Below are 230,686 nucleotides of genomic sequence, written 5' to 3' on the forward strand. Positions count from 1 at the left end.
TCGGCGGCCCGGGTGTCGGTGAGGTGCTGCGGCCGTACCCGCTCGGGCCGACCGAGGATGAGGCTGACGACGTCCTTCTCCACCTCGGGCTGGTACATCTCGTACTCGTCCTCGACGCCGGGCAGTTGGTCGGCGGCGGTTCGCAGATCCTCGACGGCCCCGGTGTAGTCGCCGATCGAGATCCGCCGGTGCCCGCGGAAGCGCAGCAGGCGCGGGCTGTTCGGCTCCAGTTCGAGCGCCTCGGTGAGCAGGGCGACGGACTCTTCGTGCTTGTTGAGATAGCCCTTGAGCCGGGCGGCGATGATGTAGCGGTCGGTCAGCGGTACGGACGTCATGGGGCTGCCTTTCGTCACAGCGGTGGCGGAGGGGGCGCCGGAATCCCGGCGCCCCCTCCACGGCTCGTCATCGGTCGAGCCAGATGTTCCGGTAGAAGCGGTAGGTCGGGGTGGGGTCGCCGCGGTAACCCATGACGTCCTTCTGCACCACGTCGAAGTCCGCGTTGAGGAAGGTCATGGCCACCGGCCCGCGTTCGGCCAGGATCTTCTCGGCCTGCTGGTACAGCTCGTCGCGCTTGTCCCGGTCCAGTTCGGAGCGGGCCCGCACCACCAGGTCCTCGTACTCGGGGTCGGACCAGTTGCCGTAGTTCAGTCCGCCGCCGGAGAGGAAGCTGGCGGTGAACCGCTCGTCGGGGTCGTAGGTCAGGCCGAACCCGGACTGGTACATGTCGAAGTCGGCGGACTTGGTCTTGGTGTCCGCGATGGTGGCCTCCACCGACTCGATGGTCACCTTGATCCCGATCTTGGCGAGCTGCTGCTGCTCCACCTCGGCCGAGCGCACCTGGAACGCCGACGTGGCGATGACCAGGAGGTTCGTCTCGAAGCCGTCCGGGTAACCGGCCTCGGCCAGCAGGGACTTGGCCTTCTCGATGTCGGGCTCGCCGTACACCGGCTCGGACAGCGCGCCGAACCGGTCCGGCGGCAGGTATCCCGCGTTGAGCGGGGTCCCGAAGCCGGAGTTCGCCACGTTCAGGATCTCCTGGCGGTCGAGTGCCAGGTAGATGGCCTGCCGGACCTTCACGTTGTCGAACGGCGCCCGGGAGGTGTTGAGCCGCAGGTGCAACGACAGCGAGCCGGAGCCGCCGTACCACTTGAGGTCCTCGTCGCGCTTGAGGGCGTCGATGAACTCGGGCGCGGGACGCCAGAGGAAGTCGACCGTGCCGCTGCGGATCGCCGCGGCGCGGGCGTTGTCGTCCGGGTTGAAGGTGAAGTCCATCCCGTCGAGGTAGGGCACACCCGGTTCCCAGTACCTGTCGTGCTTGTCGAGCTTGATGGCCTGGCCGGCGACCCGCGAGGCCAGCTTGAACGGGCCGCTGCCGCCGTCGACGCTGCCGTTGAGGCCGCCCTCGGCCTCGGCCACCGTGCGGTCCACGATGGAGGAGGCGGCGGTGGAGAGCAGGGTCAGGATGGCCGCGTTCGGCTTGCCCAGCTTGATCTCGACGGTCTGCTCGTCGAGAGCCGTGACGGAGGTGATGCCCTCGTAGCTGCGGGCGCGCGGCGCCCGGGTCGCCGGGTCCTGGATCCGTTCGATCGAGTACTTCACGTCCGCCGCGGTCACCTGGCGCCCGCTGTGGAAGTAGGCGTTGTCGCGCAGCTTGAAGGTCAGCGTCAAGCCGTCCGCGCTCTGCTCCCACGACTCGGCGATCGCCGGCTTGATCTCACCCCGGTAGGAGTGCACCAGCGACTCGTAGACCTGCTCGTTGATGACGAAGGCCGAGGTCTCCGACATGCGGTGCGGGTCGAGTTCGTTGGCGTCCAGCCGGATCATGATCCGGAGTCGGCCGCCGGGCTTGGGGTCGCCTGCCGGCTGCGACTCGTCTTCGAGTCGGACGTTGCCGGTCAGACCGTCGTTGGCGTTGTCGCCGTTGGGGGAGGGCGGCTCACCGCCTCCGGAACAGCCGGCCGCGAGCGCCGTGACGACGCCCACCGCCAGCAACCTGGTCATGAATCGAGTTCGCATGGGTCTCCTTGGCTGAAGTCACGATCGACGCGGACAGGTCAGGCCGGCTTCCAGACCTCCCCGTAGACCCGCAGCCAGTTGCCGCCGAGGATCTTGGTCACGTCCTCCGGTGAGAAGCCGCCGGCCAGCAGCGCCTCGGTGAAGTTGGGGAAGTCCGAGGCGTCGTCCATGCCGATGGCCCGACGCTCGGTCCAGCCGAAGTCGCCGAGCAGGTTCTGCTGCTCCTTGGACTTCGACTGCGCGATGCTCCGCAACTGCGCGATCCGCATCTGCTCGGTCCACGTCTCGTCGTAGTCGGTGGCGATGGCGACGTGGTCGACGCCGGCCACCTCCACCACCCGGCTGACGTGCTCGACGAAGCGGGTCAGATCCGGCCGCCGGGACGGGGCGTCCGGGTAGTACAGGAACCCTGACAGGGTGGTGATGCCCATGACGCCGCCCTGCTCGCCGAGGCTGCGCAGGTATCCGTCGGACTTGGCCCGGATGTGCGGCGACATCGCGTCACAGAAGGAGTGGGTGACCACGACCGGCTTCGCCGAGGCCTCCATGGCGTCGAGGCCGGTGCGCTCGCCACAGTGCGAGACGTCGACCAGGATGCCCAGTTCGTCCATCGCCTCGACGAAGGCGCGGCCCTTGTGTGTCAACCCCGCGTCGGTCTCCTCGCCGCAGCCGGCGCCGAGCAGGTTCTGCCGCTGGTAGGTCAGTTGCAGGATGCGGACGCCGAGGTCGTAGAAGGTGCCGAGCAGGTCGAGGTCGACACCGATCATCTCGGTGTCCTGCGGGCCGAAGATGACGGCTTCCTTGCCCTCGGCCTTGGCCCGCTCGATGTCGGCGACGGTCAGCGCGAGCAGCACGTCGTCGGGGTGCTTGTCGATCCACCGGCGGCACCGGTTCACCTCCCGCAGGGCGGTGGCCGTGTCGGCGTACGGCGTGGTGACCGTGTGGTTGACCGCGGTGACTCCCCCTCGCCGGATCCGGTCGAGGTGGGCGTCGCTGAGTTCGATGACCGTACTTCCGTCCACCACGATGGCGGCGGAGTGCAGCTCGGTCGCCGAGAGGACGGGACTTTCGGGGGCGGCAATGTTCACGTCATCTCCAGGATCATCGGAAGATGGTGAGACCCTACGAGTGACGCCAGTTCTTGTCTATAGATTCACTGGAACTCGTCGCATCACAGCTCGATACCGACGAAATTCGTCGTTCCGGGGTGGGCATACCCCCTACCAGGATCACCCGGTGACGAACCACCCGATAAGTCCTTGCAACAGGCTGATATCCGAAGGTTCCGATATGACCTGATTACCAAGCGATCCGGACGCCGCCTCAGCGATGGGAGGCGTCGGTTCCGGCTCGGTGGGTACGGGTGGGGGCATGTGCTCTGACGGACGACCCCCAAGCGGCCTCCCATGATGACCGGCACCTGGCCACTCGTACCCAGCGTGATCGCGCTGCTCGCCGCGCTGGTGGCGATCCTGTTCGCGGGCGGGGCGTTGGCCCGTACGGCGGACGAGCTGGCGGACCGGACCGGCATGGGCGAGGCGGTGGCCGGTGCCCTGCTGCTCGGCGCGGTGACCTCGCTGCCCGGCATCGCGACCACGATCATCGGTTCGGTACGGCAGGACGCCGAGTTCGCCCTCGCCAACCCGATCGGTGGAATCGCGGTGCAGACGGTGTGGCTGGCCATCGCCGACCTGCTCTACCGCCGGTCGAACATCGAGCACGCGGCGGCGTCCCTGGAGAACGTCCTGCAGGCACTCGTCCTGGTGGCGCTGCTCTGCCTGCCCGTGGTGGCCTACGCGACGCCCAAGCTCGCCATCCTCTGGGTGCACCCCGCGAGCCTGCTGATCCCCGTCATCTACCTGTACGGTCTGGTGCTGCTGCGCCGACTGCGCCGGGAACCGATGTGGTTCGCCCGCCGCACCAGCGACACCCGCCAGGACGTGCCGGCCGAGGAGTCGTCCGGAGCGAGCATCCGCCGTCTGTGGTTCCGACTGGCCGCGCTGGCGGCCGTGGTGGCCGCCACCGGTTTCCTCATCGGTCAGGGCGGGCTGGGCGTGGTGGCCGCCTCGGGTCTGCCCAGCGGCTTCGTGGGCTTCACGCTCACCACGGCGATCACCTCACTGCCGGAACTGATCACCCTCATCGCGGCGGTCCGCATCGGGGCGTTGACCCTCGGCATCGGCAACATCCTCGGTGGCAACGCCTTCGACGCCTTGATGATCTTCCTCGCGGACGCCACCTACCGGCCCGGGTCGATCTACTCCGAGGCGAACCTGTCGGGACTGCTGTTCACCGGGATGACCACCCTGATGACCGCCACGCTGGCCGCCGGACTGGTCATCCGGGAACGCCGGGGGATCGGCTTCGAAGGGGCCGCCATCCCACTGATCTACCTGGCCACCGTCGTGCTGTTGCTGATCCGGCCGGGCTGAGGAAGCCCTCCTTCCGGACGGGATGGTTCCGGGCTGCCCACGGGTGCCGGTGACCGGTACCGACCACGGCGGCCCGACCGCCCGGGCCGAGCACGGCGGCCCGGCCGAGCAGCACGGCGGGCCCGGCCTGCGCCGAGCCCGCCGTTCCGGTTCCAGCTGATCACGAGCCGCGAGGACGCTCCCCCGACCAGGCAGGCTCCGCCATCTGTGATGGTCAGGACCGCCCGCGCCGGACCCGCGTCAGGCATCAGCGTTGCAGGGTCAGGATCCCCGGCCGGTAGGGCAGGAGGCCGTAGTCGCCGCCCGAGTTGGGGGACCGGCCCTGGTAGAGCAGTTGCAGGTTGCAGGCGTTCACGGTCATGGTCTGATCGGCGTTGGTCCGGATCAGTTCGCCGTGGCTGATGTCGTTGGTCCAGGTGGCTCCGCTGTTCGCCTTTCCGGCGAAGGGATTGCTCTCGGTCGCCGCCTGCGGGATCCACGAGCCGCCCAGACTGGTGGCGGTGAACGAGCGGAAGTAGCGACCCTGTGAGCCGATCGCCTCGACGAGCATGAGGTACCGGTTCTCGCCCTGCAGCTTGTAGACCTGAACGGCCTCGAACAGGTTGTTCGTGGTGTCGCTCATGATGGTCGTGTAGTTCGAGCCGAAGCTGCCCGGGAAGTTCCCGATGGGCATGCTGGCCCGGTAGATCTTGCCGTTGTCTCCGGCGAAGAACAGGTACATGTTCTGGTCGTCACCGATGAGCGCCTGGTCGATCGGCCCCGTACCGGAGCCGGTGATGCTCCCGGTGAACAGCGTCTGCGGCGCCGACCAGCTGTTCACGTTCGTCGGGTCGGTCGAGGTCCGGTAGGAGAAGGCGGGACCACCCCACTGGTAGGCCAACACCCAGATGTTGCGCGGCGCGAAGTGGAACAGCGACGGCGCGACCGCGGAGAACGGCATCGCGTTCTGGCTCGCCGAGCCCATGTCGGACCAGTTGCTGAACAGGCCGAAGTTCATCGACCCCCATCTCGTACCCGTGTCGTGTGTCGTCGCGTACACGAGCTGCCGGCCGTTGTAGGGGGCGTGGGTGAAGTCCTTGAGCGACACCCATCCCGACCTCGGCTGTGCCAGCGGACCCGTCGAGTTCCAGCGGTACGTCGACGGCAGCGCACACGTGCCGGGCGGGGGCGTCGTCGGTGGCGGCGTGGTGGGGTTGCCCCCACCGTCGACGCGGACGAGTTGCCACTGCTGGTTGCTGCCACCCCAGTCGTCGTACTGCACGATGTTGCCGCCGTCAGCGGTCGAGCCGCCCTGCACCTCCACCGCCTTGTTGCTGTGCCGGTTGATCAACCGGACGTAGCCACCGGTCGAGTCGGCCAGCCGGAACTGCTGGTTGGATCCGTTGCCGTCGGTCCACTGCACGATGCTGGCACCGTTGGCGGTCGACCAGTTGTAGACGTCCAGCACCTTCCCGGACAGCCGCGACCTCAGCCGGTAGTAGCCACCGCCGGAGTCGACGAACTGCCACTGCTGCTGGTCGCCGTTGTTGCGGGCCCACTGGGTGATCCGGGCCCCGTCGTTGGTGGCCAGGTTGTACACGTCCAACGCCTTGCCGCTGTTGCGGTTCACCAGCACATACCACGCGCTCGTGTCGACCGTCGCCGCGGCGGCGGGCGTCGACACCACGGCGGCGCCCGCGACACCGACAACCAACGCCGTCGCGCCGGCGGCGACGATCCGTGACAACCACCCACGCCGCCGTGACGGCGGCGCGATCGATGGAGACCTACCGGGGACAGACATGATCCTCCTCTGACGACCAAGAGCCGAACGGTCCACCCGGGAATGGGCGCACCGCGCCGCACGGGCCAGGCGAGGCGTAGGTCGCGTCAGCGTTCACTGTCCTTACGTCCGCCCTGGCGCGTGCTGATCCAAGGTCGACAAACCAGACTTGCCCGGTAAGCCAAGGCATCGCCGCCCTTGACTATCGACTGTCAGCGATAACATTCCGTTCGTCAAGCCGAAACTTTTCCGATCGACGACTCGTGGCACACGAAGCACCGGGGGTAACCGCCTGCCATCGCCGCCCGAAGGGATCCCTGCCGCATCACCGCCCAGCCACCCCGGGCAGGCATCATGTTGTCGCTAACAATCGACAACGGCCCTGAGGTTGACCATCACGCCCCACGATCACGGCCCGATCAGGCGTCCGTGTCAGCAGGCGGAAACGGCCGGGCAGAGAGCCAACAGGTCCGCCGGGCGATGCAGCACCACGTCGGGGCCCCCGGCGAGCAACTCGCCGACGTCCTCCGGCGGTGCCCACAACGCAGCCGCCGAGGCGACGCCGGCGCCCCGGGCGCTGGCCACGTCGGTCGGCGCGTCACCGACCATGATGGCCCGTTCAGGTGGCACGTCGAGCAGGTTCAAGGCATGCCGCACGATGTCCGGGGCCGGCTTGGGCCGGGCGACCTCGTCGGAGCCGATCACATGTGCGAAGAACGGGAGCAGGCCCAGCTGGTCGAGAAGGGACCGCGCCCTCGGTCCGCTCTTGCCGGTGGCGATGGCGAGCCGCAGGCCCCGCACCCGCAGGGTCAGCAGCAGTTCGAGGATCCCCTCGAACACCTGCACCTTGTCGGCGAGTCGGTAGCTCTCACGGACGAACGGCTCCTCCATCGCCAGCGGCAGATTCATGATCCGCATGATGTCCGGGAAGTAGCGACCCAGGTGACGCCGGTACTCCTCGAACGGGGCGGGGCCATCGCCGACGACCTCGGCGTACGCGGTGGCGAATGCTTCGCTCATCACCGCGAAGCTGTCCACCACGACCCCGTCGAGGTCGAAGATGACCGCATGCCTGACCGGCGTCGAGGTGTCAGGCGCAGGGGCTGGCCGGTCGACGATCGGGAACGCCATGAAGCACCTCTCTACTGGTACGTAGGCACCGCTCGCCGGCTCCGCGCCGATCCCGCCGACGCGTAGAAGCTCTCGATCATCCGCACGATCGGCCGCGCCTCGGCGATGGCCCGGCCACGGTTGCCGGGATCGGCCAGCATCGCGGCGAGGCCGTCCAGCTGCCGGCTGTACTCGATGCCGACCTGTTCGACCGGCGCCGCGAGCCGCGTCGTGGCCCCCTTGCGGGTCAACGTCAGCTCGGGCTCGGGCTGACGATTGGAGCTGAAGCCGAAGGTGCACTTCAGATCCACGACCCCGGCACTACCCTCGACATGAATCGACGAGATGTCACGCGCCTCGTGCGACGCCCAGCGGGCCCGTAGGGATACCGAAACGCCGTCGTCGCGTACCAGGAAGCCACGCGCGGTGTCCTCCACGTCGGCGGGGCGGATGCCGGGTTGGTCCTGCCGCCACGCCGCGCGCCAGGCGTCGACGTTGACGAAGTCGTCCGACGTCACGCCGATCACCTGTGTGAAGTCGGCCGGACCGAGCAGGTACGCCAACGTGTCGAGCAGGTGCCAGCCGAGGTCGAACAGCGCACCCCCACCGGCCTTGTCGCGTTGGGTGAACCAGCCGCCGGCCTGCGGCACGCCACGGGCCCGTACCCAGCCGAGGTCGACATGCCGGATCTCGCCCAGGTCCGGCAGGGCCTGCCGCAGTGCCTGGACGTCGCCTCGGTACCGGGCCGCGCTGCCCGCCAGGAGCATCCCGCCGCTGCGTTCGGCCATCGCGAGGATGTCGGCCTCGGCAGAGGTCAGGCACACCGGCTTCTCGATGAAGACGGAGATCCCGGTGGCGAGCAGGGCGCCCGCCACCTCGACGTGCAGATGGTTGGGTACCGCGACGACGGCCAGATCGACCTCCCGCGCGGTGAGGGCGTCCGCCGTGGGACGTACGGCGATGCCCGGCACCTTCCCGAGCACCGCGTGCGACGCCGGGTCGGCGTCGACGACCGCGACCACCTCGAAGTCGGCATGCTCACGTAACAGCGGCAGCCACAGCTCCCGCCCTGCCCAGCCGAGCCCGACCACCGCCACCCGGACCGTCATGCGGTGGCCACGACGTCGGCAACGATCTCAGCCGTCGCGTGCATCTCCTGCTCCCCGGCCAGCAGCACCCGGTGGTGCAGCCAGATGCAGTCCTGGCTGATGGCATCGGTGTTGGGGCAGCGATCCGCGATGGCTTCCAGGCTCTCGTCGGGTACGCCGAACTCCCAGAAGGCCTCGGTGCGGTAGATCGCGCGGAACCCGGCGAACGCAGGCAGTCCCCTCTCCACGAGCCGATCGACCAAGGCGTTGCGGTTCTCCTCGCTGATCCCGGGGACACGGAACATCGCCATGTAGTGCGAGTTGCGGTCGGCCCGCACATCGCCGCCCTGTGGCACGACGCCGTCGATCGCTCCCAGCAGCTCAGACAGGAGGGTCCAGCGCTGGTCGCGCACGGCGATCTGTTCGTCGAGGCGACGCAGCTGCGCGCGCAGCACCGACGCGGAGAACTCGTTGAGACGCATGTTGGACCCGGAGATCCGGTGCAGGTACCGGCGGTCACCCCGTGGCCGGCCGCAGCTGTGCCGCAGGAACGCCATCTCGTAGCTCTCCGTCTGACCCTCCGGAAACACCACGGCGCCGCCCTCGCCCGCGGTCATCAGCTTGCCGTTCTGGAAACTGAATGTGGCGATGCTGCCGAGCTCTCCGACGCGCTTGCCCTGCCACTGCGCACCGTGTGCGTGCGCGGCGTCCTGTAGCAACGGCACACCGTTCTCCGCGGAGATCTTCGCCAGCGTGTCCATGTCCGCCATGAGCCCGGCCATGTGCACCGGCATGATCACCTTGGTGCGAGGCGTGAGGGCGGCGACGACCGCTGCGGGGTCGATGTTGTAGGTGTGCGGGTCGACGTCGACCGGAACGGTGACCGCGCCGAGCCGCTGGGCCGCCTGGGAGGAGGAGATGAAGGTGAAGGCCGGCACGATGACCTCGGTACCCGGCCCGACGCCCATGACCTGCAGGGCGAGTTCCAGCGCGTGCGTACCGTTCGTGACAGCCAGCGCGTGCTCGGCGCCATGGTGATCGGCGAACTCGCGCTCGAACGAGTCCACCTCGTCGCCACCCATACGCCACCATTGGCCCTGATCGAGCGCACGGATCAGGCCCTCACGCTCGGCATCGTCGTACTGTGGCCACGCGGGGAATTTCGGTGCCTGTCGCACGTCCATGTCTCTCCGAATTCTCCGTGGTGGGTCCGGTTCAGGAAGAAGCGTGAATGGCCATGGGCTCAGGAACCGCGATTCAGCCTCTTCGCCCATGCTATGGTCACTCTAGGTAGCCAACATCCCTCGTCCTGGTAGTGGTCGACGCATCGTTCAACACGAATCGGCGAGGTCCCGGCCATCCGGTCCTGCCCGGCCGTCCGAGCGCCAACCGGCCAGCATCTCCGCGACGAAGTACGCCAGCTCGACCGACTGCTCGGCGTTCAGCCGCGGATCGCAGGCCGTCCGGTAGCGGGTGGGCAGATCGCGCTCACCGATCCCCGAGGCGCCCCCGAGGCACTCCGTCACGTCCTCGCCGGTCACCTCGACGTGAATGCCTCCGGGATGGGTACCGAGTTCACGGTGCACCTCGAAGAAGCCGGCGATCTCGTCGACCACGTCGTCGAAGTGCCGGGTCTTGAACCCGTTCCCAGCCTGCAGGGTGTTGCCGTGCATCGGGTCGCACTGCCAGATCACCTGGTGTCCGGACGCGCTGACCTTCTCCACGATCGGCGGCAGGACGTCGCGGACGAGGCCGTTCCCCATCCGACTGACCAAGGTCAGCCGTCCCGGGGTGCAGTGCGGGTCGAGGCGCTCCACGTACTCGACGGCCAGCTCCGCGGTCACACTCGGGCCGATCTTGATTCCCACCGGATTGGAGAGCAGCTCCGCGAACGCGATGTGGGCGCCGTCAAGCTGACGGGTCCGCTCACCGATCCACAGGAAGTGCGCGAGCCCGCTCATCAGCCGGGCCTCCGGGCCGCTGTCGTCCGCCCAGAGCACGGTCCGCTCGTAGTCGAGCAGAAGCAACTCGTGGCTGACGTACACCTCGCTCCCGCCGAAACGTCGGACCAGCTCCATCGCACCGGCCGCATTCACGTGGGCCCGCAACATGCGTTGCGGGTCGGGCGTTCTGGCAGCGGGGGTGGGTTCCGCGGAATTGATGATGTCGCCGCGGTAGACCGGAAGACCCGACGCGTCCACGGCGTTGGACCGGGGCTTGGCGTACTGCCCGGCCATGCGTGCGATGGTGACCAGCGGCAGGTCGGTGGCATGGGTCAGCACATCGGCCATCCGCGCCAGGACCCGCAGGTTGGCCCGCAGGTGCGAGACGGTGTTGTCGGCGAAGGTCTCGGCGCAGTCGCCGCCCTGGAGCAGGAACGCCTCACCGCGAGCGGCCGAAGCGAGCCGGTCGGACAGCCGCGCCGTGTCCGACGGCGTCACGATCGGGTCCGCCTGCTGTAGCTGCTCGACGACGGCACGGGCCCGCTCCGGAACAGGCCAGCAGGGCTGTTGGGCGGCCGGGCGGGCCAGCGCCTCGGCCAACCGGCGGTTCAGGACCCCGTCCTCCGGGTGGCGATCGTGGATCTGGCCTCCGGTGTCGGCCGGCCGGTGCGGGAACCGTCTCATGTCAGGACCACGTCGGTGGTGACGGCCCCGACGAGCGTGTCCATCGGCGCACGCGGCATCTCCTCGATGACTCGGACGACCACGTCCTGCGGCACATCACTCACCAGCTCCGCGCCCGAGGGCCCGTCCAGGACGAAACCGAGCCCGCTGACCGCCTTCTTGTCCCGGTGCATCTGGCGGACGAGGAGCCCTGGATCGACCTCGGCGGGCAGGGCGGTGGGCAGACCGTAGTGACGGACGACAGCCAGGTGCTCATCCGCCCTGGACTGTTCGACCCGGCCCAGCGCATGTGCCAGCCGGCCCGCGAAGACCGTGCCGATGGCGACCGCCTCGCCATGACGCAGCGCGAATCCGGTCGCCAGCTCGAGCGCGTGGCCCAGCGTGTGGCCGTAGTTGAGCAGATGCCGCTTCCCGGTGTCCCGCTCGTCCACCGCCACGATGCTCGCCTTGAGGGTCACACTTGCGGCGATCTGCTCGGTGAGCGGCAGGCCGCGTAGGTCACCGGCGCCGATGAAGTGGCAGCGGGCGATCTCGCCGAGGCCGCTCAGCATCTCCCGTGGCGGCAGGGTCGACAGGTAGTCCGTGTCACACAGCACCGCGCGGGGCTGCCAGAACGCGCCGATCAGGTTCTTGCCGTCGGGCAGGTTCACCGCCGTCTTCCCGCCGACACTCGCATCCACCTGGGCCAGCAGGGAGGTGGGCAGGTGGATCACGTCCACGCCCCGGTGATAGAGCGCGGACGCCAGCCCGACGACGTCGGTGGTCGTCCCGCCGCCGCAGGACACGACGACGTCGGACCTGGTGAGCCCGAACCGCACGAACTCGCCGCACAACGCCTCCACCGTGGCGAGGGTCTTGCCCTGCTCGCCATCGTGGGCGGGCAGGAGCAGGGTTTCCACACCGGTGTCGGGCACCCATTCCCGTGGACGGGCCGACACGACGACAGCCCGTTCGGCGCCCAGCCGGCGCACCACCCCGGCGAGCGACGTGCGAACTCCCTCGCCGATCAGCACCTCGTAGGAACGATCTGCGAGGGGCACCGGAACTGTTCTGGTCACCGTGTTGTCTCCCGGGCGTCCTGTGAGTTCCGGAGTGCCGAGACAGCGGTCCTCGTGTCCACCACACCGCCGTAGAAGGCCCACATGAACCGGGTGCACTCCGTCATGCAGTCCCGGCAGAACTCGACGAACCGCGCGAACAGACGATTCTCGTACTCCATCGTCTCCCCTTTCTGCTGCCGACCGGGCACGAGCTCAGTCGAGGTTGCCGGAGAGGATGCGGGACAACAGCATCCGATGCTCGTCGTCGTCGGTGATCGTGCGCACCTGTTCCCGGCCGTTGCGGACGCTCAGATACCGGCGCTGTCGCAGGAACACCTGCCCGTTCTCGACGGCCCGACCGCACAGGACCTCCCTGGTGTCGTCCCGCCCCGGCTCTGACAGGACGTCGCGCAGGTTGTCCTCCAGTTCCTTCCAGTCGCTCCACTGCCGGGGCTGGGTCGTGAAGGTGTAGACGACCCCCCAGCGGGTGGCCACCCCCCTGCGCTGCAGCGCGAACCCGGAAGAGTGGTCGACCAGCCGGAACTGGTTCCCGTACTGGGTTTGCACCGTGTCGCAGAGCCGCAGCGGTTCGACGTAGGTCGGGCCCGGGTAGCCGACGTCCACCAGCCACTCGTCGCCGTCCAGGGCCACCCGGCCGAACATGTGCTCGACATCGGTCCCGAATGCGGCCCGCCCCTCCACGGTGCTACCGGCCAGCAGCGTGACGTCGTAGCCCAGCTCACCCAGGAGGCGGTAGAACAGGCGGTTCAGGTGGTAGCAGGCACCACCGCGCCCCTCGACGACGCTCCGCTCGAACACCGCGTCGTCATCCAGGTCGACCACGTCTATCCCGTCGGCGACGCCGTACGCGAGACTGCTGTACGGAATCGTCATGAGGTGCCTCTTGTGCAGCGTCCGCAACGTACTGATGTCCACGCCGGTCTCCCGATCGCAGCCGATGCGCCGCAGGTAGCTGTTCACGTCGAACACGTCGTCACCCTCCTTCAGACGGAGATCGCCACCGGCGTGGCGGCCCGGTCGCTGTACATCAGCTCGTACAGGTGAGCGGCAATCAGTTGTGGCGTCGGATAGGCGAAGACGAGATTGGCGGCGATCTTCCGTCCGGTGATGTCGCGCAGCCGGTTGCGTAGCTCGATGGCGGTCAACGAGTCGATGCCGATCTCGAACAGTCCCTGCTCCGCCTCGACCTGGTGGGTCGCGCCGTAACCGAGGACCGAGGCCACCTGGGTACGCACCAGGTCGAGCAGGGCCCTGGCCCGCTCGGCAGCCGGCAGTCCGGCCAGCCGCTCGGCGAGCTGCCCGGGCGCGACGCTGTCCGAGGTGTACGCCTGCTGCCGAGCCACCCGGACCAGGCGACGCAACATGTGCGGCACCGCGCCACCCGCCGCCGCGTCCGCCCGGACTCTGCGCAGATCCAGCTTGGCGGGCACCAACAGCGTCTTCCCCGCACCGACAGCGAGGTCGAAGAGCTCCATGCCTTCCGCGGGGGTCAGGGCCAGGAGTCCTCCCCGCCGGCTCATCCGCGACCTGGCAAGGTCGTCGGTACCGGCCGCCATGCCGTGCGTCTGCTCCCACAGGCCCCAGGCCAGGGACAGCCCCGGCAGACCCAGCGAACGGCGGTGCGCCATCAGCCCGTCCAGGAACGCGTTCGCCGCCGCGTAACTGCCGCTACCGGCACCCATGAACACCGCCGACACCGACGAGTAGACGACGAACGCGTCGAGGCGCAGGTTCCGGGTCAGCTCGTCCAGGTGACGCACCGCGTCCACCTTCGGCGCGAACACCTCCGCCAGCCGCTCCGGCGTCACCGTGCCGATCACCCCGGCATCCGCGACGCCGGCGGTGTGCACGACAGCGGTCGGACGGTACTGCTCCAGCAGGGCCGCGACCTGGCGTCGGTCGGACACGTCACAGGCCACCACCGTCGCGTCGGCGCCCTGCTCGGTGAGTTCCCCGACGAGAGCAGCCGCGCCCTCGGCATCCGGGCCACGCCTGCTCACCAGCACCAGGCGCCGCACCCCGTGCCGACCGACCAGGTGTCGGGCCGCGAGGCCGCCCAACTCCCCGGTGCCGCCGGTGATCAACACCGTCCCGTCGGGGGAGAACACCACCCCACCGTCGGGCACGGCACCGGCGACCCGGGTGAGCCGTGGCACCGACAGCGCCGCGTCGCGCACCGCGACCTGTGGCTCACCGGACGCCAGCACCACACCCAGCACGGATTCGACGGGGTCGCTCGACGACGGATCAAGATCGACCAGAGTGATCCGGTCGGGGTTCTCCGCCTGAGCGGCACGGACCAGGCCCCAGACCGCCGCGCCCGCGGGATCGGTCACCGCGCCGTCACCAGCGGGCACCGCGCCCCGCGTGACGACCACCAACCGCGAGTTCTCGAATCCGCCCCCATCCAGCCAGCACTGGACCACGTCCAGCACCCGGGTGGTCAGCTCCAGCACGTCGGTGCCGCCGGTGGCTTCCCACACCGCCGCGGCCGGGGCGTCCGTCGTCCCCGACAGCACGTCGTCGGCCAGCGTCGCCACCTGTTCCGCGTCCGCGACGTGTCGCCAGGACGGCACGAGCTCGCTCTGAGGCGAGAGCAGCCCGATCCACTCGACCTGGAACAACGAGTCGGCGAGGGCGGTTCCCGCCGCCGCAGCCAACTGCTCGTTGGAGACCGGCCGGCCCACCAGCGACTCCATCGTCACGACCAGACCACCGGCCTCGTCCACGGCTTCGAGCGCCATCGCGTCGGGCTCGGGGCTGCTCACCCGCACCCGCAACACCGAGGCACCGGCCGCGTGCAGGCGCAGTCCGTTCCAGGCGAACGGCAGCGACAGCGCCTGCTCGTCCGACTCGTCGGCAGCGGACGCGGCACCGAGGAGAGTCGAGTGCAGGGCCGCGTCCAGCAACGCCGGGTGGATGCTGAACCTGGCGGCATCGTTGCGGTGCTCTTCGGCGAGCGCGACCTCGGCGAAGAGCTCGTCGTCACGCCGCCACACCGCCCGGACGGCCTGGAACGTCGTCCCGTAGCCGTAGCCCACCTGCGCGAGCCGACGATAGCCGTCACTGATGTCCAGCGGCTGCGCCCCGGGCGGCGGCCACGCGGTGAAGTCGAAGCCGGTGCGGCTCCCGTACCGCTCCCCCGCAACCGCGAGCAGGCCGGTGGCGTGCCGCACCCACATGCCCGGGCCGGCTTCCCCGGCGGCGTCCTCGCGCTGCGAGAACACGTCGACCGAGCGGGAGCCGTCCTCGGCCGGTCCGCCGACTGCGACCTGTACGCGCACTCCGCCCTGCCGGGGTACCACGAGCGGTGCCTCGATGACGAGTTCGTCGAGAACCGAACATCCGGCCTCGTCCCCGGCGCACACGGCCAGTTCCGCCAGTCCGGCGCCGGGAACGATGACGACGCCCCGGACGGCGTGGTCGGCCAGCCAGGGATGGGACCGCAGCGACAGGCGTGAGGTGAAGACGAGGCCGTCGGACTGCGGCAGGTGCATGACCGCGCCGAGCATCGGGTGGTCGACTCCGGCCAGGCCCAGCGAGGCGGCGTCGGTGGCGACCTCGGTCGAGTGGAGCCAGTAGTGCTGGTGATCGAAGGCGTAGGTCGGCAGGTCCACGCGCCTGGTCAGGGCGGGCAGGACAGCACCCCAGTCGACGGCGACACCCCGGACGAACAGCTCAGCCATGGAAGTCAGCAGCCGGCGCAGCCCGCCATCGTCACGCCGCAGCGACCCGACGACCACCGCGTCGGTGTCGTCAGCGCTCTCGGTGATCGACTGAACCAGCACCGGGTGCGAGCTGACCTCGACGAACAATCTGTACCCCTGGTCGACCAGGTGTGCCACGGCAGCGCCGAAGCCCACCTGGTGGCGCAGATTCCGGAACCAGTACCCGCCGTCGACGACCCCGGCGTCCCGGATCCACTCACCGGTCACGGTCGACAGGATCGGCAGCACCGGGGCCTGCGCGTCGATCCCGCCCAGCGCTTCGTCGAGGGCATCCCGAACGCGTTCCACGTGCCGGGTGTGTGAGGCGTAGTCCACCGCGATGCGCCGCACCCGGACGCCGTCACCGGCCAGCGCCTCCAGTGCCTCATCCAACGCCTCGGCGTCACCGGCGACCACCACCGAGGAGGGCCCGTTGACGGCGGCGACCTCGACCCGTCCCGCCCACGGCGTCAGCCGCGCGGCGACGTCGTTCTCACCCAGTGCCACGGAGGCCATGCCACCGCGCCCGGAGAGCTCGGTGGCGATGGCCCTGCTGCGCAACGCCACCACCCGGGCCGCATCCGGCAACGACAGCGCACCCGCGACACACGCCGCGGCGATCTCTCCCTGGGAGTGTCCGACCACCGCGTCCGGCACCACGCCGACCGAGGACCACACCGCCGCCAGTCCCACCATCACGGCGAAGCTCGCGGGCTGGAGCACGTCGACCCGGTCCATCAACTCGGGGCTGGACTCACCTCGCAGCACGTCCAGCAGCGACCAGTCGACCCACCGCTCCAGCGCCGAGGCGCACTCGGCGATCCGCTCGGCGAACACCGGGGACGAGTCCAGCAGCTCCCGTCCCATGCCCACCCACTGCGAGCCCTGGCCCGGGAACACCCAGACCAGCTTCCCCGGCACGCCCGACGCCGCGACCTTCCCGACGATCACGCCGGGTGCGGTCTCGCCCCGAGCCAGCGCCGACAGTCCGGCCGACGCCTCGTCGCGGGAACCCGCCACCACGACGGCCCGCTCCGCGAACACGGCACGCCCGGACACCAGCGCCCGGGCCACCTGCCCCGGCGACACGTCGCCGGAGTCCTCGACGAACCGTGCCAGCCGCCGCGCCTGCCCGGACAACGAGCCGGTGCCGCGTGCCGACACCACCAGCGGCACCACGACATCCGGCGTCGGTTCTCCGACCGGCTGCGCCTCCTCGGAGGGTGCCTCCTCGATGATCAGATGGGCGTTCGTCCCGCTGATTCCGAACGACGACACACCCGCTCGGCGCGGGTGACCGTTGCGCGGCCACTCCTGTGCCCGCGTCAGCAGTTCCACAGCGCCCGCGGACCAGTCCACCTGAGAGGTAGGGGCGTCGACGTGCAGGGTCGGGGGAATGGCGTGGTGACGCAGCGCCTGCACCATCTTGATCACACCGGCGACACCGGCCGCCGACTGCGCGTGGCCGATGTTCGACTTGATCGAACCCAACCACAACGGCCGGCCGGGTTCCCTGTCCTGTCCGTACGTGGTCAGCAGGGCCTGCACCTCGATCGGATCGCCCAGCGCCGTCCCGGTCCCGTGCCCCTCCACGACGTCCACGTCGGACGGCTCGAGGCCGGCGCTCGCCAGGGCGCGGCGGATCACCCGCTGCTGCGACGGGCCGTTGGGTGCCGTCAGGCCGTTGGATGCTCCGTCCTGGTTGACGGCGCTGCCCCGCAGTACGGCCAGCACCCGGTGACCGCGTTCCCGCGCCACCGACAGACGCTCAAGCACCACCACACCGGCGCCCTCGGCCCAGCCGGTGCCGTCCGCTCCGTCCGCGTACGCCTTGCACCGCCCGTCCCCGGCCAGGCCACGCTGCCTGGAGAACGCCACGAAGGTGCCCGGCGTCGCCATCACGGTCGCACCGCCGGCCAGCGCCATCGAGCACTCGCCCTGCCGTAGCGCCTGCGCGGCAAGGTGCATCGCCACCAGCGAGGACGAACACGCCGTGTCAATGGTGATGGCCGGCCCCTCGAATCCGAAGACGTACGACACCCGGCCGGACGCCACACTCGACGCCCCGGCCGTGCTCGCGAAGCCCTCCAGTTCGGGTACGGACACACCGATCCCGTAGCCCTGGGCGGAAACGCCGGCGAAGACGCCGACATCGGTGCCCTGCAACGAACCCGGGTCGATGCCCACACCCTCCAGGGCTTCCCAGGACACCTCCAGCAGCAGCCGCTGCTGCGGGTCCATGGCCAACGCCTCCCGCGGTGAGATCCCGAAGAACCCGGCGTCGAACAGCGCCGCGTCCTGCAGGAAGCCACCCTGGGTGGTGGTGGACGTGCCCCTGTTGTCGGGATCGGCGTCGAAGAGGCCGTCCAGGTCCCAGCCGCGGTCCTCGGGGAAGGGCGACACGCCCTCGCGGCCCTCGATCACCAACCGCCACAGGTCGTCCGGGTTCGCCACACCGCCCGGCAACCGGCAGGCCATGCCCACGATCGCGATGGGCTCGTCGGAAACCGCCGCCGCGACGACCGCCCTCGGCGCGTCGGCGACCCGGTCGCCCAGGTGGTCGCGCAGGTACCGCGCGAGAGTGACCGGATTCGGGTAGTCGAAGACCAGTGTCGCGGGCAACTTCAGCCCGGTCACCTCGCGCAGTCGGTTGCGCAGCTCGACCGACGTCAACGAGTCGAAGCCGGCTTCCTTGAACGCCGCGTCCGCGCGTACCGCGTCCGCGCTGGCGTGCCCGAGCACGAGCGCGACCTGACCGCGCACCAGGTCCAGCAGCAGCGCCTCCTGCTCGGCCGGTTCGAGCCCGGCCAGTTGCCGGGTCAGGCCGTGGTCCTTGGCGGCGGCGCGCGCCTGCTGCCGGACCGGCCGGATCAGGCCACGCAGCAGGTGCGGCACGTTCGCGCGGGTGGCCCGAAGGTCCAACTTGACCGGAACCAGCAGCGCCTGCTCGGATCCCAAGGCGGCGTCGAAGAGAGCCATCCCTTCGGCAGGTGTGATCGCCAGGACACCGCCACGGCTCGCCCGCGCCTGGTCGGCGTCGCCCAGATGAGCGGTCATGCCGTCGGACTGCTCCCACAGGCCCCAGGCCAGCGACACGGCCGGCAGGCCGGCCGCCCGGCGTCGGGCGACCGCCGCGTCCAGGAAGGCGTTCGCCGCCGCGTAGTTGCCCTGACCGGCGGATCCGAACACACCGGACGCGGACGAGAACACCACGAACGCTTCCAGGTCCAGGTCCCGGGTGAGCTCGTCCAGGTGTCGCACCGCGTCCACCTTCGGCGCGAACACGGTGGCCAGCCGGGCGGGGGTCAACGCCTCGGTCACCCCGTCGTCCAGGACACCTGCCGTGTGCACCACGGCGGTGGGACGGTGCTCCGCCAGCAGGGCCGCCAGTTGGTCGCGGTCCGACACGTCGCACGCGACGACCGAGACCGCCGCACCCCACTCGATCAGCTCGGCGACCAGCCCACCCGCACCGTCGGCGTCCCGGCCACGCCTGCTGGCGAGGACCAGCCGCCGCACCCCGTGCCGGGACACGAGATGCCGCGCCACCAGAGCCCCCAGCGACCCGGTGCCGCCGGTGACCAGGACCGCCCCCTGTGGGCCGAACACGGCGGGAACGTCGCTCGCCTGACCGGTGACGCGGGCGAGCCGAGGGACCGACAGTACGCAGTTGCGGACAGCGACCTGCGGCTCACCCGAAGCGAGCACCGACCCCAGTACCTGGTCGACGTCGCCGCCGGGGTCGAGATCCAGCAGGACCATCCGGTCCGGGTTCTCGGCCTGCGCGGAACGCACCAGACCCCACACCGCCGCCGCAGGGGGATCGGCCGGCACGCCGTCGCCGCCGGGCACCGCACGCCGGGTCACCACCGTCAGCCGCGACTCCTCCGGCCCGGTGCCCAGCCATGCCTGCACGACGGCCAGCACTCGCGAGGTCACGGCCAGCGCGTCGTCATCGCCGGCAACCTCGAACACCACCGCTGGGGGCGCATCGTCAGCCAGGGCCGCCACGTCATCGACGCTGGACACCGAGACCCATGGAGGCGTCCGTTCGGCGGCGATCGCCGGCAGCTCGACCCACTCCACCCGGAACAACGACTCGCGGGTGTCGCCGGCCGCGTTCAGGTGCTCGGTGGACACCGGGCGGGACACCAACGAGTCCACCGACACCACCAGGGCGCCGGTCTCGTCGGCCGCCTCCACCGCGATGGCGTCCGGCCCGGCGGACATCATCCGCACCCGTAGCGCTGATGCGCCGGCAGCGTGCAGCACCATGCCGTTCCACGCGAACGGCAGCACCGGTGGCCCGGATTCCACCGCCGCCGCGGTGCCGAGCATGCCCGCGTGCAGGGCGGAGTCCAACAACCCGGGGTGGATGCCGAACTCACCCGGCCGGACGCCCGTCTCCTCCGGCAACGCGACCTCGGCGAACACCTCCTCGCCCCGCCGCCACACCGTCCGCAGCCCCCGGAACGACGGGCCGTACGCGTAGCCGCGCCCGGCCAGGTCGGTGTAGAAGCTCTCGATCTCGACCGGCCGCGCACCTGGCGGCGGCCACGCGGTGAAGTCGAATCCGGAGCCCCGCCCCGCCGGCCCGTCCGACAGGAATCCCGTGGCGTGCCGGGTCCACGCGTCCGCGTCGTCATCGCGGGTGGAGTAGACGTCCACCGGACGTGTCCCGTTCTCTCCCGGACCGCCGACGGCCACCAGCACCCGCACACCGCCACGCTCCGGGACGACCATCGGTGTCTCGATCACGAGTTCCTCGAGCATCCCGCACCCGACCTCGTCACCCGCGCGGACCGCCAGTTCGACCAGCCCGGTGCCCGCGACGAGCACCACGCCCCCGATCGCGTGATCGGCCAGCCACGGATGTGACCGCAGCGACAGCAGCGAGGTGACCACCAGCCCGCCCGAATGGGGCAGTCGCACCGCCGCACGCAGCAGGGGATGGTCGACCGCCGCCTGCCCCAGCGAGGCGGCGTCCGTCGCGGACCCGCCGGGCGGAAGCCAGTAGTTCTGCCGGTCGAAGGCGTACGTCGGCAGGTCGACGTGCCCGCTCAGCGGCGGCAGGACGGCGGCCCAGTCAACGGCGGCACCACGGACGAACAGCTCGGCCACCGAGGTCAGCAGGGTCCTCTCCTCGGATCGGCCGTCACGCAGGGCCGGAACGCAGGTGACGTCGGCGTTGACCGCCGTGGCCGTCTCCGCGGCCATCGCGGTCAACGCGGCACCCGGTCCGAGTTCCAGGAACAGCGCCCCGCCCTGTTCCACGGCGGTCGCGATCCCGTCGGCGAACCGCACCGGCCGGCGTACGTGCTCGGCCCAGTACCGGGGGTCCGCGAGCTCGCCGGGCTCCGCCAGCCGGCCGGTCAGGTTCGACACCACCGGGATGACGGGCGACTGCCATGCCACACCGGCGAGTTCGGCGGCGAACTCAGCCAGCATCGGCTCCATCTGGTGTGAGTGGAACGCGTGCGAGACCACCAGGTGCTTGGTCTTGTGTCCACGTTCCCGCAGCCGGTCCGCCGCCGCGAGGACAGCGTGGTGGTCGCCGGAGAGCACGACGGAGGACGGGCCGTTGACCGCGGCGACTTCCACGCTTTCGTCGAGGAACTCGGCCACCTGTGCCTCACTCGCGGCCACCGCGACCATCGCCCCGCCCGGCGGCAGCGCCTGCATGAGCCGGCCCCGGGCCGCGACGACCCTCGCCGCGTCGGCCAGCGACAGCATCCCCGCCGAGTACGCCGCGGTGATCTCGCCGATCGAATGCCCGATCACCAGATCGGGCCGGACGCCCCACGACTCCACGAGCCGGCAGAGCGCGCTCTCCGTCGCGAACAGGCCGGCCTGCGTGAACACCGTCTGGTTCAGCAGGTCACCGCTGCGGGGCACCCTGTTCAGCACCACGTCACGTACGGGGTGATCGATCCATCCGGTCAGACACGAGTCCAGGTGCTCGCAGGCCTCGTCGAAGGCCCGCGCGAACACGGGGTACCGGTCGTACAGCTCACTGCCCATGCCGGAGCGCTGTGAGCCCTGCCCCGGAAACACCATCACGACCTTGCCCGGCACACCCGAGCCGGTCACCACGTCGGGCGTGGCCGCGCCGCTGGCAAGCGCACGCAACCCGCTCAGCGCAGTCCCGGTCGACCCTGCGACCACCACGGCGCGGTCGGCGAGCAGCGCCCGCTCGGACAGCAACGCCCCAGCCACCCGTGCCAGCGGCACCTCGGTGCCTTCGAGGAACGACGCCAGCCGGCCCGCCTGCGCCAGCAGCGAGGCCGTGCTGCCCGCCGACACCACCAGTGGCACCAACCCGGTGGTCACCTCCGCCGGATCCGTCGCCTCGTCGTCAGCGGGCGCTTCCTCAAGGATCACGTGTGCGTTGGTCCCGCTGATTCCGAAGGCCGACACACCGGCCCGTCGCGGCTGGTCACCACGGGGCCAGCTACGGGCCCCGGTCAGCAGCTCGACCGCGCCTGCGGACCAGTCGACCTGCGACGTGGGCTCGTCCACGTGCAGCGTGGGCGGCAGCACACCGTGCCGCAACGCCTGCACCATCTTGATCACACCGGCCACGCCGGCGGCTGCCTGGGTGTGACCGATGTTGGACTTGATCGAGCCGAGCCACAGGGGCCGGTCCGGCCTGCGGCCCTGACCGTAGGTCGCGATGAGCGCCTGCGCCTCGATCGGGTCACCCAGGGCGGTCCCCGTTCCGTGGGCCTCCACGGCGTCCACGTCCGACGGAGTGAGCCCCGCACCGGCCAGCGCCTTGCGGATCACCCGCTGCTGCGACGGCCCGTTCGGAGCCGTCAGACCGTTGGAGGCACCGTCCTGGTTCACGGCGCTGCCCCGCAGCACCGCCAGGACCCGGTGCCCGCGCTCGCGTGCCACCGACAGTCGCTCCAGCACCACGACACCGACGCCCTCGGACCAGCCGGTGCCGTCCGCGGCGGCGGCGAACGCCTTGCTCCGCCCGTCGGCGGCCATCACCCGCTGCCGGGAGAACGCCACGAACGTGCCGGGAGTCGGCATGACGGTCGCACCGCCGGCCAGCGCCATCGAGCACTCGCCCGAGCGCAGCGCCTGGGCGGCCAGGTGGATCGCCACCAGCGACGATGAACAGGCCGTATCGATCGTGACCGCCGGCCCCTCGAGCCCGAGGGTGTACGACACCCGGCCGGACGCCACGCTCGACGCCGACCCGGTGCCGGCGAAGCCCTCCAGCTCGGGGGTGATCGAGCCGGCACCGTAGCCCTGGGTGAACACGCCGGAGAACACCCCGACGTCGGTGCCCTTCAACGACGAGGGATCTACCCCGGCGTCCTCCAGCGCCTCCCACGACGTCTCCAGCAGCAGCCGGTGCTGCGGGTCCATCACCAGTGCCTCGCGCGGTGAGACTCCGAAGAAGCCGGCGTCGAACTGCCCGGCGCCCTGCAGGAAGCCGCCCTGGTTGGTGTACGACGTGCCGGGACGGTCGGGATCCGGGTCGAACAGTCCGTCCAGGTCCCAGCCCCGGTCCTCCGGGAAGTCGGACAGGGCGTCCACCCCGTCGGCCACCAGCCGCCACAGCTCGTCCGGGGAGGACACACCACCGGGGAAGCGGCAGGCCATACCCACGACGGCCAGCGGCTCGTCGGCGTGCCCCGAACCGTGCTGCCTCAGGGTGTGCAGCTCGGCCGTGACGCGCTTGAGGTACTGGAGGAGTCTTTCGTCCGTGGCCATTGTCGTCTGTCCTCACGAGGGTTTCGTCGGGGTGGGGTGCGTCGATCGGAGGTCAGGTGAGCCCGAGTTCGGCGTCGATGAAGTCGAGTACGTCGTCGGCGGACGCGGCTTCCAACTGCTCGACCACCGAGGCGACATCCGCCTGCTCGCGGACCCCGTTGCACCTGGCCACCAGCCCCTGGAGTCGGAGCGTGACGGCGGATCTCGTGGAGCCGTCGAGTGCCAGGTTGCCGATCAGCGTCTCGATCTCCTCGATCCTGGCGTTGACCTGGGCGAGCGCGTCGCCCCCGGTCCCGAGTTCGTCACGCAGGTGACGCGCGAGGGCGTACGGAGTGGGATAGTCGAACGCCATCGTGGCCGGCAGCTTCAGGCCGGTCGCCTCACGCAGCCGGTTACGCAGCTCCAGCGACGTCAACGAATCGAACCCGGCGTCCTTGAACGCACCGTCCGCCCGAACGGCCGCCGCACCGGAATACCCGAGCACGACCGAGACCTGCGCACGCACCAGGTCCAACAGCAGCGCCTCCTGCTCGGCCGGGGCGAGTCCGGCGAGCCGTTGCGCCAGCCCAGCGTCCCCGCCGGCCGCGTTCCGTGCCTGCTGTCGGCCCGGCCGCACCAGGCCCCGCAGCAGGTGCGGCACCACACCGCTGGCGCGCACCTCCCGGAGGTCGAGCCTGACCGGCACCAACAACGACTGCTCGGAGGTCAGGGCGGCATCGAAGAGGTCCATCCCTTCCGTCGCCGTCATCGCGCGCACGCCACCGCGGCTCATCCGTGCCTGGTTCACCTCGCCGAGATGCGCGGTCATGCCGGTGGCCTGCTCCCACAGGCCCCACGCCAACGACAACCCGGGTAGGCCGGCCGCCCGCCGGTTGGCCATCGCGGCGTCCAGGAAGGCATTCGCCGCCGCGTAGTTGCCCTGGCCGGGAGAGCCGAACACGCCCGACCCGGACGAGAAGACCACGAACACGTCGAGGTCCATGTCGCGGGTCAGCTCGTCGAGGTGCCGCACCGCGTCCACCTTGGGCGCGAACACCCGCGCCAACCGCTGCGGGGTCAACGCCGCCACCACACCGTCGTCGAGCACACCCGCCGTGTGCACGACGCCGGTGGGACGGTGTTCGGCCAGCAGAGCCGAGACGTGCTCCCGGTCGGACAGGTCACCGGCGGCCACCGACACCTGCGCGCCGTGCTCCGCCAGCTCCGCGACCAGGTCCGCCATGCCCTCTGCGTCCGGGCCCCGCCTGCTGGCCAGCACGAGTCGCCGCACGCCGTGCCGGATGACCAGTTGCCGGGCCACCACCGCCCCGAGCACGCCCGCACCGGAGATCAGGACCGCTGACTGCGGGCCGAACACGGCGGAGGTCTCCCGCTCCTGCTCGCCGGCACGGGCCAGGCGCGGGACGAGGAAGACTCCGTCACGCACCGCGAGCTGCGGTTCCTCGCTCGCCAGCGCCCACCCGAGCACCTGTTCGACGGCACCGTCGGGTTCGAGGTCCAGCAGGGTGATCCGGTCCGGGTTCTCGGCCTGAGCCGAACGCACCAACCCCCACACGGCCGCCGCGGCCGGATCAGCCACCGCCCCGTCGCCGACAGGCACCGCCCCGCGCGTCACGACCACCAGCCGCGACTCGTCCGGCCGGGCCAGCCAGTCCTGCAGCACAGCCAACGCCCGCGAGGTCACGGCAAGGGCATCGTCGCCGCCGGTCACCTCCAGGACCTCGACGTCGGGCCGACCGTCGACCGGCCCCACCGCCGTCAACGGCAGTGCGGTCCACTCGACGCGGAACAACGAGTCGCGGGTCTCCGTCGTCACCGCCAGCTTCTCGACGGAGACCGGCCGGGACACGACCGAGTCGGCCGTCACCACCGGACCGCCGTCCCCGTCGACCGCCACCAGCGAAACCGCGCCGGCACCGACGGGTGCCAGCCGGATCCGCAGCGCCGAGGCACCGGCCGCGTGCAGGGTCAGCCCGTGCCAGTCCAGGGGCAGCCGCGGCCCGGTCGCATCCCCTCCGGGGCTCAGCAGCATCGGTTGCAGAGCCACGTCCAGCAACGCGGGGTGGATGCCGTACGCGGCGGCGTCCCCCCGGGGCTCCTCGGACAACGCGACCTCGGCGAACATCTCCTCGCCCCGCCGCCACACCGCGCGCAGTCCCTGGAACGCGGGCCCGTAGGCGTGACCGAGCCCGGTCATGTCGGGGTAGAAGTCCGCTGTTTCGAGCTGCTCCGCACCGGGGGGCGGCCACGTCGTGAGATCGATGTCCACGACCGGCGACCGCGCGGCGGACAGCACCCCGGTGGCGTGCCGCGTCCACCCCTCCCCGCCGTCGCGGACGGCGTACACCTCCACCGTCCGTACGCCGTTGTCGCCGGGCCCGCTCAGAACCACCTGCACCCGGACACCTGCCTGTTCGGGCACCACCAGCGGAGACTCCGTGGTGAGCTCGTCCAGTACCGGGCACCCCACCTCGTCGCCGGCCCGAACCGCCAACTCCACCAACGCACTGCCGGGAAGAACCACCACCCCGTCGACCGCGTGGTCGGCCAGCCAGGGGGACGTCCGCAGCGAGAGGCGTGAGGTGAACACCCGACCGTCGGACCCGGGCAGGTGGACCATCGCTCCCAACAGCGGGTGACTGGTCGCCGACTGGCCGAGCGACGCCGGATCCGTCGCGGACTCCTCGGTCTGGAGCCAGAAGTGCTGGTGGTCGAAGGCGTAGGTCGGCAGGTCCACGTGCCCCGCGACGGGGGGAAGGACGCCGTTCCAGTCAACCGGGACGCCGCGGACGAACACCTCGGCCAGGGAGGTCAGCAGTCGCCGTGGGCCACCGTCTCCGCGCCGCAACGTCCCCGTCACCACCACGTCGGCGTCGTCGACGATCTCACTGATCGGTTGCACCAGCACCGGGTGTGCGCTCACCTCCACGAACACCCGGTGTCCCTGCTCGACCAGGTCCGCCACCACCGGCCCGAACCGCACCTGGTTGCGCAGATTCCCGTACCAGTAGTCGCCGTCCAGGACTCCGGCGTCGCGGATCCACGTTCCGGTGACGGTCGAGTGGAACGGCACCACCGGGGCCTGTGCCGTGATCCCGGCCAGCGCGTCGGCGAGGACGTCGCGGATGTCCGCCACGTGCCGGGTGTGTGAGGCGTAGTCCACCGCCACCCGTCGGACCCGGACATCCTGGCCGGACAACACCTCCAGGGCCTCGTCCAGAGCCTGGGCGTCGCCGGCGACCACCACCGACGACGGGCCGTTCACCGCCGCCACCTCGACCCGGTCGGCCCACGGCCGCAACCGCGCGGTCGCGTCGTCCTCGGACAACGCCACCGAGGCCATACCGCCCCGGCCGGACAACGTGGTGGCGATGGCCCGGCTGCGCAGCGCCACCACGCGGGCCGCGTCCTCCAACGACAGGGCACCCGCCACGCAGGCCGCAGCGATCTCACCCTGCGAATGGCCCACCACCGCGTCGGGAGAGACACCCACCGACGCCCACACCGCGGCCAGACCCACCATCACCGCGAAGCTGGCCGGCTGCACCACATCGACCCGGTCCAGGAGTTCGGGCGCGGTCTCGCCGCCCAGGACGTCCAGCAGCGACCAGTCGATCCACGGTGCCAGGGCGTCGGCGCACTCCGAGATCCGCTTGGTGAAGACCGGCGAGGACGCGAGCAGTTCCCGGCCCATGCCGAGCCACTGCGAGCCCTGCCCCGGGAACACCCACACCACCTTTCCCGTTGCCCGCGCGCTGCCGGTCACCAGGCCGACGGCGTCCTGGGCCCGGGACAGCGCCGTCAGCCCGGCGAGCGCCTCCTGCCCGGAGCCGGCCACCACCACAGCGCGCTCGCCGAGCAGAGCCCGGTCGGACACCAACGCGCCGGCCACGGCCGCCAGCGACGCCGCACCCGACTCGACGTACGACGCCAGCCGTACGGCCTGCCCGGCCAACGCCCCGGTGCTGCGCGCCGACACCACCAGCGGCACCACTGCGTCGAAGGGCGTCCGCTCGGCGGGCGCCGGTTGCTCAGGTGCCTCCTCGGGCGCCTCCTCGATGATCAGATGTGCGTTCGTCCCGCTGATCCCGAACGACGACACCCCGGCCCGGCGCGGGCGCTCGCCCCGCGGCCACTCGCGTGCCTCGGTCAGCAGCTCCACCGCGCCCGCGGTCCAGTCCACCTCGCTCGTGGGCTGCTGTACGTGCAGCGTCGCCGGTAGGACACCGTGCCGCAGTGCCTGCACCACCTTGATCACGCCGGCCACGCCCGCCGCTGCCTGGGTGTGCCCGATGTTGGACTTGACCGACCCCAACCACAACGGCTTCCCGGGATCGCGGCCCTGACCGTAGGTGGCCAGCAACGCCTGCGCCTCGATCGGATCACCGAGCGACGTGCCCGTACCGTGACCCTCCACCAGATCCACCTCGGACGACGACAACCCCGCACTGGCCAACGCAGCACGAATCACCCGCTGCTGCGACGGACCATTCGGCGCCGTCAACCCGTTCGACGCCCCGTCCTGATTGACCGCACTACCCCGCAACACCGCAAGCACCCGGTGCCCACGCTCCCGCGCCACCGACAAACGCTCCAACAACACCAGGCCGACCCCCTCGGCCAGCCCCATCCCGTCCGCACCATCGGCGTACGCCTTACACCGCCCATCCGACGCCAACCCCCGCTGCCGGGAGAACGACAGGAAGGAGCCGGGCTTGGCCATCACCATCGCGCCGCCCGCCAGCGCCGCCGAACACTCGCCCTGCCGCAGCGACTGCACGGCCTGATGTATCGCCACCAGCGACGACGAACACCCCGTGTCCACCGTCACCGCAGGCCCTCCGAAGCCGAGGACGTACGACACCCGGCCCGTCGCGATGCAGGGCGCGGCACCGGTGCCCGCGAAACCCTCCAGCTCCGGTGCGACCGGACGGCCGGATCCGGCTCCGTAGCCCTGACTGGACAGCCCGGCGAACACACCGACGTCACCGTCGCGCCACGACAACGGGTCGACGCCCGCTCGTTCGATCGCCTCCCAGGAGGTCTCCAGCAGCAACCGCTGCTGCGGGTCCATCGCCAGCGCCTCACGGGGCGAGATCCCGAAGAACCCGGGGTCGAACAGGCCCGCGCCGTCGAGGAAACCGCCCTGGTCGGTGTACGACGTACCCGGTCGGTCGGGGTCCGGGTCGAACAGGGCCGCGAGGTCCCAGCCACGATCGGTGGGAAAGCCGCCGATGGCGTCGACCCCGTTCGCCACGACGTGCCACAGATCCTCCGGCGAGGACACGCCGCCCGGGTACCGACACGCCATTCCCACGATGGCGATCGGCTCCCGCGCCTGCTCCTCGACCTCGCGCAGCCGCCGACGGGCGTCGCGGGCGTCGCCGATGGCCCTCTTGAGGTAGTCGCGGAGTTGTACCTCGTCAGCCATTGAACTCAGCTCCCAGGGAAGATCCGTGTGCGTTTCCGTACGGTGGTCAGGCGAAGCGATCCACGAGCGCGAAGAGTTCCTCGTCGCTGGCGGATTCGAGGTCGTCGTCGGACGGGTCCGGGCGAGCCGCCGCCTCGGCTGCGGTCAGCAGTTGACGCAGTCGCTCGGTGATCCGGTTCCGGGCGTCGTCGTCGGCGGCTGCGGACCCGATCGCCGACTCCAGGCGGGCGAGATCGGCCAGTACGGAGTCGACCGGGGACGATTCGTCGATGGCGAGTTCGTCGCGTAGGTAGCGGGCGACGGCCTGCGCGTTCGGGTAGTCGAACACCAGGGTGGCCGGCAGCTTCATTCCGGTCGCCTCGCGCAACCGGTTGCGCAACTCCACGGAGGTGAGCGAGTCGAACCCGGCGTCCTTGAACGCCCCGTCCGCCCGTACGGCATCCGCTGCCGAGTGCCCGAGCACGACCGCGACCTGGGCACGCACCAGGTCCAACAGCAGTGCCTCCTGCTCGGCCGGGGTGAGTTCGGCGAGTCGGCGGGCCAGCCCGCCGTCCCCGCCGGACGCCGCCCGTGCCGACTGCCGACCGACCCGGACGAGGCCCCGCAGCATGTGCGGTACGCTGCCGCCCGCGGTGGCGTCGGCACGGACCTCCCGCAGGTCCAGCTTGATCGGCACCAGCAGCGCCGACCCGCAGGTCAGCGCGGCGTCGAACAGGTCCATGCCGTCCTCGGAACCGAGACCCAGAACTCCCCCACGCCCCTCACGGCGGCTCATCCGGTCGAGGGTGACGTCGTCGATGGTGTCCGCCATGCCGGTGAGTTCCTGCCACGGCCCCCAGGCCAACGACAGCCCCGGCAGGCCCTCCGCCCGGCGGTGGGCCATCAGGCCGTCCAGGTAGGCGTTGGCCGCCGCGTAGCCGCCACTGCCCGCACCCATGAAGATCGACGAAGCGGACGAGTACACGACGAAGGCGTCGAGATCGAGGTCGCGGGTCAGCTCGTGCAGGTGCCGGACCGCGTCGACCTTCGGTGCGAACACCCGGGCCAGTTTGTCGCGGGTCAACGCCCCGACCACGCCGGCGTCGAACACGCCCGCCGTGTGCACGACAACGGTCGGACGCTGCTCCGCCAACAGGGCCGCGACCTGATCCCGGTCGGACAGGTCACAGCCACGCACCGACACCTCGGCACCCTCTTCGGTCAGCTCGGCGACCAGCTCCGCCACACCGTCGGCGTCCCGGCCCCGGCGGCTGGCCAGCACCAACCGCCGTACACCGTGCCGAGTGACCAGGTGACGGGCCGCGAGGGCGCCCAACGAGCCGGCACCCGAGACCAGCACCGTCGCGTCCGGGCCGATCCCTGCCGGGAGATCCACAGCCGGGGCGACGCGGGCGAGGCGCGGCACGGAAAGGCGCGTCCCGCGCGCCGCGACCTGCGGCTCGCCACTGGCCAGTACCGCACCCAGCACGGATTCCGCGCCGTTGCCGTCGGCCGGATCGAGGTCCAGCAGAACGATCCGGTCCGGGTTCTCCACCTGTGCGGCACGCACCAGACCCCACACCGCCGACGCGGCCGGGTCGGTCACCACGCCGTCACCAGCGGGCATCGCGCCCCGGGTGGCCACCACGAGCCGCGACTCGTCCAGTTCGGCTGCCGCCACCCACGCCTGCACCACCGCCAGCACCTGCGACGTGACGGCCAGCGCGTCGCCGTCGCCGACCGCTTCCAGCACCACCGCCGCAGGCGCGTCGGTCAGGGCGGCCACCTCGTCGGCGGTGGCCACCGCCACCCACGACGGCGTGGGCTGCCCCGCGACCGCCGGCAGCTCGGTCCAGTCGACCTGGAACAGGGAGTTGGCTCCGGCCACGTCCATCTGTTCGGTCGACACGGTGCGCAACAACAACGAGTCCATCGTCAGGACCGGGCCGCCGGTCTGGTCGGCGGCCTCGACGATCATCGCGTCCGGGCCGCCGGAGGAGACCCGGACCCGCAACGCCGACGCGCCCACGGCGTGCAGCACGAGCCCGTTCCACGCGAACGGCATCACCGACCGCCCGGGTTGCTCGTCCGTCCCGGCCGCCGCCGCGGCAACGGTGCCGGTCTGCAGGGCCGCGTCCAGCAGTGCGGGATGGATGCCGTACGCGGCGGCGTCCCCGCGGTGTTCCTCGGGCAGGGCCACCTCGGCGAACACCTCCTCGCCCAGCCGCCACACCGTCCGCACGCCCTGGAACGCGGGCCCGTACGCGTAACCCCGCTCGACCAGGTCGGCGTAGAAGTCCCCGACCTCGACCCGCTGCGCGCCAGGGGGCGGCCACGCCGTGAAGTCGAACGTGGTGCCGGTACGGCCCGGCCGCGGCGACAGCACACCCGTGGCGTGTCGCGTCCACGCCTCGGTCCCGTCCTCGCCCAGCGAGTACACGCTCACCGGGCGGGCGCCGTTGTCGTCCGGTCCGCCCACCGCGACCTGGATCCGGACGCCGCCCTGCTCGGGCACCACCAGCGGCACCTCGGTGACGAGTTCTTCCAGGACCGGGCACCCGAGCTCGTCACCGGCCCGCAGTGCCAACTCCACCATGCCGGTGCCGGGGAACAGCACCACGCCGCCGATCGCGTGGTCGGCCAGCCACGGATGCGACCGCAGCGAGAGCTGCGACGTGAACACCGCCCCGTCCGACTGCGGCAACCGCACCACCGCACTCATCAGGGGGTGATCCGTCGGCGACTGACCGAGCGACGTGGCGTCGGTCGACGCGTCGGCCGACTGGAGCCAGTAGTGCTGGCGGTCGAAGGCGTAGGTCGGCAGCTCCACCTGCGCCGACGCCGCCCCCGCCGGCAGCATCGCGGTCCAGTCCACCCCGACGCCGCCAACGAACAGCTCGGCCATCGACGTGAGCAGCCGCCGTGGGCCGCCGTCGTCGCGCCGCAGCGAGCCGACGACCAGGACGTCCGCGTCGTCCACGAGCTCGCTGACCGGCTGCACGAGGACCGGATGCGAACTGATCTCGAGGAAGACCCCGAACCGTTGGTCGAGCAGGTCGGCCACCGCCGGGGCGAACCGGACCTGGTTGCGCAGGTTCCGGTACCAGTAGTCACCGTCCACGACTCCGGCGTCCCGGATCCACTCCCCGGTCACGGTCGAGCGGAACGGCACCACCGGTGCCTGCGCCGTGATCCCGGCCAGGGCCGTGGCCAGCGTGTCCCGGATGTCCTCCACGTGGCGCGAGTGCGACGCGTAGTCCACCGCCACCCGCCGTACCCGCGCTCCCTGGCCCTCCAGCGACTCCAACGCCTCGTCCAACGCGTTGGCGTCACCGGCGATGACCACGGACGAGGGACCGTTCAGCGCGGCCACCTCGACCCGGTCCGCCCACGGTGCCAGCCGGGTGAGAACGTCGTCCTCGCTCAACGCGACGGAGGCCATGCCACCGCGACCCGACAGCGTCGAGGCGATGGCCTGACTCCGCAGTGCCACCACCCGGGCGGCGTCCTCGAGGGACAGCGCCTCCGCCACGCACGCCGCCGCGATCTCGCCCTGTGAGTGGCCCAGCACGGCGTCGGGCCGTACACCCGCCGACGCCCACACCGCGGCCAGGCCGACCATCACGGCGAAGCTGGCCGGCTGGAGCACGTCGACCCGGTCCATCAGGCCGGGATCGGCGTCGCCGCTGAGCACGTCCTCCAGCGACCAGTCGATCCACGGCTTCAGGGCGGTTGCGCACTCGGCGACCCGGTCGGCGAAGACGGCCGAGGAGTTCAGCAGCTCACGACCCATCCCGAGCCACTGCGAGCCCTGGCCCGGGAACACCCACACCACCTTCCCGGGCGCGCGACCGCTGCCGGTCACCACACCGACGGCGTCCTCGCCACGGGCGAGCGCACCGAGGGCGGCACCCGCCTCCTCGGCCGAATCGGTCACCACGACGGCGCGTTCGTCCAGCACCGCCCGACCCGAGACCAGCGTGCCGGCCACGCGAGCGAGCGGCACCGCCGTTGCCCCGACGAACGCGGCCAGCCGACCCGCCTGCCCAGCCAGCGACGCCGCGCTGCGAGCCGTCACGACGAGCGGCACCACACCGTGTGCCGTCACCTCGTCGGTCGGCTCCTCGGGTGCCTCCTCGATGATCAGATGTGCGTTCGTCCCGCTGACCCCGAACGACGACACCCCGGCCCGGCGCGGGTGGCCGTCGCGCGGCCACTGGCGCGCCTCGGTGAGCAGTTCCACCGCGCCCTCCGACCAGTCGACGGCGCTGGTGGGCTCGTCGACGTGCAGGCTGGGTGGCATGACCCCGTGCCGCAACGCCTGCACCACCTTGATCACACTGGCCACGCCCGCAGCGGCCTGCGCATGGCCGACGTTCGACTTCAACGACCCCAACCACAACGGCTTCCCGGGATCGCGGCCCTGACCGTAGGTGGCCAGCAACGCCTGCGCCTCGATCGGATCACCGAGCGACGTGCCCGTACCGTGACCCTCCACCAGATCCACCTCGGACGACGACAACCCCGCACTGGCCAACGCAGCACGAATCACCCGCTGCTGCGACGGACCATTCGGCGCCGTCAACCCGTTCGACGCCCCGTCCTGATTGACCGCACTACCCCGCAACACCGCAAGCACCCGGTGCCCACGCTCCCGCGCCACCGACAAACGCTCCAACAACACCAGGCCGACCCCCTCGGCCAGCCCCATCCCGTCCGCACCATCGGCGTACGCCTTACACCGCCCATCCGACGCCAACCCCCGCTGCCGGGAGAAGACGACGAACGAGTTGGGGCTGGACATCACCATCGCCCCGCCGGCCAGCGCCATCGAACAGTCGCCCTGCCGCAGGGCCTGCGCCGCGAAGTGCATCGCCACCAGCGACGACGAACACGCGGTGTCGAGCGTGACCGCCGGCCCCTCAAGACCGAAGACGTACGACACCCGGCCGGACGCCACGCTCGACGCCAACCCGGTGCCCGCGAAGCTCTGCATCTCCGGTCCGATGGGGCCGGAACCGTAGCCCTGTGGGGCCGCGCCGACGAACACGCCGACGTCGGTGCCCCTCAGCGACGTCGGGTCGACGGACGCGTTCTCGAAGGCCTCCCACGATGTCTCCAGCAGCAGCCGCTGCTGCGGATCCATCGCCAGCGCCTCACGCGGCGAGATCCCGAAGAACCCCGCGTCGAACAGTCCCGCCTCGTGCAGGAAACCGCCCTGGCTGACGTACGAGGTGCCCGAGTGGTCGGGGTCGGGATCGAACAGGTTCTCCAGGTTCCAGCCCCGGTCCGTCGGGAAGCCCGACACCGCGTCCCGGCCGTCGGACACCAGTCGCCAGAGGTCATCGGGCCCGTCCACACCGCCCGGCAGCCGGCAGGCCATCCCGACGATGGCGATCGGTTCCCGGGACGCGCCGAGGAGCTGGCGGTTGCGCTTCTTCAGCTCACCGACCTCGGTCACCGACCGCCGCAGCGCCTCGACGACCTTCTCGTACGACGCACTCATCAGAGGCCCCCAAACTTTCGGTTGCAGTTGCCGGACCACACGCGACTACTCACCGCCGAGCGCCAGTTCGACGAGGTCGTCGACGTCGAGGTCGGCGATCTCCCGCTCGTCACCGGCCCCGTTTGCGACACCGTCGTCCGGCTCGCCCGTGGCGGCGAGTTCGAGCAGGGCGTCGACCAGTCCGGCCGCGCGCAACCTCGACAGCGGAACCGACGCGAGGGCCTGCCGCAGCTGCGCCTCGTCCGCTCCGGTGGCGGCACCGGGCCCGGTGCCGGGCTCGGCGCTGACCGGGCGCAGTTGCGCCAACAGGTGGTTGGCGAGCACCAGCGGGTTCGGGTAGTCGAAGACCAACGTGGGCGGCAGCTTCAACCCGGTCGCGTCACGCAGCCGGTTGCGCAACTCCACCGACGTCAGCGAGTCGAACCCGACGTCCTTGAACGCCATGTCCGCGCGTACGTCCTGCGGGTCCGCATGGCCCAGCACCGCCGCGACCTGGGCACGGACCACGTCCAGGAGCAGTGCTTCCCGGTCGGCCCGGCCGAGCCCGCCGAGCCGGCGAACCAGGGTGTCGTCCGGCGCAGCGGCCGCCCGTGCCTGCTGTCGGCCCGTGCGAACCAGACCGCGCAGCAGCGACGGCACCGCACCGCCGGCGGCGGCGTCCGCCCGCATCGTCTCCGGGTCGAGCTTGATCGGCACCAACAACGCCTCGTCCATGCGCAACGCGAGGTCGAACATGTCCAGCCCTTCGGCCCGGCTCATCTCCAGCACCCCGCCCCGGCTCGCCCGCGCGTGGTCGACGACGGTGAGGTGGGTGGCCATGCCGGTGCTCCGCTCCCAGAGGCCCCACGCCAGCGACAGCCCGGGCAGGCCCGCCGCGCGCCGGTGGGCCATCGCCGCGTCCAGGAACGCGTTCGCCGCCGCGTAGCTGCCCTGACCGCCGCCGCCGACCACTCCCGCGACCGACGAGAAGACGACGAACGCGTCCAGGTCCAGGCCCCGGGTCAGTTCGTCCAGGTGCCGTACCGCGTCCACCTTCGGGGCGAACACCCCGGCCAGCCGTTGCCGGGTGAGCCCGCCGACCAACCCGTCGTCGAACACGCCGGCCGTGTGCACGACACTGGTCAACGGGTGCTCGGCCAGCAGGGCCGCCACCTGATCCCGGTCGGACACGTCGCAGGCCACCACCGACACGTCCGCACCCCGCTCGGACAGCTCGCCCACCAACTCGGCCACCCCCTCGGCAGCCGAACCCCGCCGGCTGGCCAGCACCAACCGCCGCACCCCGTACCGGGACACCAGATGCCGCGCCACCAGGGCACCCAACGCACCAGCACCCGAGACCAGCACCGCACCTTCCGACCGGAAGACGGTCGGGACGTCCTGGAGCTGCCCGGTGGTGCGGGCGAGTCGGGGCACCGAGAGGGTGCCCTCGCGTACGGCGAGCTGAGGCTCACCGGCCACGAGTACCGGATCCGCGGTGGCCCCGGTGGCGGGGTCGGTGTCCAGCAGGACGATCCGTTCCGGGTTCTCGGCCTGCGCGGAACGGACCAGTCCCCACACCGCCGCTGCTGCCGGATCGGTCACGCGGTGATCGCCACCGGCAGGTACGGCGCCACGGGTGCGCACCACCAGGCGCACCTCGTCGAGTCGCGGTTCGGTCAGCCAGGCCTGCAGGACCTCCAGCACCTGGGACGTCATGTCGAGCGGACCGTCACCGCCGACGTCGACGACCCCCACCGTCGGCATGTCGCCGCCCTCGGCCAGCGCCGCCACGTCCCCGGCCGTGGCGACCGGCACCCACGACGACACGGGCTCCGCCGCAGCCGCGGGCAGTTCGGTCCAGTCCACCCGGAACACCGAGTCACGGACGGCGGATGCCCCGGATCCCAGTTGCGCCGCCGACACCGGGCGGGACACCAGCGAATCCATCGTCAGTACCGGCCCACCGGTCTCGTCGGCCGCCTCGACGGTCAGTGCCTCCGGTCCGTGCGGCGCGAGCCGCACCCGCAGCGCCGCGGCGCCGGTGGCGTGCAGCACGAACCCGTTCCACGCGAACGCGAGCACCGCCCCGCCCGACTCCTGCGCCGCGTCGGCGGCGGCGGCCTGCAGTGCGGCGTCCAGCAACGCCGGGTGGACGCCGAACCTGCCCGCCTCCGCTCGGAGTTCCTCGGGCAGGGCGACCTCGGCGAACACCTCGTCGCCCCGCCGCCACACCGCGCGCAGGCCCTGGAACGCGGGGCCGTAGCCGTAACCGCGCTCGGCCAGATCCGGGTAGAAGTCCTCGACGTCGACCGGCTCCGCGTCCCGTGGCGGCCAGGCCGTGAAGTCGAACCCGTTGCCGCTGCCGCTCGGTGTCGCCGACAGCACGCCCGTGGCGTGCCGGGTCCACGTGCCCGAGCCGCCGTCGCGTCGGGAGTACACCTCCACCGTGCGCACGCCGTGCGCGCCCGGTCCGCTGAGGGCCACCTGCACCCGCACACCGCCCTGCTCGGGCACCACCAGGGGTGCCTCGACCACCAGCTCGTCCAGCACCGAGCAGCCGGCCTCGTCACCGGCGCGCACGGCCAGCTCCACCAGTCCGCTGCCGGGCAGGATCACGACCCCGCCGACAGCGTGATCGGCGAGCCACGGATGCGACCGCACCGACAGCAGCGACGTGAACACCAGGCCGTCCGACCCCGGCAGCTGCACCACCGCGCCCAGCAGTGGGTGGTCGGCCGCGGCCTGTCCCAGCGACGTCGCGTCGGTAGCCGAACCGGCGGGCTGCCGTAGCCAGTAGTGCCGGTGGTCGAAGGCGTAGGTCGGCAGTTCCACCCGTCGGGTCACCGGGGGCAGCACCCCGTTCCAGTCCACCGCCACGCCACGGACGAACAACTCGGCCATCGAGGTGAACAGCCGCCGCAGGCCACCGTCGTCCCGCCGCAGCGACCCCGTGACCACGACATCGGCGTCGTCCACGATCTCGCTGATCGGCTGGACCAGCACCGGGTGGGCGCTGATCTCCACGAACACGCCGTGGTCCTGGCCGATCAGGTCGGCCACGGCCGGCCCGAACCGCACCTGGCTGCGCAGGTTCCGGTACCAGTACCCGCCGTCGACCACACCGGCGTCGCGGATCCACTCGCGGGTGACGGTCGAGTAGAAGGGCACCGTCGGAGCCTGGGCGGGGACGTCCGCCAACGTCTCGGCGAGCAGGTCGTGGATCGCCTCGACCTGGTTGGTGTGCGAGCCGTAGTCCACCGCCACCCGCCGTACCCGGACGCCGCCACCCTCCAACGATTCGAGCGCCTCGTCGAGCGCCCGGGCGTCGCCGGCGACCACCACCGAGGTGGGGCTGTTGACCGCGGCGACCTGGACCAGGTCCGCCCAGGGCGCCAACCGCGCGACCGCCTCGTCCTCACCCAGGGCGACCGAGGCCATCCCGCCACGCCCGGACAGCACCGTGGCGATGGCCTGGCTGCGCAGCGCCACCACCCGTGCCGCATCCTGCAACGACAGCGCACCCGCCACGCAGGCCGCAGCGATCTCGCCCTGGGAGTGACCGACGACCGCGTCCGGCTGCAGCCCGTACGACCGCCACACTGCGGCCAGGCCGACCATCATGGCGAAGCTGGCCGGCTGCAGCACGTCCACCCGGTCCAACACCTCGGGCTCGACCTCGCCGCGCAGCACGTCGATCAGCGACCAGTCGATCCACGGCGCCAACGCGAGTGCACACTCGGCGATCCGCTCGGCGAAGACCGGCGACGAGTCCAGCAACTCCCGACCCATGCCGGCCCACTGCGTGCCCTGGCCCGGGAACACCCACACGACCTTGCCCGGCGAACCGGCCCGACCGGTGACCACGCCGGCCGGGTTCTCACCGCGTCCCAACGCGGCGAGCCCGGCCGTGGCCTCAGCCCTGGAACCGGCCACCACCACGAAACGCTCGGTCAACGCGGCCCGACCGGACACCAGTGCCCCGGCCACGCTCGCCAGCGGCACCTCGTCGGCGTTCTCCAGGTACGCCGCGAGCCGGCCGGCCTGCAACGCCAGCGAGGTGGTGCTGCGCGCGGACACCACCACGGGCAGCACGTCCGGGCACGCGACCGGACCCGTCTCGGGTGCGACGTCCGGCAGCGGCGCCTCTTCCAGGATGAGGTGCGCGTTGGTGCCGCTGACACCGAACGCGGACACCCCGGCCCGACGTGGCTGGCTGCTCCGCGGCCAGTCCCGCGCCTCGGTCAACAACTCGACCGCACCGGCGGACCAGTCCACCTCGGGCGTGGGCGCGTCCACGTGCAGCGTCACCGGCAGCATCTCGTGCCGCAGCGCCTGCACGATCTTGATCACACCGGCCACACCGGCCGCCGCCTGCGCGTGACCGATGTTCGACTTCAGCGACCCCAGCCACAACGGCCTGCCGGGATCCCGGTCCTGCCCGTACGTGGCCAGCAGCGCCTGCGCCTCGATGGGGTCACCAAGGGCGGTGCCGGTGCCGTGCGCCTCCACAACGTCCACCTCGGACGGTTTCAGTCCGGCGTTGGCCAGCGCCCGGCGGATCACCCGCTGCTGCGACGGGCCGTTCGGCGCGGTCAGACCGTTCGACGCGCCGTCCTGGTTCACCGCGCTGCCCCGCAGGACGGCCAGGACAGTGTGCCCACGCTCCCGCGCCACCGACAGGCGTTCCAGGACCACCACGCCGACGCCCTCGGCCCAACCGGTGCCGTCGGCAGCGGCGGCGAACGCCCTGCAGCGCCCGTCCACGGCCAGGCCCCGTTGCCGGGAGAACTCGACGAAGGCACCCGGGTTGGCCATGACGGTCGCGCCGCCGGCCAGCGCCATCGAGCACTCACCCTGGCGCAGCGCCTGGGCTGCCAGGTGGATGGCGACCAGCGAGGACGAACAGGCCGTGTCGATCGTGATCGCCGGGCCCTCGAAGCCGAAGACGTACGACACCCGGCCCGACGCCACGCTCGACGACCCGCCGGTGCCCGCGAAGCCCTCCAGTTCCGGCGTGACGACACTGGCCCCCGGCGCGACGTAGCCCTGGCCGAAGACGCCGGTGAACACGCCCACGTCGGTGCCCTTCAGGGAGGTCGCGTCGACACCGGTGGCCTCCAGCGCCTCCCACGAAACCTCGAGCAGCAGCCGCTGCTGCGGGTCCATCGCCAGCGCCTCACGCGGCGAGATCCCGAAGAACGCCGCGTCGAACAGACCGGCCTCGTGCAGGAAACCGCCCTGGCTGGTGTACGACGTACCCGGGCGCTCCGGATCGGGGTCGAACAGGCCCTCCAGGTCCCAGCCACGGTCGGTGGGGAACCCGGACACCGCGTCGCGGCGCTCGGCCACCAACCGCCACAGGTCCTCCGGCCCGGCCACCCCACCGGGCAACCGGCACGCCATGCCCACGATGGCGATCGGCTCCTCGGGATCGGCCAGGACCGTCGGCGTGACCGTCGTCGGCGCGACGTCACCCAGTTCGTCTCGCAGGTGTCGGGCGAGGGCCTGCGGGCTCGGATGGTCGAACACCAACGTGGCCGGCAGTTTCAGCCCGGTCGCCTCGCGCAGCCGGTTGCGCAGTTCCACGGAGGTCAACGAATCGAACCCGGCCTCCTTGAACGCCGCGTCCGCCCGGACGGCTCCGGCACTCGAGTGTCCGAGCACGGCCGCGACCTGGCCGCGTACCAGATCCAGCAGCAAGGTCAGCTGATCCGCCGGAGTGAGCCCGGCCAGCCGCTCGGCCAGCCGGCCGCGTTCCCCGCCGGCACCCCCCGAGCGCGCCTGCCGCCGGCCCGTACGGACCAGGCCGCGCAGCATGTGCGGCACCACACCGCCTGCCGAGGCGTCGGCGCGGATCCCGCGCAGATCCAGCTTCGCGGGTACCAGCGCCGCCTGCTCGGTGCCGAGGGCCGCGTCGAACAGCTCCAGGCCCTCGGCCTGCGTCATCAACTGGAGACCACCCCGCCGGTTCATCCGGGCCCGGGTCAACTCGTCGGTGTTCGCCGCCATGCCGGTTTCCTGGTCCCACAGGCCCCAGGCCAGGGACAGCCCCGGCAGACCCAGTGAGCGGCGGTGCGCCATCAGCCCGTCCAGGAACGCGTTCGCCGCCGCGTAACTGCCGCTACCGGCACCCATGAACACCGCCGACACCGACGAGTAGACGACGAACGCGGAGAGCTCCGCAGCACGCGTCAACTCGTCGAGGTGACGCACCGCGTCCACCTTCGGCACGAACACCCGCGCCAGCTTCTCCGGCGTGACCGTCTCGATCACGCCGGCGTCCAGGACACCGGCCGTGTGCACGACGGCGTCCGGTCGATGCTCGGCCAGCAGGGCCGCCACCTGATCCCGGTCGGACACGTCGCAGGCCACCACCGACACGTCCGCACCCCGCTCGGACAGCTCGCCCACCAACTCGGCCACCCCCTCGGCAGCCGAACCCCGCCGGCTGGCCAGCACCAACCGCCGCACCCCGTACCGGGACACCAGATGCCGCGCCACCAGGGCACCCAACGCACCAGCACCCGAGACCAGCACCGTCTGCTCCGGGCCGAACACGGCAGGCGCGTCGGCGGTCCGGGTGGCACGGGCGAGACGCGGCACCGACAGGGTCGATCCGCGCACCGCGACCTGCGGCTCGCCGCTGGCCAGCACCGCCCCCAGCACGGCTTCCGCGCCGTCGCCGTCGGCCGGGTCGAGGTCCAGCAGAACGATCCGGTCCGGGTTCTCACCCTGGGCGGCACGTACGAGACCCCACACCGCTGCCGCGGCCGGATCCGTCACCGTGCCGTCGCCGGCGGGTACCGCGCCACGGGTCGCCACCACCAGGCGCGACTCCTCCAGGCCCGATCCGGCCAGCCAGGCCCGTACGACCTCCAGCACCCGGGACGTCGCGGTCAAGGGGTCGTCCTCGCCGACCGCCTCCAGCACGACCGCCGCGGGAGTGTCGGTCAGGGCGGTCACGTCGTCGACGGTGCCGACCGGCGCCCACGACGGAGCCGGTGGCCGTGGACCGTCGGGCAACTCGGTCCAGGCGACCCGGAACAGGGAGTTGACGGTCTCCGGACCCGTCCCGGCGGCAGCTGACCAGCCCGCGGGCAGTGTCCGGATCCCGAGGGAGCTGGCGGTCACGACCAGGTCACCGGTGTCGTCGACCGCAGTCAGCGACACGGTGTCGGCGCCGGTGGACGCCAGCCGTACCCGCAGCGCCGTCGCACCCGAAGCGTGCAGCACCACTCCGTGCCAGTCGAACGGTTGCCGTGGCGGCGAGGCGTCCTCGTCCGCCGTCCGCAGGGCCGGGTGCAGGGCCGCATCGAGCAACGCGGGGTGAAGGCCGAAGCCGGCCGCCTCCGCGCTCCGCTCCTCCGGCAGGGCGACCTCGGCGAAGATCTCCCCGCCACGCTGCCACGCCGCGCGCACCGCCTGGCACGACTGACCGTAGGCGTGACCGCGCTCGGCCAGGTCGGCGTACAGATCCTCGATGTCGATCGCGCGGGCACCACGCGGCGGCCAGTCGGCGAAGTCGAACCGCTCCTGCGTCCCGGGACTGCCCGACAGTACGCCGGTGGCGTGTCGCGTCCACCCGTCGTCGGAGGTGTCCTCGTGGAGGGAGTAGATGTCGACCGTGCGCAGGTCGTTCTCGTCGGGCCGGCTCACAGCGACCTGCACCTGCACGCCACCGTGCGCGGGAAGCACCATCGGAGTGTCGATCACCAGTTCGTCGAGGACCGGGCAGCCGGCCTCGTCACCGGCACGCACGGCCAGTTCGACCAGCCCGGCGCCCGGGACGACCACCACGCCCCCGACCTCGTGCCCGGCCAGCCACGGGTGCGTCCGAAGCGACAGCCGCGACGTGAAGACCAGTCCGTCCGACTGCGGCAGCCGCACCACCGCGCCGAGCATCGGGTGGTCGGCGCCGGCCAGCCCCAGCGACGGCGCGTCCGTGGCAGGCGCCGTACGCAGCCAGTAGTGCTGGTGGTCGAACGCGTACGTGGGCAGGTCCACCCACCCGGTGACCTGCGGCAGCAGACCGGTCCAGTCAACCGGCACCCCGTGGACGAACAGTTCCGCCATCGACGTCAACAGCCGCCGTACGCCCCCGTCGTCGCGCCGCAGCGTGCCGGCCACCAGGACGTCGGCCTCGGTGCCGTCGGCGATGTCGGTGATCGGCTGGACCAGCACCGGGTGCGCGCTCACCTCCACGAACAACCCGTAGCCCTGCCCGATCAGGTGGGTGACGGCCGGGCCGAACCGGACCTGGTTACGCAGGTTGCGGTACCAGTACCCCCCGTCGACGATCCCGGCGTCCCGGATCCACTCGCCGGTGACGGTGGAGTAGAAGGGCACCACCGGCGCCTGCGCGTTGATCCCGGCCAGGGTTTCGGCCAACGCGTCCTCGATGCTCTCGACGTGCCGGCTGTGCGACGCGTAGTCCACCGCGACCCGCCGGCCGCCCAGCGCCTGCACGGCCTCGGCCAGCGCTTCGGCGTCGCCGGCGATCACCACGGAGTTGGGCCCGTTGACCGCGGCGACCTCGACCCGACCGGCCCACGGGACCAACCGCGCGACCGCCTCGTCCTCGCTCAGGGCCACCGACGCCATGCCGCCGCGTCCGGACAGCCGCGCGGCGATGGCCTGGCTGCGCAACGCCACGACCCGCGCGGCATCCTCCAGCGACAACGCCCCCGCCACACAGGCCGCGGCGATCTCGCCCTGCGAGTGCCCGAGCACCGCGTCGGGCACCACGCCCACCGACGCCCACACGGCGGCCAGGCCCACCATCACGGCGAAGCTGGCCGGCTGCAACACGTCGACCCGGTCCATCAGCTCGGGGTCGGCGTCGCCGCGCAGCACGTCCACCAGGGACCAGTCAACCCACGGCTGCAACGCGGCGGCGCACCCGGTGATCCGCTCGGCGAACACCGGGGACGAGTCCAGCAGGCTCCGGCCCATGCCGACCCACTGGGTCCCCTGGCCCGGGAACACCCACACCAGTTTGCCCCAGCCGCCCGCGCTGCCGGTCACCACACCGGCGCCGCTCTCACCGCCGGCCAGTGCGCCGAGCCCGGCCAGGGCCTCCTCGGCTGAGCCCGCGACCACGACGGCGCGATCGCCCAGTACCGCCCGGGTCGACAGCAGGGCGCCCGCCACCCGCCGCAGCGGCACCTCTCCGGCGTTCTCGATGAATGCCGCCAGCCGACCGGCCTGACCCGCCAGCGACGCGGCGCTGCGCGCCGACACCACCAGCGGCACCACGCCGTCCGGTCCGTCCTCTTCCGGGGCGGCCGTGACCTCCTCGGCCGGCGCCTCCTCGATGATCATGTGGGCGTTGGTGCCGCTGATCCCGAAGGACGACACCCCCGCCCGCCGCGGGCGGCCGTTCCGCGACCAGTCACGCGCCTCGGTGAGCAACGTGACGGCACCGGCGGACCAGTCGACCTGGTTCGTGGGCTCGGCGACGTGCAGGGTGGGCGGCAGCACGCCGTGCCGCAGCGCCTGCACCATCTTGATCACGCTTGCCGCACCCGCGGCTGCCTGGGTGTGACCGACGTTCGACTTCAGCGAGCCCAGCCACAACGGTCCCTCCGCGTCGCGGTCCCGCCCGTAGGTCGCCAGCAACGCCTGCGCCTCGATCGGGTCGCCCAGGGTGGTGCCCGTCCCGTGGGCTTCCACCGCGTCCACCTCGGACGCCGACAGTCCAGCGTTGGCCAGCGCACTGCGGATCACCCGCTGCTGCGAGGGGCCGTTCGGTGCGGTCAGGCCGTTGGAGGCGCCGTCCTGGTTGATGGCGCTGCCGCGAATCACCGCCAGCACCCGGTGCCCCCGATCCCGGGCCACCGACAACCGTTCGAGCACCACCACGGCGACGCCCTCGGAGAGCACCGTGCCGTCCGCGTCCGAGGAGAACGCCTTGCACCGGCCGTCCTCGGCCAACCCCCGCTGCCGGGACATGCCGAGCACGCCGATCGGTGAGCCCATCACGGCGACGCCGCCGGCCAGCGCCATCGAACACTCGCCCTGCCGCAACGCCTGCGCGGCCAGGTGCATCGCCACCAGCGACGACGAACACGCCGTGTCGACGGTCATCGCGGGGCCTTCGAGACCGAACACGTACGACACCCGACCCGAGGCCACGCTGCCAGCCGTGGCGGTCGTGACGAAGCCCTCGAGTTCCGCCGGCATGTTGCTCAGGGATTCGAGATAGTCGTGGATGGAGACGCCGGCGAAGACGCCGACGTCGGTGCCCTGCACCGAGGTCGGGTCGACGCCCGCCCGTTCCAGGGCCTCCCACGAGGCCTCCAGCAGCAACCGCTGCTGCGGGTCCATCGCCAGTGCCTCACGCGGGGAGATTCCGAAGAACCCCGCGTCGAACAAACCCGCACCCTCGAGAAAACCCCCCTGCCGGGTGTACGACGTTCCCGGGCGGTCCGGGTCGGGGTCGAACAGGCCGTCCAGATCCCAGCCGCGGTCATCGGGGAAGGGCGACATACCCTCCCGCCCCTCGAACACCATGCGCCACAGGTCGTCGGGGTCGGTGACACCACCGGGCAGCCGGCACGCCATCCCCACGATCGCGATCGGCTCGTCGGGGTCGACGGTCACGGTGACGGTGGTCGCGCTGCCCGCCACGGTGTCACCCAGCTCGTCCCGCAGGTAGGCGGCCAGGGACACCGGGGTGGGATAGTCGAAGACCAGCGTGGCGGGCAGCTTCACACCGGTCGCCGCGCTCAGCCGGTTGCGCAGCTCCACCGCGGTCAGGGAGTCGAACCCGATCTCGGTGAACTTGCGGGTGCCCTGCGTCAGCTCGGGTCCGCTGAAGCCCAGCACCCCCGTCGCCTCGGCCTGGACGATGCCGACGAGAAGCTTCTCCTGCTCCTCCGGGGTCAGCCCGGCGAGCCTGCGGACCAGTCCGCCGCTGTCACCGGACGACGCCCGCGCCACCCGCCGCCCCACCCGGACCAGGCCACGCAGCAGGTGCGGGACGTCCCCACCGGCCGCGGCCTGGGCACGCATCGCCTTCAGATCCAGCTTGATCGGCACCAGCAGCGCCTGGTCAGCGTGCAGACCGATGTCGAACAGGGTGACGCCCTCGGCAGGGGTCATCGCCAGGACGCCACCACGACTCATCCGCGCCTGGTCCACGGCGCTGAGGTGGGCCGTCAGGCCGGTGGTCTGCTCCCACAGGCCCCACGCCAACGACAACCCGGGCAACCCCGCCGCCCGGCGCTGCGCCATCAGGCCGTCCAGGAACGCGTTCGCCGCAGCGTAGTTGCCCTGGCCGGCGGAGCCCATCAGCGCGGCGGCCGAGGAGAACACGACGAAGGCGTCCAGATCCCCGTCACGGGTCAGGTCGTCGAGATGCCGTACCGCGTCGACCTTGGGTGCGAACACCCCGGCCAGCCGCTCGGGGGTCAACGCACTGATGACGCCGTCGTCCAGGACACCGGCCAGGTGCACGACACTTGTCGGGCGGTGCTCGGCCAGCAGGGCCTCCACCTGCTCCCGGTCCGACACGTCGCAGGCCGCCACCGACACGTCGGCGCCCTGCTCGGCCAGCTCGGCGACCAACTCGGCCACCCCCTCGGCGGCCGGACCCCGCCGACCGGCCAGCACCAACCGGCGCACACCGTGCCGGGACACCAGGTGCCGGGCGAGCACGGCACCCAGCGAACCGGTGCCACCCGTGAGCAGCACCGACCCTTCCGGGCGGAACACGGCGGGTGCGTCCGGCACCTGGCCGCCCGCCTGGGCCAGGCGGGGCGCGACAAGGGTCGTTCCGCGTACCGCGACCTGCGGTTCACCGCTGGCCAACGCCGCACTCAGCATCTCGGCCGTGCCGGTGGAATCGATGTCGACCAGGACGACCCGGTTCGGGTTCTCGGCCTGTACGGCCCGGAGCAGACCCCAGACGGCCGCGCCGGCGGGATCGCTCACCGCGCCGTCGACCGCGGGCACCGCGCCCCGGGTCACGACCATCAGCCGGGAGTCCTCCAGTCCGTCCCCGGTCAGCCACGCCTGCACCACCGCCAGCACTCGCGCGGTCAACGCCAGCGGCCCGTCGGCATCGCCCACGGCGTGCAGGACGGCCACCGATGCCACGGTCGTGCTCCGCGTCAGGGCCGCCACGTCGTCGGCCGTCGCCACTGTCGCCCAGGACGAGGCGGTCTCCCCGGCCGCCCGGGGCACCTCGATCCACTCCACCCGGAACAGCGAGTCACGGCTCTCCTCCGCAGCCGTTTCGAGCTGTTCGGCGGAGACCGGCAGCGACACGAGCGAGTCCATCGTCACGACCAGTGCCCCGGTGTCGTCGGCGGCCTGGAACGACAACGCGTCCGGACCCGACGGCGCCACCCGTACCCGCAGCGCCGCCGCGCCCACCGCGTGCAGCACCAGCCCGTTCCACGCGAACGGCAGCACCTTGCGGTCGTCGTCCGGGTTGGCGAAGGCGTTGGTGTGCAGGGCGGCGTCCAGCAGCGCCGGATGGATGCCGAACCTGCCGGCGTCCTCCCGATGGTCGTCGGGAAGCGCCACCTCGGCGAACACCTCGTCGCCTCGCCGCCACACCGCGCGCAACCCCTGGAACGCGGGCCCGTAGGCGTAACCACGTGCGACGAGATCGCTGTAGAAGCCCTCGATGTCGACCTGCCGTACGCCCTGCGGAGGCCACACGGTGAAGTCGAACCCCGTCGCCGGTGTCGTCGGCGTGGTCGACAGCAGGCCCACGGCGTGCCGCGTCCACTCGTCCGTGCCGTCCTCGCGGAGCGAATACACGGCAACCGGGCGCGACCCGTTCTCACCCGGTCCGCCGACGGCAACCTGGAGCCGTACCCCGCCGTCACCGGGCAGCACCAACGGGGCCTCGATCACGAGTTCTTCCAGGATGCCGAAGCCGAACTCGTCGCCCGCCCGCACCGCGAGGTCGACGTAGACCGTGCCGGGGATGAGCACCACGCCGCCGATCGCGTGATCGGCCAGCCACGGGTGCGACCGCAACGACAGGCGCGACGTGAAGACCAGCCCGTCGGACTGCGGTAGCGGCACCACCGCTCCCAGCAGCGGGTGATCGGCACCGACGAGACCCAGGGACGCCGCGTCGGTGGCCGACTCGCCCATCCGCAGCCAGTAGTGCCGGTGGTCGAACGCGTACGTCGGAAGGCCGACGTACGCCGGGACCGTCCCGCTGGGCAGGACCGCGGCCCAGTCCACCGTGACACCCCGGACGAACAACTCGGCCATCGACGTCAGCAGGCGCCGCAGGCCGCCCTCGTCGCGCCGCAGCGACCCGGTCACCACGACATCGGCGCCAGCGCCGTCGACGATCTCGCTGATCGGCTGGACCAGCACCGGGTGAGCGCTGATCTCGACGAACACGTCGTGCCCCTGCGCGATCAACTCCGCGACCGCCGGCCCGAACCGCACCTGGCCACGCAGGTTCCGGTACCAGTAGCCACCGTCCACCACCCCGGCGTCCTGGATCCACCCGCCGGTCACGGTCGAGTAGAACGGCAGCTTCGGCGCCTGCGCGCCGATCCCGGCAAGCGCCTCGGCCAGGGCCTCGCGGAGGTCCTCGACGTGTCGGGTGTGCGACGCATAGTCCACCGCGACGCGCCGCACCCGTACACCCTGGTCGTCGAGGACGTCCAGGGCCTCGTCGAGGGCGTCGGCGTCACCGGCCACCACCACGGACGACGGGGCGTTCACCGCCGCCACCTCGACCCGGCCGGCCCACGGGGCCAACCGCTCCGTCGCCTCGCTCTCACTCAGGGCGACGGAGGCCATTCCGCCGCGTCCGGACAGCGACGCGGCGATCGCCTGGCTGCGCAACGCCACCACCCGAGCCGCGTCCCGCAGCGGCAGAGCACCAGCGACACAGGCCGCCGCGATCTCCCCCTGCGAGTGGCCGATCACCGCGTCGGGCTCGACACCCACCGACGCCCACACCGCGGCCAGACCGACCATCACCGCGAAGCTGGCCGGTTGAAGCACGTCGACCCGGTTCATCAGCGCGGGATCGACGTCACCACGCAGCACGTCGACCAGTGACCAGTCGACCCATCGTTCCAACGCTTCGGCGCAGTCCGCGATCCGCTGTGCGAACACCTCGGACGAGTCCAGCAGCTCCCGGCCCATGCCGACCCACTGCGTGCCCTGGCCGGGGAACACCCATACCACCTTGCCCGGCGTACCGGATCCGGTCACCAGACCGGGGGCGTTCCCGCCGTGCGCCAGGGCGCCGAGACCGGCCAGTGCCTCGTCGGTCGAGCCGGCAACCACCACGGCACGTTCGCCCAGCTTGGCACGGCCCGTGACCAGCGCCCCGGCCACGTGTGCCAGCGGCACCTCGGTGCCCTCGACGAAGGACGCCAGGCGACCCGCCTGCGCCGCGAGCGAGGTGGCGGTGTTCGCCGACACGACCAACGGAACGACCGCGGTCGGCGGTGCCTCCGCCGGCACCGGCGCCGTCTCGTCCTCCGGCGCCTCTTCCAGAATCAGGTGTGCGTTGGTGCCGCTGGCACCAAACGACGACACACCGGCGCGGCGCGGACGGCCGTTGCGGATCCAGTCGCGCTCCTCGGTCAGCAGCTGGACCGCCCCGGAGGACCAGTCCACCTGGGGCGTGGGCGCGTCCACGTGCCGGGTCGCCGGCAACCGTCGGTGGCGCAGTGCCTGCACCGTCTTGATCACACCGGCCACACCGGACGCCGCCTGCGTGTGCCCGATGATCGACTTGACCGAGCCGAGCCACAACGGCTGCTGCGGATCGCGGCCCTGCCCGTACGTGGCGAGCAACGCCTGTGCCTCGATCGGGTCACCCAGGACGGTGCCGGTGCCGTGGCCCTCGACCGCGTCCACCTCGGACGGGGTCAGTCCGGAGCTGGCCAGCGCGTTCCGGATCACCCGCTGCTGTGCCGGCCCGTTCGGCGCGGTCAGTCCGTTGGAGGCGCCGTCCTGGTTCACCGCGCTGCCACGGATCACCGCCAGCACCTGGTGCCCACGCTTCCGGGCCACCGACAGGCGCTCCAGCAGCAGCACGCCGACACCCTCGGCCCACGACGAGCCGTCGGCGCCCGCGGCGTACGACTTGCAGCGTCCGTCGAAGGCGAGCCCTCGCTGACGCGCGAAGCCGACGAACCCGCCGGGTGTCGCCATGACCGTCGAGCCGCCAGCCAGCGCCATCGAGCACTCACCCCGGCGCAGCGCCTGCGCGGCCAGGTGGACGGCAACCAGCGACGACGAGCACATGGTGTCGACGGTCACCGCCGGCCCTTCGAGCCCGAGCGTGTAGGCGACCCGGCCAGAGGCGACACCACCTGCGGTACCCAGGGCACGCTCGAGGCTCAGGAACCCTTCGTACCCGCTGAGGTCAGGGGCGTAGTCCTGGTGCACGATGCCGGCGAACACGCCGACGTCGCTGCCCCGTACGGAGTGCGGGTCGATGCCGGCCCGCTCGAAGGTCTCCCAGGCCACCTCCAGCAGTTGCCGCTGCTGCGGGTCCATGGCCAGGGCCTCGCGCGGCGAGATCCCGAAGAACGCGGCATCGAACTGCCCGGCGTCGTGCAGGAAGGCACCTGCCTTGACGTATGTCGTTCCCGGGTTGTCCGGGTCCGGATGGTAGAGGCCCTCCAGGTCCCAACCGCGGTCGGTGGGGAAGCCCGTGTAGACGTCGGTGCCGTCGGTCACCACCCGCCACAGGTCCTCGGGGCCGCGGATACCGCCGGCGTACCGGCAGGCCATCGAGACGATTGCGATGGGCTCCGCGGCCGACGCGGCGAGCGCACTGTTCTCCTGCTGAAGCCGGGCGTTCTCCTTCAGCGTGGCACGCAGTGCCTGGACGATCTGCTCGTCTGGCGCCGACATAACCCGTCCTCCACGTTCGTTCGTCATCGGTGGTCAGCTCGTCTTGCCCAGAGCGCGTTGGACAAGACCGGTGATGTCCAGTGCGTCGATCAGTTCCACGTCGTCCGCCTCGGTGGGAGCCTGTTCGTCCGGCGGGGTGACGTCCGGTTCGGCCAGGCCCAGCAGGGTCTCCAGCACGCCCGCCTCCTTGAACCGGGCGATCGGCACGGACGCGAGGACCCGTCGCAGGTCCTCCTCCCGCCCCGACAGGCCGTTCTCGGGCTCCCGGAGGAGTTCGGCACGCAGGTAACCCACCAGCGCCTCCGGCGTGGGGTAGTCGAAGATCAACGTCGCGGGCAGGCGTAGCCCGGTAGCCACGTGCAGGCTGTTGCGGAGGTTGACCGCGGCCAGTGAGTCGAAGCCGACCTCCTGGAACGGTTGCCGCGGGCCGATGCCCTCGGCACTGCCGTGGCCGAGGACCGTCGAGGCATGTCCCCGGACCAGCCGGAGCAAGATCCGGTTCTGCTCACTGTCCGTGACCCCGCGCAGGGTTTCCGCGAGGGAAGCGGCGGTGTCGCCGTTCTCGGTGTCGGGCTGCGACGCCGCCAGTGCCGCCTGCGCCTCGGGCAGGTCCGCGAACAGCGGGCTGGGGCGGACCGAGGTGAAGGCCGGGATGAAGGAGCCCCAGTCCATGTCGGCGACCACCACGAACTTCTCGTTGTCCCGCACCGCCTGCACCATCGCGGTCACCGCGACCGAGGGCGGCATCGGCAGGACACCGCGCCGGCGAAGCTGGGCGAGCGCGGCCTCGTCCATGCCCACGCCGACCTGGTCCAGCGCTCCCCATCCGATCGACGTCGCGCGCAGTCCCCGGGCTCGACGCCGTTCGATGAGGGCGTCGAGCACCGCGTTCGCGGCACCGGACGGACCCTGGCCACCCCCGCCCCAGACACCGGCGATCGACGAGAACACGACGAAGGCGTCGAGCGGTGTGTCCTCGAACAGTTCGTCGAGCCACACCGCGGTGTCCACCTTGGCCGCGAAGACCTCCGCGAGGTCGTGCGCGCTGGTGTCGTCGACGGAACTGGTCTGCGTGACGTCGGCGGCGTGGACCACTGCCGTGAGCGGATGCTCCGGGGCCGTCGCGGACACCAGTGCGGCGATCGCGTCCCGGTCGGCGTCGGCACCGGACTCCACCACCGTGACCAGGTCGAGACCGGCGAGTTCGGCACGCAGTTCCGCCACCACGTCGTCGGACGCGTGTGCGGTGACGGTGACGATGAGCCGGTCGACGCCCGCCTGCGCGAGCCAGACCGAGGCATGCCTGCCGAGTCCCTCGGCCCCACCGGTCACCAGGACCGTGCCGTGGGGTTGCCAACGCCTGCCGGCCGTGGGCTGCGGTACGGGCTTGCGGACGAGCCGCCTGCCGTAGATGCCCGACCGCCGGATGGCGAGCTGATCCTCCCCGGTGCCGTTGAGCACCCCGAGCAGGCCCTGCACCGTGCGCGGATCGCTCGCCGCGGGCAGGTCGACGAGACCACCCCAGCGGTCGAGTCGCTCCAGTGCGACGGCGCGGCCGAGACCCCAGAGCGCGGCCTGGGCCGGGGCGGTGACAGCGTCCTGGACACCGATGTTCACCGCGCCTCGGGTCACGCACCAGAGCGGTGCGCTCGTGTTGCTGCCGCCCAGGGCCTGCACGAGCGCGAGCGTCGTCACCGCGACGGCGGTCGGTCCCTGCGACCCTGGGTCCAGGGCGAGCAGGGACAGCACGCCGGTCACGTCGTGGTCCGCCAGGACGCCGGACAGCCGTTCGGCGAGACGGTCCGGGGACCGGTCCTGCTCGCCGACCTCCAACAGGACCATGTCGAGCCCCTGAGCGGCCAACTCGGCGAGGAGGGCGTCGTCACCGTGCGCCGACGGCGCCACCACGAGCCACCGGCCAGCCGGTACCCCGGCGGCTTCCCGGTCCAGCGGCTGCCAACTGACCTGATAGCGCAGCTTCTCCGCGGTCGACGTCTCGCGGCGCTTCCTCCGCCAGTCGGCCAGCACCGGCACGACGGTGTGCAGGGCTTCGCGCTGGTCGGTCGATGCCATCTCCAGCAGTTCGGAGAGGGAGTCCAGGTTGGCGTGCTCGACCGCGTTCCAGAAGTCGGAGTCTCTCCCCTCAGCCGCGTCGGCGGCACCGGTGGTCGCCTCGGCCTCGTGCAGCCAGTAGTGCCTGTGGTCGAAGGCGTAGGTGGGCAGGTCCACCCGTTGCGACACCGGCGGCAGGACGGCGGCCCAGTCGACGGCGACGCCCCGGACGAACAGTTCGGCCATCGAGGCCAGCAGCCGTGGCAGGCCGCCGTCGTTCCGCCGCAGCGACCCCGCCACCAGACCGTCGGTGATCTCTGTGATGGGTTGCACCAGCACCGGGTGGGCGCTGAGTTCCACGAACACGGCGTGCCCCTGCTCGACCAGGTCCGTCACCGCCGGGCCGAAGCCGACCCGACTGCGCAGGTTCCGGTACCAGTAGGCACCGTCGACGACGCCGGCGTCCCGGATCCAGTCCCCGGTGACGGTCGAGTAGAACGGAATGACCGGTGCCTGCGCGTCGAGCCCGGCCAGCGTGTCGGCGAGGGTGTCGCGGATGTCTTCCACGTGCCAGCTGTGGGAGGCGTAGTCGACGGCCACCCGCCGTACGCGCACCCCCTGACCGGAGAGGAACTCCAACGCCTCGTCGAGCGCCTCGGCATCCCCGGCGATCACCACGGAGGTAGGGCTGTTCACCGCCGCCACCTCGATCCGATCCGCCCAGGGCGTCAACCGGGCGACCGTGTCGTCCTCGGGCAGCGCGACCGACGCCATGCCACCGCGACCGGACAGCTTCGCGGCGATGGCCCGGCTGCGTAGCGCCGCCACCCGGGCAGCGTCCTCAAGGGACAGCGCGCCGGCCACACACGCGGCGGCGATCTCACCCTGCGAGTGCCCGACCACGGCATCCGGCCGCACCCCCACCGACGCCCACACCGCGGCCAGACCCACCATCACCGCGAAGCTCGCCGGCTGCAACACGTCGACGCGCTCAAGCAGCTCCGCGGCCGTCTCGCCGCGCAGCACGTCCAACAGGGGCCAGTCGATCCAGGGCTCCAACGCGGCGGAGCACTCCGCGATCCGTGCGGCGAAGACGGGCGAGGTGTCCAACAGCTCCCGGCCCATGCCGACCCACTGCCAGCCCTGGCCGGGGAACACCCACACGACCTTGCCCGGTACGTCCACGCTGCCGGTCACCAGGGCGGGGGCGCTCTCGCCCCGCGCCAGCGCCGCCAGTCCGGCCAGCGCCTCGTCGCCGGTGCCCGCCACCACCACGGCCCGCTTGCCGAGCATCGCCCGGCCGGACAGCAACGCGTCGGCGACCGCGGCGAGCGGCACCTCGCCGGAGCCCTTGATGAAGGACACGAGCCGGCCGGCCTGCCCGGCCAGCGCACCGCCGCTGCCCGCCGACACCACCAACGGCACCACGCCGGTTGGCGGTACTTCCGACGAGGCGGAGCGGGCCTCCTCGACGGGCGCTTCCTCGATGATGACGTGCGCGTTCGTCCCACTGGCGCCGAAGGAGGACACGGCGGCACGGCGGGTACGGCCGCCCCGTGGCCAGTCGTGCGCCTCGGTCAACACCCGGACCGCCCCTGTCGACCAGTCGACCTTGGTCGTGGGCGTCTCCACGTGCAGCGTCGCCGGCAGCGTCTCGTGGCGCAACGCCTGCACCATCTTGATCACGCCGGCCACTCCCGCAGCCGCCTGGGTGTGCCCGATGTTCGACTTCAACGAACCCAACCACAGCGGACGCTCGGCGTCCCGGCCCTGCCCGTACGTGGCCAGCAGAGCCTGCGCCTCGATCGGATCGCCCAGCGCCGTCCCGGTGCCGTGCCCCTCCACGACGTCCACGTCGCTCGGTGACAGGCCGGCACTCGCCAACGCGCTGCGGATCACCCGCTGCTGCGACGGGCCGTTCGGCGCCGTCAAACCGTTCGACGCACCGTCCTGGTTCACCGCGCTGCCCCGCAGCACGGCCAGCACCGGGTGTCCGCGCTCACGCGCCACCGACAGCCGTTCCAGCAGGACGACCCCGACGCCTTCGGACCATCCCGTGCCGTCCGCGCCGTCCGCGTATGCCTTACAACGGCCGTCCGCGGACAGGCCGCGCTGCCGGGAGAACTCCAGGAACGCTTCGGGGCTGGCCATCACGGTCGCGCCACCCGCCAGCGCCATCGAGCACTCGCCCTGCCGCAGTGCCTGGGCGGCGAGGTGCATCGCCACCAGCGAGGAGGAGCACGCGGTGTCGAGGGTGACCGCCGGGCCCTCGAATCCGAACACGTACGACACGCGACCGGACGCCACGCTGGACGCCGCGCCGGTCATCAGGTAGCCGTGTACGTCGTCCGGCACCTTGCGCAACCGGCTCACGTAGTCGTGGTGGACGATTCCGGTGAAGACGCCGACGTCACTGCCCCGCAGCGACAGCGGGTCGATGCCGGCCCGCTCCAACGCCTCCCAGGAGGTCTCCAGCAACAACCGCTGCTGTGGATCCATCGCCAGCGCCTCCCGCGGCGAGATCCCGAACAGCCCGCCGTCGAACTGCGCGGCGTCGTACAGGAACCCACCCGATCGGGTGTAGCTCGTGCCCGGGTTGGCGGGATCGGGGTCGTACAGCCCGTCGAGGTCCCACCCCCGGTCGACCGGGAAGCCGGCAATGGCGTCCCGCCGCTCCAGCACCAGGTTCCACAGTTCCTCGGGAGTGTCCACGCCGCCGGGTAGCCGGGTGCTCATGGCCACGATCGCGATCGGCTCGTCGGAGAGCGTGGCCCTGGCCGTCGCGGCGGGCAGTTCCGGGCGCTCGCCGAGCAGTTCGTCACGCAGGTGGGCGGCGAGGATGGCGGGCGTCGGGTAGTCGAAGACCAGGGTGCTGGCCAGGCTCACGCCGGTGAAGTCCTGCAGTCGGTTGCGGAGCCTGACCGCGCTCAGCGAGTCGAAGCCGAGGTTCTTGAAGGCCTGTCCCTCGTCGAACGCATCCGACTCCCGGTGGCCGAGGACGGCCGCGGTGCTCTCCCTGACCAGGTCCATCACGACTCGGAGCTGCTCGGTAACGGTCAGCCCCACCAGCCGGTCCAGGATCGACGCGCCGGCCGATTCGCCCTGCGGCACCACGCGGCGGGTGAGCGGGACCTGCTGCGGCTCGACGCCGGCCTCCACCGCGTCGGCGGTGGCAGCGTCGAGGGTCACCGGGCCGATGGTCGCGACAGGTTCGCCGGACGTGTCCGCCATCTCCAGCAGGTGCCGGCCGTCCCGCGTCGGCGTCGTTCGCAGCCGCAGCGCGGCGGCGCCCTCCGCGTACACCACCAGGCTCGTGCAGGCGGAAAGGTCCCGATGGTCGTCGCCGGTCAGGACGCGCAGGGCGGCGTCGAGGAGCAGTGGGTGCAGGGTGAACGTGGCCGCCTCGTCGGCCAACTCGTCCGGAAGGGCGATTTCGGGCCCCGACCAGTCCCGAAGGTCGAAAGCAGGCTGCGGCATGCCGGGTACCAGAACGGCGCGGGCGTGGCGGGTCCACGAACCGGGTTGCCCGCCATCGGTCCTGCCGTGGACGGCGACGCCGCGCCGCCCGTCCGGGCCAGGAGCTTCCACGCTCACCCGCACCTGGGTGTGTCCGTGCTCCGCGACCGTGAGCGGCGCCTCGACCACGAGCTGGTCGAGGCTGCCACAACCGACCTCGTTGCCCGCCCTGACGAGCATCTCGACAAGTACGGCGGCCGGAACCTGGGGGCTCCGCCCGGGGAGCAGGCCGGGGCTGTGTGGGGACAGGCGGCCGGTGAGCACGAGACCACCGGTGCCCGGCACGTCGATCACGGTGCCGAGCAGCGGATGCCCGGCGCTGGTGGCACCGAGCGCCTCCGCGCCACCCGCGGCGGCCTCGTCGGCCTCGACCCAGTACCGCTGGTGCTGGAACGCATAGGTGGGCAGGTCGTTCCCCACCGTGGTGGTCCGAGGACCGAACAGGTTCGTCCAGTCGACGGCCACGCCGCGTACGTGCAGTCCCGCGAGCGCGGTCATGATGTCGGTGGTCTCCGCGCCGTCCTTGCGCAGCACGGCGATGCAACTCTGTTCCGGGGCGCCGAGCACGGTGAGCGCCATTGCGGCGAGGGACCCGCCGGGGCCCAGTTCCAGGAAGGTCGTCGCGCCGTGCCCGGCCAGCGAGGTGACAGCGTCGCCGAACCGGACCGCGTGCCGGGCCTGGTCGACCCAGTAGTCCGGGGTGCCGAGCTGCCCGTCCGCGACGAGGTCCCCGGTCAGGGTCGAGACGATGGGCAGGTTGCCCGGCTGGAACGACAGCTCCGCCACGATGGCGCGGAACTCCTGGAGCATGGGTGCCATCAGCGGCGAGTGGAAGGCGTGGCTGACCGGCAGCCGCCTCGTCTTGCGGCCTCGGCCCGCCAGTTCGGCGGCAACGGCGAGCACGGCGGCCTCGTCGCCGGAGAGCACCACGGACTCGGGGCCGTTCACCGCCGCTACGCAGACCACACCTTCCGCTCGGCCGAGCAGGGGCGCGACGTCGGCCTCGGCCGCCTGGACGGCGACCATGGCGCCGCCGACCGGTAGGCCCTGCATCAACCGGCCGCGGGTGGCGACCAGCCTGGCCGCCTGCGACAGGTCCAACATCCCGGCGACGTGAGCGGCGGTGATCTCCCCGACCGAGTGACCGGCGAGGATGTCGGGCCGCACACCCCAGGACTCGACGAGCCGGAACAGCGCGGTCTCCAGGGCGAACAGGGCACCCTGCGTGTACATGGTCTGGTCGAGCAGGTCACCGTCGGACGCGTGCACCACGTCGCGTAGCGGGCGCTCGGCGTGCCCTTCCAGGTGCTGGTCGACGGCGGTGCACGCGGCGGTGAACGCGTCGTGGAAGACCGGGAACGTCTCGGCGAGTTCGCGTCCCATCCCGGCCCATTGGCTGCCCTGACCGGTGAAGACGATGGCCAGCTTGCCGGTGACCGGGGTCCCGGACACCACCGTCGGAACCGCCACACCCCGCTCGACGGCGGCGAGACCGGCACCTGCCTGTCGCCGACCGGACGCGACGACGACCGCGCGGTGGTCGAGGTGGGCGCGGGTGGTCGCGAGGGCGTAGGCCGTGTCGGAGAGCCCCACGTCGTGCCGCTCGTCGAGGAACCGGGCGAGTCGACCTGCCTGACCACGCAGCCCGGCGGGCGTCCGCGCCGACACCGCAACCGGTACCGGGTGGCCGACCGGCTCCGGCTCCGGTGCAGTCGCCACCGGCTGTTCGGGGACCGCTTCGAGAACGACGTGCGCGTTGGTGCCGCCGATGCCGAAGGACGACACCGCAGCCCGACGCGGCCTGTCGGTGTCCGGCCAGTCGGACGCCTCGGTCAGCAGTCGTACCGCACCCGAGGACCAGTCCACCCTGCTCGACGGACGGTCCACGTGCAGGGTCCGGGGAAGGACGCCGTGCCGCATGGCCATGACCATCTTGATGACGCCCGCGACACCCGCTGCTGCCTGGGTGTGCCCGATGTTCGACTTCACCGATCCGAGCCAGAGCGGTCGGTCGGTGGGTCGGTCCTGGCCGTAGGTGGCGAGCAGCGCCTGCGCCTCGATCGGATCGCCGAGCGTCGTGCCGGTCCCGTGTGCCTCCACGACGTCCACGTCCGAAGTGCCCAAGCCGGCGTTGGCCAGCGCCCTGCGGATCACCCGCTGCTGCGACGGTCCGTTCGGCGCGGTGAGGCCGTTCGAGGCACCATCCTGGTTCACCGCCGATCCGCGTACGACGGCCAGTACCCGGTGGCCTCGGCGACGGGCCTCCGACAGCCGTTCCACCAGCAGCAGTCCCACGCCCTCGGACCAGCCGGTGCCGTCGGCGCCGTCTGCGAACGCCTTGCACCGGCCGTCCGGCGCCAGTCCTCCCTGTCGGGAGAACTCGACGAAGGTCTCGAGGGTGCCCATCACCATCACGCCACCGGCCAGCGCCATGGTGCACTCGCCGCGGTTCAGCGCCTGCGTGGCCAGGTGCAGCGCCACCAGGGAGGACGAGCAGGCGGTGTCGACCGTGATGGCGGGGCCCTCGAAGCCGAAGTGGTAGGCGACCCGACCGGAGATGACGCTGCCCGAACTCCCGGTGAGCCGGAAGCCCTCGACGCCGGACGCCTGCTGCGTCCGCATGCTGTAGTCGTGACTGTTGACGCCGACGAAGACGCCGACGTCCTGCCCGGTCAGTGTGGTCGGGTCGATCGCGGCCCGTTCGAACGCCTCCCACGAGGTTTCCAGCAGCAGCCGCTGCTGTGGATCCATCGCCAACGCCTCGTTGGGAGAGATGCCGAAGAACGCGGCGTCGAATCCGGCGGCGTCGTCGACGAAGGCGCCGTGGCGCACGTAGGTGGTGCCGGCATGGTCAGGGTCCTCGTGGTAGAGCCCCTCGGTGTCCCAGCCGCGGTCGCGGGGAAACTCGGTGACGGCGTCGACCTCGTCGGCCACCACCCGCCACAGTTCTTCCGGGCTGTGCACGCCCGCTGGAAAGCGGCACGCCATCGCCACGATCGCGATCGGCTCGTCGGCCGTCCTGACGGGGGCACCGGACGCGGCCGGACGGTGCGTGGTCCCGCCGAGCAGCCTGGTGAGGAGGTAACCGGCGAGCGCGGTGGGCTTCGGATAGTCGAAGACCATCGTCGGGGAGAGGGACAGCCCGGTTGCGGCCGCCAGCCGGTTGCGTAGTTCCACTGCGGTCAGCGAGTCGAATCCGGCGGCCTTGAAGCTTCGGTCGGGGTGGACGGCGTCGGCGTCGGCGTGTCCGAGCACCTCGGCGGCGTGCCGGCGCACCAGGGCGAGCACGACCTCGGTCTGCTCGGTCTCGGCGAGGCCTGCGACTCGCTCGGCGATCGGTGCGGGTCCGGAAACGGCTCTGGCCGTCGGTCGCGGTGCCGGGGCCAGTCCACTCAACAGCGGCGGGACCGGATCACCGCCGGCCGCTGCCCGCCGCAGGGCGGGCACGTCGAGCTTCGCCGCGACCACCGTGTCGGTGGCGCCGAGGGTGGCGTCCAGGAGCGCCATCCCCTCGGTGGCGGAGAGGCCGTTCATGCCCATGCGCCTGTGACGGCTCAGGTCCGCGACCCCCAGGTGTCGGGTCATGGTGCTGACCGGGGTCCAGTAGCCCCAGGCGAGGGACACGGCAGGAAGGCCGAGGCGGTGACGTTGCCGGGCGATCGCGTCCAGGCAGGCGTTGGCCGCAGCGTAGTTGGCCTGCCCGGGGTTACCCAGCACGCCTGCCGCCGAGGAGAACAGCACGAACGCGGCGAGATCCAGGTCCCGGGTGAGTTCGTGCAGGTGCAGCGCCGCATCCACCTTCGGCCGCAGCACGGTGTCGACCCGTTCCGGGCTCAACTCCGTGAGCACCCCGTCGTCGAGGACGCCGGCGGTGTGCACCACGGCGGTGAGCGGATGCTCGGCCGCGATGGCGTCCACAACAGCCTTGAGCTGCGCACGGTCTGCCGTGTCGCAGGCGGAGACGGTGACGGAGGCCCCCAGGGCGGTCAACTCGCGGTGCAGGTCGGGTGCCTGACCACGGCGGCTGACCAGGACCAGGTGCCGAACTCCGTGTGCGGTGACGAGGTGCCGTGCGGTGGCGGCACCGAGTGTTCCCGTACCACCGGTGATCAGCACGGTGCCGTCCGGGTCTAGCGGACGACGCTCGCCCCAGACGTCGGGCGAGACCCGTGCCAGGCGTGGCACCTGCGCGACTCCGTCGCGCATCCTCAACTGCGGCTCGCCGCTGAGCAGCACCGCCGGCAGTGCGGATCGGGACGCCTCGTCGAGGTCGGTCAGGAGGATCCGGCCCGGGTGCTCCGACTGGGCGGAGCGCACCAGGCCCCACACCGCGGCTGCGTCGAGTTCGGCGCAGTCCCCGGTCACGACGGCCAGTCGGGTGTCCGCCAGGGCTGGTTCCGCGAGCCAGGCCTGGAGCAGTGCCAGCGCGGCGTTGACCGACGCGCGGGGATCACCGGTGACGGCTTCGTAGAGCAGGACGTCGGGAGCCGCCGTGGCGAGCGCGGCGACGTCCTCGCCGGTTGCGACGGGCACGATGTCGACGACGCGGTCCACGACCGGGAGCGACACCTCGGTCCACTCGACGCGGAACAGGGCGTCGTGGGGCAGTGCACCGGAGATCCCCGCCTGTTCGGGGGAGACGGGTACGCCCAGGACCGCGTCGATCGTCATCACGGCTTGTCCCGTGGCGTCGGTCAGCGTCAGACCGGTCCCCCGCTCCGACGTCCCGCCCGGCCGTACGTGCAGCGCGGTGGCGCCCGACGCCAGCAGGGTGACCCCGGTCCACACAGACGGAACCATGTCGTCGGTGATGACGGTGCGGATGGCCTTGTCGAGCAGGGCGGGGTGCATCCCGTAGCGGTCGGCGTCACGAAGGGCTGCGCCGTCCAGGCTGATCTCCACGCCGGCGCCGGCCGGCGGACAGGTCGTCGTGGCTGCGACGGGGGCCAGCGTGCCGTGCGCGTGGCGCGTCCACGGCACGTCCAGCGCGGCCTCCGCGGCCCGGGAGTAGAACTCCACGGACCGTCGCCCCGCCTCACCGGGCTCGCTGACGACGGCCTGCACGTCGCGGCTGCCGCTGCGTGGCAGCACCACGGGCACGTCGACGGACAGTTCGTCGAGAACCGGGGTGGCGGCCAGGTCGCCGAGGCGGATGGCCAACTCCACCAGGACCGCGTTCGGGACCGGGACGACATCGCCGACGACATGCTCGGCCAGCCAGGGGTGCGACTGCACCGACCACCGCGAGGTGGCCGCGAATCCGGTCGAACTCGGCGAGCTGACGACCGCGCCCAGCAGCGGGTGGTCACCCGCCGCCTGACCCAGCGACGGCGCGTCCGTGGCGGACCCGGTCGACCGCAGCCAGTAGTGCTGGTGGTCGAAGGCGTACGTCGGCAGGTCCAGCCGACCGGAGACGGGCGGCGACATCCTGGCCCATTCGACGGCCACACCCCGAACGAACAGCTCGGCCATCGAGGTCAGCAGCCGCCGTAGACCTCCGTCGTCGCGCCGCAACGTCCCCAGCACGACGACATCGCCGTCGTTCACGATCTCACTGATCGGCTGGACGAGCACCGGATGCGCGCTGACCTCGAGGAAGACGCCGTAGCCCTGACCGATCAGGTCGGCCACGGCGGGGCCGAACCGCACCTGGTTGCGCAGGTTGCCGTACCAGTAGCCGCCGTCGACCACCCCGGCGTCCCGGATCCACTCGCCGGTGGCGGAGGAGTAGAAGGGAACAGCCGGCGCCTGCGCGTCGATGCCGGCCAGCGACTCGGCGAGCACGTCCTGGATGTCCTCGACGTGCCGGGTGTGGGAGGCGTAGTCCACCGCCACCCGTCGCACCCGGACACCGCGACCCTCCAGCGCGTCGAGTGCCTCGTCCAGGGCGCGAGCCTCACCGGCGACCACCACCGACGACGGCCCGTTGACCGCGGCAACCTCGACCCGGTCCGCCCACGGCGCCAGGTGCGCCCTCGTGTCTTTCTCGCTCGCGGCGACGGATGCCATGCCACCACGGCCTGACAACGTCGAGGCGATGGCCTGACTGCGCAGCGCCACCACTCGTGCCGCATCGTCGAGGGACATCGCACCCGCCACGCACGCGGCCGCGATCTCGCCCTGTGAGTGGCCCACCACCGCGTCGGGCCGTACGCCCACCGACGACCACAGCGCCGCGAGACCGACCATGACCGCGAACGTCGCCGGCTGCAGGACGTCGACCCGATCCATCAGGCCCGGCTCGGCCTCACCGCGCAACACGTCCACCAGGGACCAGTCGATCCACGGTTCGAGCGCGGCGGCGCACTGCGCCACCCGCTCGGCGAACACCGGGGAGGAGTCGAGCAGCTCCCGGCCCATGCCGGCCCACTGGGTCCCCTGCCCCGGGAACACCCACACCACCTTGCCCGCGACGCCGCCCCGGCCGGTCACCACACCGGCCGCGTGTTCGCCCCGGGCCAACGCGCCCAGGGCGGTCAGCGCCTCCCCGACGGAGTCGGCCACGACCACGGCTCGTTCGTCCAGCACTGCCCGGTACGACGCCAACGCCCCGGCCACACCAGCCAGCGGCGCCCCGGAACGCTCGACGAAGCTGGCCAGTCGACCCGCCTGACCGGCCAACGATGCCGTGCTCCGCGCCGACACCACCAACGGCACCACACCCGTCGGTGGCGCCTCGTCGGCAGCCGGTTCCTCGGGCGACTCCTCCAAGATCACATGGGCGTTCGTCCCGCTGACCCCGAACGACGACACACCGGCCCGGCGCGGACGACCGTTGCGAAGCCACTCGCGCGGCTGCGTCAACAGCTCCACCTCGCCCGTGGACCAGTCCACCTCGCCAGTGGGCGCGTCGACGTGCAGCGTCGCCGGCAGGATCCCGTGCCGCAACGCCTGCACCATCTTGATCACGCCAGCGACACCGGCAGCCGCCTGGGTGTGGCCGATGTTCGACTTCAACGACCCCAGCCACAACGGCTGCCCCGAGGCCCGGTCCTGACCGTAGGTCGCCAGCAACGCCTGCGCCTCGATCGGGTCACCCAGAGTGGTACCGGTTCCGTGCCCCTCCACAACGTCCACGTCGCGGGGAGAGAGCCGCGCGGCGGCCAGGGCCCGACGGATGACCCGTTGTTGCGCCAGACCGTTCGGTGCCGTCAGGCCGTTCGACGCACCGTCCTGGTTGACGGCGCTGCCCCGCAGCACGGCCAGGATCCGGTGCCCCCGTTCCCGGGCAACCGACAGCCGCTCCAGGACGACCACACCCGCGCCTTCGGCCCAGCCGGTGCCGTCGGCGGCGGCGGCATACGCCTTGCACCGCCCGTCGGGAGCGAGCGCCCGCTGCCGGGAGAACTCCACGAAGGTTCCGGGCGTGGCCATCACCGTCGCCCCGCCGGCCAGTGCGAGCGAGCACTCACCCTGTCGCAACGCCTGAGCGGCCAGGTGCACCGCCACCAACGATGACGAACACGCCGTGTCCACGGTGACTGCCGGACCTTCGAAGCCGAAGACGTAGGACACCCGCCCGGACGCCACGCTGGCGGCCGACCCGGTGGTGGCGAAGCCCTCCATCTCCGGCACATCGACGCCGGCTCCGTAGCCGTGGCCGAAGGTGCCGGCGTACACACCGACGTCGGCGCCTTTCAGCGACAGGGCGTCGATGCCCGCCTGCTCCAGCGCCTCCCAGGAGGTTTCGAGCAGCAGCCGCTGCTGTGGGTCCATGGCCAGCGCCTCGCGCGGCGAGATACCGAAGAACTCCGCGTCGAAGAGTCCGGCCCCGCGCAGGAAGCCGCCCCGGTCCGTGTAGGAGGTACCCGCGCGGTCGGGGTCGGGATCGAACAGCCGGTCAAGGTCCCAGCCCCGGTCGTCGGGAAAGGCGGAGACGGCGTCGCCCCCGGTGACCACCAGGTTCCACAGATCCTCCGGGCCCGCCACACCACCGGGCAGCCGGCAGGCCATGCCCACGATGGCGATCGGTTCGTCGGGTTCGGCCACCGGAACCGGCTCGACAGTCGACTGGGCCAAGCCGAGGATCTCGGCCCGCAGGCAGGCCGCCAGCGCCAGCGGGGTGGGATGGTCGAAGACCACGCTGGTCGGCAGGCGCAGCCCCGTACCGGCCGTCAGCCGGTCACGCAGTTCGACGATGGCCGCCGAGGTGAAGCCCAGGTCGCGAAACGCGCGGTCGGCCGGGACGCGATCGGGTCCGGGCAGGTGCAGCACGGCCGCCGCCCTCGTCCGGACCAGGTCCTCCAGCAGTGCCAGTTGCGCGCGTTCATCCAGGTCGAGGAGTCGGTTTCGGATGGCCGCCGCAACGGCGGTGTCGGGCTCGGCCACGCCCGTCGACGTGTCGTGGTGCTCGGTCGCCGCGTACACCAACCGGCCGGGCTCATCGGCGAGGAGACCCCGCTGGATCTTGCCCGACGCGGTGCGGGGGATGCTCGCGACCTCGTGGACCTGCTCCGGCACCTTGTAGACGGAGAGCTGCTCACGGCACCGGGTCAGCAGTTCTGCAACGTCGAAACCGTCCGGACCGGGGATCACGTACGCGACAGGCACCTCGCCGAGCGTCTGGTGCGGCACGCCGGCCACCGCCACGTCGGCGACACCCGGAACGGTCCGCAGCACCGCTTCGACCTCGGTGGGATGGACGTTCTCGCCACCGCGGATCACCAGGTCCTTCATCCGGCCGCAGATGGTGAAGTAACCGTTGTCGTCACACCGGGCCAGGTCCCCCGTCCGGAACCAGCCGTCCCGCATCGCCTCGGCCGTTGCCTCCGGGCTGTCGTGGTAGCCGACCATCACGTTCGGTCCCTTGACCCACACCTCCCCCTCGGTGCCGACGGGAAGGTCGAGCCCGGTCGAGGGGTCGACGATGCGGACGCCGACGCCCGGCACGGGCAGGCCACAGGACCCGTCGACCCGCAGACCGTCCGGCGGGTTGATGGTGATGGCTCCGCACGTCTCGGTGCTGCCGTAGGCGTCGACCAGGGGGACCCCGAAGGTCTCCTCGAACTCCCGGCGCAGCCCGGCGCCGAGGACCGCCCCTCCGGCCAGGCCGATCCGCAGGCCGGGTGCGGTAAGACCGTGCTGCCTGGCGGCGGTGACCAGGTGTTGGTACGTGGTGGGCACGCCGGCGAGGAAGGTCGACTCCTCTTCCCGAAGCGCGCGGATCACGTCCTGCGCGGAACTGCCGTCCATGATCCGGGCGGTCGCGCCGGCCACGGTCACGGACAGGATGCAGGCGATGTGCGAGAGGCTGTGGAACAGCGGCAGCGGCCAGAGCACCCGGTCCTGCTCCGTCAGCCCTGGAATCGGTACGTAGCAGGAGGCGACGGACCACAGGCAGTTGCGCTGCGTGGAGAGGACGCCCTTGGGCCGGCCGGTCGTACCCGACGTGTAGAACATCCAGGCCACGTCGTCGAGGCCGAGGTCGTCGCGGGCCGGATGGTCCGGTTCGGTGACGGCGAGTTCGTCGTACGAGTGCGCTCCCGCTGGTACGTCGCCCGTCACCAGCAGCGTGAGATGCTGCGCGGACCGGAGCCGCTCAGCCCGCGTGGCATCGGTGACGACCACCAGGGCGCCGCTGTCGGACAGCAGGTACTCCAACTCGGCCTGGGCCGCGGCGGGGTTGAGCGGCACCCCGATGCCACCCGCGCGAAGGATCGCGAGGTAGCTCTCCACGGTGGCGACCGACTGGCCCAGCCAGATGGCCACCCGGTCGCCGTGCCGGACGCCCAGACCAGCCAGGTGGCCGGCGAGCCTACGCGTCCGCGCCTCGAGGTCGGTGTAGGTCACCGCCCGCCGGTCGTCCTCGAAAGCCACCTTGCCGGCGAAGCGGGCCGCATTCTCCTGCAGTGCGACGGGCAGCGGCTTGATGAGATCTGTTCGCACGGTGTGGCAGATCCTTTCGAGGACTAAGCGCGAAGAACGCTCACCAGCTGACGGGCAGGTTCTTCACTGCGAAGACGGATCCCTGCAGGCGCAGCGGCACCTCGTCGGCGGGGACTGCCAGACACAGGTCGGGAAACGCCTGCAGGAGCGCCGACAGGCCGATACGCAGCTCGACCCGGGCCAGGTTCTGGCCGAGGCACTGGTGGACGCCGAACCCGAAGGCCACGTGCCCCGAGGTGTCGCGGTCGATGTCCAGCGTCGCGGGGCAGGCGAACTTCGCCGGGTCGCGGTTGGCTGCCGGCAGCGACACCGTGACGGTGTCCCCCTTCTTGATCAGCTCGTCGTTGAGCTTGAGGTCCTCCATCGCGGTGCGGTACGTGTGGTACTGGTTGACGGTGAGGTACCGGAGGAGTTCCTCGATCGCGGCGTCGAGCTTCGCCGGATCCGCACGGAGCCTCGCCAGTTGGTCCTCGTGGTGCAGCAGCGCGAACGTGCCGACGGCCAGTGCGCTCTCGGTGGTCTCGTAGCCGGCGAACAGCAGCAGGGTGACGATGTTGCGCAGTTCTTCCCCGGTCAGTTCCTCATTGGCGACCAGGGCGCTGATGAGGTCGTCCTCGGGCTGCCGGCGTCGTCTCTCGATGACCTCGTCGAAGAACGCCCCAGCCTTCTCGTAGGCGGCGGCGGCCTCCGCCGCGTCCGCCTCCGCGTCGTGCAGGAGGGTGATCGCGTTGAGGTAGCGGTCCCGCTCCGCGTACGGCAGGCCGACCAGCTGGGACAGCACCCTCAACACGAGCGGTTTGGCGAAGGTCTTGACCAGGTCCGCCGGAGCCCCGTGCTCCCGCATGACCTCGATCTGCTCGGCGGCCACCGCCTCGACGTGCGCACTCAGCCGGCTCGTCCGGCGGACGGTGAACTCCCCCGTCAGCAGCCGACGGTAACGGGTGTGCTCCGGTGGGTCCATGTGGATGAACATGCCGGGGATCAGCGGGTGGGTCGGGATCACCTGGCCCTGGTGCGTCACCGGGAAGTGGCCGACCTCGCAGCTGTGGCTGAACCGCGGGTCGCTGAGCACCTCGCGCACCAACTCGTAGCTGGAGACGATCCAGCCGACATGCCCGTCGGGATAGAGCATCTTCGCGAGCGGACGCTGTTCGCGCAGCGCGTCGAACACCGCGGGCGGATCGAACTTGTCGGTTCGCGCCCACGGTTCCTCGAAGGAAATGGCGTCGGTCATGGAGCACCTCTCACTCAGGAATGGTGTGCGGGTGAGCGGCCTCTATTCGGCGATCTTTGTACGGCCGGTCCACCGGAACACCGCCGCCTCGCATCCGTCCACCGTCTGGTATTCACCGTCGTGGACGAAGTGTTCGTAGCCGGCTCCGTGTCGAACCTTGAGCGTCTGCCCCAATTCCGCTGCCGGGACACTGCGGTGCGGCGTCGACAGATCGATCGGCCCACCGCTGAGAATGACCTTCACCTGCGTGACACTCATCATGATCTCCCACTCTCACGGGGTGAATTCCGCCCGAGATCCGGGCACGCGATGACCGCCGCGACGTCTTTGGCGCTGCTACCGCGAGATCCGACCGGTCAGGTCGTCAGCTGCTCCCTGCCGTGGCCGGCGTCGTCAACCGACATCGACGGGCTGGCCGGTGTGCACCGATTCGTAGGCGGCCTGGATGATCCGCTGCGTACGCACCGCGGTCTGGCCGTCCGGGCCGACTCCCTCACCGGTCTCGATCGTGCCGAGGAAATCCGCGAGCATCGCCGGGTTCGGGTCCTCCCCACCTGCTTCCCACCGGGCACCGCCGGTGGCGGCGTCGTACCCGTCGAGCAGCCGAGGGGCGGCGTCGTACTCCACGCTCGCCTTGTCACCGACGAAGGTGACGGCCGGCCCGCCCGCCGGCGACCGGCTCCAACTGCAGTCGAACGAGGCGACCACGCCGCTGCGGTACGTGACGGTGAGCACTGCCGCGCCCTCCGGACCCGACCGGTCGCTGAGCACGTTGTTCACCTGTGCGTACACCTGTGTCGCGGGCTCCCCGTCGAGCACCATGTCCACCAGGTCGAGCAGGTACGGGGCGTTGGCGCCCAGCGCGCCGCCGTCCACGTCAGCCGCCGGCTGGGTGTTGTACGAGCCGTGGATGGTCGTCAGCGTGCCGATGACACCGTCGGTGATTCCTCGGCGTACTGCGGCGAACGCCTCGCTGTAGCAGGCCGGGGACACGAGCGTGAGCCGGACACCCGACATGTCGCAGGTGTCCACCATGGCCTTGACGTCCAGTGCCTTGACGGCCAGCGGCTGTTCACACAGCACGAACGCCTCCGCCTCGGCCATGCGCTCGACCAGTTCCCGGCGGCGGCCGACCTCGCTGGCGACCACGACGGCGATGGGGCGCCATTCCAGCAGCTCGTCCCAGTTCGTGGCGAGGGGCACCCCGAGTTCTCCGGCGACGGCTCGATGTCGGGCCTGGTCGTCCGGCGAGCCGTCGGGATCGGCGATGAGCAGCTCGACGTCGGGCAGGTCACGCAGCAGCCGAGCGTAGGTCTCGGCGTGCCCGGACGCGAGGGACAGGATGGCGACTCTCATGCGGTTCCCTTCACAGGCAGTTCCACGGCACGGCCCGTCCACGCGGACTCCGCTGCGGCTTGGGTGATGCGGACGGCGGCCAACGCGTCACGGGCCCCCAGGCGTGGTTCAGGCCCGCCCGCGAAAGCTTGGGCGAACTCGCGCATCTCGGTCGCGAACACCGACTTTCCGGCGTAGCCGAAGCTGCCCGCGTCACCGTCGGCCACCCGGACGTCCTGCGGCCACTCGGAGTCGTAGCGCACGGTTCCACCGGTGCCCGAAACGTCGAACGTCACCCGGACGGGTGGCTTCGGGGTGGCCGTCCACCGGCTCACGACCTGACTGATCGCGCCGTTGGCGTGCGTGAGGATCGCGGTACCGGTCGCCACCGCCCCCTCGGGGGCCGGTGTGGCGATGTCGCCCTGGTAGCAGGCGTACACCCGCTTGACCTCGCCGAAGATCCAGTAGGCCAGGTCGACGCCGTGCAGCATCTGATCAGTCAGGATGCCACCGGACTGCGCGGACATCTGCCCCGTCCAGGGCCGCGGGTGGTACGCGGAGAAACGGAACCTGGCGACCGCGCCCGCGCCCACCCGACCGGACGCCACCAGTTCGTGGAGCCTGGCGTACGCCGGGGCGAACCGTACGTCGTGGGCGGGGTAGAGCCGCACACCGGCCCGCTCGGACGCGTCGACGATCTCCTCGGCCTCCGCGGTGGTGGCCGCCAACGGCTTCTCGCACACCACGCCCACGCCCTTGCCGATGGCTGCGAGCGCGATCTCGCGGTGGGTGCCGGTCGGGGTGCAGATGTCCACGACATCCGCACCGTCGAGTGCCTCGGCCAGGGATCCGACAGCCGTCACCCCGAACTCGCGCGCCAGGTCGGCGGAACGGCCGTCGTCAGAATAGATTCGGACAGCCGCTCCCGCGCCGATCCACGCGTCGAGATGGAATCGGGCTATCAGTCCCGCACCGATCAGAGCCACCTCTAGCTGCCGCATGGGCATATCCAGCCCTTCTTGAAATGCCGGACCAAGGACTCACCGGGGCGGATGTTCATCGCCTGATCAGATTCGCCGACCCGCCCGTCAGGGGCCATAACCAACGTGGGTAGTTCGGCGGGCCACTACTCACGGGGGCGGACTGCGATTTGAGTGCACGCACCCGGGAGGCCGACAGACGAAGGCATTGGGGAAACGTACGAGAACGCTGAAGTGACATCGCCAGAAGAACGGTCAGCTTACCATTCTGTCGATGTCGACGAATACGTCGTCACCTTCGATACGCACCGGATAAACGTCCACGGGCTTGACGGCGGGCGCGGCGGCAGGTGCTCCGGTGCGCAGGTTGAAACATGCCCCGTGTGCCGCACATTCAATTTCGCCGTCGGCGACCTTGCCCTGCGACAGCGCCACCCTCGCGTGCGTGCACTCGTCTCGCAGAGCGTGCACCTTGTCAGCGTCGCGCACGAGCACGACGGGGACGCCACCAACCTCGACGGCAAGCGGAACCTCATCGTCGAGTTCGGACAGCGAACCAGCCTTGATCCAGTTCGTCGTGTGCATCCGGGTGGACCTCTTTCTCTCGATAACAACGGTGTGCTCCGGATCGTCGGTACGTCGGCCCTCGCACCGGACGGACGTCGGGTGGCGTAGGTCCTGGCGGCTCGGGTACCCGAGCCGCCAGGACCTGCACCGCGGGTGCTCGTCCCGCCGCGCTCTCTTCTCGACGTGATCGGCCGGCTGAGGCTCCCTTCAGAGGTTCACCCGTGGAGCGCAGCGTCAGGTGCCGGAGACGTTCAGACGAGTTTCAGGGGGAGGGTCCTGGTCCGGGTGAAGCCGGGGCGCAGGATCCATGGGATCTCCTCGCGTGGCACGGCGAGGGAAAGGTCCGGGAATCGAGTGAACAATCCCTGTAGCGCGACCTCTGCCTCCTGGTACGCGAGGTGCTGACCGAGGCAGCGGTGGATACCCTTGCCGAAGCCGAGGTGGCTCTCGCTGCCGACGGCGAGCCGGTCGATGACCAGCTTGTTGGGGTCGGGGAACTTGCGTGGGTCGGTGTTCGCGGCCAGCAGCAGCGGTGCCACCGGTGCGCCTCTGGGGATCGTCACGCCGCCCAGTTCGATGTCCTCCGAGGGGAACCTCGGCTGCGCGAACTGGATCGGGCCCAGGCGCTGCAGTTCGCGCACCGCCTGCGGCCACATCGACGGGTTCTCCTTGAGCCGGGCGAGTTGGTCCGGGTTTTCGAGCAGGATGATGACCGAATTGCCGATCAGGTACGTCGTGGTCTGGTGGCCGGCGGTGACCAGACTGAACAGGATGCCGATGATCTCGTCGTCGGAGACCCGGCTCGGATCCTCGGCCTGCGCCTGGACGAGCGCGGTGACGAGGTCGTCCTGGGGCTCGGCGCGCCTCTTCTCGATCAGTTCCCGGGCGAGGTCGATGCACTTGAGGAGGGTGGTCGGAATCCGCTCGCCGTCCATCGTGGCCATCGAGTCGCCCCACGCACGCCAGTGCGGCCGGTCAGGCTCGTCGATGCCGACCAGGTCGCAGATCACGGCGACCGGCAGCGGGTAGCAGTACTCCTCGACGAGGTCGACCGGCGCGCCGTCTTTGCCGTCCTCGGCCAGCTTGTCGAGCAGATCCGCGGTGATCTTCTCGACCCGGGGGCGCAGCTTGTTGATGCGGTGCGCGGTCAGCGCGTACGAGACCAGCTTGCGCAGCCGGGTGTGGTCCTCGCCGTCGGAGACGTTGAGGAGGTTGGCCATCCACGGGATCAGGTCCGGCGGGAAGTCCAGTCGCTTGAACACACCGTCGCGGATGTCGGCGATGGTCGAGTCGGCCGGCGGGTTGGTCAGGAACCGCGGGTCGGTGAGGACCTGGCGTACGTCCTCGTAACGGGTGACGAGCCACATCTCGGGCCCGCCCATCATGGTGCCGATGTTCAGGGTCCCGGTGTTCGGCCCAGTTTCCTCGCGCAACCGCGCGTACCAGCCGAACGGGTCGGCGACCACTTCTGGTGAGAACAGGTCGACCGTTTCGGCCGGTGTCTCGGCAGTGGTGGTCATGAACCCCTCCCTTCGTGTCGAAAGAGCCTGTGATCGATTGACTGGGGACGGGCGCAATTCGGCACCGTTTCGGCAACGATAGGTAGGGGGCCGTGGATTGAGCATCCCCCAACCTGATAGGTGTGGGTAGCGCCCAGCGCCTGTCAGCGGCCAGCCGCATGCCACTATCAGATCGAGGGATGCGTGGCCGGCGGTGCTTGTCCTATTCTCCCCGCGTGCAGGTTGCTGTTGATCGGCAAGGTCGTCCTGAACCGCGCTCGCCGGCACCGTCGCCGGTCGCGCGGTCCAGACCTCCACCAGGCGGCCGATTGATCATCAGAAATCGGCCGATCAGCCGGCCGGCGCGGCTGCGGCGATATGAGCCGTACCGAAGGCGTGCATGGGAACACGACCGGCGGCTGGCCGCCACAATCGATTCCTGGTGATCGGCGGAAATTGAGTCGTTGATCTGCCGAACAACAGAAGGAGGCTCTGCGGTGACGACTGAGACGACGAAAGTTCCGCCCGCTGACGAGTCGCTGAAGGCGCCAATTCCCCGAGAGCTCATGCAGCGTGACAACCCGTTCGTGCTGCCGCCCGCACTGGCCGAACTGGCCGAGCGGAGCCCTGTTGGTAGGTCGACACTGCCTGGAGGCGAACCGTTCTGGCTCGTGTGCGGGTATGACGAGGCCCGGGCGGTGCTCGCGGACCCCCGTTTCTCAGCCGACCGGTTTCGCTACCACCCCCGTTTCAAGAACCTGCCCGAGCAGCTCGGTGAGCAGCTACGGAACGACAAGGCGCGGGCCGGGTCGTTCATCAACATGGACCCGCCGGAGCACACTCGCTACCGCAAGTTGCTCACCGGTCAGTTCACTGTGCGGAGGATGCGTGGTCTCACCACGCGAATCGAACAGATCGTCACCGAGCGGCTGGACGCGATGTTGGCGGCGGGAAACAGCGCCGACCTTGTTCCCGCATTCACGGTGGCGGTGCCCTCGCTGGTGATCTGCGAGTTGCTCGGGGTGCGCTACGAGGACCGGAAGGAGTTCCAGCAGCGTGCGTCGGACCTGCTGCGTACGGACCAGCCGGTCAAGCAGGCGGTGGAGAACTCCGAAGCCCAGCGCGAGTTCATGCAGCGGCTGGTGGCGGACAAGCGGAGGAATCCCACGGACGACATGATCTCTGGCCTGGTCCACCACGCGGGCGCCGATCCCGCGTTGACCGACGACGAGCTGGTCGGTATCGCCAACCTGCTGCTCCTCGCTGGTCTCGACACCACCGCGAGCATGCTTGGGCTGGGCATGTTCGTGCTGCTACAGCGACCCGAGCAGCTTGCCGTGCTGCGTGACGAACCGGCTCGGACCGGTGCTGCCGTCGAGGAGTTGCTGCGCTACCTGACCGTGGTCAGCACCGGGCTCTTCCGTTTCGCCACACAGGACCTGGAACTTGGCGGAGAACACATCCCGGCCGGAGCGACCGTGGTGATCTCCCTGTTGGCCGCGAACCGGGACAGGCGGCACTGGACGGAGCCGGAGTCGCTGGACGTGACCCGCGAACGGAACTCGCACCTGGCGTTCGGCCACGGTGTGCACCAGTGCCTCGGCCAGCAGTTGGCGCGGATCGAGATGACCGTCGCCTACACCGAGCTGCTGCGCCGCCTTCCCAACGTCCGACTCGCCGTACCACCCGACGACGTGCCGCTGCGCAACGACATGATCACCTATGGCGTGCACGCGTTGCCGATCGCCTGGGACGCGTCATGAGGGTGCGCGCCGACCGGAGTGTCTGCATCGGCTCGGGCCTGTGCGTGCTGCGCCTACCCGAGATGTTCGATCAGAGCGACGACGACGGCATCGTGCTGGTTCTGAGGTCAAACCCCGACCCTGACCAGGAGGAAGCCGTACTCACGGCGATCGCCGCCTGCCCCTCCGGGGCGCTGCGGGTCGACCGCTGAGGTCCGTGGTCTTCCTCGACCGGCATGTCCGGACGTGCGTGGGGCAGGGGGCATCCGGTCCAGCGGGACCCACTCCGACTACGTGTGGGCCGCTGCCCGCGCCCGCATCACTGCTGACCGGCGGCTCGCGTCCCGAGCGGACGCACCGGAGCCGTCGGTCAGCTCTGTGCGGGTGGCGCGAAGCGCCATGCAGGCTTCGTAGCTCGGCAGCAGGCCCAGCTCCGCAGCCTCGCGGAGGGTCGGCGCGGCAGCGTCGCGATCGGACATGAGAGGCGCGGTCGGCAACCGGAGCGGCAATCCGATCTCGGGATCGAGCGGATGCACGGTGACGACCTCCTGCGGCCGGTAGAGCTCGGACAGTTGGTACTGGACGCAGGTGTCGTCCACCAGCGCGACAAAGGCGTGCCCGAGCCCTTCCTCCACGTAGACCGAGGAGGCGCCGTGGCCGTTCAGGACGATCATGTCCCATTTTCCGAAGGTCGGTGAGCCCGTCCTGATGTCGATGACGAAGTCGAGCATCAACCCTCGTACGCAGGTGACAAGTTTGGCCAGGCCAGGCGGGACGCTCGCCCCGTGAATGCCGCGCAGGACGTTGGAGTGCGAGGTCGAGTAGTTGGTCTGGAGGATCTTCGGCGCGTACCCGAGCACCTCGGTCAACAGGTCTTCGCGGTAGACCTCGAAGAAGGCACCACGTTCATCGGTGAACGACCGTGACGAGAGGAGAAATGCCCCGCTGATGTCCAGTGGGCGTACGGTCATGCTGCCGATGGTCAGGGCGGCACTACTCGTACCAGGAACGTTGCTCATTCGCAGTCCAATGGGGCCGCCGCGGCCTGGCCGGCTCGCGGATCGAGTGGTCTACTGCAGCGTGAGGCGGCTCAACCTGTCCCGCAGGCTGTCGAGGCGTGCCGGCAGTTCCGGATCCCCCTCGGGCCACGTCAGGTCTATGCCGATCCGTCCGTCGAAGGTGTTCACCACGTAGCCGCCCATGGCCGTGGTTTCTCTGATGCTGGGCGCGGAGTGGAAGTTCGTCAGACGCAGATCGTGCGGCGTACGCATCGGCGGCACCGCGCCCCAGTTCATCATGCTCACCACGGCGGGAGCGGTGCTCGGATCCCACGGTTTCGCGCCGGGCCGGGCCTGGCTGAGCAGGTCCAGAAGGCTACGCTGGATCGACCCGTCGGCCAGTCCCTCTCGCAGCCGTTCACCGATCGCTCGGCCGAGTGCGACCGCATCGGGTTTGAGGTCGCCGGCGGCCGTGAACCCGGCACCTCCCAGCACGTTCGTACCCTCGGTCGGACCGACCGGAGGAGTGAGGTGACTGCGCAGGTTGACCGTGAATCGGTAGACGAGTTCGGTCAACGGCAGGTCGCGAATCTCGGCCTCGACGAGGAGCAGGACGCCCGCCAGCAGACCGTTGATCGTCACGTTCTCGCGGTGACCGAGTTCCACGAGGGCACTCGTCTGTGCTGCCGTCAGGCGATGTTGGATGACGTGCTGGTCGGGGGTGTTCCGAGCGGTCACCACCGGCTGGTTTGGCTGCGCCAACGGCTGTGGGGCGGGTTCGGCGCCGGGCGCGGCACTGCGGATTCCACGCTCGGCGAGCAGGTCTTCCAGTGACCTCGGGTACGGGTGGCGGGGCAGGTCGACGGGCGCGCCCTGGACGGCATCGGTGTAGCAGGACCACAACGCGACGAGCACCTCGATGGAATGGTGAGCGTCGGCGATGCTGTGATGGGTCAGCAGGCACACGGTGGCGTCGTCGCCATCGCGCACGACGTTGAGCGCGCTCAACGCGCGGTGCTGATCCAGCTCAACGCCGGTCAACGGACGGGCGAGGTCCCCGTCGCAGGTGTGGATCTTCGCGGGTGCGTCGGCCTCCGCGAAGACGGGCCCATGATCACTTGCGACCAACCGGGCCGCGAGCTGGGGATAGGCGCGCGACACGGCCGCGTAGGCAGTCGCCAGGGCGGCCAGGTCCAGTCGACCGGTGGTGTGGACCGTATAGCCGATGTAGGCCTCTTTGGCGGCATGGACCCTCTCGGAGGGTGCGAGCGCACGCCAAATCCCATCTCGTGTCACGAACTGGCCTCCAGTCAGCGCATGGTGCCCGGCGATGCCGTGAAGCTGCCAGGTGAACTGCGATTCGAGCGTGATCAGGTTCACTCACGCCGCTCGCCGGGGCCATCATCAACGTGGGTAGTCGTTTCCTACTGCTCAGGACGTTCACTGTCGTACCAGCAGTCCGTCGGCAGCCGCCGCCGGACCCGCGGACGAGCGCAAGGATTGACGGCGGCCAACCGATCACCGACGGACGGACAGCTCAGTCGTGTCGTCCGGCGTACTCGTGGACGACCCACTCGACGCGGCGGGCCACCTCACTCGGCAGTGGCAGGGTGGCGATCTCCTCCGCGAGAGCACCCGCGGCCGCAGCGTACCTGGGATCAGAGATGATCTCCTGGCAGCTCTTCGCGATGGCTTCGCTCGTGGCTTGCTCCGGGGTGAGCGAGATTGCAGCGCCCGCCTCCACGAGGCGGCGGGCCATCGCGTTCGCGCGGTGCAGGCTGGGGTCGGGAATCAGCACCTGGGGCACCCCGTAACTGAGGGCCGTCATCATGGTGCTGCCGCCCGTCTGGTGGACGAGGACATCGCAGGTGGGCGCGAGGATGTCCAGGGGGACCCAGGCCGCCCGGACGTCCGTCAACCGATCCTTCAGGACGACGAGCGCGTCGTCCGTGACCGGCACCACCACCTCCGCATCCACCGCCTTGACGTTCTCGACGATGGCCTGGAGGAAGTCGTACTGGTTGTAGCTCGCCACGCCCGTCCCGATGGTCACGCCGATCCGGGCACCCGCGCCGCGCTTGTACATCCACGATTCCAGCCGGCACTGGGTGTTGCCCGGAATCCACCGCATCATCTGCGCGGACGACGCCCCGGACGGACGCAGGCTCGGCGGCGTGATCTCGATCATCATGTCCGGCTCGGGGAGGCTGTCCAGGCCCAGCTCCGCCAGCTCCGCCTGGAGTTCCTCCGTCGCGCCGAGATCCAGCAGCTTCGGGTCGTGGATGTCCCACGCGTGGCGTACGTAGGGCACACCGAGGCGCTTCGCCAGCAGCGGGGCGGCGTAGGAGGACATGCCGCCGATGATGACGTCCGGGTGCCAGTCCTGGGTGAACGCCTGCAGAGCGTCGAGGGTCACCGCCTCCAGTCGCGCATACCAACGGCCCGACTGCTGCTCGCGCGCGATGGGGTCCTCCGGGATCTGCATCAACCGGCTGTCACGCGCGATGATCTCCCGCGCGGAGACATTGGGGTCGGTGATCCGCACGACGGGAAGCCCGACCCCCGCGACGACGGGGATCAGCTCATCGAGCGAGACGGTCATCATGACCTGATGTCCCGCGTTGCGCAGAGCCGTTCCGAGCGGAACGTGACTGAACACCGTCGACGGGGCAATCCCGGCGAGAATAAGAACCCGCAAGTCGTCCTCCAGCGGTCGTGAAGTTCTCGGGCGGAGCCGAGCCCTGGAAAGGGCGCACCTCCAGGCGCGTACCGATTCAGCTTGCCGAAACCACCGGCCGGGGCCATCGCTCAGCTGGGTAGTTCTGGTGGGCTGCCCGACGTCGCCTACCACGTTGGGGGATGCCCATTCGCCGTGGCACTTCTAGTCTCCTTTCCAGAGATCAGCCAGGTACGACGGTTATGCCGTGAAACGGGATCAGGGCGACGACCGACGCCAATCCGAATCCAGGGCACGACACAGCGACAGCCCGCACTCGACCGTAGGGGATACGCAATGGTCGATTCAGCCCGATCGCAGCTGCTGGAACTGGTCCGCGGCTACCACGCCGCCCAGGATCCGGAGCCGGCGCCGTTCGTCCCGGGCAAGACGCCGATCCTGTCGTCCGGGGCGGTACTGGACGCTGACGACCGGGAGGCCCTGGTGGCCGCCGCGCTTGACCTGCGGATCGCCTCCGGCGGGATCACAGCGAAGTTCGAGTCGTCCCTCGCCAGGACGCTCAAGCGGCGTAAGGCGGTGCTGACCAACTCCGGGTCTTCGGCGAACCTGCTGGCGCTCAGCACGCTGACCTCGACCGAACTGGGCGACGACCGGCTCAGGCCGGGCGACGAGATCATCACCGTCGCCGCCGGATTTCCGACCACGGTGAATCCGATCCTGCAGAACGGCCTCGTTCCCGTGTTCGTCGACATCGAACTCGGCACGTACAACACGACGGCGGAGCGTGTCGAGGAGGCAATCTCCCCACGTACCCGCGGGATCATGATCGCCCACACGTTGGGCAACCCGTTCCCGGTCGCGGAGATCGCCGAGCTGGCCGCGCGGCATGGCTGCCACCTCATCGAGGACAACTGCGACGCCGTGGGCTCGACCTACAACGGCAGGCTCACCGGCACCTTCGGCCGGTTCTCCACGGTGTCGTTCTACCCGGCGCACCACCTGACCATGGGAGAGGGCGGCATGCTGCTGTCCTCGGACATCAAGCTGGCCAAGCTGGCCAAGTCGTTCCGTGACTGGGGCCGCGACTGCTGGTGCGAGCCCGGCGAGGACGACCGCTGCCTGAAGCGGTTCGAACTGCAACTCGGCACACTCCCGGAGACCTACGACCACAAGTACGTCTTCTCCGAGGTCGGGTACAACCTCAAGAGCACCGACATCCAGGCCGCACTCGGGCTCAGCCAGTTGGCCAAGCTGCCCGACTTCATCGAGGCACGCAAGCGCAACTGGCGTCAGCTGCGGGAGGGCCTGGACGGCCTGCCCGGCCTTCTGCTGCCCGAGCCGACCCCGGGCAGCGACCCGAGCTGGTTCGGCTTCATCATCACGGTGCTGCCGGACGCGGGCTTCGACGTCCCGGATGTCGTCGGCTATCTGGAGAGCCACAACATCCGCACCCGGCGGCTGTTCGCGGGCAACCTGACCCGTCACCCGGCCTACATCGGCCGGCCGCAACGCGTCGTCGGCTCGCTGGCCAACAGCGATGTGGTGACCGAGCGGACCTTCTGGATCGGCGTCTATCCGGGGATCACCCCGGAGATGATCGATTACGTCATCGGCACGCTCAAGGAGTTCGTCGCCTCGCACTGACCGAGCGGTTGCCCTCGGCGTGCCCGCCGTAAGCTGGCCGTTCCGGCCGGCCGGTCGGTCGCCCGCACAACGGTGCCGACAAGAAGGTGCTCGCCGACCCGGAGCTGCCCGACGAACCTCGCGGGCTGCGGAAGCTGCCCGGGTCAGGCTACGACGCCGGGTAGGCGAGACACCGGAGGCGCCGGCCCGCCGGAACGGGCCAGCGCCGTCATCCGACCGGTGAACTCACGCGCTCGCGGAGCTGAACAAGCGACGTGCTCAGCGCTTGACCGAGAAAGTCGAGGTCGGCATCGGTGGCATTCAGCGGCGGGGCCACCAGCAGGCCCTCTCCACTGCCGTCTCTGCCGTACCCGACGAACGGGTACAGCAACAGGCCGTTGCTCCTGGTGATCTTCAGAGCGTCGCCGACGGTGCCCGGGGCCAGTTCGATGCCGTAGAAGTAGCCGAGGCCACGCACATCCGTCACCACCGGAACGTCCCGCGTCGCCTCGGCCAGGATCTGACCCACCACCGCGCCGCGTACCTGGTCACGGTCAAGAGCACCGATCTCGTCCAGGACCGACAGCACCGCGAGCCCCACCCGTGCCTGCAACGGAGTCGCCGACATCGTGCCCATCAGCGGCAGCCACCTGCCACTCGACAGGATCGCGTCGGCCAGGTCCGGCGAGATCATCGTCGCAGCCAGGGGAATGAACCCCGCTCCGAGCCCCTTCGACAGCGTCACGATGTGCGCTTCCGCATCCGGCGTGTGGTGCGACCCCAGCGGAAGGCCGGTGCGGCCCAGACCGGTGAGGACCTCGTCGTGAATGACCAGGACGCCGTACTCGTCGCAGATCTCGCGGACCGCCCGCAGATATCCGGCCGGCGGAACGTACCCGCCTCCGGTGGTGCCGTTGACCGGTTCCATCAGTACCGCCGCGACGCTCTGAGGACCAGCCGCGACGATGGCCTCGCGCACGGCCTGCGCGCATTCGACCCGGCAGGCGGGGAACGGGCATCCGACATGCTGGCCGGGGTACGGCGGATCGAAGGCGGGACTGATGCCGAAGCTGTCGTCCTCGTGCGGCCGTCGTGAGCGGTGACCGGACAGGGCGAGCACGAACGCGCTGTTGCCGTGGTAGCCCAGCGACGCCGTCAGCACCTTGTGGCGGCTCGTCTCACCCCGTGAGCGCTGCGCCAGTCGGGCCAGCGCGATGGCGGCCTCGTTGGCGTGCGTGCCGGTGGGGGTGAACATCACGCGGTCGTGCGGCCTGTGCACGGCCCTCGCCGTAGCGGCGGCCAACTGCTCCATGTGGCTGGCCACCAGCGATCCCGCACTGGCGTACGTGCAGATGCCCGCCTGGTCCCTCAGTGCCTCGACCACCTGGGGATGGGCGTGGCCGATGTTCACGTTGATGATCCCACTGGACCCGTCGAGATAGCGCTGCCCGTCCGAGGAGAAGATCCACGATCCGTAGGCGTGGGTGTAGGCGATCGGCGGGATCTGCAGCCGCGCGGCCAGGAGCTGCGACGCCCCCGCAGCGTTCTTCGTACTCATGACAACTCCTTCGTCTGGATGGTGTCCGCCAGCCCGGGGGTGTGATCGACACAGCGCCTCGCTCTGGCGCCGATGTCCTCGATGAGGGCCGCCTGCTGCAGCGTCCCGCCACTGTCGGGGAACCGCCCCGAGCGAACCGCCGTCGCGAAGGCGCTGACCGAGTTCGCCACCTGGTCGTCGGGGGTCAGCCGGATCTCCTGAACGCCCGAGCTCCGCTCCAGCCGTATCACCGGTACGTGGTCGGCGGGTGGGGTGAAAGCATGCTCGACGACGATTCGTCCCGCGCTGCCCCACAGCTCGTAACTGGACCGGTAGGAATGGTCGAGGCCGAAGGTCAGCTGCGCTCCCACACCACCGGAGCTGTGCAGCAGAGCATGCCCGGCGGAGTCGACGTGCTGGCCGTGGCGGTGGGTCAGCACCGCCGAAAGCACCGTCAGGTCGCTGCCCAGGAAGGACATCGCTGCGCGTACCGGATAGACCCCGGCGTCCATGAGTGCGCCGCCGCCGAGTTCGGCGCTGTAGCGGACATCATCGGCCGGGCGCCTCGGCACGCCGAATGAGGCGTGGAAGGCGCGCAGGTCACCGATCGCGCCGTCCTCCAGTTGGCCCCTGACCACAGCGTGCTGGCGGTGGTGCGGGAACATGACGTTCTCCATGAGCACCAGACGGCGGGCCCGTGCCTTGGCGATCAGTCCACCCGTCCGGGACGCGCTGGTCGTCATGGGCTTCTCGGCGAGCACATGCTTGCCGGCGCTCAGGGCGTGGTCGATCCAGGCGGCGTGCAGTGCGTTCGGTAGCGGAACGTAGACGGCTTCGACCTCGTCAAGATCCAGGAGCGCCTCGTAACCCTTGACCGCGCGACAGCCGTGAGCTCGGGCAGCCTCCGCGGCCTTGTCGGGATCCCGGCTGGCTATCGCGGCGATCTCGATTCCCGGAAGGGCCGCCATGGCGGGGAGGACCTTCCGCCGGGCGACGCTCGCGCAGCCCATGATCCCGATGTGCACGGGCGTCACCAGGTCTCCTTCCCTGACACAGAGGCAGGCCAGCAGCCGTCCACGCCGGAACGTGAACCTGGCGACCGGAGCCGGCCGGTAACAGGTCCGCAGCTGGTGAGCTCGTGCCGAGCCCGCCACCGGCACGGCCTCCTGGACAGTAGGACAGGCGTGGAGCGATCGGCATCCCCTGGTCTGATATGGCGCCGGACGTCGGCGATGCCATCAACACGAGGGATGCCTCGGCGCACTGCCCCGCCCTAACGTACGGACCAGACCATCAGCCCAACGAGCCAGCCGTGTCCAGTCGGCCGACCAGTCGGGAAGGTTGACTCGCTCGCCTCGTACCTCAGGAGAAGCCGCAGCACCCGGGACCTGACCGGACGGGTGACAGCTCACCGTCAGCTACCGGTCGCGGGTCGGCGCACCCCGGCGAGTAGGCACGACATCAGGGGGTTCACGTGATCGAAAGCTCGACCGCCCAGGCTGCGGCCATCGACACGACGTGGTACGAGCCCCTCACCGCCTCGGCCGAGAACGGTGCGATGTCCATGTCGGACTTCCACTCCTGGTTCAACGCGCGAACCCGTGCGAACAGTTTCCAGGTCGAACAGATTCCGTTCGCGGAACTGCGCGGGTGGGACTTCGACCCGGAGACGGGCAACCTCGTCCACGAGACCGGGCGATTCTTCTCCATCGAGGGCCTGCGGGTCCGGACCAACCGGCCATGGATGAGCGAGTGGGGCCAGCCGATCATCGTGCAGCCGGAGATCGGGGTGCTCGGAATCCTCGTCAAGCGGTTCGACGGCGTGCCCCACTGCCTGATGCAGGCCAAGATGGAGCCGGGCAACATCAACGGTCTCCAGATCTCTCCAACCGTGCAGGCCACCCGCAGCAACTACATGAGGGTGCACGGTGGCGCGGACACCAAGTACCTGGACTACTTCCGGCCGGGCTCCCGCGGCCGGGTGCTGTTCGACGGTCTGCAGTCCGAGCAGGGGTCGTGGTTCCTGCACAAACGCAACCGCAACCTCGTCGTCGAGACCGACGACGACGTACCACTCGACGAGGACTTCTGCTGGCTCACGCTCGACCAGATCCGCCGCCTGCTGTTGCTGGACCACATGATGAACATGGATTCGAGGACGGTGCTGTCCTGCATCCCGCCGTCGCTGTCAGAGCCGAGCAAGCAGGACGCCGGCGACGATTCGTTCACCCACGCGGTCCTGCGTTCGTCGGCCGGTCGAAGCAGGGCCGTGCACGACACCGGGGAGATCCTCAGCTGGCTCACCGAGGTGCGCGCCCAGCAGGAACTGGTGCAGCGCCGGGTGTCGCTCAAGCACCTCACCGAGGACGGCTGGCGGGTCGGCCCCGACTCCATCAACCACCGGGACGGAAAGTACTTCGACATCATCGCGGTGGCCGTACAGGCGAGCAACCGTGAGGTCACCGCGTGGACGCAGCCACTGTTGGCCCCCAGGCAACCCGGTCTGCTCGCCCTGCTGGTCAAGCGGATCGGCGGCACGTTGCACGCCCTTGTCCAGGCTCGTAGCGACGCGGGCATGCTCAACATCGCCGAGTTGACCGCCACCGTGCACTGCCAGCCGGGCAACTACGCCGACGTGCCGATGGAGCACCGCCCCACCTACCTCGACCATGCGTTGGCTGCACCCGCGCACCGCGTACGCCTGGACGTCCTGCACTCCGAGGAGGGCGGCCGGTTCCACCACGCGCAGAACCGATACCTGGTGATCGAGGTCGAGGACGACTTCACCGAGTCCGACGACGACCGGTACCGGTGGGCCACACTGCACCAACTCACGTCGCTGCTGCCACACAGCAACTACCTGACGGTGGAGCTGCGCAGTCTCATGGCCAGCATGCGAAGCCTGACCCAACGTCTGTGACGGAGAAGCGGGAGGCCGGGCCGCGCGGCTCCACCTCCCGCATCCACCAGGCGAGTAGCGGCCCCGATCCCTGTTCCGGGTCAGCGGCCGCGCGGCAGCGCGCCGGCTGACGCGGGCGCGCCCAGCTGGCACCGCAGGTCGTCGACCAGGTCCCTGGCCTCGTCCGGGCTGCTCGCCGCGCCGAAGACATGGTAGTCGGGACGGATGAGCAGGCAGGTCACCCCGAACTGCGCCAGGTATGGACGGTAGACGTCATCCACGTCGACCACACCGTGCTTCGACGCGTCTCCGGGCGGCAGCAGCCGCACGACGTGCGCGTCGATCTCGGCGAGGATGGACAACCGGTCCTCGTCGAGGATGCGGTGCGGATCCTCGGTGGTCAGCAGGACGAAGCCCCGGCCGACGACGTCGTCGAACAGCCCGGTGTCGGAACCCCGCATCACGCGTCCCTGCGGTACGACCGCACCCGCCGGTGGCCTGGCCGGGTCCGTCGCGGTCCGCCGGTGCAGCAGCCCACCCGAGAGCGGCTTCGCCGGATCCGGCTGAGCCGGTGGCCTTCCGCGGCGGTTGGCCAGCACGGTCACGTCCCGTTCGGCGGCCGCCGCTGGGTCCGTCACACAGATCACCCGACCCAACTGGACCGACGCCAGGATCGCCTCCTTGGCCTGCGCGCGGCGTTCCTCGACGTAGGAGTCAAGGAGGGAGTCCGTCGCCAGTCCGCGCAGGGTGAGGTCGAGCTTCCACGCCAGGTTGACGACGTCCCGAATGCCGGAGCACATGCCCTGACCGGCGAAGGGCGGCATGAGATGGGCGGCGTCACCGGCCAGCAGCACGTGACCGATCCGCCACTGGTCGGCCCACCTGGCCTGAAAGATGTACGTGGTGCTGCGCAGCAGGGTGGCGTCGTCCGGGGTGACGCCGAAGGGCGCCAGCAGACGCCACGCCGTCTCGTCCCTGTTCAGTGCGGCAGTGCTCTCGCCGGGCAGTCGCATGAACTCCCAGCGTCGCCGCCCGGGCCCGCTGCCCACCTGGGTGGTGGGCCTCGCCGGGTCGCAGATCTGCACGTTGGTGGGAACGAACTCACGCGGCTCGTGAAGCTCGACGTCGCAGAGCAGCCACTCGTAGGAGAATCCGAGATCGGTGACGGGGACTTCGAGGTGGTTCCGGACGAAGCTGTTGGCGCCGTCGCATCCCACGACCCACCGGGCAGAGAGGGTCCGCGTCGCGCCGTCCTCGTCGGTGGCGAGCACGTCCACCAGCTCATCGCTGTCGTTGATGCCCGTCACCTCGTGTCCCCGTAGCACCCGCAGACTGGGAAGCGTGGCCGCCCGGGCCGCGAGGAGTTCCTCAAGGGCCGGCTGGTGCATGGTGTTCGCGTCCGGCCAGCCGTACGGGCCGGTGGTTCTGAACTCGATGTCAAGCAGCGTCTCGCCGGCTGCGGTGCGCCACTGGTAGCCGCTGGCCGGATCCGTGATCCGGCCGAGTTCCGGGCCTATCCCGGTGGTGGCCAGCAGGCGCGCGGTTTCGCCGTCGAAACTGGTGGCCCGGGGGAGCCGATACGGCCGGGGACGGCGTTCGAGCACGGTGACCCGCCAGCCCTGTTGGGCGAGCAGCACCGACAGGGTGGCACCGATCGGCCCGTTACCCACGATGACGATGTCCGCGTCCGTCAAGGAAACCTCACAGGTTCGCGCTGCTTGGAGGACTGGGATAGGGACTGTCCAGCAGTTCGCGTGCCACGATCGCGATCACGGCCTCGCTCTGGTCGACGAGGAAGAAGTGCCCCCCTGGGAGCACCTTGAGCGTCATCGGCCCGGTGGTGTGCTCGGCCCACGCGCGGGCTTCGTCCAGGGACACGCGGGGGTCGCTGTCGCCGGTGAGGACCGTGACCGGGCAGTCCAGTGCGCGGTCGGGGTCGTGGCGGTACGTCTCGATGGCGTGGTAGTCGCTGCGGACGGCCGGCAGGATCATCTGCAGCAGCTCCGGGTCGGCCAGCATGGCCGGTTGGGTGCCGTTCAGGGTGCGGAGTTCGGCCACGATCCGCGCATCCGTGAGGTCGCGCACCCGTTCGTCGCGGTAACGGCAGGGGGCCCGTCGACCGGAGGCGAAGAGGTGCGCCGGCGCGGGCATGCCGGCGTCCCGCATCCGCAACGCCACCTCGTAGGCGAGGACCGCGCCCATGCTGTGTCCGAACAGTGCCAGGGGACGATCGTGCAGGTGACGCAGCGCGTCGAAGATCTGGTCCGCCAGGTCGGGGATGTTGTCGACGGGCGGCTCCTGACGCCGCTCCTGACGGCCCGGGTACTGGGTGGACAGGACCTCCACCGTGGGAGCGAGGGCCTTGGACACCGGGTGGAAGAAGCTCGCCGAGCCACCGGCATGGGGCAGGCACACCAGCCGGGCCACACAGTCTGGCGCCGGGTGGAACCGACGCAGCCACTTCTCGACGTGCTCCGCAGATTGCGGCACAACCAGATTCCTTTCACGGAACTGTCCGTGGCGGTGTGATTCTCACGACACGACGACGATGGTCCTCGATGAGCGGAAGTTTCTTCAGCCACCCGCTGGCCCGGCTTCCCGTCGAGGACCAGTGCGATTCCGCTCACTTGTCCTCGCGCAGCCCCGGACGGCAGGGGTCGGCCGAAGTCCCGGGCATCGGGTCCGTCGACCTGTTACCGAGGGTCACGGCATGTGCTTCTTTCCTCCATGTCAAGCAGCCGGCGAACTGCTGGCCAAGGCGGGCGTGCGGCGGCCCTCTTCGCCCACGATAGAGACGCAGTGACCTGCCAGCACCCCTCAACCTGGTAGGGCCGTGACCCGCACGCCCCGGTCCGGGCTTTGGGGCCGGCAGCGGCGGTTGGCGACGCGGTCGGAACAGTCAGAACGAGGGATACGCTGCCGGTGCATGCGTCCTCGCGCCGCGGTGCGTCAGCCCCCGAGGGTTCGACCTGCCTGAAGATCCTCGGGCCGGGGCCCTGCGCCTACACGAACGCAGCGGAAACGCCAACACCCGCCGTTTGCCATAGATCGAGTCCTATATCACATCAGGTTCCTCCGCTGTCCATCTGCATGATTTCAGCAACGCGCGGAGCCGTGACCAGCGGAGATGCCCACAAGGAAGGTTCTTGCAATCTGCACTGGACGGGAGGCCGCGCCGGTAGTAGTGTCAGTGACGAGATGACTACTCAGAGCAATGGTCGAGAAGGCATCTATCCGGGGACACAATAGGGGGACTCTTGTCGACCTCATTAACGCCGACACTTGCCGTCATGAAGATTCCCTGGGACCGAAAACGCAACACATTGCAGAGGTCTTTTCCGCAGCAACCTTTTGTCGGGAACACGGACGATCGACTGTCGAGTTCCTGTAAGACCGCCAGCCTTTTTCGCCGCTCCGCACTGGCGTGGTACAGCGGACGACTCGACGCGGGACTGCGATATGCCGCGGCGGCAGCCGCACGTGGATGCGAGGAGGGTCACGAGTTCTGTGAGCTGACTCCTTTCTGGCACATAGCGCTACTGACCAAGGCCAGAGACTTCGGGACCGCCCTGCAAGCGATCGACCTCCTCGGAAATCGCAGGGACAGGTCGGAGTCACAACTGATGACTGCCACATCGTTGATCATCCGAGGCGAGTTGCTGTTCGTCATGGGCTGCGTCGACGAGGGCCTGGCAGAGGTGGACGCCGGTTTGCGGCTTGCGGAGGGCCACGACGCCCGGTCACTGCTACCCACCGGTTACGTGGTGATGGCAACGGCCGCACTCCGCCGAGCGGACATGAGAACCTGCCTGCACTATGTGGACAAGCTGACTGGTGAGGCGCTGCTGGGCTACTTCGGTCAGGCTGCGGGGGCCTGGGTGACCGCTCAGGCCGCCGAGGCTCGGGGTGGGGTGGACCGCGCAGCGGATCTCGTCGCTGGCATCGTCGCCAACGACGTCGTCCTGCACCAGCTTCTCGTGTCCGAGCCGGCGGCAGCCTCGTGGCTGGTTCGCGCAGCTCGGGCGTTGGGCGCCGATGACGTGGCGGAAACGGCGGTGAGGGCCGCCTGTGCCACGTCGGAGGAACAGCCGGAGTTCAGCGTCCTTCGGGGGGCGGCGTTGCATGCCGCCGGGCTGCTGGAGGAGGACGCCGGCAAATTGCACGAGGCGGCGAACACCTATCTCGACCGGTGGTGCGGGGCGTCCGTACGGGAGGACCTGGCCGGGTTGTTGTCCAAGCGACGGTCTGAACGTAACAACGTGATCAGTACCCTCGAATCGGCTCTTTCGACCTACACCGCGGTCGGTGCCGCGCGTGATGCCTCTCGGGTAGCGAACAAGCTGCGCAACTACGGCGTGCGCCGGGGCGTGAGCCGGACCGTGGAACGTGAGGGCCACCTGCCGCACGGCCTCACCAACACAGAGTTCGCGGTCGCGGAACTGGTGAGTCAGGGATACACCAACAACGAGGTCGGCCGGCAGTTGTTCATCTCTCGGCACACGGTCGCGTTCCACCTCAAGAAGGTTTATCAGAAGATGAACCTCACGTCGCGTGTCGAATTGGCGGCCAAATGGAAAGCGATGCAGTGGCGGCACGAGCCCTAGGATTGAGGAACGATCGTGGAGGGACATTGATGAAGAAGCCGACGCCTGATGAAATTGGCCGCGGCTATGACACACTCGCGGATCTGCTCGACCAGCTCTGGGGTGAAAATCTGCACCACGGCTACTGGGATGACGCGTCCGACGACGTGTCGGTGGAGGACGCCGCCAACCGGCTGACCGACAAACTTGCCGAACTGCTGACCATCGAACCGGGCGATCGTCTGCTCGATCTCGGTTGCGGCATCGGTGAGCCGGCAATCAGGCTGGCCAAAACGCACAGGATCGTAGTCGTCGGAGTCTCGATCAGTAAACGACAGGTGGAGCGGGCAAATGGCCGCGCCGTATCCGCCGGGTTGGCCGACCGACTTTCCTTCCAGTACGGCGACGCGATGGACCTGCCATTCCCGGATGAGTCGTTCGACATCGTCTGGGCGCTGGAGTCCCTACACCACATGCCGGATCGGGCCCACGTTATCCGGCAGGCCGCCCGGGTGCTGCGGCCCGGCGGACGGTTGGCCATCGGTGATTTCATGCTCCTGCCGAGTGCCGACGGTTACGCAGCCGGTGCCGCCCGGGTCAACGAGGCCAGCAAGGGTGTCCTGTCGGTCGTTGGAATTGACGACTACGTGGCGATGATCCACGAGGCCGGACTCGTGACCGATGCCACAGAGGACGTCAGCAAACACACCCGGCTGTCCTGGATCAAGGCGGCAGAGCGGTTCGCCGCCCTGCGGGAACAGGCCGTGCCACACATCGGGGCGGAGCAGTTCGACCTCACGCTCGCCAGGTTCCGTGCATTCAGCGAGGAGCCAGCGTTGGGGTACCTGCTCCTGACTGCCCGCAAGCCCGCCTGATCATCGCCGATCCGCTGGCGGTGGCCCGAAAAAGATCACGGCCAGTCGATGGCCGAACTGGAACCACACCAGGTAAGCCAGCACCATCCGGTGCAGCGGGAAGCACAGCACTTTCTCCAGTATCGATAACTCCCAGGTGGGACCATGCAGACGACAGAAGAGACGTTACGAGGCCTTTTCGCCAGGATGGTCGGAGACGAGAAGCACATGTGGGCGGCAGCGTCGACGCTGAACGCCATCTGGGTGCTCTACGACCGCGTGCTCAACATCTCGCCGGACAACATCGACGACCCGGACCGGGATCGGTTCTTCCTCTCCAAGGGCCACGGGCCGATGGCCTACTACGCCATGCTCGCCGCGAAGGGCTTCATCGCCCCGGAAACGCTGGACACCTGGACGCAACTGGGCTCACCGCTCGGTCTGCATCCCGACCGGGTGCTGGTGCCCGGCGTGGAGATCAGCAGCGGCTCGCTCGGACACGGGATCCCACTCGGTGTGGGGACCGCACTCGCGCTACGTGCCGAGCGGCGGCGCGCCCGCGTGGTGGTGCTGATCGGGGACGGCGAGCTCGACGAGGGCAGCAACAACGAGGCCATCGCGATCGCCGGTCGTCTCGGGCTCGATCGCCTAACCACGATCGTGATCGACAACCGCTCGGCGAGCCTTGGTTGGCCCGACGGCATCGCCAAGCGCTTCGAGGTGGAAGGATGGCGCGCCGACACGGTGGACGGGCGCGACCACGACGAGCTTTACCGAGCACTCACCCAGGCACCCGACGGACGGCCACAGGCCGTGGTCGCGGAGATTCGCAAGATCGGGGAAGGGAGCGCAGCATGAGCACCCAGGTGGACAGGAAGCTGATGCGCTCCGTCTTCGTCGACACCGTGATCGAGTCGCTGGCCACCGACGAGAAGCTGGTCCTGTTGACCGCGGACATCTCGTCATGGTCGTTCGACGAGGCGCGAGCCACGTACCCGGATCGAGTGATCAACGTCGGGATCCGCGAGCAGGCGATGATCGGCATGGCCGGCGGCTTCGCGTTGAACGGTTTCCGACCGGTGGTACACACCTACACCCCGTTCCTGGTCGAGCGTCCGTTCGAGCAGATCAAGCTCGACCTCGGCCACCAGGACGTCGGTGCCGTGCTGGTCAGCATCGGCGGCTCCTACGACGACCTGGCACGGGGCCGGACACATCAGGCGCCCGGTGACGTCGCCCTGTTCGACACGCTGCCCGGCTGGACCGTACATGTCCCGGGGCACGAGGACGAGGCCGAGAAGCTGATGCGAGACGCCCTGTCCGGTGACGGGCGGATCTATCTGCGGCTGTCCGACAAGGCCAACCGCGAGGCGGCGCCCGTCCTGAACGGTTTCACCGTGCTACGCCGGGGCACCGCCGGCGTGGTGGTGGCGGTGGGACCGGTTCTGGACGACGTTCTCGCCGCGACGTCCACGGCGGATGTGACGGTGCTCTACGCCGCCACGATCCGGCCGTTCGACCACGCCGGCCTACGGGCGGCGGTGGCCGACGCGCGGGCGAACGTGGTGGTGGTCGAGCCGTACCTGCGGGGCACCTCGGCACACGAGGTGGCCGAGGCGCTTGCTGACGTACCGCACCGGCTCCGGTCGCACGGGGTACGGCGCGACGAGGAGGTACGTGCCTACGGCAAGGCCGCGGACCATGACCGGCTGCACGGCCTGGACGCCGAAGGTCTGGCGAGGTCGATCAGCCAGTTCATCCGCTAGCCGGAGCGTGTGTCGAAGTCGGTCATAGCCATTCGTTGGTGGCGGCGAGGGGATGGTGGCTTCGTAGCGGACGGCCAGCCTGTCGGATCGGGTGGCCACGGCGCGGTGGCGTCTGAGCCGGTTGACGCCGCACTCCACGGCGTGTCGCTGCTGGTGGAGGTGCGGGTCGAAGGTCGGAGGCCGGCCGCCCTCGGACCCCTTGGCCCGTCGGTGGGCGTCCTGGTCGAGCTTGCGCGGGATCGTCGCGGCGATCCCGCGCCGGCACAGGTCAACCCACCGCGGGGACCGGCCGAGCGCGTGATCAGCAGGCTCGACGCTGACGCCACCAGGTGCCTCGGCCTGCGGATCCCCTCTCCCCGCCCCGGCCGCGTGTCGGTGGGCGCGGGCGCTGGTCGAGTCCACCGACACGTCCCCGGTGATCCGCCCGGCGCGTCGGCCAAGGTCTGCACCGCGGTGAGTACCCACCCGCCGGCCGTGAACGAGGCCATCGAGTCGGCCCGACCTCTCCGTACGCCCGAGAGAGGCAGTGATCCCAGTAGCGGGATCACCGCAGCGGTTCGACCGACGCGGCGGGGTGATCAGCGCGTGAAGACCGTGTACGACACCGTGCCGTCCGAGTCCTGGCGATTGATGAAGATCTCGTACTTGTCGTTGCGGTAGCCGCGGTTGTCGGGCTTCGAGCGGGCCTGCGTGTGCTGCGTGAACCCCGTGGCCTTCACCAACGCGCCGGCCTCGTCGGCTACCTTGTCGAGCGACGTCTCCGGGGTCAGGACCACGTTCCAGCCCTTGCCCGGGATCACGTCGGCCGAGACGATGGTGCCCGCCACGAGGGGACCTCGTCGGTGGGGTAGCTCGCCGGGAGTTCGACACCGGAGCCGTCGGCCCCGGCGGTGTCGCCGCCGCTCGCGGAAGCGGTGTCCCCGCTGCTCGCGGAGGTAGCCGGTGCTTTCCCGGCACCGTCACCAGCGCCAGCGGAGCCACACCCGGTCAGGAGGAGGACCAGCGCGATGCTCCCCGCACAAGCCATCCGCCGCCGCGCTCCACGCTCAGACATCGCAGACCTCCACGTGGCCGTCGGCATACTCGATCTCGACCACGGAACCGGGCGGCAACGTCACCGAGCTTGCCGCCAGTTCCACCGACGTGCACTCGGTGGACAGGTACTGGGTGAACTTGTCGTTGATCTTCACTCGGAGCTTCGAGCCGTCCACGCCGTAGGTCGTGCCCTCGCCGAGTGCGGTCTGGATCGCGAAGCCGAGTTTGTCGAGGTCGGATTTGATCTCCGAGTTCGCGTCCGATCCCGGTGAACCGGACGTCGCCGCCTCCGTAGGTGAGGAGACGCTTCCGGAGCGGGTGTCAGCGGGCGGTGAGTCGTCACCGCAGGCTGTCAGGAGCAGCGTGGCGACGGCTGCCAGGCCGCATCCGGCCAGCCGTCGAGGCGAGGTTGTCATGTTTTGTGCCTTCCGGTTCGGGCGAGGTCGAGCTCAGGGACGAACGGGGATCGGGGTGGCGAACGCGGTGAGGACTGGCTGACGGTTTCAGCCGAGTCGAGTGAGGACGATCTTCACGGCGTCCGGTTCGCCCGCCGGGGTCGCGACGAAGCCGTCGGAATCGCACTTCGTGGTCAGCTTCTGCGACCACGGGGTCCCGCTGACCGGGAGGGCGTTGGTCGGGAGCTGCTGGCCGTCGATGGACATCTCGTTGTCGGCCGCGAGTCGTCCCCCGGAGCCGGTCTTCAGGGCCAGTTGGCCCGCACGCGCCGTCCAGGTGCCGGACTCGGTGCCGTCGAAGCCCAGGACCCAACGAATGTCGCCACCGGGGCTGCTGCCAAACGAGACGGTGCGGCTGTCGTCCGCGGTCAGCGTGTAGGTCCGGTCAGCCTTCAACTCGAAGGTCACCTTCCCGGAGTCCTCGACTCTGACCGACGAGAGATCCCGCTCCAGGAGCGCGGTGATGCCGGCAGACCACGCGTCCCGGTCCAGGACGAACGTCCCGACGAGGCACCCCTGGAGCCGCCGTTCCGGATCGGTCTCGTCCTCCCAGCTCGGCTGCTGGGCGTCGGAGGAGGAGGAGGCGGCGGCGGAGGAGGCGGAGGCGGCGGAGGCGGAGGCGTCGGCGGGCGCCCGGGTGGCGGGGGAGCCGTCCGCCGTCGTCCCTGCTGAATTCCCGTCGCAGGCGGCCAGTGCCACGAGGAGCCCGAAGGCCACGGAGGTACGGAGTATGCGAGCGGCGGTGAGGCGCATGATGTGTCACTTCCCTGTCTGCCACGGATCGAGGCGCGAGAACCGGGTAGGCGACCGGGAGGACGGTGCGCGAGCCTGCGGCTGTCGGCCGTGGTCATGAAAGCGCAGAACGGTCCGCCGTGCGCTGAGTAGGTTCTACCTAGAGACGCGGAAGCAGGGTCCGGTCACCCTACGCGAAGTTCTCGCCGAGCATCTCGTCGGCGAGGCCGTCCCGTCCCGCGATGCCGAGCTTGCGGTAGATGCGGGCCAGATGGTTCTCGACGGTACGCGCCGAAAGACCCAGCTCTGCCCCGATCTCACGGCTGCGTTCCCGCCGGGCGGCCCGGCGGGCGATGTCGAGCTCGCGGGGTGACAGTGCGCCTCCGTCGCGGGCGGGCGGCCAGGCCGTGCCGCAGCGGGTGGTGAGCAGGATCGCTCGCGATCGCCACTTCTGCGCTGTGGCCAGGCCGCCGGCTCGGCTGTGTGTCCGGGCTACCAGGTGCGCCGCGTGAGCGGCCCGCCCGACGAGGCCCATCTCGTCCAACTCGTCGACGCTGAGAGCGAGTTCGGTCGCGGTACCCCCGAGAACCGCTTCGACCCGGCGTGCAAGCACCGCCGCGAGCGGCGACAGCCCCCTCTGGTCGATCACGGCACGAGCGCGGTCGTCGGCTGGATCGAGCATGAACGCCTCGTCCAGAGCCATCAACGCGAGGTGCAGGTGGGCATGCGCGAGCGCGGTACGACCGGCGTCCGACAGCAGGTCGGCGGCCTCGGTGCGGCGACGGGACCGAAGCGCCCGCTCGGCCCGGGTGCGTGCCACGTGCAGTGCGACCTTGACGTCAGCCGTGTGCGCGTCGGTGATGTCCCCGATCAGGTCCTCGGCCGCGCCGAGGCGGCCCCGACGGGCGTTGACGGCTGCCATCAGCGCGACAGCGGCTGACTGCAGGCCGGTGAAGTCCCGCCAGGCGAGGTGCCGGGTCGCGCGTCTGGCCAACGCCTCCGCCTGGGTCAGGTCCCCGCGGTGCAGGGCGAGTTCTGCCGCCGCGAACTCCCACATGCCCAACGACGGGTCGGCTTCCCGTGCCGCACGGTCACGATGACGCGACGCAAGGCGCTCCGCCTCCGCGACCCGACCGTCGAACGCGACACCCAGGTACTCCGACAACGTCAGGAGATCAGGGATGGAACCGGGCACCTCGTCGATCTCGGACAGCAGGGCTCGACCGGCGTCCACGTACGCGAGCACCTCCGGCGCCGTCCTGCCGAGACTCGCCAGCATGGCACCGATCACGGCCTCGTTGAGTCGGACCCGAGGATCGTCCGACGTCGGGGAGACCTCGACATCGGCGGCCCGCTCACCCGCCATGAGGCGCCACTTGACGAGATCAGTCTCGAGAACCCGTCCCACGACGGAGTTGCTGATCGTGGAGAGCACCGCCGTGACCTGACGAACAGCGCGCTGCGGGTCGCCACCGCGCACGGCCAGGGCGAGCCCCCACTCCTGCCCGATGCGTACCCGCAGGGAGTCGCTCACCGCGGCGAGATCGATCTCACGCAGGAACTGCTCTGCCGTGGCTGTCTCACCCTCCGCTGCGGCGACCGCGCCCCGCAACAGGCGCTCGCGCGGAGACGACGTGCGCAGGGCGTCCAGGAACTCCTGGACCTCCTGGTTCCTGGCGGCAGCCAACGCGACATCGGCTGCGTCCAGAAGGAGATCATCACTGATCCGACGGCCCGCCCGCACCGCCATCAGCAGCGACGTACCGCTCCAGGCCGGCCATCCACCGAGAGCGTCGGCCAACTGGCCCTGCCGCTCGGCACGCTCCGACGTCGACCACCGCGACCGCAGCGCCAAGCCCACCAGCGGTCTGGTCTGGCGGATCGACGTGCCCTCCACCGCGACCAGACCCACCGCCACCAGGTCGGCGACCACCGGACCGGGGAACAGACCGACAGGGAGCGCGGGTGCCAGGGCGAGACGCTCCAACGCGGCGTACGCCTCCGGACCCACGCCGCGGGTCGCCTCCTCGGCACGTCGACGCAGCGCCGGTGTCGCCACGGGGTCGCCCAGCTCGATGCCGGCGGGACCGTGGCCCAGGACACCCGCGGCAGCCACCTGCTCGACGACCGTCGACAGATGCCCCTCGGCGAGGGACACCAACATCGCCGCCGACCGTGCGGCGAGCTCGTCGCCGACCAGTTCCGCTGCCACTCGCAGAACATCGTCGGAGCCCAGCGGAGCAAGATCGACGCGTCCCCATCGGCCGTGGGTCACCTCGTCGAGCACCGACTTCGGCAGATCGTCGGGGGAGGTCACCGCGACCGCCACCAGCGTTCCTGCCCTCGCCAGTTGGCCGAGCAGCACCGCCGACGCACGATCCAGAGCGTCGGCGTCGTCGACCAACACGATCGTCCCCCGCGACCGAACCCGAACAGGAAGGTTGGTGTAGATCGTCAAGGGCGCGGCACCGACGATCCCATGGTCGGCGATGACCTCGGCAAAGGCGACCAGGGGCAGCTCGGCGACCGCGTCGGCCCCACGCACCAGCACCACCGACCGCCCGCTGTCGGTCATCTCGCCGCGGAGCTGCTCCAGCACAGCGGTGCGGCCGGACCCCGCTTCGCCCGTCAGGAGCACCGAACGACCCGACGACAACTCCGAACGCATCACCGCGACGGCGTCGATCTGCGCTTGGAGGTCCACCACGTGGAGCCTAGTGCTTTCACGTCACGTCGCCTGTCTACGCAGTCCCCGCAGGTCAGCGGTCGGTGGTACCCCGGGGTAGCCGAGCGCCAGCGTCTCCCGGTCTACCCGGACGGGGCCGGTCCTGCAGCGGGCGGACCAGGTCGTCGGCAGCACTCATCAACGCGTGCTCCTGCGGCCCCTCACGGACGTGGCTACACGCGGCACCGCCGACCCCGACCCCTGATCCCGTCGCCGACCTCCGGCGCCTGTCGCCTGTCGCCCGGCGTCAGACCACGCCGGTGCTCGCGAGGCGTCCGGCCGGCCCCCACAGCACCTCGACCGCGCCGCGACCCGCCAGCCGCCCGGCCTCGGCGGCGGCCAGCGCGTGCAACGCCGGCCCGACCCGCGTGGGACCGCCGAACTGGAAGTCGAGCTGGGTGCGATAGCGACCGGCGGCGTCGACCTTGACATCGAGGTACGGACGGATGTCGACGGCCTGTTCCACGCCCGGCGGCACGGCCCGCCACGGGCGTTCGTCCGGGGCCCGGCTGACATACGGCACGTCACGCCACCACAGAGCATCCGGAACGCACGCGACGACCGCCTCGGCGACGACGCGATGGTCGACGTGCCCGCCGAGCGCCTGCGGGGCGAGCACCAGGTCGGCGGCGAGCAGGCGCGGGCGCAGCGCGACGACCAGCGCCTCGCCGACCGGATCGTCGGGGCGGACCCCGGCAAACAGCTCCGGCGCACTGTCGTAGCCACGGTGCGGCGCCTCCGGCAGCGGCAGGTGCACCGGTCGGACGCCCAGCCTGCGGCACGCCGCCGCGTCCTCGGCGCGGCGCAGCGCCAGGTAGTCGACGTGCGCCGGCAGGCCCTTGTCGAGCTGGGTGGAAAGGGCGAACGGTGCCGGGTCCGGCACGGAGGCGGTGAAGCAGGTGAGCACCTCGACGAACCAGCCGGCGGCCACGAGAGCGGCGAGTGTGCCGCCGACGGAGAAGACGGCGTCGTCGAGGTGCGGACTGACCGCGACGGCCCGGCGGGGTCGGTGTCGCCGCCCGGTACGGCCGGTCACAGCAGGTGCGGCGCGGCCCGGAAGCGGCACTCCGGATCCACCGGCGGATCGACGATCTCCGGTGCGCCGACGCCCAGGCCGTCGTAGACGGCGGTGATCCGGCCGGCGATCACCGGCCAGCTCCACTCCCGCTCGACGTCGCGGCGGGCGCGGACGGCGAGCCGACGGCGCAGGGCGGCGTCGTCGAGCAGTCGACGTACCGCCGCGGCGAGGGCCGCCGGGTCACCGGCCGGTACGAGCAGACCGTTGTCGTCGGGGCGTACGCAGTCGCGTACGCCCACCACGTCGGTGGAGACCACGGGCAGTCCGCTCGCCATCGCCTCCAGGATGGTGTTGGAGAACCCCTCGGCGTAGGTGGGGCTGACGAAGATGTCGCCGCGGGCGTACACCTGGTGGGCCCGTTCGTAGCCGACGGCGCCGAGCAGTTCGACGTCGCCGGTCAGGCCCAGGTCGGCGATCCGCGCCCCGGTGGCGTCGACGTCGGGGCCGATGCCGGAGATGAGCAGCCGCACGGGTGTGGCGTCGGCGCGCAGCTTCGCCACCGCGTCGACCAGGTCCAGCACGCCCTTACGGGCATCGATGCGGCCGTGGTAGAGCACCACCGGCGGCACGGAGACCTCGCCGGGCGGTCGGGTGGGCGCGAACCGCTCGGTGTCGGTGGCCCCCGGCACGACGGTGAACCGGGCCGGGTCGAGATCGTGCCGGGCACAGACGTCGGCGGCGAACGACTCCGAGCCGATCAGCAGCGCCGGGGCGTGCGCGAAGACCGCCCGCACCAGGTGCCGGTGGGTGTCGCAGCAGGTGCCGACCCAGTGCCCGTCGCCGCCCTGCACCGAGACCACGGCGGGCAGGCCGGCGGCGCGGGCGGCCCGCAGCACCGCCAGGCCGTTCGGGTAGGCGTACTGGGCGTGCAGGACGTCGAACGGGCGTTGCGCGTGCAGTCGCAGCACCGTGTCGGTCATGGCGGCCACGTCCGCCTCGAAGTCGGCGGGGCCGCCCCGGCCGACCGCCTGCTCACCGTGCGCCTCGAGCGCGTGCACCGCGACGCCGGTCGGAACCCGGTCGGCCGGCGGAGGGCCGCCGCCGTAGACGGCGCGGCCGGCCGCGTCGCCGCGGTACTGCGAGACGAGCGTGACGTCGTGGCCGGCCCGCACCAGATGCCGCAACAGGTTCTCCGCGTACGCGCTCATGCCGGACACCGCCGGCCAGTAGCGGCGCGAGACGAAGCAGACCCTCATCGCACGGTCACCTCCAGGTCCCCGGCGGGACCGGCCGCGTCGGCGTACCGGCGCTCCGCCGCCCGCAACGCCGCCAGCGCGGCGGGCACCAGCGTGTCCGCCCGGTGCGCGTCGCGGGACAACTCCAGGCTGACCAGCCCGGTGTAACCGATCCCGGTCAGCGCGCCGAGCACCGCCGGGAAGTCCATGTCGCCCTCGCCCGGGGCCCGGTGTTCGTGCCGCCCCCGGGGCATGTCCTCCACCGCGCACGCGCCGAGCGCCGGGCCGAAGGCCCGCACCGCCTCCGCCGGCGAGTACCGGCCGGAGACCAGGCAGTGCCCGGTGTCCAGGGCCAGGGTCAGGCCCGGCACCTCGGCGGCGAGCCGGGCCCAGTCGTCGCAGTCGTCGACGAGCATGCCCGGTTCGGGCTCGAACGCGCAGCGCACGCCCCGCCCGGCCGCGTGGCCCACCACGTCGCGCACCCCGTCGACGAGCCAGCCCCAGCAGCGGTCCCGGTCCGTGCCTGGCTCGGGAACGCCGGCCCAGAACGAGACCGCCTCGCTGCCCAGCCCGGCGGCGACGTCGACGCAGGTGCGCAGGAAGGCCCGCCGCCGGGCGCGGTCCGCCTCGTCCGCGCTGACCAGCGTCGGGTGGTGCTTGCGGCGGGCGTCGAGCAGGAAGCGGGCACCGGTCTCCACGACGCTGGCCAGGCCCAGCCGGTCGAGGCGGCGGGCGAGCCGCGCCGTGCGGCCGGCAAGGTCGGGGGCGTACGGGTCGTGGTGCGCCACGTCGAGGGTGAGGGCGACCCCGTCGTAGCCGGCGTCGGCGAGCAACGCGAGGGCGTCGTCGAGGCGGTGTGAGGTCAGGCCGTTGGTGTTGTAGGCGTACCGCAGCCTCATGCGGCGCTCCGGACGACGGCGTGCCGGGTCGGTTCCCGGTACAGCGGGTAGAGCGGTCCGACGGTACGGGCCACCCCGGCGAGGTCCAGCCACGCGGCACCGCCGAGCCGGTCCCGGCCAGCCGCGTCGAGGACGACCGCCGCGGTGCCCTCGCGCGGCGGTGGCCCCGACCCGACCAGCGGCGAGTCCCGCTCGACCAGGCGCGCCACCCCACGCGCGCCGATCCGACCGTACGACATGGTCTCCGCCTCCAGGCCCGGCACGATCACCTTGACCGCGACCGCCCCCTCCCCCGGTGCCACGACGACGAGCACGTCGAACCCGGCGAGCCGGTGCAGCAACTCCGCCAGCAGCGCGGACGGTTCGTCCAGCGTGCCCGGCGCGACGGTGGGCAGTGCGGAGAACGGCACCCGGGTCCGCTCGGCCAGCACCACCGGCGCCAACAGGTCACGCAGTTCGGTGCCGCTGAGCCGGGTCCAGGCGCGCATCGCCCGCAGCGCCTGCGGCTCCTGCCGCACGGGCGGTCGGGCGAGTTCCCGCCGCCAGTACGCCTCCGGCACGACCGGCCGCAACACGTCGAGCTGACTGTGGGAGAAGACCTTGCGGGCGCGGGAGGAGACGTACTCCAGCACCGCCTTGCGTAGCGCGGTCTCCCGGTCCGGGTGGGCCGCCTCGCCGCACGCGGTCACCGCCAGCGGCGGCGTGCCCGGCTCCCGGTCGACGCCCACGACGTGCACGTCGACCATCCCGAAGTCGGTGGCGGCGAGCTTCGGGAGCACGTCGATCCCGGCGGCCCGGAGCCGGGCCAGCGTGGCCAGGGTCACCGGATCGCGTACGTCGTCGAGGTCGATGACCACCCCGGGGTCCATAGCCCGGAAGGCGGTGGTGTTCCCGTCGCGTTGCAGCAGTTCCAGCAGACCGTGCGCGACCGCCCGTTCGACGGTGTCCCCCGCGCCGGAACCGTTGGTGATGGTGGTGATCAGCCGCTCCGCCGGGTCCTGCCACGGCAGGTCGCCGTCCGACGAGGCGCAGAACTCGGCGGGTACGAGGACGGTCTCGCCGGTGCGCCAGCGCAGCGTGGGAAGCCAGGACCGCGGCTGGTCGTCGTCCACGACGGTGCCGGCGGTCAGCACGAGGGACCGGGGATCCACCACACCGTCCGGGCCGACCGCCCGAAGCAGCTCACGGTAGGAGGCCCGCCGCGGGGCCAGCGTCCGCAGGTGGCGGTGCAGCAGCAGGTCCTCCACCAGTTCCCCGTACGCGCCGGTCCGGGCCTGCTCGGCCGTCGGCCCGTAGCCGATGGCCGCGGCGCGCGGCCAACCGTCGCCGAGGTGGTCCGCGGCGACCACGGGCATTCCGAGCCGGTCGACGGCGCTGATGTCGAAGTCGCCGACCTCGCCGGGCGGCAGGGCACCGGCGAGCTGGTCGGCCACCGACGCGGCGGTGCCGGTGTCGGTGCGGGGCCGCAGGGCTCGGGTCATGTCAGCTCCTCGATGGGGATCGGGCCGGCGAGCGGCTGCCCGCGCAGCTGCCGGTCGAACAGCGCGAGCACCTGCTCGCGGCCGACGGGGGCCGCGTACTCGAACGGGGTGGCGACGGCGTCGAAGTCGAGCGTCGCCACCAGCGCACGGGCCTGGCGGATCTCGTCGTGCGACAGGGGGATCTGGGCGTGGTACGCCTTGTGGCAGGACAGGCCCACCGGAGTCGTACCGGCCAGCTCCACCTTGATCAGGTCACCGACGAAGAGGATGCGCCGGCGGGTGTCGTGCAACACGCTGTGGCCGGGGAAGTGACCGCCGCTGCGGTACATCACCAGCCCCGGCGCCAGGTCGAGCCGGTCGTCGGCGGGCCACGTCACCCGGAACGCCTTGGTCCAGACCAGGTCGTCGACGCCGACGGCGAGTACCGGCGGGGCCAGCTCGTCCTGCAACTGCCACAGCGCGCCGTAGCCGTGCACGTGACTGGCGCCGAGCGCGACCAGGCCGCCCCGGCGGCGCAGGTCGGCCAGGGCGGCGGGGGGATACCAGCCGGCGGCCTCCCAACCGACCAGTCCGACGTCGGTCTCGACCACCCAGCCGGTGCTGCCCAGCCCGAGCTGCGGCTCGCACCAGTAGCCGGTCACCCCCGGGGCGACCTCCGCCCACCGGGCCTGCCGGCCGGCCGCCACCTCGTCGGCCGGATGGAACAGCCACCCGTCCTCCGGCAGGGCGTTGCGTACGTCCGTGCAGACCGGGCAGCCCGGTGGCGGGGCGAACCAGCGTTGCCAGTGCCCGCAGTTGTCGCACGCGTACGGCCGCAGCGGCATGTGTCAGCTCCCTCCGGCGGTGTGCAGCAGCTCGTGCAGGCGCAGGTCCCGGGCCAGCGGCCAGCGCCACCGCGCGCCCCGCACGGCCGCGCCGAAGGCACCGACCTGGGCGGTGAACGGGCTGGTGTGGGTGTCGAACGGCAGCTCGGCGGTGCCACCGGTGGCCGCGTCGAGGCGTCGGAGACGGCCGCCCGCGGTCTGGCCCATGGTGTCGACGGCGACGAGCTGGGCGCGGGTACCGACGATCTCCAGGCGACGGCGGGGCAGCCGGTCTGCGGTGTTGAAGCTGACGTGCATCGAGACGAGGACCCCGCCCGCCGTGGTGCCGCTCAGCATCGCCCCGTCCTCGACCGGATAGGGGTGCACCCGTCGCTGGGTGAGCACGGTGAGCGTGGTCAGGTCGTCGCCGAGCAGCACGCCGACCAGGTCCACCCCGTGCGGCGCGAGGTCGGCCAGCGCGCCTCCGCCGGAGCGGGCCGGGTCGATCCGCCAGTTGTCGTGGGCGCGGCCGTCCGGGGTCCAGTCCGGGGGCAGCCAGCAGCCGTAGACGATGCGCACCGCCGTCACCGTGCCGAGATCCCCGCTGGCCACGAGGTCGGCGACGACCCGGTGCGCCGGGTGGAACCGCTGGTCGAAGGCGGCACCGGCGAGCGTGCCACCGGCGGCGGCGACCAGTCGGCGGGCGTCGGTCACGGTCGCCGCGAGGGGCTTCTCGCAGAGCACGGGCAGGCCGGCCTTGGCGATCACCGCGACCAGGTCGGCGTGCGTGTCGGTCGGGGTGGCGACGTAGACCGCCTCGACGTCGCGGCAGTCGAGGAGAGCGTCGAGGTCGGCGGTGGCCAGCACGTCCGGCCGAAGGGCGTCCGCCGCCGCCGGCTCGCGGTCGCAGGCCGCCACGAGGCGGGCACCGGCGGCCCGGATCGCCGGGGCGACGTGGTCGCGGGCCACCCACCCGCACCCCACCACCCCCACCGCACCGGGTCGGCCATGGCGGTCACCACCGCTCGGGCAGGTCGAGCAGGAGCCGGCGGTGCACCGCGTCCGGCCCGGGTGTGTCGGGCCAGTGCGGCGGCAGGTACGTCGCCGCCCGTCGGCCGTACTCGGCCGCCCACCGGTCGTCCGGCCAGACTCGGTCGCCGTCGGCGTAGAGCGGGTTGCGACGCAGCGACGTGCCCGCGGCGGGCAGCAGCAGTGCCGGGTCGGGGGGCGCTTCGGCCCCGTCGCGGGCGAGCCCGAGGGCCTCGGTGGCCGCCAGCGCCGCGTCGGTGGCCGGCATCGGGGGCCGCCCGCCGGCCGTCGCGGCGGTCAGCTCCTCCTCGGCGTACGCGGTGGCGCCGGGCAGCAGCGCCGTCCACTCCTGGGCCAGCAGCGGCAGTCCGGCCCGGCCGGCCGGATGCCGGGCGTTGTGCAGGTGCCCCAGCAGCACCGCTCCACGCGGGCCGGCGGCGGCTGCCGCGGCGGCCACGAAGGCGGCCTTGTCGGGGAGGAAGTACAGCGCGTCGTGGCAGGCGACGTGACGCGGGCCGGCGGCGGGGGGCAGCGGCCAGCCGGCGGTCAGGTCGGCGCAGACCAGCGCGACCGGCGCGGCGGGCGGCAGCACGAAGCGGCGGGCCAGCCACAGCTTGGCGAAGACGACGTCCACGCCGGTGAGGTCGGGGTGCCCGTGGAGGGCGAGGTGTCGCAGCAGGTGCCCGGCGCCGCAGGCCAGGTCCACCACCGGACGACCGGCCGGCGGATGGGCCGCGGTGAGCGCCAGCACGGCCAGCCAGCTGGGGTCGGACCAGCGGTGCCGGAAGTAGGTGCCGACCCGGCCGAGGCCGAGCAGGTCCACCGCCTCGGTCAGGGTCCGGGCCTGCAGCGCCGCCCGGAGCCGGTGCGGCGGCGGAGCCGGACCGTCCCACCAGTCGTCGGCGTCGGCGAGCAGCGACACCGTCGCACCGCCCGGGTCACCGGCGTCCAGCGCCGCCACCGCGACCTCGCGCAGCTCGTCACGTCCGGGTCGCAGCCACGGTATGCCGTCGACGACCGGCCAGCGGCGCACACCGTCGGTGAGGGTGTGCGGGGTGTCGGCCCGCAGTCCGCTGCCGTCCGGGCCGCGCCATCCGGCGTCGGTGACAGGCGTTTCGACGGTGGTCACAGCCCTGCCGCCCGCAGCACGGCGTGGTGGTATCCGGCGACTGGCCCGTCGTGCACCAGTTCCAGGTCGACCAGGGCCTGTTCGGCGGTGAAGGCCGCCGCCCGGGCATGGTGGTGTGCCTGGAGGACCCGGTCCAGCACGTCGGCGGCGTGGAACGCCGCCCCGAGCGGGCTGTGCGCGTCCGCCCGGCCCGTCAACGTGGCGCGTACCCGCGCCGCGAGCGGAGCGGGCAGGGTGGCGAGTTCGATCTCGGTGAGTCGGTCGGTGACCGTCCCGAGGTGCTCGCCGAGCAGCAGTTCCCCGGCGAAGCCGGCGTCGGGGAGCCGGGCGTTGTGCAGGTGGTGCGCCAACCCGAGCAGGAACGCCGATCCGGGGTCGGCACCGACGTCCTCGGCGAGCAGCGCGCCGTAGACGGCAACCGCCCAGCAGTGCTCCGCGTGGTTCTCGGCCGGCTCGACGACCAGGCGCGCCCGGCCCGGGGCGGTGGCCCCGGCCCGGGGCTGGCGGCGCAGCGCGGACACGAACGGCGGTCCGCCGTCCTCGGCGGCGTGGTCGGCCGCCAGTTCGGGCAGCGCGGCGTGCAGCCGGCCGACGGTGCCCGGGTGCAGCGCGTCGGCCAACTCGGCGACGGCCCCGGCGAGGACGTTCTCCACGTCCGGTGCCGACAGGCCGCAGGCGGTGAGGGTGGGGGCGTCCAGGCCGCCGAGGCGCGCCCCGGCCACCGCGGCGGCGCACTCCCGCGCCGCCACCGCCCCGGGGTCGGCACCGGCGACCAGTGCCGTCCAGGCCCGGACGAAGGCCCGTTCGGCGGCGGACCCGTCGGCGTGCGCCACCCGGACCCGCTTCAGGTCGCCGATCTGCCGGAACACCGGCGCCACCGCGGCCAGTCGCTGCGCCGGCGGCCCGGCCAGCACGACGGTCACGCCGCGTCCAACCACCGCAGCAGGGCCTGCTCCTGCGCGTGCAGGGCGTGTTGCGCAGGACCGCCGTCGCGGGTCATCGGGGCCTTGAAGAAGTAGCCGAGCTGCTCCTGCGGGCCGCCTTCGCCGCGGCGTGCCGCCTCGGCGACCAACCGCACCAGCTCCAGCACCAGCGGCGCGGCGAGGATCGAGTCCCGGCACAGGAAGTCGACCTTCATCTGCATCCGCTGGCCGAGGAAGCCGATCAGGTCGATGTTGTCCCAGGCCTCCTTGGCGTCGCCGCGGGGACGGTAGTAGTCGATGCGGACCACGTGGTCGTCGACCGGGTAGCCGAGGATCTCGTCGAGCACCGAGCCCTTGGTGTCGAGCTTGCTGGCCAGCGACGACGGGTCGTCGAGGATCTGCCCGTCGCGGTTGCCGAGGATGTTGGTCGAGTACCAGCCCTCGACGGCGAGCGCCCGGGACCGGAACGCCGGCGCCAGCACCGTCTTGACCAGCGTCTGGCCGGTCTTGCCGTCCTTGCCGGCGACCGGCACCCGGTCCCGCTCGGCCAGTTCGCGCAGCGCCGGCACGTCGGCCCCGAGGCTCGGGGTGAAGTTGACGTACGGGCAGCCCTCCCGCAGCGCCGCGTACGCGTAGAGCAGGCCCGGCGTGATCGCCGGGTCGTCGCGGTCCAGGCCCGTTTCGAACGCGGCCAGCCCCGCCAGTACGGGCGTGGCGGGGTCGGGCCGCGCCTCGGTGGAGGCGAGGTTGACCACCACCACCCGCTCCAGCTGCTGTCCGGTCCGGAACCGGCGCAGGTCCTCCCGGAGGTGCGCGACGCGGTCCCGCAGCGGGCCGACCGGCACCACGTTGGCGCCGGCCGCGTTGCGACACCACGCCGGGTCGGCCACCGCCGGCCAGGGCTTGATCGCCTGTAGCGGGCCCGCGACGGTGTCCAGCTGCGCCGGCTCCACCACCCGGTGCAGGTGGGCGGCCTTGGCGAGGTCGTCGGGGGCCAGGTCCCAACCCCCGAAGACGAGCGCCTCGTACGGCACCAGATCCCTGCGGTCGGCGAGCGGGAGCCCCGACAGGTCCCGCATACCGAGGCGCAGCAGTTCCACCCCGGCGACCGCGGTCGTGGCCACCGCGCCGCCCAGCCCGACCACCGCGACCCCGATGCGTTGCTCCGTCATGGTTCCTCCCGTGTCGACCCGGCCGGTCGGACTCGGGCGGCCGGATACCCAAGAAGGGCCGGCACATTCCCCCTGATTCCGGGCGGACCGCCACAGCGGGCGCGCTGTGGCAATCACCGGCGCCGGACCGTCGACCGAGGTCAGGATGCAGGTGGGGGCGGGTGCTCACCCACGGTTCGCCTCGGGGGGAGGGCTGGTCGTGAAGGTGCTCATCGCGGGCGGCGCGGGATTCATCGGCAGTACGGTCGCGTCCCGGCTGCTCGACGCCGGCCACACACCGGTCGTGATCGACAACCTGGTGACCGGCCGGCGCGAGTTCTGCTACGGGCGGATCTTCCACGAGGGCGACGTGGCCGACGCCGCGACGGTGGACCACGTCCTGCGCCACCACCCGGACATCGAGGCGGTGGTGCACTGCGCGGCGCTGATCGTCGTGCCGGACTCGGTGTCCCGCCCGGTCGACTACTACCGCGCCAACGTGGCCGCGACGTTGGAGTTCGTCGACCGACTGCTCGCCCACGGCGTACGGCGGCTGATCTTCAGCTCGTCGGCGTCGATCTACGAACCCGGCCCGGACCTCGCCGTGGACGAGGCGTCGCCGTTGCGGGCCGGCAACCCGTACGCGCACACCAAGCTCGTCGTGGAGCGGATGCTGGCCGACATCGCCGCCAGCAGCCCGCTCCGGGTGCTCTCGCTGCGCTACTTCAACCCGATCGGCGCCGACCCGGCGCTGCGCACCGGCCCGCAGCTCCCCACACCCTCACACGCCCTCGGCCGACTCGTGCACGCCCACCGCACAGGTGTGCCGTTCCCCCTGACCGGCCTCGACTGGCCCACCCGCGACGGCACCGGACTGCGCGACTACGTGCACGTCTGGGACCTCGCCACGGCCCATCTGCGGGCCCTGGAACGCTTCGACCGCCTCTTCACCGCCGACGGTCCCCGGCACACCGCGGTCAACCTCGGCACCGGCACAGGGACGACCGTGCTCGAACTCGTGTCGGCGTTCAACGCGCTGGTCGACGACCCGGTCGCCGTCGTCGAGGCACCACGCCGCCCGGGCGACAGCGCCGGCGCGTACACCCGGAGCCGCCTGGCGTGGGACCTGCTCGGCTGGCGCGCGGAGCGGGACCTGGCCGCGGGCATCGCCGACTCGCTGGCCTGGTCCCGTCGGCGGGAACTGCTGCTGCCCGACCACCCGGCCGACGACCTCCGGCAGGCCGAGCGGGCTCAGCGTGCGTCGGCGCGGTAGAAGACGAACCGGCAACGGTCCTGATGCTGTTCCCGCTGTTGTTGACGCCTGCGTTCCGGGTACGCCCGCCCACCGGGTGACGCCGTCAGCGGGGAGCGCTGCCGAAGGCGCTGGACAGGTACGCCCGGGAGTCGGCGATGGCGCCCTCGATGATCCGGGCCGCCTCGCGGGCCTCCTCGGGTCGGTGCCCGGCCTGCACCTGGAGCCGGAACCGCGACGAGCCGGTCGGGGTCACCGGGAACTCGACCATGAACGCCAGCACCCCCCGGTCGAACAGCAGGCGGTTCGCCGTCCGCGCCAGCTTCTCGTTGCCGATCAGTAGCGGCACGATCGGTGACGGCTCACCCATGCAGGTCAGCCCCCGGTCGGTCAGCTCGTCACGCAGAGCGTGGATCGCGGTGAAGAGCCGGGCCCGCAGCGCGTCCCCCTCGGCCGACCGGATGATCCTGGTGGCCTCCCGCACCACCGCGGTCTGCACCGGTGACAGGGCGTTGGAGAAGAAGTGTGAGCCGCCGAACATCTTGATGTACTGCTTCAGGGCCGGCGAGTTCGACGCCACGAAGCCACCGTTGGAGCAGAACGTCTTGGAGAACGCGCCCATCACGACGTCGACGCTGCCGAGCAGGTCCTGCATCCCCAGCACGCCCGTGCCACCCGGCCCCATCGAGCCCAGGTCGTGTGCCACGTCCACCAGCAGGGTGGCGTCGTGTTCCCGGCAGACGCGTTGCAGGGTGACGAGGTCCGGCCAGTCCGCGTCCACCGAGAAGAGCCCGTCGGTGACCACCAGGATGCCGTTGCGGGTGTCGGTGGCCCGGATCTCGGTCAGGTGCCGGCGCACCGCCTCGACGTTGAGGTGTTCGTAGCGGACCACGTTGCGGGTGGCCGCCCGTGCCCCCTGCTGGAGGCAGGAGTGGGCCAGCCGGTCGATCAGGATGTGGTCGGACTGCCGGACCAGACCGACGACCGCGCCGAAGCCCGCCGCCCAGCCGGTCGGGAAGAGTGTCACGTGGTCGAGCCCGACCAGGTCGCCGAGGGCCGCCTCCAGCTCGTCGGAGATGCGGGTGTTGCCCAGCACCATCGGCGAGCCGGCGCTGTGCGGCCCGTAGTCGTGCATCGCCCTGGTCGCCGCCTCCCGGATCGCCGGGTGGGTGTTGAACGACAGGTAGTCCTGCGAGTTGAAGTTGATGCCCCGCGCCCGCCGGCCCAGGTCGTTGGTGATCTGGGCGATGCTGTCCGGCGCCGCCTCCAGCACCCGGGAGTACTGCCAGGTCTCCGTACGGCGGCGGGCCTGCACCCAGCCGTAGAAGTCCTCGGTACGGGTCAGCAGGTTGCGGCCGGCGGGTCGGTAGAAGTCGTACGCGTTCTTGTCCAGCGCGTACTCCTCGTCGGGGTCGACGGGATTGCGCAGGTGGGCCGGCTCCCACATCTCGGTGAGGTCGGCGACCACCCGGGCCAGCTCGTCGTCGGCTCCCTCGAGCGCCGCGAGGTCGTCCCACGGGATGTGGGTGGCCCAGTTGCGGGTCATCTCGGAGACCTCGGGCGCGGTACGCGCCATGGTCTCGAAGTCCCCGCGCTGCGCCGCCTGGAGGATGATCCCGATGAGTTCGCCGTCTTCACGCTGGTCCAGCTCGATGGTCACGGTGTCGTCTCCCTGGGGGATCATCAGGCGAAGATGTTCTGCTGGTAGCTGCGGGAGGTCTCCGCGAAGTTCTCGAAGACCGCGTGGTCGGCGGAGGACTCCTTCGCGGCGTCGTTGAGCAGGAACAGGTTGGACGCCTGGAAGAACTCCGACACCGGCGCGACGTCGGCATGCGTGGCGATGAACCGGTCGGTCTCCTGCTGGTTGCCGCGCAACGCGACGAACAGTTGCAACTCGTCGTGCCGGTACGGGCGCATCTCGGCGAGCGTGCAGACGTAGTCGTGGTAGGCGGCGGCGTTCTGGCTCCGGCGGCGGTCCCCGTAGGCGGTCATCGCCGCGTCGATCGACGCGTCACCGCGCAGCCACCGGTCGAGTGCGGCGCTGACCAGCTCGGCGTCCCGGAAGGCGTGGGTCATGCCGATCGCGGTGCACTGGTCCTTGGCAGACTCGGCGTCACCGACGAGCACCCACCCGGGCCCGTGCAGTGGCCGGAGGAAGGCCGACTGGTCCAGGGTGCCGTAGAAGCGCTCCTCCCTGGTCCCCTCGGTGCGTACCACCTCGCCCAGCTCCGGACTGACGAAGTCCAACGCCTTCTGGTAGTTGCCCGGCACGTCACCGCGGAACTCCCGCGACCACTCACTCGGCCCCCAGACCAGGACCATGTTCTGCGCGAAGTTCGTCGGCACCACCGCGCAGGCCAGCCGGCCACGCCGGTGCAGCTGTGCCGGGCCGAGGTCGAAGCCGGACCAGTAGCTCCAGTAGGCGAACGTGCAGCGGGGGCGCTCGTCGTACTTCGGCAGCGCCAGGGTACGGGCGACGAACGAGTTCCGACCGTCGGCGCCGACCACGATCCGGGCCCGCTCCTCGACCAGTTCCCCGTCGGGCGCGCGCCCCCGGATGCCGACGACCTGCCCGTCCTCGACGATCAACTCCCGGACGGTGAAGCTGGTGCGTACCTCGGCACCGGCCTTGGCCGCCGCGTCGACCAGGATCTCGTCGAGCACCCGACGCCGCACGGAGGCGTAGCTCTGCACCACGTCCGAGTCGTCGCCGTGCAGGTCCCGGAAGTACTCGCGCAGCAGTTCGATCGGCACCGAGCCGGTCAGCGAGATGCCGTCGTTGACCACCTCGACCGTGGTGTGCGCCGGGGTGACCGCCAGGACCTGGTCCAGCAGTCCCCACCGGTTGAGGTAGGACATCCCGTGCGGCCAGAGGAAGTGCGTCGAGATGACGTCGCTGGGGAACGAGGAACGGTCCACCACCAGCACGCGGTGGCCACGTCGGGCGAGCAACAGGGCGGTGGACGCACCCGAACAGCGGGCGCCGACGACGATCACGTCGTACATCTGCATCGGTCCTTCGTCGTTGTGGCGGTGGCGGTGCAGGCGCAGGTAGGGGCTGCGACGGCGGGAAACCCACCCCAGGAGCAGCCCGGGTACGCGCATCGACGCCGGCCGCCACGGCCGGAGCAGGTCACCGGGTCGGTTAGGCGTCTGGCCCCGCTGCCTCCGCCGCACGGCCCGGTCTCACGCCGGCAGGCCCGACGGAGAGCATAGCCCACGTCCACAGTGGACGAAGGTGCCGAGACCTACGAGGCCAACCGTTCAGCGGGGCCACGATCCGATCCCGCGAGTCCGGCCCCGCCGTCCGACTGGCTGATCTCGGCCCACACCGCGTCGAGGGAAAGGCCGAGCACACCAGCGATCGCGGCGATGGTCGGGAAGGCCGGGGTGGCTACGCGCCCGGACTCGATCTTCCGAAGGGTCTCCGGCGAGACGCCCGCGTTCAGCGCGGTGCCGAGCATCGAACGGTTCCCCCGGGCGCGACGCAGAAGGGCTCCGAGGCGCTGTCCGCGCTCGACCTCTGCGGGAGTGAGCGGCAACCTGACCATGGGCCGATTCTAGTACCGGGATAACATGGACGGGATACTTATTGGGTGCGAGGAAGGCGCCGCATGATCGAGATCCTGAACCCCTCGGACCTGCTGCGAGCGAAGGACACCGGCGCCCTGGTCGCCGACATCCTGCAGACACTGAAGAACCGCAGCACGGTCGGCACGAACCTCCTGGAGATCGACCGGTGGGCCCAGAGCATGATCATCGAGGCCGGGGCGCAGTCCTGCTACGTCGACTACGAGCCGTCGTTCGGACGCGGGCCGTTCGGCCACCACATCTGCACCTCGGTCAACGACGCGGTGCTGCACGGACTGCCGTACGACTACCAGCTTGCCGACGGTGACCTGCTGTCGCTCGACCTCGCGGTCTGCCTTGGCGGAGTTGTCGCCGACTCCGCCATCAGCTTCGTCGTGGGCGACACGCAGCCCCCGGAGAGCGTCGAGCTGATCAACGCGACCGAGCGCGCACTGAGCGCCGGGATAGCCGCCGCCGGCCCCGGAGCTCGCATCGGTGACATCTCCCACGCGATCGGCTCGGTCCTCAGCGGGGCGGGATATCCGATCAACACCGAGTTCGGCGGTCACGGCGTCGGATCGACCATGCACCAGGAACCGCACGTCCCGAACACGGGGCGACCCGGTCGCGGTTACCGGCTGCGCCCCGGGCTGCTGCTGGCACTGGAACCATGGGTCATGGCGGACACCGCCAGGCTCGTCACCGACGCCGATGGCTGGACGCTGCGCAGCGCGACAGGCTGCCGCACCGCACACAGCGAGCACACGATCGCCATCACCGACGACGGAGCCGAGATCCTCACCCTGCCCAGGCACGCCCGACCGTAAGCGTCCGCCTACCCTACGTCTGCTCGTCGTCGACGGGCTCCGTGTGCCCGTCGACCGTCACGGTCGGCTTCAGGTGCTCGTCGGGCTGGGGCGCCTGCGCCACGGTGTGGTGCGGGTCCCCGTCCGGCGAGAACAGCACCCGGTCGGTCTTCGGGCTCTTCTCCTGGTTCTCCTCCGGCTCGGTCACCGCACGCCCCCTCTGCTCTGTCGGCGTCCTCCACGCTATGCCCCGAACTGTCGGGCCGAATCCCGTTCGGCGTACCCGGCCCCCGTACGGGGGGTGTGGATGGCCACGCATGCCGAGGCGGACATGGGGGCAGGACACGTCGGCATGGGTGACGTGCTCAGCGAGAAGTGGCTGTCGGAGCTGGTGGATCTCCTGGTGCGGGTGATCGAGGCCGCCGGAGCTCTGATCATCTTCGTCGGCGCGGTGGTGGCGCTGGTGCGCTTCGTCGTCGTCGCGCTCCGGGATCGCAGGACCGGGGCGTTCGTCCCGGTGCGTCTGGCGCTCGGCCGGTTCCTGGCCCTCGGCCTGGAGTTCCAGCTCGCCAGCGACATCCTCCGCACCGCGATCGCGCCCACGCTGCGGGAGATCGCCGAGTTGGCCGCGGTCGCCGCGATCCGTACCGCGCTGAACTTCTTCCTCGCCCGGGAGATCAGGCAGGAACGCCGCGAACTCGTCGAGGCCGGGCACCATCCGCACACCGACCCGGCCCACACCCGGGCCGGGCGTCTGGCGTGAGCACCCTGCTCGGGTACGCCGCCCTCGCCTGCGTCGGCGCGGCGGCGATCATCACCACAGGTTTCCACCGGGGTACGGCGGGCATGCAGATCCGAGTCGGGATGATCCGGGTCGTCGTCCCGAGCCGTCGGCCGCCGTACGGGCGGCCACCGTGATCGGAGGAGGCGAGCATGCCGGACAAGCACGAACAGGCCGAGCAGATGCGCGACGACGTACCGTCGACCATCGCGCGCTCCGACGACAAGGCGGTACGAACGTACAAGAAGACCCTCGAGTCGGCGGAGGAGACGTACGACGACGGTGGCCGCGCCCACCGGGCCGCGTACGCGTCCCTCAAGCACACCCACGAGAAGGTCGGCGACCACTGGGAACCCAAGGAGCACAGCGGCCCCTCCGACCCGCAGGCCGCCCAGGGAACACCGGCCTCGCTGCGACAGCGCCGCGACACGGCCCAGGGAGTCGACGCCAACGCCAGCAAGGGGCACCTCGACGACGTGGCCCGCCGAGTGGGGATCGAGGACCCGGAGAACATCAACAAGGGCGACCTGGTCGACGAGATCGAGAAGGCCAACGCCCGCGCCACCGCGAAGGCGCGCCGCAAGTAGCCTCTCCCGACGTCCCGGCGGGCGGTCAGAAGCGCCACGCCCCGCCCGCTGCGGTTCGCTCCCGAGCAGTTGCCGACACCAGCGCCCCTCAGCGAACCGCCTCGAACGTGGTCGTCCACGTGGTGTGGTAGGTCATGCCCTGGCAACGGATGTCGGTGTCGGGCTTGAGCGTCACGGCGTCGGTCAGTTTGAACGGGAAGTTCGCCTCACTCACGGCGAGCGTCGGGAAGATGGGGTCGGCGCCGAGGGTGGACAACTCGATCTGGCCCTGACAGTAGACGGCGTCGGCGCTGTCGACGACGGTGTCGACAACCACCTCGCCGGGGGTGACGGACACCAGTTTGGCTTTCACGTTCGCATTCGGGTTCGTGAGCGTGAGGGTGACGTACGCGCTTTCGCCGGGCAGCAGGGTGCCGGTCTGCGCGCCGGTGACAGTGACGGCCGAGAAGGACTCGGCAGAGCCCACGACCGGATCCGTGGTGCTCTCCTGGACGAACGCGGCGATCGCGAACCCGCCGACGCCCAGCACCGCGCCGACCGCGAAGGTGGCCAGTGCCGCTTTGATGGCTGTGTTGGTACGCATGACATTCTCCTGACTCGAGGCACGGCCGGCTCGGTGGTGACCGACGCGGTGACGACCGGGTGCGGCAGACGTAGGGCCCGACGATCGATGCGTCCGCCGTCGGAACAGGGTGGCCTCCCGCGCCGGGGCGGGGGCGAGTTCGTGGCTCGCCGGCCGGGGTTCCGGCCGGTCCTGGGCTCGCGGCTCCCGGGCGGGTCCGGTGGCCGCTGCCGGGGCGATGTGTCCCGTCACCGGATGTATCCGAACGCGGTCCGTTCCGGAGACGTCACGATCGCGAACTTCACAGATGCTGCACATCCGAGGCCCGGCCATTGCTTCGGCCACAGCACAACCACGGTCACCACGACCGGTTGGACACGTCCGTCGGCTGATCGAAGCACCACGGTGAGGGGTTGTGGTTCACCCGGATCGCGGGGGAACACGACACCGGTGTGGCGGCCGCCGATACGGTGGCGCTCCGGAGAGCCCGGTCGAGGGAGGCGTCGAACAAGCCGTGGGTGGCTATGGCGTGCAGGTCACGCTCGTGTTCGTGTTGGTGTTGGTGAACGCGGTGTTCGCGGGTAGCGAGATGGCGTTGGTGTCGCTGCGGGAGAGCCAGCTCCAGCGCCTGGAACGGACTTCCCGGGGCGGCCGGGTGCTGGCGCGGCTGGCGCGGGACCCGAACCGGTTTCTGGCGACCATCCAGATCGGTATCACCCTGGCGGGGTTCCTCGCCTCCGCGGCGGCGGCGGTGTCGCTGTCGGCGCCGCTGGTGGAGCCGCTGGGTTTCCTGGGATCGGCGGCGGAGCCGGTGTCGATCGTGCTGGTCACCATCGTCCTGACCTTCGTCACCCTGGTGTTGGGTGAGCTGGCGCCGAAGCGGATCGCGATGCAGCGCGCGGAGGGCTGGGCACTGCTGGTCGCCCGTCCACTGGACGCGTTGTCGACGTTCTCCCGGCCGGCGGTGTGGTTGCTGAGCGCCGCCAGCGACGCGGTCGTACGGCTGACGGGTGGCGATCCCCGGGCCCGGCGGGAGGAGGTCACGACCGAGGAACTGCGGGACATGGTCGCCGCGCAGCGCAACCTCACCCCCGAACACCGGATGATCATTTCGGGGGCGTTCGAGGTGGCCGAGCGGGTGCTGCGCGAGATTCTGGTGCCCCGCCGGGACGTGGTCACCCTCAGCGAGTCGCTGTCCGCGCCGCAGGCGCTGCGGGAGCTGGGCAGGTCGGGGCAGACCCGCGCCCCGGTGGTCGGACGCGGCGGGTTGGACGACACGGTCGGCGTGGTGCACATGCGGGACCTGCTCGACCAGGACGGTCCGGTAGCCGAGCACGCCAGCCCGCCGTTTCTCCTGCCGGAGACGTTGAAGGTGACCGAGGCGATCCGGGAGATGCGCGCACAGCGGCAGCAGTTCGCCCTCGTGGTGGACGAGCGGGGCTCCATCGACGGCATCGTGACGATGGAGGACCTGGTCGAGGAGATCGTCGGGGAGATCTACGACGAGACCGACCGGGACGTGCAGGCCGTCGTACGGGAGGCGGACGGGGCGCTGCTGATGGCGGGCGGCTTCCCGCTGCACGATCTGCCGGACGTGGGCATCGACCTCGACGCGAACACCCTGGAGGCTGGCGACTACACGACGGTGGCGGGCCTGGTCCTGGCGCATCTCGGCCACATCCCGAAGACGTCCGGCGAGGTCGTCGAGCTGTCGGGCCTGACCGCCGAGGTGGCGGAGGTGACGGGGCGGGCGATCACCCGGGTACGCCTGCGCACCGCCCCGGTACGCGGCGACGCGCACGGGGTCGACGAGGACGAGCCACGCCACTGACCCCACCCGACAGTGATCGCGCGAGTGCGTTCAGCTACTTCTCAGGTGGCGTTGGTAGTTTCTCGGCGCGACGGCATCCATCATGGACGCCGTTGACCCCGTTGCCGCACAAGGGTTCCGGGTGGAGGTTTCACCGGAGCCTGTGTGTCGCGCGTTCCGCCGTCGTCGAGGGAGCGTTCGTAACGGTCAAGAAGATGCTGGGCGCGTGAACCGCCCAGGCGGTCCACAGTGGAGACGAACACCCGCCCCATGATCTAATTCGGCTAGTTTGTCCGTAGCCGGTCGGATTGCCCGATCGGGACTTCGAAGGAGTGTGCATGCCCGTCACCGCCGACCTCACCAAGCTGGTCGACAAGGCCTACCAGGACAAGACCCTCACCGAGATCGTCGACGCCCCGGTGTCCGCCCTCGCTGGGGTCAGCGACGGCGACGCCAAGCTGCTCAAGGACGCCTTCAACATCACCACCGTCGGCGACCTCGGCCGCAACCCGTACTTCCGCACCGCCAACGCCCTGGTCGCCCTCACCGGCGCGAAGTAGCACCACCGCGGATGCCCGGTGGCCCAGGAGATCCCCCGAGCCACCGGGCATCGGCTCTCGTGGAAGTTACCGGCATCACCGCGGTCGTCATCGGTCTGATCGACGTGCTCAACCGCCGGGGCACTGGCGGCTGGCGGACGCGTCGAACTCGGGGACGGGTCGGGCCTGCGCCTCCTCGGGGGTCTCGGCCACGCCGTTGCGCCGGATGTCCTCGATGAGCCACTTCATCTCGGATATCTCCCGCCGCTGCGCCTCGCTGATCTCCACGGCAAGCCGGCAGACCCGCACGTCTTCGATGTCGGCCCGCTCCGACCTGGTGATGGCCATCGAGTGGTGCGGGATCATCGAGTTCATCCAGCCGATGCCGTCCACGGTGGCCTGACTGCGGTCGAGGACCACCCCCGTACCGAAGAGCAGGATGCTCGCCGCGACGATGCCCAGGTTCGCCTTGGTGTTGCTGTACATGTTCCGCATCCAGCCGAGCATCACCAGGCCCATCGTGCCGCCCATGGCGAACGCCATGAACATGCGGCTCTCGCTGAAGCGGATGTCGCTCCACCGCCACGTACTCAGATACATCACGCCGTACATGACGACCATGGCGGTCAGGATCATCGCCCCGAAACGCAGGTACATCTTCGTCTCGTGCGACATTCCCTTGCCGCGACCGGACCCGTCCGAGTTCCGCTCGTCCATCACCCGTGAGCCTCCATTCCTTCGTCGTGACCTCTCGTCAGCTCCGACCGAGGGTGCGGCCGGCGAGCCGCCGTGGTTCCGCCCCTACCCGGTCGCCCGTACCCACGGCTTGACCGGGCGAACCGATCATCCCGGCTCAGCGGCGCACGATTCAGGAAATACTCATTACTCGTGGGCTGGGTTGTTGATCTCGAATTCCTGCGAAACCCGCCGGCGACGATGGGAAAGCCAGGCGGGCCGTCACGTTCGTTCGGCTCTCGGTTCGATCCCTGCCACGCTCCGAGCAGGGCGCAACGTGACCGGTGCGGGACGGGTGTGCCTGGCTGCGGCGTGTCGGAGTCGGGCGTCCTCCGACAGGGTGAACGTTGCCTGATGCGGCACTAGAGGCGCGCGACGGCCGGCCAGCTGATCGCGACGAGCAGCGCGGCGGCGAGCGGCCAGAGCCACCACCGCGCCGAGCGGTGCCGCCGGAACCAGCCGCTCGCCAGGCACACCAGCGACGCCGCGGTCAAAGCGAAGATCACGATCCACAACCACGGACGACGGCCGTCGCTCAGCTCAGGCAGGAACCAGGCGAGCAGATAAGCGTTCAACAACAGCAGCGGCACGAGCACGACCGACGCGGCGCTGACCCTCGCTGTGCGCACCCCGGCCCGGCTCATGTACGGCTTCCTATCCCACCGGCGCGGCCACCGTCAAGGTCCACTGCACTTCGGCTGGTGGAGCGCCTTCGGCAGGCGCTGGAAGCGCGGCAAGGCGATGCTGTCGGTCTTCGGCGATCCGGCGCGGATCCGGCAGGCCCAGCGCTGACCGGGAGTGGAGCCGCCCCCGCTGCGCGGTTCGCGCAGCGGGGGCGGCCCCGGTTGTGGGACGACCGGAGAAGCGGTCATGGTTCAGCGGCACACGAGGCTCATCACCGCGTGTATTCGGCCGACCCCTGCGCCCTGCACGGGGCGGAAGCGGTGGCGGCGCAGGAGACGTCGCCGAAACCGGTGAGCACGGTGTCCATCACCATGGTGTAGATGGGCCGCCGGGCGCCGGCGGGAAGGGTGAAGCCGACACCTTCGATGGTGAGATTGACGGCGACCGGGACTTCGAGGTAGACGACAGCCTTGGTCTGGGAGATCCGGTAGCGGGTGGCCCCGTTGTAGCTCTCCACTTCGACGGTGCCCGTGGCCGTGCTCTGCACGGAGAGCACGAGGCCGGTGAGCCCGTCACCGGTGAGCTGCGATTGGACGGGACGGATGTTCCTCCAGGTGACCTGGTTGTTCTGGTAGCACCAGCTGCCCTTGAGCTGCATGTAGGCCAGCGGTCGACTGATCAGGGACCGGTCGGCGAACTGGCGGATGTGGGACGGCATCTGGACCCCGCGGAAGAGATCGCCGATCGACAACTTGAGGTACTCGCTCGTGGTGGTGAAGTTCTGGCACCGCTCACCCGAGAGGACAGTCACCGTCACGGTGTAACCGTTGCCCGAGTTGTCCTGGTACTGGCTGTCCCCGAAGTAGAAGAACAGCGCGCCGTCCATGGGCGCCGTGGCGGTGACCGGGGCCCCGTGGGTGAACTCACTCGCGCCGATTCGGGAGTTCAGTCCCTCACCGGGCATGCGGTTGGACGGCCGACCCGGGTAGAAGTAGCAGAGGCCGGTGGCGCTGGTCACCTGCACGCGGTCTCCGGCCTTGAGGTTGATGCCGGTGTTGGTGAGGTTGCCGTAGCAGTCGACATGCCCGGTCCACGTCCGGGTTGCGGCGGCGGCAGGGCGGCTCGCCGCCGGCGTCACCACCACCACCAACGCGGACAACAGCGTCAGTATCGCCAGCACGGCGAAACTCTTGCCCCTTTTCATTGACATCTACGCTTCCCTTTCAGTGTCGGTAAATGCGAAGGAATGCTCGAAGATCATGTCCGGTCCCGACCATGGTTGGGTAACGCAAGGAGGTATTGCGCCTGCCCACCGGCGTGAGTGGCTGCAAGAACATTCCATCAGATCGATCTCTTGACGGGGAATACCAAACTGGTCCGGTACCCATATCAACTGGGTCGGCACCCGATACCAGGGGCGTTTGGCGAGAGCCATCGCGGATGGTCGACCCCTCGCGTGGCAGCAGTGGCCCGTCGAGGGCGTGCCCGCCGGATCGAGACCGCCGGCATGCCTACCGGATACCCGCCGGCTCCGCGCCGTCAGCTACGCAGGGCGTCTTCGATGCCGGTCTCGCGTCGGCCCAGGTGGGCGGGGTCCCGACCCCATAGCACATCCCACGCGGCCTTGACGCTCGCCCCGTGCTCCCGGCTGGAGCTGATCCGCCAGATCCGCTCGTACCGCCGGGCTGTCTCGTCGCCCACCCCGGTGGCGTCGATGCCGATCTGACGGCAGACGGTGACAGCGCGGGGCAGGTGGAAGGTCTGGGTCACCACTGTCGCCCGGTCGACGCCGAAGATGCGCTTGGCACGGGCACACGAGTCGTACGTGTCGAAGCCGGCGTGGTCGCGCACCACCTTGTCGGCGGGTACGCCCTGGTCGACCAGCCAGCGCCGCATCGCGCTCGGCTCGTCGTACTCCGCCGTCATGTTGTCGCCGGACACCAGGATGGCGCGGACCTTGCCGGCGGTGAACAGCCGGTGCGCGACCTCCAGCCGACCGAGGAGAAACGGCGACGGCGTTCCGTCGGGCAGGACGCGGGTGCCCAGCACCAGCGCGACCGGCGCCTCCGGCACATCGTCCTCGGTGAAGATGTGCCCCTCGGAGCCGTCGCGGGCCCACGCCACGGCCGCCGTGGTGCCGGCGACGAGCAGCACCGCGCCGATCACGGCCGCGATCACCGCACGCCACCACCACCGCACCTTCGACCCCGATGGCGTACGCCGAACGCCCGGCCGCAAGACGTGTCCCCGCATGTCCGCAAGTATGCCCGCGTGTCTATCGGCCTCGCGGATGGTCGTCGTCGTTCTGTTGCGGCGGGGTGTGTGGTGGACGGCGAAGGGGTGTCCGGTTCAGCAGGCCCGCCCCGGCGGCGACGGCGAGGAAGATCGCGGCGACGGCGATCACGGCCAGGGCTGCGTACTTGAGGATGTCCATGCTGGGTCCTGCCATTTCATGGCTGGTAGCGGTAGCCCATGCCGGGTTCGGTCATGAGGTGGCGGGGCCGGGTGGGGTCGGGTTCGAGTTTGCGGCGTAGCTGGGCCATGTACTGGCGCAGGTAGCCGGTCTCCGTCTCGTAGCCCGGTCCCCAGACGTCGCGGAGAAGTTGGCGCTGGCTGATCAGCTTGCCGGGGTTGCGCAGCAGTGTTTCGAGAACGCTCCACTGAGTGGGGGTCAGTTTGATCGCGGTGCCGTCATCGTGGGTGACGGTGTGGGCGGCGAGGTCGACGGTGTGCCGGCCGAGCCTCGCGGTCGGGCTGGTCGGGTCGGTGCCGGTCGTGTGGCGGCGGGTGACGGCGCGGACGCGGGCGAGGAGTTCGTCGACGCCGAAGGGTTTGGTGACGTAGTCGTCGGCGCCGGCGTCGAGGGCGGTGACCTTGTCGTCGCTGCCGGCGCGGCCGGAGAGCACGATGATCGGCACGGTGGTCCAGCCGCGGAGGCCGCGGATGACGTCGACGCCGTCGAGGTCGGGCAGTCCGAGGTCGAGTACGACGAGGTCGGGTGGGTGGCTGGCGGCGGCCTTGAGCGCGGTGGTGCCGGTGGCGGCGACGTCGATGTCGTAGCCGCGGGCGCGTAGGTTGATGCGCAGGGCGCGCAGGATCTGGGGTTCGTCGTCGACGACGAGTATCCGGGTCATTCCTGTGGGCCCTCCGCTGGTTCGGTCGGTGTGCCGGCGGGCAGTCGCAGGACCATGGTGAGTCCTCCACCGGGGGTGGTCTCCGGGGTGATGCTGCCACCCATGGCCTCGGCGAGTCCGCGGGACAGGGCGAGGCCGAGGCCGACGCCGGTGCTGTTGTCGCGGTCGCCGAGGCGCTGGAACGGCAGGAAGACGTGGTCCCACTGGTCCTGCGGGATGCCGGGGCCGGTGTCGATGACGCGGAGTTCGACCTGGCCGGAGTGGGCGCTGGCGGTGATGGTGGGTGGTTGTCCGGGTGGGCTGTGGCGCAGGGCGTTGGCGACGAGGTTGACCAGGACCCGTTCCAGCAGGCCCGGGTCGGCGGTGGCGGCGGGCAGGTCGGCGGGGATGTCGGTGGTGACGTTGGCGGCATCGGGGCCGAGTTCGTCCAGGGCTCGGGGTACGGCGTCCTCCAGGCCGATCGCGGTGGCGTTGATGCCGAGTGCGCCGGCTTGCAGGCGGCTCATGTCGAGCAGGTTGGCCACGAGGCGGCCGAGCCGGTCGAGGGACTCGTCGGCGGTCGCCAGCAACTCGGCCTGATCGTCCGGGTCGAAGTCGACGTCGTGGCTGCGCAGGCTGGACACCGCGGCTTTCGCCGACGCGAGGGGAGTGCGCAGGTCGTGGCTGACGGCGGCGAGCAGCGCGGTACGCATCCGGTCGGCCTCGGCCAGCGGCCGGGCGGCGGCGGCCTCTTCGGCCAGGCGTTCCTGCCGGAGCGCAACGGCGGCCTGCGCGGCGAACGCCTCGACGATCCGCCGGTCGGCGGCCTCCAGCCGGCGACCGCAGAGCACGATGGTGAGCCGGTCGTCGACGGGCACCGAGGTTTCGCCCGCGCTCGGGCTGCCCGCTGGCGCGTCGCCGACGCTGGCGACAACCCGCCAGGCGGTGTCGTCACCGGCACGACCCGGACGCTTTTCCGCATCGGCGGCCAGTTCCAGGACGCTGACCGCGCGCAGGGCAAAGGTCTCCCGCAGCCGGTCGAGCAGCGCCGGCAGGGGGCGCTGCCCGCGTAGCACGCTGCCGGCGACGGTGGCCAGGGTCTGCGCGTCGGCGGACGCCCGGGCCGCTTCCCGGGTACGCCGCGCGGCGACGTCGACCACCCCGCTGACCGCGACGGCGATACCCACGAACACGCCGAGGGCGAGCAGGTTGTCCTTCTCGGCGATGGTGAGCGTGTAGTAGGGCGGGGTGAAGAACCAGTTGAGCAGCAGGAAGCCACCGAGCGCGGCGACCAGCGCCGGCCAGAGGCCCCCTACCAGGGCGACACCGACGACGGCGGCGAGGAAGATCAGGATGTCGTTGGTGAGAGTGAGATCGGGTAGGGCCTTGAGGATTGCGGTAAGGGCGGGCAGCCCCAGCCCGGCGAGGGCAAACCCGAGCTGCCTGCGGCGCCGGGACAGCGCAGCCGGCACCGCGGCGGCCTGCCGGCCGCGACCGGCCTCGGGATGGGTGACCAGGTGTACGTCGATGGGGCCGGACAGTGCGGTGGTGGTGACCCCGACGCCCGGGGAGAACAGTTGCGCGAAGCGGCCGCGGCGGCTGGCACCGAGGACGAGCTGGGTGGCGTTGACGCCGCGGGCGAAGTCGAGCAGCGCGGCCGGCACGTCGGTACCGAGAACGTGGTGGTAGGTGCCGCCGAGGCTCTCCACGAGACTCCGTTGCCGGGCGAGCTGGGCGGGGTCCGCGCCGGCGAGGCCGTCGCTGCGGGCCACGTGCACGGCGAGCAGGTCGGCACCCTTGCTGCGGGCGGCGATCCGGGCGGCCCGCCGGATCAGTGTCTCGCCCTCCGGCCCGCCGGTCAGGGCGACGACCACCCGTTCGCGGGCCTCCCAGGTGGCGGAGATGCCCTGCTGGGTACGGTAGGCGTCGAGTTGCGCGTCGACCTTGTCGGCGAGCCAGAGCAGGGCGAGTTCGCGCAGGGCGGTGAGGTTGCCGATACGGAAGTAGTTGCCGAGCGCGGCGTCGATCTTGTCGGGGCGGTAGATGTTGCCGTGGGCCATCCGACGGCGCAGCGCCTCCGGTGTCATGTCGACGAGTTCGACCTGTTCGGCGGCGCGGACAACGGCGTCGGGGACCGTTTCCCGTTGGGTGGCGCCGGTGATCTGGGCGACGACGTCGTTGAGCGATTCCAGGTGCTGGATGTTCATCGTGGTGAGCACGGTGATCCCGGCATCGAGGAGTTCCTGGATGTCCTGCCAGCGTTTGCCGTTTCGGGAGCCGGGCACGTTGGTGTGTGCGAGTTCGTCGACGACGGCGACCTCGGGCCGGCGGGCCAGCACCGCGTCGAGGTCCATCTCGGTGAACTCGGCACCCCGGTAGTGGAGCATCCGGCGGGGCACGATCTCCAGGTCGCCGATCATGGCGGCGGTGTGTGGGCGACCGTGGGTCTCGACCAGGCCGACGGCGACGTCGGTGCCGCGTTCGGCGCGACGCTGCGCCTCTTCGAGCATGGCGTAGGTCTTGCCGACGCCGGGTGCGGCACCGAGATAGATGCGCAGTTCCCCTCGTGTCACAGCAGGAGTCCTCTCCCCCAGCGGATTGATTCGGTGGGCTGGCCGGCGCCGGGCCGGGGCCATGTCGACAGTCCCGGACCGGCGCCGTGGTGTCAGCGTGCCGGGAACTTCTCGTCGAGGGCGAGGTTGAGCTCCAGCACGTTGACGCCGGGCGAGCCCATGAAGCCGAACGCCCGGTCGGTCGTGTGCTCCTCGACCAGACGCCGGACCGCCGCCGGGTCCATGCCGCGCTCCCGTGCCACCCGATCCACCTGGATCCGCGCGTACGCCGGGGAAATGTGCGGGTCGAGGCCGCTGCCGCTGGCGGTGACCGCGTCGGCGGGCACCGCGGGTTCCGGGGGTGCGTCGCCCCGGATCGGGACGATGGTCGCTCCGGCGGCCCGGTAGTCCTCGCCCGGTGTGGCGAGTTCGACCGGGACGCCCTCGTACTTGGTGAGGAAGGGGGTGGCGGGTGGGGTCTGGTTGACGCTGACGACGCGGGTGACCGGGCCGGTGAGCCCGTCGCGCCGGAACACGGCCAACACCGCGCCGACCCCGTCGGCGGTGCAGTAGGGACGGCTCCCGTCGACGTCGTCGAGTTCGCCGACGGCCTTGCTGCGGGCGCAGACCTGGGTGAGCAGGCTCTGCGTCGAGTCGTCGGGGTCGGTGGCGAGGGTGTCGACGATGTCCTCCGGGCCGAGGTTGCTGGCCGAGGTGGAGGTGGGGTCGTAGCCGTCGCCGGCCACCGAGGGACGGGACTGGAAGTAACGCGGCACGGGGTTGCCGTCGGCGTCGGTGAACGACTGGCCGATGAGCGAGCTGCCGACGGTCCTGCCGCCGGCCTCGACCAGCGAGCCGTTCGCCCGGCTGTCGAGGCCGGGTAGCCGGCCGACGGCGACCAGGGCGAGCGGGTACACCAGCCCGAGCAGACCGGTGAAGACGAGCACTGCGCGCAGCGCGGCGAGGTGCTGGGCGAGCCAGGTGGGTAGGCGCATCACGAGATCCCTGGGATGAACTGGATGAGAAGGTCGATGGCTTTGATGCCGACGAACGGCACGATGATGCCGCCGAGGCCGTAGACCAGCAGGTTGCGGCCGAGCAGCTGGGACGCGGCAGCCGGCCGGTAGCGCACCCCGCGCAGCGCGAGGGGGATCAGCGCGATGATGACGATCGCGTTGAAGATGACCGCGGACAGGATCGCCGACTCGGGGCTGGCCAGCCGCATGATGTTGAGTGCGTCCAGGCCGGGGTAGATGCCGGCGAACATGGCCGGGATGATCGCGAAGTACTTCGCGATGTCGTTGGAGATGCTGAACGTCGTCAGCGCACCCCGGGTGATCAGCAACTGCTTGCCGATCTCCACGATCTCGATCAGCTTGGTCGGGTCGGAGTCGAGGTCGACCATGTTGCCGGCCTCCTTCGCGGCCGACGTGCCGGTGTTCATGGCCACGCCGACGTCCGCCTGGGCCAGCGCGGGCGCGTCGTTGGTGCCGTCGCCGGTCATCGCGACCAGCCGGCCGCCCTCCTGCTCCTTACGGATCAGGGCGAGCTTGTCCTCCGGGGTGGCCTCGGCGAGGAAGTCGTCCACACCCGCCTCGTCGGCGATGGCCTGCGCGGTACGCGGGTTGTCACCGGTGATCATCACGGTCCGGATGCCCATCGCGCGCATCTCGTCGAACCGCTCCCGCATCCCGGCCTTGACCACGTCCTTGAGGTGGATGACGCCGAGCGCCCGGGCCGGTTCGCCGGTCATGTGCTCGGCCACCACCAGCGGGGTGCCGCCGATGCCGCTGATCTCGTCGACAAGCTGGCCGACCTGCTCGGTGGGGTGGCCGCCGTTGTCGCGTACCCACTTCATGACCGCTGCGGCGGCGCCCTTGCGGATGCGGCGCGCCGGCCCGGTCGCGCCGCCGTCGACGGTGGCGTCCGGGGTCAGGTCGACGCCGCTCATCCGGGTCTGTGCGGTGAACGGCACGAAGGTGGCGTGCGGGATCAGACCCGGCTCCCGCTCGCGCAGGCCGAACTCGTTCTTGGCCAGCACCACGATCGAGCGCCCTTCGGGAGTCTCGTCGGCGAGGCTCGACAGTTGCGCGGCATCCGCGACCGTTGCCCCGTCGAGGCCGTCGACGGGCAGGAACTCGGCGGCCTGCCGGTTGCCCAGCGTGATCGTGCCGGTCTTGTCCAGCAGCAGGGTGTTGACGTCACCGGCGGCCTCGACCGCCCGCCCGCTCATGGCGAGCACGTTGCGCTGGACGAGGCGGTCCATGCCGGCGATGCCGATGGCGGACAGCAGCGCGCCGATGGTGGTCGGGATGAGGCAGACCAGCAGCGAGACCAGCACAATTCCGCTGACCCCTGAGTCGGTGATCGCCTGCGTGTCCGGGGCCGCGCCCTGGTGGTTCTTGGAGAAGATCGCGAGGGGTTGGAGGGTGACCACCGCGAGCAGGAAGATGATCGTCAGCGCGGCGAGCAGGATGTTGAGCGCGATCTCGTTCGGGGTCTTCTGCCGGTTGGCGCCCTCGACCAGGTTGATCATCCGGTCGATGAAGCTCTCGCCCGGCTTCTGCGTGATCAGCACGACGATCCGGTCGGAGAGGACCTTCGTGCCGCCGGTGACCGCGCTGCGGTCGCCGCCGGACTCCCGGATCACCGGAGCGGACTCGCCGGTGATCGCCGACTCGTCGACGCTGGCGATGCCCTCGACCACGTCGCCGTCGCCCGGGATGATCTCCCCGGCCTCGACCACGACGATGTCGCCCTGGCGCAGTTGCGGCGCGGGGACGCTCTCGGTGCGGTAGATGCCGGGGGCGACGCCCGGGGTCCAGCCCAGGGCGCGGGTGGCGACGGTGTCCGTCTTCGCCTTCCGCAGGGCAGCGGCCTGGGCCTTGCCGCGCCCCTCGGCGACGGCCTCGGCCAGGTTGGCGAAGACCACGGTCAGCCACAGCCAGATCGTGATCGCCCAGGCGAAGACGGACGGGTCGGTGACGGCGAGAACGGTGGTGAAGAGGGCGCCGATCTCGACGATCAACATCACCGGATTGCGCCACAGGCTGCGTGGGTCGAGCTTGCGCAGCGCGTCCGGCAGCGACCGGATGAGTTGCTTCGGGTCGAGCAGCCCGCCGCCACGGTTGCCGTGGGTGGCCGGTGTGCCGGCGGTCGCCGCGTCGGCGGTGTCGTGCGGCGCCGGCCTGGAGGTGGTCATGTCCTTCTTCCTCATGGATGTCACAGCCCCTCAGCCAGGGGGCCGAGCGCGAGCGCGGGCAGGAAGGTCAGCGCGACCAGGATCACCGTGACGCCGACGACCATCCCGACGAACAGCGGCCGGTGGGTGGGCAGGGTGCCCTCGGAGGCGGGGTGGGTTGCTGGCGGGCCAGCGAGCCGGCCAGGGCCAGCACCAGGATGATCGGCAGGAACCGGCCGAGCAGCATGCACAGCCCGAGCGCCGTGTTCCACCACGGCGTGCTGACTGTGATGCCGGCGAACGCGGAGCCGTTGTTGTTGCTGGCCGAGGTGAACGCGTAGAGCACCTCGGACAGGCCGTGCGGGCCGATGTTCAACGCGGTCGAGTTGTTGCCCGTGGCGAACGCCGCCGCCGTGCCGATCAGCACCAGCGCCGGGGTGACCAGGAAGTACAGGGACGCGAACTTCATCTCCCGTGAGCTGATCTTCTTCCCGACGTACTCCGGGGTCCGGCCGACCATGAGACCGGCGACGAACACGGTGATCACCGCGAGGACCAGCAGGCCGTACAGGCCGGCGCCGACCCCACCGGGGACCACCTCGCCGAGCATCATGTTGACCAGAAGTGTCCCGCCACCCAGCGCCGTGTAGGAGTCGTGGAAGGAGTTGACCGCCCCGGTGGAGGTGAGCGTGGTGGCGGCGGCGAACGTGGCTGAGTTCGACACGTCGAAGCGCACCTCCTTGCCCTCCAGCGCGGCACCCACGGCCTGCGGCACGGTGCCGTTGCCGGTCAGCTCGAACACGTTGGTGAGGGTGATGCTGGCGATCGCCAGGATGGCCATCACGGCGGCGATCGCGTAGCCCTGCCGGTTCTGGCCGACCATCCGGCCGAAGACCCGGGGCAGGCTGAACGGGATCAGCAGGATCAGGAAGATCTCCAGCCAGTTCGTCCACGCGGTCGGGTTCTCGAACGGGTGGGCGCTGTTGACGTTGTAGAAGCCGCCACCGTTGGTGCCCAGCTCCTTGATCACCTCCTGGCTGGCCACCGGCCCGCCGGTCACGGTCTGGGTGCCGCCGGTCAGCGTGGTCACCTCGGTGCCGCCGGAGAGGTTCTGCACCACCCCGCCGATCATCAGCGCGAGCGCGCCGAGCACCGCGATCGGCAGCAGGATCCGCAGCGTGATCCGGGTCAGGTCGACCCAGAAGTTGCCCAGGTCACCGGTGCGGGCGCGGGCGAAGCCCCGGACCAGCGCCACCGCGACGGCGATGCCGACCGCGGCGGAGACGAAGTTCTGCACCGCCAGGCCGGCCATCTGCACCAGGTGACCCATGGTCGACTCACCCGAGTACCACTGCCAGTTCGTGTTGGTCACGAACGACACCGCCGTGTTCCACGCCCCGTGAGTGATCACCGGGTCGAAGCCCAGCGACAGCCACAGGTGGTTCTGCAGGCGCTGGAACGTGTACAGGAACAGGATCGACACGGCCGAGAAGGCCAGCACGCTGCGGGCGTACACGCCCCAGCTCTGCCCGGCGGCCGGGTTGACCCCGACCAGACGGTAGATCCCCCGCTCGACTCGGGACTGCTTCGACCCGGTGACCACCCGGTACAGGTAGTCGCCGAACGGCCTGTGCACGGCGACGAGGGCCGCGACGAGCGACAGGATGAACAGCACACCGGCTGTCGTCACGGTCATCAGAAGCGCTCCGGGAACAGCAGGGCGACCACCAGGAACACGGCCAGGCCGATCGCCAGCACCAGACCGATCGCGTTGACGGCACTCACAGCTTCTCCACACCCCTCACCACGAGGGCGAGCACTGCGAACAGCACCACCGTCAACACCACGAACACCACGTCAGACACGCTGACTCCTCATGTACCGGACTTGTTCGTCACGGCCGCCGATCGGCCGCGCCGGGCAATCACAACGCGAGCCGTCCCTCAACGACAGGGGCTATAACGCGACCATCACGGCGATCCGGCGCTTTTTAACGCTCTCTTCACGCCGTCCCACGACCAGGTGACCCCGGCCACCTCGGGGGGCAGGGGCAGTCGGGCCGCCCCACGACGGCAGCAGTGGAGGCAGGTCCTCCAGCAGGGCCGTCGAGCCGCGGCCCGCGCACGCCTCAGGAGACTCTCCGGGCACCGCCCTGCCGTACTGGTCGGGTAGGTTTCGCCAGCCGCCGACGGGGCGCGGACCACGCGACCACGCGACCCGGTTCCGAATCCTCGTCCGCCGGGCCGGGCTGCCCCCGGTGCGCCTGCACGCCAAAGCCAGCGCCCGCAAAACCGACCCGACCCCCGCGGCCCAGAAGCCGGCACCCCGGCGCCGACGAACCGAAAACGAGTGCTCCGGCCCCCACGAAGCGCAAGCAGGCCGCGAAGTCGCAGGTCACGTCCCGAGAAACCCGCGAGAAGGCCGCTTCCGGGGCTGCACCCACATCGCACCCACGTGACACCCACCGTCCACGCAGGCCAGACAGCAAGAAGGGCCTGACCCGCGTTTCCGCGGGTCAGGCCCTTCACAATCTTGTGCGCCCGAAGGGACTCGAACCCCTAACCTTCTGATCCGTAGTCAGATGCTCTATCCGTTGAGCTACGGGCGCTCGGTGCTCGGCCAGTCTACACACCGGCTTTCGCGCGGAGACTCCGGGATTCGAACCCGGGAGGGGCTTTAAGACCCCAACCGCATTAGCAGTGCGGCGCCATAGACCAGACTAGGCGAAGTCTCCCTGGTGGCCCGCAGACCACCGCGCCCGAGGATACAGGCAGCGACCCACTCGGGGCAAAGCGACTACCTGCCCGGCCCTCGCCGGCTGTGCAAAGGCGTGATCAGGACTACGCTCCAGTGGCATGCAGGAGCAGCCGCCCAGCGAGCCGAACCGCCGAGAGCCTGCTGAGAGTGCGCGCCGCCGCTCTCCCCGGGCGACCTTCACCCCGCCGCCGGCCCCAGCCGCGCCCGAACCGCCCCCGCCGTCTGACGAGGACCCCGGTCCGACGCGCCCACGCCGGGCGAAGAAGGCTCCCACGGTGCTCTTCCAGCCACCGGATCCCGACCGGCCGGCTCCCCGCCAGGTTCCCCGGGGCGCGTCCTCGCGGCCTGCTGTTCCGACCACGACCGGTCCGACCACGACCGGCGACGGAGGGTCACCCGGCACGGACACCGAGCCGCAGACCGATGGCCCGTCCCGTCAGCGCGAGCCCCGGCCCCCCGAGCCCGGCGGGGACGAGCAGCACTCGGCTGCCCACATCGACCCGCCGGAACCTGACCCGGACGGTGAACCTGCGACGCCCACCACGGCCACCGAATCGCCGACCGGCGAGGCGACCCCCCGGAAGGCCACGACACGCAGGGGGACCGCCCAGAAGAGCACCACCCCGAAGAGCACCGCGCGGAAGGCACCTGCCGAGCGGGCGGCGGCACCGAAGTCGGCGCGGAAGAAGACGGGTGCCGCCGCGACGCCCTCTGCCACCCCGGTTCCGGACGAGCCTTCCACGTCGACCGCCGGGTCAGCGGCCTACGGATCTGAGACCACGGGGAGGGTGAAGCCACGCAAGTCCGCTCCCGCCGCGAAGCAGACGAGGAGCAAGCGGGCGGCAGCCGGTTCGAACGCGACGCCCTCCGACGAGAGGGTCACCCGGGCGGCCACGCCGGCAGCCGCCGCCGACCCGGCCCTGGCAGCACCAGCACCAGCACCAGCACCAGCACCAGCACCAGCACCAGCACCAGCACCAGCAGCGTCCATCAGCGCCGAGGGTGACAGCGACCTCGACCTGCGGCAGGTGTCGGCGCGTACCCGGGGCGGGGAGTTGCGGGCGCTCACCGTGCGGCTGCTCGACCACCCCGGATTCGCTCCGGAGCTGCTGGCGATGGCGGCGGTCGACCGGCTCGGCCCACGCGCGGCGGACTGGGCGGGACGGCTGCGGGAGACGTACCCGGACGCGGGCGGTGACGGCCTGGCCCGGCTGGCGACCCGGCGGTTCGTCCGGCAGGCCGCCACGGGTGGGGCGGCCGCCGCGCTGGCCGGGGTGTTCGCCCCGGTGGCCGAGTTGACGGCGGTGCTCTGGTCCCAGGCGAACCTGGTGCTGCACCTGGCCGCCGCCTACGGCACGGATCCGACCCACCCGGACCGCGCCGAGGAACTCCTGGTGCTGACCCAGGTGCATCCTGACCCGGTCGTTGCGGGGGCGGCGCTGGAGGCGGCCCGGTCAGCGGACGGGCCGGGCGAGGAGCCGTGGGCGCGGGCGGCGGAGGCGGCCTGGCGGCTGGCCACGCCACTGGCCGCGCAGGCGGGCGGGTGGCTGGCGCTGCGGCTGGCGTCCCGGTTGCTGCCCGGCGCGGCGCTGCTCGCCGCGGCGGCCGGCGACTCCCTGGCGGCGCAGCGTCTCGCCGCGCGGGCGATCGCCGCCTATCGGGAAGGGCCGGCGGGTCAGAGCCAGTCGAACCACTCTCTCGGCAGGAGCGCGTAGCCGACGAACGCGAAGATGTCGAGCACGGCGTGCGCCACGACCAGCGGCATCACCCGACGGGTCCGCAGGTAGAACAGACTGAACACCACGCCCATGACCGCGTTGCCGACGAAGGCGCCGAAGCCCTGGTACAGGTGGTAGGAGGCGCGAAGCAACGCGCTGGTCGCGACGATCGCGCCGACCCGCCACTGGAGCTGGCGCAGCCGGGTGGTCAGGTAGCCGACGACGATCACCTCTTCCAGCAGGGAGTTCTGCACGGCGGCGAGGATCAGCACCGGCACCGTCCACCACAGGGCGGGCAGGGCGGCGGGCACGAGGCTGGCGTTGACGCCGAGCTGCGCGGCGGCCCAGAACAGCGCGAGGCCGGGCAGGCCGATCAGCGCCGCGAGTCCGACGCCCCGGACCAGGTCGGAGCCGGGTCGCCGGGCGTCCATGCCGAGGGTCCGCGCCGGGTCACCGGGGTCCCGCGCCAGCAGGTGTACGGCGAGCAGCACGGGCAGTAGCGCGAACGCGATGCCGAGCAGCTGATAGGTGAGGTCGAGGTAGGGCCGGGCCGACCGGGAGGTGTTCAACGCGGCGGTCTGCGCCGACAGCGGCCCTTCGGCGGTCAGTTTGGCGATGATCGACACGGCCGCGTACACGGCGGACTGGCCGAGCGACAGGCCGAGCACGAGCAGCGTCTCGGTGCCGAGGGTCCGGCGGGACACCGGGCGGGTGAGCTCAACGGTCACCGCACCACTGTGCCCGACGCCGCTGGCTCATCGGCCGCGCAGGGTCGACCTCGTCGCGGGCGCAGTGGTGACGCGGGCCCACCACACATCGCAGGCCCACCACGTCGCGGGCGCAGTGGTGACGCGGGCCATCACGCCGCCGGCGGACGAGCATCCCGGGGCCGACGACGCGGCAGCGACGAGCACCCCTCACGTGCGATCGCACAGTCTGTGCGACCGGCCTGCACGCTGCGTGGACATTCTATGGGAGCCCGATCCGCCGTGAGGAGAAGGAGCACCCCGTGGGCGACGTCGCACGGCTCTTGAAGGAGAGCTGGACCCTGGTCGAGGAGGACCGGGACCGGCTGAGCGGCCACTTCTACGCCCGGCTGTTCCTGCTCGACCCCGAGCTGCGCAAGCTCTTCCCGGTGCAGATGTCCGGGCAGGGCGACCGGCTGCTGGAGGCGATCATCACGGCGATCCACACCGTCGACGACCCGGAGGGCTTCGACGAGTTCCTCCGCTCGCTGGGCCGTGACCACCGCAAGTACCACGTGGAGGCGAGGCACTACGAGACGATGGGCGTGGCGCTGCTGGATGCGCTGCGCAGCACCGCGGGGGACGGCTGGAACCTGGAGTACGACCAGGCGTGGCGGGACGCGTACGCGGCGATCTCGATTCGGATGCTGGCCGGGGCGGCGGCGGACGACGACCCGCCGTTCTGGCACGCCGAGGTGCTGACCCACGAGCGGTACGGTTCGGACACGGCCGTGCTGACCGTGCAGGCTCTCCAGCATCCGCTGTCGTGGCGGGCGGGTCAGTACGTCAGCGTGGAGGTGCCCCGCTACCACCCTCGGGTGTGGCGGACGTACTCGGTGGCGAACGCCCCGAACGACAACGGTGTGCTGGAGTTCCACGTGCGTACGCCGACGGGGGCGGGCTGGGTGTCGGGGGCGCTGGTGCGCCGGGTGAAGCCGGGCGACCTGCTGCGGGTGGCCGCGCCGATGGGTTCGATGACGCTGGACCGCTCCTCGGAGCGGGACGTCCTGTGTGTGGCCGGCGGTGTCGGCCTGGCTCCGGTCAAGGCCCTGGTGGAGGAGTTGGCCAGCTACAACCGGACCCGCTGGGTGCACGTGTTCTACGGCGCGCGTGCCGAGGCGGACCTGTACGGCCTGGACGGGTTGCGGGAGCTGGTGGCCGCCCACCCGTGGCTGTCGGTCACCCCGGCGTGCAGCGACGACCCGGACTTCGACGGGGAACTGGGCGACATCTCGGACGTGGTGGCCCGCTACGGCCCGTGGACGACGCACGACTGTTACGTCTCCGGTTCGGCGCGGATGGTCCGGGCCACCCTGCGGGTGCTGGCGGAGGACGGGGTACCGCCGCAGCAGACCCGGTACGACACGTTCGGAAATCTCTGAGGCTTTCCTCCCCCCGAACCGGGGCGCGTGCCCCTGCCCCCTGGGGCACGCGCCCCGGTCCCCCGATCGGGCGGCCCGGCACCGCCCCGCGCGACCACGTCCGTCCGGCCGTCGTTTCCCACCCGGGCGGCGTGGTCGCGCCGCTCGGCGCAGGTGTCAGGACCCCCCAGGCGGCCGGTCGTCAGGACCGCCACAGGCGGCTGTCGTCAGTACCGCCAGGGGTGGCCGGTCTCGCGGTACTCCTCCACCGGCACCAGCGGCACGCCGGGGGCCATCCGGTCGACGTAGAGCCGCCCCTCCAGGTGGTCGACCTCGTGTGCCACGAGCCGGGCCATGCCGAACTCGAACGAGGTAATCACCCGGCTGCCGTCGGCTTGGGCGTGTTCCACGTCGATGCGCAGGGGGCGGGGCACCAGTCCGCGGTGGTCGAAGAAGGAGAGGCAGCCCTCGTACTGTTCGTCGGTCTCGCAGGAGGAGTCGACGACGCGGGGGTTGAGCAGCACGACCGGCTCGGCGGCCCGGTCGGGTGGGCGGACCACGGCGGCGGCCCGACCGATGCCGAGTTGCGGGGCGGCGATGCCGACGCCCTTGCTGAACGGATGCAGCTCGTCGAGGCGGGCCAGCGACGTGCAGAGCCGGTCGACGATCTCCCGGGCGGCCGGCTCCTCACGGGGCAGGTCGAACGGGCGGGCCGGCTGGCGCAGCAGGTCGGTGCCGCGCTGCACGATCCCGATCCCGCGCATGCGGTCGCTGGGGCGGACGTGGCCGGCGTCAGGTTCGGTGTCGGGTTCGGCGCGGAACCGCCACTGCATGCGGTACCGGGCGTTGAGGGGTGGTTCGTCGGTCGCCCAGTCGAAGATCACCCGGTCGCCGTCGTCGTGCCGCTCGACGGCCCGGCGCAGCGGGCCCTCCTCCGCCGAGAGTGAGGTCTCCGCGCCCCAGACCTGTGGATCGAGCGCCGCCGGCAGGTCCAGGCGTACGGACAGGTGCCGGGTCGGTACGCGCACCGCGCGCTGGAACCAGGGCCCCCACTTGTCCCGCCCCACCGTGTACGCGTACTCGATGGTGGCCCGGTCCCCGGGGTAGAGGGGGAAGCGGCGGTCGGCGTTCTCGAACAGCAGCCAGATCTCCTTGAAGGCGTCCCGGTCGTGCTTGGCCCGCCAGTGCATCTCCTCGCGTTCGCCGCCGTCCTCGCGGTGGGCGCGCAGGTGCAGTTCGGCGAAGGTCAGCGGGTGTTCGCGGTGGTGCCGGTTGGAGCGCCCGGGGTCGCTGGGGTAGCGGTCGACAGCGACCCGGACCAGGTAGCGGGTGACGGGTTCGGTGCCGGCGTTGTAGAGCTCGCGCCGGATGACGCAGTGGTAGTCGTCGTCGACGTGGGTGAGGGTGGCGGTTTCCCGTTCGACGATCAGCCCGGTGCCGGGTGGCATCCACTGCCCCGGCAGGGGTGGTTCCCGGTGGCTGCGGTCGCTGCGGGCGTGCCGCAGGTCGTCGTACTCCCGGAAGCGCTGCCAGATGGCGCCGCCGGCCTTCAGCACGGCCTCGGCGCGGCGGGCGAAGTCCTCGGTGGGGCGGTGGCGGCGGCCCTCGACATGGCTGACGTACGACGGGTCGAAGCCCATCTCGTGGGCGAGCTGCTTCTTGGACAACCCCCTGTCCGTGCGGTGCCGGGCGAGTTCGGCGGCGAAGGAGTCGGCGGCACGATCGAGCGGTGAGGTCGTCATCAGCTTCCTCATGGCCGGGAGTACCAAGTTTCACGTTCGGTACCCGGTCGTGCACACATCTGGCACCTTGCCGACACGACACTTGACGACCAGCGACGGATGTCGATAATCCGGTCCGTTTCCGAGCGCGTGCGGGGGGTAACAGCCATGGGCGGGTGATCCGGCTCTCCAACTGGCACCCGTCGCGGGGTTTCCCCGGCCCACCCGGTGTGGTTAGGCTAGCCTTAGTTGCGCAACCCGACCCGGGACAGGGGGTGAGCCCGATGACAGCGGTACTGCCGACACGCGACATGTCCGCACCGCCGCTCGCCCCGGTCACCGACGCACTGCGCGGCATGTTCGGCACCGACGACCTGCCGGGCCTCGCGCCGGGCCTGCTGGTGGCCGACGAGTTCGGCTGGGAGCCGGCCACCGCGCTGATCGACGGCACCCGCCTGCCGCAGCTGCTCGACGAGGCCGCGCGGCGCTGGCGGGGCACTCCGCACGCCTGCGCCGCGCTGGCGTGGAAGGCGTACAGCTACTGGGCCGCGTTGCCGGCGGTGCTGGGGTGGGCCGCGGCCCGCCGGGTTCCCCTGCTGACCTCGGCCGACACGCTGATCCACTTCTCCGATCCGCGACCGCTGGTGACGCTGGGGCTGCGCCGGTCCACCCCGGTGGCGGTGCTCCCGTCCGACCCGCTGGCCCTGGCCGGCCTGCCCGAGGTACGGGTCGTCGCGGACGAGGCGGCGCTGCTCGCCGCGCTGCGCGCCAGCCTCCTCGACGCCCACCTGAACCCGCTGGTGGGCACGATCCAGGGCGAGGTCCGCATCGGTGCCCGCACCCTGCTCGGCTCCGTCGCCTCCGGGATCGCGCACGGCGTCCTGCGGGCCGCCGACGTGCTGCCCGGTTCGGCGGTCGAGGCGGTGGACACCCTGCTCGGCGCGCTGGGCCTGGCCGACCTGGTGGAGCTGGTGCCCGGCGCGAACGGCGAGCCGACCGTGCAGCGCCGCACCTGTTGCCTGGCCTTCACGCTGCCCAACCCCAAGATCTGCCAGGGCTGCTGCGTCCGCCCGTCCTGACCACCCCGCGCCGCCGCCCGGCCTCCGGGGTGTGTCCGGGGCCGGCGGAACCGTGCCGCCCGCCCTGACCGCCCGCCCGTCGCTCAGTCGCTCAGGGCACGCACGTCCCAGAGCCACACCCCGCCGGTACGGGTGGGCGTGATCCCCACCAGCTCGGTCATGCCCCGGCGCAGCGCCTCGGCCCGCTCGTGCGAACGCAGCGCCCCGGCCCGCTCGTGCGGGGGCAGCGCCCCGACCTCCTCGGGCCGGGCCAGCACCACCGCGCCCGCCCGCCAGTACCGCAGGTCGTCGACCGCGTCGGCGCGGGCCTGCGCGGTGATCGGCGGCACCTGCCCGGTCTTGCGGATCGTCGTGAAGAAGTCGCTGGTCGGGCGGGGCGTCGCGCCGAACAGGGCGACCCGCTCCCGGCCGGGCCGGGTGTCCGGGCCGAGGAAGTAGCCACGGGCGATCGGCATCTCCAGGCCGGTACGGGCGGACCAGCGCAGCGGGTCGGCGTAGTCGGTGTCGGGCAGCGGAAGGGTGACCACGCTGCGCCCACCGGCCACGTACGGACGCCAGGCCCCCGAGGTGACGAACGCGGGCACCGGATCGAGGGGCTTCGTGGGCAGCGGAGTGGGCAACAGCGGCACCAGGGCCATGGCGAACACCGTTCCGGCGGCGAACCGGATCTGCGGTCGCGCCGCCGGGTGCCGGGCGGCCAGCGTACGGATGTGCTCCGCGCCGTAAGCGAGCAGCAGCCCGATGATCGGGGTGATCGCCAGCGCCCACCGGGTGGGCACGACGGAGTGCAGGATCGGCAGGTCCTCCAGCGCCGCCCAGGGGGCGGGGATCCCGGTGGCCCGCCGCTCGAAGCGGACCTCCCGACCGAGGGACAGCACCGCGAAGATCATCCCCAGCGCCGCCAGGGCGAGCACCACCACGTTGCGGCGCAGCCACCAGACCAGGGCGGCCACCAGCAGCACCAGCGGCCAGCCGAAGAAGGCGTTCTCCTCGGTCGGGTTCTTCGCCAGGCCCACCGCGCCGCGCGCGTCGCCGGCCAGGGACTCCCGGGAGTACGCCACGAAGGAGGCCAGGTCGGTCGAGTAGCCCCGGATCAGCCGGGACAGCCCGTGGTAGGCGCCGGGCCCGAGAAGTTGCACGTAGAGCGGGTACGCCAGCAGCGCTCCGGCGACGACTGCGGCCACCCCGAGGCCGGCGAGGAAGGGGCGCGCCCGGCGGCGCAGCGCGGGCCGGCCGAGGGCGAGCGCGCCGACCACCACGCCCAGACCGATCGCGGTCATCAGCAGGATCTCCAGGTTGAGGAACGCCTGCCAGACGATCACCAGGGCCAGCAGCAGCCCGTTGCGCAGCCAGCGGCCGGGCTCACCGAGCCGCAGGGTACGCCAGATGATCAGCGGGACGACGTACTGCGACACGATGTTCGGGTGCGCGTTGGCGTGCGAGACCATCGCCGGCGCGTACCCGCAGAACGTCGCGCCGAGCCAGGCGGCTCCCTGGGCGAGGCCGAGTACGCGGGAGATCAGGAAGTACCAGGCGGTGGCCGTCGCGATCATCCCGAGGGTGAGGAACAGGAGAAAGGCGGCCCGGGTTCCGAACAGCAGGGTGACGGGCGTCATTGGCAATGACACCGACAACACGGAGGTGTTGGCCATCAGATTGACGCCGTCCGGCACGTTCATCCGGTCCGAGCCGAACGGGTAGGCGAAATCGGTCACCACCCGCGCACCGTGGGCCATCATCCATTCGAACTGCGCCATGTCGGTCGGGTTGTCCCGCACCCCGTGGCCCGGATGCCACCACAGGCGCGCGGTGACCCAGAAGCCGAGGGCCACGAAGCTCGCCACCGCCGCCGCGTCCGCCCACCACCTGGGCCGGGACCCGCGCCACCGGCCGAACCGGCCCGCCGACCCTCCCGCCCCGGGCTCAGCGACAGGGCGGCCCGATTCAGGAGTAGTCATGACCATTCGCAGGGTAGTCAGCCGGAGATGCCGCCGTGGCGTGTTTCGGGGTACTGGCGTAGTATGTGCCGGGTTTGTTGACCACCGATCATGTACCCTGCCCCGACCGTATTTCGGCCACCACGGTGCCCCGATTCTCCCGCCGTACGCGCGGATGGTTCACTCTGACGGTTCAGGCGCGGGTCGAGTCGTATCGTGAGGAATCGACGCATGGCAGAAATCACTGGGGACCAGCGCGTGCAGTCGGAGGTCCTGGAGGGCCTCGCGACAGCAGTGAACCACCGCCGCTGGTTCGTCGAGCTCGCCGTGCCGTACCTCGGTGACAACCCGATCGAGATCGGCAGTGGCCTCGGCGACTACGCGCTGGAGTGGGCCGAGCTGTTCCCCCGGTTCACCGCCACCGAGGCCGACCCGGACCGGCTGGTGCAGCTCAAGGAGCGCCTGGCCGACCACCCGGGCATCGACGTGCGGCAGATGCTGTTGCCGCACACCGAGCGGGGCGACTACAGCGCCGCCGTGTCGTACAACGTGCTGGAGCACATCGAGGACCACGTGGGCGCGCTGAGCAGCATGCGCGAACTGGTCCGTCCCGGCGGTGCGGTGATCATCATCGTGCCGGCGTTCGAGTTCGCGATGAGCCCGGCCGACGTCGCCACCGGCCACGTCCGCCGCTACACGAAGAAGACGCTGGGCACCGCGATGACCCAGGCCGGGCTCACCGTCGAGAAGATCCACTACGCGAACGCGCTCGGCCTGATCGGCTACTTCATGGCCACCAAGGTCTTCCGGCTGATGCCGAAGGAGGGGCCCATGGTCAAGGTCTACGACACCCTGGTCCTTCCGGTGACCAAGGCCGCGGAGCAGCGCGTCCGCCCCCCGTTCGGCCAGTCCGTCTTCGCGGTCGCCCGCGTCCCCTCCTGACCCGCTCTCTGGTTCTGGGTCTGGCTGGGCTGGGCTGGGCTGGGCTGGGCTGGGCTGGGCTGGCGATCATGAGGTTGACGGCGCGTACGGCGATGCCGGCGTCCGCCAACCTCATGATCGCCGCAGGTCATTCCTTCACGTGGAACGTGGGTCGGACCACCGCGCGGGCCAGGGTGTGGAAGGCAAGATTGAAGCCCACGTAGGCCGGGGTGGCGTCCGGGGTGACGTCGAGGCGGTCGACGTCCAGGGCGTGCACCGCGAAGACGTAACGATGAGGACGGTCACCGGCCGGCGGTGCGGCGCCACCGTAGCCCTGCTCGCCGTAGTCGTTGCGCACGGTGAACCCGACCCGCAGGTCGTCGGCCGACACGCCGCGCGGCAACTCCGTCACGTCCACCGGCAGGTTCACCAGCACCCAGTGCCAGAACCCGCTGCCGGTGGGCGCGTCCGGGTCGAAGCAGGTCACGACGAAGCCCTTCGTCTCCGCGGGGAAGCCCGACCAGGCCAGGTGCGGGGAGACGTTGTCGCCACCGACGCTGCCGTGCGCGTACGCGGCGTCCATCGGCTCGCCGTTCTGCACGTCGTCGCTGGTGAGCGTGAACGAGGAGACGGTCGGCAGCAGCTCGTACGGGTCCGGGGCGATCGGTCGTTCCAAGGTCATCGCGACAGGTCCTTCCGGTGAGAGTGGGCGTTCTGCGCCCCTTCATACCCCGTCGGACCGCCACTCGGACACCGAAGCGCCCGAGGCGCTGGTCGAAGGCGGAGGGTGTGGGATTAGAACCCACGAGGATCTGACAGCCTCGCGGTTCTCCGGGCCGTGAAGCTCGGAGGGTGACTTGCCGCTCAACCGGTTTGTGTTTTTGGCGTTTGTAGCGCATGCTCGCACTATGGCGACGATGAGCGGAGACCTTCTGACGACCGGTCAGGCCGCAAGGCTCCTGGGATCGTCGCGCCAGCAGGTGGTCAACCTTTGCGAGCGTGGAGAGCTGCCGTTCGTGAAGGTCGGCAAGCACCGGAGGATCGAGCGGACCGATGTCGAGTCGCTGCTGCGTCCCAGGCCGGAGCTGACTCGTGATCAACTCAAGTCGCTGTGGCTGCACCAGGCGGTGGCAGGCAGGCTCGTCACCGACCCGGACGAGGTGCTGGGCAAGGCGAGGCAGAATCTCGATCGGCTCCTGCGGCAGCACCGGGAAACCATGACCGAGGTCTGGCTGAAGCGCTGGCAGGACACGATCGACGAGGGAATCGGCGCCGTCCTGAGGATGCTGACATCGGAAGATCCGGAGGCTGTGGAGCTACGACAGAACTCGCCCTTCGCTGGGGTCCTGTCCCAGTCACAGCGCAAGAAGGTCCTTGACTCGTTCATCCGTAGCGGCTGGGAACGAGCGGCGTGAGACGCGAGCAACTGGAACACGTCCTGCGATCCGCTTGCCAGGTCGTCGGAGACCCGGACGTCCTTGTCATCGGCAGCCAGTCGGTGCTGGGCTCGATCCCGGAGAGCAGGCTTCCGCTGGAAGCCACCGCCTCGATGGAGGTCGACGTGGCATTCTTCAACGACCCGAACGACCGGAAGGCCGATCAGGTCGATGGTGCGATCGGTGAGTTCTCGCCGTTTCACGAGATGAATGGCTACTACGCCCAGGGTGTGAGCGTGTCGACCGCGGTACTACCCGAGGGGTGGCGGGATCGTTTGGTTCTGGTGGAGTCCCAGAGCACCCAACCAGGTCGCGGCTACACGCTCGAACCACACGACTGTGTCGTGTCCAAGCTGGTGGCCGCCAGAGAGAAGGACCACGCCTTCGCCGACGCGCTCATCCGAGCCGGACTCGTCGACCCGGCAACAGTCGCCGAGCGGATCGAGATGGTCGACGTCCATCCCCTGGTGCTGAAACGCCTCAGGGACTGGATCGCCAGATACCTGCCGGCGACCTGACGGGCAGCCGGGCACAGCGTGCCCGTGCTGCTCAAGGTCCGCGCCTCGTGCATCGACGGACAGGACGAGGCAGCGTTGGACACCGACGACCAGGCCGACAACGCCGGATGACGCCGACACGGATGCGACACGACCCGTGAGACACGACGACACCGGGCGAGACGAAGTGAGGTCGATTCGCGAACTGTTGAACGTCCCCTGACCGGCTCGCGCGCTGGTCAGCGGCGTTTCTGCTGCCCAGAAGGCGGAGGGTGTGGGATTCGAACCCACGAAGACATCGCTGCCTTACCGGTTTTCAAGACCAGCGCCATCGGCCACTAGGCGAACCCTCCCGGACCACGCGCCCGATGACGCGCGACCGTGCCCCAGTCTGCCATGCCGGGCCGCCGAGAGCGCGGTCGAGCCACCCGCTCGGTCCCGTCCACGGGACGGCCGTGCCGGCCGACTGCTCCCCTGACCTGGGCCACCGGCACCAGCGACAGTCCACAGTGGCAGGTGGAGGATTGGCGGGTGCGCCGCGTCACCTCCGGTGGATGGGGTATGACTGAGCCATGCACGCGATCACGATTCCCGAGCCCGGCGGACCCGACGCACTGGTCTGGGCCGAGGTGCCCGACCCGGAGCCCGCGTCGGGCGAGGTGGTCGTCGCCGTGCGGGCCACTGCGATCAACCGCGCCGACCTGCTGCAACGTCAAGGGCACTACCCGCCGCCGCCGGGCGCGCCCGCGTACCCGGGGCTGGAGTGCTCGGGAGTGGTGAGCGCGACCGGTCCCGGGGTGACCGGCTGGCAGGTGGGTGACGAGGTCTGCGCGCTGCTGGCCGGTGGCGGTTACGCGGAGCGGGTGGCCGTGCCCGCCGGCCAACTGCTGCCGGTGCCGGCGGGCGTCGACGTGGTCGACGCCGCCGCGCTGCCGGAGGTCGCCTGCACGGTCTGGTCGAACGTGGTCCAGCTCGCCGGCCTGCGCGAGGGCGAGACGCTGCTGGTGCACGGCGGCGGCAGCGGGATCGGCACCTTCGCGATCCAGCTCGGCGCGGCACTCGGCGCGACCGTGCTGGCCACCGCGCGGGCCGCCAAGCACGATCGGCTCCGCGAGCTGGGCGCCGGGCACCTGATCGACTACACGGAGCAGGATTTCGTGGCGGAGGTGCACCGGGTCACCGACGGCCGGGGCGCGGACGTCGTACTCGACATCATGGGCGCGTCGTACCTGGGGCGGAACGTGACGGCGCTGGCCACCGGCGGTCGCCTGGTGGTGATCGGAATGCAGGGGGGTCGCAGGGGCGAGCTGGACCTGGGCGCGCTGTTGGCCAAGCGGGGCACGATCGCGGCGACGGCCCTGCGGTCCCGCCCGACCGCGCAGAAGGCGGAGATCGTACGTGGGGTACGCGACGAGGTGTGGCCCCTGGTCGAGGCGGGTCGGGTGCGCCCGGTGGTCGACCGGCGACTGCCCATCACGCAGGCCGCCGAGGCGCACCGAATGGTCGGGGCCAACGAGCACGTCGGCAAGGTGCTGCTCACCGTCAGCTGAGGCCGCACCCCGCACGGGGGTCGGCGGCGCACCGGCCACGGCGACGCGACGGCCCCGGCAGCCCTGATCCGGTCACTGTGCTGGCCCGGGGAGGGTGAGCCGGGCCCCGGGGCCCTCGGTGGCCAGGGAGTCGTCCGGATTGGCGAGGGTGCAGCGCCGCAACGACAGGCAACCGCAGCCGATGCAGCCGTCGAGGTCGTCGCGGAGCCGGCCGAGCAGGCGGATCTTCTCGTCCAGCCGCTCCCGCCAGGCGGTGGAGAGTCGCGTCCACTCCTCGGCGGTCGGGCTGCGTGAGGTGGGCAGCGAGTCGAGGGCCTCGCGGATGTCGTCCAGCGAGATGCCGACCTGCTGGGAGATCCGGATGAAGGCGACCCGACGCAGCTCACTGCGGGCGTAGCGGCGCTGGTTGCCGCCGGTGCGTTCGGCGTGGATCAGTCCGAGCTGTTCGTAGTAGCGCAGTGCGGAGGCCGTCACCCCGCTGCGGTCGGACAACTGGCCGATCGTCAGTGAATCCTGCATCACACCTGCCTTGAGTTAAAGTTGACTTTAACTTGCAGGCTAGTGGCATGACCACACTCGCCACCACCGCCAGGACCGCCGAGGCCGCCGCCCCGCTCGACGGCCGCCACCCCGGTACGTCCCTCGCCGTCGACCCCCTGCTGGAGCGGGTCGGGCCGGCCGGGAGTTCGGGGCCAACGTCTACTCCACGGTCGACGTGCTCCGGGTGCTCTACGACCGCGTCCTGCGCGTCACCCCCGCCGGAGTCGACGACCCCGACCGCGACCGGTTCCTGCTGTCCAAGGGCCACGCCGTTGCCGGGTACTACGCCGTGCTCGCCGCGAAGGGCTTCTTCCCACCCGACTGGCTCGACGACCAGGGCGGGCCCGACAGCCGGCTCGGCGACCACCCCGACCGGACACTCGTGCCCGGCGTGGAGATCGGCTCCGGCTCGCTGGGGCACGGCCTCGGGCTGGGCGTCGGCACGGCCCTCGGCCTCCGCGCCCAGGGCCTGCTCGAACCCCGGGTGTACGTGCTGCTCGGCGACGCCGAACTGGACGAGGGATCCAACCACGAGGCCATCGCGTACGCGGGGGCGACCGGCCTGGCCAACCTGACCGCCATCGTGGTCGACAACTCGTCCGCCACCCATGGCTGGCCCGGCGGGGCGGACAGCCGGTTCACGGTCAACGGATGGACCTCCGCCACCGTCGACGGCCGCGACCACGCCGCCCTGCACACCGCACTGACCGGGCACGACAACCACCGGCCGCACGTCGTCGTCGCGGTCGTCGACGGCGGGGAGTGACCGTGCGAGACGCCTTCGTCGACACCACCACCGACCTGCTGGCCGAGGACCCGCGCACCGCGCTGGTGCTCGCCGACATCTCCGCCGACGCCTTCGCCCCCGCCGCCGTACGGCACCCCGACCGGGTGCTCAACGTCGGCATCCGGGAACAGCTGATGGTCGGAGTGGCCGGCGGGCTGGCCCTGACCGGGCTGCGCCCGATCGTGCACAGCTACGCCCCGTTCCTGGTCGAGCGGGCGTACGAGCAGATCAAGCTCGACCTCGACCACCAGGCGGTCGGGGCGGTGCTGGTCGGCATCGGCGCGTCGTACGACCGGGCCGCCGCGGGACGCACCCACCTCGCCCCGGCCGACGTCGCCCTGATCGACACCCTGTCCGGCTGGACCGTGCACGTGCCGGGGCACCCGGCCGAGGTGCCCGACCTGCTGCGCGCCGCCGTGGCCGTCGACTCGTCGGCGTACCTGCGGCTGTCGACGCTGCACAACGCGCGGCCGTACGGCGGCGACGGCACGCTGCGGGTGCTCCGCGACGCCGGACCGGGCGCACCTCTGCTGGTCGCGGTCGGCCCGACGCTGGACGCGGCTCTCGCGGCGGTGGCCGACCTGCCGGTGACCGTGGCGTACACCCACCGACCCCGGCCGTTCGACACCGCCGGCCTGCGGGCGCTCGCCGGCACCGAGGTGATCCTGGTGGAGCCGTACCTGGCGGGGACGTCCGCCCGGGTGGTCGGGGCGGCGCTGGCCGACCGGTCGCACCGACTGTTGGCGCTGGGCGTCGGTCGGGAGGAGCTACGCCGCTACGGCTCCGCCGATGACCACACGCGCTGGCACGGGCTGGATCCGGCGGGGCTGCGTCGATCGGTGTCGGCGTTCCTGGCCCCGGTGCCCGTCTGACCCGCTCAGCGAGCCGAAGACCGGGCACCCCTGACCCGCCGGGGGCCAGCACCCCTGACCTGCCGGCCCGGCACCACCGACCCGCCGGGCCGGAGGGTCGGGCGCCCTGGTGGGGTCAGCGGGGCGGGTTGCCTACGGGACGGCGGCGAGCGCGCTCGCGGCCCAGGATCCACAGCGCCTCGACGCCGTCCTTCCAGGTGATCTTCTTGCCCTCCTCGCGGCCCCGGGCGCGGTAGCTGATCGGCACCTCGTAGGGCCGGATCCGGCGGCGCAGCAGCTTGCCGGTCACCTCGGCCTCCATGCCGAACCCGCGGGAGCGGATGTCGAGGGAGCGGTAGAGCGCGACCGGCATCAGCTTGAAGCAGGTCTCCAGGTCACCGATGTAGGAGTTGAACAGCACGTTCGCTGCCATCGTGACGCCCTTGTTGCCGATCACATACCAGAAGCTGTACGCGCTGTGGCTGCCGAAGGTGCGGTTGCCGTAGACGACGTCGGCGCGCCCGTCGAGCACCGGGGCGAGCAGCTTGGGGATGTCCTGCGGGTCGTACTCCAGGTCGGCGTCCAGAATCACCATGTACTCGCCCTGGGCACTGGCGACCGCCGTCTTGATCGCCGCGCCCTTGCCGGCGTTGCGCTGGTGGGTGACCACCCGCAGTCGGGCGTCGTCGGCCCGGCCGAGGATCTCGCCGGTGCCGTCCCGGCTGCCGTCGTCGACGACGACGAGCTCGATCTCGCACGGGTATTCGACCGCCAGGGCCTGCTTGAGGGCATCCGCGATGAGTTCTTCCTCGTTGTAGACCGGCATGAGGATCGACAGCTTCACGGGAATCTCCACGGTGGCGGTGACACGTCGTCCCTAGCCTAGCCTGGCAGCTCAGCCAAGCGGTGCCGGCCGCCGACGGAGATCGATGACACGGCTGTCAGGTTGATGGTGTTTACTTCCGGCCATGTCGGCCGCCGGCTATCTGCTCGCCCTGGCTCCCGTCGCCACCGTCGTCCTGTTCTCCGTCGCGCTGCGACCAACCGCCGGGGGCGTGGTCGCGCCGCGTCGACTCGCGGTCACCCGCGCCGCGCTGGTCACCGGGGCCGTCGCGGTGTTCACCGTGGAGGCGCTGGGCGCGCTCGGCTGGCTCACCCTGCCCGCGTTCGCCGTCGTCTGGCTGCTCGTCCTCGCCGCCGCCGGCACGGCCGCGTCCCGCCGGCTGCGGCGGGACCGGGCCCGGTCCCGAGCGGTCGACGCGGACGTGCCGCACCGGACGGACCCCGGTCCGGCCGGCCGACCCGGTACCGTCCCGGCCGCTGTCGGGGAACCGGTCGACCGGGTCCTGGTCACCGGCGTGACCGGACCGGCCGACCGGAGCGGGTTCACCGGCCCGGTCGGCGACGGCGACCGGCCCGGCCCGGCCCGCACGGGTCCGGGTTCCACAGCGGACCCGGCCTCCGGGCAGTGGCGCGACGCTTCCCGCACGGGCGCGGGGCATCCGGCGACCCTGACGGCCGGCGGGGACGACAGCGGGGGTGACGCGGCGGTGGGCGGCCGGGTGCCGAGGCAGCGCCGGCCGGGCGACGCCAGCCGGGCGGGCCGGCCCTCGCCCGGGGGCGACCCGTCGCCGGCCGCCGGCTGGTCGGCCCGCCTGCTGCGGTTCTGGCGTACGGCCAGCCGGGGCGAACGGCTGCTGGCCGGAACCGTCGGCGGGCTGCTGCTGGTGGAGTTGCTGGTCGCGCTGCTGGCCGAGCCGAACAACTTCGACTCGCAGACCTACCACCTGCCGAAGGTCGAGCGGTGGGTGGCGCAGGGTGACCTGGAGTTCTGGGCCACCGCGATCCACCGTCAGGTGACCATTCCGCCGGGCGCGGAGTACCTGTTGCTGCACCTGCGCCTGCTCACCGGCGGCGACGCGCTGCACAATCTGGTGCAGTGGGCCGCCGGGGTCGGGCTGCTGCTGGTCGCCACCCGGATCACCGCCCAGCTCGGTGGCGGGCGGCGGGCACAACTGCTCACCGCCTTCGTGCTGGCGACCACGCCGATGGTCACCCTCCAGGCCACCAGCACCCAGACCGACCTGGTGTGCGCGGCGTGGGTGGCGTGCGCCGCGACGCTGGTGCTGGACGGCCTGGGTCGGCGGAGCGGGATCGGCACCCTGCTCGGCCTGGGCGCGGCCACCGGGCTGACCGCGGTCACCAAGACCAGCGGCCTGATCGCCGTCGGCCCCCTGCTGGTGCTCTGGGGCCTGGCCCAGCTCAGGCTGGCGTACGCGGCCCGGCGGGCGGTCGCCCCCCGGGTGGCCCGTACCGTCGTCGCCTCCGGGCTGATCCTGCTGGTCGCGGCGACGGTCGTCGGCCCGTTCCTGGCCCGGGTGACCGCCGAGTTCGGGCACCCCCTCGGCCCGCCCCGACTGCGGGAGTCGGTGCCGATGGAGCGGCACGACCCGGCTTCGGTGCTGGTGAACGCCCTGCGGATCGGGCACACCGCCTTCGACACCCCGCTGGCGCCGCTGCGCCGGGCGGGAGCGGAGGCCATCGTCGCGGTGGCGGGGCTGCTCGGGGTGGACCCCCAGGACCGCGAGATCACCTTCGGTCGGGAGAAGTTCCCCGAGCCGGCCTGGTACCCCGACGAGGACCGGGTGGCCTTCCCGCTCGCCGGTGGGCTGGCGCTGGTCGGGGCCGTCGTGGCGCTCGCCCGTCCGTCCCGGGTCAGCCCGTCGGGCGCGGGCCCGCTGCGGGCGTACACGATGGTGGTGGTCACCGCGGTGGTGCTGCACACCGCGATGATCAAGTGGCAGCCGTGGGGCAACCGGTTGCTGCTGTACGCGCTGGCGTTGGCCGTACCGCTGGCGGGTCTGTGGCTGGACGCGCTGTTCCGCCGCCGGGCCGACCGCGCGCCCGGCGACGGCCGACGGTCGGTGGCCGTGGTGCTGGCCGTCACGGTGCTGGCCACGTGCGCGCTGGCCGGCGTGCTGGCGATCTCCTACGGTTTCCCGCGCCGGCTGGTGGGTGCCGGCTCGGTGTTCACCACGTCGGAGTGGGACACCCGGTTCCTGCGTCGCCCACAGTGGGCGGCGGAGTTCCGGTGGGCGGCGGATGCGGTCGGCGCGACGGACGCCCGGCGGATCGGTCTGGTGCAGCAGAACGACAACTGGGAGTACCCCTGGTGGCTGCTGCTGCGCGGCACCGACGGCGGGTCGCCCGACCTGGTGGCGCTGGAGTCGGTGTTGCCGGAGCGGCCGGGTGCCGACCCGGCTTCGGTGGACGCGATCGTCTGCACGGGTTCCCGCAAGACCTGCGCGAACCTGGTGCCGCCCGGCTGGCGGCTGGAGTTCCGCTCGTACGTGGGCTACGCCCTGCCGCCGCAGCGGTGACCGGTCGGGCCCCCGTCACGCGACGGGGACCCGATCCCACGGTCAGTCCTGCCTGCGCGGCACCACGATGAGCCGGGCCACGCCGGTGTCGCCCTCCTTGGCACCGGCCACCCCGACGGTGGTGCCGACCGCCACGTCCTTCGGCTGGATCGTGCTGCGTCGTTCGACGACCCGCAGGCCGTCCCCGAACGTCCAGGTCATGGTGAAACCGTCGGCCGACTTCACGGTCACCGAATCGCCGTCGACGGCCGTCACCTCACCCCGCTGGACGGCGACGGTCCTGGTCCCCCCGTCCCTGGTCTGCACGACGACCTCGCCGTGCAGGGCGTTGCGCCGCAGCAGCACCCGGGCCGCCCGACGCTTGCGCCACTCCTCTGCGCGCTCCCCGCGACGCGGCTCGGCACCAGCCGGCGCAGGCGTGCCGTCGGCCGACGTGGGCGTGCCGTCCGCCGGCGCGGGCTCCGCCGGGTCCAGGTCCACGGGGTCGACGCCCAGCGCCGCGAGGGCCTGCCCCTCGACGCCCATCGCGGCGGCCACCTCCACCGCGGCCTCCTGCGCCGTGTCCTGGGCGACCTGGGCCGGGCCGCATCCTGCGGCGACCAGCGCCACCGCCGCGAGCAGCGTGACGACGAATCCGTGACGTGGCATGACTTTCCCTCTCGTCGGTGGGACGCCGGGACACCGGCGACGTGCCACCAGCGTCGGGCAGGCGGGTGGGCGCGGGGTCAGGCCCGTGTTCGGATCGGGTAAGGATGCGCGGGCAGCAGGACGGTGAACGCCGCCCCGCCCTCCGGTGCGTGCCCGACGGCGATCCGGCCGCCGAGCCGCCGGACCAGCCCGGCCGCCAGCGCCAGACCCAGGCCGCTGCCCACCTTCCGCACCCCCCGGTACCGCTGGTGCAGGGCCCCGCGTTCGAAGGCCACCGCCAGGTCGTCGTCGGTGAAGCCGGGCCCGCCGTCGCGGACCTCCAGGACCCCGCCGGCGGCCGGGTCCGCGCCGGCCGGCCGGGCCGCGAGCACCACCGCCGCTCCCGGGGGTACGACCCGCAGCGCGTTCTCCAGCAGCCCGTCGACCACCTGCCGGATCCGGCCCGGGTCCGTGTACGCCGGCACCGGACCGCTGGGCAGTTCCACGCGGAACAGCACCCCCAGGGCCGCGCACCGGTCGGCCCAGGTCCGTTGCGCGTCGACGGCGAGCCGGGCCAGGTCGACCTGCGCGGGCTCCAGCGGGAAGTCGACCGCCTCCAGGCGGGCCAACGCCAGCAGGTCGCTGACCAGGCGGTCCAGGTGTTGCGCCTCGGCCAGCATCGTCCGGCCCGTGTCGGCGGTGGCGGCCGGTTCCACCACTCCGTCGGCGAGCGCCTCGGCGTACCCGCGGATCGCGGTCAACGGGGTCCGCAACTCGTGCGAGACGGACAGCAGGAACTCCCGCTGCCGTCCCTCGCTGGTGGCCAGCGCGGCGGCCAGGCCGTTGAGGGCGTCCGCCAGGTCGGCCACCTCGTCGGGCGGCTCGACGGGCACCCGCACGGTGCGGTCCCCGGCCCGCAGCCGGGCGGCGGCGGTGGCGGCCTGCCGGATCGGGCGGGCCAGCCGGCGGGCGAGCAGCAGCCCGGCGACCAGCCCGGCGGCGAGCCCTGCCAGCAACGCCAGCCACAGGCTGCGCAGCACCTGTCGCCACACGCCACTGCCGGCGGGTCGGGTCAGCACCACGCCGTTGCCGCCGGGCAGGGCCCGGCCCTCGACCAGGGACCGTTGCCCGTCGACGAGCCGCACACCGGAGACGTTGCGGCCCTGGGCGACCCGGTTGACGACCGACCGGGGCAGTCCGGGCCGGTTCGGCGTACCGGCGACGATCATGTGCACGGTGATGTCCTGCTGCTCGCGGAGCTGGCGGACCAGTCGTTCGCCGGCCGCGTCCTGGACCCGCTGCCGCCGTACCCGTAGCACGTCGGCGGCCAGCCGGGCCTGCGCGGCCAGTGCCTCCTGGTCGCGCCGTTCCGCGCCGCGCACCGACAACGGCACCGCGACCAGCGCGGTGACCAGCACCGACACCAGGGCGACCGCGCAGGTGACCAGCACCGCGCGGGCGGTCAGCGTCCCGCCGGGCCGGCGCGGCGGCGGTCCGAGCGCTCCGGATCCGGGCGGCGGCGGCCCGGACGGTGACGGGCCGGACGGTGGCGGCCCGGACGGTGACGGGCCGGACGGTGACGGGCCGGACGGTGGCGGGCCGGACGGTGGCGGGCCGAGCGGTCCGGGGCCGGGCGGTGGCGGGCCGGGCGGTGGCGGGTCGGCCGGTGACGGGCCGGGCGGTCGGGGCTCAGGCATCGGCGGCGTACCCGACGCCCCGATGGGTGCGGATCACGCTGGCCGGGCCCAGCTTGGCGCGCACCTGCGCGACGTGCACGTCGACGGTGCGGGTGCCGGCGTGGGCGGCGTACCCCCACGCCCCGGCGAGCAGCTCCTCGCGGGTGAACACCCGGCCGGGCCGCGCCATCAGGTGGGCCAGCAGGTCGAACTCGGTGGAGGTCAGCTGCACCGGGGCACCGTCGACGGCGACCGTCCGGCGGGCCGGGTCGAGGGTCACCCGACCGAGGACCCGGGGGCGGGCCAGGCCGTCGGGTGGGCCGGCGGTGCGGCGCAGCACCGCGCGTACCCGCGCGACCAGCTCCCGGGGGCTGAACGGCTTGGTGACGTAGTCGTCCGCGCCCAGCTCCAGGCCGACGATGCGGTCCACCTCGTCGTCGCGGGCGGTGAGGAAGATGACCGGCGTCCAGTCGCCGGCCTCGCGCAGTCTCCGGCACACCTCGGTACCGGGCAGGCCGGGCAGCGCGATGTCCAGGACGCAGGCCACCGGACGCAGCCGTCTCGCCGCCGCCAGACCGGCCGCGCCGTCGGCCTCGGTGTGCACACCGAACCCGTCCCGGGCCAGATACAGCCGGACGAGGTCGGCGATGGCCGGCTCGTCCTCCACCACGAGGACGAGCCCGCGCGGCGGGGCGTCGACGGTCACCGGCCCATGATGGCCGACCGGCGGGACACCTCGCCGGGTGGATCGTGTTCGGGTTCGGTAAGGGTGCCGTCAGCGGGCGATCGCGGGGTGCAGCACGGCGGGGCCGGCGACGTCGGGAAGGTCGCCCACGGTGGCGACCACCCGCTCCCGGGGGCTGCGCAGCCGGGTACGGAAGGCGTGGTTCAGCAGGGTGTCGAGCTGCCACACCTGCTTCGGGTGGCGGGTACGGATGACGAAGCGCTCGCGGATGCCGTCGATCGCGGTCGCCGCCAGCTCGACGCGGTGCAGCCGGGGGTCGGGGCTCCAGGTGACGTGGCTCAGCTCGCGAAGCTCGGTGTTGAGGTGCAGCCGGAGCCGGTGCAGCACCCGGGTCTGTCGGGTCACGACGAGCCGACGGTGGGTGAGCAGCAGCAGGTATTCCCCGGACATCGGCCGGTCGGGGCGTCCGCACCGGGTGACCAGGATCGTCGCGTCGCCGGAACCCACGCAGCGGCGGAACACCGGCATGTGCCGGCTCGCCGTCTGCACCGCGATGCCGGCCTCGGTGGCGGCGGGGAGGAACGTTCGGGAGAACACGTCCATGTCCTGCCCAACGAACCGCGTCCGGACGGTGACGTGGGCCGCGCCCTGCTTTCTGCATGTTCCACTCGCGGATCGCACCGTCGGTGTGGCAGCGGGCCGGGGCGGGCGCCGCCTCGGCCCGCCCGGTCAGCGCGGCTCGACGAACCGCCGTGCGCGCCGCCCACCGGACGACGAGATCGTCAGAGCAGCTCGACGATCGTGGCGTTGGCCATGCCGCCGCCCTCGCACATGGTCTGGAGCCCGTAGCGGATGCCGTTGTCGCGCATGTGGGCCAACATGGTGGTCATGATCCGGGCACCGGACGCCCCGAGGGGGTGCCCGAGCGCGATGGCACCGCCGCGCGGGTTGAGCCGCTCCGGGTCCGCCTCGGTCTCCGCCAGCCACGCCAGGGGTACGGGGGCGAACGCCTCGTTCACCTCGTACACCCCGATCTCCTCGATGCCCAGCCCCGCGCGACGCAGCGCCTTCGCGGTGGCCGGGATCGGCGCGGTGAGCATGGCGACCGGGTCGTCGGCGGCGACCACGGCGGTGTGCACGCGGGCCAGCGGGCGCAGTCCGTGCCGGCTGGCCCAGTCGCTGGTGGTGACGGCCAGCGCCGCCGCGCCGTCGGAGATCTGCGACGCCGAACCGGCGGTCACCACCCCGTCGGGGCGGAAGGGCGTCGCCAGTTCGGCTAGCTTCTCCAGGGAGGTCTCCCGCCGGATCCCCTCGTCGGCGGCGAACTCGCCGTCGCCCAGCGCGACCGGCGCGATCTCCGCCTCGAACGCCCCCGCGTCCTGTGCGGCTGCCGCCTTCTCGTGGCTGGCCAGGGCGAATTCGTCGAGTTGGGTGCGGGAGAAGCGCCAGCGGGCGGCGATCAGCTCCGCGCCGACGCCCTGGTTGAACGGCAGCGGGGAGCCCTCCGCGACACCCTCGACGCCCCGGTAGCGGGCCAGGATCTGGTCGCTGAACGGCATGCCGTCGGCCACGCTGGAGCCCATCGGCACCCGGGTCATCGACTCGACGCCACCGGCGACCACCAGGTCGGCCTGGCCGGAGAGCACGGTGGCGGCGGCGAAGTGCAGGGCCTGCTGGCTGGAGCCGCACTGCCGGTCGACGGTGGTGCCGGGCACCGACTCGGGCCACCCGGCGGCGAGCACCCCGTTGCGGGCGATGTTCCACGACTGCTCGCCGACCTGGGAGACGCAGCCCCAGACCACGTCGTCCACCTGGGCCGGGTCGATCCCGGTGCGTTCGGCGAGGGCACGCAGCACGTGCGCCGAAAGATCAACCGGATGTACGCCGGCCAGGCTGCCCTTGCGCCGTCCGACCGGGGTCCGTACCGCACCGACGATAACCGCGTCACTCATGTCTACTCCCCGGTAACCTGGGCTTGCCCGATCCTACGTCGCCGCCGGCCCCTCGTCCGCATCGAGGGGCACTGGCATGCTGGTGGCGTGCACGAGGAGACCTCCCCACGCCAGTGGCGGGTACGGCCGGCGCTGCCGGTGCTGAAGACGATCGGCGCGGTCGCCCTGGTCGGGCTGGGGGTGCTGTTCGCCCAGGGCGACCTGGTCCGGCCGGTGCTCGCGGCGACGGCCGCCGCCGTCCTGCTCGGCTGGGCGGTTCGCGACTGGGTGGCCCCGGTGCGGCTCGGCGTGGACGACGAGGGCGTCACCGTGCTCAAGGGCTGGTCGACGTACCAGCGGCTGCCGTGGCGCACGGTCGAGTCGGTCGACGTCACCCGCCGGTCCGGCCGGGGCCTGGCCGGCGAGGTGCTGGAGATCGACGCCGGCGAGACGCTGCACCTGCTGAGCCGCAACGACCTCGGGGCGGAGCCCGCCGAGGTGGCCGAGGCGGTGCGCGCCGCCCGCCCCGCCACCGGCTGACAGCCGCGCTGCCTGCCACCGCGGAGCCGGCTGTGCCGACGCGGCGGCACGGCAAGCGCGGCGGCACGGCAAGCGCGTGGGCGCGGGCAAGCGCGGCGGCGCGTCAGGTGAGCAGGGCGGCGGTACGCACCACGGCGAGCCCGAGCAGCAACAGCAGGAGCACCGCGCCGCCGGCCACCTGCACCCGGGTGCGGTGCGACCGGGGGGCGTACGCGAGCACCAGCGCCATCGCGCCGCCGATCAGCATGCCGCCCAGGTGACCCGGCACGGAGATGCCCGGCACGGTGAACGTGAAGATCAGGTTGATCACCAGGATGGGGATGACCTGTGAGATGTCCCGCCCCATCTTGCGTTCGATGATGATCAGCGCGGCGAACAGGCCGAAGACGGCGGTGGAGGCACCCACGGTGGCGGCCTGCGGGTGGCTGAACGCGTACGCGGCGACGTTGCCACCGAGGCCGGCGAGCAGATAGAGCCCCAGGAACCGCAGCCTGCCGAGGCTGGCCTCCAACGACCGGCCGAGCACCCACAGCGCCCACATGTTCAGCAGCAGGTGCAGCAGGCCGTAGTGCAGGAACATCGCCGTCACCAGGCGGTACCACTCGCCGTTGGCGATGCCCATCGGCAGGTAGCCCGGCGGGCTGATCGCATAGACGGCGCCCCAGGCGGTCAGCGGGGTGCCGCCACCCAGCAGGCCGCCGAAGCCGGCCCCGCCGGCCGCCGCGTCCCCGCCCCGGTCGCTGCCGATGGAGACCAACATCACCAGCAGGTTCAGCGCGATCAGCGCCTTGGTCACGTAGCCGTGTCGGCCGGCGGCACCGCCCCCGAAGGCGGTACGCGCCGGCCGCACGCTGCGTCGTCCCTCCGCCACGCACTCCGGGCACTGGAAGCCGACGGCGGCGTCCCGCATGCAGTCCGGGCAGATCGGCCGGTCACAACGGGTGCACCGGACGTAGGTCTCCCGGTCGGGGTGGCGGTAGCAGGCCGGGGTGGTGGGTGGGGACTCGTTCACGACCGGTCCGTGGCACCCGAGCGCTCAGTCATGCGAGCAAAGGTACCTCGTTGCGATCAGGAACCCTGGCGCTCGATCTCGACTCGCTCGATCACCACGTCCTGCAGCGGCCGGTCGCTCGGACCGGTCGGGGTGTTCGCGATCGAGTCGACGACCTTCGCCGACTGCTCGTCGGCGACCTGGCCGAAGATGGTGTGCCGGTTGTTCAGGTGCGGCGTCGGGGACACCGTGATGAAGAACTGCGAGCCGTTGGTGCCCGGCCCGGCGTTGGCCATGGCCAGCAGGTACGGCCGGTCGAAGCGCAGCTCCGGGTGGAACTCGTCGGCGAACGTGTAGCCCGGGCCGCCACGGCCGGTGCCCGTCGGGTCACCCATCTGGACCATGAAGCCGCTGATCACCCGGTGCGAGATGGTGCCGTCGTAGTACGGCCCGCTGCCCGGCTGGCCCGTACGCGGGTCGGTGTACTCCCGGTTGCCCTCGGCCAGGTCGACGAAGTTGCGGACGGTCTTCGGCGCGTGGTTCGGGAAGAGCTCCAGCCGGATCGGGCCGGCGTTGGTGTGCAAGGTGGCGTAGACAGCCTCGGCCACGGGTACTCCTCACTTGTCGGTCAGTTCCATGCGGATCCTCCCATGTGCCCGATCTGGACATGCGGAGGCATCCGAAGGTGGAGGATGACGAAGGAACAACTCCCAGGAGGTGGGACCGTGTTTGGAATCGGGCGGCGCAAGACCCGGGGGCAACTGGCGAAGATCGAGCTGAACCAGGGAATCGGTCACCTGAGGCAGGCTGCCGCGCACGCGGCGAAGGGTGCGGGCGCCACGGTCGGCCCGCGGGTCCACGCGGCCCGGGGCGCGGTGGCGCCGACCGCCGTCATGGTCCGCGACCGCGCGTCCAGCGGCCTCGCCTCGACGGCCGCCACGCTGGCTCCGCTGGCCCTGGCTGTTCGCCACGCGCAGGCCGAGGCGGCGGGCAAGGCGGTCGCCGGGCGCAAGGCCACCGCGGCGAAGCGGGCCGCGGTCGCGAAGAAGATGAAGGCGAAGAACATGAAGAAGCGGAAGACCCGCCGTCGCGGGTCGATGATGACCGGGCTGCTGGCCGCGGGCGCCGTGGCCGGCGTGGTCGGCGCGATGGCGCTGCGGCGTCGCCGCGAGCAGCAGGAGTGGGCCGAGTACGACCCCACCAGCACCCTCGAGCCGATGCACGACGACGTCGAGACCATCGAGGTGCGGACCGCACCCTCGCGGGGCACCAACCCGGCGACGGGTTCGACGGCTGCGGGTTCGACGGCTGCGGGTTCGACGGCTGCGGGCAGTTCGGCGGTGGTCGGCGGCGACAGCGCCTCCACCACCACCGCGACCTCGGCCGAGCCGAAGATCACCCCCACGGGTCAGGTGCCGTCGGTCGCCGAGGGTGCCACGGACACCTCGGGCCGTCCGGACGACGACCTGACCAAGGCCCTCGGCAAGGACACCGCCAAGTCCAACGGCCGCCACTGAGCCTGCCCACCCCACCGCCCCCCGCGCCCCGCAACGCCCCACCCTCCGGCGATCCTGTCGTTACGGCCCCCGGTGAATGCGACGAGACACCTCATGACCCGGGACCACAACCGCAAGATCGACCGGAAAGGAAGGGCGGGCGGGGGTGGGGGCGCGGGGGTGCCGGAGTGCGGGGTGCCCGTCGTGCGGGTCAGAGCCAGCCGTTGCGGCGGAACCACCGGTAGAGGGCCAGCGAGATGGTGAGCATCAGCGCGAGCACGACCGGATAGCCGTACGTCATCTTCAGCTCGGGCATGACCTCGAAGTTCATCCCGTAGATGCCGGCGATGGCGGTCCACACCGCGGCGATCGCCGCCCAGGCGGCGATCTTGCGCATGTCGTTGTTCTGGTCGACCGTCACCTGCGCCAGCCGCGCCTGGAGGATCGAGTTGAGCAGGTCGTCGTACGAGTTGACCTGCTCGACGGTGCGGCTGAGGTGGTCCTGCACGTCCCGGAAGTAGCGCCGCACCTCCTTCGGCACTTCGCGGTTCATCTGTGCGGTCAAGGTCAGCAGCGGGCGCTGCAACGGCATGACCGCCCGCCGGAACTCGACCAGTTCCCGCTTCATCTGGTATATCCGCTGGATCCGGCCGCTGGCCTGCCGGTCGAAGACCTCGGCCTCAAGCATGTCCATGTCGTCCTCGAGCTGGTCGGCGACCTCGAGGTAGATGTCGACCACCCGGTCGGTGACCGCGTAGGCGACCGCCCACGGGCCGTGCAGCAGCAGGTCCTCCTTCCGCTCCAGCTCGGCGCGCACCGGCGTGAGCCGGCAGGCGTCGCCGTGCCGCACGCTGATCAGGAAGTTCGGGCCGATGAAGAGCATCACCTGGCCGGTCTCGATGACCTCCGAGGTTTCGGTCAGCTCGGTGTGCTCGCAGTACCGCGCGGTGCGCAGGGCGAGGAAGTTCACGTCGCCGAACTGCTCCAGCTTGGGTCGCTGCTGCGCCTTGACCGCGTCCTCCACCGCCAGCTCGTGCAGATCGTAGGTGGCGGCGATCGCGGTCATCTCGGACAGGTCCGGCTCGTGCAGGCCCAGCCAGACGAACCCGTTGCGCTCCTGCCGGGCCTCGGCCAGGGCCTCGGCGTAGTCCCGGTCGCCGGGCCGGCGGCGGCCGTCGACGTAGAGAGCACAGTCGACGACGGCGCTGCGCTGCGGCGCGGCCGGGACGGCGGGGTTCGGGGTGTCGTCGTCGCTGGCGAGCCGCCGGGTCATGGCCCGCACGGGTGCGACCCAGTCCCGGGGCCGGAGCACCCGACCGCCGTGGTCCGCCGCGTCGCGCTCCTGCCGCGTCCGCTCCGCCATTCCGCCCCCTCCCGCGTCGGCCCCGGTCCCCACCCACCCGACGGCGTCGGGACCGGCGGTTCCGCCGCCCGGCGGGCGGGGGTGGTCGGATTCGATGCCCGTCGGCCCGCCGGCCGACGAGCCGCGCGGCCGGGCCCTAGGGAGAGTACGCCGCGCGACGGGTCGTCGCGGGGGACGAGCCCCGGAGGGGTGGCGTCGGGCGGGCCGGACCGCTACGGGGGGGTGAGGGGGCGACCCGGCCCGCCCGACGCCCTTTGGGGGCGGGGGGTGATGCTGGTCGCGTCGGCCCCGACACCGGGAAGGTCGGACCGCACCGGGAGCACCGCCGACGCGGGCTCCGGGGCGACGACCTCCACTGATGCGAGGTGAACGACGCTCGCAGCATTGTGGGCCGCGAGCCGCCCCGGGCGGGAGTCCCGGGACGGCTCGCAACGCTCAACTGTCGGATATCCGACAGAAATTCACCCTCGAACGGCGGCCATCGCCTCCGCGAGGCGACGCACACCCTCGTCGATCCGGTCGGCCGTCACCGCCGAGTACGCCAGCCGCAGCGCGTGCCGCCCCCCGTCGAGAACGAAGTCGCTGCCCTTGACCACCGCCACGCCGCGTTCGGCCGCCGCCGGAGCCAGCCTGTCCACCTCGACGTCCTCGGGCAGCTCGACCCAGAGGAAGTAACCGCCGTCCGGCTCCACGAACCGCGCCTCGGGGATGTGCCGCCGCAGCGACTCGGCGAGCACCCTCGCCCGCTCACCCAACGCGGCCCGCACCGTCTCGATCGAGCGGTCGATGTCACCCGAGACACAGAACTGGTGCACGATCGCCTGGGACACCATGCCCGGCGAGATGTAGAGGTTGGTGGCCTTCTTCGCGATGTCGGCGATCAGGTCCGCCGGGCCGACCAGGTACCCCACCCGGACACCGGGGCAGACCGTCTTGGTGAAGCTGGAGGCGTGCACGACCACGCCGTGGGTGTCCATCGACAGCATCGACGGCAGGCGCTCGCCCCGGAACCGGATGTCGGCGTACGGGTCGTCCTCGAAGAGCGTGAAGCCGTACTCGACCGCCAGGTCGAGCAGTTCCCGCCGCTTGTCCAGCGACAGGGTCACCCCGGCCGGGTTCTGGTAGTTCGGGATGACGTGGGCCAGCCGCGGCCGCACCCCGGACTCCAGCAGCTTGCGCAGCTCGGCCGTGTCGAGGCCGTCCGGCTGGATGGTCACGCCGTGCAGCTCGCCGCCCATCCGCTTCAGGTTGAGCAGGGTGCGGTCGTACGTCGGCCGCTCCACCACCACCGCGTCACCGGGACGCACCAGGTGGTCGAAGAGGAACGCGTCGGCCTGGAGTGAGCCGTTGGTGACGAGCACCTGGTCGGCCCCGACCCCGTGCTTGTCGGCGATCCACTGCCGCAGCGGAAGGTAGCCGACGGAGGTGCCGTACGCCGTCACCCCGGCAGGGTCGGCGTCGAACGCGCGGACGGCGGCGGCCTTGAGCCCCTCGACATCGACGATGTCCAGGGAGGGAGCGCCACGGGCGAAGGAGATCAGCTGCTCGGCGGTCATGGCTGTTCAGCGTACGGGCGGCGGCGGGCGACGCGTGGACGGCACGGCGATGTCCGCATCCTGAGCCACCGGGACGGGTGAACGGCATCCGCCGGCCGGTGGCACCGCCCGGCGGCCCTGCCCGGCGGAACCTCGGACCGGGAGGCCGACCGGCTCGTGCCGGTCCTCAGACCGGGAGGCCGACCGGCTCGTGCCGGTCCTCAGGCCGGGAGGCCGACCGGCTCGTGCTGCTGCTGCCGGGACAGGCCGTCCACGTGCAGGCCCAGCGCGGCGATGAGCTGCCCCCAGTCGAAGTAGGACCGCCACGCCGTGATCCGGCCCCGGCGCACCCGGACCACGTCCGCCACGTCCCAGGAGACCACCCGCCCGGTGGGGGCCACCGTGCCGAACGGGGTGTGCAGCACCCCCGTGTGGGTGCCGGTCAGCCGCCGCTCGACCGCCGCCCCGCCGGCCGTCTGCACCGACCCCGTCACGTCGACGACCAGGTCGGGGAACGCACCCGTCCAGGTACGCAGCAGGGCGGGCAGTTCGATCGGGCGCACGGTCACGCCCGGCATGGCGTAGAAGGCGTCCGTGGCGTACAGCTCCGGCAACCGGGCCACGTCCCGCCGCAGGAGCATCGCGTACTGCTGGTCGACCAACCGCTCCGCGCCGCGCATCGGAACCTCCCCACGGCCGCGGCCCGTCCGCGCCCGCAGGGGATTCCTACCCGTCGATCAGCGTGCCAATCCTCGACGCCGGGGCCGGTTCAGCCCGCGTCGACCATCCGGCCCGCGGCCCAGACCCGCATGATGTCGCGTACGGAGATCACGCCGGTGACCTCGCGGCCGTCGAGGACGACGAGGTGCCGGAACCCGCCCCGGGCCATCGCCGCAGCCGCCTCCTCCACCGTCCACTCCGGCCCGGCGTAGACCGCGTCCCAGGTGAGGTGGGCGCCGGTGCGCTCGACGTCCGGGTCCAGCCCCGCGCCGATCGCGTTCAACACGTCCCGCTCCGTCATGATGCCGACCCCCTCGGAGTCGGGGTCGATCACGATGGCGGATCCGATGCCACGGGCCGACATCATCTGCGCCGCCTGGCGCAGGGTGTGCTCCGGACCGACCACGAGGACCTGGCTGGACATTGCTTCCCGAACCTGCATCACATCACCCCTTTGGGACGGCGGCACCCGGTTAGCAACATGGTGGGCCCCGGCCGTTGGCAGGACAAGGCCGGACATCGGCGCGACCGGGTGCGCGGGCCGCGCATCGGCCCGTCGACGGCCGGTCGCTACTGTCGTGGCGTGTCGACCGAGCCGCTACGCTGCGCCGGCGCGCTGATCGTCGACGGCGACCTGACCCGGCCCCGCCTGGAGGCCGGCAAGCACACCGAGTTCCGCTGGCTCGCCGCCGACGAGATCGCGCTGCTCGACGAGCACCGCCACGTCAACGACGGGTTGATGCGGCGGATCGCCGAGAACGCCTTCGCCGCCCTGCGCGCGACGGGTCAGTGAACGACAGCGTCGGGCTCCCGCCCCACCGGGTCGCCGCCATGGTCGCCCCGGCCCTCGACCGGCTCGTCGTCGCCGGGATGCGGGTATTCCTCGACGGCGGCGGGGCGGAGCTGAGCCAGCGCTACGGCGGGCCGGCCGCGACCGGGTTCCTGGTCGAACTGCGCACCCGGCTGGCCGCACCCGGCGGCACGGTCGACCGGGCGGGATTCGCGGCCGTCACCCGCCACCGCGACCCGGCCGCCTGCCGGCGCGCTCTCGACAAGCACGTCGCGTACGGGATGGTGCACCGCCGGCCCGACGGCGCGATCAGTGCCACCGCACGCGGGACGGCCTTCCTCACCGAGGCTCACCAGGTGCAGGGCGAGGTGACCGAGGAGCTGTGGGCCGGGCACGACGACCGGGTGTCGCGGCTGGTCGAGGCGTCGGGCCGGCTGCTGGCGTACGCGCTGGCGGGTGAGGAACCGGCGGGCGGGGGCGATCCGGCGGGCGGGGCGTTCGCGGCGACCGCACCCCCGTACGAACCCGACGGCACCCCACCGGGCGTGCTGCTGCTCAACCGGCTGGCCACGCTGCGTCACCACCGGGCCGACGCGCACGCCGCCGCGTGGACCGCCGCCGGGCACACCGCGCAGAGCGTGGCCGCCCTGCCCGACGGGCCGGAGCGGGTCGCCATCGACCTGGAGACCGACCGCCGGGCCGCCGGCCCCTACGCGGCGCTGACCGCCGGGGAACGGCTCGACGTCCTGGCCGACCTGGCCGCCCTGCCCGGTTGAGCACCGGCCGGGGTGACGCCGCCCTTGCCGGCTGACCGCCGGACGCCCCGGTCGAACGCCGTCCGGCCCGGTCGAACGCCGGGTCACCCCGGTCGAACGCCGGGTCACCCCGGTTGGCGGCGGCCACGCTGTCGCCCGGGGCTATCCTCCACCGGTGACCGGGATTCGGGACGAGGGAGGCGCGGGAATGATCGGGATGGTGCTTGCGGCCGGGGCGGGGCGCCGGCTGCGCCCGTACACCGACACCCTGCCGAAGGCCCTCGTGCCGGTGGACGGCGACACGACCATCCTCGACATCGCGCTGCGCAACCTGGCCGAGGTCGGGCTGACGGAGGTCGTGATCGTGGTCGGGTACGCCGCCGACACGGTACGCGAGCGGCAGGCCGGGCTGGAGGAACGCTACGGCGTGAAGATCACCCTGGTGCACAACGACAGGGCCGAGGAGTGGAACAACGCCTACTCGCTGTGGCTGGCCCGGGAGCACTTCGCCCGGGGTGTGCTGCTGGTCAACGGCGACACCGTCCACCCGGTGGGCGTGGAGAAGACCCTGCTGGCCGAGCGCGGCCCCGGCGTCCTGCTGGCCGTCGACACGGTCAAGAAGCTGGCCGAGGAGGAGATGAAGACCACCTTCGACGCCGCCGGCCAGCTCACCCGCATCACGAAGCTGATGGACCCGGCCGAGGCGTACGGGGAGTACATCGGCGCGACACTGATCGAACCGCAGGTCGCCGACGCGCTCGCCGACGCGCTGGAGGCCACCTGGCGGCGCGACCCGAACCTCTACTACGAGGACGGCTACCAGGAGTTCGCCGAGCGCGGCGGCGAGGTGCGGGCCGCCTCGATCGGCGACGTCCCGTGGGTCGAGGTGGACAACCACGACGACCTGGCTCGGGCGCGGGAGATCGCGTGCCGCTACTAGCGCGTACCGTCAACACGCCCCTGGTGATCGAGGTCCGCCGGGGCGCGGTGGCCGACCTGGGGTCGCTGCTGGCCGACCGGCGCATCTCGGCCGGCGGGGACGTGGCCGTGGTGGTCGGCCCCGGCCAGGGCGAGAAGATCGTCGAGCTGTGCCGGCCCAGCCTCGGCTCCGCCGACGTGTTCACCGTCGCCGGTGGCACCATCGACGCGGCCAACGAGCTGGGTGACCGGCTGCGGGCCCGGTCGTACGACGCGGTGGTCGGCATCGGCGGCGGCAAGACCATCGACACCGCCAAGTACGCCGCCACCCGGTACGGCATGCCCATGGTGACCGTGGCGACGAGCCTCGCCAACGACGGCATCGCCTCGCCGACGGCGTCGCTGGACCACGAGGGCGGCAAGGCCTCCTACGGGGTGCACATCCCGATCGCCGTCATGGTCGACCTGGATTTCGTGGAGAACGGCCCGGACCGGCAGACCCAGGCCGGCATCGGCGACGCGGTGAGCAACCTGAGCGCCTGCGCCGACTGGGAACTGGCCCACGAGGTACGCGGCGAACCGATCGACGGTCTCGCCGTGACACTCGCCCGCACCGGCGCGGAGGCCCTGCTCAACCACCCCGGGAAGATCACCGACGACGCGTTCCTGACCACGCTGGCCGAGGCGCTGATCCTCGGCGGCATCGCCAGCTCGGTGTGCGGCTCGACCCGCCCCGCAAGCGGCGGCGACCACGAGATCTCGCACGCCATCGACCACCTGTTCCCCGGCACCGGTTCACACGGCGAGCAGGTCGGGTTGGGCGCGCTGTTCTGCACGTTCCTGCGCGGCGACCTGGAGCAGTTCGGCCGGCTCGCCCGCTGCCTGCACCGGCACGGCCTCGCCACCACCCCCGCCGACCTGGGCCTGAGCGACGACCAGTTCATCGAGGCCGTGCAGTACGCGCCCCGCACCCGGCCGGACCGCTACACCGTCCTGGAACACCTGGCGTTGTCGCCTTCCGACACGCGGGAACGGCTGGCAGACTACGCCGGTGCAATCCGCGACCACCGTGGCTGAGGCCCGTCCCACCGTCGCCGACTTCCACCGGGTGAACCGGGGCGGCGGCCTGTTCAGCGAGTCGGTCAGCCAGTGGCTCGGCGCGGTCTTCGCCGTCGTCGCCCAGCGGCTCGGGCTGCCGCCGACCGCCCTGACCATCACGAACCTGGTGCTCGGGCTGGCCACCTCGGTGACCGTGGTGGCGCTCGCCGGCCCCGTCGCCGCCGGTGACGTGCCGGCCTGGGCCGTCGGGCTGCTCGCGCTGGTCGGCTGGCAGGTGGCGTACGCCCTGGACTGCGCCGACGGTCAGCTCGCCCGGGTCACCGGTCAGGGCAGCGCGGCGGGCGCGCGGGTCGACGTGCTGTGTGACGTGGCCGCCCAGATCGCCCTGGTAGCCGCCCTCGCGGCCACCGCCGTGGCGCAGGAACCGGCCACCCCGACCTGGCTGGTGGCGATCTTCGCCGGCACCTGGATGGTCAACCTGGTGACGTCGGTGATGCAGGCCGGCCCCAACGCGGCCAGCATGGTCACGTCCACCTCACTGCCCGTACGCCTGGTCAAGCTGATCCGCGACTACGGCGCGGTCATCTTCGTGGCGGCCCTGGTGCTGGCCTTCGCCCCGGCACTGGTCCTCTGGGTCGTGGTGGCCTTCACCATCGTCAACGGCGGCTTCCTGCTCGCCAGCATCGCCTTCTCCGCCCGCGCCTCGCTGCGCTGAACCGCAGGGAGTTGGCTCGGCGCGTCGGGGTCAGGCTGGAACCTGTCCGTTGAGGTACGCGTTGATCTGGTCGATCTCGAGCGCGTTGAAGACCTCCGGCTGGGCTGCGGCCTGGTTCGAGTTGATGATCCGCTTGAACAGGTTGTAGTGGGCCATCGACCGCAACCCGATGACGCGGTTGGGGGTGACCAGGTAGCCGGTGCCGCCGGTGCTCCAGATGAGATACATCAGTCCGTCCTTGGTGAGAATGTCGGGTGGAGGTCCGGGCGTTCCGGCGAACGGTGCACCGCCGAGGATCGACTCGGGGTCGACGCGTCCACCGTTGGGGTGGATGACCTCAAGGTGCAGGTGCGGGCCGGTCGAGCGGCCGGTCGACCCGACGTTGCCGACGTGCTGCCCGGCGGCGACCTGGGCGCCCGTGCGCACCACGGGAGCTTCCCGCAGGTGCGCGTAGAGGCTCCGCCAGCCGTCGGCGTGGGTGACGATCGCGTGGTGGCCGAAGCCGCCGGCGTTGTAGCTGACGCTGGTGACCGTGCCGGCGGCGATCGACCGCACCGGATAGCCGAGGATCCCGGAGTAGCTGTAGTCGGTGCCGTTGTGCTGCCGCGTCTCGCCGGTGATCGGGTCCCGCCGGGGCCCGAAGGGCGACGTGATCGGGACCCACTTGTCGAAGGGCCGGTTCCAGCGGGGCGTGGCACCGTAGGCCGCTTCGGCCAGCCACGCCTCCGGGATCACGCCGACGGCGAGCGCAGCGGTGATCACCCCGAGCAGGTGGCGACGGTCGAGGCGGTGCGGCGAAGGCTCAGCTTCCGCTGCTGCTTCGTCGGCTTGATCGGATTGCCGCATACGCTCCCTCGGCCAGGTCAGGCCACAGACGCCCAACGCCCCACGGACAATCGGCAGCGACGAGCCTCGATCGCAAGAGGCATGGATCCTAAGGTAATCGGTGCCTGTGCTGTCAAGACCAGCGCGGAATAACTACAGAGTGTCATTCTCTGATACACTTGCGTCAATAAAGGGATTGACGCAGCCTTGGGGAAAAGTCATGCGACGACAGATTCTCGCTGTTTCGGTGACAATTTTGGCGCTTGCCGTAGGCATCTCGGGATGCACTGACGGCCAACCACCAGACCCACCGAAAACCGATAATCCAAGCACTCCCGCCCATCCCTCTGCCATGCCGCTTTTCGACCCTCCCCTGGCCTTCGCTGCAAGTGCAGTCGAGTTTGAGATGCCGAGCGGAATGTTCCAGACATGGGACGGGGTTGTGTATCTGTTGACCACCGGCAATGGATTCCTCGCATACGACCTGACCAAGGGGTCACTCCTGTGGAAAGTGCCGCTGATCAACGGGCCCGCGAGGCTGGGTAACACGGGGCCGATGATCGCGGAGGTGGACGGCAAGCCGACCGCCTTCTTGACCTATCGAGTGGTGATCGAAGGCAGCGGAACGATTTCCGACCGCACGGTGATGCGGGTGGCGAGCTTCAGCCTGGCTGATGGCGCGGTCGGCTGGCAGACGGACGTGGACGACGAGCGCATCCCATCAGACAGTGGACTCGGTGTCGACAAGGTGGTGGCAGCCAACTCCGATCATGTCGTGGTGTCCACCGACTCGCACGACACGGGTGGTCTCGGCAGCGACTTCACCACCGTTCTCGACGCCAGAACCGGCAAGATTCGGTGGTCGAATCCAGCCTTCCAGGCCCGAGCCCTCGACGGCGACACTGTCGCCGGCATGAGATCCACTGATTACAGGGCCAAGGCCGAGCGGGCGACGATAGGGCTGGCCGCATCGGATGGTGCCCAACGGTGGATCCACGAAAATACGAGGCCATCCGGTGTGCTCGGCAGTGGCCAGCTCGGCGGCGGACTGATGCAGGTGTATCCGGTTCGCGGTAACAGCGAAGGCAGACCAGCGGGACTCATCGAGATAAAAACCGGCCGCGAGGTCATCCGCTTCGAACCGGCAGGCACTGCCACTTGCCGATACGATGGAGAAGCTGTCGTCGTGTGCGCGCAGCACGGTGGCCGCTCGGGTGAGACCGGAAGCATGGCTGCATACGACGCCACGTCATACAAACTGCTGTGGCAGTTGCCCGACAAGGCTGCCGGGCGGGAGGCACCCAAACTATCCGCAGCACGACGGGGAGCGATCTACGGATCTACCAGCAATGGCCCGATCATCCTCGACGCGCGCACAGGGCAGGACAAGGTCACAGACCTGAGCTTCACCCCTGACGTCGTCATTCCCGGGTTCGGGATCGTGAAGAGCTTGAAAGCAATAAAAGTACACGCGGCAACTGGCTGACTCCCAGGACACCGTCTGGCAGACCCGCCCCCGTCGACCCTCCGGCCTGCGGAAACGCTCACCAACCGCCACCAGCAAGTCGCAGCTATAGGGTGCTCGGGCAGCGAACTGTTGTTCAAGGCCACATTCGGTTCCCCTGCCAGTTAGGGATCTTTCAGTGAGCGACACACCGCAGCTCGGACCCGCGCCCCAGCGCATTGCCGTCGACGCGGAACAGGTGCGCAGGCTCGTCGCCGACCAGTTCCCCCAGTGGGCCAGCCTGCCGGTTCGGCCCGTACCCAACGGCGGCTGGGACAACTGGACCTTCCATCTCGGCTCGCGGATGTCGGTCCGGTTGCCCAGCGCATCCGAGTACGCCCTGGCGGTCGACAAGGAACACCGGTGGCTTCCGGCACTCGCTCCCCGGCTTCCGCTGCCCATCCCCGCCCCCCTGGCCAAAGGCGAACCTGGCGCGGGCTACCCCTACCCGTGGTCGATCTACCAGTGGCTCGACGGCGAGCCCGCGAGCGCCGACCGGATCACCGAGCCCGTCAGGTTCGCACTCGGCCTGGCCGATTTCCTGGCGGCCTTGCAGCGCATCGATACCACTGACGGTCCCCGCCCCGGGAAGCACAACTGGTATCGGGGCGGCACGCTGCGCACCTACGACGGGCAAGCCCAGCGCGCACTCACGGCACTCGACGGCCACGTCGACGTCGACCTGGCTCGCGAAATCTGGGAGAGCGCGCTGGCAGCCCGCTTCGACGGTGCGGACAAATGGTTCCACGGTGACGTCGCCCAGGGGAATCTCCTGCTCAACGACGGCGAGTTGGCAGCTGTCATCGACTTCGGGACGTGCGGCGTCGGCGACCCGGCCTGTGACCTGGCAATCGCGTGGACACTGCTGACCGCCGACGGCCGGCAAGCGTTCCGAAAGCGGCTGTCCGTCGATGAGGCGACATGGGCGCGCGGGCGCGGCTGGGCCCTCTGGAAAACGCTCGTCACCTGCTCCTACACCCTGGGCGATGCCGACGAGTCAGCCGCAGACGCGCTGCGCATCCTCGGCGACATCTTCTCTGAATACACCCTCAGCGCCGTCACCAAGCCCCAGCTCTGAACAGCCAGCCACTACGCCTGGCAAGCCTCACCGGGCCATGCCCACGATCCCCACCTTCGGGCGCTTAGCGCTCCGGCGGCGGCGGCTCGTCCGCTCCCCGCGCCTTCCACGGCTGGTGTTCAGCGATCCAGGCTTCCACGTCCTCCATCAGCCAGACCGCACCGCCAGCCAACCGATCGAAGGGCTCTGGGAAATCGGGTCGACTGGTGAGCTGGACGACCCGGACGCGCGACACGCCCAAGCGCTCCTGAAGCTCCGCGCTCCCGTACAGCCTCCGCCGCCAGCCCATTACCGAAGCATCCCGAGCCGACCCCCTTCCGAACTCGAAAGACCCGGTGCCATCACCCGCAGGTACTGCTAAGCAGCCGTTTCTACAACAGAGGCACCCCCTGTCGTACTTGATAGAGGGTTGATTGATCGGGTTCCCTGACTGGGCAACACCGGGGTAGCGGTCCGGCTACGTGATTGAGCCTCCGTGGCCGGACCTGCCCGTCTGTAGAGGTGGGCAGGTCCACCGAACGACGGACGACCCGGCGGTTCTACCAAAGGGCGGCGGTGGCGGCGTGGACAACCGTGAACAGGTGCCGATCGGCCGGCAGGTGGCGTACTGGCGGACGCGACGGAGGTTGTCGCAGCAGGTGTTCGCCGATCGGCTCGGCAAGTCGAAGTCCTGGGTCGACAAGGTCGAGCGGGGTGTGCGATCGCTGGACAAGATGTCGACGTTGCGGCACATCGCCACTGTCCTGCGGATCGACACCGCAGTGCTGTTCGGCCGGGACGTCCAACCCGTCGTGGTGGCCGATCGCGTCGAGGGGGTGGAACGGATTCGGGAGGCCCTGTCGACGTACGACAGCGCCCTTGGTCGGCCGGCGGTCCGGAGCGTGGCGTTGCCGGCGGACCGGTTGACCCGGGAGGTCGGGCATGCCTGGACCATGTTCCAGCACGCCCGGTATCCGCAGGTGGCAGCCCTGGTGCCGGGCCTGCTGGCCGGCGTGCAGCGGGTCCACGCCGACGACCCCGGGTGGGGCCGGCCGCTGCTGGTGGAGGTGTACCGGCTGACCGCCGCGCTGCTGACGAAGCTCGGCGAGGTCGATCTGGGCTGGCTGGCCGCAGACCGGGCGATGGCTGCCGCGACCGGGCATCCCGAGTTGGTGGCCGCCGCCGCCGTGCAGCTCGGCCAGGTTCTACGCGCCTCCGGGCGGGCGCGGGCGGCGCTGTCGACGACGCTGGCCGCCGCGTACCGGATCGCCCCGCCCAACCCGGACGACGACGGCTCCCCCGCCGCCTGGTCGTTGTGCGGGACGCTGCTCGTGCAGGCCGCCCTGGCGGCGGCCAGCCGGGGCGACGAACACGCCGCCGCCGAACTTCTCGACGAGGCCGCCGGCATGGCCGCCCGGGTCGGAGACGGCCACGACCACCACCGGACCGCGTTCGGGCCGGCGGCGGTCGACCTGGCCCGCGCTGCCGCAGCCCTCGACCTGGGCGACGCGAGCGAGGCGGTGACCTGGCACGAGAAGACGACCACACGGGACGCCTGGCGGTGGCTACCGCTCGAACACCGCGCCGCGCACCTGATCGACGCCGCCCGCGCCTACGCCGAGGTCGGCGACCCGATCAGCGCCGCCCGGGTGCTGGTCGACGCCGACCGCATGGCACCGGCCGAGGTACGCCACCGCCCCGCCGCCCGAGAGGTGCTCGCCCAGGTGGCCGGCGACCCGCACGCCCCAGCCACGATCATCCAACTCGCCGCCGCCCTCGGCGTGACCTGCCAATGACCGCACCGTTCCTGTCCCTCGCCCAGATCCGTAACCGGCTGATCCTCACCGCCCGCGCGGTCCTCCGCGACCACCGGACCGACGCGGACGGCCGCTGCCAGGTCTGCCGGACACCGGAGTGCCCGGTGTCGACCGCCGCCCGCAACGTCATTCGCGCCGCCGAAGATGTGCAGGCAGCGGAGGAGCAAGCGTCTCCGGGAATGGGAAGGAGATTGCGTAGCAAGCAATGAAGAGGCCACCACATCGAGAACACCCACGTCGGGTTGTTCCCGTCGGCCCTTTGCTCTGCTTCAACTCACGCAATGGTTTCGCCGCCGAAACGTTGCGCCCGTTGAAGCAGAGCAAAGGGACCGTTCGTCGGGTCAACCGCAGCGCTGTCGGCTCCCTTGCCGGCCGGTTGGACCTGTCGGGCGATTGGGACTCACCAGAGACCAACCAGGAGATCGCTGCTGATTTCGAACCAGCGCCCAGGACACCACCCCAGCCTCCTGCCGACCACTGTCCCTAAAGGATGTCTCGTAACTCGGTGAAGGCGTTGCTCGGCAACGGCGCTGGTGTCACCCGGCGAGGATGATGTTGTGGAGGTGGGCGATGCCGGAAGCGGTGTCGGTCAATGTGTGGGCGGCGCGGCGGTAGTCGCGCAGGATCTTGAAGCACTTCATGCGGGCCAGTACGTGTTCGACCTGCGCTCGGATGGTGCGGTGCTGCTTGTTCAGCTCCGCTTTCCACTCGGGCAGTTCGCTGCCGTCGGCGGGCTTGCGGTAGGGGATGATCACCTCGGGGTTGCCGCGGTAGGCGCCGTCGGCCATGACCGGCCGTCCGGCCAGCTTCTGGTCGATGCCGCTGGTGCGGTAGACGATGGTGTCGTTGCGGTTGCCGGGCTGCGGGTCGCCGAGTGCGACCACGAGGCGGGTGTGGGCGTCGATGGCGACCTGCAGGTTGGTGCTGTAGCGGTAGTTCTTGCTCGGGGCGGCCAGGCGGTGATCCCGGGTTGGGATCAGGGTGCCGTCAACGATGGTGATCTGGTCGACCCGACGCCGGCGTACCGGGGCCAGGGCGAGCAGCGGACCGAGGGTGTCGATGACTCGATGGGCGGCGGAGTGCGACACCCCGAACAGCGGGCCGATCTGCCGCATCGTCAGGTTCGTGCGCCAGTAGGCGGCTACCAGCAGCACCCGATCGGCAAGGTTGAGAGACCACTGCCGCCCCGGCCGCCCGTCAGCGATCGCGTCACCGCCACGCTCGGCGACCAGCCGGACCAGTCTGCGGAACTGAGCGGGCTGCAGCCCCGTGAACGGGAAGATCCACTCCGGGCGGGCCGCCGAGATCACCTGCACCACGACATGATCCACCATGGACCGGTTACCGAGTTACGAGACGTCCCTTAGGGCGACCGGAGGCTCTACGTCGTGGCCGAGACGCTTGCCCCGCCCACAGAGGTCAGGACGGTGCACCTCCGCGCAGCCCCGCGTACACGTCGATGAGCCTCTTGGTGACCACGTCGGGGTGGAAGGTGCGCTCGTAGCGCAACCGGGCCGGGGCCGACAGGGCGGCGGCACCGGCCGCCGCGACCGGCAGGGCGGCGGCCATCGCGGCCGGGTCGGCGGGCACCACCCAACCGACCGCGCCGGTCGGGTCGTCCGCCCCCACCAGGTACGGGATGCCGCCCAGGTCGGTGCCGAGCACCGGCCGCCCGCTGGCCATCGCCTCGATGACCACGGTCGGCAGCACGTCGTGCCAGAGCGAGGCGGCGATCACCACCGCAGACTGGGCCATGGTGGCCCGCACGCCGTCGCGGTCCAGCGAACCCAGGTACGTCACGTCGGCGCGTTCGGCGGCGGCGGCCTCGGCCAGGTGGCGCAGCTCGCCGTCACCGGCGATGCGCAGCGGCCCGAGAGCGCCGTCGGGGTGCCGCCGCCAGGCGTCGAGCAGCACGCCGAGGCCCTTCTCCGGGGACAGCCGGCCCAGGAAGAAGAAGCCCTCGCCGAGCGGGGCGGGGCGGCCGGGGTCGGGGATGCCGTTCGGCTTGACCACGATCCGGTCCGCCGGGATGCCGTACTCGCGCAGGTGGGTGGCGATCTGTGAGGTGAGCGCGATGAACCGGTCCACCGAGCGCCAGGTGGGGCGGTGCACGGCCAGGGTCGTCGCCATCAGGGCGCTCTGCACCGCCGAGCCCCGGTAGCAGCGGTTCCTGATCGCCGGCACGCCGAACGTGCGGCCCTTGCAGTCCTGGCAGATCGCGCCGTCGCGGAAGTAGACCCCCGACGAGCAGACCTGCCGGTAGTTGTGCACCGTCTGCACCACCGGCACCCCGTGCCGGTGCGCGGTGCGCACCACCCAGGGCGAGAGCAGGGGGTACGGGTTGTGCAGGTGCAGCGCGTCCGGCCGGTGCTCGGTGAGCAGCCGGGCCAGCTCCTGCTGGGCCCGGGGGGCGTAGATCGGGGAGATCGGCAGCAGCGCCTTCGCCGTCTTCGGCATGGTGGGGATCTCGTCGGAGCTACGCAGGAACGGCAGCACCTCCACGCCGGCCGCGGTGAGCTGGGCGATCTCCGCGTCGACGATGGTGTTCTCCCCGGAAGGCTGAGCCTGCCGGTACCGGTTGTGCGCCACCACGATTCTCACGGGAAAGAAGGCTACCGTTGGGGCGTGCCCGAACTACCGGAGGTGGAGGCGCTCGCGGGTTACCTGCGGCAGCGCGCGGTCGGCCGGCGCGTCGACCGGTTCGAGGTCGCCGCGATCAGCGCCCTGAAGACGTACGACCCGCCGCCCAGCGCCGTCGCGGGCCGCACGGTCACCGCCGCCGGCCGGCACGGCAAGTTCCTCGACGTACTCTTCGACGGCGGCCTGCACCTGGTGGTGCACCTGGCCCGCGCGGGCTGGCTGCACTACCGGGAGGCGTTCCCCTCGGCGGCGCCGCTGCGCCCAGGGAAGGGGCCGATCGCGCTCCGGGTGCGCCTCGACGACGGCTCGGGCTTCGACCTGACCGAGGCGGGCACCCAGAAGAGCCTCGCGGCGTACCTGGTGACCGACCCGGCGGCGGTGCCCGGGGTGGCCCGGCTGGGGCCCGACGTGCTCGACATCGACCTGCCGACGTTCGCCGCGCGGATCCGCAGCCGGCGGGGGCAGGTCAAGGGGCTGCTCACCGACCAGGGGGTGCTGGCGGGGGTCGGCAACGCGTACTCCGACGAGATCCTGCACGCGGCGAAGCTGTCCCCGTTCGCGCTCACCGACCGGCTCTCCGACGAGCAGGTCGCGACGCTGTACGCGGCCACCCGCCGGGTGCTGCGCGACGCGGTGGACCGCTCCCTGGGGCAGCGGGCCGCCGAGTTGAAGGGCGAGAAGCGCTCGGGGCTGAAGGTGCACGCCCGCACCGGCCTGCCCTGCCCGGTCTGCGGCGACACGGTACGTGAGGTGTCGTTCGCCGACTCCAGCCTCCAGTACTGCCCCACCTGCCAGACGGGCGGCAAGCCGCTCGCTGACCGAAGGTTGTCCCGCCTTGTACGGTGAGTGACATCACTCGACGGTTACGGAGCGGAATCGCCCGACCTGTGCGTAACCTCCGGTCCGGCGCTCTACCAGGGCCGCCTTCCGTCGGTATAGTGGCTCGGTCCCCGGCTCCTGGAATGGTGTGAGCCGGCCAGATCCCAGGCGGCACCGGTCAGGCGCGAAAGTCCCTCGGCTCAGCGTCGGTGCGGGGCCCGCGTGGGAGACTGGGACGGTGGGCGACCCGGGCCCCTCACGGCGAGTGAGCGGGCACGTGTCATGCGGGAGGACATGGGTGAGGTGACGACAAGCCTCCAGCGCCCGGTAACCAACGAAGGCCGGAGCAGACTCGTGCGGCACGTCGACAGCTTCGAGATCCAGCCGCCGACACCGCCGTCCCACAACGGCGTACCCCGGTCGGCATGGGCCCGCGCCCGTCGGCGCGTCTCCCGGTGGCACCGCCCCTACACGGTGATCCTGCTGCTGCTCGACCTCGCGGCGGCGGCCTTCGCCAGCTACACCGCCATCCGCACCTTCGACCAGGCCACCGCGGGCTTCTACAACGCCCAGGAGGACCCGACGTGGTTCTTCACCGTGGCGTTCCTGCTGCTGCCGCTCGGCTGGGTGGTCATCCTCTGGTTCAACCGGGCCTACGACCGGCGCTACCTCGGACTCGGTCCCGACGAGTACAAGCGGGTGCTCCGCGCCGGCGTGGCCGTCGCCGCCACCGTCTCCTTCGTCGCCTTCGCCACCAAGACCGACCTGTCCCGTTACACGGTCGGCACGGCGCTGCTGCTGGCCCTGCTGCTGATCCTGCTGGGCCGCATCCTGGCCCGCTTCGTACTGCACACCGTCCGGCGCAACATCCAGCAGGCCGCGCACCGGATGGTGCTGGTGGGCACCCTGCCGGAGTGCCTGGAGGTGTACACGGCCGTCACCCGCAACCCGGCCGCCGGTCTGGTGCCGGTCGCCATCAGCATCACCGACGGGTACGCGGCGGCCAAGGGCGTCCAGACCCCGGTGCCCGTGTACGCGGGCCGCGACGTGCTGGCCCTGGTACGCGAGGTCGGCGGCGACACCATCGCGGTGTGCGGCTCGGCCAGCGCCGAACCCGGCGAGCTGCGCCGCCTCGCCTGGCAGTTGGAGGGCTCCGGCGTCGACCTGGTCGTCGCCCCGCAGCTCACCGACATCGCCGGCCCGCGCGTGCACATCCGCCCCATCGAGGGGCTGCCGCTGCTGCACGTGGAGGAGCCGACCCTGTCCGGGCCGGCCCTGCTCGCCAAGAACCTGCTGGACCGGGTCGCCGCCGGGCTCGGCCTGCTGATGCTGATCCCGGTCTTCCTGGTCGTCGCCGTCGCCATCCGTGTCTCCGACCCCGGGCCGGTCTTCTTCCGGCAGCCCCGGGTGGGGCACGAGGGACGCACGTTCCGGGTGTGGAAGTTCCGCACCATGTACGTCGACGCGGAGGACCGCCTCGCCAGCCTCGTCGACCGCAACGAGACCGACGGCATGCTGTTCAAGATGAAGGAGGACCCCCGGGTGTTCCCCGTGGGTCGCTTCCTGCGGGCCTCGTCCCTCGACGAGCTACCCCAGTTGATCAACGTGCTGTGGGGCGAGATGTCCCTGGTCGGGCCGCGCCCGCTGCCCGCCGACGACGGCGACTTCCTCGGCGACGTGCGCCGTCGGCTGCTGGTGCGCCCCGGCATGACCGGCCTGTGGCAGGTCTCCGGCCGCTCCGACCTGTCCTGGGACGAGGCGGTCCGGCTCGACCTGTACTACGTCGACAACTGGTCCCTGGCGTACGACCTGAGCATCCTGTGGCGCACCGTCGGGGTGGTGCTGGCCCGCAAGGGCGCGTACTGACCGCTGCGCCAGCCGGGCTGGCCCTGGCGCGGGCCGCCCGCAGCCGCCAGGATCATCGCGTGGGTGGCAACCTCTCCGCCGTGGTGGGCGTCGCGTCGCTGGTCGGCGCGTTGGTCGCCGCGCTGCTCGCGGTGGGCCGGCTGCGCGGGCGGCGCGGCATCGCCACCGCCACCCAGCGGGCCACCTACGAGGTGCTGCACACCGCCGGCCTGGCCGCCGAGCCGCTGCGCGCGGGGCTGACCCCGGCGGGCGCGGCGAAGGCCGTACGCCACCTGCGGCCCCTCGTCGGGGCGGTCGGGCTCGGCCTGACCGACGCCGACGGGCTGCTCGCCCTCGACGGGCGCGGCAGCCACCACGAGGAACAGTTGCTGCCGGCCGCCCGACGGGTGGTCGCCGCGGGCCGCTCGACGGTGCTCGGCGAACCGGAGCTGCGCTGCGACCGGGTCGACTGCCCGGTACGCGGGGCGGTGCTGGCCCCGCTGACCGGCGCCGACGGGCGGGTGCTCGGGGCGCTGGTGGCGATCTCCGACGGCGCGCCCGCGCCCGGGTTGGTGCAGGCCACCCTGGAAACCGCCCACTGGGCCGGCGACCAGCTCACCCTGGCCGAGCTGGACTCGTCGCGGGAACGTTTGGCCCGCGCGGAGATCCGCGCGTTGCGGGCCCAGATCAGCCCACACTTCATCTACAACGCGCTCACCGCCATCGGCTCGTTCGTGCGCACCGACCCCGAACGGGCCCGGGAGTTGATCCTGGAGTTCGCCGAGTTCACCCGGTACTCGTTCCGGGCGCACGGCGAGTTCACCACGCTGGCCGAGGAGCTGCGTTCGATCGACCGCTACCTGACCATCGAGCGGGCCCGGTTCGGCGACCGGCTCCAGGTGCGCCTCCAGATCGCCCCGGAGGTGCTGCCCGTGACGCTGCCGTTCCTGTGCCTGCAACCCCTCGTGGAGAACGCCGTCCGGCACGGGTTGTCCCGCAAGCCCGGCACGGGCATGGTGAGCATCGAGGCCCGCGACGCGGGCGCCGAGTGCCACATCACGGTGGAGGACGACGGGGTGGGGATGGATCCGGCCATGCTGACCGCCGGCATCGCCGAGCTGGCCGCGAGCACCGGAGACCCGGCCGACGACCCCGGCCAGCACGTCGGCCTCTCCAACGTCGACGAGCGGCTGCGGTCGGTCTTCGGCGACGGCTTCGGGCTGGTCGTGGAGACCGGTCCCGGCGCGGGAACGAAGGTGAGCCTGCGGGTGCCGAAGTTCCATCCGGGGGTACGGGCCGGATCATGACCAGTCCTGCGTTCCTCCGGGTGCTGGCCGTGGACGACGAGCCGCCGGCGCTGGACGAGTTGGCGTACCACCTGCGGGCCGACCCCCGGGTGGCCCGCCTGCACACGGCGGGCGACGCCACGGAGGCGCTGCGGGTGCTGCGCGACGGCGACGTCGACGTGGTCTTCCTGGACATCCGGATGCCCGGCCTGGACGGCATGGAACTGGCCCGGGTGCTGCGCCGGTTCGCCCGGCCCCCGGCGATCGTCTTCGTCACCGCGTACGACGACGGGGCGGCGGACGCGTTCGACCTGGGCGCCACCGACTACGTCCGCAAACCCGTGCGAGCCGAGCGGCTGGCCGAGGCGCTGCGGCGGGTCGTCGGCTCGCGGGTGGTGGCCGCCCACCCGGCGGCCCTGGCCCGCGCGGAGGAGGACCCGACGATCCCGGTGGAGCTGGCCGGGACGACCCGGATGCTGCCCCGGTCGGCGGTACGCTGGGTGGAGGCGCAGGGCGACTACGCCCGGCTGCACACCGCCGACGGCTCACACCTGGTGCGGGTCTCCCTGGCGACCCTCGCGGAGCGCTGGGCCGACGCCGGGTTCGTGCGGATCCACCGGTCGTACCTGGTGCAGTTGAAGCTGATCGCCGAGCTGCGGCTGGTCAACTCCGGGTACGTGGTGGTGATCGACACCTCGGAGCTTCCGGTGAGCCGCCGGCACACCCGCGAGCTGAAGGACAGACTGGTCCGGGCGGCGAAGCAGGAGTGGCGCTGAGACGGCCGGGTATCCACCGCCCGGCGCACGGCCGCGCCGCCCCCGGGACTGGCCGGGAGCGGCGTCAGGGTTGGCCGGGGGCGACGTCGGCCGGGGTCAGTAGCCGCCGGTGCCGAGCACCCGCATCGGCTCGGCGGCCGTCCCACCGGCCGGCACGGTGAACGCGCCCACCACGTCGGCCAGCACGTGGGTGCTGCCGCCGGCGTTGTGCACGTGGAAGGCGTCCTGCGGGCCGATCACCGCGAGCACCGCGTTGGCGACCGTCTGCTGCGCGGCCGGGTTCAGGTTGCTCACCCCCGGCCGGGCGACGCCCAGGTCGGCCGGCCAGAGCGTGATGACGGTGGCAGTGGTCGGAGCCACCGCCGTCACGTTCATCGCCAGCACCGCGGTGGCGTCGGTGACCACGGCGGGCGGGGCGACGACCCGCCGCGTCACGTTGGCCCCCAGCGCCCCGGAGGTGCCCAGCCCGGAGCGGCTGTCCACGATCCGGGTCGGGTTCGACGGGGTGAAGCGCAGCCCGCCCGGGAGCGTGCCGTCGTCGATCACCCCGACGAGGTCGACCACGATGTGGCTGGCCGTGGAGGTGTAGACGGAGAACATCGGCACGCCGTACCAGGGCCCGCAGTCGTGGCAGGTGGCGGCGCGTACGTAGGCGAGGTTCGGCACGACCGCGTCGGCGGCGTAGTTCACCGTCGACGACCCCGGCAGCGGGCCGTCGCCCGCCCAGGCGCTGAGGTAACCCGCGTTCTCGGGCGCGACGGCGGTGACGTTGAGCACCAGCGCCCGCACGCGCGGGCTGTCCGGGCCCAGGTCGACCCAGCGGTTGATGCGCTTCCTCGCCGGAATCGGGTCGCCCTCCCGGCGGGTGTCCACCAGCCGGGTGGGCTCCACCCGGCGTAGCTGCCCACCCCGGCCGAGACCCGCGCGCACCGACTCGTCGGCGGCGTAGAAGCCCACGACGTCGACGACGACGTCCGTCGCCCCCGCGTGCTGGTAGATCGCCACCCGGCCGTCCGTGGAGAGCTTCACGGTGACGTTGTTGGAACCGAGCCAGCCCGCCGCGTAGTTGATCGAGGAGGCGGTGGGTCGGGCGGCACCCGCCGGGTAGAGCGTCAGGTAGGACGCGGCCGTCGGCCCGACCACCGTCACGTTCAACACCACCGAACCCGCGCCGCTCGCCGGCACCCCGCCCCGGCCACCCACCTGGAGGGTGGCCACCTGGCCGGCGCCCAGCGGCCCGGTCTGCCCGCCGAGGCCGGAGCGGGTGTCCATCAGCCGGTCCGGCTCCACCGGGTAGTACGTCCCGACGACGGACTCGGCGGCAGTCGAGGCGGCCGGCGCGGCGGGCCCGACGACGGACGCCCCGACCAGCGCGCACACACCGACGGCAGCTACGGTCAGCAGGATTCGGGACACGCGCATGGGACCCCTCGGGGGAGAGCGGAACAGCAGGCCGCCGACAGCGTATGAGCGCCCGCCCGGGCCGGCAAGCGGTTGAGCAGCCATTTCGTCCTCGTGTCCCTCCTAATCGGACACCTGGTGCGTCATTCGGCCGTCCGCTTCTCCACAGGCCGACCGACCCGCCCCCGCCCCGCCGCACTCCCCACCCGCAACCCCCAGCGTTGATCATGAAGTGGTGACTGACAAACCCGGCATCCCGTCCGGACAACTTCATGATCAACGCGAAGGACGCGACCGGCGGACGGAGAGGGAGGGAACACGAGGGGCGTCCCGGCCTGGCCGGGACGCCCCTTCGCGGACAGGTGGAGCTAGCCCTGTCGAGGCGCGGCGGCACCCGTCCGGCCGGCCGCGTACCCGGTGGGCCCGGCGGCGGTGGCCCCGGCCGAGGCGGTGCTGGCGGTGCCCGGGTACAGGTAGAAGGTACCCACGACATCCGCCAGGACGTTCGCGGTGCCCGAGAGGTTGTGCACCTGGAACGCGTCCTCCGGGCCGATCTCGGTCAACACGGCGTTGGCCACCGTCTGCCCGCCGGCCGGGTTGAGGTTGCTGGTTGCCGGCTTGCCCAGGGAGGTGTCGGCCGGCCAGACGGTCAGCACGGTGGCGGTGCTCGGCGCGACACCCGTGACGTTCATCGCCAGTGCCCGGGTGCGGTTGTCGACCAGCGTGGACGGGGCAACCACCCGACGGGTGACGTTCGGACCGAGCGCGCTCGGCGTACCCTGGCCGATCCGGCTGTCGAGGATGCGGGTCGGCTCCAGCGGCGTGAACCGCAGCCCGTCCTCGATCGTCCCGTCACCGATGACGCCCACCAGGTCGACCACCACATGGGACTTCTGCGAGGAGTAGACCCCGAACGACGGCACGACGCCCCCGTCGACGCAGGTGTAGCAACGGCTTGCCTCGACGATGGTCAGGTTCGGCACGACCTTGCCCGCCGCATAGTTGACGGTGGAGGTGTTCGGCACGTCACCCGTACCGTTCCAGGCGGTCAGGAAGCCACTCTTCGACGGGTTGACGGCGGTCACGTTCAGCACGAAGCCACGGACGCTGTCGTTCAGCTCCTGGGTAGCGTAGTTCTGCCAGATGCGGAGGTAGTAGCCGCCCGGCAGGGCACCCTGGCCCGCCGACCGGGTATCGAAGAGCCGCTTGGGGGGAATCGGGTGGAAGTGGCCGCCCATCCCCCGGCTGGCGAGCGTGTTGTCGCTGGCGTAGAAGCCCACGACGTCAACCACCACGTCGGTCGATCCGGTGTGGTTGTAGACCGAGACCTTGCCGCCGGCACCGATCTGGACCGTGACGTTGTTCGAGCCCAACCACGACTTCGGGAAGTTCACCGATGAGGCGTTGGGCCGGCCACGGCCGGCGGGCCACACGGTGAGGAAGCTCCCCGACGTCGGGTTCACCACGGTCACGTTGAGCACGACCGCGCCGACCCCGCTGCTCGGCACACCGCCCCGGCCGGTGACCTGGAGGTCGACCTTCTTGCCGCCGTTGAGCTTCGCCTTCGGCGCCCCCAGTCCGCTACGCGTGTCCATGAGTCGCTTCGGCGTCAGCGAGTAGTAGGTTCCCCGAACGCCGTCGACACCGGCGGCGAGAAGGCCCGCGACGGTCTTGCCGAAGGTACTGCTGTCGGGCAGTTCGAGGGCGGCGTGCCGGCCACCGGCCCGGGACGGCCGCGCCAGCACGGTCACCGTGCAGGCGACGCCCGGTGCCAGCGTACGTCCCGAGCAGTTGTCATCCGTCACCGTGAAGTCAGCGGCGTCCCGACCGGCGATGCCAGCGGTACCGAAGGTGACCGGCACGCTGCCGGCGGAGGTGACGGTGACGGTGCGTGCCTGGCTACCCGAATCGACCTCACGCTGGTCGAACCGCACGGGAGAGGGATCCGTCACCGCAGCGGTGTACTCCACGTCCGAGTTCCAGCGGACCTCGCCGTGCACCCCGGCCGGGTTGGTCTCGCAGTGGAACTCGTAGGCCGCCGCGAACACGGCGAGCTTCCCGGTCGTGGGGTCGTCCTCCGTCTGCTTGACCGTCAAGGATCCGAAGGCCTCGTTGCAGCCGACGCCGCCACCGGAGACGTCGAGGCCGGCGTGGGTGGAGTCCCAACTACGGCGGGTCTCGTAGGTCTGCCCCACGACGAACCGTTGTCCCTGTGGCGGGCTCGCAGTGAGGGTGACGTAGATCCCGTCGCTGGTCAGGGCCTGGACGAACACTCCGGCGTCACCGTAGCCGTACGCGTACATCCGGGCGTTGCTGCTGTCGTACACGCCGGACTTCGTGACCGGCGAGCCGCCGGTTGCTCCGATGTCGACGGTGAGGACCGTGTACGGCGCGGTGGGAGCGGCGAGGGCCACTCCCGGCACACCGGCGGACACCACTGCCCCGGCAATTCCGATGCCGAGCAGGGTTCGGACTTTGCGCATGAACACCCCGTGCAGAAAGGAAAGAAGAGTGGGGGAAGGCCGGCTCAGCGTAGAGGTCGTGATCATCACCGACAACCCCGTTAGGACAAACCCGAAGAACGGGCATCGCGCCCTTTCGACCTGTGCAGACGGGAGCGTCCGGGGCCCTGACGGCGGGCGGCGGCAGTACACGGGAGCGCCCCGGCCGGGATAGCCGGGGCGCTCCGTGTCACAGGTGGTGCTGCCGGAGACGTCAGCTCCGGTTGCTGGCCGCCTTGGGCGCGGGCCGGTCGCCGGCAGCCTTGCGCGCGGCTGCGGCCCCACCCTCGGGCAGTTCCAGGTAGTAGAACGAGCCGACCACGTCGACGAGCAGGTGGGTGCTGCCCGACAGGTTGTGGACGTTGAAGGCGTAGTTCTGACCGAGCGGAGGCAGCACCGCGTTGGCCACCGTCTGCCTGGCCTCCGGGTTGAGGTTGCTGGTCAACGGCATCGGGGCCTCGTCGTAGTACGGCCACGCCCGCACCACGGTGCTGTTGGTGGGGGACACCGCCGTGACGTTCGTCGCCAGCGCCGCCGTCTGCGGGTCGAGCATCTCCGCCGGCGGGACGATCGTCCGGGTCACGTTCGCCCCGAGCGCGCTGGGGGTGCCCAGGCCGCTGCGGCTGTCCACGATCCGGGTCGGGCTCAGCGGCTTGAACCGCAGGCCGTACTCCGAGGTGCCGTCGTCGACGACCCCGACCATGTCGACGAGGACGTGCGCCGCCGCCGAGGTGTAGATGCTGAACTTGGGCGACCCCGGCGTGCACCAGCCGCCCTCCTCGCCGCCCGTGCAGGGGGTGGTGGTGACGTACGCCAGGTTCGGCACGACCTTGCCGGCGGCGTAGTTCACCGTCGACGCGTTCGGCCGGCTGCCCTTACCCGACCAGGCCGTGAGGAAACCACCCTTGGTCGGGGCGACGGCGGTGATGTTCAGGACGAACGCCTTGACGTGCTCGTTGTAACCCGGCTCGTTGAACTCGAGGGCGTACTCCAGGGTGGTGCCCGCCGGGGGCTTACCCAACCCGTCCTCCCGCGTGTCCCAGTAGCGCTCCGGCCAGTACGGCTCGTACTGGCCACCGTTGCGGTTGGTGAGGCTGTTGTCGCCGGCGTAGAAGCCGACGACGTCGACCACCACGTCGGTCGAGCCGGCGTGGTTGTAGATCGACACCTTGCCGTCGGCACCGAGCTTCACGGTGACGTTGTTGGAGCCCAGCCAGCCCTTGGCGAAGTTCACCGAGGAGGCGGTCGGGCGGGCCTCGCCCGTCGGCCAGGCGGTCACGAAACTGGCCGCCGTCGGGCCGGTGACGGTCACGTTCAGCACCACCGCGCCGGCCCCGGCGGCGGGGACGCCGCCCCGGCCGGCGACCTGGAGGTCACGCTTGCCGCCCGCGCCGATCCGCCCGGCGGGTACGCCGGTGCCGTTGCGGGTGTCCATCAGCCGGGCCGGAGCCAGCGGGTAGAACGCGCCCGTGACGTCGTCCATCACGGCCGACGCGGCCTGCGGTGCGGCGGGAGCAGCGGCGACCGCGCCGGGCGCCACGGCGATTGCACATGCTCCGGCGAGCGTCGCGCCGAGCAGAGTGCGGATTTTGCGCATAGAAACCCCGTGTGTGAGAGGAATGGGATGCCGCGTCAGAGTAGGGGGCACCCCTGACACCTTCAACACCGATGAATGCGGTGTTTGCATGATCAATCGGTACCAGCGGGGCGCACAGCGGGAGAAGTTCATCCGTTCGTCCACAGGACCGAAGCGTCGTCCACAGGTTATCCACAGCCTTGACATTCCCGCTGGGCGGGTGAGACTGCCGGGGTGGCCGCTGCGGACGATCCCCTACCGGCACCCCGCCGACCGCAGCCGGGGCAGGCGGAGCCCGCCGACGCCCGCCGACCGTCGCCGACGCAGCCGGCGCGCACCAGGGTCGTACTGGCCGACATGTCCCGCCGCGACGACCGGGCCGAACGCACCCGCACCGAACTGGCCCAGCAGACCCGGATCGGGGAGGCACTGGTCCGCGGCCTCGTACGGGCCCAGTTGGCGCTGGCCCTGCGGCTGTCCGTGGTGGTGCTGGTCGGTCTCGGCGGGCTGCCCTGGCTGTTCGCCATCGCGCCGTCGGTCGGCCGGATCACCGTGTTCGGGGTGAACCTGCCCTGGCTGCTGCTCGGCGTGGTCTCCTTCCCGTTCCTGGTCGCCGTGGGCTGGGCGTACGTGCGGCTGGCCGAACGCAACGAGCAGGACTTCACCGACCTCGTCCACCGGCCGGAGAGCTGATGGGCGACAACGGCCTCGTCGTACCGGCGATCGTCGCGGTCACCCTGGTCACCGTCGGGATCGGCTTCTACGGGCTCCGGCTGGCCCGCACCACGTCCGACTTCCTGGTGGCGTCGCGGGCGGTCAGCCCCACCTGGAACGCCGCCGCGATCGGCGGGGAGTACCTGTCGGCGGCGAGCTTCCTGGGGGTCGCCGGCCTGATCCTCAAGTACGGCGTGGACGTGCTGTGGTATCCCGTCGGCTTCGCCGCCGGCTACCTGGCCCTGCTGCTGTTCGTGGCCGCCCCGCTGCGCCGCTCCGGCGCGTTCACCCTGCCCGACTTCTGCGAGCTGCGGCTCGGTTCCCGGCGGCTGCGCACCCTCGCCACCGTCTTCGTCATCTTCATCGGCTGGCTCTACCTGGTGCCGCAGTTGCAGGGGGCGGGCCTGACGCTGGCCACGGTGACCGGGTCGGCGTACCCGGTGGGTGCCCTGCTGGTGGCCGTGGTGGTCACGGCCAACGTGGCGCTCGGCGGGATGCGGGCGGTCACCTTCGTCCAGGCGTTCCAGTACTGGTTGAAGCTGACCGCGCTCGCCGTACCCGCGATCTTCCTGGCGTTGCAGTGGCAGGCCGACGCCCGACCGGCGGTGACCCCGCCCGACGGCCCGACCTTCCGGACCGCGACCACCGTCGTCGTCGAGCATCCCGCGACCCTCACCCTGCCCGACGGCGCCACCCGGGAGGTACGCCCCGGCGACGAGCTGACGTTCGCCGCCGGTGACCCGGTGCCCGAGGTCTCGGGGGTGGCGACCGGGCCGACCGACTGGCTGCTGCCCAGCACCGCCGGGGACGACGACCGGGGACTGTTCGGCACGTACTCGCTGATCCTGGCGACCTTCCTCGGCACCATGGGCCTGCCGCACGTGCTGGTGCGGTTCTACACCAACCCCGACGGTGCCGCCGCCCGCCGGACCACGCTGGTGGTGCTGGCCCTGGTCGGCGCGTTCTACCTGCTGCCCACCGTCTACGGCGTGCTCGGCCGGATCTACACGCCGCACCTGCTGGTCAGCGGGCAGACCGACGCGGTGGTGGTGCTGCTGCCCGGGGCCGCGCTGGGCGACGGCACGACCGGGCGGATGCTCGCCGCGCTGGTGGCGGCCGGTGCGTTCGCCGCGTTCCTGTCCACCTCGTCGGGGCTGCTCACCAGCGTCGCGGGGGTGATCTCCACGGATGCGCTGGGGCGCGGTTCGGTACGCGGTTTCCGGTTGGCCACCGTGATCGCCGGTGCGGTGCCCACCGTGCTCGCGCTCAACGTCTCCGGGTTGGACGTGTCCCAGGTGGTCGGGTTGGCCTTCGCGGTCGCCGCGTCCAGCTTCTGCCCCCTGCTGGTGCTGGGCATCTGGTGGCGGGGCCTGACCGACCTGGGGGCCGCCGCCGGGATCCTGGTCGGCGGTGGCGCGGCGGTGGTGGCCGTGCTGGTCACCGTGCTCGGCCCGCCGTTGACCGGCTGGCCGGCGACACTCACCACGCAACCCGCCGCCTGGACGGTGCCGCTGGCCTTCACCGTGATGGTCGTGGTGTCGCTGGTCTCCCGCCGTCGGGCGCCGGCCGACGTCGGGGCGACGATGCTGCGGCTGCACGCACCGGAGGCGCTGCGGTTGTGACCTGTCCGACATCCGCCTCGGGGATGAGGCGGGGATCGTCCCCCGGCCGGATAAGTGCCTGGTGCCGGCCGGATACGGTCGGACGCATGACTGGTGAGCACCCGGCCTTGGCGCTGCGCGGCCTGGCCAAGCGGTTCGACGGCAAGATCGCGGTGGCCGGGGTCGACCTGGACGTCCCGGCCGGCTCCTTCTACGGTCTGCTCGGCCCGAACGGCGCCGGCAAGACCACCACCCTGTCGATGGCCGTCGGGCTGCTCCGACCCGACCACGGTCAGACCTGGGTGCTGGGGCAGGACGTCTGGGGCGACCCGGTCGAGGCCAAACGGCTGCTCGGCGTCATGCCCGACGGCGTACGGCTCTTCGACCGGCTCACCGGCGCGGAGCTGCTGGCATATCACGGTCTGCTGCGCGGCATGGATCCCGCGGTGGTCGACCAGCGGGCGGCGGAGCTGCTCGACGTGCTGGCCCTCGGCGACGCCGGGCGCACCCTCGTGGTCGACTACTCGGCGGGCATGAAGAAGAAGATCGGTCTGGCCTGCGCGCTGCTGCACGGTCCCCGCCTGCTGGTGCTGGACGAGCCGTTCGAGGCCGTCGACCCGGTGTCGGCCGCGCTGATCCGCGACATCCTCCAGCGGTACGTGACCGGCGGGGGCACCGTGGTCTTCTCCAGCCACGTCATGGAGGTCGTGGAGCGGCTCTGCTCGCACGTGGCGATCCTCGCCGCCGGGACGATCAAGCGGGTCGGCACCCTCGACGAGGTGCGCGGTGACCGGTCCCTGGAGGAGGTCTTCGTCGAGGTGGTCGGCGGCCGTACGGCGACGGGTGAGGAGTTGGCGTGGCTGTCCCAGTGACCGTTCCCGCCGTCCCGGCGGCCCCGGCGCGGCCGGTCACCGCGCGACACTTCGTGCGGCTGAAGCTGCGTGTGATGGGCAACAACCTGCGCGGTCGGGGCTGGCGGGTCGCGCTGTTCGTGGTCGGCGTGCTCACCGGCCTGTGGCTCGCCGCAGCCGGCTTCTTCCTGCTCGCCAGTCCCGGCCTGGCCGGTGGCGACCGGTACGCGCTGACGGCCGCCGCGTTCGGCGGTGGCGTGGCGGTGCTCGGCTGGCTGCTGCTGCCGCTGGTCTTCTTCGGGGTCGACGAGACGCTGGATCCGGCCCGCTTCGCGCTGCTGCCGCTGCCGCGCCGGACGCTGGTCACCGGGCTTTTCGCGGCGGCGCTGGTGAGCGTCCCCGCCATCTCGGTGCTGCTGGCGCTGTCCGGCCTGGTGGTCACCGCCGCGCTGGTCGGCGGCGTGGCGGCGGCGTTGGTCACCGCCGTCGGCGTGGTCGCGGGGATGCTGCTGTGTGTTGCGGCGGCCCGTGCCGTGACCAGCGCGTTCGCCACCATGCTGCGGTCCCGCCGGGTGCGTGACCTGGCCGCCGTGCTGCTCGCCGTGGCCGCCGCCCTGCTCGGCCCCCTGCAGATCGCCGGCCTGGCGGCGATCCAGGACGCCGACTTGGACCGCCTCGCCGGGGTGGCCGAGGTGATCGGCTGGACGCCGTTCGGGGCCCCCTGGACGGCTGGCATCGACGTGGCCGAGGGTCGGGTGTGGGCCGCACCGGTGAAGCTGCTGATCACCGCGGCGACCATCGCGGCCCTGCTGGCCTGGTGGTCGCGCTCACTGGAGTCGGCGATGGTCGGCGCGGCGGGCGGCGGCGCGGCCCCGGCGAGACGGGGCACGGCCGGAGGGCCGGTCGCGCAACTGTTCCCGAGGGCGCTGGGCTGGGCGGCACGGGACCGGTTCGGCGCGTTGGTCGCCCGGGAGGCCCGCTACTGGTGGCGGGACGCGCGACGGCGGGCCAACCTGATCACCGTCGCGGTGGTGGGCCTGTTCGTGCCGGTGATGGTCAACATGGGCGGTTTCGCCGTCGACAGCGAACAGGGCTTCTCCATGGCGGCCGACTCGTCGCCGGTCGTGGTCAGCGTGTCGATGGTGTTCGTCGGGCTGCTCGCCGCGGTCACCCTGGCCAACCAGTTCGGCTTCGACGGCAGCGCGTACGCCGCGCACGTGGTCGCCGGCGTGTCCGGGCGGATGGAGCTGCGCGCCCGGATGGTCGCCTTCTCGCTGTACGTACTGCCGATGCTCGGCGGCATCACGGTGGTGCTCGCGGTGGTGCTGGGTGAGCCCGGCTGGATCGGCGTCATGGCCGGCACCCTGGTCGCCACGTACGGCGCGGGGCTGGCCGTCAACTCGTTCCTGTCGGTGCTGGGCGCGTACTCGCTGCCGGAGACGAGCAACCCGTTCGCGATGAACAGCGGCGCCGGGGTGGCGAAGAGCTTCCTCACCCTGCTGTCCATGCTCGCCACGGGTGTGGCGGCGCTGCCGATGGTGGTGGCCGCCGCCCTGCTCGGCGACGTGTGGCTCTGGCTGGCGCTGCCCGTCGGCGTGGGCTTCGGGGTCGGGTCCGCCCTGCTCGGTGCGTACCTGGCCGGCGACGTCCTGGATCGGCGGATGCCGGAGCTGCTGTCCACCGTCACCCCGCGCCGCTGACCTCGGTCGACAGGCCGTGAGCGCCCTCGGCCCGGCCGCCGACGCATCCACGCTAATCAGTGGATCGCGACGGGAACGGTCCGGGGCGTGGGTGCGTCATATCGGGCATGACTACTCTTTCGGTTGTTCGTTGGGCGGCGCTCCTACCACTGGTCCTGCTGGCGACTGCGTGCGCCCAGCAGGAGGACGGGGGTGGCGACGCCGGCCCGGTCACGCCCACCTACCCCGATGACGCCGTGGTGCTGCGCATCGACCAGACCGGCGGCTTCGTGACCCCGGCCGTCGCGCTCACCCGCCTGCCCACCGTCACCGTTTACGGCGACGGCAGGATGATCACCGAGGGCCCCACGGTGCTGGTCTATCCGGGCCCCGCCCTGCCCAACATCCAGGTGACGAACCTCGACGCCGACCAGGTGAAACAGGTGATCGAACGGGCCCGCGCCGCGGGCGTGGGCAGTGCCGGAGACCTGGGCAGCCCCCAGGTGGCGGACGTTCCCGAGACCCGGTTCACCCTGCGCGGTGCGGTGGGTGTCGAGAAGACCACGGTCGAGGGCCTCGACGCGCCCGGTACCGGACTGACCGCGGAGCAGCAGGCGGCCCGGGAGAAGCTGCGCGACTTCGCCGCGTGGGTGCCGGAACTGGCGGCGGAGGCGGAGACGCAGCCCTACCGTCCCACCGCCGTGGCGGCCCTGGCCGAGCCCTGGGTCGCCAACGACGAGGCCGGCCCGCAGGCCGAGGTGGCCTGGCCGGGCCCGGACCTGCCCGGTACGCCCGTCGGCACGACCGGTCTGGGCTGCGTGACGGTCACCGGTGACCAGGTGCCGCGCCTCCTCGACGTCGCCGCCAAGGCCACCGCGGCGACCCCGTGGACGTCAGGGGGGAAGCGGTGGACGGTCACCCTCCGACCGCTGCTGCCCGACGAGACCGACTGCGACGACCTCACCTCCGCGGGCTGACACCTCGACCAACCCGTGCCCGGTGAGGCCACGCGACCAGCGGGCCGGCGGTCCACCGACGCTTCGCCGGCCGGGCACGGGTTGGTGACGGCACAATGTTTCACGTGAATCATCAGCCGGGTGCCGAGATCCACCACACCGACCCGTTCGCCGTGCCGGTCGACCGCCGAACCCCCGTACGCCGGCTCCGGGGGCGGCTGGCCGCGCCCGTCACCCTGTGGACGGCTCCCGGCCCGGCGGGTCTGACCGTGTCGTCGACGCTGGTCGCCGAGGGGGAGCCGAACCGGCTGCTCGGCCTGGTCGACGCCGAGTCGGACCTGTGGGCGGCGGCCGAGGAGGCCGGCCGGTTCGCGGTGGCCCCGCTCGGGCCGCCGCACCGGCAGCTCGCCGACCGGTTCGCCGGCCTGTTCCCGTCGCCCGGCGGCCTGTTCGCGACCGGCGAGTGGACCCCGACGGCGTACGGGCCGGTGCCGGCCGATGCCGGCGGCTGGGCCGGCTGCCGGCTCGACACCGCCCGCGAGTACGGCTGGGCGCTGCTGGTCGAGGCGACGATCGAGACCGTCGAGCTGGCGGAGGAGACCGACCCGCTGCTGCACTACCGGGGCCGGTACCGCGAGCTGACCTGACCGCTCGGGCAGCACGACGATCTACGGTTGACCGCCCAGGCCGGCGGATCGCGGCAGGTGGGGCTGTCCCACGGCGAAGACACCGCCGATTGCGGCATGTTGCGGAAGCTCTGCGCCCGCCCGCCCGCCCGACGGACCGACCGGCCGACGGACCGCCCGACGGACCGCCCGACGACCGGTCACCGGAGTGAGCTGGGTCACTCGGCGCAGCCACCGCACCGTTCGGCGCAGCCGTCGACCGGCGACGACCTCGACCTTCCCGGACCGGGAACGCGCTTCCTACCGTGCGCGAAACTCCCGAGTCCCGTGAAGGTGGTGATCCACGATGTCCACGGACACACCCGCGTCCGCGCCCGCCGAGTCAGTGGCCGACCGGTACCTCGCCGTACAACGGTCGGACGAGTTCGCCGGGCTGCGGCGCGCACTGCGCGGCTTCGTCTTCCCGATGACCGTCGCGTTCTTCCTGTGGTACGCGCTCTACGTGATCCTGTCCGCGTACGCGCGTGGCTTCATGAGCACGCGGCTGTTCGGCAGCAACGTCAACATCGCGCTCGTCTTCGGCCTGCTCCAGTTCGTCTCCACCTTCCTGATCGCCTGGCTCTACTCCCGGTACGCCGACCGCAGGATCGACCCGGTCGCCGACCGCATCCGCGACGAGATGGGGGAGGTGACCCATGACCACGGTCCTCGCGGCTGAGGCGGGCAGTTCCACCGCCCGCAACCTGACCATCGTCCTGTTCCTGGCCTTCGTGGCCGTGACCCTGGCGATCACGATCTGGGCGAGCAGGCAGACCAAGACGGCCACCGACTTCTATGCCGGCGGCCGGTCCTTCTCCGGCTTCCAGAACGGCATGGCGATCGGTGGCGACTACATGTCGGCCGCCTCCTTCCTGGGCATCGCCGGCATCATCGCGCTCTACGGCTACGACGGCTTCCTCTACTCGATCGGCTTCCTGGTCGCCTGGCTGGTGGCCCTGCTGCTGGTGGCGGAGCTGCTGCGCAACTCCGGTCGGTACACGATGGCCGACGTCCTGGCCTTCCGGATGCGGCAGCGGCCGGTCCGGACGGCGGCGGCGGTCTCCACCATCACCGTGTCGATCTTCTATCTGCTGGCCCAGATGGTCGGTGCGGGCGCGCTGGTGGCGCTGCTGCTCGGTATCCGACCGGGCACCACGTTCCTCGGCATGGACGCCGCCACCGCCAAGATCGCCACGATCGTCATGGTCGGCGCCCTGATGATCATCTACGTCACGGTCGGCGGCATGAAGGGCACCACCTACGTGCAGATCGTCAAGGCGTTCCTGCTCATGGGCGGTGCGTTGATCATGACGGTGCTGGTGCTGGCGAAGTACAAGTTCAACCTGTCCTCGCTGCTCGGCGACGCCGCCGCCACCTCCGGGCAGGGCAGCGCCTTCCTGGAACCCGGGCTGCGGTACGGGGTCGAGGTGGCCGGCAACGCGACCCAGACCTTCTACAACAAGATCGACCTGCTCTCCCTCGGCATCGCCCTGGTGCTGGGCACCGCCGGCCTGCCGCACATCCTGATCCGCTTCTACACCGTCCCGACGGCGAAGGCGGCCCGCAAGAGCGTCCTCTGGGCCATCGGCATCATCGGCACCTTCTACCTGCTCACCCTGGCTCTCGGCTTCGGCGCGGCAGCCCTGGTCGGCGGCGACGCCATCCGCGAGCAGGACCGGGCCGGCAACACGGCCGCCCCGCAACTCGCCGAAGCGCTGGGGGTGGACTTCCTCGGCGGCGACCTGGGCGGGGCCACCCTGCTCGCCATCATCGCGGCGGTCGCGTTCGCCACCATCCTCGCGGTCGTCGCCGGTCTCACGCTGGCCTCGTCGTCCAGCCTCGCGCACGACTTCTACGCCAACGTGGTCAGGAACGGCCAGACCTCGGAACGGCAGGAGGTCAGAGTCGCCCGGATCTCGGCGCTGGTGATCGGTGCGGTCTCCATCGCGCTGTCGATCTTCGCGCAGAACCTGAACGTGGCCTTCCTCGTGGCGCTGGCCTTCGCGGTGGCCGCCTCGGGCAACCTGCCGGCGATCCTCTACAGCCTGTTCTGGAGGCGGTTCAACACCTCCGGCGCGGTCTGGGCCATCTACGGCGGCCTGCTGGCGGCCGTGGTGCTGGTGTTCTTCTCGCCGGTGGTCTCCGGCGCGCCGACCGCGATGTTCCCCGACCAGGACTGGCAGTGGTTCCCGCTGTCCAACCCGGGCATCCTGTCGATCCCGTTCGGTTTCCTGTGCGGCTGGATCGGCACCGTCCTGTCGAAGGAGAGCGACGAGGACAAGTACGCGGAGCTGGAGGTGCGCGCCCTGACCGGGGCGGGCGCCCACTGACCTCCGCCGGCCCGGCGGTCCCCGGCGTGCCGGGCCGACGTGAGCTGCGCCGGCCCGGCGGTCCCCGTCGTGCCGGGCCGGGCGTGGGCCTCTCCCGCCAGGGAGGGGCCCACGCCGCCACCCGGGCCGGGTCCGCAGGCCACGGGTGCCGCGTCTCTCGCCCGCCGACCCGGTCGACGCCGGGTGGCGGGGCACGCTGAGTAGGCTGACCGCCATGAAGGTCGCAGAGCGCTACGGTCCCGGTCACCGCATCCTCGTCACCGGGGGCGCCGGCTTCGTCCCGTCGCACCTGGTGGACGCCCTGATCGCCCGTGGTTGCGCCGTCGTCGCGCTGGACAACTTCGTCACCGGGTCGAAGGAGAACGTCGCGCACCTGCTGGACACGCCGACCTTCACCCTGGTCGAGGCCGACATCTCCGACGGGCTCCCGGCGCATCCGGCGCTCTCCGAGCGGTTCGACGCGATCCTGCACATGGCCTCACCCGCGAGCCCGACCGACTTCGAGAAGCTGCCCGTGGAGATCCTGCGGGTCGGCTCGGTCGCCACCCTGGCCCTGCTGGAGCGGGCCACCGCCGACGGTGCCCGGTTCCTGATGGCCTCCACCTCGGAGGCGTACGGCGACCCGAAGGAACACCCGCAGCGGGAGACGTACTGGGGCAACGTCAACCCGATCGGCATCCGCAGCGTGTACGACGAGGCCAAGCGCTTCTCCGAGGCGGCCACGATGGCGTACCGGCGGAGCCGGGGGCTGGACACCGCCATCGTCCGGATCTTCAACACGTACGGCCCGCGGATGCGGCCCGACGACGGCCGGGCCATTCCGACCTTCATCTCGCAGGCGCTGCGCGGCGCGCCGATCACGGTGCACGGCAGCGGCAACCAGACCCGGTCGATCTGCTACGTGGCGGATCTGGTGCGCGGCATCCTGCTGCTGCTCGACTCGGGTGAGGCAGGCCCGGTGAACTGCGGCACCGAGCACGAGATGAGCATGCGGCAACTGGCCGAGACGATCGTGTCACTCTGCGACAGCAGCTCCGAGGTGACCTACGTCACCCGGAGCGCCGACGATCCGGAGATGCGCCGCCCCGATCTCACTCTCGCCCGGGAACTGCTCGGATACGAGCCCACCGTGACGCCGGACGAGGGCCTGCGACGCACGATCGAGTACTTCCGCGAGCGGCTAGGGTAACCGGTCCGCCACGACGCGGGATTCCGCCTGGGGGCGGCACTGGCCGAGGCTACGTACCCTGAGTTACATGTCAGCGACCATGCCGGCGGGCCTACCGCACCCGTACCTCCACCGCGGCACCGGGCGCGCGTCGGTGCCCGGCTCCGGCCGGGACGTCGGCCGGGCGCGGCCGGGGACCCGCTGGTACCCCTCGCCCGAGGACGGATCCCCCGTCGGCCCCGGCAGCCCCGGCGGCCCGCGGGGTCCACGTGGGCCCCGGCATCCGGGCGGGCGGCTGCCGGGGCGCGGCCCGCGCCCGCGCTGGGGGCGCATCGCCCTGGTCGCCGGGGTGGTGGTGCTTGTCCTCGCGCTGCTGGGCGGCGTGGGCGCGTGGTTCTACACCCGCAGCCTGAACGACAACCTGGCCCGCACCGACCCGTTCTCGGAGATCACCGGCGGACGGCCCGCCAAGGCGGTCGACGGTGCCTTGAACATCCTGCTGGTGGGCACCGACTCCCGTGACCCGGACGCCCCGGTCGACGAGTCCAGCCAGTGGCGGGCGGACACGATCATCGTGATGCACATCCCCGCCAACCACCAGGAGGCCTACCTGGTCTCCATCCCCCGTGACCTGTACGTGCCGATCCCGCAGGGCGCCAACGCGGAGTGCGGCACCGGCCAGCGCGGCAAGATCAACTCCGCCTTCGCCTTCGGTGGCCTGCCGCTGGCGGTGCGGACCGTGGAGTGCTTCACCGACGTGCGACTCAACCACGTCATGGCGATCGACTTCGGCGGCTTCAAGGAGGTCACGGACGCCCTGGGCGGGGTGGACCTGAAGGTGGAGCGGACGATCAAGTCGATCCACAAGCCGTACCGGACCTTCACCAAGGGCACCATGCACATGAACGGCGCCCAGGCGCTGGACTGGATCCGGCAGCGCAAGCAGTTCCCGGACGGCGACTTCGCCCGCATGCGGCACCAGCAGGAGTTCCTGCGGGCGCTGATGGACAAGGCGGCCAGCACGCAGACGCTGACCAGCCCGACGAAGCTCAACGCGTTCCTGCAGTCGGTCACCGACGCGGTCACGGTCGACGAGCAGTTCTCGCTGACCGACATGGCGGTGCAGTTCCGCAACCTGCGCGGTGAGAACCTGACCTTCGTGACCAGCCCGCACCTGGGCAGCGAGACGATCAACGGCGAGTCCGTGGTGGTCTCCGACCGGGAGAAGGCGCTGACCATGTACCGGGCGATGTCCTCCGACACCATGGCGGAGTGGGTCGCGGCCAACGTGAAGAAGCCGGGCACGACCGAATGACCGTCCGATTCGCGGGTGACGCTCCCGCCCCACCACCGTTCGGACACATTGATGTGTACGTTCGGCTGTTTCGGCCGGATGACGCGCCCTTGAATGGCGAATAGCCGTCCGGCAAACTCGCCAGGGCGGGAAAGCGTACGTAAAGTGTTCCCGCCCCCTATGTCGCGAGCTGGAGCACGCATGCCGGTTCAGAGCCCCCCCTTGCTGGAACCGCCTCGCGCGTCCGCCCGAGCGTCCACCACCGTCCCCGCCCAGCGGGGCCGGCCCGGCGCCCCCGGGCCGAAGAAGCGCAAGCGCCGCAAGGACCCGCTCTGGGCCCGGCTCACCGTGGTCGTCGGTGCGGTGCTGATGATGACCAGCGGCGTCGCCATCGTCGGCAGCAAGGCCCTGATCAGCCAGGCGACCAGCAACATCTCGCAGCGCAACCTGCTCGGCGGTGCCGGCAAGACGAACGCCGAGGGCGGTGCCGACCTCAAGGGGCCGATCGACATGCTGCTGCTGGGCGTGGACGCCCGGCAGCGCTGGGCCGCCGACGACGTCCGCGCGGACAGCATCATCATGCTGCACATCCCGGCGAGCCACGACCAGGCGTACCTGATCTCGATCCCGCGGGACACCGAGGCGCAGATCCCGGCCTTCGCGAAGAGCGGCTACCCCGGCGGCGTCGACAAGATCAACGCAGCCTTCCAGGCCGGCGCCCGCAACGGTGGCGGCTGGGAGGGCGGCGCGCAGCTGATGGCCCAGACGATCAAGAGCATGACCGGCGTCAGCTTCGACGGGGCGGCGATCATCAACTTCGGCGGCTTCAAGAAGGTCATCGACGCCCTCGGCTCGGTTCGCATCTGCCCCAAGCAGGAGGTCAGGTCGATCCACATGTCGTACGTCGACGGCAAGCCCATGTGGAACGCGGACGCGAAGAAGACCGGCAAGCCGATGACTCCGGTGGTGCACAAGAAGGGCTGCCAGGAGATGGAGGGCTGGGCGGCCCTGGACTTCTCGCGGCAGCGCTACGGCCTCGACAACAGCGACTACGACCGCCAGCAGAACCAGCAGCAGCTGATCAAGGCGATGGCCCGCAAGGCGACCCAGGACGGAGTCCTGACCAACCCGATCAAGCTCAAGAACCTGATCGAGGCGGCCGGCTCGACCTTCACGCTCGACACCGGCGGCGTCCCGGTGGAGGATTTCATCTTCACCATGCGCGGCGTCACCGCCAACGACCTGACCATGCTGAAGACCAACGGCGGCACGTTCAACGGCAACGCCAGCGGCCGGGAGGCGCTGAGCCAGGAGACGCTGGACATGTTCCACGCCGTCAAGAAGGACAAGCTGGCAGAGTACGTCTTCTACCACCCCGAGGTGATCTCGAACCGGAAGTGACGGCCTCCGGCGAACCGCCGCTCCGGGCACCCCACCCGCCGTAGCCTGACGTGAGAAGTATTCACATTGGCTACCGCGGGGAGGCACCACGTCCAGGTCCCGGCAGGACGGGCGCAAGCCGACCGGGGCTGCCGGCCGGCCGGCCGGCAGCCGGCGCTTCCGCTGGCCCCGGCTACTGCTCGGTCTCGGCCTGGCGCTGGTGCTGCTCGCGGGCCTCGCCGTGGTCGGGCTGAAGACCCTCACCCACCGGTACGACCGGGTCGTCGCCCGCGAGCAACTGCTCGACCCCACCGCCCGCCGGGACCGCACCGACCTCGACGGCCCCCTCAACTACCTGCTCGTCGGCTCGGACCGCCGCCCGGGCGGCAGCGCACCCGACCAGCGCACCGACACCATCCTGATCGTGCACGTACCGGCCGGGCTGCGCGAGGCGTATCTCGTCTCCGTGCCCCGGGACCTGCTCGTCGACATCCCGCCCGGCCCCGGATACGCCGGTGGGCGGGACAAGGTCAACGCCGCCTACGAGTACGGCGGAGGCGGGCGCTCCGGCAGCCGCCTGCTCTCCGCCACCCTGGCCCGGCTCACCGGCATCCGGTTCGACGGTGCCGCGCTGGTCGACTTCGCCGGCTTCCGCAGCGTGGTCGACGTGCTCGGCGGCGTCACCATGTGCGTACGCACCGAGGTGCGCTCGATCCACACCGACCGGGTCTTCCACCGGGGCTGCCAGCGGATGGACGGCGCACAGGCACTGGACTTCGCCCGCCAGCGCTACGACCTGCCCGGTGGCGACTACGACCGGCAGACCCACCAGCAGCAACTCCTGCGCGCCATGCTGGACCGCGCCGGCGAGACGCGGCTGCGTACCAACCCGGTCAAACTCGACCGGGTCATCCGCGCGGTCGGCGAATCCCTGACCGTGGACACCAACGGCGTACCCCTGGACGACCTCCTGCTCGCCCTGCGTGACCTGCCCGCGGACGCCCTGCGCGGGGTCCAGGTGCCCTCCCACCCGCAGACCATCGACCAGGTGTCCTACGTCGTGCTCGACGACGGCGGGGCGGGCCTCTTCGAGGCCATCCGCGGTGCCGGCGTGTCCGACTGGGCCCGGACCAACCCCCACCGGGTGACCACGCTCTGAGCGTGGACCCGCCGACGGTGCGGCACCACGCCGCACGCCCGGCGCGGCGGGATCTACCCTGGGACCGTGTTCGGACCCGAGGTGCCCACCGTGACCGTGCCAGAGATCAACGACGACACCTACCTGCTCGACGTCCGGGAGGACGACGAGTGGGCCGCCGGGCACGCCCCCGGCGCGCACCACCTGCCGATGATGGAACTGCCGGCCCGCATCGCGGAGGTACCCGCCGACCGGGACGTGGCCGTCATCTGCCGCTCCGGCGGACGATCCGCCCAGGTCGTCGCCTACCTGGTGCGCAACGGCTGGGACCAGGTGCGCAACGTCGAGGGCGGGATGGGCGAGTGGGCCACCACCGGCCGTCCCGTGGTCGGTTCCGACGGGCAGCCGGGCCGGGTGCTGTAGGAGCGACACGCCATGGGCGCACCCCTCGTCATCGCCCACCGTGGCGCCTCCCACGACCTGCCGGAACACACCCTGGCCGCCTACCTGCGGGCTCTCGACGAGGGCGCCGACGGGCTGGAGTGCGACGTCCGGCTGACGCGGGACGGGCACCTGGTGTGCGTCCACGACCGCCGGCTGGACCGCACCAGCAACGGCAGCGGGCCGGTCAGCGCGCGAACCCTCGCCGAACTGGAACAGTTGGACTTCGGCTCGTGGCACCCCGGCTGCGTGCCCGCCGACGGCGACGAGGTGCTCGACGAGTCGCACACCCGGCTGCTCACCCTGGAGCGGCTGCTGACCGCCGTCCTGGCCGCCGGCCGGCCCGTCCGCCTGCTGATCGAGACCAAGCACCCCTCGCGCTACGGCGGCGACGTCGAACGCCGCCTGGTCACGCTGCTACGACGGTACGGGCTCGCCGACCCGGGCCCCGACGAGCGCGTACGGGTCACCGTGATGTCGTTCTCCCCGCTGGCCGTGCGGCGCATCCGCACCCTCGCCCCGGCCCTGCCCACCGTGCTGCTGCTGGAGGTGCTGCCCCGCTGGCTGCGGCTGGGCCGGCTGCCGTTCGGCACCGCGATCGCCGGGCCGGGGATCGGCCTGGTGCGCGCCCGCCCGCAACTGGTCCCCGCGCTGCGGGCCGCCGGCAACCAGGTGTACGTGTGGACCGTCAACGAACCGGCCGACCTGGAGCTGGTGCTGACGGCCGGGGCGGACGGAATCATCACCGACCGCCCCGCGCAGACCCTGACCCGGCTGGGCCGATGAGCACCGCACGCCAGGGCCCGGCCGGGTCGGACCGTCCCGCCGGGCCGTGCCCTTCCGCCGGGCCGGACCCTCCCGCCGGGCCGGACCGTCCCGCTGGCCGGACCGGGTCGCCGGTAGCTGGATGTGACGGTGCACACTCTCAGGCATGCCGGAGCGCACCAACTACGCCGCTCTCATCGCCGGCCACACGGCGGTCATCGAAATGATCAATTCCGGGGACGCGGGCCTGCACGTCCTGACCCAACTGCTGCGGGTCGCCCAGCCGGCGCTCGGCGCGGCCGGCATGGCTTTCGTCGAGTTCGCCCCCAGCGGCGGCCGGGTGATCGCCGCGACCGGCGCCGTCGAGTGGACCCTCGGCCGGCCGCTGCCGGCCAGCGACCCCGCCACGATCTGCCTGCTCACCGGGCCACGCGTGCAACAGGTGGGGGTCGATCACCTCACCGGCCAGCTCGCCGGTGAGCTGGCCGAGCGCGGACTGCTGCGGATGGTGGTCGCCCGCGCCGAGATCGGCGGGCTCACCGTCGGCAGCCTGCACGCCCTCTACCCGCCGGGCGACGACGAGCCGAGCGCCGAGCAGCGGGGGGTGATCGGATACCTCGGCTCCTGCATCGCCCACATGTACGGCGACCAGAGCGGCCTGCCGGTGCACGGCGACGGCCCGGTCGTGGCCGCGCTCGCCGACGGCCTGGCGGTGGTCGACCGGGACGGCCAGGTGCGACTGTGGAACCCCGCCGCCGCCCAGGTCACCGGCCGCTGCCCGGCCGAGGCGCTGAACCGGCCGCTGCCGTTCCCCCTGCCACCGCCCGAGCAGGTTCTCGACCATCGGCTGCCGGACGGGCGCTGGCTGCGCATCACCTCGGGTGACCTGCCCGGTCCCGGCACCCTGCGGGTGGTCACCTTCCGGGACATCACCGACCAGCAGCGCCGGGACCACGACCGGGACCTCTTCGTCGCCGTGACCAGCCACGAACTGCGCACCCCGGTGACCGTCATCAAGGGGTACGCGGACACCCTCACCGACCACTGGGAGTCGCTGACCGAGGCCGACCGCCGGCAGGCGGCCCGGGTCATCGGCCAGCGCTCGAACGAACTCGCCCGGCTCGTCGACCGGCTGCTCTCCTCCGCCGCCGAGTCGTGGCCCGGGGACGGTCCACCCGCCCCCTTCGACCTCTGCCGGACGCTGCGGGCGGCCGTCGCCGACCTGCCGGCGGAGTTGCGCCACCGGCTCGTCCTCGACCTGCCGGACGACCTGCCGAAGGCGCTGGGCCACCGGTCCAGCCTGGCCACCGTGCTGACCGAACTGGCCACCAACGCCGGGAAGTACTCCCCCGCCGGCTCGGCGATCGCGATCGGTGCCGCCGCCGACCGGCAGACCGTCTGCTTCCGCGTCAGTGACCGGGGCATCGGGGTACGCCCCGAGCACGTCGAGCGGGCGTTCGACCGGTTCTGGCAGGGCGAGTCCGGGGACCGGCGGGGATACCCCGGTACGGGTCTCGGTCTCTATCTCGTCCGCCGGATCGTTGAGCAACAGGATGGCTGGGTATCCCTCCGACCCAGAACCGGTGGCGGTACCGTCGCAGAGGTGCGGCTGCCCCGCGCGTGAGCGCACCGTTCGTGGGGGACGGCGCGGCGGGCACGGGGGCGGAGAAGAGGCAGCGTGTCGACGGGAGCGGTCGAAAGGTCGTGGTGCGTGGTGGTGCCCCACCACGCCAGCGGGGCGCGGCTGGCCCGGCACCGGCTCGCCGACGAACTGGCCGAGGTCGTGCCGGCGGCCCTGCTGGCCGACCTCGTCGCCGTCCTGGCGGAACTGGTCGGCAACGCGGTCCGGCACGCCGACCCGCTGCCCGGCGGAGTGGTCCGCGTCGCCTGGCGGCTACGGACGACGTCGGAGGGGCGGCAGGTCCTGCTACGGGTGACCGACGGTGGTGCGGCCGACGGACCACGGATGCGTACGGCCGACCCGGACGCCGTGGACGGCCGGGGGTTGCACATCGTCTCCGGGCTGGCCAGCCGGTGGGGTGTCGACCGCGACGGTCTGGGCCAGAGCGTCTGGGCGGAGTTCGACCCGGCACCCGAACGTTCGGGGCTGGTCGCCGCCGGCTGACCGGGAATGACCGGATCCGGCCGGGACGACCGGGACGACCGGGACGACCGCCGGGCTGCGCGGGTGGGTGGGTCCTCCCCACGGCCGCCCTCCGGGGCCTCTAGGCTGTCTCGCCGTGAGCAAGCGTCGAAAGAACCAGCGCGCCGCCGAGCTGCCCCCGAAGCGGGAGAAGGTGCGGGACATCTACGTTCCCCGCCCGTTCGAGGGCCTGGTCGACGAGCCGGAATGGATCGCCCTGCGGGAGCTGGTGCCGGCCGCGTCCGCGCCGCTGCGGCTCGCGCCGGCCCTGGTCGAGGAGTTCGGCGACCGCGAGGTCACGCTCGCCACGGTGCTGCCGATGGCCGCCCCCGCGATGACCAGGCCGGACGGCGGGGTGCTGATCGGGCTCCAGCGGCACCTCCAGTCCGGGGACGTGTCCCGCGACCTCGCCGAGGCGCTGCTGTGTGCGCTGCGCACCGAGCCGGGCCGGCAGGTGCCGGTGCCGCCGCTGCCCGGGCCCGGCCCCCGACTCCAGGACGTGCTGGCCGACGGCCCGCTGGAGATCACCCTCCACGACGACTTCGAGTTCTGGCTCGCGCCGGAGGCGGCGGAGGATCCGACCGTACGCGCCTCGCTGGAACGGGCCAACGCCGCCATCTACCCGACGCGGCGGCTGACGGCGGCCCGCGCGGCGTACTGGTGCCGCGTACCGGAGAAGGCGCACGTGCGCTGGGTGCTGCCCGAGGGTGAGGACGCGGCGCTGGACGCACTGGCCAGGCTGTCCGCAGCCGGCACGCTGCCCCTCGGCGGGAGCACGAAGTTCGCCGGCATGTTCCGCGCCCACGGCCGTCTGGTGCCGGTGTGGGACCTGCCGGAGGGCACTCCGGCCGGCGAGTGGGAGGACCCGGTCGCCGACTTCGCCAAGCGCTACGCGGACGCGGTCGCCGACCCCGCCCCGCTGGACGCGGCGGCCCGCCGCGCCCGACAGGGCCTCCTGGGCCGCCAGTTGACCCTCCGCTGACTCGCTGCCGCACAGGGTCGCCGGCCGGCCGCCGTGGGATCGCCGTCAGGGCTGCGGTGAGCTGACGTCCCGGGGATCGCGGAGCAGGGGGTCGCGCACCAGGGGGCACGACATGCAGCGCGGGCCGCCCCGCCCCGAGCCCAACTCCGAGCCGGCGATCGGAAGGACCTCGATCCCGGCCCGCTCCAGTTGGGCGTTGGTCTCGGTGTTGCGTTCGTAGCCCACGCAGAGCCGGGGCGCGAGGGCGAGGGTGTTGTTGCCGTCGTCCCACTGCTCCCGCTCGGCCGTGACAGGGTCGAGGCCGGTGTCGATGACCCGGAGCTGGTCGAGGTCCATCGCGTCGGCCGCGGCGCGCAGGAACGGCGCGGGGCCGTCCACCCGTGGGCCTTCGCCGTCCGTGCCGGCGATCACCGTGTACGCGGACAGCGTGCTGGCGATGTTGGGATACATGAGCACGGCGTCGACGTCGACCATCGTGCAGACGGTGTCGAGGTGCATGGTGGCCCGTTCCTGGGCGATCGGGACGACCAGGATCGTGTGTGCCAGCCCGGCCGCGAAGACCTGCCGGGCCAGCCGTTCCGCCCCGGCCGGGGTGGTGCGCTCGCCCACGCCGACGGCCAGCACCCCGGGGGCCAGCAGCAGCACGTCGCCGCCCTCCAGGTGTTCCAGCTCCGGGTGGTAGACGAACTCGGTGCCGGCGAAGCGCGGATGGTACCGGTAGATGGCGTGGGTGAGCGTGGTCTCCCGACGCCGGGCGGGCATCGCCAGGCTGGTGACTCCGGCCCGGTCGCCGATCCAGAGCGAGGAGTCACGGGTGAACAACAGGTTCGGCAGGGGATCGACGACGAAGTCGTGCCGGTCCATCAGCGTCCACACCAGCCCGCCGGGCCGGTTGCGGCCGAGCCGCAGTTCCTCGTGGGCGAGACCGGCGATGAGCACGTCGGCCAGGGCCGCCGGATCGAGGTACGCGAGGTGTTCGGCGATCCGGGTGCGCAGGGTGTCGCCCAGCCGGGGCGAGCCCAGCACCTGCGCGGTCAGCTCGGCCCGCGCGTCGGCGACGGCGAGCGTCTCGGCCAGCAGGGTGCCCAGGTAGAGCACCTCGACCCCGCGCCCGCGCAGGGCATCGGCGAAGGCGTCGTGCTCCTCCTGGGCCCGTCCGACCCAGGGGATGGCGTCGAAGAGCAGCGAGTCGTTGTTGCGTGGGGTGAGCCGGGCGAGTTCGGGGCCCGGCCGGTGCAGCAGTACGGTGCCGAGCCGACCGACCTCGCTGTCCACGTAGTGGGTCACCCTTGCAGGGTAAGGGCAGGGTTTGGCGGCATCCGGTAAAACAACTGTGGATGAATATGGCATTCATCCACAGTCACTCCGGCGCTCCGGCTTGCCGACCACCCGGACTGGCAACGTAGGGTAGTGAGAAAGTAACTTCGAGGGACCTTTTGCCGGAGGTCGCGATGACTGTCTTCCCCGCTCGCCGAGCCGTACCGTCCAGCCGGGCACTACCGCCCGGAGCGGTGCCCCATCCTCGAACGGAGGCTCTCGGCCCCGCCCGGCCGTCCCCGTTGGACTGGGCCCGCCGGCGCCGGGCCGAGCGGGGCGCCCGGAAGCTGGAGGCGGCCGGCGCTCGTGCCCTCGGGCAGCTCGACCACCTCGGGCCGGCCTGGCACGTCATCGAGTGGCCACGCACCGACGCGGCCGACCTGCTGCTCGACGACGGTCGCGACGACCGGGCCGGGTTCCTGGCCATCGGCCCGAGCGGCCTGTTCGCCGTCACCATCGTCGACCACGGCCGGGCCCGGGTGCTGGTCGCGGGTGACGTGGTGCAGATCAACGGCAAGCGCCCGCCGTACGTGCAGGAGGCCCGCCGCGACGCCAGGCGGGCCGGCAAGGCGATGAGCGCGGCCGTCGGCCACCCGATCCCGGTGACGCCGGTGCTGACGTTCGTCGGCTCCGGCGTCATCAGCGTCTACGGCCTTCCGAAGGACTGCATGATGGCCACGCACCGGGAGCTGGACCGCCTGCTCGTGGCCGGTGGCAACAAGATCAGCCCGGTCACCGCCGAGAAACTGGCCCAGGTCGCCCAGCATCCCGGCACCTGGCTCACCGGCACGTACCGTCCAAGTGCCGACTACCGGTGGTATGAGGAGGGCCGAACGGGCCGCTGACAACCCGGCCGCCCGCCGGTAACGTCTCCGGCGACGCCACGCGGCCCGGGTCCCACCCGGCACCCGTCTCCGTCCGCGCCGTCGCCGGCCACCGGTCATGGGCCCCGTGCAGCGCGCCGGCGACCCGGTGGCTTCCACGCGGTCGGCGGTCGCCCCCGCGACCGGCTAGCGTGGACGAACCGTCGGTGTACATAGGAGGCGCGGTGGCCCACGTCGAACTCTCGCTCTCGGAAGTGTTCCCGCCGGCCGCCGGGACACCGCCAGAGCACGAGTCCGATGCCCTGGGCCGGTGGTCGTCGACCGTCTCCCACGCCGACGAGCCCTGCCTGCTCATCGACGCCCTGACCCGGGTCGTCGCCGTCTCCGCCGCCGGGTGTGAGTTGCTCTGCCTGGGTGCTCCGGACGACGTGATCGGCCTTCCCCTGCTCGACGGGGGGCTGCGGCTGCTCGACTTCACCGCCAACCGGTGCGAGTTGGCCGACCAGGAGGTCGACAAGATCCCTCCGCTGCTGGCGCTGTCCTCCGGTGGGCTGGCCCGTGGGCTGCTGCGGGTGCAGGCCGCCACGGCCGGCGCGCCGGACTCGACGGTCGACGCCATCTCCACCCCGGTTCTCGCCGACGGCGCCGTGGCCGGGTCACTCACCTTCTTCTCCGAGGTCTGACCTGGACGGCTGTGGCGTTCACCGCATTCGGCGGCGGTGGGGGCGACGCCGACCCAGGCCGTAAGGTGCCCTCATGCTCGACATCGCTGTGCTGACCGGAGAGTACGCCGTGTGCCGGCTGCCGGCCGGCTCCGCGCTGCCGCCCACCCTCGCGGGCGACCTCAGCGGCGACGATGTGGTGACGGTGAGCTGGACGGCCGACGGGCTGTCCGTGATCTGCCCCGCCGACCGGGTGCCCGAGCAGGCGGCGGTGGAGACCGTCTGGCGGTGCCTACGGGTGGCCGGCCCGCTCGACGTCGCCGTGACCGGAACCCTCGCGTCCCTGGTCGGCCCACTCGCCGAGGCCCGGGTCAGCGTGGTCGCCTTCTCCACCTACGACACCGACTACCTGCTGGTGCCCACCGTGCTCCTGGGCGAGGCGACGACCGCACTGCAACGCGCCGGGCACCACGTCCTGAGCTGACCTTCTCCCCGGCGGCGACACCTCCTACGATGGGCTCGGCCGCACCCGGCCGAAACGACGTCCCCCGATGTCTCACGAGGACCGGCCCGTGCCGCCCACACCGCCCACCTCGCGGGTCGACCGCGTCAGGCCGACCCGCCGGCTGACCGCTGCCCTGGCGGCGATGCCACTGCTGCTGATGGCGCCGGCTGCCTGCGGCACCCCGCCGGAGCTGCGGGAGTTGGCCGCCACGCCGACCGGCGTCCGGAGCGGGTCGCCCACCACGGCCGCGCCCACCACCGCCCCGACCACACCGCCGACGGTGCTGCCCGGCGCGCTGCCGCCGAGCCCCACCACAGACCCGGGGACGGTGGCGGTGGAGTGCCGGACGGGTCCGTCGCGCGCCCAGGTGGTCGACCTGGTACGAGGGCGTTCGGGGGTGCTTCCCGCCGACGCCCGGGTGCGGGTCCGCACGGGTCCCCTGTGTGCCGCCGACTGGCAGTACACGGTGCTGGCGGTCACCGGGTACGAGCCGTTGCAGGTGGTCACCCGGACCCGGTCGGGCGTTCCGCGCCTGGTCACCGCCGGCACCGACGTGTGCATCGTCGAGGTGCGGGTCGCCGCCCCGCCCGGCATCCGCACCCTGGCGTGCGAGGGCGACCCGGGCGTCGGCGCGGGTGCGTAGGCTGGTCGCCATGCCGGGAACACCACCGACCCGCTTCGTGTACCTCGGGCCCGAGGGCACCTTCGCCGAACAGGCGCTGCGCACCGTGTCCGCCGCCGAGCGGGGCAGCCGAACGCCGGCCCGCAGCGTCGGGGAGGCGCTGGAGAGCGTACGCACCGGCGACGCCGACGCCGCTCTCGTGCCGCTGGAGAACTCGATCGGCGGCGCGGTCGGGGTGACCCTCGACGAGTTGGCCGAGGGTGAGCCCCTGGCGATCACGAGGGAGGTCATCCTTCCGGTCGAGTTCGTGCTGGGTGCCCGTCCCGGCTCGGCCCTGCCGGCGGTGCGCACCGTCGCCGCCCACCCACAGGCGTCCACCCAGTGTCGGGGTTGGTTGCGTGCCCACCTGCCCGACGCGGTGGTGGTCGACGTGCTCTCCAACGGCGCAGCGGCGGCCGGGGCGGCAGCCGGTGAGTACGACGCGGCGATCTGCGCCCCGATCGGGGCGGCCCGACACCGCCTGACCCTGCTCGCCGACAAGATCGCCGACCATCCCGACGCGGTGACCCGGTTCGCGCTGCTGTCCCGCCCCGGCCCGCCACCACCCCCCACGGGTGACGACGTCACCTCGCTGGCCGTCTACATCGCGCATGACCGGGTCGGCGCCCTGCTGTCGGTGTTGATGGAGTTGGCCGTGCGCGGGGTCAACCTGACCCGCATCGAGTCCCGCCCGACGGGCGAGGCGCTCGGCCGGTACGTCTTCTTCCTCGACTGCACCGGCCACGTCGCCGACGTACGCCTCGGCGAGGCCCTCCAGGGCCTGCGGCGGGTGTGCGCGGACGTGCGCTTCCTGGGGTCGTACCCGCGGCACCGCTGGACGCCGACGGCAGGCGACCGGCCCGTGCCGGCTCCGGCCGGGCTGTCCGACACCGACTACGCCGACGCGGCGGCGTGGCTGGCCCGGCTGCGGGCCGGCGACCTGTGCTGAGCGCCGCAGGGGCCACCCCGGTCGGGTGGCCCCTGCGGGGCGAACTCAGCTGAGCAGCCCGCCGAGCAGGCCACCCTGCTGCTCCTGAGCGCCGCTGCCCTGGATCGGCGGCTCCTCGGAGGGCTGCACGACCACGAAGCCCTGGCCGGCGAAGCTCATCGTGAACGCCTCGCCGGTGCTGCGGCCGAGCAGCGTGCCGAGGCCGAGCTGTTCCGCCCGGTGGTAGCCGGTCTGGAGGTTGGCCGACCAGCACACGGCGGCCTGCGGGTCGACGTAGGTCGGAGCGTCGACGTTGAGCACCACCGGGGTGCCCTTGGTGGTGATGGCGATCCGGCCGTGCCCGGAGAACACACAGTTGAACAGGCCCGACGAGGACGCCATGCCGGCACCGCCGACCATCCGGATGTCGTACTGGAGGGTGGAGTCGAAGGCCAGCACGCTGGAACCGTTGATCGACAGCGCGTCGCCCGGCTCCAGGTCGATGATGTGCACGTCCTTGGCGAGCTCGGCGAGGAACACGTCGCCCCGGCCGCTGACCTTCATCAGGGGCACACCCTCGCCGGTGAGCTTCTGCTTCAGGAACTTCCCGAGCCCTCCGGAGCCCTGGGCCTCGAACTGCACCTGCCCCTGGTAGGCGACCATCGACCCGACCCGGGCCATCGCCTCGCCGTTCAGCTCGATCTTCAACATCTTGGAGTTCTGCAACCGCATGCCGGGCTGCGCCGACTCCTTCTCAAGGTTCTCCGCCGAGAACAGCTCGCTGCGCATGGACTTTCCTCCTGGGGTCGCTTTGCCTGGCTGCGAAGGTAGGTCAGGAACGCAACCATCGACCACCCCGAGGCCGGTGGCTCAGCCCCAGCCCAGCTCGTGCAGTCGCTCGTCGTCGATGCCGAAGTGGTGGGCGATCTCGTGCACCACCGTCACCGCCACCTCGTCGACGACGTCGTCGTCGGTGTCGCAGATGCGCAGGATCGGGTTGCGGTAGATGAGGATGCGGTCCGGCAGGACCCCGGCGTAGTCCCACCCCCGGTCGGTGAGCGCGTGCCCCTCGTAGAGGCCGAGGAGGTTCTCACCGGGCGGCGGGTCGTCCTCCACCAGGATCACGACGTTGCTCATCAGGGCGAGCAGTTCGCCGGGGACCTCGTCGAGCGCCTCGCCGACCAGTTCCTCGAACCGCTCCCGCCCCATCTCCACTGCCACGCCCGCATTCTCCCTCACCAGGCACCCGCCCCCCACCCGCGATCTTGCACTTTCGGCCCCGACAACGCGCAGGAATCGCGGAGCGAGGGCCGAAAGCGCAAGATCGAGATGAGGTCAGGGATCAGGGGTCAGGAACTCAGGCGGGCGTCGAGGGTGATCTCCGCACCCGGCGAGAGCAGGCGGGAGATCGGGCAGTTCTGCTTGGCGGCGTCGGCCAGCTTGCGGAACTCCGCCTCGTCGATGCCCGGCACCTGGCCCACGGTGTCCAGCTCGATGCGGGTCACGGTCATGCCGGCGTCGGTCTTGTCCAGGTGCACCTTCGCGGTGGTCTCCACGGAGGTCGGAGTCGCGCCGGCCTCGGCGAGGAGCTTGGAGAAGGCCATCGAGAAGCAGCCGGCGTGGGCGGCCCCGATCAACTCCTCGGGATTGGTGCCCTCGCCCTCCTCGAAGCGGGACTTGAAGGAGTAGTTCCCCTCCAACCCGCCCTTGCCGGTGCGGATGGTGCCGGACCCCTCGGTGAGGTTGCCCTGCCAACGTGCGGAAGCGGTACGGATAGGCATGCGTCAGACGCTATCCGACACCGGCCCCGGCGGCGACCGGCCGGTGCCTCCGACGCCGGAGGCCGGGCAGGGTCCTCCCGGACCTGGCGGCACCCCGCGCAGTTCAGGGTCCGGCGTGCGCCGACCGTTGTGTCATCATTCGACGGAGGCCCATCGACCTGGGAGGGTGACCCGATGAGCCAGGACCTTCCCATTCCCCGCCAGGAGGAGCGGTCCGCCGACCCCGCCGTGGTCGAGTGGGGGGAGTCGTCGTCGATGCCTCCGCCGGCCGGCCGCCTCGGGCGGGGGATGTCCGGACTGCGCCGGGACCCGAGACTGCCGGTGCTGCTCGCCGGCCTGGGCGCACTGGCCGCGGTGGCCTCCCTGGTCGGCGAGTGGTCGGTGATGACCATCCCGAACGCCGGCCCCGAGGGCGACACCGCCGTGGAGGTGCCCGGCGGGGTGGCCGAGGTGGGCGGCTTCGGCGTCGCGTACCTGGTCGCGCTCGTCGCCCTGAGCTGTGCGGTCGCCCTGGCGCTGCGCGGCACCCGGCCGGTAAGGCCCAACGCGCGGGTGGCCGGGTCGGCCCTGGCGGTGGCCACCCTGGCGATCCTGGCCGCGACGGTGGCCACCCTCGACAACGCCGGCCGCCGGGCACTGATCTACGCCCCCGACGACGGCTTCCAGGTCGAGCAGGGCCGTGGCCTGGTCGCGGCGTTCGTCACCTGCGTCCTGCTGGTGGCGGCCCTGCTCGTGGGCCCGCGTGACACCGTGTCCGCCGAGCCCGGCGACGACGCGGACGCGCCGGAGCCCGACGTCGCGGAACTCCGCGCCGCCCCCCGACGCCGGGCCACGAGCGACCGGCCCGCCGACGGCCTGCCGCCGCCCGCCGACATCACCGTCGCACCGGCGGTGCCCTTCGCCCGGGGCGAACCCCCGCGCTGACGCACCCGGAGCCGCCCCGTCGGCTGCCGGGCCCGGTGCGCCGCCCCGGGGCCGGGCACCCGCAGTGGCGGTGGCCGGCACCCCGGCGGACCTGGCCGCACCGACGCGGTCGTGCCGGTGGTCGGCGGATCGCCCGGGGGTCACCGTCCGTTGGCACCCGATTCGCCGGGAAGCCATGGTGGCGACCGGTACCCCGAGGTACGGTTGCTGCCCGCCGTCACGCCGGGTCGCAAGCGACGACCGTGCGGCTGGCCGCGACGGCGGTGGGCGAAGGAGGAACCATGACCCGCCCGGGCCTGCCCAAGTTGATCGCCACCGACCTCGACGGAACGCTCGTCCGCAGCGACGAGTCCGTCTCCGCCTACACCCACGAGGTCCTCGACCGGGTGCGGTCGGCCGGGATTCCGGTGGTCGGCGCCACCGGCCGGGGCCCCCGGTTGACCGAGCTGACGCGCAACGACATCCGGGCCGCCGACTACCTGGTGCTGGCCGGCGGCGGACGGGTCGTCGACCAGAGCGACCCGGACGGGCCGGTGGTGCTGCGCGACGAGCGGCTGCCCGCCGAGGTGCTGGCCACGATCGTCGCCGACCTGGAGGTAGCGGTCGGGCCGCTGACCGTCATGGTCGAGGCGTCCGACGAACACGACGCCCCGCTGTGGGGCGACTACCACCCGATCTGGCCGTACCAGGACCGGTTCGAGACGCGCAGCCGCGCCGAGTGTCTCTCCTGCGACGTGATCAAGGCGTTCGCGCGGACCGCCGACCACCACGTGGACGAGTTGCTGGCCGCCGCGCGGGAGATCGTACCGCCGCACGTGGCGACGCTGACCCAGGCCGGCCTCGGCTTCGTCGAGATCTGCCCGCCCGGGGTGGACAAGGCGACCGGCCTGAGCGTGGTGGCGCAGGCGCTCGGCGTCGACCCGGCCGAGGTGCTGGTGTTCGGCGACATGCCCAACGACCTGCCGATGTTCGCGTGGGCCGGGTGGGCGCGGGTGGCGGTCTCCAACGCTCATTCCACCGTGCGGGCCGCCGCCGACGAGGTGACGCTGCGCAACGACGAGGACGGGGTGGCGGTGTACCTCGACCGGCTACTGTCGCGCTGATGGAGGAGACACCACGCCTCGTCGCCAGTGACATCGACGGCACGCTGCTGCGCGACGACCGTACGCTGAGCCCGCACACCGCCGCGGTGCTGACCCGGATCTCGGCGGCGGGCACGCCCGTCGTCCTGGTCACCGGCCGTCCGATCCGCTGGCTGAAACTCGTGTACGACCAGCTCGACAAGCCCCTGCCGGCGGTCTGCGCCAACGGGGCGGTGGTCTACGACCCCGACGCCGACGAGGTGCTGCGGGCCGATCCGCTCGCCCCGGAACTGCTGGCCGAGGTCGCCCGCCGGCTGCGCGCCGAGGTGCCCGGGGTGAGCTTCGCCGTGGAGATCGTCGACAGCCGCGAGATGCGGCACGAGGCGCACTACCCGCTGCGCTGGGACGCCGACGACGACGCGATCCGGGCGGTGGACACCCCGGAGGAGTTGGTGGAGGTACCCGCCGTCAAGCTGCTCGCCCGCGCCGGCGACCAGGATCCGGACCGGTTCACCCAGGTGGTGGCCGGGGCGTTGGCGGGCCTCGCCGAGGCGACGCACTCCTCCTACTCCGGGCTGGTGGAGATCTCCGCGTCGGGGGTCACCAAGGCGGCGGGGTTGGCCTGGTACTGCCATCGGCTGGGGGTCGACGCCGCCGACGTGCTGGCCTTCGGTGACATGCCGAACGACGTTCCCATGCTGACCTGGGCGGGTCGGGCCGTGGCGGTGTCCAACGCCCACCGCGCCGTCCTGGAGATCGCCGACGAGGTCACCGGGGCGAACTCGGTGGACGGGGTGGCGACGTACCTGGAGAAGGTCTTCGGGACGGCGTGACGGCGACGCGCGGCCCCCCGGGGCGCCGCCCTCCCCCGTACCACAGATCGGCGTTCGTCGGAGACGGCGGATGACCAGCCCCGGTTCGACGTCCGGTGCCGAGCTTCCGCACGCCGGTGCGACTGCCGACCGGCGGGTGGGGCGCGGCCCGCGCTCCGCACGCGGGCCGCGCCGTCGGTCAGAGGTACTGGCCGGTGTTGTGTCCCTCGCCGCCCTGCGGCTGGCCCATCCCCGGCATTCCCGGAACCACCGCCCCGACGGGCCCGCTGGGCAGTGCCGTCCGGCCGGAGCGCATCTGCTCCAACTGCACCCGGGCGGCCATCTGCTGCGCCACCAGGGCCGCCTGGATGCCGTGGAAGAGCCCCTCCAGCCAGCCCACGAGCTGGGCGTGGGCGATCCGCAGTTCGCCCTCGCTCGGCGCCTTGTCCTCCGTGAAGGGCAGCGAGATCCGCGCCAGCTCGTCGCGCAGCTCGGGGGCCAGGCCCTCCTTCAGCTCGACGATCGAGCGTTCGTGGATCTCCCGCATCCGGTGGCGGCTCTCGTCGTCGAGCGGGGCGGCCTTGACCTCCTCCAGCAGCTGCTTGATCATGCTGCCGATACGCATGACCTTGGCGGGCTGCTCCACCAGGCGGGCCGGGTCCTCGCCGTGGGCCTCGTCGGTCTGCACCGTGCCGACCGGCCGGCCGTCCGGCCCCACCACCACCACGGTCCCGGAGTGGCCGGCGTCGTCGCGGCCCGGCTCGTCGTTCTGTCCAGCGGAATGCGCTTGGGTCATGGCATCCATCTTTACCCAGTCGCGCCCGCGTACGCCGCCCGGGCGTCGGACGAAGCTCACACCTGTGCGCGCTACGGTCGCCACATGCCCGCCGATCCTCGCGCCGTCCTGACCCGCCCCGCCCCGCCGCCGGACGCCACCGTCGCCTACGGCGACCACCCCGACCAGGTGGTCGACGTGCGCCGACCCACCGGGTCGGGCCCCCGCCGACCGCTCGTCGTGGTGGTGCACGGCGGGTTCTGGCGGGCGGAGTACGACCGGCGGCACACCGATCCGCTGGCGGTCGCGCTGACCGCGCTGGGCCACCCGGTGGTGCAGGTCGAGTACCGGCGTACCGGGGCCCCCGGTGGGGGCTGGCCGAACACCCTCACCGACGTGCTCGACGGGATCGCGGCGGCACCCCGACTGGCCGCGGAGGTGTCGCCCGGCGCGGGGAGCACCGGGGCTCCGCTGCTGGTCGGCCACTCGGCGGGCGGGCAGTTGGCGCTGTACGCGGCGACGTCCGCCCCGGGCACCGTGGGCGGCGTACTCGCGCTGGCTCCGGTCACCGACCTCGTCGAGGCGTACCGGCTGGATCTGGACTCGGGGGCGGTGGCCGCGCTGCTCGGCGGCGGCCCGGTGGAGGTCCCTGACCGGTACGCTGCCGCCGATCCACGCACGTTGGTGCCCCCGCGAACACGGACAGTAGTTGTGCACGGGGCCCTGGACCTTCAGGTGCCGATCGGGATGAGCCGCGCCTACGTTGCCGCAGCGCACGCCGCAGGAGCCGAGATGTCCCTTCGCGAGCTGCCGGAATGCGAACACTTCGGGCTTATCGACCCGGAGTCATCCGCCTGGCCGCAGGTCACCGCCGCGTTGCGGTCTCTCCATGAAGATCATTAAGCATTGACGCAGCGTCGCGGACCAGGTAGAACGCCGGGGGGGCAGTGATCCTGCCCTGCAACGCCTTCGAAGGGAACCCGGTGTCGCAGATGAACCGCAGGCGGGCACTCCAGCTGCTGGCCGCGCTCGGTACCACCGGACTCGTCGCCGGGTGCGGCTCCGACACGGAGGACGAGTCGACCGGTTCGGGCACTCCGGTCCGGATCGGGCTCGTCGCGCCGCGCTCCGGGCCCGGCAAGGCGATCGGTGACGAGATCATCAACGGCTTCGAGTTGTACCTCGACCTCAACGACAACCTCCTCGGCGGCCACCCGGTCGACCTGGCCATCGCCGACGAGGGAGACAGCGTCGAGACCGGCAAGGCGGCCGTCGACAAGCTGCTCAAGCAGAACGTGCTCGCGCTCACCGGGGTGGCCAACGCGGCGGTCATGTCCAGCATCCGCGACACCGTCGAGCAGGCCCGGGTGCCCCTCATCGGCTCCAACGCCTCACCGACGGGTCTGCAGTCCGTGGTCTACATCTGGCGCACCTCGTACGTGCTGGACGAGGCGGGCCGGGCCCTCGGGCGGTACCTGAAGAACGAGCTCGACCCCGCCGCCCGGGTGGTCATGGTGCTGCCCGAGACCGTTGCCGCACAGGACGTGCTGCGCGGTTTCCGGCAGGAGTTCGGCGAGTCCGACCCCCGCATCGTCGGCGACGTCGTCTGGACCAGCAACACCGCCTCGCCGAACAAGACGACCTATCTCGCGGACATCCGCCAGGCCCTGCAACGCAACCCGAACGCGATCTTCTGCTTCTACTCCGGCACGGCGGCGGTGCAGTTCATCACCCAACTGCGCGACGAGGGCTACGAGGGCAACATCTACGCCCCCGGGTTCCTGACGGAGGGCCCGGTGCTGGACCAGATCCGCCCCGCCGAGCGGGCGCTGGGCATCCAGACCGCCCTGAACTACTCCGCCGACCTCAACAACGCGGCCAACCGGCGGTTCGCCTCGGCGTACCGCAAGAAGCACAACGTCTCGCCGACCACGTACGCGATGGCCTCGTACGACGCGGCGCAGGTGCTCAACCAGGCGATCCGGATCGTCGGCGACTCGCCCACGCCGCAGCAGGTCAACCTGGCCCTGGGCAAGATCGGCCAGATCGACAGCCCACGCGGGGCGTGGCAGTTCAACCAGCCCCGGACCCCACAGCAGAAGTGGTACCTGCGCGAGGTGCAGCGCGACGGTCAGGTCCTGTCGAACGTCCTGGTCAACGAGCTGGCCACGCTCGGCTGACACCCGCGACGGGCCGGCCCCCGTCGGGCGGCCGACCCGTTCCCGTCGTCGGCGCGACGCCGGGGCGTCGGGCCGTTGATCAGTGCCGCAGCTCGGCGACGCAGCACTTCACGCTGCCGCCGCCCTTCTTCAACTCGGCCAGCTCGACCGGTACCGGGGTGTAGCCGGCGGCCTTCAGCTTGCCCGCGAGCCGCGACGCCTCGCTGTTGAGCACCACGTTCGCACCGTCGCTGACCAGGTTCAGGCCGAAGGACAGGGCATCCTCGTCGTCGGCGACGACCGCGTCCGGAAAGAGCTGGGTCAGCACCCGCTGGCTGGCCGCGGAGAACGCGCCCGGGTAGTAGGCGATGTTGGTGTCGTCGATCGAGGCCAACGCCACGTCCAGGTGGTAGAAGCGGGGGTCGACCAGGCGCAGCGAGATCACCGGCCGGCCCAGCGCCTCCTGCGCCTCGGCGTGCGCCGCCGGCTCGGTGCGGAACCCGTGGCCGGCGAGGACGATGCCCCCGTGGGCCTCCGGCAGGTACGCGAAGTCACCCTCGCCCTCGTTGGTCTCGCTCGGCGCGATGAACCGCCAGCCCTGCGACTCGTAGAAGGCCCGGTGCACGGGGGCCTCGGCGGCCCGCTGGTGGTGTTTGAACTGCGCGCCGTAGGCCGTGCCGTCGACGACGAACGCCCCGTTGGCCGCGTAGACCATGTCGGGCAGACCCGGGCCGGGGGTCAGCAGGTGCACGTCGTGGCCCAGACCGACCAGGGTCTCCCGCAGCCGGTCCCACTGCTTGACCGCCAACTCCGGGTCGACCGGGGTGGTCACGTCCATCCACGGGTTGATCGCGTACTCGACCGCGAAGTACTCGGGCGAGCACATGAGATATGTCCGCTTTCGCGAGACTCGCTGCTGGTTCACGGTCACCAAGATAGGTAGCCTGGAACTTTGATAACAGCCACAACCATTGCTTCCCAGGGGCGAAACGTTGCAGATAGATGCCGTAGACCAACGGATCATTGCGTTGCTCGTTGCTGATGCCCGCGCCTCGTACGCCGACATCGGGCTGCGGGTGTCCCTCTCCGCGCCGGCGGTCAAGCGGCGGGTCGACCGGCTGCGGGCCGCCGGGGTGATCCGCGGCTTCACCGCGGTCGTCGACCCGGCCGCCGTCGGCTGGACCACGGAGGCGTTCGTGGAGCTGTTCTGCGCCGGCCGCACCACTCCCGCCCAGCTCGGCGCAGCGGTACGCCGACACCCCGAGGTGGTCGGGGCGTACACGGTCTCGGGGGAGGCCGACGCGCTGGTGCACCTGCGGGCCGCCGACATCGCCCACCTGGAGGAGGCGCTGGAACGGTTGCGAGCCGAACCGTTCGTCACCTCCAGCCGCAGCACGATCGTGCTGTCCCGGCTCGTGGAGTCCCCCGGGGTCGGCCCGTCCACCGGCTGACGGAACCGGGTTCACACTTCCCGCGTCGAAGCGACCATGACACGGGGAACCCGCACCACCGGCGCACTCCTCGCCGCCCTCGCCGTGCTCGCCGCCTGCACCGAGCCACCACCCGTCCGCCTCGACCCCGACGGGCCACGACCCGTGCCCGCGTCCCGGCTGGTCGCCTACGACTCCTGCGCGGAGGCGCTGGCCGAACTGCGGGCCGCCGCCGTGGAGTCCGTCGGACCGTACGGCTTCGGCGGGGGTTGGCTGAACTCGGTGCCGTTCGGGGAGGCGGAGGCCGCAACCGTCGGCGGTGCCAGCCGAACGAAGGACGCGCGGACGCACTCCACCACCAACAACCACGAGGCCGGGGCCGACGAACCTGACGTGGTGAAGACCGACGGCCGTCGGATCGTCACCGTGCAGGACGGCGTGCTGCGGGTCGTCGACCCGGCGAGCCGCCGCGAGACCGGCCGCCTGGACGTCAGCGAGGGCCGGCGCGAGCTGCGCTGGGCGTCGTACGAGCTGCTGCTGCGCGGCGACCGGGCACTGGTGCTCGCCGACAGTGTGTCGCTGCTACCGGCCAGGCCCGAGCCGGCAGCGGGCGCCCGGCTCCGCCCCGGACCACCCGCCGAGCGTGGGGCCCGGCTGCTGCTGGTCGACCTCGCCGGCACGCCCCGGGTGCTCGGCACCTACCGGATCCGGGGCACCGCGGTGGACGCGCGCCTCACCGCCGACACCGCCCGCGTCGCGATCCGCACGGCGGCCCGCTTCGACTTCCCCCACCCGAAACGGGGCACCCAGGAGTCGCGCGTCGAGGCCAACCGGTCGGTCATCGCCAACTCCGGAATCGATGCCTGGCTGCCCGCGTACGAGTGGACCGACGGCGACCAACGGCACACCGGGCGGGTGGGATGCGACCGGCTCAGCCGACCGGACCGCCTCACCGGCACCACGACGCTGACCCTGCTCAGCTTCGACCTCACCGGCGACCGGCTCGGCGACGGCGACCCGGTCAGCGTCGCCGCCGACGCCGACACCGTGTACGCCACCGCCAGCAACCTCTACCTCGCCGGTGTGCGGCCCGTCCCCGGCCGCCCATGGACGCCCCGGTGGACCCCGACGCCCGGGGAGCAGATCACCGAGATCCACCAGTTCGACACGGCCGCCGCCGGCCGGCCCCGCTACCTCGCCACCGGCGCCGTCTCGGGCTGGCTCGTCAACCAGTACGCCCTCTCCGAGTGGCAGGGACACCTGCGGGTGGCCACCACCACCGGCGACCTGTGGGGGCGGGAGCGGACCTCCGAGTCGGCGGTCCGGGTGCTGCGACGCGTCGACTCCGCCCTCGTGGAGACCGGCGCGGTCGGCGGGCTCGGCCGGGGCGAGCGGATCTACTCGGTGCGCTATCTCGGCGACCGCGCCCACGTGGTCACCTTCCGGCAGACCGACCCGCTGTACTCGCTCGACCTCACCGACCCGCGCCGGCCCCGGGTCACCGGCGAACTGAAGATCACCGGCTACTCCGCCTACCTGCACCCCATGCCCGACGGGCATCTGCTGGGCGTCGGGCAGGAGGCGGACGCGCGGGGGCGGACCCAGGGTGTCCAGGTGTCCCTGTTCGACGTCCGCGACCCGGCGAAGCCGTCCCGCACCGCCCGGTGGCACCTGCCCGGCGCGACGACCGCCGTCGAGTTCGAGCCGCACGCCTTCCTGCACCAACCGGAGACGGGCTTGGTGGCGCTGCCGGTCAACGGCGACGTACGCCTCCTGCGGGTCGGCGGCGACAGCATCGCCGATCTCGGCGCGGTGAGTCACCCCGGCAACCAGGGCCGGGTCGAACGGTCGCTGCTGGTCGACGGGGTGCTCTGGACCGTCTCCGACACGGGGCTGCGGGCCAGCGACCCGACCACCGCGGCCAGTCTCGCCTGGCTCCCCTGGACCTGATCCTTCCTCCCATCGCGGGTGGGGCCCGGTTTCTCGGGGTTTCCGGGCCCCACCCGCCCCTCCCGCTCACCGGCGGGGTACGGCGTGGCCGCCGGCGTTCAGAGATACATGCCGGTGCGGTGTTCGTCCTCGTTCCGTTTCGCCGACTTGTCACCCTCACCGAAGAAGCGCTTACCGCCGAACTCGCCGTGCAGCCGGTCGTCGAGTTCGTCGGCGAGCCCGGTCATCACCTGCACCGCGAGCATCAGATGGGTGGGCTGGAAGTTGCGCCCGAACACCGGGATGGACGCCCACACCGTGTCCTCGGCGCAGTAGAGCCGGCCGATGGGCATCCGGTTGGTCAGTTCGGACAGCTTCACGTACAGCCGCTCGGTGGGCTCGACCTCGGTGAGCACCGGGGAGAAGACGTCGACCAGGGGCGGATTGTCGCGCACCCGCACGAAGACCATCGCCGAGCCGGCCCGGATGTTGATGTCGCCGTCGGAGTCGACCTGGAGCCGGTCGGAGTCGGACTTCAGCATGGTCGACACGACCGTGCGTACCCGCTCAGCCAGCGCCAGCACGTCGCTTTCCACCGCCGCCTGGCTCTTCGCGGCGGCGGCCAGCGCCTCGTCCAGGTCGGTCTCCACGTCCCGGTCCGGGCCGAACTCGCTGCGTGCGGTGCCCAGCGGGCCACCGGGCAGCGGTTCCTCGTCGGCGTCGTGCACCAGATACACCAGGAACGCCGGGTGCGGCGCACCGTAGACGTCCCGCATGGTGCGGGACAGCACGGTGGCCAGCCGGGTCGCCTCGTCGGTCGTGCAGTGCAGCCCGAACTGCTCCCCGGAACCCTCGACCACCCCCGGCGGTGACCAGCCCAGCGCGACCATGTCCGCCACGGCGGCCCGGTCGAGGCGGTAGCCCTGCGGCAGCAGGGCGTTGCCGACCGCCCGCGCGGCCAGCCGCCCCTGCTCACCCACGTCGACGCCCACGGAGTAGACCGCGTCTCCGGTGCCGGAGGCGGTGGGATCGAGGGTGACCTCAAGGTGCGCCCCGGCGGGCAGTGCCGGCAGCCGCTCAGCCAGCGCGCGGGCGAACTTCCGCCACGCCTCGGTCACCTTCGCCCGCAGGTCGGCCGTACTCGGCTCGTCGAGCAGAATCGACTCGTGGTGCCCCGGCGTCCCGGCCGGCGCCGAGGGGTGGTCTGCCGTCATGATCGCCTCCGTCCGTCACGGCAACCCTACCCACGCGGCGGCCCCCCTCAGTCCGGCTGGTCGCTGCCGAGCGCCACCGGCCAGACGGCGGCCAGCTCGCCGAGTCGTGCGGCGGTCGCGGCCGGCTCCGCGCCCCGCCCCACGGCCACCCCCAGCAGGTACGCGGTGACCGGCGCACCGGGACGCAGCACCTGATGGGCCACGTCCCGGGCCAGATCCAGCACCGCGGGCACCGGCACCTCGGCCGGATCGAGGCCCAGTTCGGCACAGGCCGCCGTGACCCAGTCGTCCATCACCGTCATCGCAACCACTCCTCCGCCCGGCGCACGTCGTTGTCAGTGTCGCAGTCGAACCAGGGTGGCGGGCCGTCGCCGAGCCAGCGCACCTCGACCACGGCCAGCCCGGCCAGCAGGGCCCGCAGCGACGCCCCGGCGAGGTTCCCGTCCCGCTCGGCGGCGAGCCGGTCGAGGGCGGCGCGCAGCGCCGGAACCCGCCAGACCCCGCACAGCGACTGTCGCCGTCCGGCCGCGTCGACGTAGCAGGCCCCGTCGACCGGCTTCGGCGCTTCGGGAGGCCCGCCGCGCGCGTGCCGGTTCGCAGAAACCTCCGAGCCGTGCCCGTCCCGGCGGGCAGCCACCGCCGACGGTGCCTCCAGGTGGTGCAGCAGATCGTCGACCGCGTGCCGGGTGAGCAGGGGCAGGTCGGCGGCGAGCACCGCCACGACCGTCGTCGCGGGATCGAGCAACGCCAGCCCGGCGGCGAGCGCGGCGACCGGTCCTCCGCCAGGGGGATCCTCCCGGGTCGAGCGCACCCCGGCGGGGGTGGGCCCGGCCGGCCCGACCACGACCCGGGTGTCGGCGGCGGCGACCGCGGTCAGCACCCGGTCGCGCATGGGTTGCCCGCCGACCGGCACGGCCGGCTTGTCCCGGCCGCCCATCCGCCGAGCCGCACCCCCGGCGAGCACCACCGCTGCGTATCCACCCACGCCGTCACGCTATCCGGCCCCGCCGGACGGTCGACGCATGCCGGGTCGGCTACGTCGACCGACGCCGACGCCGACGCCATGGGCCACGAGCTGCGGACTGCGGACTGCGGACTGCGGACTGCGAGCCTCGGACTGCGGACTGCGTGCATTGGGGCGCTACGGGCGGCGGTGGCGTCGGGCAGGATGGCGGGATGGGACGGGCGACTGACCGGCGGGGTGTGCTCCGCCTCGACCTCGACGCGCTGACCGAGGGACGCGCCCCGGTGCGGCGGCCGGACACCCTCGCCGTGGAGGAACCGCTGGAGATCCGGGTCGGCCCGGCCGGCCCGCGTCGTCGTCGCCCGTTGACCGTGACCATGCGTACCCCCGGCCATGATCTGGACCTGGCCGTCGGGTTCCTCTTCACCGAGGGACTGGTGCGCTCGGCGGACGACGTGGCCACGGCGCAGCTCTGCGCGGGCGACCAGATGCCCAACACCTACAACGTGGTGGACGTGGCCCTCGCCCCCGGCGTGCCCGACCCGTCCAGCGACCCCACCCGGCACTTCCACACGACCAGCGCCTGCGGGGTGTGCGGCAAGGCGAGCATCGACGCGGTGCGTACCCGGTCGCAGTTCGTCGTCGCAGACGATCCGCTGCGGGTGCCGGCGACGGTGCTGGCGACCCTGCCGGAGCGGTTGCGGGCCGCGCAGCGGGGTTTCGACCGCACCGGCGGCCTGCACGCGGCGGGACTGTTCACCGGTGCCGGCGAGCTGGTGACACTGCGCGAGGACGTGGGCCGGCACAACGCCGTCGACAAGGTGATCGGCTGGGCGGTACGCGAACGCCGGCTGCCGCTGGCCGGGCACCTGCTGCTGGTGTCCGGCCGGGCCAGTTTCGAGCTGACCCAGAAGGCGTGGATGGCGGGGGTGCCCTTGCTGGCCGCCGTGTCGGCACCGAGCACCCTCGCGGTCGAGGTCGCCGAGGAGGCCGGGCTGACCCTGGTCGGCTTCCTGCGCGGCCGGACGATGAACGTGTACGCGGGCACCCACCGGGTCACCAGCGGGGCGTGACCGACACGCCGGCCGGGTCGCGGCGGCAGGATCGCCGGATGCCCTCAGCAGCCGGGTGTCCTCACCAGTTGCGCAGGGCCTCGAACAGCTCCAACCGGACGGCCGCGTCCCGGGCCAGCAGGAAACCGGCGATGCCGAGGATCCAGCCCATCGCACTGCCGGACGTCCGGGTGATCCAGCCGTTCAGCCGAACCAACACCGGTTCCACCACGCGGGGCCAGGCAACCCGGGCCGCCAGCAGAGCCGCCGCCGGCAGCACCATCACCACGCAGTAGGCGGCGAGGAGCGCCACCACGGCCGGCGTGCCCAGGCCCGAGGTGGCGAGCAGGCCCATCGCGCCCAGGTACGGCAGCATCGTCGCCACCTCGGCGAGCGCGGCGAGCAGGGCGAGCCCGACCAGCCACCGGACCGACGAGTCGCCGCTCGTCGCCCGGTCCCGCCACCTCGACACCGCCCCTCGGCCACCGCCGCGCCGCCTGCCGTCGTAGCGGAAGCTCAGCAGGAACAGCCCCACGCCGACGGCGAGCTGTGCCCACAGCACGGGACGATGATCGAGTGCCCCGTCCAACGCCCCGGCCAGCCGGGTGCCGCCGACGTAGAGCAGCACCCCCACCACGACGTAGAAGCCGGCGATCGTGCCGAGGTAGGCGAGAATCCGCCGGGCTCGGACCGGGCCGGGAGCGAGCAGCAACCACACCGGGATGAACAGGGTGCCGATGCTGGTGCTGTCGACCAGCGCCAGTCCGGCGAGGGAGAGCAGCAGACCGGCGCTCATGCTGATCCGGGCTTCGATGCGTACACCTGACAAGTGTCGACGGCCCACCGGCCGGGCGACTCGCCCCTGGGCACGATGAGGGGCTACATCCTTTGATGGAGCGGTGCGGTGGCGGGCAGGTCAGGCAAGCAACAGCGCCCGCTCCGTCTGGCACGGGCAAAGCCCTCGATCCCCAGCAAGGGCATCGACTACACCCATCTCGCGGGCAGCCTGCTGGGGCCTGACCGCAGCGCGGCGTCTTCGCAGATGGTCCGGCGGTCCGCGCGAGCTGTAGTAGAATCATCGACGAACGCTCTGGGCGCCTCAGGGCCACCAGAGTTCTGGCTGCAAACTTGGATGGCGCCCCCCGGGACCGGGTGGGCGTCATTCAACTTTCCGCCCTGGCTCCCGCACGCCTGACATGCTGGCTGCCGCCCACGTCCTACTCTGTGCCAACGCGCGGAATCCGGGCACTGGCCCCGTCTGTGGAGTGGGATGCGTGTCTGAGGCGACAGCACTCTTGTTGCAACAACGGTTCTCCGCCGAGCGGCTGGGCACCTACCAGGCTGCGGTCGGCGGCGACCTCGACCAGGCGGTGGCGCTGTACGAATGGAACGCCTCGATGAGCGGCGCGTTCTGGACCACGCTAGGCCACGTCGAGGTGCTGATCCGCAACGCCATGCACCAACAGTTGACCGACTGGTCCACCCGGACCTACCGAGAGCCCCGCTGGTACCTCGATCCCGGTCGCGTCCTGGACGAGCGTCGTCACCAGCAGATCACCAAAGCGCGCGAGCAAGCCACCCGCGACAGGCGGCAGGAGACTCCCGGGCGGATAGTCGCCGAACTCACCTTCGGGTTCTGGCCCTTCCTGCTCACCCGCACCTACGATCGCTCCCTCTGGCCACACCTGCGTGGCGCCTGGCCAGGACAGCGCCTCCGTCGGGATGTCCACGGGCCCCTGGCCGACCTGCACGAGCTGCGCAACCGCATCGGCCATCACGAGCCGATCTACAACCGGCCGATCAAAGAGCTGCACACCAAGGCGCTGAACCTGGCCTGCTGGACGTGTCCTGACACCGGGGCCTGGATCGCCTCCCGGTGCCAGGTGCTCACCGTCTTGCAGACCCGCCCCTGGACCGTACGCGCTTCCCACGCGCCGCCACAGCGAAGCCGGCGCTCCCGGCCGACAGGCGCCCACAGCCAGCCCTGACCCGTTTCCGGCGCATCGGACGACGACAGTGGTGTCAGGGTGTCGACGGGTGCGGGAAGTCGGGCCAACCTTCCGCGGAACCGGAAGGCATCCGCATCGTGGGCGGGCGCGCTGTGTGCATTCGGGGTGAGAACAGCCGCTCAGCGGGGAAGGCGGGCGACGAAGGCCCGCCAGGCACCCGGAGCGAAGGTCAGCGCCGGGCCGGTCGGATCCTTCGAGTCACGTACCCCGACGGCGCCGGGAAGGTTGTCGGCGACCTCGACACAGTTGCCGCCGCTCGCGCCACTGCGGATACTCTTGCGCCACCGGGCGTTACTGAGGTCCATGATGGCTTTCAACTTCCTTCAAAAGGTCGATGGACTGCCGGCGCGGTAGCGCCTCATTTCGGACGCTCTCCCACCTCGCCTGAAGCGTAGCTACCTCATCGTCCTTGTCGACGACATCCCCGCCGAGCTGGTTCTCAAGGTGCCCGACCCAGACGCCACCACCGGATCGCGCCAGTGCAAACGGCCCGGACAACCCGACGTGCAGGCCACTGGCGAGCGGAATAACGTGCACGTGAATGTGCGGAAGCTCGGCCATCGCGATCAAATGGGCGACCTGCTGCGCCATGATTCCGCCGATACCGTCGCCCGTACGCCGAAGCGCGGCCTCGTCCAGCACGGCGACGAACTGCGGCGGTCGCTCGCCGGTCAGGATGGCTTGCCTACTCATGCGCCCCTTGACGCGCTGCTCGACCTCGTCATCAGTCAGGCTGTCCACAGACCGCAGGACGACGCGGGCGTAGTGCTCCACCTGCAACAGACCGGGAATCAGATTCGGCTCGAAGTAGCGGAGCTGCGTCGCTCCACGCTCGGCGTCGAGCCAGGGTAGGAACCATGACGGGGTACCGAGCTTCACCGCCAGGCGTTCGAAGATCCCGCCGTTACCGAAGGCGCGGTCAGCGCCGCGGATGAAGTCCATCGTCAGCGCCCGCGTGCCGCTCTCGACCGCGCTCACGTGCGACGCGCTGAAGCCGGCCCCACGGCCGAACGCCTCCTGCGTCATGCCGCCCGCACCCCGCGCCCTGCGGATCTCTCCGACGATGAAGTCCGAGACCGGACCTGGGACGTCGGCCATTCAAAACCTCCCGAGGCAGAGATCAACTACTCACCGTGCCGCAAGGCGGCACCATGTTCGGCCAGCTCAGCCCAGACACCGATTCAACCTTCCGAGCGTAACGACCTCCACAGCAGAGTGTCACCACGCGGCGCGGCTGGCAGTGCGGACAGGGCCTGGCGGTGGCGGCGTGCGGGGGCCGCCCTGGGAGCATCCGGGCGGCCCCTCCCAGACTCGCGACGGAAGGGGAACACCGTGCCGGACAAGCCGAAGCCCGACCCGCAGCCTGCCCCGTGCCCTCGCCCCCGCCGCACCGTGGGGCTGGTCCGGTGAGCGACCTTCGCCGGCCGACGGGCCCCAACCCGCCGAAGGTCGAGCCCGGCGTGTACCGGCTGACCCGGGCGGCGTCGCCGCAGTTCGTCACGCCGATCACGGTGCGGATCTTCCGGCACCTGGCCGACCGGCATCCGCCGTGGGGCTGGGCGTGGGTCGACTGCTACCAGCTCAACTCCGTGGGTGACGCGACCGCGCGCCGCGAGTTGTTCGTGTTGGTCGACGGGTTGGAACCAGTACCCGAGCCTGCTCGCCCGGCTCGCCGCGCAACCGCGAGGGCCGGGACGTGACGTACTACCGGCGTCGTCGCCACGTGACCGAGCACAACCCCGCCCGCCCGTCGTGGCGCTGCCGGGCGTGCGGGCGGTTCTGGCCCTGCTCCGCCGCGAAGCTGTTGTTGCTCGCCACGTACCGCGATCGGCGGACGGCGCTGATCGACCACCTGGAGGGGTTGCAGGCCCAGGCGACCGAGGAGATGGCGGGGCAGAACGGAAACAGGCCACCTGACCTGACAGACCGCTTCACCGCGTGGGCTCAGGCCGGTTGACGACCCGCCTCACATCGGCAACCGGGGCAGTGCGGCCCTCCCGGACCCGGCATCGGAGGCCGGGCGGTTCGGGAGTCACCGGGTCGTTCGGCCCCGGCGACGACGGCGGCGGCGTACCACGCCGGGCAGCTCCACGGCCGGCCAGCCGTCCAACACCTCGGGGGGTACGCCCCGGCGGAGCAGGTCGTCGACGGTCAGCGCCAGCGAGTACGTGGGATGCCGGGCCAGTGCCCGCTCCAACGCCACCGCTGCCAGCGCCCCCTGCCCGGCCCGCCAGGCGGCGAAGGCGAGGAGACTGGCGGGCGCGGCGATCAGCTCCGGATCCGCCCGGCGCAGCACGTCGGTCCACAGGGCGATGTCCGCGTCCCGGCCGTCGGTGCGTTGCCAGGCGTGGTCGCGAACCGGCAGGTAGGTCAGGAGCAGGCCCAGCCAGGCCACCTCGTCGTCGGTGAGGGAGCCGCCGTCGCGTTGCCGCCGCCGGGCCACCCGCAGCGCGTCGACGCCGGCCTCCCGGAGCAGCCGGTCGTCGCTCGGCCCAACCGGACGGTCGAGTGGGCGGGCTCGGCCCAGCAGCTCGGCCAGCCGCAGCTCGGCGCGGGCCGTCGCCCCTCCCGTGTCGGTGCCGCTGGCGGGGGCGACCTGCGCCGCGAGGGCCGCGCGGTCGGGCAGGGCCACCTGGCCGGCGAAGACCGCCGCCGCCGGCACCGCGCTGGCCTGCGCGTCGTACGGGGTGCCGTCGGGCGGGCAGCACTCCGGCTCGGCGCACAGGTAGGACCACCAACGGCCGGCGGTGACCCGCAGCGCGTCGACGACCGGCAGCCCGGTCACGGCGAACGCCACCCGCACCGCGTCGACGGCGGGCGTGACCCGGGTCGGGGCCCCGTATCCGATCACCGTGGCGGATTCGACGCCCTGGCGTGCCACCACCTCGGCGAGGTGGCGGGCGGGCGGGCTCGGGTCGTCGGCGGCGCGCGGCAGGTCCGCACGGGCGACGAAGGTGATCCGGGGACCGCTCAGGGCCACGACGACGACGCTGTCGGCGGGGTGGAAGCCGAGCAGGTAGGGCACGGCGGCGATCAGGTCGGCGGGAGAGCGGACGGCGAGTCGGGGCCGGTCGGACGGAGTCATGCGGGCAGCCTGTGCTGCGGTCGCCCGGCACCACAGTCCCTGTGGACGACACGCGGCTTGTCCACAGACACGCTCCGTGTTGCCCCAGCTCAGCCGCCTCACGAGTCGGCCCGGGAGATGCTCAGCCGCGTCCGTCGCTCCCCGCTCGCCTCAGGGGAGGGGCTAGGTTGCGGGGATGGACCTGGCGTACCTGCGGGCGCACCCGGAGCACCTACCGACCTTCCTCACCCATCAGCGGATCCGGGAGACCCCGGTCTCCGGCGGTGACATCTGCGCCGCCTCCCGGCTGACCCTGGACGACGGCAACTCGGTGTTCGCCAAGACCTGGCCGGAGGGAGCCACCGGCCAGGTGCCCGAGCACTTCTTCGCCAGCGAGGCGGCAGGGCTGCGCTGGCTGCGGGAGGCCGGCACGGTGCCGGTGCCGGAGGTGCTGGTCGCGCTGCCCGGCCTGCTCGCCCTGGAGTGGGTCGAGCCGGGCGAGCCGGATGCCGGGGTCGCCGAGCGTTTCGGCCGGGACCTGGCCGGCATGCACCGGATCGGCGAAGCCGACACGACCAGGACCACGACCACGGCCACGGCCACGGCCACGGCCACGGCCACGGCTGACGCAACCACCACCGCCGACGCAGCCGACGGGGCGACGTTCGGGGCGGGGTGGCCCGGGTTCATCGGCGCGCTGCCGGCCGACAACACCCCGGACGACGGGCCGTGGTCGCGCTGGTTCGCGCAGCGCCGGCTGCTGCCGTACCTGCGGATGTCGGTCGAGAACGGCGCGCTGGACGCCGCCGCGCGGAGGCTCGTCGAGGAGGTCGTCGACCGGGTGGGGGAGTTCGGTGGCGACGAGCCGCCGGCCCGCGTCCACGGCGACCTGTGGCCGGGCAACCTGCTCTGGGGCGCCGACGGGCGGGTGTGGCTGGTGGACCCGGCCGCGCACGCCGGGCACCGGGAGACCGACCTGGCCCAGTTGGCCCTGTTCGGCGGTGCGCCCCACCTCGACCGGATCGTCGCGGCCTACGACGAGGTGTGGCCGTTGGCCGACGGGTGGCGGGCCAGGGTGCCGGTGCACCAGTTGCACCTGCTGCTCGTGCACACCGCCCTGTTCGGCGGGGCGTACCGTGATGCGGTCACCCGGACGGCCCGGGCCGCCCTGACCGGCGGCGGGCGCGCTACCGTCGTCGGGTGAGCGTCGCCCCTCCGACCGACGGCGTCCTCGTCGACCGGTACGGCCGCGTCGCCCGGGACCTCCGGGTCTCCCTGACCGACAAGTGCAACCTGCGCTGCACGTACTGCATGCCGGCCGAGGGGCTGCCCTGGCTGGCCGGCCCGCAGCTGCTCGGCGACGACGAGATCGTCCGGCTCGTCGGGGTGGCGGTGCGGCAGCTCGGGGTGACGGAGGTGCGGTTCACCGGCGGGGAGCCGCTGGTCCGGCCCGGCCTGGTCGGCATCGTCGCCGCTGTGGCGGCTCTCACACCCCGCCCCCGCATCTCACTGACCACCAACGGCATCGGGCTCGGCCGGCTCGCCCCGACGTTGCGCGCGGCCGGTCTGGACCGCGTGAACGTGTCCCTGGACACCGTCGACCGGGAGCGGTTCATCCGGCTGACCCGCCGGGACCGACTCGCCGACGTGCTGGCGGGCCTGGCCGGTGCCGCATCCGCCGGGCTGACCCCCGTCAAGGTCAACTCGGTGCTGATGCGAGGTGTCAACGACGACGAGGCACCGGCGCTGCTGCGCTTCGCCCTGACCCACGGCTACGAACTGCGGTTCATCGAGCAGATGCCGCTGGACGCCCAACACGGCTGGGACCGCTCCGCGATGGTCACGGCCGACGAGATCCTGGCCTCCCTGGCGAGCGCCTTCACGCTGACCGCCGACCCGGCGGAACGGGGTTCGGCGCCAGCGGAGACGTGGCTGGTCGACGGCGGCCCCGCCCGGGTGGGGGTGATCGCCAGCGTCACCCGCCCGTTCTGCGGCGACTGCGACCGGACCCGGCTGACCGCCGACGGCCAGATCCGCAACTGCCTGTTCGCCACCGAGGAGTCCGACCTGCGCGGCGCGTTGCGCTCCGGGGTCGACGACGACGAACTGGCCCGGCGGTGGCGCGCCGCCATGTGGGGCAAACAGGCCGGGCACGGCATCGACGACCGGACCTTCCTGCAACCGACCCGGCCGATGTCGGCCATCGGAGGGTGACCGTGCCGATCGGGCAGACACCGCCGGGCCCGATGCCGACCTCACCTGACCGGGCCGGCCCGGTTCCGGTCGAGACCAGCGCCGTGATCACGGTCCGCTACTTCGCCGGGGCACGCGCCGCCGCCGGTCGCGCCGAGGAGACCGCATCCGCGGGCCGGTCGCTCGACGAACTTCTGGCAGAGCTCGCGGATCGGCACGGCAGGCGGCTCGCCGACGTGCTGGCGGTGGCGAGTTTCCTGGTGGACGGCGTGACCTGTCATGATCGCCGGGCACCGTTGCCGGCCGGAGCCACGATCGACGTCCTGCCGCCCTTCGCGGGCGGCTGAGGGAGGCACTCGCTGTGTTGGCACTAGTCGGCTTCGTGGCCACCCTCGGGCTGATCACCGGGCTGATCCACCTCTACCTGTGGAAGCGGCTCGTCCGGGACACCACCGCCCCCGGGCGCTGGCGGCGGGTGGGCACGGTCAGCGCGCTGGTGCTGGCGCTGCTCGTACCGGCGACCCTGGTCGGCACCCGGGCGGGCCTGTACTGGCTGGCCTGGCCGGGTTACCTCTGGCTCGCGGTCATGTTCTACCTGCTGGTGCTGCTGGTGGCACTCGAGGTGCCGATGCTGGTCGCGAAGCTGGTGCTGCGCCGTCGGGCGGCGGTGGCGGAACCGACCGCCGCCGCGCCGGAGCCGGCCCTGGTGGGCGCGGCCGGCTCCACGGACCCGCCGGCCGCCGACGCGGTCGCCGGGCAGGACCACGACCCGGCCCGCCGGTTGCTGCTCGCGCGCGGGGCGGCCATCTTCGCCGGCCTCACCGCCACCGGCCTGACCGGGTACGGGGTGCGCACGGCCCTCGGCCCGCCGGTGCTGGACCGGGTGCAGATCCCCCTCGCCAAGCTGCCCCGCAGCATGGACGGGCTGCGCATCGCCACGGTCGCCGACATCCACCTGGGGCCGCTCAACGGGCGGGCACACACCGAGCGCATCGTCGCCGCGATCAACCGGTTGGACGCCGACATCGTCGCCGTGGTCGGTGACCTGGTCGACGGCACGGTCGCCGAGTTGGGCGACGCGGCGGCCCCGCTGCGCGACCTGCGCTCCCGGTACGGCAGCTACTTCGTCACCGGCAACCACGAGTACTACTCGGGTGTCGAGGAGTGGGTGACGGAGATCGACCGGCTGGGGCTGCGGGTGTTGCAGAACCGGCGGCTGGAGATCGCCACCCGGGGCGGGGTGCTCGACCTGGCCGGGGTCAACGACGCCGGCGCGGAGGGCACCGGGGTCGCCGCCCCGCCGGACTACGAGGCCGCGCTGGGCGACCGCGACCCGAGTCGCCCGGTCGTGCTGCTGGCCCACCAGCCGGTCGCTGCGGTCGAGGCGGCGAAGTACGGGGTCGACCTGCAACTGTCCGGGCACACCCACGGCGGGCAGATCGTTCCGTTCAACTACCTGGTCCGGTTGGAACAGCCGGTCGTCTCCGGGCTGGGCGAGGTGGACGGCACGAAGGTCTACGTGACCAACGGCGCCGGTTTCTGGGGCCCGCCGGTGCGGGTCGGGGCGGAACCGCAGATCTCGCTCGTCGAGCTGCGCTCGGCATAGCGCAGCTCACGGGAGAGCGTGGCGACGCGCGGGAGCACGGCGGGTCGTGACAGGATGCGGCGTGTCTCCGTTCAGCGCCGCACCCCCCGGTGGCCTCCCGCCGTTCGTCGCGGACCTGCACATCCACTCGAAGTACTCGCGCGCGTGCAGCCGCGACCTGACCCTGCCGAACCTCGGCTGGTGGGCCAGGCGCAAGGGCGTGGGGGTGCTCGGCACCGGTGACTTCACCCACCCCGCCTGGTATGACCACCTCCGCGAGACGCTGCACCCGGCCGAACCGGGCCTCTACCGGCTGAGCCCGGACGCGGAACGGGACATCGCCCGCCGGCTGCCGCCCCGGTTGGCGAGCGAGGCGGAGACCGACCCGGTCCGGTTCATGCTCAGCGTGGAGATCTCGACGATCTACAAGCGGGACGACCGGACCCGTAAGGTGCACCACCTGATCTACCTGCCGGACCTGGACGCGGTGGCGCGGTTCAACGCGGCGCTCGGCCGGATCGGCAACCTCGGCTCGGACGGCCGGCCGATCCTCGGCCTGGACTCCCGCGACCTGCTGGAGATCACCCTCGAAGCCAGTCCCGACGGTTACCTGGTGCCGGCGCACATCTGGACGCCGTGGTTCTCGGCGTTGGGCTCGAAGTCGGGCTTCGACGCGATCGCCGACTGCTACGCGGACCTGGCCGACCACATCTTCGCGGTGGAGACCGGCCTGTCGTCGGACCCGGCGATGAACTGGCGGGTGGGCAGCCTGGACGGCTACCGGCTGGTCTCCAACTCCGACGCGCACTCCCCGCCCGCGCTGGCCCGGGAGGCCACCGTCTTCGCGACCGGCCGGGACTACGTCGCGATCCGGGAGGCGCTGCGCACCGGCGACGGCCTGGCCGGCACCATCGAGTTCTTCCCCGAGGAGGGCAAGTACCACGCCGACGGGCACCGGCTCTGCGGCGTCTCCTGGTCGCCGCAGCGCACCCGGGCGGCCGGGGGGCGCTGCCCGGAGTGCGGCAAGCCGCTGACGGTGGGTGTGCTCAGCCGGGTCGAGGAGCTTGCCGACCGGCCGGAGGGGCACCGGCCGGAGCACGCCCGGGAGGTGACCCACCTGGTGCCGCTGGCCGAGATCCTCGGTGAGATCAACAAGGTGGGTGCGCGGTCGAAGAAGGTCGAGGGGAAGCTCAACGACCTCGTCGCCGCGCTCGGACCCGAACTGGAGATCCTGACCCGCAGCCCGCTCGACGAGATCGGCCGGGTCGGCGGCGAACTGCTCGCCGAGGGCATCGGGCGGCTGCGGCGCGGTGAGGTCCGCCGGGTCCCCGGCTTCGACGGCGAGTACGGCGTGATCACCCTGTTCGACCCGGCCGAACTGGGCGGGACGGGCACGCCGGCCGCCCAGGAGACGCTGTTCGACGTACCCGTGCCGGCGCAGCGGCGGCCCGCGGAGCCGGCACCGGGACCGAAGGCCAAGCGGCCGGCGGCGGTGAAGGCAGAGCCGAAGCGCAAAGCCGCCCCGCCGCCACCGATCGCGGCACCACCGTCGCCGCACGAGCCGTTCGAGCCGATGCTCGCCGGCATGGAGGAGGTCGGCACCGGGCTGCTGGACCGGCTCGACGCCATGCAGCGGGTGGCCGCGTCCGCGCCGGGCGGGCCGCTGCTGATCGTGGCCGGTCCGGGCACCGGCAAGACCCGGACGCTGACCCACCGGATCGCGTACCTGTGCGCGGAGCTGAACGTCTTCCCGGAACAATGCCTGGCGATCACCTTCACCCGGCGGGCCGCCGAGGAGCTGCGACACCGCCTGGACGGGCTGCTCGGCCCGGTGGCCGAGGACGTCACCGTCGGCACCTTCCACTCCCTCGGGCTGACGATCCTGCGGGAGAACGCCGAGGCCGTCGGCCTGCCGGCGGACTTCCGGATCGCCGACGACGCGGACCGCGCCGCCGCGCGGGACGAGGCCGGCGAGGACCGGGACTCCTACGTCGGGCTGCTGCGCAAGCGGGACCTGGTGGACCTGGACGAGTTGCTGACCCTGCCGGTGACGCTGCTGCGCGCCGACCGGAAGCTGACGCAGCGGTACCGGGACCGCTGGCGGTGGATCTTCGTCGACGAGTACCAGGACGTCGACGAGGTGCAGTACGAGCTGCTGCGGCTGCTCAGCCCCGCCGACGGCAACCTGTGCGCGATCGGCGACCCGGACCAGGCGATCTACTCGTTCCGGGGGGCGGACGTGGGCTACTTCCTGCGCTTCTCGGAGGACTTCACCGACGCCCGGCTGGTGCGGCTGAACCGCAACTACCGCTCGTCGGCACCGATCCTGGCCGCAGCGGTCCAGGCCATCGCGCCGTCGTCGCTGGTCCGGGGCCGCCGGCTGGATCCGGCCCGGCTCGACCCGGAGGCCCCGCTGGTCGGCCGGTACGCGGCGTCGTCCGTCGCCGACGAGGCCGACTTCGTGGTCCGTACGGTCGACGAACTGGTCGGCGGGTTGTCCCACCGTTCGCTGGACTCGGGGCGGATCGACGGGCGGGCGACGGCGCTGTCGTTCTCCGACATCGCGGTGCTCTACCGCACCGACTCGCAGGCCGCGCCGATCGTGGACGCCCTGTCCCGCGCGAACATCCCCGTGCAGAAGCGCTCGCACGACCGGCTGCGGGACCGTCCGGGCGTCACGGCGATCGCCCGCGAGCTGCGGCACGCCGACGGCGTCGACGGTGGACTGCCGGCGCGGGTACGGCTCGCCGGCCAGGTGCTCGCCGAGCGGTTCGCCACGCCCACCCTCGACGCGGCTGGTGCGGTGCGCCCCGAGGACGTCCGGGTGGCCGTGGATCTGCTCACCCCGTTGGCCCGCCGGTGCGGCGATGACCTGGACCTGTTCCTGTCGCAGCTCGCCACGGGCGCGGAGGTGGACGCCCTGGATCCGCGCGCCGAGGCGGTCACCCTGCTGACCCTGCACGCCGCGAAGGGCCTGGAGTTCCCGGTGGTCTTCCTGGTGGGCGCGGAGGACGGGCTGCTGCCGTTGCGCTGGCCGGGGTCGACGCCGGACGCGGACGCGGTCGCCGAGGAGCGGCGGCTCTTCTTCGTGGGACTGACCCGGGCTCAGGACCGCCTCTACGTCACCCACGCCGCCCGACGCACCCGGCACGGCGCGGAACGGGACTGCCGCCCGTCCCCGTTCCTCGACGTGATCGATCCGGGCCTGTTCGAACGCTTCGGCGACACCGAGCCCCGCCGCCCCAGGGACCGCCAGCTCCGCCTCATCTGACCGCCGCGCCGGCCGACCAGCGCCACCGGACACGCTACGGTGACCTGGGCGTGCGGTCGCACGGCGATGGCGACCCGCCCACCCGTCGGCGCAGGAGGGCTGCATGGCGAACTATGGACCACCCGGCGACGGTCCCCCCGACCCGTGGCCGGCTCGGCGGCCCGACGACGGGTACGACCCGCGCTCCGGCGGCGGGTGGGAGTGGGACCAGCCGGCCCGCCCGTACCGGCAGGGGGAGCCGGGCTACGACGAGCCGTACCAGGCAGCCTCCGGCGGGTGGCCGGCCCGCGCGGACGGCGAGGGCACGGCGTATGCCAGCGGACCGTACCGGGAGGCCGGGGCGGGGACGGCCCGGCCGGCGCACCGGGACGCGGAGCCGGATCCCGGGTACCACCGTCCGGGCGGGGCGGCGTACGACGACCACCGCTACCGGTCGCCCGCCGACGACCGCTACCGCGACGACCGGTACCGGCCGGTGGAGCCGCCGCAGGGCAACCGCGCGGACCGGCACGGCGAGCGGTCGGGTCCGTCCTACCAGGACGCCAACGAGGCGTACGCCGGCACACCCGTTCCGCCACGGCGCCAGCGCCGCGGTCCGATGGTCGTGGTGGTGGCGGCGGTGCTGTTGTTCGTGCTGGGTGGCGGTGCTCTGATGCTGCACCTGCTCGACCGGGACGAGCAGGACCGGACGCCGGTGGCGGCCCCGGGCGGGCCGACCCCTGCCACGTCCGAGGGGGGCCTGACGGGCGGAACCGCGCTGCAGCCCAGCGCGCCCGCGCCGGAGTCGTCGGCGGATCCCCGGTTCGTGAAGGCCGGCGAGTGTGTCCGCAACGAGGGGCCGGCCGGCGGGCGGCCGAAGTTGCTGATCAGCGAGTGCGCCCCCGCGTCCTACGAGGTGCTGCGCCGGTTCGACGGCGAGACCAGTGGGGAGAAGGACGCCGAGGCGAAGTGCGCCCGGGTCCCCGGCTACACCAACTGGTACTTCTTCGACAGCGAGTTGGACACCCTCGACTTCGTACTCTGCCTCAAGCAGCGCTGACCCCTTCACACACCCCTGGGAACGAGATGACGAGCTACCGACCACCCGGGCAGCCGGACGACCCGCGACCGCCCGCCGGTCCGGGCGGCCCGTCTCCCACCGACCCGACGCTGCCCCAGGGACCGACAGCGCCGGATCCCACCGCCGCGCAGTGGGGCCCGCCGCCCGGCGACCAGCCCACCGTCGCGCAGTGGGCCCCGCCGCCCGGCGACCAGCCCACCGCCGCACAGTGGCCCCCGCCGCCCGGCGACCAGCCCACCGCCGCACGGTGGGCCCCGCCACCGGGACCGTTCCCGCCGGTCGGCCCGCCGCCCGGTGGTGGCGCCTGGGGCGCTCCGCCGCCACCGGAGTACGGGATGCCGCCAACTCCGCCGGCGAAGGGTCGGGGCGGCCGGATCGCGCTGGTCGTCGGCCTCGTGGTGCTGCTCCTGCTCTGCCCGTGCCTGGGGCTGGCGGGGTGGGCGGCCTGGCGGTCCGTCGAGAGCGACGTGAGCGAGGCCGGGCCCGCA

General features: G+C 71.6%; 173 protein-coding genes, 3 tRNA genes and 5 pseudogenes (2 of these 181 running past the window's edge). 82 read left to right on the plus strand and 99 right to left on the minus strand.

The genetic code is table 11. The features are described 5' to 3' along the window. From GA0070616_RS11560 to GA0070616_RS11570, 3 genes are all read right to left on the minus strand, one after another. Positions 1-335, minus strand: partial view of a tetratricopeptide repeat protein gene (locus GA0070616_RS11560; protein WP_091080727.1) — the 5' portion only. The gene continues 541 nt to the left of window position 1, outside the view; the window shows 335 of its 876 coding nt (coding positions 1-335); it begins with the start codon at positions 333-335; its stop codon lies beyond the left edge, outside the window. Between the two features lie 67 nt (positions 336-402). Continuing rightward, positions 403-2,016, minus strand: coding sequence for an ABC transporter substrate-binding protein (locus GA0070616_RS11565; RefSeq protein WP_091080729.1), 1,614 nt, complete (start codon positions 2,014-2,016; stop codon positions 403-405). A 38-nt stretch (positions 2,017-2,054) separates the two neighbouring features. After that, entirely contained in the window at positions 2,055-3,104 is a 1,050-nt protein-coding gene (locus GA0070616_RS11570) for a dipeptidase (RefSeq protein ID WP_091080732.1), read from the minus strand. Between the two features lie 318 nt (positions 3,105-3,422). Here GA0070616_RS11570 and GA0070616_RS11575 point away from each other — a divergent pair, with 318 nt between their 5' ends. Further along, the gene (locus GA0070616_RS11575; protein WP_245712731.1) at positions 3,423-4,448 is read left to right on the plus strand and encodes a sodium:calcium antiporter; all 1,026 of its coding nucleotides are present in this window, start codon (positions 3,423-3,425) and stop codon (positions 4,446-4,448) included. A 247-nt stretch (positions 4,449-4,695) separates the two neighbouring features. Here the strand turns inward: GA0070616_RS11575 and GA0070616_RS11580 are convergent, their stop codons facing one another. The 19 genes from GA0070616_RS11580 to GA0070616_RS11670 all read right to left on the minus strand — a co-directional run bounded on the left by GA0070616_RS11580 (position 4,696) and on the right by GA0070616_RS11670 (position 71,376). Then, positions 4,696-6,231, minus strand: a complete 1,536-nt coding sequence (locus GA0070616_RS11580; RefSeq protein WP_091080736.1) for a non-reducing end alpha-L-arabinofuranosidase family hydrolase — start codon at positions 6,229-6,231, stop codon at positions 4,696-4,698. Between the two features lie 411 nt (positions 6,232-6,642). Further along, positions 6,643-7,341 (minus strand): HAD-IA family hydrolase, encoded by a 699-nt coding sequence (locus GA0070616_RS11585; protein ID WP_091080741.1) that lies wholly within the window; start codon positions 7,339-7,341, stop codon positions 6,643-6,645. 11 nt (positions 7,342-7,352) lie between these two features. Further along, positions 7,353-8,429: a Gfo/Idh/MocA family protein gene (locus tag GA0070616_RS11590; RefSeq protein WP_091080745.1), complete on the minus strand. Its 1,077-nt coding sequence runs from the start codon at positions 8,427-8,429 to the stop codon at positions 7,353-7,355. Further along, positions 8,426-9,592 carry a 3-amino-5-hydroxybenzoate synthase gene (gene rifK, locus GA0070616_RS11595; RefSeq protein WP_091080748.1) on the minus strand — a complete coding sequence of 389 codons (1,167 nt, stop codon included), beginning with the start codon at positions 9,590-9,592 and terminating at the stop codon, positions 8,426-8,428. The genes GA0070616_RS11590 and rifK overlap by 4 nt, the downstream gene beginning before the upstream one ends. Before the next feature lie 147 nt (positions 9,593-9,739). Further along, positions 9,740-11,035 carry a 3-deoxy-7-phosphoheptulonate synthase gene (locus tag GA0070616_RS11600; protein ID WP_091080755.1) on the minus strand — a complete coding sequence of 432 codons (1,296 nt, stop codon included), beginning with the start codon at positions 11,033-11,035 and terminating at the stop codon, positions 9,740-9,742. Beyond that, positions 11,032-12,093: a 3-dehydroquinate synthase family protein gene (locus GA0070616_RS11605; RefSeq protein WP_091080759.1), complete on the minus strand. Its 1,062-nt coding sequence runs from the start codon at positions 12,091-12,093 to the stop codon at positions 11,032-11,034. The genes GA0070616_RS11600 and GA0070616_RS11605 overlap by 4 nt, the downstream gene beginning before the upstream one ends. Further along, positions 12,090-12,254, minus strand: a complete 165-nt coding sequence (locus GA0070616_RS28080) for a hypothetical protein (protein WP_175440049.1) — start codon at positions 12,252-12,254, stop codon at positions 12,090-12,092. The genes GA0070616_RS11605 and GA0070616_RS28080 overlap by 4 nt, the downstream gene beginning before the upstream one ends. A gap of 34 nt (positions 12,255-12,288) precedes the next feature. Continuing rightward, positions 12,289-13,005: an arylamine N-acetyltransferase gene (locus tag GA0070616_RS11615; protein ID WP_281188597.1), complete on the minus strand. Its 717-nt coding sequence runs from the start codon at positions 13,003-13,005 to the stop codon at positions 12,289-12,291. A 74-nt stretch (positions 13,006-13,079) separates the two neighbouring features. Then, positions 13,080-23,531: a type I polyketide synthase gene (locus GA0070616_RS11620; RefSeq protein ID WP_091080765.1), complete on the minus strand. Its 10,452-nt coding sequence runs from the start codon at positions 23,529-23,531 to the stop codon at positions 13,080-13,082. Positions 23,532-23,583: 52 nt separating this feature from the next. After that, positions 23,584-28,971 (minus strand): type I polyketide synthase, encoded by a 5,388-nt coding sequence (locus GA0070616_RS11625; protein ID WP_425412991.1) that lies wholly within the window; start codon positions 28,969-28,971, stop codon positions 23,584-23,586. Positions 28,972-29,008: 37 nt separating this feature from the next. Then, on the minus strand, positions 29,009-34,447 hold the full coding sequence (locus GA0070616_RS11630) for a type I polyketide synthase (RefSeq protein ID WP_175440050.1): 5,439 nt from the start codon (positions 34,445-34,447) through the stop codon (positions 29,009-29,011). 45 nt (positions 34,448-34,492) lie between these two features. After that, positions 34,493-50,287 (minus strand): type I polyketide synthase, encoded by a 15,795-nt coding sequence (locus GA0070616_RS11635; protein ID WP_091080770.1) that lies wholly within the window; start codon positions 50,285-50,287, stop codon positions 34,493-34,495. Positions 50,288-50,320: 33 nt separating this feature from the next. Then, positions 50,321-65,740: a type I polyketide synthase gene (locus GA0070616_RS11640; protein ID WP_091080774.1), complete on the minus strand. Its 15,420-nt coding sequence runs from the start codon at positions 65,738-65,740 to the stop codon at positions 50,321-50,323. 40 nt (positions 65,741-65,780) lie between these two features. Further along, positions 65,781-66,974 carry a cytochrome P450 gene (locus tag GA0070616_RS11645; RefSeq protein ID WP_091080777.1) on the minus strand — a complete coding sequence of 398 codons (1,194 nt, stop codon included), beginning with the start codon at positions 66,972-66,974 and terminating at the stop codon, positions 65,781-65,783. 42 nt (positions 66,975-67,016) lie between these two features. After that, positions 67,017-67,235 carry a DUF5988 family protein gene (locus GA0070616_RS11650; protein WP_245712732.1) on the minus strand — a complete coding sequence of 73 codons (219 nt, stop codon included), beginning with the start codon at positions 67,233-67,235 and terminating at the stop codon, positions 67,017-67,019. Positions 67,236-67,367: 132 nt separating this feature from the next. After that, positions 67,368-68,330 carry a Gfo/Idh/MocA family protein gene (locus GA0070616_RS11655; protein ID WP_091080781.1) on the minus strand — a complete coding sequence of 321 codons (963 nt, stop codon included), beginning with the start codon at positions 68,328-68,330 and terminating at the stop codon, positions 67,368-67,370. Then, complete coding sequence (locus GA0070616_RS11660; RefSeq protein WP_091080786.1) at positions 68,327-69,310, minus strand: Gfo/Idh/MocA family protein; 984 nt, start codon at positions 69,308-69,310, stop codon at positions 68,327-68,329. Before GA0070616_RS11660 ends, GA0070616_RS11655 begins: the two co-directional genes overlap by 4 nt. Before the next feature lie 234 nt (positions 69,311-69,544). Continuing rightward, positions 69,545-69,874, minus strand: coding sequence for a Rieske (2Fe-2S) protein (locus GA0070616_RS11665; RefSeq protein WP_091080790.1), 330 nt, complete (start codon positions 69,872-69,874; stop codon positions 69,545-69,547). Positions 69,875-70,107: 233 nt separating this feature from the next. Beyond that, complete coding sequence (locus tag GA0070616_RS11670) at positions 70,108-71,376, minus strand: cytochrome P450 family protein (RefSeq protein WP_091080794.1); 1,269 nt, start codon at positions 71,374-71,376, stop codon at positions 70,108-70,110. A 545-nt stretch (positions 71,377-71,921) separates the two neighbouring features. On the opposite strand from GA0070616_RS11670, the gene GA0070616_RS11675 reads away from it, so the two are divergent. Then, the gene (locus GA0070616_RS11675; RefSeq protein ID WP_091080797.1) at positions 71,922-73,118 is read left to right on the plus strand and encodes a cytochrome P450; all 1,197 of its coding nucleotides are present in this window, start codon (positions 71,922-71,924) and stop codon (positions 73,116-73,118) included. Then, positions 73,115-73,309: a ferredoxin gene (locus GA0070616_RS11680; protein ID WP_175440051.1), complete on the plus strand. Its 195-nt coding sequence runs from the start codon at positions 73,115-73,117 to the stop codon at positions 73,307-73,309. The genes GA0070616_RS11675 and GA0070616_RS11680 overlap by 4 nt, the downstream gene beginning before the upstream one ends. A 78-nt stretch (positions 73,310-73,387) precedes the next feature. Here GA0070616_RS11680 and GA0070616_RS11685 read toward each other — a convergent pair whose 3' ends face one another. The 3 genes from GA0070616_RS11685 to GA0070616_RS11695 form a co-directional block, all read right to left on the minus strand. Further along, positions 73,388-74,068 (minus strand): dTDP-4-dehydrorhamnose 3,5-epimerase family protein, encoded by a 681-nt coding sequence (locus GA0070616_RS11685; protein ID WP_091080801.1) that lies wholly within the window; start codon positions 74,066-74,068, stop codon positions 73,388-73,390. A gap of 99 nt (positions 74,069-74,167) precedes the next feature. Next, positions 74,168-75,391 carry a phthiocerol/phthiodiolone dimycocerosyl transferase family protein gene (locus GA0070616_RS11690; RefSeq protein WP_091090522.1) on the minus strand — a complete coding sequence of 408 codons (1,224 nt, stop codon included), beginning with the start codon at positions 75,389-75,391 and terminating at the stop codon, positions 74,168-74,170. A 241-nt stretch (positions 75,392-75,632) separates the two neighbouring features. Further along, the gene (locus GA0070616_RS11695; RefSeq protein ID WP_342672268.1) at positions 75,633-76,754 is read right to left on the minus strand and encodes a glycosyltransferase; all 1,122 of its coding nucleotides are present in this window, start codon (positions 76,752-76,754) and stop codon (positions 75,633-75,635) included. A gap of 354 nt (positions 76,755-77,108) precedes the next feature. On the opposite strand from GA0070616_RS11695, the gene rfbH reads away from it, so the two are divergent. Beyond that, positions 77,109-78,416: a lipopolysaccharide biosynthesis protein RfbH gene (rfbH, locus tag GA0070616_RS11700; RefSeq protein WP_091080807.1), complete on the plus strand. Its 1,308-nt coding sequence runs from the start codon at positions 77,109-77,111 to the stop codon at positions 78,414-78,416. Between the two features lie 208 nt (positions 78,417-78,624). Here the strand turns inward: rfbH and GA0070616_RS11705 are convergent, their stop codons facing one another. Beyond that, complete coding sequence (locus GA0070616_RS11705) at positions 78,625-79,953, minus strand: aminotransferase family protein (protein WP_091080812.1); 1,329 nt, start codon at positions 79,951-79,953, stop codon at positions 78,625-78,627. Continuing rightward, entirely contained in the window at positions 79,950-80,966 is a 1,017-nt protein-coding gene (locus tag GA0070616_RS11710) for a Gfo/Idh/MocA family protein (protein ID WP_091080817.1), read from the minus strand. Before GA0070616_RS11710 ends, GA0070616_RS11705 begins: the two co-directional genes overlap by 4 nt. A 473-nt stretch (positions 80,967-81,439) precedes the next feature. Between GA0070616_RS11710 and GA0070616_RS11715 the strand changes: the two genes are divergently transcribed. Beyond that, entirely contained in the window at positions 81,440-82,852 is a 1,413-nt protein-coding gene (locus GA0070616_RS11715; protein ID WP_425412992.1) for an NDP-hexose 2,3-dehydratase family protein, read from the plus strand. 80 nt (positions 82,853-82,932) lie between these two features. Here the strand turns inward: GA0070616_RS11715 and mhpA are convergent, their stop codons facing one another. Together mhpA and GA0070616_RS11725 are read right to left on the minus strand one after the other, a co-directional pair. Beyond that, positions 82,933-84,525 carry a bifunctional 3-(3-hydroxy-phenyl)propionate/3-hydroxycinnamic acid hydroxylase MhpA gene (mhpA, locus tag GA0070616_RS11720; RefSeq protein WP_091080821.1) on the minus strand — a complete coding sequence of 531 codons (1,593 nt, stop codon included), beginning with the start codon at positions 84,523-84,525 and terminating at the stop codon, positions 82,933-82,935. Between the two features lie 7 nt (positions 84,526-84,532). Continuing rightward, positions 84,533-85,321: a thioesterase II family protein gene (locus GA0070616_RS11725; protein WP_091080824.1), complete on the minus strand. Its 789-nt coding sequence runs from the start codon at positions 85,319-85,321 to the stop codon at positions 84,533-84,535. An 800-nt stretch (positions 85,322-86,121) separates the two neighbouring features. Between GA0070616_RS11725 and GA0070616_RS11730 the strand changes: the two genes are divergently transcribed. The 4 genes from GA0070616_RS11730 to GA0070616_RS11745 all read left to right on the plus strand — a co-directional run bounded on the left by GA0070616_RS11730 (position 86,122) and on the right by GA0070616_RS11745 (position 90,034). Beyond that, positions 86,122-87,435 (plus strand): helix-turn-helix transcriptional regulator, encoded by a 1,314-nt coding sequence (locus GA0070616_RS11730; RefSeq protein WP_245712735.1) that lies wholly within the window; start codon positions 86,122-86,124, stop codon positions 87,433-87,435. Positions 87,436-87,464: 29 nt separating this feature from the next. Beyond that, complete coding sequence (locus tag GA0070616_RS11735) at positions 87,465-88,289, plus strand: class I SAM-dependent methyltransferase (RefSeq protein ID WP_091080828.1); 825 nt, start codon at positions 87,465-87,467, stop codon at positions 88,287-88,289. A gap of 186 nt (positions 88,290-88,475) precedes the next feature. Beyond that, a complete protein-coding gene (locus GA0070616_RS11740) occupies positions 88,476-89,126 on the plus strand; it encodes a thiamine pyrophosphate-dependent enzyme (RefSeq protein ID WP_245712961.1) in 651 nt (216 codons plus the stop codon). After that, the gene (locus GA0070616_RS11745) at positions 89,123-90,034 is read left to right on the plus strand and encodes a transketolase family protein (protein ID WP_091080834.1); all 912 of its coding nucleotides are present in this window, start codon (positions 89,123-89,125) and stop codon (positions 90,032-90,034) included. Before GA0070616_RS11740 ends, GA0070616_RS11745 begins: the two co-directional genes overlap by 4 nt. Before the next feature lie 22 nt (positions 90,035-90,056). On the opposite strand, the pseudogene GA0070616_RS29440 reads toward GA0070616_RS11745, so the two are convergent. The 14 genes and pseudogenes from GA0070616_RS29440 to GA0070616_RS11820 all read right to left on the minus strand — a co-directional run. Beyond that, positions 90,057-90,301: pseudogene (locus GA0070616_RS29440) on the minus strand (IS5 family transposase); the annotation flags it as partial. Positions 90,302-90,612: 311 nt separating this feature from the next. Beyond that, on the minus strand, positions 90,613-90,861 hold the full coding sequence (locus GA0070616_RS11755) for a hypothetical protein (RefSeq protein ID WP_091080838.1): 249 nt from the start codon (positions 90,859-90,861) through the stop codon (positions 90,613-90,615). Positions 90,862-91,080: 219 nt separating this feature from the next. Further along, positions 91,081-91,485, minus strand: coding sequence for a hypothetical protein (locus tag GA0070616_RS11760; RefSeq protein WP_091080842.1), 405 nt, complete (start codon positions 91,483-91,485; stop codon positions 91,081-91,083). Between the two features lie 87 nt (positions 91,486-91,572). Then, entirely contained in the window at positions 91,573-92,241 is a 669-nt protein-coding gene (locus GA0070616_RS28085; protein ID WP_175440053.1) for a hypothetical protein, read from the minus strand. A gap of 205 nt (positions 92,242-92,446) precedes the next feature. Then, complete coding sequence (locus GA0070616_RS11775) at positions 92,447-94,960, minus strand: helix-turn-helix transcriptional regulator (protein WP_139128882.1); 2,514 nt, start codon at positions 94,958-94,960, stop codon at positions 92,447-92,449. A gap of 268 nt (positions 94,961-95,228) precedes the next feature. Then, complete coding sequence (locus GA0070616_RS11780; protein ID WP_091080858.1) at positions 95,229-96,017, minus strand: PIG-L deacetylase family protein; 789 nt, start codon at positions 96,015-96,017, stop codon at positions 95,229-95,231. After that, a complete protein-coding gene (locus GA0070616_RS11785) occupies positions 96,014-97,255 on the minus strand; it encodes a glycosyltransferase family 4 protein (RefSeq protein ID WP_091080861.1) in 1,242 nt (413 codons plus the stop codon). Before GA0070616_RS11785 ends, GA0070616_RS11780 begins: the two co-directional genes overlap by 4 nt. After that, a complete protein-coding gene (locus GA0070616_RS11790) occupies positions 97,252-98,133 on the minus strand; it encodes a sugar phosphate isomerase/epimerase family protein (RefSeq protein ID WP_091080866.1) in 882 nt (293 codons plus the stop codon). Before GA0070616_RS11790 ends, GA0070616_RS11785 begins: the two co-directional genes overlap by 4 nt. Further along, positions 98,130-99,614, minus strand: coding sequence for a YcaO-like family protein (locus GA0070616_RS11795; protein WP_091080868.1), 1,485 nt, complete (start codon positions 99,612-99,614; stop codon positions 98,130-98,132). Before GA0070616_RS11795 ends, GA0070616_RS11790 begins: the two co-directional genes overlap by 4 nt. Next, complete coding sequence (locus tag GA0070616_RS11800) at positions 99,611-100,438, minus strand: MBL fold metallo-hydrolase (RefSeq protein WP_091080871.1); 828 nt, start codon at positions 100,436-100,438, stop codon at positions 99,611-99,613. The genes GA0070616_RS11795 and GA0070616_RS11800 overlap by 4 nt, the downstream gene beginning before the upstream one ends. A gap of 3 nt (positions 100,439-100,441) precedes the next feature. Beyond that, positions 100,442-101,410 (minus strand): Gfo/Idh/MocA family protein, encoded by a 969-nt coding sequence (locus GA0070616_RS11805; protein WP_091080875.1) that lies wholly within the window; start codon positions 101,408-101,410, stop codon positions 100,442-100,444. A 22-nt stretch (positions 101,411-101,432) separates the two neighbouring features. Next, on the minus strand, positions 101,433-102,575 hold the full coding sequence (locus GA0070616_RS11810) for a class I SAM-dependent methyltransferase (protein WP_217628188.1): 1,143 nt from the start codon (positions 102,573-102,575) through the stop codon (positions 101,433-101,435). Further along, the gene (locus tag GA0070616_RS11815; RefSeq protein WP_217628189.1) at positions 102,572-103,498 is read right to left on the minus strand and encodes an HD domain-containing protein; all 927 of its coding nucleotides are present in this window, start codon (positions 103,496-103,498) and stop codon (positions 102,572-102,574) included. Before GA0070616_RS11815 ends, GA0070616_RS11810 begins: the two co-directional genes overlap by 4 nt. Further along, the gene (locus GA0070616_RS11820) at positions 103,495-104,670 is read right to left on the minus strand and encodes an inositol-3-phosphate synthase (RefSeq protein WP_091080878.1); all 1,176 of its coding nucleotides are present in this window, start codon (positions 104,668-104,670) and stop codon (positions 103,495-103,497) included. Before GA0070616_RS11820 ends, GA0070616_RS11815 begins: the two co-directional genes overlap by 4 nt. A gap of 199 nt (positions 104,671-104,869) precedes the next feature. Here GA0070616_RS11820 and galE point away from each other — a divergent pair, with 199 nt between their 5' ends. Then, a complete protein-coding gene (gene galE, locus GA0070616_RS11825; RefSeq protein ID WP_091090541.1) occupies positions 104,870-105,922 on the plus strand; it encodes a UDP-glucose 4-epimerase GalE in 1,053 nt (350 codons plus the stop codon). A gap of 85 nt (positions 105,923-106,007) precedes the next feature. Here galE and GA0070616_RS11830 read toward each other — a convergent pair whose 3' ends face one another. The 3 genes from GA0070616_RS11830 to GA0070616_RS11840 form a co-directional block, all read right to left on the minus strand. Continuing rightward, complete coding sequence (locus GA0070616_RS11830; RefSeq protein WP_091080881.1) at positions 106,008-107,585, minus strand: aminotransferase class I/II-fold pyridoxal phosphate-dependent enzyme; 1,578 nt, start codon at positions 107,583-107,585, stop codon at positions 106,008-106,010. Then, entirely contained in the window at positions 107,585-108,913 is a 1,329-nt protein-coding gene (locus GA0070616_RS11835; RefSeq protein ID WP_091080884.1) for an NAD(P)/FAD-dependent oxidoreductase, read from the minus strand. Before GA0070616_RS11835 ends, GA0070616_RS11830 begins: the two co-directional genes overlap by 1 nt. 236 nt (positions 108,914-109,149) lie before the next feature. Beyond that, a complete protein-coding gene (locus tag GA0070616_RS11840) occupies positions 109,150-109,452 on the minus strand; it encodes a helix-turn-helix transcriptional regulator (protein ID WP_091080887.1) in 303 nt (100 codons plus the stop codon). Positions 109,453-109,515: 63 nt separating this feature from the next. On the opposite strand from GA0070616_RS11840, the gene map reads away from it, so the two are divergent. Beyond that, positions 109,516-110,298, plus strand: a complete 783-nt coding sequence (gene map, locus GA0070616_RS11845; RefSeq protein ID WP_091080891.1) for a type I methionyl aminopeptidase — start codon at positions 109,516-109,518, stop codon at positions 110,296-110,298. 13 nt (positions 110,299-110,311) lie between these two features. Here the strand turns inward: map and GA0070616_RS28090 are convergent, their stop codons facing one another. Beyond that, the gene (locus tag GA0070616_RS28090; protein WP_175440054.1) at positions 110,312-110,485 is read right to left on the minus strand and encodes a hypothetical protein; all 174 of its coding nucleotides are present in this window, start codon (positions 110,483-110,485) and stop codon (positions 110,312-110,314) included. A 144-nt stretch (positions 110,486-110,629) separates the two neighbouring features. Here GA0070616_RS28090 and GA0070616_RS11850 point away from each other — a divergent pair, with 144 nt between their 5' ends. The 3 genes from GA0070616_RS11850 to GA0070616_RS11855 are packed head-to-tail and all read left to right on the plus strand — an operon-like array spanning position 110,630 to position 111,645. Further along, positions 110,630-111,040 (plus strand): DUF1622 domain-containing protein, encoded by a 411-nt coding sequence (locus GA0070616_RS11850; RefSeq protein WP_091080894.1) that lies wholly within the window; start codon positions 110,630-110,632, stop codon positions 111,038-111,040. After that, complete coding sequence (locus tag GA0070616_RS28095) at positions 111,037-111,195, plus strand: hypothetical protein (protein ID WP_175440055.1); 159 nt, start codon at positions 111,037-111,039, stop codon at positions 111,193-111,195. Before GA0070616_RS11850 ends, GA0070616_RS28095 begins: the two co-directional genes overlap by 4 nt. Positions 111,196-111,210: 15 nt before the next feature. Next, positions 111,211-111,645: a ChaB family protein gene (locus GA0070616_RS11855; RefSeq protein ID WP_245712736.1), complete on the plus strand. Its 435-nt coding sequence runs from the start codon at positions 111,211-111,213 to the stop codon at positions 111,643-111,645. An 88-nt stretch (positions 111,646-111,733) separates the two neighbouring features. Here the strand turns inward: GA0070616_RS11855 and GA0070616_RS11860 are convergent, their stop codons facing one another. Then, positions 111,734-112,228, minus strand: coding sequence for a hypothetical protein (locus GA0070616_RS11860; protein ID WP_091080898.1), 495 nt, complete (start codon positions 112,226-112,228; stop codon positions 111,734-111,736). A 493-nt stretch (positions 112,229-112,721) separates the two neighbouring features. Between GA0070616_RS11860 and GA0070616_RS11865 the strand changes: the two genes are divergently transcribed. Next, positions 112,722-114,038 carry a hemolysin family protein gene (locus GA0070616_RS11865; RefSeq protein WP_091080902.1) on the plus strand — a complete coding sequence of 439 codons (1,317 nt, stop codon included), beginning with the start codon at positions 112,722-112,724 and terminating at the stop codon, positions 114,036-114,038. A gap of 317 nt (positions 114,039-114,355) precedes the next feature. Next, complete coding sequence (locus tag GA0070616_RS11870; protein ID WP_018788305.1) at positions 114,356-114,577, plus strand: hypothetical protein; 222 nt, start codon at positions 114,356-114,358, stop codon at positions 114,575-114,577. Between the two features lie 108 nt (positions 114,578-114,685). On the opposite strand, the gene GA0070616_RS11875 is transcribed toward GA0070616_RS11870, so the two are convergent. Both GA0070616_RS11875 and GA0070616_RS11880 read right to left on the minus strand, forming a co-directional pair. Beyond that, a complete protein-coding gene (locus GA0070616_RS11875; protein WP_245712962.1) occupies positions 114,686-115,273 on the minus strand; it encodes a DUF305 domain-containing protein in 588 nt (195 codons plus the stop codon). A 380-nt stretch (positions 115,274-115,653) separates the two neighbouring features. Next, positions 115,654-115,935, minus strand: a complete 282-nt coding sequence (locus GA0070616_RS11880; RefSeq protein ID WP_091080906.1) for a hypothetical protein — start codon at positions 115,933-115,935, stop codon at positions 115,654-115,656. On the opposite strand from GA0070616_RS11880, the gene GA0070616_RS28100 reads away from it, so the two are divergent. Next, positions 115,934-116,083, plus strand: coding sequence for a hypothetical protein (locus GA0070616_RS28100; RefSeq protein ID WP_175440056.1), 150 nt, complete (start codon positions 115,934-115,936; stop codon positions 116,081-116,083). The two genes, GA0070616_RS11880 and GA0070616_RS28100, sit on opposite strands and share 2 nt — an antisense overlap. 103 nt (positions 116,084-116,186) lie before the next feature. Here GA0070616_RS28100 and GA0070616_RS11885 read toward each other — a convergent pair whose 3' ends face one another. The 12 genes and pseudogenes from GA0070616_RS11885 to GA0070616_RS11935 all read right to left on the minus strand — a co-directional run bounded on the left by GA0070616_RS11885 (position 116,187) and on the right by GA0070616_RS11935 (position 128,236). Next, positions 116,187-117,125, minus strand: a complete 939-nt coding sequence (locus GA0070616_RS11885) for a hypothetical protein (RefSeq protein WP_139128883.1) — start codon at positions 117,123-117,125, stop codon at positions 116,187-116,189. Positions 117,126-117,454: 329 nt separating this feature from the next. Continuing rightward, entirely contained in the window at positions 117,455-118,093 is a 639-nt protein-coding gene (locus GA0070616_RS11890) for a SanA/YdcF family protein (RefSeq protein ID WP_342672269.1), read from the minus strand. Positions 118,094-118,190: 97 nt separating this feature from the next. Further along, on the minus strand, positions 118,191-118,364 hold the full coding sequence (locus GA0070616_RS28105) for a hypothetical protein (protein WP_175440057.1): 174 nt from the start codon (positions 118,362-118,364) through the stop codon (positions 118,191-118,193). Between the two features lies 1 nt (position 118,365). Continuing rightward, positions 118,366-119,049, minus strand: coding sequence for a response regulator (locus GA0070616_RS11895; protein WP_091080916.1), 684 nt, complete (start codon positions 119,047-119,049; stop codon positions 118,366-118,368). Next, positions 119,046-121,601, minus strand: a complete 2,556-nt coding sequence (locus GA0070616_RS11900; protein WP_091080920.1) for a sensor histidine kinase — start codon at positions 121,599-121,601, stop codon at positions 119,046-119,048. Before GA0070616_RS11900 ends, GA0070616_RS11895 begins: the two co-directional genes overlap by 4 nt. Positions 121,602-121,693: 92 nt before the next feature. After that, a complete protein-coding gene (locus GA0070616_RS11905; protein WP_091080924.1) occupies positions 121,694-122,575 on the minus strand; it encodes a potassium-transporting ATPase subunit C in 882 nt (293 codons plus the stop codon). Further along, on the minus strand, positions 122,575-124,782 hold the full coding sequence (kdpB, locus tag GA0070616_RS11910) for a potassium-transporting ATPase subunit KdpB (RefSeq protein WP_091080927.1): 2,208 nt from the start codon (positions 124,780-124,782) through the stop codon (positions 122,575-122,577). Before kdpB ends, GA0070616_RS11905 begins: the two co-directional genes overlap by 1 nt. Before the next feature lie 20 nt (positions 124,783-124,802). Beyond that, positions 124,803-126,457: pseudogene (gene kdpA / locus GA0070616_RS11915) on the minus strand (potassium-transporting ATPase subunit KdpA). Further along, a complete protein-coding gene (kdpF, locus tag GA0070616_RS11920) occupies positions 126,457-126,546 on the minus strand; it encodes a K(+)-transporting ATPase subunit F (protein ID WP_091080931.1) in 90 nt (29 codons plus the stop codon). Before kdpF ends, kdpA begins: the two are co-directional and overlap by 1 nt. A gap of 750 nt (positions 126,547-127,296) precedes the next feature. Then, a tRNA-Arg gene (locus GA0070616_RS11925) sits at positions 127,297-127,369 on the minus strand. 35 nt (positions 127,370-127,404) lie between these two features. After that, positions 127,405-127,495: transfer RNA gene (locus tag GA0070616_RS11930), tRNA-Ser, on the minus strand. A gap of 459 nt (positions 127,496-127,954) precedes the next feature. After that, positions 127,955-128,236 carry a hypothetical protein gene (locus tag GA0070616_RS11935; protein ID WP_091080934.1) on the minus strand — a complete coding sequence of 94 codons (282 nt, stop codon included), beginning with the start codon at positions 128,234-128,236 and terminating at the stop codon, positions 127,955-127,957. Positions 128,237-128,546: 310 nt separating this feature from the next. On the opposite strand from GA0070616_RS11935, the gene GA0070616_RS11940 reads away from it, so the two are divergent. Then, positions 128,547-129,233 (plus strand): hypothetical protein, encoded by a 687-nt coding sequence (locus GA0070616_RS11940; protein WP_245712737.1) that lies wholly within the window; start codon positions 128,547-128,549, stop codon positions 129,231-129,233. Here GA0070616_RS11940 and GA0070616_RS11945 read toward each other — a convergent pair. Beyond that, entirely contained in the window at positions 129,194-129,964 is a 771-nt protein-coding gene (locus tag GA0070616_RS11945; protein WP_091080939.1) for a CPBP family intramembrane glutamic endopeptidase, read from the minus strand. The two genes, GA0070616_RS11940 and GA0070616_RS11945, sit on opposite strands and share 40 nt — an antisense overlap. A 281-nt stretch (positions 129,965-130,245) precedes the next feature. Here GA0070616_RS11945 and GA0070616_RS11950 point away from each other — a divergent pair, with 281 nt between their 5' ends. Next, on the plus strand, positions 130,246-131,364 hold the full coding sequence (locus tag GA0070616_RS11950; protein WP_091080942.1) for a globin domain-containing protein: 1,119 nt from the start codon (positions 130,246-130,248) through the stop codon (positions 131,362-131,364). A 206-nt stretch (positions 131,365-131,570) separates the two neighbouring features. Here GA0070616_RS11950 and GA0070616_RS11955 read toward each other — a convergent pair whose 3' ends face one another. Further along, a complete protein-coding gene (locus tag GA0070616_RS11955) occupies positions 131,571-133,085 on the minus strand; it encodes a peptide deformylase (RefSeq protein ID WP_091080946.1) in 1,515 nt (504 codons plus the stop codon). Positions 133,086-133,348: 263 nt separating this feature from the next. Here GA0070616_RS11955 and GA0070616_RS11960 point away from each other — a divergent pair, with 263 nt between their 5' ends. Beyond that, positions 133,349-134,143, plus strand: a complete 795-nt coding sequence (locus GA0070616_RS11960; RefSeq protein WP_425412939.1) for a hypothetical protein — start codon at positions 133,349-133,351, stop codon at positions 134,141-134,143. Positions 134,144-134,226: 83 nt separating this feature from the next. On the opposite strand, the gene GA0070616_RS11965 is transcribed toward GA0070616_RS11960, so the two are convergent. After that, a complete protein-coding gene (locus tag GA0070616_RS11965; protein WP_425412940.1) occupies positions 134,227-136,101 on the minus strand; it encodes a hypothetical protein in 1,875 nt (624 codons plus the stop codon). Between the two features lie 210 nt (positions 136,102-136,311). Between GA0070616_RS11965 and GA0070616_RS11970 the strand changes: the two genes are divergently transcribed. Further along, complete coding sequence (locus tag GA0070616_RS11970; RefSeq protein WP_091080953.1) at positions 136,312-137,022, plus strand: class I SAM-dependent methyltransferase; 711 nt, start codon at positions 136,312-136,314, stop codon at positions 137,020-137,022. A 127-nt stretch (positions 137,023-137,149) separates the two neighbouring features. Here GA0070616_RS11970 and GA0070616_RS11975 read toward each other — a convergent pair whose 3' ends face one another. After that, positions 137,150-137,683, minus strand: coding sequence for a YbhB/YbcL family Raf kinase inhibitor-like protein (locus GA0070616_RS11975; protein WP_091080957.1), 534 nt, complete (start codon positions 137,681-137,683; stop codon positions 137,150-137,152). Positions 137,684-137,909: 226 nt separating this feature from the next. On the opposite strand from GA0070616_RS11975, the gene GA0070616_RS11980 reads away from it, so the two are divergent. Both GA0070616_RS11980 and GA0070616_RS28735 read left to right on the plus strand, forming a co-directional pair. Next, positions 137,910-138,416 carry a helix-turn-helix domain-containing protein gene (locus tag GA0070616_RS11980; RefSeq protein ID WP_091080961.1) on the plus strand — a complete coding sequence of 169 codons (507 nt, stop codon included), beginning with the start codon at positions 137,910-137,912 and terminating at the stop codon, positions 138,414-138,416. Next, positions 138,413-138,955 (plus strand): DUF6036 family nucleotidyltransferase, encoded by a 543-nt coding sequence (locus GA0070616_RS28735; protein ID WP_091080964.1) that lies wholly within the window; start codon positions 138,413-138,415, stop codon positions 138,953-138,955. The genes GA0070616_RS11980 and GA0070616_RS28735 overlap by 4 nt, the downstream gene beginning before the upstream one ends. Positions 138,956-139,200: 245 nt before the next feature. On the opposite strand, the gene GA0070616_RS11990 is transcribed toward GA0070616_RS28735, so the two are convergent. Continuing rightward, positions 139,201-139,287 (minus strand) — tRNA-Ser (locus tag GA0070616_RS11990). A gap of 219 nt (positions 139,288-139,506) precedes the next feature. Between GA0070616_RS11990 and GA0070616_RS11995 the strand changes: the two genes are divergently transcribed. After that, positions 139,507-140,484, plus strand: coding sequence for an NAD(P)H-quinone oxidoreductase (locus tag GA0070616_RS11995; protein ID WP_091080967.1), 978 nt, complete (start codon positions 139,507-139,509; stop codon positions 140,482-140,484). Between the two features lie 72 nt (positions 140,485-140,556). Here the strand turns inward: GA0070616_RS11995 and soxR are convergent, their stop codons facing one another. After that, on the minus strand, positions 140,557-141,003 hold the full coding sequence (gene soxR, locus GA0070616_RS12000) for a redox-sensitive transcriptional activator SoxR (RefSeq protein ID WP_091080970.1): 447 nt from the start codon (positions 141,001-141,003) through the stop codon (positions 140,557-140,559). Positions 141,004-141,050: 47 nt separating this feature from the next. Between soxR and GA0070616_RS12005 the strand changes: the two are divergent. Beyond that, positions 141,051-141,790: pseudogene (locus GA0070616_RS12005) on the plus strand (transketolase). 2 nt (positions 141,791-141,792) lie between these two features. After that, positions 141,793-142,683 carry a transketolase family protein gene (locus GA0070616_RS12010; protein WP_091090558.1) on the plus strand — a complete coding sequence of 297 codons (891 nt, stop codon included), beginning with the start codon at positions 141,793-141,795 and terminating at the stop codon, positions 142,681-142,683. A gap of 115 nt (positions 142,684-142,798) precedes the next feature. Here the strand turns inward: GA0070616_RS12010 and GA0070616_RS12015 are convergent, their stop codons facing one another. Next, the gene (locus tag GA0070616_RS12015) at positions 142,799-143,506 is read right to left on the minus strand and encodes a glycosyltransferase family 2 protein (RefSeq protein WP_091090561.1); all 708 of its coding nucleotides are present in this window, start codon (positions 143,504-143,506) and stop codon (positions 142,799-142,801) included. A gap of 124 nt (positions 143,507-143,630) precedes the next feature. Here GA0070616_RS12015 and GA0070616_RS12020 point away from each other — a divergent pair, with 124 nt between their 5' ends. Then, positions 143,631-146,042, plus strand: a complete 2,412-nt coding sequence (locus tag GA0070616_RS12020; RefSeq protein ID WP_245712739.1) for a collagen-like domain-containing protein — start codon at positions 143,631-143,633, stop codon at positions 146,040-146,042. A 42-nt stretch (positions 146,043-146,084) separates the two neighbouring features. Here GA0070616_RS12020 and GA0070616_RS12025 read toward each other — a convergent pair whose 3' ends face one another. The 5 genes from GA0070616_RS12025 to GA0070616_RS12045 all read right to left on the minus strand — a co-directional run bounded on the left by GA0070616_RS12025 (position 146,085) and on the right by GA0070616_RS12045 (position 150,982). Further along, positions 146,085-146,690: a hypothetical protein gene (locus GA0070616_RS12025; protein ID WP_091080977.1), complete on the minus strand. Its 606-nt coding sequence runs from the start codon at positions 146,688-146,690 to the stop codon at positions 146,085-146,087. A 77-nt stretch (positions 146,691-146,767) separates the two neighbouring features. After that, positions 146,768-148,135, minus strand: a complete 1,368-nt coding sequence (locus GA0070616_RS12030) for a sensor histidine kinase (protein WP_091090564.1) — start codon at positions 148,133-148,135, stop codon at positions 146,768-146,770. Between the two features lie 223 nt (positions 148,136-148,358). Beyond that, entirely contained in the window at positions 148,359-149,051 is a 693-nt protein-coding gene (locus GA0070616_RS12035) for a response regulator transcription factor (RefSeq protein ID WP_091080981.1), read from the minus strand. A 69-nt stretch (positions 149,052-149,120) separates the two neighbouring features. Next, a complete protein-coding gene (locus GA0070616_RS12040; protein WP_091080984.1) occupies positions 149,121-149,633 on the minus strand; it encodes a hypothetical protein in 513 nt (170 codons plus the stop codon). 179 nt (positions 149,634-149,812) lie between these two features. After that, positions 149,813-150,982: a thiolase family protein gene (locus tag GA0070616_RS12045; protein ID WP_091080988.1), complete on the minus strand. Its 1,170-nt coding sequence runs from the start codon at positions 150,980-150,982 to the stop codon at positions 149,813-149,815. An 87-nt stretch (positions 150,983-151,069) separates the two neighbouring features. Here GA0070616_RS12045 and GA0070616_RS12050 point away from each other — a divergent pair, with 87 nt between their 5' ends. Next, positions 151,070-151,501 carry a PH domain-containing protein gene (locus tag GA0070616_RS12050; RefSeq protein WP_245712740.1) on the plus strand — a complete coding sequence of 144 codons (432 nt, stop codon included), beginning with the start codon at positions 151,070-151,072 and terminating at the stop codon, positions 151,499-151,501. A 103-nt stretch (positions 151,502-151,604) separates the two neighbouring features. Here the strand turns inward: GA0070616_RS12050 and GA0070616_RS12055 are convergent, their stop codons facing one another. Both GA0070616_RS12055 and GA0070616_RS12060 read right to left on the minus strand, forming a co-directional pair. Next, positions 151,605-152,513, minus strand: a complete 909-nt coding sequence (locus tag GA0070616_RS12055) for a rhomboid family intramembrane serine protease (RefSeq protein WP_091080992.1) — start codon at positions 152,511-152,513, stop codon at positions 151,605-151,607. Positions 152,514-152,569: 56 nt separating this feature from the next. Continuing rightward, a complete protein-coding gene (locus GA0070616_RS12060; RefSeq protein ID WP_091080995.1) occupies positions 152,570-153,100 on the minus strand; it encodes a peptidylprolyl isomerase in 531 nt (176 codons plus the stop codon). Positions 153,101-153,184: 84 nt separating this feature from the next. Here GA0070616_RS12060 and GA0070616_RS12065 point away from each other — a divergent pair, with 84 nt between their 5' ends. Beyond that, the gene (locus tag GA0070616_RS12065; RefSeq protein ID WP_091080998.1) at positions 153,185-154,009 is read left to right on the plus strand and encodes a hypothetical protein; all 825 of its coding nucleotides are present in this window, start codon (positions 153,185-153,187) and stop codon (positions 154,007-154,009) included. A gap of 190 nt (positions 154,010-154,199) precedes the next feature. Here GA0070616_RS12065 and corA read toward each other — a convergent pair whose 3' ends face one another. The 4 genes from corA to GA0070616_RS12085 all read right to left on the minus strand — a co-directional run bounded on the left by corA (position 154,200) and on the right by GA0070616_RS12085 (position 158,048). Continuing rightward, positions 154,200-155,351: a magnesium/cobalt transporter CorA gene (gene corA, locus GA0070616_RS12070; RefSeq protein WP_091081002.1), complete on the minus strand. Its 1,152-nt coding sequence runs from the start codon at positions 155,349-155,351 to the stop codon at positions 154,200-154,202. Between the two features lie 461 nt (positions 155,352-155,812). Continuing rightward, positions 155,813-156,907 carry an aminotransferase-like domain-containing protein gene (locus GA0070616_RS12075; protein ID WP_091081006.1) on the minus strand — a complete coding sequence of 365 codons (1,095 nt, stop codon included), beginning with the start codon at positions 156,905-156,907 and terminating at the stop codon, positions 155,813-155,815. Positions 156,908-157,107: 200 nt separating this feature from the next. Further along, positions 157,108-157,566: an ester cyclase gene (locus GA0070616_RS12080; RefSeq protein ID WP_091081010.1), complete on the minus strand. Its 459-nt coding sequence runs from the start codon at positions 157,564-157,566 to the stop codon at positions 157,108-157,110. Between the two features lie 89 nt (positions 157,567-157,655). Further along, a complete protein-coding gene (locus GA0070616_RS12085) occupies positions 157,656-158,048 on the minus strand; it encodes a CBS domain-containing protein (protein WP_091090570.1) in 393 nt (130 codons plus the stop codon). A gap of 141 nt (positions 158,049-158,189) precedes the next feature. Between GA0070616_RS12085 and GA0070616_RS12090 the strand changes: the two genes are divergently transcribed. The 5 genes from GA0070616_RS12090 (at position 158,190) to GA0070616_RS12110 (ending at position 161,843) form a co-directional block, all read left to right on the plus strand. Continuing rightward, positions 158,190-158,399 carry a hypothetical protein gene (locus tag GA0070616_RS12090; protein WP_245712741.1) on the plus strand — a complete coding sequence of 70 codons (210 nt, stop codon included), beginning with the start codon at positions 158,190-158,192 and terminating at the stop codon, positions 158,397-158,399. Then, positions 158,396-159,172 (plus strand): hypothetical protein, encoded by a 777-nt coding sequence (locus GA0070616_RS29140; protein WP_091081015.1) that lies wholly within the window; start codon positions 158,396-158,398, stop codon positions 159,170-159,172. The genes GA0070616_RS12090 and GA0070616_RS29140 overlap by 4 nt, the downstream gene beginning before the upstream one ends. Before the next feature lie 187 nt (positions 159,173-159,359). Further along, positions 159,360-160,091 carry a phosphocholine cytidylyltransferase family protein gene (locus tag GA0070616_RS12100; protein WP_091081018.1) on the plus strand — a complete coding sequence of 244 codons (732 nt, stop codon included), beginning with the start codon at positions 159,360-159,362 and terminating at the stop codon, positions 160,089-160,091. Next, a complete protein-coding gene (locus GA0070616_RS12105) occupies positions 160,079-161,146 on the plus strand; it encodes an iron-containing alcohol dehydrogenase family protein (protein ID WP_091081022.1) in 1,068 nt (355 codons plus the stop codon). Before GA0070616_RS12100 ends, GA0070616_RS12105 begins: the two co-directional genes overlap by 13 nt. Beyond that, a complete protein-coding gene (locus GA0070616_RS12110; RefSeq protein ID WP_091081026.1) occupies positions 161,121-161,843 on the plus strand; it encodes a CDP-alcohol phosphatidyltransferase family protein in 723 nt (240 codons plus the stop codon). Before GA0070616_RS12105 ends, GA0070616_RS12110 begins: the two co-directional genes overlap by 26 nt. 30 nt (positions 161,844-161,873) lie before the next feature. Here the strand turns inward: GA0070616_RS12110 and GA0070616_RS12115 are convergent, their stop codons facing one another. Then, positions 161,874-162,689 carry a M23 family metallopeptidase gene (locus tag GA0070616_RS12115; protein WP_091081030.1) on the minus strand — a complete coding sequence of 272 codons (816 nt, stop codon included), beginning with the start codon at positions 162,687-162,689 and terminating at the stop codon, positions 161,874-161,876. Positions 162,690-163,020: 331 nt separating this feature from the next. Between GA0070616_RS12115 and GA0070616_RS12120 the strand changes: the two genes are divergently transcribed. The 4 genes from GA0070616_RS12120 (at position 163,021) to GA0070616_RS12140 (ending at position 167,255) form a co-directional block, all read left to right on the plus strand. Beyond that, entirely contained in the window at positions 163,021-164,154 is a 1,134-nt protein-coding gene (locus tag GA0070616_RS12120; protein ID WP_175440058.1) for an outer membrane protein assembly factor BamB family protein, read from the plus strand. Positions 164,155-164,311: 157 nt separating this feature from the next. Next, the gene (locus GA0070616_RS12125) at positions 164,312-165,250 is read left to right on the plus strand and encodes an aminoglycoside phosphotransferase family protein (protein WP_091081039.1); all 939 of its coding nucleotides are present in this window, start codon (positions 164,312-164,314) and stop codon (positions 165,248-165,250) included. A gap of 563 nt (positions 165,251-165,813) precedes the next feature. Continuing rightward, entirely contained in the window at positions 165,814-167,025 is a 1,212-nt protein-coding gene (locus GA0070616_RS12135; protein WP_245712742.1) for a helix-turn-helix domain-containing protein, read from the plus strand. Further along, the gene (locus GA0070616_RS12140; protein ID WP_091081046.1) at positions 167,022-167,255 is read left to right on the plus strand and encodes a hypothetical protein; all 234 of its coding nucleotides are present in this window, start codon (positions 167,022-167,024) and stop codon (positions 167,253-167,255) included. Before GA0070616_RS12135 ends, GA0070616_RS12140 begins: the two co-directional genes overlap by 4 nt. A 327-nt stretch (positions 167,256-167,582) precedes the next feature. Here the strand turns inward: GA0070616_RS12140 and GA0070616_RS12145 are convergent, their stop codons facing one another. Beyond that, complete coding sequence (locus GA0070616_RS12145; protein WP_091090580.1) at positions 167,583-168,362, minus strand: transposase family protein; 780 nt, start codon at positions 168,360-168,362, stop codon at positions 167,583-167,585. A 103-nt stretch (positions 168,363-168,465) separates the two neighbouring features. Then, positions 168,466-169,647, minus strand: coding sequence for a glycosyltransferase family 4 protein (locus tag GA0070616_RS12150; protein ID WP_091081049.1), 1,182 nt, complete (start codon positions 169,645-169,647; stop codon positions 168,466-168,468). Between the two features lie 24 nt (positions 169,648-169,671). On the opposite strand from GA0070616_RS12150, the gene GA0070616_RS12155 reads away from it, so the two are divergent. From GA0070616_RS12155 to GA0070616_RS12170, 4 genes are all read left to right on the plus strand, one after another. Further along, entirely contained in the window at positions 169,672-170,532 is an 861-nt protein-coding gene (locus GA0070616_RS12155) for an Fpg/Nei family DNA glycosylase (protein WP_091081052.1), read from the plus strand. A 267-nt stretch (positions 170,533-170,799) separates the two neighbouring features. Beyond that, positions 170,800-172,371 carry a sugar transferase gene (locus tag GA0070616_RS12160; RefSeq protein ID WP_091081056.1) on the plus strand — a complete coding sequence of 524 codons (1,572 nt, stop codon included), beginning with the start codon at positions 170,800-170,802 and terminating at the stop codon, positions 172,369-172,371. Between the two features lie 59 nt (positions 172,372-172,430). Further along, complete coding sequence (locus GA0070616_RS12165) at positions 172,431-173,657, plus strand: sensor histidine kinase (RefSeq protein WP_091081059.1); 1,227 nt, start codon at positions 172,431-172,433, stop codon at positions 173,655-173,657. After that, complete coding sequence (locus GA0070616_RS12170) at positions 173,654-174,412, plus strand: LytR/AlgR family response regulator transcription factor (RefSeq protein ID WP_091081062.1); 759 nt, start codon at positions 173,654-173,656, stop codon at positions 174,410-174,412. The genes GA0070616_RS12165 and GA0070616_RS12170 overlap by 4 nt, the downstream gene beginning before the upstream one ends. Positions 174,413-174,508: 96 nt before the next feature. Here GA0070616_RS12170 and GA0070616_RS12175 read toward each other — a convergent pair whose 3' ends face one another. From GA0070616_RS12175 to GA0070616_RS12185, 3 genes are all read right to left on the minus strand, one after another. Beyond that, on the minus strand, positions 174,509-175,834 hold the full coding sequence (locus GA0070616_RS12175) for a hypothetical protein (protein WP_091081066.1): 1,326 nt from the start codon (positions 175,832-175,834) through the stop codon (positions 174,509-174,511). 347 nt (positions 175,835-176,181) lie between these two features. Beyond that, positions 176,182-178,296 carry a choice-of-anchor D domain-containing protein gene (locus GA0070616_RS12180; RefSeq protein ID WP_175440059.1) on the minus strand — a complete coding sequence of 705 codons (2,115 nt, stop codon included), beginning with the start codon at positions 178,294-178,296 and terminating at the stop codon, positions 176,182-176,184. A 232-nt stretch (positions 178,297-178,528) separates the two neighbouring features. Further along, positions 178,529-179,911: a hypothetical protein gene (locus GA0070616_RS12185; RefSeq protein WP_139128887.1), complete on the minus strand. Its 1,383-nt coding sequence runs from the start codon at positions 179,909-179,911 to the stop codon at positions 178,529-178,531. Between the two features lie 336 nt (positions 179,912-180,247). Between GA0070616_RS12185 and GA0070616_RS12190 the strand changes: the two genes are divergently transcribed. The 17 genes and pseudogenes from GA0070616_RS12190 (at position 180,248) to GA0070616_RS12270 (ending at position 197,997) form a co-directional block, all read left to right on the plus strand. Then, positions 180,248-180,583 (plus strand): DUF485 domain-containing protein, encoded by a 336-nt coding sequence (locus GA0070616_RS12190; RefSeq protein ID WP_091090584.1) that lies wholly within the window; start codon positions 180,248-180,250, stop codon positions 180,581-180,583. Beyond that, positions 180,583-182,226, plus strand: coding sequence for a sodium/solute symporter (locus GA0070616_RS12195; protein ID WP_091081079.1), 1,644 nt, complete (start codon positions 180,583-180,585; stop codon positions 182,224-182,226). The genes GA0070616_RS12190 and GA0070616_RS12195 overlap by 1 nt, the downstream gene beginning before the upstream one ends. A gap of 86 nt (positions 182,227-182,312) precedes the next feature. After that, positions 182,313-183,077, plus strand: coding sequence for an ABC transporter ATP-binding protein (locus GA0070616_RS12200; RefSeq protein WP_091081082.1), 765 nt, complete (start codon positions 182,313-182,315; stop codon positions 183,075-183,077). Continuing rightward, entirely contained in the window at positions 183,062-184,756 is a 1,695-nt protein-coding gene (locus tag GA0070616_RS12205) for an ABC transporter permease (RefSeq protein WP_175440060.1), read from the plus strand. Before GA0070616_RS12200 ends, GA0070616_RS12205 begins: the two co-directional genes overlap by 16 nt. Before the next feature lie 107 nt (positions 184,757-184,863). Next, positions 184,864-185,712, plus strand: a complete 849-nt coding sequence (locus GA0070616_RS12210) for a hypothetical protein (protein WP_091081091.1) — start codon at positions 184,864-184,866, stop codon at positions 185,710-185,712. A gap of 59 nt (positions 185,713-185,771) precedes the next feature. Then, a pseudogene (locus GA0070616_RS12215) lies at positions 185,772-186,338 on the plus strand (flavin reductase family protein); the annotation flags it as partial. Between the two features lie 325 nt (positions 186,339-186,663). Beyond that, positions 186,664-187,035, plus strand: coding sequence for a DUF485 domain-containing protein (locus GA0070616_RS12220; RefSeq protein ID WP_091081098.1), 372 nt, complete (start codon positions 186,664-186,666; stop codon positions 187,033-187,035). Further along, a complete protein-coding gene (locus tag GA0070616_RS12225) occupies positions 187,013-188,686 on the plus strand; it encodes a solute symporter family protein (RefSeq protein WP_091081102.1) in 1,674 nt (557 codons plus the stop codon). Before GA0070616_RS12220 ends, GA0070616_RS12225 begins: the two co-directional genes overlap by 23 nt. A 214-nt stretch (positions 188,687-188,900) precedes the next feature. Continuing rightward, positions 188,901-189,875: an NAD-dependent epimerase/dehydratase family protein gene (locus GA0070616_RS12230; protein ID WP_091081105.1), complete on the plus strand. Its 975-nt coding sequence runs from the start codon at positions 188,901-188,903 to the stop codon at positions 189,873-189,875. Between the two features lie 67 nt (positions 189,876-189,942). Next, entirely contained in the window at positions 189,943-191,169 is a 1,227-nt protein-coding gene (locus tag GA0070616_RS12235; protein WP_091081109.1) for an LCP family protein, read from the plus strand. A gap of 201 nt (positions 191,170-191,370) precedes the next feature. After that, positions 191,371-192,549 (plus strand): LCP family protein, encoded by a 1,179-nt coding sequence (locus tag GA0070616_RS12240; RefSeq protein ID WP_245712743.1) that lies wholly within the window; start codon positions 191,371-191,373, stop codon positions 192,547-192,549. A 199-nt stretch (positions 192,550-192,748) separates the two neighbouring features. Beyond that, entirely contained in the window at positions 192,749-193,687 is a 939-nt protein-coding gene (locus tag GA0070616_RS12245) for an LCP family protein (RefSeq protein ID WP_091081116.1), read from the plus strand. Between the two features lie 66 nt (positions 193,688-193,753). Next, the gene (locus tag GA0070616_RS12250; protein WP_091081119.1) at positions 193,754-194,089 is read left to right on the plus strand and encodes a rhodanese-like domain-containing protein; all 336 of its coding nucleotides are present in this window, start codon (positions 193,754-193,756) and stop codon (positions 194,087-194,089) included. Positions 194,090-194,101: 12 nt separating this feature from the next. Then, the gene (locus GA0070616_RS12255; protein WP_091081122.1) at positions 194,102-194,893 is read left to right on the plus strand and encodes a glycerophosphodiester phosphodiesterase; all 792 of its coding nucleotides are present in this window, start codon (positions 194,102-194,104) and stop codon (positions 194,891-194,893) included. A 145-nt stretch (positions 194,894-195,038) separates the two neighbouring features. Next, entirely contained in the window at positions 195,039-196,496 is a 1,458-nt protein-coding gene (locus GA0070616_RS12260; RefSeq protein WP_091081125.1) for an ATP-binding protein, read from the plus strand. 87 nt (positions 196,497-196,583) lie between these two features. Beyond that, the gene (locus tag GA0070616_RS12265) at positions 196,584-196,997 is read left to right on the plus strand and encodes an ATP-binding protein (RefSeq protein ID WP_175440061.1); all 414 of its coding nucleotides are present in this window, start codon (positions 196,584-196,586) and stop codon (positions 196,995-196,997) included. 115 nt (positions 196,998-197,112) lie between these two features. Then, positions 197,113-197,997: a DUF5926 family protein gene (locus GA0070616_RS12270; protein ID WP_091081132.1), complete on the plus strand. Its 885-nt coding sequence runs from the start codon at positions 197,113-197,115 to the stop codon at positions 197,995-197,997. A 45-nt stretch (positions 197,998-198,042) separates the two neighbouring features. Here GA0070616_RS12270 and GA0070616_RS12275 read toward each other — a convergent pair whose 3' ends face one another. Next, positions 198,043-199,284: an arginine deiminase gene (locus tag GA0070616_RS12275; RefSeq protein WP_091081135.1), complete on the minus strand. Its 1,242-nt coding sequence runs from the start codon at positions 199,282-199,284 to the stop codon at positions 198,043-198,045. A 164-nt stretch (positions 199,285-199,448) separates the two neighbouring features. Here GA0070616_RS12275 and GA0070616_RS12280 point away from each other — a divergent pair. From GA0070616_RS12280 to pheA, 5 genes and pseudogenes are all read left to right on the plus strand, one after another. Further along, a pseudogene (locus tag GA0070616_RS12280) lies at positions 199,449-200,181 on the plus strand (hypothetical protein). 181 nt (positions 200,182-200,362) lie between these two features. Next, positions 200,363-200,821: a hypothetical protein gene (locus GA0070616_RS12285; RefSeq protein ID WP_091081143.1), complete on the plus strand. Its 459-nt coding sequence runs from the start codon at positions 200,363-200,365 to the stop codon at positions 200,819-200,821. Between the two features lie 73 nt (positions 200,822-200,894). Continuing rightward, the gene (locus GA0070616_RS12290; RefSeq protein WP_091081147.1) at positions 200,895-201,284 is read left to right on the plus strand and encodes an ACT domain-containing protein; all 390 of its coding nucleotides are present in this window, start codon (positions 200,895-200,897) and stop codon (positions 201,282-201,284) included. A 67-nt stretch (positions 201,285-201,351) separates the two neighbouring features. After that, positions 201,352-201,948, plus strand: a complete 597-nt coding sequence (locus GA0070616_RS12295) for a hypothetical protein (RefSeq protein WP_425412941.1) — start codon at positions 201,352-201,354, stop codon at positions 201,946-201,948. 10 nt (positions 201,949-201,958) lie between these two features. Then, positions 201,959-202,915: a prephenate dehydratase gene (gene pheA / locus GA0070616_RS12300; protein WP_091081151.1), complete on the plus strand. Its 957-nt coding sequence runs from the start codon at positions 201,959-201,961 to the stop codon at positions 202,913-202,915. A gap of 45 nt (positions 202,916-202,960) precedes the next feature. On the opposite strand, the gene GA0070616_RS12305 is transcribed toward pheA, so the two are convergent. From GA0070616_RS12305 to GA0070616_RS12315, 3 genes are all read right to left on the minus strand, one after another. Further along, entirely contained in the window at positions 202,961-203,683 is a 723-nt protein-coding gene (locus GA0070616_RS12305; protein ID WP_091081155.1) for an AIM24 family protein, read from the minus strand. A gap of 81 nt (positions 203,684-203,764) precedes the next feature. After that, positions 203,765-204,109, minus strand: coding sequence for a metallopeptidase family protein (locus GA0070616_RS12310; RefSeq protein WP_175440259.1), 345 nt, complete (start codon positions 204,107-204,109; stop codon positions 203,765-203,767). A gap of 134 nt (positions 204,110-204,243) precedes the next feature. Continuing rightward, positions 204,244-204,675, minus strand: a complete 432-nt coding sequence (locus GA0070616_RS12315; protein ID WP_091081162.1) for an OsmC family protein — start codon at positions 204,673-204,675, stop codon at positions 204,244-204,246. Positions 204,676-204,849: 174 nt separating this feature from the next. On the opposite strand from GA0070616_RS12315, the gene GA0070616_RS12320 reads away from it, so the two are divergent. The 3 genes from GA0070616_RS12320 to GA0070616_RS12330 all read left to right on the plus strand — a co-directional run bounded on the left by GA0070616_RS12320 (position 204,850) and on the right by GA0070616_RS12330 (position 207,514). Continuing rightward, a complete protein-coding gene (locus GA0070616_RS12320; protein WP_091081165.1) occupies positions 204,850-205,599 on the plus strand; it encodes a hypothetical protein in 750 nt (249 codons plus the stop codon). A 281-nt stretch (positions 205,600-205,880) separates the two neighbouring features. Beyond that, complete coding sequence (locus GA0070616_RS12325) at positions 205,881-206,702, plus strand: HAD family hydrolase (RefSeq protein ID WP_091081169.1); 822 nt, start codon at positions 205,881-205,883, stop codon at positions 206,700-206,702. After that, positions 206,702-207,514 carry an HAD family hydrolase gene (locus GA0070616_RS12330; RefSeq protein ID WP_091081173.1) on the plus strand — a complete coding sequence of 271 codons (813 nt, stop codon included), beginning with the start codon at positions 206,702-206,704 and terminating at the stop codon, positions 207,512-207,514. Before GA0070616_RS12325 ends, GA0070616_RS12330 begins: the two co-directional genes overlap by 1 nt. Before the next feature lie 178 nt (positions 207,515-207,692). Here GA0070616_RS12330 and GA0070616_RS12335 read toward each other — a convergent pair whose 3' ends face one another. Next, positions 207,693-208,298, minus strand: a complete 606-nt coding sequence (locus GA0070616_RS12335) for a bacterial proteasome activator family protein (RefSeq protein WP_091081176.1) — start codon at positions 208,296-208,298, stop codon at positions 207,693-207,695. A 75-nt stretch (positions 208,299-208,373) separates the two neighbouring features. Here GA0070616_RS12335 and GA0070616_RS12340 point away from each other — a divergent pair, with 75 nt between their 5' ends. After that, the gene (locus GA0070616_RS12340) at positions 208,374-209,171 is read left to right on the plus strand and encodes an alpha/beta hydrolase family protein (RefSeq protein WP_091081179.1); all 798 of its coding nucleotides are present in this window, start codon (positions 208,374-208,376) and stop codon (positions 209,169-209,171) included. Between the two features lie 80 nt (positions 209,172-209,251). After that, complete coding sequence (locus GA0070616_RS12345) at positions 209,252-210,448, plus strand: ABC transporter substrate-binding protein (protein WP_091090592.1); 1,197 nt, start codon at positions 209,252-209,254, stop codon at positions 210,446-210,448. Between the two features lie 79 nt (positions 210,449-210,527). On the opposite strand, the gene ddaH is transcribed toward GA0070616_RS12345, so the two are convergent. Further along, the gene (ddaH, locus tag GA0070616_RS12350) at positions 210,528-211,361 is read right to left on the minus strand and encodes a dimethylargininase (RefSeq protein WP_175440062.1); all 834 of its coding nucleotides are present in this window, start codon (positions 211,359-211,361) and stop codon (positions 210,528-210,530) included. Between the two features lie 58 nt (positions 211,362-211,419). On the opposite strand from ddaH, the gene GA0070616_RS12355 reads away from it, so the two are divergent. Together GA0070616_RS12355 and GA0070616_RS12360 are read left to right on the plus strand one after the other, a co-directional pair. Continuing rightward, a complete protein-coding gene (locus GA0070616_RS12355) occupies positions 211,420-211,878 on the plus strand; it encodes an Lrp/AsnC family transcriptional regulator (RefSeq protein ID WP_091081187.1) in 459 nt (152 codons plus the stop codon). A 36-nt stretch (positions 211,879-211,914) separates the two neighbouring features. Beyond that, entirely contained in the window at positions 211,915-213,807 is a 1,893-nt protein-coding gene (locus GA0070616_RS12360; protein WP_091081192.1) for a beta-propeller domain-containing protein, read from the plus strand. A gap of 98 nt (positions 213,808-213,905) precedes the next feature. Here the strand turns inward: GA0070616_RS12360 and GA0070616_RS12365 are convergent, their stop codons facing one another. From GA0070616_RS12365 to mobA, 3 genes are read right to left on the minus strand one after another with little or no spacing between them, the layout of a single operon-like run. Beyond that, positions 213,906-215,000 carry a T3SS (YopN, CesT) and YbjN peptide-binding chaperone 1 gene (locus GA0070616_RS12365; RefSeq protein ID WP_091081195.1) on the minus strand — a complete coding sequence of 365 codons (1,095 nt, stop codon included), beginning with the start codon at positions 214,998-215,000 and terminating at the stop codon, positions 213,906-213,908. Positions 215,001-215,047: 47 nt separating this feature from the next. Continuing rightward, positions 215,048-215,302 (minus strand): DUF6457 domain-containing protein, encoded by a 255-nt coding sequence (locus GA0070616_RS12370; RefSeq protein WP_091081199.1) that lies wholly within the window; start codon positions 215,300-215,302, stop codon positions 215,048-215,050. Next, the gene (gene mobA, locus GA0070616_RS12375; RefSeq protein ID WP_091081202.1) at positions 215,299-215,985 is read right to left on the minus strand and encodes a molybdenum cofactor guanylyltransferase; all 687 of its coding nucleotides are present in this window, start codon (positions 215,983-215,985) and stop codon (positions 215,299-215,301) included. The genes GA0070616_RS12370 and mobA overlap by 4 nt, the downstream gene beginning before the upstream one ends. Positions 215,986-216,176: 191 nt before the next feature. On the opposite strand from mobA, the gene fdhD reads away from it, so the two are divergent. After that, positions 216,177-217,037, plus strand: a complete 861-nt coding sequence (fdhD, locus tag GA0070616_RS12380; protein ID WP_091081205.1) for a formate dehydrogenase accessory sulfurtransferase FdhD — start codon at positions 216,177-216,179, stop codon at positions 217,035-217,037. Positions 217,038-217,098: 61 nt separating this feature from the next. Here fdhD and GA0070616_RS12385 read toward each other — a convergent pair whose 3' ends face one another. Beyond that, complete coding sequence (locus tag GA0070616_RS12385; protein ID WP_091081207.1) at positions 217,099-217,812, minus strand: GAP family protein; 714 nt, start codon at positions 217,810-217,812, stop codon at positions 217,099-217,101. Positions 217,813-218,290: 478 nt separating this feature from the next. Here GA0070616_RS12385 and GA0070616_RS12390 point away from each other — a divergent pair, with 478 nt between their 5' ends. Beyond that, positions 218,291-219,004: an Abi family protein gene (locus tag GA0070616_RS12390; RefSeq protein WP_245712744.1), complete on the plus strand. Its 714-nt coding sequence runs from the start codon at positions 218,291-218,293 to the stop codon at positions 219,002-219,004. 140 nt (positions 219,005-219,144) lie between these two features. Here GA0070616_RS12390 and GA0070616_RS12395 read toward each other — a convergent pair whose 3' ends face one another. Next, entirely contained in the window at positions 219,145-219,330 is a 186-nt protein-coding gene (locus tag GA0070616_RS12395; protein ID WP_091081214.1) for a DUF397 domain-containing protein, read from the minus strand. Then, positions 219,317-220,123, minus strand: coding sequence for a helix-turn-helix domain-containing protein (locus GA0070616_RS12400; protein ID WP_091081217.1), 807 nt, complete (start codon positions 220,121-220,123; stop codon positions 219,317-219,319). The genes GA0070616_RS12395 and GA0070616_RS12400 overlap by 14 nt, the downstream gene beginning before the upstream one ends. 308 nt (positions 220,124-220,431) lie before the next feature. On the opposite strand from GA0070616_RS12400, the gene GA0070616_RS12405 reads away from it, so the two are divergent. Both GA0070616_RS12405 and GA0070616_RS12410 read left to right on the plus strand, forming a co-directional pair. Beyond that, the gene (locus GA0070616_RS12405) at positions 220,432-220,725 is read left to right on the plus strand and encodes a hypothetical protein (protein WP_245712745.1); all 294 of its coding nucleotides are present in this window, start codon (positions 220,432-220,434) and stop codon (positions 220,723-220,725) included. Between the two features lie 23 nt (positions 220,726-220,748). After that, a complete protein-coding gene (locus GA0070616_RS12410; protein ID WP_245712746.1) occupies positions 220,749-220,982 on the plus strand; it encodes a flavin reductase in 234 nt (77 codons plus the stop codon). Positions 220,983-221,057: 75 nt separating this feature from the next. Here the strand turns inward: GA0070616_RS12410 and GA0070616_RS12415 are convergent, their stop codons facing one another. Then, entirely contained in the window at positions 221,058-222,110 is a 1,053-nt protein-coding gene (locus GA0070616_RS12415) for a DUF4192 domain-containing protein (RefSeq protein ID WP_091081224.1), read from the minus strand. 175 nt (positions 222,111-222,285) lie between these two features. Between GA0070616_RS12415 and GA0070616_RS12420 the strand changes: the two genes are divergently transcribed. The 7 genes from GA0070616_RS12420 to GA0070616_RS29315 all read left to right on the plus strand — a co-directional run. Further along, positions 222,286-223,293: a fructosamine kinase family protein gene (locus GA0070616_RS12420; RefSeq protein ID WP_091081227.1), complete on the plus strand. Its 1,008-nt coding sequence runs from the start codon at positions 222,286-222,288 to the stop codon at positions 223,291-223,293. Next, complete coding sequence (gene moaA, locus GA0070616_RS12425; RefSeq protein ID WP_091081230.1) at positions 223,290-224,303, plus strand: GTP 3',8-cyclase MoaA; 1,014 nt, start codon at positions 223,290-223,292, stop codon at positions 224,301-224,303. Before GA0070616_RS12420 ends, moaA begins: the two co-directional genes overlap by 4 nt. A gap of 32 nt (positions 224,304-224,335) precedes the next feature. Beyond that, on the plus strand, positions 224,336-224,629 hold the full coding sequence (locus GA0070616_RS12430; protein ID WP_091090598.1) for a MoaD/ThiS family protein: 294 nt from the start codon (positions 224,336-224,338) through the stop codon (positions 224,627-224,629). Between the two features lie 14 nt (positions 224,630-224,643). Then, positions 224,644-225,888, plus strand: a complete 1,245-nt coding sequence (locus tag GA0070616_RS12435; RefSeq protein ID WP_091081232.1) for a metallophosphoesterase — start codon at positions 224,644-224,646, stop codon at positions 225,886-225,888. Between the two features lie 61 nt (positions 225,889-225,949). Then, the gene (locus GA0070616_RS12440; RefSeq protein ID WP_091081235.1) at positions 225,950-229,138 is read left to right on the plus strand and encodes a UvrD-helicase domain-containing protein; all 3,189 of its coding nucleotides are present in this window, start codon (positions 225,950-225,952) and stop codon (positions 229,136-229,138) included. 598 nt (positions 229,139-229,736) lie between these two features. After that, the gene (locus GA0070616_RS28755; RefSeq protein WP_425412993.1) at positions 229,737-230,177 is read left to right on the plus strand and encodes an LppU/SCO3897 family protein; all 441 of its coding nucleotides are present in this window, start codon (positions 229,737-229,739) and stop codon (positions 230,175-230,177) included. Positions 230,178-230,578: 401 nt separating this feature from the next. Beyond that, positions 230,579-230,686 carry the 5' end (the start) of an LppU/SCO3897 family protein gene (locus tag GA0070616_RS29315; RefSeq protein WP_091090603.1) on the plus strand. 297 nt of this gene lie beyond the right edge of the window, so 108 of the gene's 405 nt are visible here — the first part of the coding sequence; it begins with the start codon at positions 230,579-230,581; its stop codon lies off the right edge, out of view.

Origin of the sequence: Micromonospora nigra (assembly GCF_900091585.1) — a bacterium.
Taxonomy (GTDB): domain Bacteria; phylum Actinomycetota; class Actinomycetes; order Mycobacteriales; family Micromonosporaceae; genus Micromonospora; species Micromonospora nigra.

Bases quoted from the DNA above. Each gene is read 5' to 3' on its own strand.
- GA0070616_RS12335 (WP_091081176.1), bottom strand. From the start codon at position 208,298: ATGGATGCCATGACCCAAGCGCATTCCGCTGGACAGAACGACGAGCCG.
- GA0070616_RS12365 (WP_091081195.1), bottom strand. From the start codon at position 215,000: ATGACGGCAGACCACCCCTCGGCGCCGGCCGGGACGCCGGGGCACCAC.
- GA0070616_RS12220 (WP_091081098.1), top strand. From the start codon at position 186,664: ATGTCCACGGACACACCCGCGTCCGCGCCCGCCGAGTCAGTGGCCGAC.
- soxR (WP_091080970.1), bottom strand. From the start codon at position 141,003: ATGCAGGATTCACTGACGATCGGCCAGTTGTCCGACCGCAGCGGGGTG.
- GA0070616_RS12120 (WP_175440058.1), top strand. From the start codon at position 163,021: ATGCCGCTTTTCGACCCTCCCCTGGCCTTCGCTGCAAGTGCAGTCGAG.
- GA0070616_RS11835 (WP_091080884.1), bottom strand. From the start codon at position 108,913: ATGCAGATGTACGACGTGATCGTCGTCGGCGCCCGCTGTTCGGGTGCG.
- GA0070616_RS11795 (WP_091080868.1), bottom strand. From the start codon at position 99,614: ATGACCCGAGCCCTGCGGCCCCGCACCGACACCGGCACCGCCGCGTCG.
- GA0070616_RS12360 (WP_091081192.1), top strand. From the start codon at position 211,915: ATGACACGGGGAACCCGCACCACCGGCGCACTCCTCGCCGCCCTCGCC.
- GA0070616_RS12175 (WP_091081066.1), bottom strand. From the start codon at position 175,834: ATGCGCGTGTCCCGAATCCTGCTGACCGTAGCTGCCGTCGGTGTGTGC.
- GA0070616_RS12320 (WP_091081165.1), top strand. From the start codon at position 204,850: ATGAGCCAGGACCTTCCCATTCCCCGCCAGGAGGAGCGGTCCGCCGAC.
- GA0070616_RS11980 (WP_091080961.1), top strand. From the start codon at position 137,910: ATGGCGACGATGAGCGGAGACCTTCTGACGACCGGTCAGGCCGCAAGG.
- GA0070616_RS11800 (WP_091080871.1), bottom strand. From the start codon at position 100,438: ATGCCGCTGCGGCCGTACGCGTGCGACAACTGCGGGCACTGGCAACGC.
- GA0070616_RS12400 (WP_091081217.1), bottom strand. From the start codon at position 220,123: ATGGCCGACGTCCCAGGTCCGGTCTCGGACTTCATCGTCGGAGAGATC.
- GA0070616_RS12140 (WP_091081046.1), top strand. From the start codon at position 167,022: ATGACCGCACCGTTCCTGTCCCTCGCCCAGATCCGTAACCGGCTGATC.
- GA0070616_RS11745 (WP_091080834.1), top strand. From the start codon at position 89,123: ATGAGCACCCAGGTGGACAGGAAGCTGATGCGCTCCGTCTTCGTCGAC.
- GA0070616_RS11895 (WP_091080916.1), bottom strand. From the start codon at position 119,049: ATGACCCGGATACTCGTCGTCGACGACGAACCCCAGATCCTGCGCGCC.
- GA0070616_RS11820 (WP_091080878.1), bottom strand. From the start codon at position 104,670: ATGACGGAGCAACGCATCGGGGTCGCGGTGGTCGGGCTGGGCGGCGCG.
- GA0070616_RS11585 (WP_091080741.1), bottom strand. From the start codon at position 7,341: ATGGCGTTCCCGATCGTCGACCGGCCAGCCCCTGCGCCTGACACCTCG.
- GA0070616_RS11870 (WP_018788305.1), top strand. From the start codon at position 114,356: ATGCCCGTCACCGCCGACCTCACCAAGCTGGTCGACAAGGCCTACCAG.
- GA0070616_RS11590 (WP_091080745.1), bottom strand. From the start codon at position 8,429: ATGACGGTCCGGGTGGCGGTGGTCGGGCTCGGCTGGGCAGGGCGGGAG.
- GA0070616_RS28755 (WP_425412993.1), top strand. From the start codon at position 229,737: ATGGTCGTGGTGGTGGCGGCGGTGCTGTTGTTCGTGCTGGGTGGCGGT.
- GA0070616_RS11735 (WP_091080828.1), top strand. From the start codon at position 87,465: ATGAAGAAGCCGACGCCTGATGAAATTGGCCGCGGCTATGACACACTC.
- GA0070616_RS12305 (WP_091081155.1), bottom strand. From the start codon at position 203,683: ATGCGCAGCGAGCTGTTCTCGGCGGAGAACCTTGAGAAGGAGTCGGCG.
- GA0070616_RS12385 (WP_091081207.1), bottom strand. From the start codon at position 217,812: ATGAGCGCCGGTCTGCTGCTCTCCCTCGCCGGACTGGCGCTGGTCGAC.
- GA0070616_RS12115 (WP_091081030.1), bottom strand. From the start codon at position 162,689: ATGCGGCAATCCGATCAAGCCGACGAAGCAGCAGCGGAAGCTGAGCCT.
- GA0070616_RS11970 (WP_091080953.1), top strand. From the start codon at position 136,312: ATGGCAGAAATCACTGGGGACCAGCGCGTGCAGTCGGAGGTCCTGGAG.
- GA0070616_RS11785 (WP_091080861.1), bottom strand. From the start codon at position 97,255: ATGAGGGTCTGCTTCGTCTCGCGCCGCTACTGGCCGGCGGTGTCCGGC.
- map (WP_091080891.1), top strand. From the start codon at position 109,516: ATGATCGAGATCCTGAACCCCTCGGACCTGCTGCGAGCGAAGGACACC.
- GA0070616_RS28105 (WP_175440057.1), bottom strand. From the start codon at position 118,364: ATGGCAGGACCCAGCATGGACATCCTCAAGTACGCAGCCCTGGCCGTG.
- GA0070616_RS12045 (WP_091080988.1), bottom strand. From the start codon at position 150,982: ATGAGTGACGCGGTTATCGTCGGTGCGGTACGGACCCCGGTCGGACGG.
- GA0070616_RS11705 (WP_091080812.1), bottom strand. From the start codon at position 79,953: ATGAGTACGAAGAACGCTGCGGGGGCGTCGCAGCTCCTGGCCGCGCGG.
- GA0070616_RS12025 (WP_091080977.1), bottom strand. From the start codon at position 146,690: ATGCCACGTCACGGATTCGTCGTCACGCTGCTCGCGGCGGTGGCGCTG.
- GA0070616_RS12420 (WP_091081227.1), top strand. From the start codon at position 222,286: ATGGACCTGGCGTACCTGCGGGCGCACCCGGAGCACCTACCGACCTTC.
- GA0070616_RS11680 (WP_175440051.1), top strand. From the start codon at position 73,115: ATGAGGGTGCGCGCCGACCGGAGTGTCTGCATCGGCTCGGGCCTGTGC.
- GA0070616_RS11885 (WP_139128883.1), bottom strand. From the start codon at position 117,125: ATGTCAATGAAAAGGGGCAAGAGTTTCGCCGTGCTGGCGATACTGACG.
- GA0070616_RS11635 (WP_091080770.1), bottom strand. From the start codon at position 50,287: ATGTCGGCGCCAGACGAGCAGATCGTCCAGGCACTGCGTGCCACGCTG.
- GA0070616_RS12415 (WP_091081224.1), bottom strand. From the start codon at position 222,110: ATGACTCCGTCCGACCGGCCCCGACTCGCCGTCCGCTCTCCCGCCGAC.
- GA0070616_RS12295 (WP_425412941.1), top strand. From the start codon at position 201,352: ATGTCTCACGAGGACCGGCCCGTGCCGCCCACACCGCCCACCTCGCGG.
- GA0070616_RS12075 (WP_091081006.1), bottom strand. From the start codon at position 156,907: ATGACCGCCGAGCAGCTGATCTCCTTCGCCCGTGGCGCTCCCTCCCTG.
- GA0070616_RS12085 (WP_091090570.1), bottom strand. From the start codon at position 158,048: ATGCAGGTTCGGGAAGCAATGTCCAGCCAGGTCCTCGTGGTCGGTCCG.
- GA0070616_RS11730 (WP_245712735.1), top strand. From the start codon at position 86,122: ATGAAGATTCCCTGGGACCGAAAACGCAACACATTGCAGAGGTCTTTT.
- GA0070616_RS11955 (WP_091080946.1), bottom strand. From the start codon at position 133,085: ATGACGACCTCACCGCTCGATCGTGCCGCCGACTCCTTCGCCGCCGAA.
- GA0070616_RS12200 (WP_091081082.1), top strand. From the start codon at position 182,313: ATGACTGGTGAGCACCCGGCCTTGGCGCTGCGCGGCCTGGCCAAGCGG.
- GA0070616_RS11860 (WP_091080898.1), bottom strand. From the start codon at position 112,228: ATGCGTACCAACACAGCCATCAAAGCGGCACTGGCCACCTTCGCGGTC.
- GA0070616_RS11565 (WP_091080729.1), bottom strand. From the start codon at position 2,016: ATGCGAACTCGATTCATGACCAGGTTGCTGGCGGTGGGCGTCGTCACG.
- GA0070616_RS11960 (WP_425412939.1), top strand. From the start codon at position 133,349: ATGACAGCGGTACTGCCGACACGCGACATGTCCGCACCGCCGCTCGCC.
- GA0070616_RS12190 (WP_091090584.1), top strand. From the start codon at position 180,248: ATGTCCCGCCGCGACGACCGGGCCGAACGCACCCGCACCGAACTGGCC.
- GA0070616_RS12260 (WP_091081125.1), top strand. From the start codon at position 195,039: ATGCCGGAGCGCACCAACTACGCCGCTCTCATCGCCGGCCACACGGCG.
- GA0070616_RS12065 (WP_091080998.1), top strand. From the start codon at position 153,185: ATGACGAAGGAACAACTCCCAGGAGGTGGGACCGTGTTTGGAATCGGG.
- GA0070616_RS12430 (WP_091090598.1), top strand. From the start codon at position 224,336: ATGCCGACCTCACCTGACCGGGCCGGCCCGGTTCCGGTCGAGACCAGC.
- GA0070616_RS11575 (WP_245712731.1), top strand. From the start codon at position 3,423: ATGATGACCGGCACCTGGCCACTCGTACCCAGCGTGATCGCGCTGCTC.
- corA (WP_091081002.1), bottom strand. From the start codon at position 155,351: ATGGCGGAGCGGACGCGGCAGGAGCGCGACGCGGCGGACCACGGCGGT.
- GA0070616_RS12040 (WP_091080984.1), bottom strand. From the start codon at position 149,633: ATGGACGTGTTCTCCCGAACGTTCCTCCCCGCCGCCACCGAGGCCGGC.
- GA0070616_RS12170 (WP_091081062.1), top strand. From the start codon at position 173,654: ATGACCAGTCCTGCGTTCCTCCGGGTGCTGGCCGTGGACGACGAGCCG.
- pheA (WP_091081151.1), top strand. From the start codon at position 201,959: ATGCCGGGAACACCACCGACCCGCTTCGTGTACCTCGGGCCCGAGGGC.
- GA0070616_RS12290 (WP_091081147.1), top strand. From the start codon at position 200,895: ATGCTCGACATCGCTGTGCTGACCGGAGAGTACGCCGTGTGCCGGCTG.
- GA0070616_RS11840 (WP_091080887.1), bottom strand. From the start codon at position 109,452: ATGGTCAGGTTGCCGCTCACTCCCGCAGAGGTCGAGCGCGGACAGCGC.
- GA0070616_RS12330 (WP_091081173.1), top strand. From the start codon at position 206,702: ATGGAGGAGACACCACGCCTCGTCGCCAGTGACATCGACGGCACGCTG.
- rfbH (WP_091080807.1), top strand. From the start codon at position 77,109: ATGGTCGATTCAGCCCGATCGCAGCTGCTGGAACTGGTCCGCGGCTAC.
- GA0070616_RS11650 (WP_245712732.1), bottom strand. From the start codon at position 67,235: ATGATGAGTGTCACGCAGGTGAAGGTCATTCTCAGCGGTGGGCCGATC.
- GA0070616_RS12230 (WP_091081105.1), top strand. From the start codon at position 188,901: ATGAAGGTCGCAGAGCGCTACGGTCCCGGTCACCGCATCCTCGTCACC.
- GA0070616_RS11600 (WP_091080755.1), bottom strand. From the start codon at position 11,035: ATGAGACGGTTCCCGCACCGGCCGGCCGACACCGGAGGCCAGATCCAC.
- GA0070616_RS28100 (WP_175440056.1), top strand. From the start codon at position 115,934: ATGTACGGCTTCCTATCCCACCGGCGCGGCCACCGTCAAGGTCCACTG.
- GA0070616_RS11830 (WP_091080881.1), bottom strand. From the start codon at position 107,585: ATGATCCCCCAGGGAGACGACACCGTGACCATCGAGCTGGACCAGCGT.
- GA0070616_RS11875 (WP_245712962.1), bottom strand. From the start codon at position 115,273: ATGGACGAGCGGAACTCGGACGGGTCCGGTCGCGGCAAGGGAATGTCG.
- GA0070616_RS12185 (WP_139128887.1), bottom strand. From the start codon at position 179,911: ATGCGCAAAATCCGCACTCTGCTCGGCGCGACGCTCGCCGGAGCATGT.
- GA0070616_RS12100 (WP_091081018.1), top strand. From the start codon at position 159,360: ATGATCGGGATGGTGCTTGCGGCCGGGGCGGGGCGCCGGCTGCGCCCG.
- fdhD (WP_091081205.1), top strand. From the start codon at position 216,177: ATGGGACGGGCGACTGACCGGCGGGGTGTGCTCCGCCTCGACCTCGAC.
- GA0070616_RS12160 (WP_091081056.1), top strand. From the start codon at position 170,800: ATGGGTGAGGTGACGACAAGCCTCCAGCGCCCGGTAACCAACGAAGGC.
- GA0070616_RS11965 (WP_425412940.1), bottom strand. From the start codon at position 136,101: ATGACTACTCCTGAATCGGGCCGCCCTGTCGCTGAGCCCGGGGCGGGA.
- GA0070616_RS11880 (WP_091080906.1), bottom strand. From the start codon at position 115,935: ATGAGCCGGGCCGGGGTGCGCACAGCGAGGGTCAGCGCCGCGTCGGTC.
- GA0070616_RS11645 (WP_091080777.1), bottom strand. From the start codon at position 66,974: ATGACCGACGCCATTTCCTTCGAGGAACCGTGGGCGCGAACCGACAAG.
- kdpB (WP_091080927.1), bottom strand. From the start codon at position 124,782: ATGACCACCTCCAGGCCGGCGCCGCACGACACCGCCGACGCGGCGACC.
- GA0070616_RS12180 (WP_175440059.1), bottom strand. From the start codon at position 178,296: ATGCGCAAAGTCCGAACCCTGCTCGGCATCGGAATTGCCGGGGCAGTG.
- GA0070616_RS11995 (WP_091080967.1), top strand. From the start codon at position 139,507: ATGCACGCGATCACGATTCCCGAGCCCGGCGGACCCGACGCACTGGTC.
- GA0070616_RS12020 (WP_245712739.1), top strand. From the start codon at position 143,631: ATGTCGGCCGCCGGCTATCTGCTCGCCCTGGCTCCCGTCGCCACCGTC.
- GA0070616_RS11685 (WP_091080801.1), bottom strand. From the start codon at position 74,068: ATGACCGTACGCCCACTGGACATCAGCGGGGCATTTCTCCTCTCGTCA.
- GA0070616_RS12255 (WP_091081122.1), top strand. From the start codon at position 194,102: ATGGGCGCACCCCTCGTCATCGCCCACCGTGGCGCCTCCCACGACCTG.
- GA0070616_RS12340 (WP_091081179.1), top strand. From the start codon at position 208,374: ATGCCCGCCGATCCTCGCGCCGTCCTGACCCGCCCCGCCCCGCCGCCG.
- GA0070616_RS12225 (WP_091081102.1), top strand. From the start codon at position 187,013: ATGACCACGGTCCTCGCGGCTGAGGCGGGCAGTTCCACCGCCCGCAAC.
- GA0070616_RS11760 (WP_091080842.1), bottom strand. From the start codon at position 91,485: ATGACAACCTCGCCTCGACGGCTGGCCGGATGCGGCCTGGCAGCCGTC.
- GA0070616_RS12080 (WP_091081010.1), bottom strand. From the start codon at position 157,566: ATGCGCGGCGCGGAGCGGTTGGTCGACCAGCAGTACGCGATGCTCCTG.
- GA0070616_RS11790 (WP_091080866.1), bottom strand. From the start codon at position 98,133: ATGAGGCTGCGGTACGCCTACAACACCAACGGCCTGACCTCACACCGC.
- GA0070616_RS11740 (WP_245712961.1), top strand. From the start codon at position 88,476: ATGGTCGGAGACGAGAAGCACATGTGGGCGGCAGCGTCGACGCTGAAC.
- GA0070616_RS11975 (WP_091080957.1), bottom strand. From the start codon at position 137,683: ATGACCTTGGAACGACCGATCGCCCCGGACCCGTACGAGCTGCTGCCG.
- GA0070616_RS12195 (WP_091081079.1), top strand. From the start codon at position 180,583: ATGGGCGACAACGGCCTCGTCGTACCGGCGATCGTCGCGGTCACCCTG.
- GA0070616_RS12325 (WP_091081169.1), top strand. From the start codon at position 205,881: ATGACCCGCCCGGGCCTGCCCAAGTTGATCGCCACCGACCTCGACGGA.
- rifK (WP_091080748.1), bottom strand. From the start codon at position 9,592: ATGGACGTGCGACAGGCACCGAAATTCCCCGCGTGGCCACAGTACGAC.
- GA0070616_RS12370 (WP_091081199.1), bottom strand. From the start codon at position 215,302: ATGACGGTGATGGACGACTGGGTCACGGCGGCCTGTGCCGAACTGGGC.
- GA0070616_RS11855 (WP_245712736.1), top strand. From the start codon at position 111,211: ATGCCGGACAAGCACGAACAGGCCGAGCAGATGCGCGACGACGTACCG.
- GA0070616_RS11630 (WP_175440050.1), bottom strand. From the start codon at position 34,447: ATGAGTGCGTCGTACGAGAAGGTCGTCGAGGCGCTGCGGCGGTCGGTG.
- GA0070616_RS12210 (WP_091081091.1), top strand. From the start codon at position 184,864: ATGACTACTCTTTCGGTTGTTCGTTGGGCGGCGCTCCTACCACTGGTC.
- GA0070616_RS11905 (WP_091080924.1), bottom strand. From the start codon at position 122,575: ATGCGCCTACCCACCTGGCTCGCCCAGCACCTCGCCGCGCTGCGCGCA.
- GA0070616_RS11670 (WP_091080794.1), bottom strand. From the start codon at position 71,376: ATGACCACCACTGCCGAGACACCGGCCGAAACGGTCGACCTGTTCTCA.
- GA0070616_RS11580 (WP_091080736.1), bottom strand. From the start codon at position 6,231: ATGTCTGTCCCCGGTAGGTCTCCATCGATCGCGCCGCCGTCACGGCGG.
- GA0070616_RS11620 (WP_091080765.1), bottom strand. From the start codon at position 23,531: ATGGCCACGGACGAAAGACTCCTCCAGTACCTCAAGCGCGTCACGGCC.
- GA0070616_RS11660 (WP_091080786.1), bottom strand. From the start codon at position 69,310: ATGCGGCAGCTAGAGGTGGCTCTGATCGGTGCGGGACTGATAGCCCGA.
- GA0070616_RS11655 (WP_091080781.1), bottom strand. From the start codon at position 68,330: ATGAGAGTCGCCATCCTGTCCCTCGCGTCCGGGCACGCCGAGACCTAC.
- GA0070616_RS28080 (WP_175440049.1), bottom strand. From the start codon at position 12,254: ATGGAGTACGAGAATCGTCTGTTCGCGCGGTTCGTCGAGTTCTGCCGG.
- GA0070616_RS12395 (WP_091081214.1), bottom strand. From the start codon at position 219,330: ATGGACCTCAGTAACGCCCGGTGGCGCAAGAGTATCCGCAGTGGCGCG.
- GA0070616_RS11850 (WP_091080894.1), top strand. From the start codon at position 110,630: ATGGGTGACGTGCTCAGCGAGAAGTGGCTGTCGGAGCTGGTGGATCTC.
- GA0070616_RS12315 (WP_091081162.1), bottom strand. From the start codon at position 204,675: ATGCCTATCCGTACCGCTTCCGCACGTTGGCAGGGCAACCTCACCGAG.
- GA0070616_RS11665 (WP_091080790.1), bottom strand. From the start codon at position 69,874: ATGCACACGACGAACTGGATCAAGGCTGGTTCGCTGTCCGAACTCGAC.
- GA0070616_RS12235 (WP_091081109.1), top strand. From the start codon at position 189,943: ATGTCAGCGACCATGCCGGCGGGCCTACCGCACCCGTACCTCCACCGC.
- GA0070616_RS11675 (WP_091080797.1), top strand. From the start codon at position 71,922: ATGCAGCGTGACAACCCGTTCGTGCTGCCGCCCGCACTGGCCGAACTG.